The organism is Spirosoma radiotolerans (genome assembly GCF_000974425.1).
GTDB lineage: Bacteria > Bacteroidota > Bacteroidia > Cytophagales > Spirosomataceae > Spirosoma > Spirosoma radiotolerans.
This window is the reverse complement of sequence record NZ_CP010429.1, coordinates 2825903-3056588: the sequence shown is the minus strand read 5'-3', so window position 1 is coordinate 3056588 and position 230686 is coordinate 2825903. Positions and strand designations below refer to the sequence as shown.

At 50.1% G+C, this 230686-nt stretch carries 185 protein-coding genes, 1 tRNA gene and 2 pseudogenes (1 of these 188 only partly in view); 113 read left to right on the top strand and 75 right to left on the bottom strand.

Going from position 1 to position 230686, the window contains the following annotated elements; all coding sequences use genetic code 11:
- Nucleotides 1-106: the end of a tRNA (guanosine(46)-N7)-methyltransferase TrmB gene (trmB, locus tag SD10_RS12355; protein WP_046574069.1), read on the top strand. Its footprint begins 557 nt before the window's first position; only the last 106 of its 663 coding nucleotides appear in the window; its start codon lies beyond the left edge, outside the window; its stop codon occupies nt 104-106.
- A 112-nt stretch (nt 107-218) separates the two neighbouring features.
- Here trmB and gap (SD10_RS12350) read toward each other — a convergent pair whose 3' ends face one another.
- The gene (gap, locus tag SD10_RS12350; RefSeq protein ID WP_046574068.1) at nt 219-1211 is read right to left on the bottom strand and encodes a type I glyceraldehyde-3-phosphate dehydrogenase; all 993 of its coding nucleotides are present in this window, start codon (nt 1209-1211) and stop codon (nt 219-221) included.
- A gap of 1191 nt (nt 1212-2402) precedes the next feature.
- Between gap (SD10_RS12350) and SD10_RS12345 the strand changes: the two genes are divergently transcribed.
- The 3 genes and pseudogenes from SD10_RS12345 to SD10_RS30090 all read left to right on the top strand — a co-directional run bounded on the left by SD10_RS12345 (nt 2403) and on the right by SD10_RS30090 (nt 3898).
- Entirely contained in the window at nt 2403-3218 is an 816-nt protein-coding gene (locus tag SD10_RS12345; RefSeq protein ID WP_046574067.1) for a 2,3,4,5-tetrahydropyridine-2,6-dicarboxylate N-succinyltransferase, read from the top strand.
- A gap of 164 nt (nt 3219-3382) precedes the next feature.
- Nucleotides 3383-3487, top strand: a pseudogene (locus SD10_RS30255) (XRE family transcriptional regulator); the annotation flags it as partial.
- An 84-nt stretch (nt 3488-3571) separates the two neighbouring features.
- Complete coding sequence (locus SD10_RS30090) at nt 3572-3898, top strand: hypothetical protein (protein ID WP_227699267.1); 327 nt, start codon at nt 3572-3574, stop codon at nt 3896-3898.
- A 996-nt stretch (nt 3899-4894) separates the two neighbouring features.
- Here SD10_RS30090 and SD10_RS12330 read toward each other — a convergent pair.
- From SD10_RS12330 to parS (SD10_RS12315), 4 genes are all read right to left on the bottom strand, one after another.
- Nucleotides 4895-6340, bottom strand: coding sequence for a tetratricopeptide repeat protein (locus SD10_RS12330; protein WP_046574065.1), 1446 nt, complete (start codon nt 6338-6340; stop codon nt 4895-4897).
- Nucleotides 6341-6481: 141 nt separating this feature from the next.
- On the bottom strand, nt 6482-8998 hold the full coding sequence (gyrA, locus tag SD10_RS12325) for a DNA gyrase subunit A (RefSeq protein ID WP_046574064.1): 2517 nt from the start codon (nt 8996-8998) through the stop codon (nt 6482-6484).
- A gap of 311 nt (nt 8999-9309) precedes the next feature.
- Complete coding sequence (locus SD10_RS12320; RefSeq protein ID WP_046574063.1) at nt 9310-9759, bottom strand: RES family NAD+ phosphorylase; 450 nt, start codon at nt 9757-9759, stop codon at nt 9310-9312.
- Nucleotides 9759-10142, bottom strand: coding sequence for a type II RES/Xre toxin-antitoxin system antitoxin (parS, locus tag SD10_RS12315; RefSeq protein ID WP_046574062.1), 384 nt, complete (start codon nt 10140-10142; stop codon nt 9759-9761). Before parS (SD10_RS12315) ends, SD10_RS12320 begins: the two co-directional genes overlap by 1 nt.
- A 129-nt stretch (nt 10143-10271) precedes the next feature.
- Here parS (SD10_RS12315) and SD10_RS12310 point away from each other — a divergent pair, with 129 nt between their 5' ends.
- From SD10_RS12310 to SD10_RS12300, 3 genes are all read left to right on the top strand, one after another.
- On the top strand, nt 10272-10850 hold the full coding sequence (locus SD10_RS12310) for a DUF4142 domain-containing protein (protein WP_046574061.1): 579 nt from the start codon (nt 10272-10274) through the stop codon (nt 10848-10850).
- Between the two features lie 95 nt (nt 10851-10945).
- Nucleotides 10946-11293: a hypothetical protein gene (locus SD10_RS30085; RefSeq protein WP_046579436.1), complete on the top strand. Its 348-nt coding sequence runs from the start codon at nt 10946-10948 to the stop codon at nt 11291-11293.
- 72 nt (nt 11294-11365) lie between these two features.
- Nucleotides 11366-12256, top strand: coding sequence for a phosphoenolpyruvate carboxykinase (ATP) (locus tag SD10_RS12300; protein ID WP_046574060.1), 891 nt, complete (start codon nt 11366-11368; stop codon nt 12254-12256).
- 211 nt (nt 12257-12467) lie between these two features.
- On the opposite strand, the gene hisS is transcribed toward SD10_RS12300, so the two are convergent.
- A complete protein-coding gene (gene hisS / locus SD10_RS12295) occupies nt 12468-13832 on the bottom strand; it encodes a histidine--tRNA ligase (RefSeq protein WP_046574059.1) in 1365 nt (454 codons plus the stop codon).
- A gap of 207 nt (nt 13833-14039) precedes the next feature.
- Between hisS and SD10_RS29820 the strand changes: the two genes are divergently transcribed.
- Nucleotides 14040-14195, top strand: a complete 156-nt coding sequence (locus tag SD10_RS29820; RefSeq protein WP_012926602.1) for a hypothetical protein — start codon at nt 14040-14042, stop codon at nt 14193-14195.
- A 29-nt stretch (nt 14196-14224) separates the two neighbouring features.
- Here the strand turns inward: SD10_RS29820 and SD10_RS12290 are convergent, their stop codons facing one another.
- From SD10_RS12290 to lpxK, 11 genes are all read right to left on the bottom strand, one after another.
- Nucleotides 14225-14581: a hypothetical protein gene (locus SD10_RS12290; RefSeq protein WP_046574058.1), complete on the bottom strand. Its 357-nt coding sequence runs from the start codon at nt 14579-14581 to the stop codon at nt 14225-14227.
- Between the two features lie 91 nt (nt 14582-14672).
- Nucleotides 14673-15698, bottom strand: a complete 1026-nt coding sequence (locus SD10_RS12285) for a glycosyltransferase (protein WP_046574057.1) — start codon at nt 15696-15698, stop codon at nt 14673-14675.
- Nucleotides 15699-15750: 52 nt separating this feature from the next.
- Nucleotides 15751-17043, bottom strand: coding sequence for a glutamate-1-semialdehyde 2,1-aminomutase (gene hemL, locus SD10_RS12280; protein ID WP_046579433.1), 1293 nt, complete (start codon nt 17041-17043; stop codon nt 15751-15753).
- Between the two features lie 79 nt (nt 17044-17122).
- Entirely contained in the window at nt 17123-18913 is a 1791-nt protein-coding gene (locus SD10_RS12275; protein ID WP_046574056.1) for an ABC transporter substrate-binding protein, read from the bottom strand.
- 136 nt (nt 18914-19049) lie between these two features.
- The gene (gene yidC, locus SD10_RS12270; RefSeq protein WP_046574055.1) at nt 19050-20927 is read right to left on the bottom strand and encodes a membrane protein insertase YidC; all 1878 of its coding nucleotides are present in this window, start codon (nt 20925-20927) and stop codon (nt 19050-19052) included.
- 126 nt (nt 20928-21053) lie between these two features.
- Nucleotides 21054-22751, bottom strand: a complete 1698-nt coding sequence (locus SD10_RS12265) for a CTP synthase (RefSeq protein ID WP_046574054.1) — start codon at nt 22749-22751, stop codon at nt 21054-21056.
- Between the two features lie 174 nt (nt 22752-22925).
- Nucleotides 22926-23564 (bottom strand): gluconate 2-dehydrogenase subunit 3 family protein, encoded by a 639-nt coding sequence (locus tag SD10_RS12260; RefSeq protein WP_046574053.1) that lies wholly within the window; start codon nt 23562-23564, stop codon nt 22926-22928.
- A 58-nt stretch (nt 23565-23622) separates the two neighbouring features.
- Entirely contained in the window at nt 23623-24066 is a 444-nt protein-coding gene (locus SD10_RS12255; RefSeq protein WP_046574052.1) for a four helix bundle protein, read from the bottom strand.
- A gap of 54 nt (nt 24067-24120) precedes the next feature.
- Nucleotides 24121-25866 carry a GMC family oxidoreductase gene (locus SD10_RS12250; RefSeq protein ID WP_046574051.1) on the bottom strand — a complete coding sequence of 582 codons (1746 nt, stop codon included), beginning with the start codon at nt 25864-25866 and terminating at the stop codon, nt 24121-24123.
- Nucleotides 25867-25998: 132 nt separating this feature from the next.
- Entirely contained in the window at nt 25999-28026 is a 2028-nt protein-coding gene (locus tag SD10_RS12245) for a putative porin (RefSeq protein WP_046574050.1), read from the bottom strand.
- Between the two features lie 52 nt (nt 28027-28078).
- Nucleotides 28079-29083, bottom strand: coding sequence for a tetraacyldisaccharide 4'-kinase (lpxK, locus tag SD10_RS12240; RefSeq protein WP_316933142.1), 1005 nt, complete (start codon nt 29081-29083; stop codon nt 28079-28081).
- A 144-nt stretch (nt 29084-29227) separates the two neighbouring features.
- Between lpxK and SD10_RS12235 the strand changes: the two genes are divergently transcribed.
- Both SD10_RS12235 and SD10_RS12230 read left to right on the top strand, forming a co-directional pair.
- Nucleotides 29228-30328, top strand: coding sequence for an o-succinylbenzoate synthase (locus tag SD10_RS12235; RefSeq protein ID WP_046574048.1), 1101 nt, complete (start codon nt 29228-29230; stop codon nt 30326-30328).
- Between the two features lie 15 nt (nt 30329-30343).
- Nucleotides 30344-31852, top strand: coding sequence for a helix-turn-helix domain-containing protein (locus SD10_RS12230; RefSeq protein WP_046574047.1), 1509 nt, complete (start codon nt 30344-30346; stop codon nt 31850-31852).
- 102 nt (nt 31853-31954) lie between these two features.
- Here the strand turns inward: SD10_RS12230 and SD10_RS12225 are convergent, their stop codons facing one another.
- Entirely contained in the window at nt 31955-32320 is a 366-nt protein-coding gene (locus tag SD10_RS12225) for a hypothetical protein (protein ID WP_046574046.1), read from the bottom strand.
- Nucleotides 32321-32415: 95 nt separating this feature from the next.
- Between SD10_RS12225 and SD10_RS29665 the strand changes: the two genes are divergently transcribed.
- The 19 genes from SD10_RS29665 (at nt 32416) to SD10_RS28745 (ending at nt 55898) form a co-directional block, all read left to right on the top strand.
- Nucleotides 32416-32553, top strand: coding sequence for a hypothetical protein (locus SD10_RS29665; RefSeq protein ID WP_158500565.1), 138 nt, complete (start codon nt 32416-32418; stop codon nt 32551-32553).
- A gap of 283 nt (nt 32554-32836) precedes the next feature.
- Nucleotides 32837-33448, top strand: coding sequence for a DUF4255 domain-containing protein (locus tag SD10_RS12220; protein WP_046574045.1), 612 nt, complete (start codon nt 32837-32839; stop codon nt 33446-33448).
- Entirely contained in the window at nt 33441-34382 is a 942-nt protein-coding gene (locus SD10_RS12215) for a hypothetical protein (RefSeq protein ID WP_046574044.1), read from the top strand. Before SD10_RS12220 ends, SD10_RS12215 begins: the two co-directional genes overlap by 8 nt.
- A gap of 17 nt (nt 34383-34399) precedes the next feature.
- Nucleotides 34400-35869 carry a phage tail sheath family protein gene (locus tag SD10_RS12210; protein ID WP_046574043.1) on the top strand — a complete coding sequence of 490 codons (1470 nt, stop codon included), beginning with the start codon at nt 34400-34402 and terminating at the stop codon, nt 35867-35869.
- 18 nt (nt 35870-35887) lie between these two features.
- On the top strand, nt 35888-36322 hold the full coding sequence (locus tag SD10_RS12205) for a phage tail protein (RefSeq protein WP_046574042.1): 435 nt from the start codon (nt 35888-35890) through the stop codon (nt 36320-36322).
- Nucleotides 36323-36324: 2 nt separating this feature from the next.
- Nucleotides 36325-36792 (top strand): phage tail protein, encoded by a 468-nt coding sequence (locus SD10_RS12200; RefSeq protein WP_046574041.1) that lies wholly within the window; start codon nt 36325-36327, stop codon nt 36790-36792.
- 18 nt (nt 36793-36810) lie between these two features.
- Nucleotides 36811-36975 (top strand): DUF5908 family protein, encoded by a 165-nt coding sequence (locus SD10_RS29660; RefSeq protein ID WP_158500564.1) that lies wholly within the window; start codon nt 36811-36813, stop codon nt 36973-36975.
- On the top strand, nt 36975-37646 hold the full coding sequence (locus SD10_RS12195) for a CIS tube protein (protein WP_052731172.1): 672 nt from the start codon (nt 36975-36977) through the stop codon (nt 37644-37646). The genes SD10_RS29660 and SD10_RS12195 overlap by 1 nt, the downstream gene beginning before the upstream one ends.
- Nucleotides 37643-39295: a type VI secretion system tip protein VgrG gene (gene vgrG / locus SD10_RS12190; RefSeq protein ID WP_052731171.1), complete on the top strand. Its 1653-nt coding sequence runs from the start codon at nt 37643-37645 to the stop codon at nt 39293-39295. Before SD10_RS12195 ends, vgrG begins: the two co-directional genes overlap by 4 nt.
- Before the next feature lie 2 nt (nt 39296-39297).
- Entirely contained in the window at nt 39298-39618 is a 321-nt protein-coding gene (locus SD10_RS12185; RefSeq protein WP_046574040.1) for a PAAR domain-containing protein, read from the top strand.
- A 32-nt stretch (nt 39619-39650) separates the two neighbouring features.
- Nucleotides 39651-40070: a GPW/gp25 family protein gene (locus tag SD10_RS12180; RefSeq protein ID WP_046574039.1), complete on the top strand. Its 420-nt coding sequence runs from the start codon at nt 39651-39653 to the stop codon at nt 40068-40070.
- Entirely contained in the window at nt 40067-44008 is a 3942-nt protein-coding gene (locus tag SD10_RS12175; protein ID WP_046574038.1) for a hypothetical protein, read from the top strand. Before SD10_RS12180 ends, SD10_RS12175 begins: the two co-directional genes overlap by 4 nt.
- Nucleotides 44009-44014: 6 nt before the next feature.
- Entirely contained in the window at nt 44015-47554 is a 3540-nt protein-coding gene (locus tag SD10_RS12170; RefSeq protein ID WP_046574037.1) for a hypothetical protein, read from the top strand.
- 106 nt (nt 47555-47660) lie between these two features.
- On the top strand, nt 47661-49016 hold the full coding sequence (locus SD10_RS12165) for a contractile injection system tape measure protein (protein ID WP_046574036.1): 1356 nt from the start codon (nt 47661-47663) through the stop codon (nt 49014-49016).
- Nucleotides 49010-50566: an ATP-binding protein gene (locus SD10_RS12160; RefSeq protein ID WP_046574035.1), complete on the top strand. Its 1557-nt coding sequence runs from the start codon at nt 49010-49012 to the stop codon at nt 50564-50566. The genes SD10_RS12165 and SD10_RS12160 overlap by 7 nt, the downstream gene beginning before the upstream one ends.
- Nucleotides 50563-51630, top strand: a complete 1068-nt coding sequence (locus SD10_RS30080) for an eCIS core domain-containing protein (RefSeq protein ID WP_052731170.1) — start codon at nt 50563-50565, stop codon at nt 51628-51630. Before SD10_RS12160 ends, SD10_RS30080 begins: the two co-directional genes overlap by 4 nt.
- Nucleotides 51631-51681: 51 nt before the next feature.
- Nucleotides 51682-53328 carry an eCIS core domain-containing protein gene (locus SD10_RS28750; RefSeq protein WP_052731169.1) on the top strand — a complete coding sequence of 549 codons (1647 nt, stop codon included), beginning with the start codon at nt 51682-51684 and terminating at the stop codon, nt 53326-53328.
- A gap of 38 nt (nt 53329-53366) precedes the next feature.
- Nucleotides 53367-53693 (top strand): YggL 50S ribosome-binding family protein, encoded by a 327-nt coding sequence (locus SD10_RS12145; RefSeq protein ID WP_046574034.1) that lies wholly within the window; start codon nt 53367-53369, stop codon nt 53691-53693.
- 54 nt (nt 53694-53747) lie between these two features.
- On the top strand, nt 53748-55898 hold the full coding sequence (locus SD10_RS28745) for an eCIS core domain-containing protein (protein WP_082111583.1): 2151 nt from the start codon (nt 53748-53750) through the stop codon (nt 55896-55898).
- 116 nt (nt 55899-56014) lie between these two features.
- On the opposite strand, the gene SD10_RS29655 is transcribed toward SD10_RS28745, so the two are convergent.
- Nucleotides 56015-56176 (bottom strand): nuclear transport factor 2-like protein, encoded by a 162-nt coding sequence (locus SD10_RS29655; protein ID WP_158500563.1) that lies wholly within the window; start codon nt 56174-56176, stop codon nt 56015-56017.
- Nucleotides 56177-56346: 170 nt separating this feature from the next.
- On the opposite strand from SD10_RS29655, the gene SD10_RS12130 reads away from it, so the two are divergent.
- Complete coding sequence (locus SD10_RS12130) at nt 56347-57075, top strand: SDR family oxidoreductase (protein ID WP_046574033.1); 729 nt, start codon at nt 56347-56349, stop codon at nt 57073-57075.
- Nucleotides 57076-57632: 557 nt separating this feature from the next.
- Nucleotides 57633-60863, top strand: a complete 3231-nt coding sequence (locus SD10_RS30075; RefSeq protein ID WP_052731167.1) for a PAS domain-containing protein — start codon at nt 57633-57635, stop codon at nt 60861-60863.
- A 79-nt stretch (nt 60864-60942) separates the two neighbouring features.
- Here the strand turns inward: SD10_RS30075 and SD10_RS12120 are convergent, their stop codons facing one another.
- The 4 genes from SD10_RS12120 to SD10_RS12105 all read right to left on the bottom strand — a co-directional run bounded on the left by SD10_RS12120 (nt 60943) and on the right by SD10_RS12105 (nt 67630).
- Complete coding sequence (locus tag SD10_RS12120) at nt 60943-62397, bottom strand: efflux transporter outer membrane subunit (RefSeq protein ID WP_046579419.1); 1455 nt, start codon at nt 62395-62397, stop codon at nt 60943-60945.
- On the bottom strand, nt 62372-65578 hold the full coding sequence (locus tag SD10_RS12115) for an efflux RND transporter permease subunit (protein WP_046579416.1): 3207 nt from the start codon (nt 65576-65578) through the stop codon (nt 62372-62374). The genes SD10_RS12120 and SD10_RS12115 overlap by 26 nt, the downstream gene beginning before the upstream one ends.
- A 117-nt stretch (nt 65579-65695) precedes the next feature.
- Nucleotides 65696-66841 carry an efflux RND transporter periplasmic adaptor subunit gene (locus tag SD10_RS12110; RefSeq protein WP_046574032.1) on the bottom strand — a complete coding sequence of 382 codons (1146 nt, stop codon included), beginning with the start codon at nt 66839-66841 and terminating at the stop codon, nt 65696-65698.
- Nucleotides 66842-67225: 384 nt separating this feature from the next.
- Nucleotides 67226-67630 carry a hypothetical protein gene (locus tag SD10_RS12105; RefSeq protein WP_046574031.1) on the bottom strand — a complete coding sequence of 135 codons (405 nt, stop codon included), beginning with the start codon at nt 67628-67630 and terminating at the stop codon, nt 67226-67228.
- A gap of 134 nt (nt 67631-67764) precedes the next feature.
- On the opposite strand from SD10_RS12105, the gene SD10_RS12100 reads away from it, so the two are divergent.
- Complete coding sequence (locus SD10_RS12100; protein WP_046574030.1) at nt 67765-68298, top strand: GNAT family N-acetyltransferase; 534 nt, start codon at nt 67765-67767, stop codon at nt 68296-68298.
- An 84-nt stretch (nt 68299-68382) separates the two neighbouring features.
- On the opposite strand, the gene SD10_RS12095 is transcribed toward SD10_RS12100, so the two are convergent.
- A complete protein-coding gene (locus tag SD10_RS12095) occupies nt 68383-70650 on the bottom strand; it encodes an aconitate hydratase (RefSeq protein ID WP_046574029.1) in 2268 nt (755 codons plus the stop codon).
- Nucleotides 70651-70956: 306 nt separating this feature from the next.
- Here SD10_RS12095 and SD10_RS12090 point away from each other — a divergent pair, with 306 nt between their 5' ends.
- Entirely contained in the window at nt 70957-71424 is a 468-nt protein-coding gene (locus tag SD10_RS12090; protein ID WP_046574028.1) for a CHRD domain-containing protein, read from the top strand.
- A 224-nt stretch (nt 71425-71648) separates the two neighbouring features.
- Here the strand turns inward: SD10_RS12090 and SD10_RS12085 are convergent, their stop codons facing one another.
- The 12 genes from SD10_RS12085 to SD10_RS12030 form a co-directional block, all read right to left on the bottom strand.
- A complete protein-coding gene (locus tag SD10_RS12085) occupies nt 71649-72656 on the bottom strand; it encodes a GRP family sugar transporter (protein ID WP_046574027.1) in 1008 nt (335 codons plus the stop codon).
- Between the two features lie 254 nt (nt 72657-72910).
- Nucleotides 72911-73408, bottom strand: a complete 498-nt coding sequence (locus tag SD10_RS12080) for an Hsp20/alpha crystallin family protein (protein ID WP_046574026.1) — start codon at nt 73406-73408, stop codon at nt 72911-72913.
- A 62-nt stretch (nt 73409-73470) separates the two neighbouring features.
- Complete coding sequence (locus SD10_RS12075; protein WP_046574025.1) at nt 73471-73737, bottom strand: hypothetical protein; 267 nt, start codon at nt 73735-73737, stop codon at nt 73471-73473.
- A gap of 642 nt (nt 73738-74379) precedes the next feature.
- Nucleotides 74380-75648 (bottom strand): NAD-dependent dihydropyrimidine dehydrogenase subunit PreA, encoded by a 1269-nt coding sequence (preA, locus tag SD10_RS12070; protein ID WP_046574024.1) that lies wholly within the window; start codon nt 75646-75648, stop codon nt 74380-74382.
- Nucleotides 75649-75912: 264 nt separating this feature from the next.
- Entirely contained in the window at nt 75913-77280 is a 1368-nt protein-coding gene (locus tag SD10_RS12065; RefSeq protein ID WP_046574023.1) for an NAD(P)-dependent oxidoreductase, read from the bottom strand.
- 58 nt (nt 77281-77338) lie between these two features.
- Entirely contained in the window at nt 77339-77767 is a 429-nt protein-coding gene (locus tag SD10_RS12060) for a four helix bundle protein (protein WP_227699209.1), read from the bottom strand.
- A gap of 24 nt (nt 77768-77791) precedes the next feature.
- Complete coding sequence (locus SD10_RS12055; protein WP_179945494.1) at nt 77792-78658, bottom strand: nitrilase-related carbon-nitrogen hydrolase; 867 nt, start codon at nt 78656-78658, stop codon at nt 77792-77794.
- Between the two features lie 154 nt (nt 78659-78812).
- Nucleotides 78813-80225: a dihydropyrimidinase gene (gene hydA / locus SD10_RS12050; RefSeq protein ID WP_227699208.1), complete on the bottom strand. Its 1413-nt coding sequence runs from the start codon at nt 80223-80225 to the stop codon at nt 78813-78815.
- A 109-nt stretch (nt 80226-80334) separates the two neighbouring features.
- Nucleotides 80335-81846 carry an NCS1 family nucleobase:cation symporter-1 gene (locus SD10_RS12045; RefSeq protein ID WP_046574020.1) on the bottom strand — a complete coding sequence of 504 codons (1512 nt, stop codon included), beginning with the start codon at nt 81844-81846 and terminating at the stop codon, nt 80335-80337.
- A 135-nt stretch (nt 81847-81981) separates the two neighbouring features.
- Nucleotides 81982-83037, bottom strand: coding sequence for a nucleoside hydrolase (locus tag SD10_RS12040; RefSeq protein ID WP_052731166.1), 1056 nt, complete (start codon nt 83035-83037; stop codon nt 81982-81984).
- 79 nt (nt 83038-83116) lie between these two features.
- Nucleotides 83117-84463, bottom strand: coding sequence for an aminotransferase class III-fold pyridoxal phosphate-dependent enzyme (locus SD10_RS12035; RefSeq protein ID WP_046574019.1), 1347 nt, complete (start codon nt 84461-84463; stop codon nt 83117-83119).
- Between the two features lie 105 nt (nt 84464-84568).
- Nucleotides 84569-86026 carry a CoA-acylating methylmalonate-semialdehyde dehydrogenase gene (locus SD10_RS12030; protein ID WP_046574018.1) on the bottom strand — a complete coding sequence of 486 codons (1458 nt, stop codon included), beginning with the start codon at nt 86024-86026 and terminating at the stop codon, nt 84569-84571.
- Between the two features lie 109 nt (nt 86027-86135).
- Here SD10_RS12030 and SD10_RS12025 point away from each other — a divergent pair, with 109 nt between their 5' ends.
- The 5 genes from SD10_RS12025 to SD10_RS12005 all read left to right on the top strand — a co-directional run bounded on the left by SD10_RS12025 (nt 86136) and on the right by SD10_RS12005 (nt 94050).
- Nucleotides 86136-86606, top strand: coding sequence for an Lrp/AsnC family transcriptional regulator (locus SD10_RS12025; RefSeq protein ID WP_046574017.1), 471 nt, complete (start codon nt 86136-86138; stop codon nt 86604-86606).
- A gap of 152 nt (nt 86607-86758) precedes the next feature.
- Complete coding sequence (locus SD10_RS30250; protein WP_046574016.1) at nt 86759-87526, top strand: hypothetical protein; 768 nt, start codon at nt 86759-86761, stop codon at nt 87524-87526.
- A 463-nt stretch (nt 87527-87989) separates the two neighbouring features.
- Nucleotides 87990-90656 (top strand): type I DNA topoisomerase, encoded by a 2667-nt coding sequence (gene topA / locus SD10_RS12015; protein WP_046574015.1) that lies wholly within the window; start codon nt 87990-87992, stop codon nt 90654-90656.
- A gap of 332 nt (nt 90657-90988) precedes the next feature.
- On the top strand, nt 90989-93286 hold the full coding sequence (locus tag SD10_RS12010; RefSeq protein ID WP_046574014.1) for a glycoside hydrolase family 20 protein: 2298 nt from the start codon (nt 90989-90991) through the stop codon (nt 93284-93286).
- Between the two features lie 56 nt (nt 93287-93342).
- Complete coding sequence (locus tag SD10_RS12005) at nt 93343-94050, top strand: SIR2 family NAD-dependent protein deacylase (RefSeq protein WP_046574013.1); 708 nt, start codon at nt 93343-93345, stop codon at nt 94048-94050.
- A 47-nt stretch (nt 94051-94097) separates the two neighbouring features.
- On the opposite strand, the gene SD10_RS12000 is transcribed toward SD10_RS12005, so the two are convergent.
- The 5 genes from SD10_RS12000 to SD10_RS11980 all read right to left on the bottom strand — a co-directional run bounded on the left by SD10_RS12000 (nt 94098) and on the right by SD10_RS11980 (nt 100278).
- A complete protein-coding gene (locus tag SD10_RS12000; RefSeq protein ID WP_046574012.1) occupies nt 94098-95747 on the bottom strand; it encodes an FAD-binding dehydrogenase in 1650 nt (549 codons plus the stop codon).
- A 214-nt stretch (nt 95748-95961) separates the two neighbouring features.
- Nucleotides 95962-97143 (bottom strand): endonuclease/exonuclease/phosphatase family protein, encoded by a 1182-nt coding sequence (locus tag SD10_RS11995; RefSeq protein WP_046574011.1) that lies wholly within the window; start codon nt 97141-97143, stop codon nt 95962-95964.
- Nucleotides 97144-97190: 47 nt separating this feature from the next.
- Entirely contained in the window at nt 97191-98141 is a 951-nt protein-coding gene (locus SD10_RS11990; protein ID WP_046574010.1) for a hypothetical protein, read from the bottom strand.
- 74 nt (nt 98142-98215) lie between these two features.
- A complete protein-coding gene (locus tag SD10_RS11985; protein ID WP_046574009.1) occupies nt 98216-99598 on the bottom strand; it encodes a sensor histidine kinase in 1383 nt (460 codons plus the stop codon).
- On the bottom strand, nt 99598-100278 hold the full coding sequence (locus SD10_RS11980) for a response regulator transcription factor (protein ID WP_046574008.1): 681 nt from the start codon (nt 100276-100278) through the stop codon (nt 99598-99600). The genes SD10_RS11985 and SD10_RS11980 overlap by 1 nt, the downstream gene beginning before the upstream one ends.
- A gap of 184 nt (nt 100279-100462) precedes the next feature.
- On the opposite strand from SD10_RS11980, the gene parS (SD10_RS11975) reads away from it, so the two are divergent.
- From parS (SD10_RS11975) to SD10_RS11960, 4 genes are all read left to right on the top strand, one after another.
- On the top strand, nt 100463-100870 hold the full coding sequence (parS, locus tag SD10_RS11975; RefSeq protein WP_046574007.1) for a type II RES/Xre toxin-antitoxin system antitoxin: 408 nt from the start codon (nt 100463-100465) through the stop codon (nt 100868-100870).
- Between the two features lie 18 nt (nt 100871-100888).
- Complete coding sequence (locus SD10_RS11970) at nt 100889-101377, top strand: RES family NAD+ phosphorylase (protein WP_046574006.1); 489 nt, start codon at nt 100889-100891, stop codon at nt 101375-101377.
- Between the two features lie 63 nt (nt 101378-101440).
- Nucleotides 101441-103018: a M81 family metallopeptidase gene (locus tag SD10_RS11965; protein ID WP_046579411.1), complete on the top strand. Its 1578-nt coding sequence runs from the start codon at nt 101441-101443 to the stop codon at nt 103016-103018.
- Nucleotides 103019-103094: 76 nt separating this feature from the next.
- Nucleotides 103095-103730 (top strand): hypothetical protein, encoded by a 636-nt coding sequence (locus SD10_RS11960; RefSeq protein ID WP_046574005.1) that lies wholly within the window; start codon nt 103095-103097, stop codon nt 103728-103730.
- A 322-nt stretch (nt 103731-104052) separates the two neighbouring features.
- On the opposite strand, the gene SD10_RS11955 is transcribed toward SD10_RS11960, so the two are convergent.
- Nucleotides 104053-105576: a GH3 family domain-containing protein gene (locus tag SD10_RS11955; RefSeq protein ID WP_046574004.1), complete on the bottom strand. Its 1524-nt coding sequence runs from the start codon at nt 105574-105576 to the stop codon at nt 104053-104055.
- Between the two features lie 189 nt (nt 105577-105765).
- Between SD10_RS11955 and SD10_RS11950 the strand changes: the two genes are divergently transcribed.
- Nucleotides 105766-105948 carry a MerR family transcriptional regulator gene (locus SD10_RS11950; RefSeq protein WP_046574003.1) on the top strand — a complete coding sequence of 61 codons (183 nt, stop codon included), beginning with the start codon at nt 105766-105768 and terminating at the stop codon, nt 105946-105948.
- Nucleotides 105949-106107: 159 nt separating this feature from the next.
- Nucleotides 106108-106995 carry an aromatic alcohol reductase gene (locus SD10_RS11945; protein ID WP_227699207.1) on the top strand — a complete coding sequence of 296 codons (888 nt, stop codon included), beginning with the start codon at nt 106108-106110 and terminating at the stop codon, nt 106993-106995.
- 14 nt (nt 106996-107009) lie between these two features.
- On the opposite strand, the gene SD10_RS11940 is transcribed toward SD10_RS11945, so the two are convergent.
- The 3 genes from SD10_RS11940 to SD10_RS11930 all read right to left on the bottom strand — a co-directional run bounded on the left by SD10_RS11940 (nt 107010) and on the right by SD10_RS11930 (nt 111178).
- Nucleotides 107010-107891, bottom strand: a complete 882-nt coding sequence (locus tag SD10_RS11940; protein WP_046579409.1) for a sugar phosphate isomerase/epimerase family protein — start codon at nt 107889-107891, stop codon at nt 107010-107012.
- 119 nt (nt 107892-108010) lie between these two features.
- Nucleotides 108011-109225 carry a DUF5009 domain-containing protein gene (locus tag SD10_RS11935; protein WP_046574001.1) on the bottom strand — a complete coding sequence of 405 codons (1215 nt, stop codon included), beginning with the start codon at nt 109223-109225 and terminating at the stop codon, nt 108011-108013.
- Between the two features lie 96 nt (nt 109226-109321).
- On the bottom strand, nt 109322-111178 hold the full coding sequence (locus tag SD10_RS11930) for a M61 family metallopeptidase (RefSeq protein WP_046574000.1): 1857 nt from the start codon (nt 111176-111178) through the stop codon (nt 109322-109324).
- Nucleotides 111179-111389: 211 nt separating this feature from the next.
- Here SD10_RS11930 and SD10_RS11925 point away from each other — a divergent pair, with 211 nt between their 5' ends.
- The 3 genes from SD10_RS11925 (at nt 111390) to SD10_RS11915 (ending at nt 117434) form a co-directional block, all read left to right on the top strand.
- On the top strand, nt 111390-114455 hold the full coding sequence (locus tag SD10_RS11925) for a tetratricopeptide repeat protein (protein ID WP_046573999.1): 3066 nt from the start codon (nt 111390-111392) through the stop codon (nt 114453-114455).
- 103 nt (nt 114456-114558) lie between these two features.
- Nucleotides 114559-116241: a hypothetical protein gene (locus tag SD10_RS11920; RefSeq protein WP_046573998.1), complete on the top strand. Its 1683-nt coding sequence runs from the start codon at nt 114559-114561 to the stop codon at nt 116239-116241.
- A 20-nt stretch (nt 116242-116261) separates the two neighbouring features.
- Entirely contained in the window at nt 116262-117434 is a 1173-nt protein-coding gene (locus SD10_RS11915) for an HU domain-containing protein (RefSeq protein ID WP_046573997.1), read from the top strand.
- Between the two features lie 183 nt (nt 117435-117617).
- Here the strand turns inward: SD10_RS11915 and SD10_RS11910 are convergent, their stop codons facing one another.
- The 5 genes from SD10_RS11910 to SD10_RS11890 all read right to left on the bottom strand — a co-directional run bounded on the left by SD10_RS11910 (nt 117618) and on the right by SD10_RS11890 (nt 123272).
- Entirely contained in the window at nt 117618-118481 is an 864-nt protein-coding gene (locus tag SD10_RS11910) for a sigma-70 family RNA polymerase sigma factor (protein ID WP_009282104.1), read from the bottom strand.
- A gap of 75 nt (nt 118482-118556) precedes the next feature.
- A complete protein-coding gene (locus SD10_RS11905) occupies nt 118557-120683 on the bottom strand; it encodes a polyribonucleotide nucleotidyltransferase (protein WP_046573996.1) in 2127 nt (708 codons plus the stop codon).
- 160 nt (nt 120684-120843) lie between these two features.
- The gene (gene rpsO, locus SD10_RS11900; RefSeq protein WP_046573995.1) at nt 120844-121119 is read right to left on the bottom strand and encodes a 30S ribosomal protein S15; all 276 of its coding nucleotides are present in this window, start codon (nt 121117-121119) and stop codon (nt 120844-120846) included.
- Nucleotides 121120-121254: 135 nt separating this feature from the next.
- Nucleotides 121255-122739: an LptF/LptG family permease gene (locus SD10_RS11895; RefSeq protein ID WP_046573994.1), complete on the bottom strand. Its 1485-nt coding sequence runs from the start codon at nt 122737-122739 to the stop codon at nt 121255-121257.
- Nucleotides 122740-122879: 140 nt separating this feature from the next.
- Nucleotides 122880-123272, bottom strand: a complete 393-nt coding sequence (locus SD10_RS11890; RefSeq protein WP_046573993.1) for an START-like domain-containing protein — start codon at nt 123270-123272, stop codon at nt 122880-122882.
- Nucleotides 123273-123387: 115 nt separating this feature from the next.
- Here SD10_RS11890 and SD10_RS11885 point away from each other — a divergent pair.
- Nucleotides 123388-123461 (top strand) — tRNA-Met (locus tag SD10_RS11885).
- A 273-nt stretch (nt 123462-123734) separates the two neighbouring features.
- Here the strand turns inward: SD10_RS11885 and SD10_RS30070 are convergent.
- Nucleotides 123735-126641 (bottom strand): PAS domain-containing sensor histidine kinase, encoded by a 2907-nt coding sequence (locus SD10_RS30070; RefSeq protein WP_227699206.1) that lies wholly within the window; start codon nt 126639-126641, stop codon nt 123735-123737.
- 393 nt (nt 126642-127034) lie between these two features.
- Here SD10_RS30070 and SD10_RS30065 point away from each other — a divergent pair, with 393 nt between their 5' ends.
- Nucleotides 127035-127223 (top strand): hypothetical protein, encoded by a 189-nt coding sequence (locus SD10_RS30065; protein ID WP_227699205.1) that lies wholly within the window; start codon nt 127035-127037, stop codon nt 127221-127223.
- Between the two features lie 1099 nt (nt 127224-128322).
- Here the strand turns inward: SD10_RS30065 and SD10_RS11870 are convergent.
- A complete protein-coding gene (locus SD10_RS11870; protein WP_046573992.1) occupies nt 128323-128979 on the bottom strand; it encodes an NADPH-dependent F420 reductase in 657 nt (218 codons plus the stop codon).
- A gap of 373 nt (nt 128980-129352) precedes the next feature.
- Between SD10_RS11870 and SD10_RS11865 the strand changes: the two genes are divergently transcribed.
- The 4 genes from SD10_RS11865 (at nt 129353) to SD10_RS11850 (ending at nt 133795) form a co-directional block, all read left to right on the top strand.
- Complete coding sequence (locus tag SD10_RS11865) at nt 129353-130111, top strand: hypothetical protein (protein ID WP_046573991.1); 759 nt, start codon at nt 129353-129355, stop codon at nt 130109-130111.
- A gap of 41 nt (nt 130112-130152) precedes the next feature.
- Nucleotides 130153-131595: a family 43 glycosylhydrolase gene (locus tag SD10_RS11860; protein WP_046573990.1), complete on the top strand. Its 1443-nt coding sequence runs from the start codon at nt 130153-130155 to the stop codon at nt 131593-131595.
- A gap of 349 nt (nt 131596-131944) precedes the next feature.
- Nucleotides 131945-132748 (top strand): SDR family oxidoreductase, encoded by an 804-nt coding sequence (locus SD10_RS11855; protein WP_316933139.1) that lies wholly within the window; start codon nt 131945-131947, stop codon nt 132746-132748.
- A gap of 129 nt (nt 132749-132877) precedes the next feature.
- Nucleotides 132878-133795, top strand: coding sequence for a helix-turn-helix domain-containing protein (locus SD10_RS11850; RefSeq protein ID WP_046579400.1), 918 nt, complete (start codon nt 132878-132880; stop codon nt 133793-133795).
- A gap of 126 nt (nt 133796-133921) precedes the next feature.
- Here the strand turns inward: SD10_RS11850 and SD10_RS11845 are convergent, their stop codons facing one another.
- Nucleotides 133922-134809, bottom strand: coding sequence for a helix-turn-helix domain-containing protein (locus SD10_RS11845; RefSeq protein WP_046573989.1), 888 nt, complete (start codon nt 134807-134809; stop codon nt 133922-133924).
- A gap of 221 nt (nt 134810-135030) precedes the next feature.
- Between SD10_RS11845 and SD10_RS11840 the strand changes: the two genes are divergently transcribed.
- From SD10_RS11840 to SD10_RS11795, 10 genes are all read left to right on the top strand, one after another.
- On the top strand, nt 135031-135528 hold the full coding sequence (locus tag SD10_RS11840) for a cyclophilin-like fold protein (protein ID WP_046573988.1): 498 nt from the start codon (nt 135031-135033) through the stop codon (nt 135526-135528).
- A gap of 128 nt (nt 135529-135656) precedes the next feature.
- Nucleotides 135657-136403: an SDR family oxidoreductase gene (locus SD10_RS11835; protein WP_046573987.1), complete on the top strand. Its 747-nt coding sequence runs from the start codon at nt 135657-135659 to the stop codon at nt 136401-136403.
- A gap of 546 nt (nt 136404-136949) precedes the next feature.
- Nucleotides 136950-137597, top strand: a complete 648-nt coding sequence (locus SD10_RS11830; RefSeq protein ID WP_046573986.1) for a (2Fe-2S)-binding protein — start codon at nt 136950-136952, stop codon at nt 137595-137597.
- A complete protein-coding gene (locus SD10_RS11825; protein ID WP_046573985.1) occupies nt 137594-138613 on the top strand; it encodes an FAD binding domain-containing protein in 1020 nt (339 codons plus the stop codon). Before SD10_RS11830 ends, SD10_RS11825 begins: the two co-directional genes overlap by 4 nt.
- 2 nt (nt 138614-138615) lie before the next feature.
- Nucleotides 138616-140856, top strand: coding sequence for a xanthine dehydrogenase family protein molybdopterin-binding subunit (locus SD10_RS11820; RefSeq protein WP_046573984.1), 2241 nt, complete (start codon nt 138616-138618; stop codon nt 140854-140856).
- A 1-nt stretch (nt 140857) separates the two neighbouring features.
- Nucleotides 140858-141253, top strand: a complete 396-nt coding sequence (locus SD10_RS11815) for a (R)-mandelonitrile lyase (protein ID WP_046573983.1) — start codon at nt 140858-140860, stop codon at nt 141251-141253.
- A gap of 7 nt (nt 141254-141260) precedes the next feature.
- Complete coding sequence (locus SD10_RS11810) at nt 141261-141818, top strand: sugar O-acetyltransferase (protein ID WP_046573982.1); 558 nt, start codon at nt 141261-141263, stop codon at nt 141816-141818.
- A 31-nt stretch (nt 141819-141849) separates the two neighbouring features.
- A complete protein-coding gene (locus SD10_RS11805) occupies nt 141850-142386 on the top strand; it encodes a (R)-mandelonitrile lyase (protein ID WP_227699204.1) in 537 nt (178 codons plus the stop codon).
- A 337-nt stretch (nt 142387-142723) separates the two neighbouring features.
- Nucleotides 142724-143146: a PLAT/LH2 domain-containing protein gene (locus SD10_RS11800; RefSeq protein WP_046573981.1), complete on the top strand. Its 423-nt coding sequence runs from the start codon at nt 142724-142726 to the stop codon at nt 143144-143146.
- Nucleotides 143147-143548: 402 nt separating this feature from the next.
- Nucleotides 143549-145711, top strand: coding sequence for a prolyl oligopeptidase family serine peptidase (locus SD10_RS11795; RefSeq protein ID WP_052731165.1), 2163 nt, complete (start codon nt 143549-143551; stop codon nt 145709-145711).
- A gap of 289 nt (nt 145712-146000) precedes the next feature.
- Here the strand turns inward: SD10_RS11795 and SD10_RS11790 are convergent, their stop codons facing one another.
- The 3 genes from SD10_RS11790 to SD10_RS11780 are packed head-to-tail and all read right to left on the bottom strand — an operon-like array spanning nt 146001 to nt 148023.
- Nucleotides 146001-146525 (bottom strand): DinB family protein, encoded by a 525-nt coding sequence (locus tag SD10_RS11790; protein WP_046573980.1) that lies wholly within the window; start codon nt 146523-146525, stop codon nt 146001-146003.
- A 25-nt stretch (nt 146526-146550) separates the two neighbouring features.
- On the bottom strand, nt 146551-147441 hold the full coding sequence (locus tag SD10_RS11785; RefSeq protein ID WP_046573979.1) for a helix-turn-helix domain-containing protein: 891 nt from the start codon (nt 147439-147441) through the stop codon (nt 146551-146553).
- A 57-nt stretch (nt 147442-147498) separates the two neighbouring features.
- Nucleotides 147499-148023: a YbhB/YbcL family Raf kinase inhibitor-like protein gene (locus tag SD10_RS11780; protein ID WP_046573978.1), complete on the bottom strand. Its 525-nt coding sequence runs from the start codon at nt 148021-148023 to the stop codon at nt 147499-147501.
- A 467-nt stretch (nt 148024-148490) separates the two neighbouring features.
- On the opposite strand from SD10_RS11780, the gene SD10_RS11775 reads away from it, so the two are divergent.
- Entirely contained in the window at nt 148491-148877 is a 387-nt protein-coding gene (locus SD10_RS11775) for a VOC family protein (protein WP_046573977.1), read from the top strand.
- 124 nt (nt 148878-149001) lie between these two features.
- Here the strand turns inward: SD10_RS11775 and SD10_RS30480 are convergent, their stop codons facing one another.
- Both SD10_RS30480 and SD10_RS30475 read right to left on the bottom strand, forming a co-directional pair.
- On the bottom strand, nt 149002-149301 hold the full coding sequence (locus SD10_RS30480) for an integrase core domain-containing protein (protein ID WP_082111580.1): 300 nt from the start codon (nt 149299-149301) through the stop codon (nt 149002-149004).
- A 13-nt stretch (nt 149302-149314) separates the two neighbouring features.
- On the bottom strand, nt 149315-149389 hold the full coding sequence (locus SD10_RS30475) for a hypothetical protein (RefSeq protein WP_394330471.1): 75 nt from the start codon (nt 149387-149389) through the stop codon (nt 149315-149317).
- 479 nt (nt 149390-149868) lie between these two features.
- Here SD10_RS30475 and SD10_RS11765 point away from each other — a divergent pair, with 479 nt between their 5' ends.
- The 8 genes from SD10_RS11765 (at nt 149869) to SD10_RS30245 (ending at nt 162686) form a co-directional block, all read left to right on the top strand.
- Nucleotides 149869-150975 carry a FecR family protein gene (locus tag SD10_RS11765; RefSeq protein WP_052731163.1) on the top strand — a complete coding sequence of 369 codons (1107 nt, stop codon included), beginning with the start codon at nt 149869-149871 and terminating at the stop codon, nt 150973-150975.
- A gap of 37 nt (nt 150976-151012) precedes the next feature.
- On the top strand, nt 151013-154384 hold the full coding sequence (locus SD10_RS11760) for a TonB-dependent receptor (RefSeq protein ID WP_148562435.1): 3372 nt from the start codon (nt 151013-151015) through the stop codon (nt 154382-154384).
- A 21-nt stretch (nt 154385-154405) separates the two neighbouring features.
- Entirely contained in the window at nt 154406-155863 is a 1458-nt protein-coding gene (locus SD10_RS11755; protein ID WP_046573976.1) for a RagB/SusD family nutrient uptake outer membrane protein, read from the top strand.
- Nucleotides 155864-156044: 181 nt separating this feature from the next.
- Entirely contained in the window at nt 156045-158507 is a 2463-nt protein-coding gene (locus SD10_RS11750) for a glycoside hydrolase family 2 TIM barrel-domain containing protein (RefSeq protein WP_046573975.1), read from the top strand.
- Between the two features lie 38 nt (nt 158508-158545).
- Nucleotides 158546-160915, top strand: a complete 2370-nt coding sequence (locus tag SD10_RS11745) for an alpha-L-rhamnosidase-related protein (protein WP_046573974.1) — start codon at nt 158546-158548, stop codon at nt 160913-160915.
- Between the two features lie 189 nt (nt 160916-161104).
- Nucleotides 161105-161614, top strand: a complete 510-nt coding sequence (locus tag SD10_RS11740) for an RNA polymerase sigma factor (RefSeq protein ID WP_148562434.1) — start codon at nt 161105-161107, stop codon at nt 161612-161614.
- A gap of 409 nt (nt 161615-162023) precedes the next feature.
- Nucleotides 162024-162431, top strand: coding sequence for a hypothetical protein (locus tag SD10_RS11735; protein WP_148562433.1), 408 nt, complete (start codon nt 162024-162026; stop codon nt 162429-162431).
- A gap of 126 nt (nt 162432-162557) precedes the next feature.
- Nucleotides 162558-162686: a hypothetical protein gene (locus SD10_RS30245; protein ID WP_262507412.1), complete on the top strand. Its 129-nt coding sequence runs from the start codon at nt 162558-162560 to the stop codon at nt 162684-162686.
- Nucleotides 162687-163235: 549 nt separating this feature from the next.
- Here the strand turns inward: SD10_RS30245 and SD10_RS11730 are convergent.
- The 7 genes from SD10_RS11730 to SD10_RS11700 all read right to left on the bottom strand — a co-directional run bounded on the left by SD10_RS11730 (nt 163236) and on the right by SD10_RS11700 (nt 178010).
- Nucleotides 163236-163715, bottom strand: coding sequence for a DUF5004 domain-containing protein (locus SD10_RS11730; protein WP_082111578.1), 480 nt, complete (start codon nt 163713-163715; stop codon nt 163236-163238).
- Nucleotides 163716-164462: 747 nt separating this feature from the next.
- Nucleotides 164463-167468, bottom strand: a complete 3006-nt coding sequence (locus SD10_RS11725) for a cellulose binding domain-containing protein (RefSeq protein ID WP_158500562.1) — start codon at nt 167466-167468, stop codon at nt 164463-164465.
- A 321-nt stretch (nt 167469-167789) separates the two neighbouring features.
- The gene (locus SD10_RS11720; protein ID WP_046573969.1) at nt 167790-171956 is read right to left on the bottom strand and encodes a two-component regulator propeller domain-containing protein; all 4167 of its coding nucleotides are present in this window, start codon (nt 171954-171956) and stop codon (nt 167790-167792) included.
- Nucleotides 171957-172535: 579 nt separating this feature from the next.
- Nucleotides 172536-173366: an NAD-dependent epimerase/dehydratase family protein gene (locus SD10_RS11715; RefSeq protein WP_046573968.1), complete on the bottom strand. Its 831-nt coding sequence runs from the start codon at nt 173364-173366 to the stop codon at nt 172536-172538.
- A gap of 73 nt (nt 173367-173439) precedes the next feature.
- Complete coding sequence (locus SD10_RS11710; protein WP_046573967.1) at nt 173440-174294, bottom strand: AraC family transcriptional regulator; 855 nt, start codon at nt 174292-174294, stop codon at nt 173440-173442.
- Between the two features lie 259 nt (nt 174295-174553).
- Nucleotides 174554-176164: a S8 family peptidase gene (locus SD10_RS11705; protein ID WP_082111576.1), complete on the bottom strand. Its 1611-nt coding sequence runs from the start codon at nt 176162-176164 to the stop codon at nt 174554-174556.
- A 136-nt stretch (nt 176165-176300) separates the two neighbouring features.
- On the bottom strand, nt 176301-178010 hold the full coding sequence (locus SD10_RS11700) for a hybrid sensor histidine kinase/response regulator (protein ID WP_052731162.1): 1710 nt from the start codon (nt 178008-178010) through the stop codon (nt 176301-176303).
- Between the two features lie 302 nt (nt 178011-178312).
- On the opposite strand from SD10_RS11700, the gene SD10_RS11695 reads away from it, so the two are divergent.
- From SD10_RS11695 to SD10_RS11680, 4 genes and pseudogenes are all read left to right on the top strand, one after another.
- On the top strand, nt 178313-178720 hold the full coding sequence (locus tag SD10_RS11695; RefSeq protein ID WP_046573966.1) for a DUF4332 domain-containing protein: 408 nt from the start codon (nt 178313-178315) through the stop codon (nt 178718-178720).
- Between the two features lie 328 nt (nt 178721-179048).
- Nucleotides 179049-180152: a serine hydrolase domain-containing protein gene (locus SD10_RS11690; protein WP_046573965.1), complete on the top strand. Its 1104-nt coding sequence runs from the start codon at nt 179049-179051 to the stop codon at nt 180150-180152.
- Nucleotides 180149-180898 (top strand): hypothetical protein, encoded by a 750-nt coding sequence (locus tag SD10_RS11685; RefSeq protein ID WP_148562431.1) that lies wholly within the window; start codon nt 180149-180151, stop codon nt 180896-180898. Before SD10_RS11690 ends, SD10_RS11685 begins: the two co-directional genes overlap by 4 nt.
- A 174-nt stretch (nt 180899-181072) precedes the next feature.
- Nucleotides 181073-181450, top strand: a pseudogene (locus tag SD10_RS11680) (helix-turn-helix domain-containing protein); the annotation flags it as partial.
- Between the two features lie 295 nt (nt 181451-181745).
- Here SD10_RS11680 and SD10_RS11675 read toward each other — a convergent pair.
- Nucleotides 181746-182729, bottom strand: a complete 984-nt coding sequence (locus tag SD10_RS11675; protein WP_046573963.1) for an aldo/keto reductase — start codon at nt 182727-182729, stop codon at nt 181746-181748.
- Nucleotides 182730-182879: 150 nt separating this feature from the next.
- Nucleotides 182880-183752, bottom strand: coding sequence for a helix-turn-helix domain-containing protein (locus tag SD10_RS11670; RefSeq protein WP_046573962.1), 873 nt, complete (start codon nt 183750-183752; stop codon nt 182880-182882).
- A 409-nt stretch (nt 183753-184161) separates the two neighbouring features.
- Here SD10_RS11670 and SD10_RS11665 point away from each other — a divergent pair, with 409 nt between their 5' ends.
- From SD10_RS11665 to SD10_RS11530, 28 genes are all read left to right on the top strand, one after another.
- Nucleotides 184162-184800, top strand: coding sequence for a GntR family transcriptional regulator (locus SD10_RS11665; RefSeq protein ID WP_046573961.1), 639 nt, complete (start codon nt 184162-184164; stop codon nt 184798-184800).
- 626 nt (nt 184801-185426) lie between these two features.
- Nucleotides 185427-188588, top strand: a complete 3162-nt coding sequence (locus SD10_RS11660) for a SusC/RagA family TonB-linked outer membrane protein (RefSeq protein ID WP_046573960.1) — start codon at nt 185427-185429, stop codon at nt 188586-188588.
- 23 nt (nt 188589-188611) lie between these two features.
- Nucleotides 188612-190402: a RagB/SusD family nutrient uptake outer membrane protein gene (locus SD10_RS11655; protein ID WP_046573959.1), complete on the top strand. Its 1791-nt coding sequence runs from the start codon at nt 188612-188614 to the stop codon at nt 190400-190402.
- 108 nt (nt 190403-190510) lie between these two features.
- Complete coding sequence (locus SD10_RS11650; RefSeq protein WP_046573958.1) at nt 190511-191308, top strand: creatininase family protein; 798 nt, start codon at nt 190511-190513, stop codon at nt 191306-191308.
- The gene (locus tag SD10_RS11645; protein ID WP_046573957.1) at nt 191305-191697 is read left to right on the top strand and encodes a RidA family protein; all 393 of its coding nucleotides are present in this window, start codon (nt 191305-191307) and stop codon (nt 191695-191697) included. Before SD10_RS11650 ends, SD10_RS11645 begins: the two co-directional genes overlap by 4 nt.
- 11 nt (nt 191698-191708) lie before the next feature.
- Nucleotides 191709-192671 (top strand): 3-hydroxyacyl-CoA dehydrogenase family protein, encoded by a 963-nt coding sequence (locus SD10_RS11640; RefSeq protein WP_046573956.1) that lies wholly within the window; start codon nt 191709-191711, stop codon nt 192669-192671.
- Nucleotides 192668-193801 carry a mandelate racemase/muconate lactonizing enzyme family protein gene (locus tag SD10_RS11635; protein WP_046573955.1) on the top strand — a complete coding sequence of 378 codons (1134 nt, stop codon included), beginning with the start codon at nt 192668-192670 and terminating at the stop codon, nt 193799-193801. Before SD10_RS11640 ends, SD10_RS11635 begins: the two co-directional genes overlap by 4 nt.
- Entirely contained in the window at nt 193798-194739 is a 942-nt protein-coding gene (locus SD10_RS11630; RefSeq protein ID WP_046573954.1) for a DMT family transporter, read from the top strand. Before SD10_RS11635 ends, SD10_RS11630 begins: the two co-directional genes overlap by 4 nt.
- Nucleotides 194736-195695: a dihydrodipicolinate synthase family protein gene (locus tag SD10_RS11625; protein ID WP_046573953.1), complete on the top strand. Its 960-nt coding sequence runs from the start codon at nt 194736-194738 to the stop codon at nt 195693-195695. The genes SD10_RS11630 and SD10_RS11625 overlap by 4 nt, the downstream gene beginning before the upstream one ends.
- Nucleotides 195696-195729: 34 nt before the next feature.
- Complete coding sequence (locus tag SD10_RS11620) at nt 195730-196473, top strand: SDR family NAD(P)-dependent oxidoreductase (protein WP_046573952.1); 744 nt, start codon at nt 195730-195732, stop codon at nt 196471-196473.
- 115 nt (nt 196474-196588) lie between these two features.
- On the top strand, nt 196589-198655 hold the full coding sequence (locus SD10_RS11615) for a beta-N-acetylhexosaminidase (RefSeq protein WP_046573951.1): 2067 nt from the start codon (nt 196589-196591) through the stop codon (nt 198653-198655).
- A gap of 5 nt (nt 198656-198660) precedes the next feature.
- The gene (locus tag SD10_RS11610) at nt 198661-199746 is read left to right on the top strand and encodes a hypothetical protein (RefSeq protein WP_046573950.1); all 1086 of its coding nucleotides are present in this window, start codon (nt 198661-198663) and stop codon (nt 199744-199746) included.
- A 15-nt stretch (nt 199747-199761) separates the two neighbouring features.
- On the top strand, nt 199762-201183 hold the full coding sequence (locus SD10_RS11605) for a Gfo/Idh/MocA family protein (RefSeq protein WP_046573949.1): 1422 nt from the start codon (nt 199762-199764) through the stop codon (nt 201181-201183).
- A gap of 21 nt (nt 201184-201204) precedes the next feature.
- Entirely contained in the window at nt 201205-202215 is a 1011-nt protein-coding gene (locus tag SD10_RS11600) for a Gfo/Idh/MocA family protein (RefSeq protein ID WP_046573948.1), read from the top strand.
- A gap of 18 nt (nt 202216-202233) precedes the next feature.
- Complete coding sequence (locus tag SD10_RS11595) at nt 202234-203649, top strand: DegT/DnrJ/EryC1/StrS family aminotransferase (RefSeq protein ID WP_046573947.1); 1416 nt, start codon at nt 202234-202236, stop codon at nt 203647-203649.
- Nucleotides 203646-205007: a neutral/alkaline non-lysosomal ceramidase N-terminal domain-containing protein gene (locus SD10_RS11590; protein WP_046573946.1), complete on the top strand. Its 1362-nt coding sequence runs from the start codon at nt 203646-203648 to the stop codon at nt 205005-205007. The genes SD10_RS11595 and SD10_RS11590 overlap by 4 nt, the downstream gene beginning before the upstream one ends.
- Before the next feature lie 196 nt (nt 205008-205203).
- Entirely contained in the window at nt 205204-206508 is a 1305-nt protein-coding gene (locus SD10_RS11585) for a Kelch repeat-containing protein (protein WP_046573945.1), read from the top strand.
- A gap of 15 nt (nt 206509-206523) precedes the next feature.
- Nucleotides 206524-208587 (top strand): PVC-type heme-binding CxxCH protein, encoded by a 2064-nt coding sequence (locus tag SD10_RS11580; RefSeq protein ID WP_046573944.1) that lies wholly within the window; start codon nt 206524-206526, stop codon nt 208585-208587.
- Nucleotides 208588-208645: 58 nt separating this feature from the next.
- Nucleotides 208646-209017: a high-potential iron-sulfur protein gene (locus SD10_RS11575; RefSeq protein ID WP_046573943.1), complete on the top strand. Its 372-nt coding sequence runs from the start codon at nt 208646-208648 to the stop codon at nt 209015-209017.
- Nucleotides 209018-209047: 30 nt separating this feature from the next.
- On the top strand, nt 209048-210373 hold the full coding sequence (locus tag SD10_RS11570) for a sugar MFS transporter (protein WP_046573942.1): 1326 nt from the start codon (nt 209048-209050) through the stop codon (nt 210371-210373).
- Nucleotides 210370-210642: a hypothetical protein gene (locus SD10_RS30060; protein WP_046573941.1), complete on the top strand. Its 273-nt coding sequence runs from the start codon at nt 210370-210372 to the stop codon at nt 210640-210642. Before SD10_RS11570 ends, SD10_RS30060 begins: the two co-directional genes overlap by 4 nt.
- A complete protein-coding gene (locus tag SD10_RS30055) occupies nt 210639-210821 on the top strand; it encodes a hypothetical protein (RefSeq protein WP_046573940.1) in 183 nt (60 codons plus the stop codon). The genes SD10_RS30060 and SD10_RS30055 overlap by 4 nt, the downstream gene beginning before the upstream one ends.
- 137 nt (nt 210822-210958) lie before the next feature.
- On the top strand, nt 210959-211735 hold the full coding sequence (locus SD10_RS11555; RefSeq protein WP_046573939.1) for a glucosamine-6-phosphate deaminase: 777 nt from the start codon (nt 210959-210961) through the stop codon (nt 211733-211735).
- A 205-nt stretch (nt 211736-211940) separates the two neighbouring features.
- A complete protein-coding gene (locus SD10_RS11550; protein WP_052731161.1) occupies nt 211941-212195 on the top strand; it encodes a hypothetical protein in 255 nt (84 codons plus the stop codon).
- Between the two features lie 46 nt (nt 212196-212241).
- Entirely contained in the window at nt 212242-212430 is a 189-nt protein-coding gene (locus SD10_RS11545; protein ID WP_046573938.1) for a hypothetical protein, read from the top strand.
- Nucleotides 212431-212557: 127 nt separating this feature from the next.
- Nucleotides 212558-213541, top strand: coding sequence for a glycoside hydrolase family 43 protein (locus SD10_RS11540; RefSeq protein WP_046573937.1), 984 nt, complete (start codon nt 212558-212560; stop codon nt 213539-213541).
- Between the two features lie 25 nt (nt 213542-213566).
- Nucleotides 213567-213773 (top strand): hypothetical protein, encoded by a 207-nt coding sequence (locus tag SD10_RS11535; protein WP_046573936.1) that lies wholly within the window; start codon nt 213567-213569, stop codon nt 213771-213773.
- Nucleotides 213774-214209: 436 nt separating this feature from the next.
- Complete coding sequence (locus tag SD10_RS11530) at nt 214210-214548, top strand: hypothetical protein (protein ID WP_046573935.1); 339 nt, start codon at nt 214210-214212, stop codon at nt 214546-214548.
- A gap of 60 nt (nt 214549-214608) precedes the next feature.
- Here SD10_RS11530 and SD10_RS11525 read toward each other — a convergent pair whose 3' ends face one another.
- The 7 genes from SD10_RS11525 to SD10_RS11505 all read right to left on the bottom strand — a co-directional run bounded on the left by SD10_RS11525 (nt 214609) and on the right by SD10_RS11505 (nt 220888).
- The gene (locus SD10_RS11525; protein ID WP_046573934.1) at nt 214609-215856 is read right to left on the bottom strand and encodes a peptidase associated/transthyretin-like domain-containing protein; all 1248 of its coding nucleotides are present in this window, start codon (nt 215854-215856) and stop codon (nt 214609-214611) included.
- A 177-nt stretch (nt 215857-216033) separates the two neighbouring features.
- Complete coding sequence (locus tag SD10_RS11520; RefSeq protein ID WP_158500561.1) at nt 216034-216873, bottom strand: S41 family peptidase; 840 nt, start codon at nt 216871-216873, stop codon at nt 216034-216036.
- A 171-nt stretch (nt 216874-217044) separates the two neighbouring features.
- Nucleotides 217045-217653 (bottom strand): hypothetical protein, encoded by a 609-nt coding sequence (locus SD10_RS11515; protein ID WP_046573932.1) that lies wholly within the window; start codon nt 217651-217653, stop codon nt 217045-217047.
- Between the two features lie 1024 nt (nt 217654-218677).
- Complete coding sequence (locus SD10_RS30050) at nt 218678-218839, bottom strand: RES domain-containing protein (protein ID WP_227699234.1); 162 nt, start codon at nt 218837-218839, stop codon at nt 218678-218680.
- On the bottom strand, nt 218776-218928 hold the full coding sequence (locus SD10_RS29090; protein WP_227699203.1) for a hypothetical protein: 153 nt from the start codon (nt 218926-218928) through the stop codon (nt 218776-218778). The genes SD10_RS30050 and SD10_RS29090 overlap by 64 nt, the downstream gene beginning before the upstream one ends.
- Before the next feature lie 3 nt (nt 218929-218931).
- Nucleotides 218932-219243, bottom strand: a complete 312-nt coding sequence (locus SD10_RS11510; RefSeq protein WP_316933138.1) for an antitoxin Xre/MbcA/ParS toxin-binding domain-containing protein — start codon at nt 219241-219243, stop codon at nt 218932-218934.
- A gap of 403 nt (nt 219244-219646) precedes the next feature.
- Complete coding sequence (locus SD10_RS11505) at nt 219647-220888, bottom strand: serine hydrolase (protein WP_046573930.1); 1242 nt, start codon at nt 220886-220888, stop codon at nt 219647-219649.
- A gap of 692 nt (nt 220889-221580) precedes the next feature.
- On the opposite strand from SD10_RS11505, the gene SD10_RS11500 reads away from it, so the two are divergent.
- Both SD10_RS11500 and gap (SD10_RS11495) read left to right on the top strand, forming a co-directional pair.
- Nucleotides 221581-222609 carry a GlxA family transcriptional regulator gene (locus tag SD10_RS11500; protein ID WP_046573929.1) on the top strand — a complete coding sequence of 343 codons (1029 nt, stop codon included), beginning with the start codon at nt 221581-221583 and terminating at the stop codon, nt 222607-222609.
- Nucleotides 222610-222615: 6 nt separating this feature from the next.
- Complete coding sequence (gap, locus tag SD10_RS11495; protein ID WP_046573928.1) at nt 222616-223593, top strand: type I glyceraldehyde-3-phosphate dehydrogenase; 978 nt, start codon at nt 222616-222618, stop codon at nt 223591-223593.
- Between the two features lie 234 nt (nt 223594-223827).
- Here gap (SD10_RS11495) and SD10_RS11490 read toward each other — a convergent pair whose 3' ends face one another.
- On the bottom strand, nt 223828-224445 hold the full coding sequence (locus tag SD10_RS11490) for a TetR/AcrR family transcriptional regulator (protein WP_148562430.1): 618 nt from the start codon (nt 224443-224445) through the stop codon (nt 223828-223830).
- Nucleotides 224446-224568: 123 nt separating this feature from the next.
- On the opposite strand from SD10_RS11490, the gene SD10_RS11485 reads away from it, so the two are divergent.
- From SD10_RS11485 to SD10_RS11450, 7 genes are all read left to right on the top strand, one after another.
- Entirely contained in the window at nt 224569-225162 is a 594-nt protein-coding gene (locus SD10_RS11485; RefSeq protein ID WP_046573927.1) for a carbonic anhydrase, read from the top strand.
- A gap of 64 nt (nt 225163-225226) precedes the next feature.
- Complete coding sequence (locus SD10_RS11480; protein ID WP_046573926.1) at nt 225227-225856, top strand: HD domain-containing protein; 630 nt, start codon at nt 225227-225229, stop codon at nt 225854-225856.
- A gap of 544 nt (nt 225857-226400) precedes the next feature.
- Nucleotides 226401-227012, top strand: coding sequence for a DUF420 domain-containing protein (locus SD10_RS11470; RefSeq protein WP_227699201.1), 612 nt, complete (start codon nt 226401-226403; stop codon nt 227010-227012).
- Nucleotides 227013-227157: 145 nt separating this feature from the next.
- Nucleotides 227158-228036, top strand: a complete 879-nt coding sequence (locus tag SD10_RS11465; RefSeq protein ID WP_046573923.1) for an NmrA family NAD(P)-binding protein — start codon at nt 227158-227160, stop codon at nt 228034-228036.
- Between the two features lie 248 nt (nt 228037-228284).
- Nucleotides 228285-229121, top strand: a complete 837-nt coding sequence (locus SD10_RS11460) for an SDR family NAD(P)-dependent oxidoreductase (RefSeq protein ID WP_046573922.1) — start codon at nt 228285-228287, stop codon at nt 229119-229121.
- 11 nt (nt 229122-229132) lie between these two features.
- Complete coding sequence (locus SD10_RS11455; RefSeq protein ID WP_046573921.1) at nt 229133-229675, top strand: DUF1569 domain-containing protein; 543 nt, start codon at nt 229133-229135, stop codon at nt 229673-229675.
- Nucleotides 229676-229737: 62 nt separating this feature from the next.
- On the top strand, nt 229738-230628 hold the full coding sequence (locus SD10_RS11450) for a helix-turn-helix domain-containing protein (RefSeq protein WP_046573920.1): 891 nt from the start codon (nt 229738-229740) through the stop codon (nt 230626-230628).
- Nucleotides 230629-230686 lie beyond the last annotated feature (58 nt).

Sequence of the window (230686 nt, the reverse complement as noted above, 5' to 3'; positions counted from 1 at the left end):
CCCATTGAACGATATACATTTGGGAATTAAGACGAAGTACGAACAGATCTTCTTCGACAAAGGATTTACAATTAACTATTTACAATGTAAAATGGGTGTGATTTAACATAATCACACCCATTCGTTTATTTACTTATGTAATTTAACTTGATCAATCACCATTTGTTAACAGTGTGAATTTACAAGTTATGGTGATGGCTATTTCACAAATTACATTATTAAAACAGCTTAGCCATTAAGTCAGCAACCCGGCTTGAATAACCGAATTCATTATCATACCAGCCAACTACTTTTACCAACGTTCCATTAGCCGCTGTCAATTTTGAGTCGAAAATGCAGGAATGCGGGTTACCCACGATATCAATCGAGACAATTTCGTCGGTATTGTACTCCAGAATCCCTTTCAATGTTGTTTCAGACGCCTGTTTGATGGCATCGTTAATTTCCTGGATGGACGCTTCCCGCTTCAGGACTACCGTCAAATCCGTCAGTGATCCGTCTGGCGTTGGTACGCGCATGGCATTCCCATCCAGTTTGCCCTTCAATTGGGGTAACACAAGCCCTACTGCTTTAGCTGCACCGGTTGAGGTTGGTACAATGGATAAAGCGGCTGCCCGTGCCCGGCGCAAATCCGAGTGAGGAGCATCCTGTAAGTTTTGATCAGCGGTGTAGGCGTGGATGGTTGTCATGTATCCTTTCTCAATACCGAAAACGTCATCTAGCACCTTTGCCATTGGGGCAAGGCAGTTTGTGGTGCACGAAGCATTTGAAATAATGGTTTCCGAACCTGTCAGCGTATCATCATTTACGCCTAAAACGACCGTAGGAATATTTCCTTTAGCAGGAGCCGAGATAACTACTTTTTTAGCACCCGCTTGTAAGTGCATACCAGCACCAGCCTCATCGACGAAACGCCCGGTTGACTCCAGAACGACATCTACTTTTAAGTCACTCCAGGGTAATTGTTTTGGGTCACGTTCCGCATATGCGTTAATGTGTATACCATTTACGGTTAAGCTTTCGCCGTCTGACGTTACCGTGCCTGTGAATTTACCATGAACGGAATCGTACTTTAATAAATGCGCCAGCGTCGCATTATCTGTTAGGTCATTGATGGCAACAACTTCAATGTTTTCTTTTTCAAGTAGTCTTCTGAACGATAACCGCCCAATACGGCCAAAGCCGTTAATTGCAACGCGTATTTTTTCCATGTACAGAGAAAATTGGTTTGTTTTCGGTGTCAAATATAACAGATAAAAAAGCCTTTTGCAGATATATCTAATTAGCTACAATATTTAGCAAATAGGGGAGGGGAATTAGTATTTAGCATATTTAAGTCTTATATTTAGTATTTAACTAGTGTTTTGCTAAAAATAATTAGGAATTTTAGCAATTATTGCTAATTAAATTAGTATATACTAAAATTTATACTAAAAAAGTGTGTATATTGTTTGATTTTGCTAAACTATGACCATTGTTTTACTAAAAATAGGAGAGAGGTACTACTCCCTTTATAAATCATAAGAAAAGCTAAATTTTTCTGGTATTATCTGTCTTGAGCAACGGATTAATATATTGTCTATTTCTATTTATCAATAGTAATACACCAGGATCACTACTAATAAGCACTAGCTAGTTAAAGCCAGTCATTCAAATAACTTTAATAGATGCCTATTATAAATTAGTCATATTCGGATTCCTACAATCGACTAATATATAGGTTTGACCACGTAGTTGTGGAATAACCTCTCACCTAACCTTTAGCATCTTATAGGGTCTACATAGTTTATAAGATCTTAGACATCTCTTAGAACAAGAAACTAGCCTAATCACTCAATTGAGTGATCATTTAGATGAATATAGCGTTGAGCTACGTATTACTAACAGTACGTAGCTCCATCCTTTTTACATCGGCTCAGTTTTTGCTTTATCCATATAGAATTACCCATTTTTCTTTTGCTCATAAATAGTAGAACCATTTTACTGAATTAATCAATACTACTAAAATTTTGAGTGACCAGTTTACAACAACAGAGGAGCAAGGTTCGTCTACCGAGTGTTTGGTATCTGGCCAGAACCTTACCGATCAGAAACAGCATGGCTCATTTCATGCTAGGGATAAGCGATTAAAAAGGAGCAGGCCTAACAACCTAAACCTGATGCGTCGATAAAACCGTTCGGCTGGTGGTAAGATCCAAAGCCATGCCCTTGGCCCTTGTGGAGTTTCAAATTATTTGAGCTGTTATATTTCAACTATACATGTCTTCGTATTACCTTTGAAAAAACGGAAATGCCACCCGTTTATAATATCGTTATATAACAATATAATATTTGGTCGTAAAAATTACTTCCCTAATATTCAATTAGTTATATACCTAAGTATAAACTATTACTTTAAGTAAATGAACGAAAGAATTGACGAAATTTGGACTAACCGGGAACTGCTTTCAGAACCAGAATCCATCCAACTAATTAAAGACGTAATAAATCAATTAGATAGGGGAGAACTCCGAGTAGCCTCTCCACCCATAACCGGATCCGACAACTGGACTGTACATGAGTGGGTAAAAAAAGCGATTCTTCTTTACTTCGTTAGTCAACAAATGAAGACCGAAGAAGTAGGCATTTTTACGTTCAACGACAAGATCCCACTGAAAACTAATTTTGCAGAAGCTAAAGTTAGAGCGGTCCCACCAGCTGTAGCCCGGTTTGGTTCTTACCAAGCACCGGGGGTAATTCTGATGCCGTCGTATGTCAACATCGGCGCCTATGTAGATGAGCGAACAATGGTTGACACTTGGGCAACGGTTGGGAGTTGTGCTCAGATTGGCAAAGATGTCCATCTGAGTGGGGGCGTCGGAATAGGTGGTGTCCTTGAGCCACCCCAGGCTGCACCCGTCATTGTCGAGGATGGTGCCTTTATTGGCTCGCGCTGCATTGTTGTTGAAGGAGCCCACATTGGAAAGCGAGCCGTATTAGGAGCCGGTGTTACTATCACAGGCTCATCAAAAATTATTGACGTAACGGGTGCTAAACCGGTGGAGTATAAAGGATTTGTTCCTGCTAATTCAGTAGTGATTCCCGGAAGCTATGCTAAACAATTTCCCGCGGGAGAATTTCATGTACCTTGCGCAATAATAATCGGGCAACGAAAAGAATCCACTGATCTGAAAACATCACTCAATGATGCACTTCGGGAAAACAGTGTATCGGTTTAACAGATAACACCCAATACACATTTGTAATTATACACAATTAAATACATTTGTGAAGTTTACATAGCCACATCATCTGATGTGGCTATTTTATTTTGTAAATTACAAGAAACAATCAGTATTAAATTTATATTTGTACTAATTCACCTGCTACTGTTATCAATTGTATGATGAACATAAATGACAAAATTAAACAGATCTTATTGGACAAAAATTTAACTCCATCATATTTCGCGGATGAAATCGGAGTTCAACGATCCAGTATATCGCATATTTTATCGGGACGCAATCGCCCAAGTTTCGATATCATTCAAAAGATTATACGTCGATTTCCGGAGCTTGGTTACGAGTGGATCATGGAAGAAGAAAGTCAACAGGTAAATCAATCTGTTTCGTCAGGCTACGGCAACCGTAATCAGTCACGTCCTGTGGTCGAACGTACCGAGCGCTTTAGCCCGGTACAACCAGCCTCCTCTGTTTCCTATGCAAACCCGTCGCCCGGCATCCGAAGCCAGCGGAATGAGATACCCCCGGTCCATATTCAGAGCCAGGCGCCCGTTGATACACTGGCTGGTCAAGTTGAATCGGCGATTAGTCCTGTCGTTAGTGCTGATAAAAAGGTAGAGCGCATTCTGATCTTTTATACAGACGGCTCCTTTAAAGAGTACATGCCCTCTCATTAGGAAAGGTTCTTTTGCCCAATGGGTAACTAACTCCCCAGGTAAAGATCGTTTGGGAATGGGACTGGTGTTGGATCAACCTACCTGAGGTGCTAGTGTAGTGGTATTGACTTCCTACGTTCCCCTGATAGTTTGTAGTTATAGCAACACAGAGATCGGCAATACAAAGCTTTCCAAAGGGCATTTTTATTTCTTAACAATAGGAGGTATTCCCATTTTTCTGGCTGCCATCTAACCAGCCAATTTTACAGATTACTGTAAGCACTGATGTATAAAACGTCTTAATATCGGCTCGTCTGTATGCAAACTGACCAGCCAATTTGTGAAGTCGGCCTCTATAGCCTAAACGCTTTGGTATCAAACGTCTTAATATCGGCTCGTCTGTATGCAAACTGACCAGCCAATTTGTGAAGTCGGCCTCTATAGCCTAAACGCTTTGGTATCGTATGCGCTGAAGGCCGTTACAAAACTGGTGGCCGTAACTTCACTGCCGTTTCATCAACCGAATGGTTCAGGCCCATTCGTGTCGGACTATAGCTTAAGTATGGTAGAATGGATCATTTTATAAAACCAGATACGTTGATTGGCTTATTTCGGTCAGCCCAGCTACTCAACGCTGCTTCCGATAAAGCAACCAGTTGAGTTTGTGGTTTTAGTTTATATAATAGACAGGCTATACGTTGGTACGTCTAGTAAAAGGTGAAGTCTGTTTTTATTCTCTATTAGTATGTTTACCAGAATTGAAACCTTCACAGGCTATATTTATTCGCATCGATACCGCATCATCTCTACCTAAAAACATCGATTTTGAGCGTTTAGAGCCCTATTTCAGGCCCAAAACTACCTAACTCCTTGTAAAGCAATGCTTTAGTGTTCCACGTGGATAAGTTGTGAATAAGTCTGTGGATTACCCAGTCAATTTTGTTATATAATTTATATTATGTTAAGTAAAGTAATTATTAAATAGGGTCGGCACCTTGCAGCACCAACCCTATTACCTTATTTGCTTTCGATACACTCGATTTTTTTCTCCTCGTACTGCTTCAGGATATTCTGCAGATTCGTCAGGTTTTCATTTACATCAGCCTCATCTTTAATCGACTTTGCCTTAGTAAAATATGGTAGTGACTGCTTGAATTTACCACAAACCTTACCATCCAGTTCTTTACCATTCTTGCTATACTCGGCCATGTCCATCCGATCGACACCACGCTTCATTTCTACCGCTTCATTAAAAATGAAAACAGCCGTATTGAAATTGGCATCGTAGTTATTGGGGTCAATAGCCAGTGCTTTATCCAGGTATGTCTTCTCTTGGGTCAGGTTTTCTTTTTGCACCTGTTTGAGTTCAGCTAACCGTTTTGCACTATCTGTTGCACCGGCAGCACCAGCTGCGGCAGCTTTAGCATCGGCTTCCAATTTGGCAACTTCCACTTTTTGTTCCGCCAGTCGTTTCTGAACATCTGCCAACTGCCGTTTCAACTCAGGCTTTGGCGTCTTTTTGATGCTGGCCGTCAATCGGGCGATCTCGCTGTTGTACGCATCAATGATGCTTTTACCATCTGCTAATTGCTTGGCGGTATTGCCTCCTTTCTTGGAGTCTCCCTCCAGCTTCCGCATTTCCTCATCCGATTTGTGAGCAATATTATTGTAGACAATCGATAGGTTGACCAGGTTCTGCACGTTGTTAGGATCTTTCTCAACCATCGCTTTCATGCCCGTGATGGCTTCATCCATCCGGTTCGACGAGAGCATGATATTGATCTTCTCGTTAGCCAGATCCTTGTTGGTTGGGGCCAGGGCGATGCCTTTGTCCAACGCAGCCAGGGCTTTGTCAATCTCGTTATCTCCGCGATACAACATCGCCAACGAACCGTAAATAGCCGCATCTTTTCCCCCGCCAGCGATGTATTTCTCCAGTTGGGTCTTCGCCGTGGCGTTATCTTTGATTTGTTGAGCCGCGATAGCCGTGTACAATGGCGCTAAGGTGTCCTTTGGGTTAATATCCCCTGCTATCGACATGGCTTTCATGGCATCAGCGTAGTTCTTGGACTGAAACTTAGCCACCCCCTGCTGCATAAAAGCCGTTGCCATCACGGGCGCTTTCAAAGCCTCTTCGGCTTCTTTTGCCAATTTACCCGGACCACCCTTTTTGTCCTTATCCAATTCAATTACCTTCTTGAAGGAATCATACGCAACCGTTGCTGCCGAAGAATCTATTTTCATAAATCCACTGGAAGCAATATTTTCATAAATCTTGGCCCGATCCATCCACGTACTGGCTTTAGCGGACGCTTTGGCATCGGTAATGTCCTTATCGCTTTTCTCCTTTTCCTTCTTTGAGGTTTCCATGGCAAGATCTGCCGCCGTATTACCTTGCTGTGCCTGGGCATATACTCCTGTGGTCAGGAGACATGCAGCGAGAATTACAAAAACTTGTTTCATGTGTAAACTGGGGTTGTGTTTTCTTATTAAGAAACGAAATTACGGAATCTGACTGTATAAGCATGACCCGCCTTAAAATGTTTGAGCCGCCTGACTGATTGGTTGATCAGCCCAGGCGGCTCAAATTATGTTATAGACTGACTAGTCGACAACAGCGGGCTCCGGCTCAGCAGCGATCAGCTCCTCTCCTTCTTCCCGTTTGATTTTGGTTACCGACGATATTTCATCCCCTTCATTTAACTTGATGAGTCGAACCCCCTGGGTATTCCGGCCAATAACGCTGATAGCCTCCACTGGAGTCCGGATGGCGATACCCGACTTGTTGATGATCATCAGGTCATCCGTATCCGCCACATCCAGCACGGCAACCAGGCGCCCTACTTTCTCGGTTACTTTGAGCGTACCCACCCCTTTGGCCCCCCGATTGGTAATCCGGTACTCCTCGATATCGGAACGTTTTCCATACCCATTCTGCGATACAACCAGCAATTGTGCATCAGCCGACGAGATACACACCATGCCAACCACATGATCGGTGGCATCTTCTTCATCCAGGGAAATACCCCGTACACCTGCGGCTGTCCGTCCCATTGGCCGAACCCGACTTTCATGGAAGCGTACAGCTTTGCCCGCACTGGACGCGATGACAATGTCATTATCGCCATTGGTCATACACACCCCGAGCAACTGATCATCCTCATCGATCGTGATCGCAATGATGCCGTTCTGACGGGGACGGGAGTAAGCCTCCAGCATGGTTTTCTTGATGGTCCCGTTGCGGGTACACATCACAATGTAATTATTGTTGATATAGTCCTCATTCTTCAGGTCTGTCACGTTAATGACCGCCCGGACTTTATCGTCCGACTCGATATTAATAAAATTAGCGAGTGGCCGACCTTTCGACAGCCGGGAACCTTCGGGAAGTTCATAAACAGGCAACCAGTACAAGCGTCCTTTTTGGGTAAACGCCAGCAGCGTGTTGTGCATAGTTGCCGTGAACAGGTGCTCCGTGAAGTCCTCTTCTTTCGAAGCAGCTGCCTTAGCGCCTACTCCTCCCCGACCCTGTGACCGGTATTCGGTGGTCGGTGTCCGCTTGATATACCCTTCGTGCGAAATGGTAATCACCATGTCCTCATCGGCAATCAGCGACAGGTCACTGATGTTTCCGTCCCCAAGGGCGTTGATCTCCGTCCGCCGTTCGTCGCCGTAGCGGGCGCGAATGTCGGTAAGTTCTTCCCGGATTACTTGCCGTTTGCGCTCTTCACTGGCCAGGATTTCTTTCAGGTCAGCGATTTCTTTCATAAGCTCGTCGTACTCAGCCTGCAGTTTGTCCCGCTCCAGACCCGTCAGACGCTGTAAGCGCATTTCCAGGATGGCTTTCGCCTGCAGATCGCTCAGACTAAACCGCGCCATGAGGCCGGTTCGGGCTATTTCCGGATCGCGTGAGGAACGGATCAGATCAATAACGGCGTCGATGTTATCCAGCGCAATTAACAGACCCTCCAGGATATGCGCCCGTTTTTCAGCCTCGCGCAATTCATACTGCGTACGACGGGTAATAACCTCGAACCGATGCTCGACGTAATACTTCATCATGTCTTTCAGATTCAGCATCATCGGGCGCCCTTTGACCAGGGCAACGTTGTTGATGCTGAACGACGACTGTAACGCGGTGTGCTTGTAGAGGTTATTTAGGACAACGTTTGGGATGGCATCTTTCCGCAGGTCGTAAACGACCCGTAGACCGTCGCGGTCCGATTCATCCCGGAAAGCGGTGATGCCTTCGATCTTCTTGTCGTTGATGAGTTCCGCCGTCTTTTCAAGCATGACGGCCTTGTTGACCATGTAGGGTACATCCGTGACGATAATCTGAGTCTTGCCCCGATTTTCTTCAATCGTCGCATGGGCCCGCATAACAACGCGCCCACGACCCGTCAGGAAAGCTGACTTAACCCCTTCCATTCCGTAGATCGTCGCTCCCGTCGGAAAGTCCGGCGCCTTGACAAACTGCATCAGTTCCTCAACTGTAATGTCATAGTTTTCCAGATAGGCCAGAATACCATCGACTACTTCCGTGAGGTTATGCGGAGCCATATTCGTGGCCATCCCAACGGCGATACCCGACGAACCGTTTAACAGTAAGTTCGGTAGTTTGGCGGGCATGACAGTCGGTTCCAGCAGAGAATCATCGAAGTTCCCCTGAAAATCAACCGTCTCTTTATAAATATCAGTCAGTAGTTCGTCGGCGATGCGTTTCAGACGGGCTTCGGTATAGCGCATAGCTGCCGGAGAGTCGCCGTCGATCGAACCAAAATTACCCTGTCCATCCACGAGTGGATACCGCAGCGACCAATCCTGCGCCATACGAACCATGGTATCATAGACCGATGAATCGCCATGCGGGTGATATTTACCCAGTACCTCACCAACGATACGGGCCGATTTTTTGTGAGGCTTATTATAGTTCACCCCCAATTCTGCCATACCGAACAAGACCCGGCGGTGAACAGGCTTCAGCCCGTCACGAACATCGGGCAACGCACGCGAGATGATAACGGACATCGAGTAATCAATGTACGCACCCCGCATTTCGTCTTCAATGTTAATGGGAATGATATTACTGGGAGTTTCGAGGTCGGGAGTTTCGTCCGCCATGTGACAAATGAGTTTCGCAGAAAATTACTATTCTGGCTTACACACTGCGCGTAAACCGCTCTATAGACAAATATACAAAATTTTCAGGAGAAAAGAGAAATAATCCCTTAAAATCGCGCCTATTGGGCTTAACGGAGCCACAGAAACGTCTCTTTTGTTGGAAAGAAATGGCGTATTCTGTCGCCAGCATCATCTAAATGAAATACAATTCTATTTCAACTAAAACACAGACCCCTGACGCGTTGCCGGTTAGGCTATTCCGGAGCGCACTCAGGAGCCGGTTTTGCGTACACGGATACCCATAAACCAACCTACTCTTTAATCCTGGGATCAAAAATAAAGGGCTCTGTCTGCACCAAACGAATGCTGGAGAAATCAGGATGGGCAGGATTTAAGAGATAATTCCATTCATTCGGAATAATGGCTGACGGTACCCGCAATACAGCAGAACGGTAACTGCTCAGCCACTCCCCTCCTATCGGCTGACAGATCTTATATTGCTGATAATCAACCCAGTCTACGGGCAGTGTTTGAGGGTCTATTGGTTCGATTCGCAAGGTATCCGGTATGTCGATAACCATCACCCGAAACGTGCTCGACAACCCTTCACTTCCCCGATGAACAACGTTCTCCAGGCAGGCGAGTGCCCGGGTGGCAGCGGTATAAATGACAAATTGCCCCCGGCTATTCCAGCGGGCCGCCCCACCAGACGCAACCAGCCGGTCGGCATACATTGCTTTCGTGATTCGATAAACGAGCATTAAGCCAGGTCTCCGTATTCAATTCGGGTGAGTTCATCCATCACCAAGTCGATACCGCCTGAGGTATGCAGCAGGTCGAAAGGAATCTGATTCCCCAGCCCATAGGCGGGTTTATCCATCCAGCGCCGAAACGAATCCGCCGTACCAAACACGGATTCACCCGTCTGGAAAAGCGCCATGATTTTGAGCACCTTTTCACTGTCCTGGGGATTAAGGCTTTTTTTCTCGCGCTCGTACCGCTGAAATGTCTTGAGCGATGTATCGAACACCTCAGCCAGGTGCTCCCGTTTATAGCCGGTTAGATCGGCGATCTCGAAGAAACGGGTGGCCGGAACGCCTTTGAGCGCCAGAAAAACGAGTGATATGCGATCGGATAAAATCATGGAACAAACATAGGAAATTTGTCTAACAAACACAGAATTTTGTCCAGAAATTCCAGCTCTTCGATTCGCTCAAAACCTAATGGGTCAAAAATGGTTCTTACTAATGGTTCACTAAACATCAATCACGTTATGAAAAAAGTAAGTTTGCTCCTGCTACTCGCCATCAGCACCCTGAGTTTTCAGGCTTGCAGCGACAAGAAGAAAGAAAGTGATGACAGCGTTGAACACGCAGAGAATGCCAATGACGCGAAAGAAGATGCCGGCACTGGTCAGACGGAAGACACCAATGAGTTTGCGGTGAAAGCCGCCAATGGAGGCATGCTGGAAGTAGAACTGGGTCGACTGGCGGAGGAAAAAGCCCAGAGTAAGGATGTAAAAGAATTTGGGGCGATGATGGTGAAAGATCACTCAAAAGCCAATGAAGAACTCAAAACCATAGCCGCTACGCAAAACATTACCCTGCCCACTACGCTCGGTGAAGACGAGCAAAAGCACGTGAACGAGATGGCCAAATTATCGGGCGCTGAGTTCGATAAGAAATATGTAAGCATGATGGTCGATGATCACAAAGAAGATATCGACTTGTTTAAGAAGACGGCCGAAGACGAGAAAGCAAACCCAGCGGTGAAAAGCTTTGCGGCAAAAACCCTGCCTACGCTGCAAAAGCATATGGAAAGCATCAACGCCATTGACAAAAAAATTGATTAATTCGTAAACAACAGACGGATGCCCCTGTCATGACCGAAACGCATAACAGGGGCATTTTTGACTTCATCGACTCAACAAACGTTAACAGTCAGCTTATGAAAACGATCATCTCAACAACGACACTCTTTCTGGCACTGGGCCTCGCGCTGTCGGGCCAGGCCCAATCGACTACCGGTGGCCGCAGTGGCGGGTCAACGGCCTCAACAGGCTCTGGTTACCTGACGGAAGGCAAACGGCCGGCCGCTTCCAGTGCATCCAGCATGACCATTGCCGATGAAGGAGCTTCCCGGGCGTATATGTATGTACCGCCAACCGGTGCCAGCAACCGTACAAAGTCGCCGGATGGATCAGGCAATTCCGTAAAAAACCAGGCAAAAACGGGCTCAAAGGATAAGAAGACTAGTCAGGAACCGATGTCCAGGAAAAAGATAAATCAACGCTAAGGGCGATCAGTCGGCGGGAGCGGCCCTTATTTTTTCTACTTTTGAGGTAATTACCCTTGCGATTACCTACCGATGGGAAAGTACCTGGCCTTTGGCTTAACTCTTGAAACGTGCTTGGATTTCACCGGAGTTTTACAGGAATCGACCGCCGAAACGGATGTTTTTATTCAGGAGGCACCCCTCCACCAACGCGCCAATCGCCCCACCCGCATCCAGCGCCGTGGGGTACGCGCCCGGTTAGGCCTTACCTCGTCGGGTATTCTCCTGAACTGGGCGGGCATTGGCCGCTTCAAGATTGCGGCAGGCAATACCATCACGTACCAGAACGAAGGGGCCGACGCAGGAACGCTACGACTCTTTCTGCTTAGTGAGGTCATCGGCTTAGTGTTGTACCAGCGCGGCCTTTTCCTGCTGCACGGAAGCGCCGTTCAGGTTGGCCATGACGCAGCCGTTTATTTAGGCATCCCCGGTGCGGGCAAATCGACCACCGCAGCGGCCTTTGGAAAAGCAGGGCACACGGTGCTGACCGATGACCTGGTCGCGATTCAACTCATTGACAACAACCCGTTTGTTGTGCCTGCTTTCGGCCAGTATAAGATCTGGAAGAATACGGTCGATGGCCTGGCTTTCGACGAATCAGTGCTCGAACCCTCTTTCGAAGGCGCAACGAAATACCTCGTTAATCAGCCGCTAGCTACCTTCCCCAGAAACCCGGTTCCCCTACGGAGCATCACGCTGCTTTACCCGCAAAACTCACGCAAAAGGAGCGAACCGATCAGACCCCTCCTGGCACCGGTCGAACTGTTAAAACATTTTCCATTACCCATTCAGCTGTTAACCGGTACCTACCTGCAAACACATTTCCAGCAAGCCCTACGCATTGCCCAGGTTGCCGCGATCAATCAACTGAAACGACCAAATGGATTTGATGCGTTAGAACGGTTTGTGCAAACGTTCCAATAAACTCCGAGGGCCGTGAGGACACAGCCTTGTCGGTCCGGTCCGCCGGTGCAGTCAGCAACGGCTTTATCATCCGGAGAGGTAAGTGGGCCGCGAGGACACGGCCCACGGATACAACCAACCTGATCACTTCGTATGTACATCAGCAGGAAACAGCTCAGCCGCTTCCCCGGTCTGTGCGGACACAGACCACCTGATGGTTCGAAGATACGGCTCAGCTTAGCCGTTGCAACAACTCTTCCAATGTCGCTTTCTGTTGCTCGCCGGTAATCATATTCTTAATGGATACCAGACCCGTTTGCACCTCTTCTGAGCCGATCAATACCACATACGGAATGGCTTTGGCATTGGCATAATCGAGCATCTTCTTCACTTTTGCCAAGTCAGGATACATTTCAGCGGCTAGATTAGCCGTTCGAAGTTGACGCAGCAAGGGCAAAGCAACTAAACGCGCTTCGGCATCGAACGGAACAATAAGTACTTTCGTCCCCTGGCCAGCACTAACCGGAAACAGGTTCAATTCCTCCATCACATCGTAAATACGATCTACCCCAAACGAGATCCCAACCCCCGACAGGCCCGGCATGCCAAAGGCACCCGTCAGGTTATCGTACCGACCTCCTCCACTGACGCTGCCAATTGATACGCCATTGGCCTTCACTTCAAAAATTGCCCCTGTATAATACGACAGTCCCCGCGCCAAAGTGGGGTCAATCTCAACACAAGCGTCTGATAAACCATACTGACTGACCAACAAGAGTGTTTCTTCAAGTTCAGCGATTCCCTTTTGAGCAACGTCTGAGGCTGAAAGCCAGGTTTTCAACGGCTCAAGTACCTGCCCTACCCCCAGCGTATGGAAAGAGAAAAGCGGTTCCAGATTGGTTGCTGTCTCCGCCGAGAAACCCCGTTCGGTTAATTCATTCAATACCTTTTCTTTCCCTATTTTATCCAGCTTATCAATCGCCACACTCAGCGTTCCTTCCTGACCGGGAGCGCCAATGACCTCAGCAATACCCGCCAGGATTTTCCGATTGTTAATTTTTACCGTAAAATCGGGAATGTTCAGATTCCGAAACACCTCGTGGATCATGAGCACAATCTCCGCTTCGCAAACAAGCGAATCCGTTCCTACTACGTCGGCATCACATTGGTAAAACTCCCGATAACGGCCCTTCTGTGGCCGGTCGGCCCGCCAGACGGGTTGCATCTGGTACCGTTTGAAGGGCATTGTGAGCGCATTCCGGTTCATGACCACATAGCGGGCAAACGGTACGGTCAGGTCATACCGCAGGCCTTTCTCGGCAATTTTTGCGGTTAGCTTTTTCGAACCCGCGGCCAGATCGAGTTCCGTGACGATGGCGGCAAAATCACCGGAATTAAGTATTTTAAATAGGAGTTGGTCGCCCTCGTCCCCGTATTTACCCGTCAGCGTCGACAGGTTTTCCATCGATGGGGTTTCCAGGGGTTGAAAACCAAAGCGGTTGAAGGTCTCGCGAATGGTGTTGAATATAAACAGCCGTTTGCTCATCTGCTCCGGGCCAAAATCACGGGTGCCTTTCGGCAATGTGGGTTTTTGCATACTGCAAAATTAATGGACGGGCGTACAGGATAAGCAGAAAACCATCGATTTTGTCCTATTCATCGGTTATTCCTGTGCCTATAAGGTGTTTAGGAAGGGGCATGAAGCAATGAATACGATAAAAAACGGATCGAATCGACCGTTCTGTCCAAAAAAATCGTATTTTTGCGCTCTGATTTTGAACTGACACGTTAAAAAGATACAATCATGGGAGTAACAGAACTTAAGCGGAAAGCTCGTCGCAACCGGGCTATTGCCAATAACAAGACCAATGCCATCAAACAGTTGCTGCGGAAGCCAACCATCAAGAATGTAGACGTAGAAGCCATCAAAGCTTCGTTTGCTGAGAAGAAAGCAGCTTAATCGAAAACGTCCAGTTGACTTGCTGACGATTATTTAGCCTCGCCCTTACCCGGTGAGGCTTTTCGTTTTGGGCGCAGGCGGGCCCACTCGCGATCCCGTTTTTTGAGTTCACGCCGGACAAACCGACGGTAATCAAGCTGTGCCCGATACCGGACAGCCTGCCCAAAGAGCAACAGGCCACCATTGAACAGGATCAGGCTGTACGCACCCCACAAAAACCATTGCCGAAAGGGGGCATCCATGTGTTTTGCCTGAGCAGCCTCACTAAACACACACAAGCCGATACTACACAAGAGCAGACCTAATGGAGCCACGATCAGCCCCTTTGTTCGGGTACTCATGCGTTTTACTAATCGTTGACCGGGTGGTTTAGCAAGTTTGGACATAACCTATAGGAGTCACAAGGATTCATGTGGATAACGTTACAGCAGCGAATTTCGTTAACAATCCTGACTTTTTATGGACCATCCGTTGGCATTATGACGGATAGTCGATAGAAGCTCCGGTTTCCCGAAATTCTTTGGGTTCTCTTACTCGTTTCCAGCCTTCCGTCAGAAAGCCCATGCCATAGCCAATCAATTGCACAAAAGCCGCGACGACGCTTAACAGGCCAACGCGCAGACTTTTCTCTTTTCGGCTAGCGTCGATCAGGATAAGCAACGAGAAAACGATTAGCATTCCCAGCGCCAGCCCAAACAAGACAGGGCTGATGAACACCCACACAGGCACGGATAAGACAAAGAGCGTGAATAAAGCCGGAAACGCATGAACCAGCTTGAGTTCAGCCGGATAATACCGGGATATATTAATCCGGGCCCGGCCGAAGAAACGCAGCTGACGATAGAACTGCCCGAAGTTTGTCCGGCGTTTGTGGTAGATAAAGGCATCCGGAATCAAGCCCGTACGAAAGCCGTTTTCAATGATTCGAATGGCAAATTCGATATCCTCCCCCATGCGGCTCAAGGCATATCCTCCAATGGTTTCCCATACCGTTCGGGAGAGGCCCATGTTAAAACTGCGGGGATGATAGGTCCCTCCCAGGTTTTTCTTACTACCCCGTATTCCCCCCGTTGTAAACGGGGACGTCATGGAATAGCTGATCGCTTTTTGAATGGGGGTAAAGTCGGGGTGAGCCGCATCAGGGCCTCCATAGGCATCGAGCGCTGGTTGTGCAGATCCTGGGTCTCCGGCAAGCCGCTGGGAAACGACCGAAAAATAGTGCGGGGGCACGAGCGCATCGGAGTCAAAAATGACAAAATAGTCGCCCCTGGCCCGCTCGAAACCATAATTTCGGGTGAACCCCTGCCCCGAGTTTTCTTTGAAGAAATAACGAATATCGAGCCGACTGGCGAATTCAGCCACCACGCCATCCGCTTTGTCAACCGAACCGTCTTCAATCACCAGCACCTCAAATTGCTGGTACGTCTGTTTTGTCAGACTAGCCAGCAACTCGCGGAGCTCGTCAGGGCGATTGAAGACGGGAATAATAATCGAGAAGAACACGGTGAACGAAGGATGAAGGATGAAGGATAAATGATGTATCGGATATCACTCATCATTTATCCTTCATCATTGAGATAAGGCTTTCTTCATTGGCCTGGATAATCTGAGCAACCAGATCATCGGTCAGGGCAACGGATAAAAACAAACTCTCGAACTGCGACGGGGCCAGGTATATCCCCCGCTCCAGCATGGCGTGAAAATAGCGGCCAAACTGGGGGATGTCGCAGGACTTGGCTTCGGTAAAGTTGGTCACCGATCGCTCCGTCATGAACAGCGTGAACATGGATCCGATGTGATTGATGGTGTACGACAGGCCCGCCTTTTGCAGGCCCGCGCGGAAACCGTCGGTGAGGGTTTTCCCAATTTCTTCCAGACGGGTATACACCTCCGGATGCTCGTTCAGGTGATGGAGCATGGCTAAGCCCGCCGACATGGCAATCGGATTGCCCGATAAGGTACCGGCCTGATAGACCGGGCCAGCTGGTGCGACCAGGTTCATGATGTCGGCCCGACCGCCATAGGCGCCAACGGGCATCCCGCCACCAATAATTTTCCCCATGGTTGTCAGGTCGGGGGTAATCCCGAAGCGTTCCTGAGCGCCCCCTTTGGCCAGCCGGAAACCCGTCATTACCTCGTCGAAAATCAACACGACCCCGTGCTTGTCGCAGAGGTCACGAATACCCTGCAGAAAACCCGGTTCGGGCAGTACGCAACCCATATTACCCACCACCGGCTCCAGAATGATGGCCGCGACCTGGTTGTGGTTGTTGTCCAGTAACGTTTCAACGGCGGCCAGGTCGTTGTAGGGCGCGGTGAGGGTATCGGCAGCGGTTGCTTTCGTAACCCCCGGACTGTCCGGAATGCCCATCGTCATGGCGCCACTACCGGCGGCAATGAGAAACGAATCGCCATGCCCGTGGTAGCAGCCCTCAAACTTGATGAGCTTGTCGCGCCCCGTAAACCCACGCGCCACCCGAATGGCGGCCATGGTGGCTTCGGTACCTGAATTGACCATCCGGACTTTCTCGACCGACGGCACCATAGCAGTGATTAACTCCGCCATTTCCACTTCTTTCCGGGTCGGTGCTCCGAAGGAAAACGAGTGCTGAATGGCATCCCGAACGGCTTTTTCAACCGGCTCAAAGGCATGACCCAGTATCATCGGTCCCCAGGAGTTGATCAGCTCAATGTATTGCCGGCCATCTTCATCGAACAGATAAGGTCCTTTAGCCGACTTAATAAAGATGGGCGATCCGCCCACCGCCCGAAACGCCCGAACGGGTGAGTTAACCCCACCAGGAATCAGTGTTTTGGCTTTTTCAAACAGTTGTTCGCTTGTCGTCATCTTCTGAAGGAGTGAACGAATGGCTGAGCGAAAGAGCGAATTGGCCTCGGCTTTTTCACTCTTTCGCTCAGTCATTCGTTCACTCATTAATTTTCACAAACCGCCCGTCTTCGTATTTTACGATAGGAACGATTTGATTATCATTACTTTGTGTATAATCGAAACCCGATAACAGGTAATCGTCCGTATCGGAACGCAGATTGCTCCGATTACGCGACTGAAGTGCATTTTTTGCCAGTTGCCGCCCAAAGAAGAGCATCATATCATACCCCTCACTCGCAAAAACAGACGGAATGGTATTGCGTTTGGCAATGTATTCCTCCTGAAACAAATTGACCGGTTCCCGCGTCGGGTCTATAAAATCGGGATACAACAAATACAACTCCCGGCGCGTGAAGGTTGACAGTGGATTCTTGTAGAAGTCGAAGGCCGACGCGGTAGCAATCAGGGGGCCACTCACTTTCCGGCGACTTAAGGCATCGAGCATACGGGGGCCATCGTCATCATTGCTGCTGGCGAAAAAGACATGCCCCAGTGGTATACCCGCCTGCTGAGCTGTAGCGCTGGCAGGACGCGTCGTGGCAGCAGGCCCGGTGAGTTGCATGGCATCAGCCATTGCCTGGGCACTACCGCCCACACGCCGAAAATCAACAATTTTAACATTTTGTTGGGTCAACTCTGCCTGGTAGGCACTAGCCAGTAGGGAATCTTTACGGCTCGACCCAAAATAGATGGCCGCCCGGCGAGCGCCATTCAGCGTCCGAACCTGCTCGGCAACTTTCTGGGCCTGCTGGTTTAATGATGGCTGGGCCAGAAAAGACAGGGGCTGATTCGCCACCAGCTCGCTGCTGGTCGCAATTGGATTCAGCAACAGAATGTTGTTCTGGTTGGCGTAGGCAGAGGCAATCCGGTTGGGCTCGGCATACAAGGGGCCAATAATCAGATCGGTCTGGGCAAAAGCAGGACTGTTGACCAACTCAAGCGCTTTGTTGGCATCATTGTCCAGGTCATAGGCAAACAGATTGACGGTGATACCCTCCTCCTGCAATTTAGTTTTGGCCAGCTTTATTCCATTGTAAAGATCATATACGTACTGGCTCGACCGCAACCGCTTATCGCTGCTGAACTCATCGACCCGGAACGGGAACATAACCGCCACATTGTAGTAACCCTTGGGTCGCGTGTTTCTGCCCGGCTGCGTACCGGGCCTGGTGGAACGAGCTCCCGATACCTGCGGATTGGTCGTGGCAGGTGCTGCGACCTGCGCCGGGGGAACCCCAAAGCGGTTGGTTAACCGATCCGACAATTCCAGATCATCTTTGTCAGTAGCTGTCCGCTGGATCAGGTCAATCAGGAGCAGTCCGATAACCCGGTCATTTGGGAAGGATTTGTTCAGTTGTTTAAGCCGGGTAAGGTCCGTTATCCGGGGAATAAAATTTTGTTCCAGTTTGGTGCTGTACGGCCGCAGCGTGGGATCGCTGATCGTTTGGAGAGCCGTCAGTGCCTCTTCATACTGGCCCATTTCCATACAGTTAGCGGCAAGCAGGTAGCTGGCATCGTCCATTTTTCGCCAGTCAGGAAACAACTCCATCAGTTGTTTGAGCATCAGCCGGGACTGGTTATAGTTTTTTTGCCGATAAGCCGCAATCGCATAGTAATAACTGGCATAAGGTGCCAAAACCCCACGCTGCTGAATCAGGACATTGAGTTCTGATTTAGCCCGCTCGTAATCGCCAGCCTGCACCTGTTTTACGGCGACCGAATAACGTCTCTGTACGTCAGGCGCGACCTGTGCCGTGGCGAGCTGCCAGCTTACCAGCCCAATGCAGAGAATCGCTACCCGTCTAAACCAATAAACTGTATTACTCATATATCAGTAGGGATAATACACAAAAGCAACGCTGACGCGTTGCTTTGCGAATAAGGACAGGCCAACGGCAACCGTATGAAACATAGGTAAATTTATTGTTTACGCTTCATCGCGACAGCAGACCCGTGTACCTGCTTTACTTATTTTTTGATTTTGCCCGGCGCTGGGCTTCGTCTGCCTGCTTACGGGCTTCTTCGGCAGCCGCCAGTTGTTTTTGCAGCAGTGCCTGAAACCCGCCGGGTTTCTTGCCTTCGCCCGCTGCGTTCTTACGCCGGTTTTCGTCCAGTACGGCCTTGATTTTATCTTCGTCAACGAACCGGCGAATGAGCAACTGCTGCGCAATCGTAACGACGTTCGAGACAAAATAGTAGAACGTCAGACCAGCGGGATACGAGTTTAGTACGAACATGAACATGAGCGGGAATACGTAACTCATCGCCTTCATGTTCACCGGACCCGGCTGGGTTGGGGTCGTCTGGTTGTTGTAATACGCGTACGCAATCGACGACATGGTCATCAGCACCGTAAACAAACTGAGGTGACTGCCAATGAACGGGATAGCCGGAAACTTGATAAACGCATCATAGGTCGACAGGTCATTGGCCCACAGGAAGGATTTCTGCCGCAACTCGATCAGGTTTGGGAAGAGCATGAACAGGGCGAACAGGATCGGCATGGTAGCCAGCACAGGCACACAACCGCTCAGCGGACTGACGCCCACCTCCTGATACAGTTTCATTTGCTCCGACTGCTGCTTAGCCATATCATCGCCAACCCGCTCTTTCATCTCATTCAACTCCGGCTGCAGGACCCGCATTTTAGCCATACTGATGTATGACTTGTAGGTTAACGGTGTTAGAATCAGCTTTACGAACACCACCAGCGCAATGATCAACAAGCCGTAGTTGGTAATGAACTGCCCCATGAAATTGAAAACCGGCACAAAAAAGTATTTGTTGATCGGCTTCAGAATGGAGTACCCCAGGTAAACGTTTTGATCAAATTCAGGGGCTACCTTGCCCAGCAACTGAAAATCATTCGGGCCATAAAAGAACTTGTATTGCCCTTTCCCGGCATTGACATCGGCAAGGGGCAGCGTCACATCGGCAATCGCCGTTTTTACCACACTACTGTCGGCCGGATCGACCAGAGTTTTAAAGCTGGCCTTGGGGAAGGCGGTGTTTTTAGCCACAAAACCCGCCAGAAAATATTTGTGCTTGATGGTAAACCATTGCACCGGCTCTTCGACGGTGACCTCCTGGCTGCTTTCGCCCTCGGTAAGCTTCTCGAAACTTTCGTCAGCCGTCAGGTAATTAATTGTGGCAGCTTTGCGGTTATTCGACAGGTCATTTTCGTACTGCCGCATTTTATCTTCCCAGAAGAACTGAATGTTTCCGTTGGCAACGGTATTGGTCAGCCCGTTCAGCTTCAGGTCATAATCCAGCACATAGCCTTCGGCGGGAACGGTGTATACCTGCTCCACCGACTGTCCCGGCGCGACTTCTGCCCGAAACACGATTTGCTGTGGCTGTCCGCTCACCGTACCGCTTTGGGTGGTTGTCTGGTAATACAGTTTGTGAAGATCGACGGCCCCCTGGCGGGTTGGCAGGTTAAGTACTGTCTGGCTGCTGTTCTCGTCAATCAGGACCAGCGGTTTTTGATCGAAGGTCTTGTAATCTTTCAGAATAACTTCTTTTACCCGCCCCCCCTGTGTGCTGAAGGTGAGTTTAATGTCTTTATTCTCGATAACAATATCGCGGGCCTGACCGGTCGCCACGTTGGCAAAATCGCCAAACTGTGCTTTAACAGCAGCCGAGTCGATTGGCTGCCCGGCCGAATCACCCTTGTTGACGGCTGTAGCAGAGGATGCGGTGGTGGGTTTGGTAGGCTGTGTTTGTGTAGCCGTCTGTTTCCCTTGACGGGCCGCGTCGGGCACAGGTTTTGGTACCAGTAACTGGTAGCCAACCAGCATCGCCAGAATCAGGACAATGCCAATAATTTGATTACGATCCATTTTTTCAGTTTTCAGTTTACGGTTTTCAGTTAATCGGGTTTTGAGAAAGCGAATGCGCGCTCCCTTCAACCATAAACTGAAAACCGTAAACCATAGTAAGATGCGAAATTACGCCAATCTACCGGCTTAATCAACCACCTCGGCGGTTTCTACACGGACGGTTGACAGACCGGATGTAGCTTGGGCTGTGCGCTTTTGCTGGCTGAAGGTCAGAGCGGCCTTCACAAACTGCACAAACAGGGGATGTGGGTTCATGACGGTACTTTTCAGCTCGGGGTGAAACTGAACACCCACAAACCAGGGATGCCCTTTTAATTCAACAATTTCGACCAGCCCGGTGTCCGGATTAATGCCCGTTGGCCGCAATCCTGCCTTTTCGAAGGCATCCAGGTAATCGTTGTTGAACTCGTAGCGGTGGCGGTGCCGTTCGCTGATCTGCGTTTTACCGTAAATATGGTGCGCCATCGAATCGCGCTTGAGCTTACAGGCATACGCTCCCAGACGCATGGTGCCACCCTTGTCGGTAACACTTTTCTGGGCTTCCATCATGCTGATGACGGGGTTGGGCGTATGCGGTTCCATCTCCGTCGAGTGCGCATCCTGAATCCCCATCACATTGCGGGCGTATTCGATCACGGCCATCTGCATCCCCAGGCAAATACCCAGAAACGGGATGCCCCGTTCGCGCACGAAGCGGACCGCATTGATCTTACCCTCAATACCGCGTTCACCAAAGCCCGGTGCCACGAGCACACCGTCCAGTTCACTCAGTACGTCGGCGCAATGGTGTTCGTCGACCAGCGTTTCCGACTGAATCCACTCCAGTTGTACTTTGCATTCATTGGCCGCCCCCGCGTGGATAAACGACTCGGCGATGGATTTGTAGGCGTCGTGTAGTTCGACATACTTACCCACCAGCCCAATTTTCACCGTATCACCCGGATTCTTGAGCCGGCCTAAAAAAGCTTTCCAGGCATCCAGATCCGCATCTTTATCATTGTAGAGATCGAGTACGTAGAGCGCGCGCTGGTCAAGCCGCTCTTTTTGCATAAGCAGCGGAACATCATAAATGGTTTCGGCGTCGAGGGCTTCGATGACGGAACTCACCTGAACGTTACAGAACTGCGCAATTTTCCGGCGAATATCCTGCGGCAGTGGGTGTTCGGTCCGGCAGGCGATGATGTCGGGCTGCACCCCGTTTTCGAGCAGCATCCGGACGGAGTGCTGCGTGGGTTTGGTTTTCAGCTCCCCGGCCGACCGTAGATACGGCACCAGCGTCAGGTGAATAACCAGGGTATCTTTCTCACCCAGTTCAAACTTTAACTGCCGAACCGCTTCGACAAAGGGCAGGGATTCGATATCGCCGACACAACCGCCAATTTCGGTGATCACAATGTCGTAATCACCTGTTTCGCCCAATAGCCTGATGTTCCGTTTGATCTCATCCGTGATGTGGGGGACAACCTGAACGGTTTTTCCCAGAAAATCGCCCCGGCGTTCGCGGGTGATCACGTTGTTGTAAATACGACCCGTGGTAATGTTGTTGGCCTGCGACGTGGGCCGGTTCAGGAATCGTTCGTAGTGACCAAGGTCAAGGTCCGTTTCGGCCCCATCGTCGGTTACATAGCACTCACCATGTTCGTATGGATTCAGGGTGCCGGGATCAATGTTGATGTACGGATCGAATTTTTGGATCGTTACCGTAAGGCCCCGAGCCTGAAGGAGTTTGGCTAACGAAGAAGCGATAATGCCCTTGCCAAGTGATGAAGTTACTCCGCCGGTAACAAAAATATATTTCGCGGATTTGGGTCCCGTAGCTGCCATGATTAAAACCTAATTAGGTCGTTACGGGATGTAAAAGTACGAGAAAAAAGGCGGAATGAGCGAAAAATAAAGGGAAAAATTGGCCACCTCCTGGTAATCAGTTGGTCGTCATGTATTTAGTGAAAAAGCCCCGGTTGGTTCAACCGGGGCTTTTTCACTAAACGATTCCGTTCTTTATTTGCCTTGCGTTAACTCGCGTTCTTCGTAAGCAAGTCCATACTGCTTCAGCACATCGGCCGGTACGCCATCCCACTGGTTAGGCACGTTACCCACATACCCCAGGTCTTTAATACCCATCTGGCTGGTATAAAAGCCCGTGGCGACCATATTCCGCACAAAGCTGAAGAACGATGCGCCCTGGGTCATGTCAGGCTTGGCTTTGGCGGGGTAGGCAATCTGCTCCACCATGTCGATCTGCTGGGCTTTAGTACACAGAACAAAGGCCTTTCCGTACCGCTTGGTGCAGGTATTGTCCAGCCAGCGAATTCCCCCACGCATGGGGGTCTGATTTTTGGGCTGGTCCTTCATCATAAATTCGATGAAGGCCGGAACACCCGCCTGGGAGGCACTCCCCGACCGCTCATCGGCGGGCAGAATAATGTCTGACAGCACCGTTACGGTTTGCAGTTCGTGGGGCGTAAAAAATTTTTCGGCATGCAGTTTGGCGTCGCGCTCGGCTTCAAACTTCTGCCGGCCACCGGGAATTTTCAGCGGTTTTACGTCGGGTGGTGCGGGGACTGCGGCTTCAACCGGATTGACAGCCATGCCAAAACCAGCGAGCGAGAGGGCTTTTAAGGAATCTCTGCGTTTCATATGTCGAAAGGTTTTTAATTTATGGTTTACGGCGGTCCGTCGCTACGGTGGTCCGTCATTACGGCGCCAGATCAGGAAAGTCCTCTACGAGATAGGCTATTTCAGGTTCATCTACTTTATACCGTAAACCGCGTACCGGTGATTTTTTTAAGGACTGAATCAACCAAAACAACATGTTACCAATGCGGTCAGTACGAGCATAAAGCTCATTAAAACAATCCAATGTTACATGGTGCCGATCTAAAGCTCGGTACAATTGCGACTTAACTTCGGTGCCAGAACCGGACGAATAGCCCAGAAACAAAATAAACTCAGCTCGATTTGCTCGTCTAAAGCCTTCGGCAATATTATCCATGATGGAACCACTTGCCCAATTGATTTGATTCTTTAATTCAAAATCTTTCGAGAATGTCCCTTTCTGGGTTAGCCAATAAATATCGTCTGATACCTGTCGGGCTAATTGCCAAACGTCTAACTCTTCAAACCGATTTATCTTAGCCATTGTCCTAACGCATCCTTGCCGAGCCGACCCACCGAAAACGGTATACCACAAACCTTAAATATTCTTCTGCTTAACCTGATCAATCAGGTATTCACTGGTGCGCATGGAACTGGCAAGAATCGTCCAGGTCACGTTTTTGTCGCCCTGCGACGGGAAAGGAGCCGCATCGACCACAAACAGGTTTTTCACATCGTGCGCCTGCTGGTATTTATTCAGCACCGACGTTTTAGGGTCGTTCCCCATCCGGGCCGTGCCGACCTCGTGGATGATCTGCCCCGGTGCTGCCAGCCCGTAGTTGTTAGCCGCGTTGGGTTTATCGCCCAGGGCAATCCCACCCATCGAATGAATAATCTCCTCGAAGGTTTCCTGCATGTGCTTGGCCTGTTTCACTTCGTAGTCCGACCATTTGTAGTTGAACCGCAACACCGGAATACCGTATTTGTCGACCACGTTCGGATCTATTTCGCAGTAGTTACTTTCGAGTGGCACTGGTTCGCCCCGTCCCGCCATGCCGACGTAGGCTCCGTAGAATCGGCGGTAATCATCTTTCAGACTGGCACCATAGCCGCCACCCGGCTTCATTTTACCATCCCGGCCGGGAATCATCCCGTTCATGGCTTCGATACCCCAGCCAAATCCGTAGGCGGGCATACCCATACCACCCCAGTATTCGATATGGTAACCCCGGGGGAAATCCAATTTCTTATTGTCGAGCCACCAGGGTGTAAACACGTGCATGCCGCCAACGCCATCTTCATTGTAGCGTTTGCGATCCATCAGCGCCGGGATAAAGGCCGACCGGCTGGCACCCGTCGAGTCATTGATGTATTTACCGACCACGTTGCTGGAGTTAGCCAGCCCCGTCGAAAAACGGCTCGATTTTGAGTTGAGGAGCAGCCGCGCCGTTTCGCCCGCACTGGCCGCCAGAATAACCGACTTTGCCTTTACGGTAACTTCCTGCAACGTTTGGGTATCGACATAGCTAACCCCCGTTGCCAGGCCGGTAGCCGGATCGGTGAGCACTTCCCGAACCATGGCCCCGTTGATGAGGGTCACGTTCCCCGTTTTCAGGGCGGGCTTCACCAGTACCGAGGACGACGAGAAATCGGCATACGCCTGACATCCCCGACCGCACTGGCTACAGTAAAAACAGGCACCCCGTTCGTTGTTGACGGGTTTGGTCAGGATGGACAAACGCGATGGAATAACCGGAATACCAATGCTGCGCGCTCCTTTCCGAATCATGAGTTCGTGTAACCGCGGTTTGGGCGCGGGCAGAAAGATACCATCTGGCTCCGACGGCATGTTTTCGACAGAACCGAAAACCCCGATCATCCGGTCGATCCGGTCGTAAAACGGTTTGATATCATCATACCCAATCGGCCAGTCCTCTCCCACACCGGTCATGCTTTTACGCCGGAAATCATCGGGTGCAAACCGAAGGGAGATACGCCCCCAGTGGTTGGTACGGCCACCCAGCATTCGGGAGCGGAACCACTGAAAATCAGACCCTTTGGCGTTTGTATACGGCTCGCCTTCAATGTCCCAGCCACCCCAGGCCGCATCAAAATCACCAAACGCGCGGGTAGTTCCCGCACCCCGACGGGGCGATTCCCAGGGCCATTTCAGTTGGGTAATGTATTTGGGGTCGGCCGGATCAAAATAGCCACCGGCTTCCAGCAAAACAACTTTGGCACCGGCTTTTGCCAGTGTATAGGCCGCCATACCGCCCCCAGCCCCTGAGCCCACAATGGCTACGTCATATTGAACGGGTGCTTTTTGAATCTGAAATGGATCCATGTACTAAGTAAAGATTAATTGATTAGACCGGAAAGTAACCCAACGATTGAGTAATAAGCAAAATTTTTTAAAAACTACCCCTCCATTAGAAGAAGCAGGAAAGTGCATATACTTACCTGTTTTGCGTATAAATCAGTCAAATAAATACCAGTCGACCCCAAAGGCGAAGCCCCGGCGCATTTGCAGGTAATCGGGAGCAACGAAATAACCGGGCGTAATCAGGCCCTGATTTGCATGAGTAAGTTTGATAAACAGCCGTGTCCGGTTGATCCGAAGGTTAGCGTACAGGTCGGCTAGCACATACCCTTCTACCTGCTGCCGATCCTGAAGATGATACTGCTGAGTGAGCGGCATGTAGGCATCGGCATAATAAGGCGACTTGTAGTGTAAATCGACCCCGGTCTGAATATAGAGTACCTTGGCATACAGAAATTCATACTGAATGCGGGTATTCATAAAAAACGGCGGCATTCGAATAACGTCGGGGCCTTCCTTGGCGGTATAATACGCCTGGCCGGATATCAGAAACTTCCCGATTTGCAGGTGATAGCCCAGCCCCGGCCGAACAATACTGATGGGCGATTTCTCCTGCTGGACATACCCGGCGGTATCGAAATAGACATAATTCTTCACCAGGTAATAATCCAGACTTGGTTCCAGACGCAGGTTTTTGATGCGCACGTTTAATTTCCCATACGCATATAGGTAATTGCGCTTGGATAACGGCGTCAGCCCGCGCGCGGCATCCGGCCATATGTATACTTTGCTCTGAAAGCGTTCCTGCAAAAGCGTGGGTTCGACGTTCAGGTAGGAGCCGCCCGCCGTCAGAAATTTACTTTCGACCTGCCCCTGAACGCGGTAACTTCCTCCGGCGCCCAGCTCGGTTTCCGCTGTTAATCGCGACAGACTATCCGGGAAATAATACCCCAGCCAGCCCCCTACAAAGGTCTCGATCCGGTTTGTTCCGTACTGATTATAATTGGTGCGTGAGGTGTTGTAGAGCATGGACTGGGCATAATTCCGAATCCGCAGGTAAGCCCGGTAATTGAACGAGGCTCCTTTATATTGAGCAATTCCTTTAATACCGAACTGATTTTCGAACAACCGGAACCGGGCATGTTGCTCCAGCCGCGAGGTGTCTCCTAAAACGGTGGGATAAAACCGCCGAACCTGGTTAGAATCTATCAAATTGACATCCGTCAGGTTCAACCGGAGCGTATCGTCCCGGTAGAAATTCTTCTGCGTCTGGTAATCGAATTTATGGTAAAGCTGGAAGCCCTTATCCAGAATATACTGATGATACACGTGCCAGTTGTTCCGAATCTCCCAGCCGTGTGGTCCCTGGGTCGTGGTGGTTCCGCTGCGCAGGCGGGCATCGCCGGTGTAGTTAAACGGAATCGGTTCACCGCTGGCGGTCTGCCCCGGCAGTACACCTCCCTGTTCATCGACGCTGTGGTTCATGTTGATGAAATTAGCCAGCAGCGTGTATTTATCGTTTTTTGAGCGGTAGTTGGTGTGAAGCTGTACGCCCCAGTTCTGAGCCAGCAATTTATACGGGTCATTGTTACCACTCGTCCCGAATTGTTTTTGAGCCGTAAACCGCTGTATGTCAAACCCTACGTTCCAGCGGGGCGAAATATTCTGGGCCATGTCGAAGCGCAAAATATTCTGATTGTTGCCGCCCAGGGCAATGTACATGTCGGTGAAAGGCGATTTCGTATCGAAATACTTGACGTCCTGGCTCTGGTAGGCATAGGGCGAGAAGACGTAATAGCCCGATTGCGCACCCAGTTGCTGAGGGACCTGCAGAAAAACCGGCCGCATGGCAGTGCCCAGTTCGCCTAAATCCTGGTACATATTTTTACTCCGCTGGACGTACGTAAACCGATGCACTTCGTCCATCGTCGTATCGAGGGTGTACAGTTTCCGGCGGTTGTTGAAAATATCGTCTTCTAGGACATAGCGGGTCGATTTAGGCCCATAAATGACCTTCGTCGAATCATCGATCCCATTCGTACCGGTTGTCGAGGTAGGCATTGCCTGCCGGCCACCAAAGCCACCGGGTATATTACCGGTACCCGTACTACCCGGAAATTGCTGCGCCCAGGCGGTGAGCGATACACTTAAACTAATAACCAGGGCAACTAAACTCCGCTTCATCAGGTCAAAAGTACGTTAAAACAGCGGACACCGATTCGTTTCTGTCGCGCCGTTAACGATTTTTAAGGCGAGACTGGTCTAAAAACGCCATGAACCTGGCTTCCTGTCCGGGCAGAAACCGTACCGCAACCGGCAGGTAGTACAACGGCAATGTGGCTCGCTCCTGATCGGTCAGCAACGCATCGAGTTTTACCCAGTCTTTCTCGGTGGTCAGCAGGGCCGTTTGGGGAGGCAGGCGGTCCAGCAGGGTATCGAAGTCAGGTCGGCTGTAAGCATGGTGGTCGGAAAATGGAACATGACGAACCAACCGGTAGGTTTGCCGGACGTACTGTTCCAGCGGGCTGGCATTGGCCAATCCTGATACCAACAAAACATCACCGAGACGGGATACGGCTTGCCTTGTCGCGAACGATACGGGTAGATCATACTGCAGACCAGCGAAAAATATTGGTACGTCCGGCCGGGTATACGGGCGAATCTTTGCCGATATACGCTGTTGCTCGGTCGCAAATAAATCAGTAGGGCATTTGGTCACCACAACAGCATCGGCCCGGCGGGCTCCATTTCGCCCTTCGCGCAGACGGCCCGCCGGAAAGGGGTAATCAGCATAAAAGGGTCGATTATAGTCCATGAGCAGGATATTCAGGTGCGGCTGAACAGCCCGATGCTGGTAGGCATCGTCCAGCAGAACCTGTTTTGTCTCAGGCTCAAGCGCCATAATGGCCTGAATGGCATCCGCCCGGCGCTCGCCGACATATACCCGAATGGCAGGCGAAAATTTACGGTAAAGCTGCAGGGGTTCATCCCCGATTGTCGACGCGGTATCGGTCTCATTGGCTAGGCGGAACCCGGTTGTTTGGCGACCATAACCCCGGCTCAGGGTAGCCGTCGCTCCCGATCGATTGGGTTGCCGGGAAACAGACCGTTTAATCAAAAATTCAATCATAGGTGTTTTTCCGGTACCCCCAACCGTCAAATTCCCTACACTGATTGTGTAAACAGAAGGGCAAAATGAGACCAATAAGTGACTGTTAAATAGCCAATTACGAATAGCCATGACGAGCCCATATACTCCACTAAATGGCAAGAGTAGCCACTTACCCACTAAACGCTTCATTAATAATTTCGTAATATTGCCAGCTTGAGCAGTCAAAATTAGTACTTTTAGGACTGGGAAATCCCGTCCTCACCGTTTAGTACAATGAGTTTAAAAGCCGACTACCTGAAATACACGTTGCATTTTCGCTTCGAAGCGGGTACGTCACGCGGCACCCTTACGGAAAAAACGTCTTACATAATCCGGATTTGTGATGACGATAACCCGGCGGTCATTGGCTACGGTGAGTGTGGCCCGCTAAAAGGGCTAAGTTTTGATGACCGACCCGACTTTGAGGAAAAACTCGATCAATATTGTGCCGAGTTTACGGAAATGGACCTTCAGCTCTTTAGTTGGAACATCCCGATCATCCTCAATCAGCTTATCAGCCCGGCTTTCCCCAGCATTATCTTTGGCTTTGAAACCGCCATGCTCGATTTCTTATCGGGAGGTAGTCGCCTGATCCGGGCGTCTGATTTCAGTGCTGGTCAGCGAATGCTTCCTATCAATGGACTCATCTGGATGGGTAACCAGTCGTTCATGCGCAAGCAGATCGAAGAGAAACTCCAGGCGGGTTACACGACCCTGAAGCTTAAAATTGGCGCGATCGACTTCGAACAGGAGTGTGAGCTGCTGGCCATGATCCGCAGCCGCTTTCCAGCGGATCAGATTACCCTTCGGGTAGATGCCAACGGGGCGTTTCAGCCGGCCGACGCGATGGCGAAACTCGAACGGCTGGCGGCCTTTGATCTGCATTCGATCGAGCAGCCGATCCGGGCCGGGCAGCCGGATCTGATGGCGGATCTTTGCCTCCACTCGCCCCTGCCCATCGCGCTGGATGAGGAACTGATCGGCCAGATGGAGTATGTGCATAAATTCCGCCTGCTGAAAAAAATCCAGCCGCAGTATATTATTCTCAAACCAACCCTTTTGGGTGGGTTACGCCATTGCGATGAGTGGATCGAACTAGCCGGGCGGCTCAATATTGGCTGGTGGCTGACCTCAGCCCTGGAATCAAATATCGGCCTGAACGCCATTGCACAGTACACGGCCCAGTTTAAACACCTGTTGCCGCAAGGTCTGGGCACGGGCCAGCTCTATCACAACAATGTGGATAGCCCACTGGTTGTCGAACAGGGTCAGCTCCACTACGACCCGGCCCGGTCCTGGAACCTCAGTCCGCTTTTGGTTGATGCTTCTCACTAACTCCGTCCTGACTCATTGAATTTACCAGCTGATCATATCCGCCTGTTGTTTGGCCTGAAACTTCGCCAGCTTAGACTGGATAAAGGGCTGTCGGTGAGCGAACTGGCTCAACAATCAGGGCTGTCGATTTCGTACGTCACGGAGATCGAGAAGGGCCGTAAATACCCCAAAGCGGATAAAATTTCGGCGCTGGCCAACGCCATGCAGGTCGACTACGATACCCTGGTTTCGCTGAAGCTGAGCAAGAAGTTAGAACCTATTTCAGATCTTCTCCGCTCCAAATTCCTAACCGAAATCCCGCTCGAACTTTTCGGCATCGACCCGTCCGATCTGCTCGAACTACTGGCCGAAGCGCCCGCTAAAGTCAGTGCCATGATCCGAACGTTCATGGACATTGCCCTTAGTTATAACATGAGCGTTGAGCGGTTATACCTGACCATGCTGCGGTCGTATCAGGAAATGCATGACAATTATTTCCCGGATATTGAAGCCGACGCGGATCGTTTTCTGGCTGAATTTGCGCCGATGCCTGATCAGCCCGTTACTGAAGCCTTACTGATCAACCTGCTCAAAACGCGGTATGCCACTCGGATTGAGTATTTTGATCCCCTCAGCCAACCGGAACTGGTATCGTTGCGATCGGTGTATCGGCCCGAACAACACACCCTTCACCTCAACGCTGGCTTAACGGCCGAACAACGCTCGTTTATTCTGTCGCGGGAGGTCGGGTTTCAGTTTATGGCCCTCAAGAACCGCCCCTACAGCTATTCCTGGGTCGAAGCGGAGTCGTTTGAGCAGATACTGAACAACTACAAAGCGTCTTATTTTGCCGGGGCCATCCTGATTCGGCGGGCGGCTCTGGTTGCGAAATTAACGGACCTGTTTGCCCGCACCACCTGGAGCAATGACGACTTCCTGAAGCTCATTGGGGAGTTTAGGGCTACCCCCGAACAGTTCTTCTACCGGTTGAGTAATGTGTTGCCCAGTGCCTTTGGCATTGATCAGTTGTTTTTCTACCGATTTAATCACACACCCGGCCAAAGCACATTCCAGTTGACCAAAGAAATGCATTTATCACGGCAGCAGGGCCCCCGGGGCATTGTCGACGAGCATTTCTGCCGACGCTGGATTGCCTGGACGATTTTGCAGGAGCTTCAGTTTCTGCAACAGAATAAAGGCTTTAACGGCACCCTTTGCCGGGCCCAGATTTCCGAATATGCCGATTCGGGGCAGCAATACCTGATTATTTCGGTCGCGCATCCGTTTCAGGCCGTTGGTCACCAAAACATCAGCGTGTCGATGTGTTTTGCGGTCAATGACGCCCTTAAGAGTAAAATGAACTTTCTCCCGGCCACGCCAGGCGCCAGCCTGAATCCAGCTAGTGAAGTCTCGTTTCGGGTCGTAAACCAGGCCTGTGAACGCTGCGGCATTTTCGATTGCCGGGAACGGGTGGCGCCACCCACCGTCCTCCAAAAGAAACGGCAGTTCGCGGCCATGAAAACAGCCATAGAGGCCTTACGCTGACCGTTTCAACGGCGAAGCCACCCGTAAACACAGAATGGTTCTGGCAGAATGGCCTACATTCGCCATGCCTTGGTTAAACTGAGTGGACTAAAGGTCTTATTTTTAGGCCTTTAGGAATCTAACATCAAACGCACCCGACGCGTGCTTACCTTTTAGGGTCACCTTATACTCCGCTCCCTTCTGATTAACCAGGTGAACAGCATTTTCCTCCGAGAAGTCAATTGTCTTGTTGACGATGAACGCTGAAGTTGACCGTATAGAAGCCTTTAATTCACCATCCGTTTCTTTAAATCGGTAAGCCAGATAGGTATCGTTATTGGGCACATGCATTACAAAGACTTGTTTACCGGTTAGTTCTTTGAACTCGGCCTGAGCAACCTGAGCGTTGGATGTTCCCTGCCAGTTTTTGGTATAAGCGCACGAACTAAAAAAAGAGCCGATAACAAGGTATAAAATGAGACGGGTCATTATGAAGGTGTTTTACGTTGACTGAACAGGGCGTCTGCTTAGTAACCAGTAGATGAATTACTACCGCTTCTGGTTGCATCAGGCAGCTACAATTTATGCTCTTGTCAGAAGAAACACCCCATGAGGTAGCCGATAACGGAACTGGCTTCGATGAGAAATACCTGGACCGCTTCAGGAAGCCACGCAAGCGATCAGGAATTTGGTCGTTCGTGTTTCCAGGCGTGACGCATTGACCACCCCCTATAAACTAACCGTGGTTATACCGCTCCGGTTAATTCCATTCGTGGTTTGATTTGTACCGCGGCACATGACCAGCGTCCAGTTGGCCTGGACTTCCAATTAATTCCCTGGTACTGATCTACATATACCTTTTAATAATATCCTCATAGGGGCAATAACCGTTAAATAAGCCGAACAAGAACGGTGTTACTTTTTTTCCATCCTTCGATAATCCTTTCCGATAGGCCTAAAAAATTCTATTCAGTCTTTATAAAACCTTATTGGAAACGAAAATGTATGGTCAGGACTGCATTAGAATTTATCCAGGAAGAATTGGATGCCTTTTTGGCTGAACGGGATCCTGACAATTATAGCGCAGGAAATATTTCTGAAGTTGTGTCATTAATTCGCCCGGATGGAAGTCCAGGGTTTAATGACACAAACCACATTGCGATTGTGCTGGCCGGCATTGAAGAAGAACAAATCGACTCAAAATACCTGCGGCACCGACCGGCAGAAAACAATCAGTTCGTTGAATTGCAGCCGCCCGTTAGTTTAAATCTATATGTCCTTTTTGTGGCCCATAAACCCTTTTATCTATCGGCTCTGCGCGACGTATCGAATGTCATTGGCTTTTTTCAGGAGAACCCAGTTTTCGACCAGGCTCATTACCCGAATTTAAACACCCGGGTGACTGACCCACTCAACAAAAGCTGGCAACTGGTTGATCGGTTGACCATGCGCTTACACAACCTGACGTTTGAGCAACAAAATAATCTATGGGCCTCACTGGGCACGAAGCAAATGCCTAGTGTAGTCTATAAAATGCGCCTGTTAACTATTTTCTCAACACGCAGCAAACAAAACGCGGTACCGATTACCACAATTAGCGGAGACAGCCATGTTTAAAAGCACGTATCTGACGCTATTCAGCCTAGTCGTTGAAAACACGTATTATGCCAATCAGACCGGTATGACCAATGGCGAAGCCGCTGATTTCAACTGGTTGCCTGCACCAGGTACCGTTGAGATGCTGAAACGATATGGGTTGCTCTTTCGGCCGACGGCAACCGGCTTTCTAGTGCTTGCCGATATACGAAAAAATGAGGCCGGCAACCGGACAACCCAACTCCCGAATGGCGTTAAACTCCTGTTTGTTATGCGTTTACAAAACTCAGCCCTCCCTGCCCTAACGGATTTGCCCACCAACACCGACGTTCGTATGCCGTTGTTCTTTTTTACCAATCAGCACATACACGCCGAAGCGGAAGTAAACCGGGGCAACTTGCCAATTACCAAAGCACTGGCTGTCAAGCCCGACGATCAGCTACAAACCGCTGACCAGCGAACGGCCTTATTGAATCAGCTTGGTGCACTGGCCAACGACCCCGTTTTCGGTGCTGTCGAGCTCGTGCTGGACCCTACGCAGCCAGCTATCTATCGTATTACGGAGGCTGACCATACGCTATCCATGGAGCGGCCTGTGTTTAAAATACCATTTCAGCACCGAAAAAGTCGCTGGCGATACGACATAAACCTGAGTCGATCCGACGTAGCCATAGACGAGTTGAGCGGGCAGAATCTACCCAGTTTCTCTCGACAGAACCTCGCCACAAACCGCGTCCGGTTTGTGGGCGATGCGGTGGCTGATATACTGGAAAAACCCGACCCGAAACCAACAGTAACGCTTGCTTACAGGGTTAATGTTGTGGACGATCTTCCTCTTTCGGGCACGGCTCTGGAGCGGATTCTCCCCTACCCTACGCCCGAATCAGTAAGCTCGGAAATTGATTCGGCAACCCAGGCCCTGACCGTGTATTCAACTGTATCCATAACTATTTAAACAACCAGGCAGACCCAATGGCAACATACCGTTCACCGGGAGTCTATGTGGAAGAAATTCCCGTTTTTCCTCCCTCCGTCGCCGAAGTAGAAACGGCTATACCGGCGTTTATCGGCTATACCGAAAAAGCGAAAGATACGCTGGGAGAGGACCTAACCAACGTCGCTTTCAGAATCAACGGATTCAGCGAATTTGAGCAATATTATGGTAAATCGCCCAGCGAAGACCCGGCTGCTTTTTCGATTAAAATCAACGAATATAAGCAAGGCACCGAACCCATACGATACGTAATCGATGTCGATAAAGTGGCGGCTACGATCAGTAAAAATATTTTACATCAGTGTATGAAATTGTACTTCGCCAACGGCGGAGGCCCCTGCTATATCGTATCGGTCGGGAAGGCAACGAATACCATCACGAGTGCTGAATTAATAGCCGGCATCGACGTGGTAGCCAGCGAAGACGTGCCCACACTACTGGTTGTGCCCGAAGCCGTTAGCCTTAACGGTGGCCAGTTTATGCTGGTGGCCGAAGCCGCCGTGAAGCAGGCCCATGATCTGCAGGACCGCTTCGTGATACTGGACGTACCGAGTACGACTATCCCGAAAAATTCGGCAAACATCAAAACGGATGTCGATAAGATCCGCGCCATTTCGCTGGATAAAGAATTCCGTCGGTACGCGGCTGCGTATTACCCGGATGTAGAAACATCGTATACCTACAACGACAATGCAGATTTCGTTACGAATAAATTTAAGACGATTAAAATAACGAATCATTTTGTATCGGTCGATGGGGCTGCCGCCACGGATACCGGCGCCTTTAAGGGGACTACGGTCGATGCCGTAAAAACCGCCAATGAGGTACTTTACAATCGCATTAAGGATGTGTTTGAACAACATCATCTGGTGTTGCCTCCCTCGGCGGCCATCGCCGGCATCTACGCCCGCGTCGACGAATCCAGAGGAGTCTGGAAAGCCCCGGCCAACGTAGGGCTTGCCAACGTGGTAAAAGCCGTGATCACCATCTCCCGCATCGACCAGGACACCCTGAACATCGATGACGTAGCGGGCAAATCCATCAATGCCATTATCAATATGCCAGGCTATGGTACCCAGGTTTTTGGCGCCCGTACCCTCGACGGCAACGACAAAGAATGGCGCTACATCAACGTCCGGCGGTTTGTAAGTGTCGTAGAAGAATCCATTAAGAAGTCCATCAACTGGGCCGTCTTCGAGCCGAACACCGCGCCAACCTGGGTACGGGTTCAGGCCATGATCGAAAGCTACCTATTTCTGAAATGGCGCGATGGTGCCCTGGCCGGAGCCAAACCCGAACAGGCCTATCAGGTGCAGGTGGGTTTGAACAAAACCATGACGCCCGACGACGTACTGGAGGGCCTGATGATTGTCGAGATTAAGCTGGCGGTAGCTCGTCCGGCTGAGTTTATCGTGCTCCGAATCATGCAAAAAGCGCAGGAATCTTAATCCATATTTGTTACACACATGGCAAAATATCACATTCCCGTTTTCCATTTCAGCGTGTCCTGGGGTGGAACCAACGTTGGCTTCTCTGAGGTAAGTGGCCTTACACAGGAAATACAGGCCATCGAATACCGCGACGGTATGATGGGGCCAACCACACTCCCCCTGAAGCGACCCGGCCTGCGAAAATCGGGCAACATAACGCTCAAACGGGGCCTGCTAACGGCTGACAACGACTTTTTTATGTGGTTCAATAACAATGGTACGCCCAACGTCGAACGTCGGGATCTGACCATTATGCTGTTGAATGACGAGAGCCAGCCGGTTTTTGTGTGGACTATTGCGCAGGCATGGCCCGTCAAATGCGAAGGACCCAGCCTGAAAGCAACGGGCAACGACATTGCCATCGAATCGGTTGAACTAGCCCACGAAGGCATCACCCTCCGACCCGCCTGATTATGCCCAGTTACCATCCGCCCGCAGCGTTCTCCTTCAAAGTGGACTTTCTGGATGTGCCCGGTGCCGGTGGCGATACTGAGCAGCGGTTTCAGGAAGTAAGCGGCCTATCGGTCGAGATTACGACCGATGAACTAAACGAGGGGGGCGAAAATGGATTTACCTATAAACTTCCCAAGCGGGCAAAATACCCAAACCTGGTGCTCAAACGGGGAATGCTCCCCAACAGTGCGTTGCGGCAGTGGCTGCAGGATGCCATGAGCACGTATTTTATTGCGCTGGATTTTTCGTTCAAACCGAGCGATATCCTTATTACGCTTCAGAATGAATCGGGCGATCCACTGGCTGTCTGGAAAGTGATGCAGGCCTACCCCGTTAAGTGGAACACCTCTGATTTTAAAGCGGCCGACAACGCACTGGTTGTCGAGACGATTGAACTGGCTTACCAGTTTTTTGAGCGACAACAATAACCTCTAACCAAACCCAGTATGCCCGTACAGATTAACGAACTCGTTGTGCGAACCGTCGTTCAGGCCACGCCCAGCACCGGCGTAACTGAGATCGATTGCCCACCCGGTAGTGGCGGGCTGGATTCGGTATCGGAGATTGTGGAGAAAGTGCTGGAAATCCTTCGTGAAAAACAGGAACGCTGATGGACACACTAAAACTGCCTTTCAATCTCAAAATTATTCCGGTAAGCCCGCAGGGCATCCCGATGGGTGTGCCGTTTCTGGCCATGTTCAATCCGGAAAGCGTAGCCATTAAAGAAGACGTTGAGTATAACCCGCACTGCACAACCGGCGAAACCGGCAGCGATCCGGCCTTCGTACGGATTAAAGCCCGAACGTTTACCCTGGAGCTAACCATCGACGGAACGGGCGTCAATACCAACGGGGTAAAAATTCCGATTCCGGTACAAATTGCCCTGTTTAGAGCGGCCACAACCGAACTGAAGGGCATTATTCACCGACCAGCCTACCTGCTTGTGCAGTACGGAACCTTCATCGTCCGCTGCATCCTGAATTCCTCAACCGTTACCTACACCATGTTCGACAAATTTGGCCTGCCCATTCGGGCCAAGATCAGCGCCAGTTTTACTGAAGTCGTCGACAATGTGTTCAGCAAGATCGTCGGTATGCTATCATCCCCCGACCTGACCCACGTTCGGGCGGTGAAGGAGGGCGACAGTCTGCCGTTGCTGGTTCACCAGATTTACCAGGATCAACGCTATTACTTACAGGTAGCCAGGGTTAACCGCCTGAAGAATTTTCGCCGGTTAACCGCCGGTACGACGCTCTTTTTCCCCCCAATTGCTGACCAATGAGCCTTCTGGACAATCTGCCACCGGGAACCTCAGCGCCTACGAGCGTGATCACACGAAAACTATTCGTAGACGGCGTTATTGTGCCCGATACCATCGGACGGATCAACCACATTCTGGTCAACAAAACGTTTAATAAACTGGCCCACGCAAGGGTATCCCTGCAGGATGGTGACGCAGCCAGTCGTGATTTTCTGGTGAGTAATCAGGCGCTGTTTAAACCAGGTAATACCCTGAAAATTCAACTGGGCTACGATGGCGACGTAACCACGGTGTTTGAGGGAATCATTATCAGGCACGCGGTAAAAGCCCGTTCAGGAGGGGCGTCGCAGTTAGTGATCGAAGCCAAAAACAAAGCTATCAAGCTAACCGGGGCGCGAAAAAATACTTACTATCCCGACAAGACCGACAGCCAGATTTGGGAGACTATTGCCCGGAGCGCCGGATTGACGCCCCAGGCAGACCCCACCACGCTTGTGCACAAACAGATGCTACAGTACGACTGCACGGACTGGGATTTCCTGATTTCACGGGCGGAGATGAACGGAATGCTCGTCCTGACGGATGATACTACCTTAGTCATTAAAAAACCCTCAACGATGGGCGGGGGCGCCCCAGTTGTGGCGACTTACGGCGAAAACATCATTGAATTCGAAGCTGAAATGGACGCCCATCGGCAGTTAAAAGACGTAAAGGGGCAATCCTGGAATTCAGTATCGCAGTCGCTGGAAACCGTAGAAGGGCAGGTTAACCTACCCCAAAGCGGGAATCTGTCGGCGGAGTCCTTGGGCAACGTCATCGGGGCCGATGTGACCCTTCATCACCCCGGCAATTTAGACAGCGACCAACTACGTGACTGGGCCAACGCCTATGCGATGAAAACCCAGCTTTCCAGGGCGAGTGGCCGGGTGCGCATCCGGGGTAATGCGGCCCTCAAACCAGGCCAGCTGTTACGGCTGATGGGCGTGGGCGACCGATTTAACGGAACCGTTTATATCACGGGAATTCTACACCAATATTCGGGCGGCTGGGAAACCGACGTGCAGTTTGGCTGGGCCGATAGCTGGTTTTATCAGAAAGAGAATGTGATGGATAAACCAGCCGCCGGTCTGCTGCCGGGTGTGAGTGGCCTACAGATTGGCAAGGTTGTGTCTGTGCAGGACCCCGAACAGAAGTACCGAATCAAGGTACACCTGACGCGCATCAGCTCGTCCAGCGAAGGCGTTTGGGCGCGGGTCGCCACGCTGAACGCCGGTACGGATCACGGTGTGGTGTTCCGTCCACAAACCGGCGATGAAGTAGTGCTTGGCTTTTTAAACGACGACCCCCGCAATCCGGTCATTCTGGGTTATTTCCACAACAAAGACTCGCAAAAAGCCTCCCTCTTCGAGAGCGATCCCAAGGTATATGGGCTGCTGACGAAAGAGGGGCTACAGGTTATTCTGGACGATAGCAAGAAGCAGCTAAAACTACGGGTTCCGGCGGCATCCGGCGAAAAAACGTTTACGTTGAACGATGGAGGAGCCTGCGAATTGAACGATAATTTCGGCAATTCGATCAAACTGGACGCATCGGGCATCACCATACAGGCCGGTGCTGGGAAGAACATCACCATCAAAGGAACGAGAATAGACCTTAACCCACCCGGCTAACCATGAAAGCCATTGCTCGGGTCACCGATGCGCATACGTGTCCATTGACCAATCCGGCCCCGGCCGCTACGCCCCACACCGGCGGACCCATTTTGCCGACAGTGATCCCGCCCATAATGCCACCTACGTTACTGACCGTTTTTGCGGGCGGACTACGGGTGGCGGTGGTCGGGAGTCAATGCACCTGTGCCGGGCCACCCGATGTTATTCAGGCGGGGTCTTCGGGCGTATTTATTGGCAACCGGCCCGTTGCCCGACAGGGCGATGCCACCGCGCATGGGGGGCTGATTACAGGCGGACTGGCCTCCGTTCAGGTTGGATAAGTAATTCCCGGCTAAGCTTAGGTACTAAAACGATGACGGACAACAACGATTTTCTGGGGCGGGGATGGAGCTTCCCGCCAACCTTCCGCAGCACCGGCTACCGGGTCGATATGCTGGTTGGTGAGGCCGACATTACCAGCAGTCTGCAAATTCTGCTCCATACGGTAACGGGCGAACGAGTTATGCTGCCCCGCTACGGAGCCGACCTTCGCCCCTATGTATTCGAAACGATGACACCCAGCGCGCAGGCGCTCGTTCAGAAACTCGTCTACGAGGCCATCGTGTACCATGAGCCACGCATCATTGTGCGACAGGAAGATCTAACGACGACGTTTGACGCAACGGAAGGGCGGCTCGATATTGCTATCAACTATACTGTCATCACGACCAACACGCGCTATAACTACGTATTTCCCTTTTACGTGTACGAAGCCACTGATCTTGAGCGATGAAAACGACAACTGATTGCCACTGCCAGCACGACATTCCCCGCGACGGTTCGGGGCAGCGCCAACGTTATCTTAAAGCGCTCGACCCCACCTACGCCCCCATCGATGCGCGTAGCCTGGAAGATTTGCTGGTTTATGCCAAACGGTATGCGGCTCAAATCCGCTTCTGGCCGATACCCGACGATCAGCAGGGAGACGATCAGGAAAGCTGGCGGGAGTTTTTCCGACGCGACTGCGCGGTGGTGGCCGCTTCGGTGGCGGTAACCGACCTGGTCCAGATTCGAAAAGACTACGACGACATTCGCCGTGACGTGGAAGCAACACCTACCCGCGATAGATTCCGCGCTCTGTTCGATCCGATTTTGGGCATGGCCCGTCGGCTTGACCGCTGGTATTCGGTGGCCATTCCGGGAAAGCCCCTTCATAACGATCTTACGCTCCTCATCAACTCCGTGTTGCGGGCGCAGATCGGGCAGATCATGGCCTACGAGGAGTCATTCCGCGCCATCAATGCCAATAAAGGACTAAACCTGGATTACAGCCATTTCGAGAACCCGAAACTCTGGGGACTGGACGACGATATCCCCGCCACATCGTCCATTTATGAAGGCGATGACCTGGCCGATCAACTGCGGAATGCCGCCTTATTTGTGGACGATGTGTTTCAGGCGTTCTACAATGCGTTACGGCGGCTGGTCGAGGGTTCGGACAAGTACATGCAGTTTGCGCTGGAGCAGTACCCGGCCCATCAGCCCCATATGGCGCTGTTTATTGCCTTTCTCGAATTGTTCAGGCTGGCACAGGATCAACTGAACACGCTCACTCAGAAACACCTGGCGTTTTATTACCGCGATGTGCTTCGGTTACACGAACAGCCCGCCCGCCCCGACCATGTGCATGTCGTATTTGAACTGGCGCAGGACGTGTCTGATTATTTTTTACCAAAAGGCACCCCCCTGCTGGCCGGACGCGATGCGCTGGGGAAAGACCTGATTTACCACCTAAGCGATGACTTTGTTGCCAACCAGGCTCAGGTTAAGGAATTAAAAACCATACGATTAGTTAAAAATCCCGCGACGAAGACGATCAACCGATTGTATGCTCGGCCCAATGCAAAATCGAAAGACGGCCAGGGCGAGGCCTTCGATGATGAGTATGGAAAATGGGACGCCTTCGGCAAAGGGGACATCGACTTGGGGGCGCTCAGAAATCCCTGCGACATCGTCCGGGCTGATGCCGAAGTCAGGATCGATCAGAAGGCCATCGGCTTTGGCATTGCCTCTCCACAACTTCTGCTGCAAGGCGGCAATCGCAAACTGGAATTGACCATCAAGGGGTTAACTGAACTTAGCAAGCACCCGGAGACGCTCGAAATCTGGTTAACAGGTGATAAAGAATGGATTCGGGTGGCCCATCAATTGACCGATCAGGCTGAAATACTAAACATAGAAGAGCAACTCAAGAACGGTTTGTTTACGCTGCCCGATCCCATCAGGCAGGATGAAGAGGTGTTGAAAACCGGACTGTATTTTTTTAATGCGGATACACTCCATATCTACCTGCCCCTTTCGGCACCCGCTATTGTGCCGTATGACAGCGAGAAACATGGTGGTTTGCGGAAGAGCGTCGTGCAGCCCGTACTGACATGCCTGGTCAGGGAAATCGACACGTCCGAACTTGCATTTGCCCAAAAACTGTCGTTAGACGATGTCATAATTCGCACTAAAGTAGGATCGACCGCCGTAACTAATCAGGACATAGCTGGTCGGCTCAACCCCTTATCCGATTTGGATGGGTTAAAAAAGCTGGTTCTCCAGAACGATGCGGGCCTGATCGATGCGAGCAATTCGTTTGATCCTTTCACAGCGTATCCTGTTAATTTTCCGTCACTTTATATAGGAAGCGACGAAGTATTCAATAAGCCACCCAGCGCGGTTGTATTGCAGGTGGAATGGGCAAATGGTCGTTCAGAACTTATTCCAGCTGGTCCAGGCAACGAGAAACAGGTATTTAAATACCTATACAATCGGACTTGGAAAGAGCTTGAGCCTTTCCTGAAGGAGGCCAAACGCACACCTGTTTTACCGGTCACCCTGGCCAATAACGACACGCTGAAAGGCTTTGTCCGCTGGACGATTAATGGCCTGGGATTTTCGGAGGAAAGAGACCCGAATTTCTTTGTCCTACAACAGCAGGTGGCGCAACGATTACGCATGAAATCCATCGCGGTTTGCTACGATTCTAAGTTGACCGGCTTACAGAAAGGGATCGATCAATTTTTGCACATCTACCCGTTCGGCATTGCCGACGCGACGGTTAATAAACAGCTGGTAGCGCTTTTTCCGCAGTTTGTTTACCCGAATGCAACCAAATCACTGCTTCAGGAACTGGCTAAACTTGATTTGCCCCCGCAGCCAGTTCCCCTTCTTGCCAATGCGAACAAGAGAGCAATCAACGTGGCGGATGCCCTGCCCGTTTTTATAGCCGATCAGGTAAAGAAAGCCTATCGCCTGAATCAGTACACCTATGCAACAGAAAGTAATCCTCCCCCTGCCGGCAACATTGACCCTATTCAACAGGAAGAAGGATTTTTATACATTGGCCTGACCGGATTGAAGCCCCTGCAAACGCTTTCGTTACTCTTCCAGATTGCCGAAGGGACCGCCGAAGACGAAGACTATACGGAAGATCCGCCCGAAATCCACTGGTCGTATGTCGTCGACGACGAAATGCGGCCCCTACCGTCCGAACGAATCCTGTCCGACGGCACGTATGGGCTGCAAACGACGGGCATCATCAAATTTGATATTCCCAAAGACCTCGTCAGTACGAATACCCTGTTGACGGATGGTTTATCATGGCTCTGTGCCAGCGTCACCGAACACGCCGACCGCGTTCCTAAACTGATCGACGTACGGGCACAGGCCACCGAAGCCGTTTTCACCGATCAGCAGAATGCCCCGGCTCATTACCTACAGCCTCTCCCGGCAACCAGCATTTCTAAACTGCTGACGAACCAGGCCGAAATAAAACGAATCGAACAGCCTTTTGCCTCCTTCGATGGCAAACCGCAGGAAGCAGGTGGCTTTTTCTATGCCCGGGTCAGTGAGCGGCTGCGGCACAAAGCCCGCGCCATCAACACCTGGGATTACGAACACCTTATCCTGGAGGCTTTCCCACATACTTACAAAGTCAAATGTATTACCCATACAGACCCAACCTGTTTGTGTCGGGAACCGACTCCACTCACGACCCCACCAGCAGGCAACCCAGCGCCCATTTGCTGCGGGCCACAGGTTGCACCGGGGCATGTGCTGATTATACCCATTTCTGACTTTAAAAACCGGAATGCCGTCAATCCGCTTCAGCCGAAAACAAGCTACCGGCTTTTGCGCAGGATGGAGGAATTCCTAAAAAAACGGACATCGCCCTTCGTTACCATTCATGCCCGTAACCCTCGCTACGAGGAGGTCATCGTCACCTTCAGGGTTAAATTTTACGAGGGCGTCGATAAAGGGTTTCACCTGAAAAAGCTCAACGATGAACTGGTACGCTACCTCACGCCCTGGGCCTTTGAGGAAACCGCCGACGTATCGTTCGACCAGAAAATCTACGCTTCGGCGGTCATTAACTTTATTGAAGAACGCCTGTACGTGGACTTCATCACCGATTTCAAAATGGGGGTCTGCCAGGAACAGTGTTGTCCGCCCGACACGACGAAGGTACCCCAGGGCGCCCCTGAAACCTTATCGGCTGATGTGTTGAAGGGGATAACAAACTGCGACGATCTGGAGCAACTCCTGGAAGGCGATAACCCCTGGCAGGTAACCATTGCGCCCTCTACCTCACGGTCGCTAGTGGTCTCCGTGCCCCAGCATTTGATTTTGTTATACGAAGAAGAACCCGAGCAAACGCCCTGCGAAAAGCGGAAGAACCCCTAAACGGCCATGTCAGAATCCATTCGTCTTGTCAAAGATCACCCGCTGCTTCCCGCCGAAGACTACGTTGCGTTACGGAAACTGGGGGTTGAACACATCGAAAAACTGGGCAGCTCCCTCTGGACCGACTACAACACCCACGATCCGGGCATTACCATGCTCGAAGCGGTTTGCTATGCTATAACTGATCTGGCCTACCGCACCGACTGGGACATGAAGGATTTGCTGACGCCCGCCAATCCGAGCACGAATACCTGGGACCATATTTTTTATACGGCCCGCCAGATACTGCATTGCCGCCCCCAGACCATCAATGATTACAGAAAATTGCTTATCGACATTGACGGCGTTCGTAATGCCTGGCTTGAGCCGAGCAAAGATTACGAAGTACCGCTCTTTCTTAATTACAACGCTATCCGGCCCAATTCCCACGCCTGCGGATGCGATACGACAGATTCACCCTGCTATGGTAACCTGACGCTGAGTGGTGATAAAGACGATCAGCAAAAGGAAGCAGAAACCAGTAAAAAGGCCTATTTATCACTGCTGGATAAGCAGATAAATCAGTATGCGGATGATCGTACGCAACTCGAAAAAGAAATCGACGCCTTAACCAGTCAGATAAATGATTTGCCGGAGGGCCATCCTAATCGTCAGATACTGGAGCAGGAAAAGGAGGAACTGGTCAGGCAAAAAGAGGAGAAGGTAGAGCTGCAGGCGAAAAAAATAGCCTACCGGGAAAAAATTAACCGGCACAATACGACTACATATGGCACGAAGATCCTGGAGTTAAACGGGTTATACACCGTTCTGATCGAGTATGAAGAAGACATACAACGCACGCAGACCCAGGAGGAAGTACGCCGTAAAGTAGTGGATCGACTCAATCGTAACCGCAATCTGTGCGAAGATTTTATCGCCGTCAATGAGGTGGAATACGACGATTTCACCGTACAACTCGCTGTTGATCTGGATGAGCAGGCCGACCCTGACCAGGTCCTGGCCCAAATTTACTATACGCTCTTCCAATACTTTACGCCCGCCGTCTGGCACCACACCATTGACCAAATGCTGGAAAAGGGCTGGACCATCGACGAAATTTTTGACGGGCCCGCCTTACGTCATGGATTCATTGACAGCAACGAGCTCGACAAAACTGACCTGTTCCGGAATTTGCACGTATCAGATGTTATCAATCAGGTAATGGATTTGCCGGGAGTGAAAGCCATATCGAGATTTTACTTGATGAATGCGCAGGGCGAGCTCATCACGGGTCCTTATTTCGGGCAGTGGGTCGATCGACTGCGGCAGGAACGCAAAGTGGCCCGGCTGATTACGACTGGTTGCCAGGCAGTTTTTTGCAAGCAGCGAGAGCTTATCACGTATCAGACCGGAAGCTCCACCGACCGCCGGCCGGCGCGGGTCAACAAACTCTTTGCCGATCTTAAAGCGCAGGAAAAAGCCTATAAACTCCAGAAACAGGCCGTCGATTTGCCGGTTCCGGTAGGTGAGAACATGGAACTGGCCGACTACTACCCTGTTCAGTATTCGCTACCGGCCTGTTATACCGTGAAAGAGTATGATGAGGCCGGGGCCATCGAAAGTCCCACGCGCCAGGCACAGACACTCCAGTTGCGCGGCTATCTACTGGTTTTTGAGCAACTACTGGCCGATTACCTCGTTCAGCTGGATCACCTGCGGGACTTGTTTTCATTCGATGACCGAATTGAACGAACCTATTTTACCCGCGTTTTATCGGAAATAACAGACCTTGACCGGCTACTGATCGAACACCCAGAACCGCCCCAGAAAGGTACTCAGCCTGGGGCGCGGGATAGCCAAAACGGGCAGTCCGTACAGGCGATCTTCCAGGAGATTCTGGAAGATTTAGTCGAGAAACCAAACCAGTTTTCAGAACGAAGAAACCGGTTTTTGAATCACCTGATGGCGCGTTTTTCGGAAGACATAGACGAGTATGAAGCCCAGACCCGCTTAGTTTCGCCCCAAAACGTAGACCATCGGCTGCTAAACGACAAAAGTAAGCTACTGCAGGATTACGTAAAAATCAGTGGAGACCGGGCGCGTGGGTTCGATTATTCAATCGATGAGAGGTGGGACGTCTACAGCAAGGATGGCGACAAACCACGCATGATCGAAAATATATCCGGCACCGAACGGCGAATCAGGCGGTTGCTGGGTATGCCTGACCTGGCCACCCGAAGTTTAGTCCCGACGAATATCCTGACACAGGCTGTTTTGGAAAAAAGTAAATCGGGCGAAAAGCCAAAAACGAACCCAAAAGGCAGTCCCGTCCAGGTGATTCAGGTGCAAAACCCTGATTCACCATCTGAGGTTTGGTTAACAAGCGTAGAGGTAGCCGTAGGTTGCTGTACGGAAGACCTTATGCACCTGCTTATTGAGCAGGCCGGAAAACGGTCGTATTACCGGCTTCACGACGATGTAAACTACCGGGCGCGCAAAAACCAGGGTGACGTTGGGCAGTTCTGGTTTGAACTCATGGCCGCCAACGGCGACACGGTTATTGCCACCAGTGGGTATTACCCTAAACGGGAGATCCGTGAAGCCACTATCAAAAAAATAATGGCCTGGGTCAGCGCCGTCAATGCACGGGAGGGGCTGCACTTGGTGGAGCACATCCTCCTGCGCCCCCGCTTAGACGAAGTTCTTGATGAATCGGGGAGGAACGATATACCGGTAGCCTTGCCTGCCATCTGCCTGGATGAATGCGACTTGGGCATTGGCCTTGACGAAGGGGAAGCTCCCACCCACCGTATCAGCGTAAGTCGCCTGCCTGCTGACCAGTGTTACGACAAAATGCCCTGGAAACTCGAAGTGCTCACGCGGGCGAAAAAAACAACCGAATCGATCAGCCTATTGTATCAGCGCGTTATCTACGGCCCAGCGACAACGTATATGCCGTTGAAATTCAAGCGATATGAGCAACTCAGCGACCGGCTGGCGGCTCTGCGGGAATATGGTTCTGAGCGGGCAAATTATCAGATTGTAAACAACGGTGAACAGGGGTCTGCCCTGAAATATGGCTTCATCCTGCATACGGACAATCCCAACGACGTGCTGGGGCAAAGCGGGTATAGTTTTAATCGCAGAATGCCCGGCGGCCCAAAAGTTTCCTTCGACGTAGAGGAGGCCATCGGGGCCCTGATTCGCTTTTTCTCGTTTCAGTTAGACTGGTATTGCGCGTCCAATCCCTGCGATCATAATGAAGACCCGTACTCGTTTCGCACAACGGTGATACTGCCCTGCTGGCCCAGCCGGTTTAAAGATCGGACGTATCGGAACCTGGTGGAAAAAACCATACAGACCCAGGCACCGGCCCATGTGCAGATGCGGGTGAAATGGGTAGGCATCGAACAGATGCGGACGTTTGAACAAACCTACCTTGCCTGGCTGACCGAGATGGCGACGAATGAAGTACCGGCCTACGAAAACGTGAATCCATTGGTCACAGCGCTGGATACGCTCCAAACCTGTGGACATTGCCAGGACGACTGCGGACACGAGGGTTAGTGGACGTTTATGCAAAGAAAGCAGATCAATGTACCGGGTATGATAACGGGATGATCTTATCGAATCATACCCAGTATTTTGACCTGCGCCCCATAATTTCGGAATTATGCAAACGCACCTTGTCAACAGCCTACAGTTCGAGATGACCTGCCCCTCCGACGAGCAGGCCATGCGGGTTGGGGCTGAAGTTGGGCGGACCCTGCAACCTCTGCTGGTGTCGGCAATAGACCGGATCTGCTCGCGCTACATCTCCGAAGATCAGTGGTTGCGGCTGGATAAACTGGTGGTTCAACTACCCGTTTTCGTTACCGACTTTCCCGATGAAAACCTGTTTGCGACTGCGTTTGAGCACCATTTCGAAGCCGCTTTCGTGAAGCAGCTAGCCTTATCTACGGCGACAACCGGTGCGGTTTCTCGGCAGAAAACGGATCTCGATACGCTGATTCATTTCCTTCTGACGGGTCAGTTACCTTGGTGGGCCATTGCCGAAACAACGAAATTGGACACTATTCTTAACGAACTGATTCACCAACAGCCCGAAACGCTTCGTTCCGAACTACTTCGTATTATCCGCGCTCCGCAGGTTGTCCAACGGTTGATCTACCAATTCACGACCGAAGTTGCAGCGGATTTAATAGGCCGATGTTTTCCTGAACTGCAAACCTGGGTTCATGCCGAACCAATTGAAGCCAGCTTACTGAAGCAAGAGCCACTTCCGGCGGAGGTTTATCTACGGCTAATGCCCTACGTTACGCATCAACCAACGTTGGTTAGTCAGACCGGGGCTATCATTGAACAGGTACTTAACCGCCCCTTGCAACGGCCAACGGTCCATCAATTATCGAAAACCCAATTAACTGACTACAAGGCTGTTTCGAAAGACAACGCCGTTTCTCAAGTAGCTTTCGAACCGACGGAGGCTCCCTTTCTTCAGTCGGCGACGGATTCGGCCGTTGGCGACAGACCTAAGTATTTCGTTAAAAACGCAGGAATAATCCTTCTGTCCCCGTTTTTATCCCCGTTTTTCAGAGAAGTGGGCTGGATTGAAAACGGCGAATTTATTGATGACCTGTCTCGGGAGAAGGCGCTGCATAGTTTGCATTATCTGGCTACGGGAGAAACCCATGCTTCCGAATACCTGCTTACCCTTGGCAAATTGCTGTGCGGCATTCCGCTCAAGGTACCCGTTCCCCGAAAGATCGACCTGACCGAAGCCGGCTACCGCGAAGCGTACGCCCTGCTGACCGACGTTATTTCGCATTGGCAAGCCCTAAAAAGTACGTCGGTGAACGGCTTACGCGAGGGGTTTCTGCAACGCGATGGGGTGCTCACCTTTACCAACTCAGCCTGGGAGTTGCAGGTTGAACGACAAACAATCGACGTATTGCTTGACAGCATTCCGTGGAGTTTCTCCCTGATCAAACTCCCCTGGATGCCCAGCCTTTTATACACACAATGGTAGCCGAACCAACCTCCACTCAACCTTCGGAGCAGCAATTACTGCTCAACGCCGATACGCTGTCCCGCGAAATCAGTTGGTTTGCGCGTGTCGTTAATTTTCGTCTAGCCAATTATTTCCCCCAGGAAGCGCCCCCCCCCGAAAGGGAGCAGCAAGAAAAACACTGGTGGTCCCTGCGGGGAGCCACTCCCCGGCTTAAACTCCTGGAAGCACCCGCCCCCGATTCGGAACCCGATCCACTCGATAGCCCACCCAACGTATCGACGGAACGCTCGGTGTATGCGGAGTTTGTCGGGTTCTACAAACTCTCCGCGCAGGAACGTACGCTGTTAATGCTGGCTCTTATTCCACACATACAGCCGCACTTGTTAGACATCTTTTTCATGCCCAACAAAGCGTTAGGGCGCGGTTATGCCGAATTTGGCGGGGTAAAGGGAGTGAAACACGGCGGCTTTCTGCCAACGGTTGAGACGGCTCTGTTTATTCTGGCGGGCAATGATCTGGGCAAACGGTTTGATGCCTATCGGCTGTTCGAGCCTACTCATATTCTCCTGGAACACAACGTTTTATACATCGATTCGTCCAACGGAAACGAACCTTATTACAGCAGTCAGCTTGGGGTAAGCGAAGAGTACGTCGACTTTTTTACGACCGGTCAACTGCGTACCCCACCCTTTAGCCTGGAGTTTCCGGCAAAACGGCTGTATACCCGCATGACCTGGAGTGATCTGGTCATGGACGAGAACACGGCCCGCCAAATCGAAGAAATCAGAATCTGGCTTGAACACGGGCGCACGCTCTACGAAACCTGGGATATGGGCAAGCGCACCAAGCCTGGCTATAAAGCCCTGTTCTATGGGCCGCCTGGTACGGGCAAAACCCTGACGGCCGCACTCCTGGGCAAGACATTTGGCCTTCAAGTGTACCGAATTGACCTGTCGATGGTGGTCTCGAAGTATATTGGTGAAACCGAGAAAAACCTGGAAAAAGTGTTTCGCAAAGCCGAGAATAAAAACTGGATCTTGTTTTTCGACGAGGCCGACGCGCTCTTTGGCAAACGCACGAACATCTCCGATTCGCACGATAAATATGCCAACCAGGAGATTGCCTACCTGCTTCAACGGCTGGAGGATTACGCGGGCCTGGTCATCCTGGCGTCGAACATGCGCCAGAACGTCGATGAAGCCTTTAGTCGGCGCTTGCAGTCGGTCATTTATTTCCCAAAGCCACAACCCAAAGAACGACTGAAATTATGGCAAAATGCGATCAGCCCCAAAGCCGTCCTGGAGAAAAGCGTTGACCTTGACCAGTGCGCCCGGCAGTACGATCTGGCCGGAGGTTCGATTGTGAACGTCGTTCAGTATGCGTCGCTCATGGCGCTGAACCGTACCAAACGAGCCACCGAAGCCGGCCCCCCAAACGCAACTGACCCAGCCACCGAAGCCGGAGTCGCCACGGAAGCCGAGCCATCAGACGGACGAACGGTTATTTTGCTGGAAGACATCGTACAGGGCATTCGAAAAGAGTATCGAAAGGAAGGGAAAAGTTTATGACACACACCACCGAAACCGCTGAACCGACGCTCACTGTTGGCGCAGCCAACGATGCCTACGAGCAACAGGCTAACGCCGTAGCCGGCCAAATTATGCGGATGCCGGAGCAGCCTTTCGTGCAGCGCAAATGCGCCCACTGTCAGGAAAAGGAACAGTTTCAGCGCAAACCGATGGCCTCGTTCATCCAGCGAAAAACCGAAGCGGGCGGCAGTCAGGCCACTCAGGCTACCACCAGCCAGATTCAGGCAACTCAGGGCGGGGGTAATCCGTTGCCCGCAACAACCCGAACCTTCATGGAGACTCGCTTCGGCACGGATTTTTCGGGCGTTAACATTCATACGGGCGAGTATGCCGTACAACTGTCCCGTGAGTTAAATGCCCAGGCATTTACCGTGGGCAGCGACATCTATTTTAATTCCGGCAAGTATGCCCCCGATTCAATGGACGGTAGGCACTTACTGGCCCATGAGCTGACGCACACGGTGCAGCAGAGCAGCCAATCACCCATCCATAGAATAGTCCAAAGGCAACACGAGCCGGGAGGACCTTACCATCCTCCCGAAGGAACCGATCTAAGATGTACAAGTACTGATACCTGTTCGCAGCTTTCCCTAAAAATCAATTACTTACGACACACTATTTTAAGGCACCAGCAATGGGATATCGCAAATCCGACGCCTGACTATCCGAATGGAAGGCATGCGGTGGAGATAGCGGAGTTGCAAAACGCACTAGCGAATTGCATAGGCCATACGGTCCGGTGTAGAAATCAACCGACAACCGTGCCCGTGCCCGAAAATGCTCCAGCGAGAAGTTCAGCCGCAACCAGACGTATTGCGACCGCCACGGCCGTTGGCGCAGGCATTGGTATGGTAGGCGGAGCGATCCTGGGCGCACTTGGTGGCGGAGTCGGTGGTACACTGGTTGCGCCGGGTGTAGGGACCGTTGGCGGTGGGGCAGCGGGCGGAGTTGCCGGTGCTGCGTATGGAGCCGGCTTGGGTGGCCTAGTTGGTGGAGCCGTTATGGGTGGGGCACAAGCCCTTTGGGAATGGCTCAGCGATTAGGCATGTTAACGGATTCATCATCTACAAAATAGACTTAACGGCACGAATCGAATGACTGAACACGCTCCCCTATCGACCCCGTCTCAACTTACGCCAGCTGCAGCGAGTAAGCCAGCCGTAGCTGTGCCCACAGAGACATTCAATCAGCCTGTGCAGCCAATCAGCGTCCAGCGTCTGCCCCTCCAGCGCAAACTCACCGTCGGGGCCGTCGATGACCCCCTGGAAGCCGAAGCCGACTCGATGGCCGACCGTGTCATGCGCATGGCCGAACCCTCGTTCATCCAGCGTAAGTGCGCCCATTGTCAGGAAGAGGAACAACTCCAGCGCAAACCGCTGGTTTCCTTTATCCAGCGAAAAACCGATGCGGGCGCAGGAACGACCAGCCTGGCGGTAACCAACCAGATTCAGGCTACGAAAGGGGGAGGCACCCCCTTGGCCGAAAACACTCGCAGCTTCATGGAAACTCGCTTCGGCGTGGATTTTTCGGGCGTTAACATTCATACGGGCGAGTATGCCGTACAGCTCTCGCGGGAGTTAAATGCTCAGGCATTCACCGTGGGCAGCGACATCTATTTTAATCAGGGAAAATACGCCCCAGACTCGGCGGAGGGCAGGCACTTACTAGCTCATGAATTGACTCATACGGTGCAGCAGGGGCAGTCCAATCGGGGTGGCGAAAACGCGGGGATAATCAATACGAAACCGACACTCGTTATCCAAAGAAAATGGAGTCTGGATAAGGTAGAGGCCAATGCCATGACAGAAATCAACATGACCGAGGAAAATGGCTCCGTTTTACCCATGAGTTACAACAGTCCTTCTGTGGGCGGTCTCCTTAGCAAAGCTAGTACCTGGCAGGAAACTGGTTTTGTTCACCAACAAGTTGGCGGTAAAGCCCAATCCTCGCAATGGCGTACCCAGCATTTTGTCTTTAAGAATGACGGCAAAGACGCTGATTTTCTTCAACTGAAGTTATTTGGTCAATATGCCGGTAATGCCAAAGCCGAAGACCTTTATTATGCCAGAGCCGCTTCTGTCGTATGGGGACGGGCCGTTGAACGAACAGCGGCCAACCCTACTCCACCCGGAAAAAATTTGTTTGAAATAAAAAATGGCGGTATCTCCGCAGCAACCGTTGGCGACCTTGGCCTGATCGAAGTCGAGCACCCCGTCGGCGATGGTACTGCGAAGGTGACGATACCGCTAAAAAAAGTAAATGAAGGCACGCTCGTACCTTATAGTGACTCGGTTCAGCCACTGTATGACGTACCGAACAGCGTTGACGAGGTGGATGTATTTATGGGTGCCCGGGTAGAGGCCGATGCCGAGATAGAAACGGCGATGTTTGGGCTAGCCCCCTGGATTTCCCGCAATCACAATTACTCAACCGCTTCCGGTTTGATTGGCTTGGTGAACTGGCAAAGCCGGCCTGCGCCCGCAGCACGGCCCGTCACGCCCTCAGAATCAGAATCGGCTGACGTTACGGCGCTGAAGGGCAAACTCAGCTATCCGTCTGACTGTAAGCGAAATACACTGATTAATGCCGCTAATAAAGGGGGCTGTAGTACGAAAGAAGGCGGCAGCCATACCATCGTCTATAAAAATGACCAGCAAATCACGACCATCCCCAGGAGTATAAAAGAAAATGGCACATGTCGGAGTATTATTAAAGCGTTGAATGACAATTGCCTTTCCTAGTCTATTTCTAAAATCAGGTTCTTGAATTGTACTGAAAAATGCGATCTGGTAAGCGGTTTAGAAAAAAATTTCATCGTGGTGAATTTACGGAGTTTGGTTTTGCGCTATCCTTTCAGTTCAATCCCGACTTATCCACTAATGAGCGCAATAGCTTACTGGATGCCTTTATCCGCGACGCGATCGAAGCCAATAAGCTTGTATTTGGCGGGGGTGGTGGCCATAATCAATGGGATGGATTTGTTACGCTAGATGCCCGCCGAGGCAGCGTTTCCGAAACGCAACGGAATAACGTAATTGAGTGGCTCAACAACAACCCACTAATCCGGCAGTCTGACGTTTCCCCGTTGCGCGATGCCTGGCACTAACGGACTCGATCACAAAAACGGTTGATAATCCGTATTACGCAGCTTAAAAGTAAAATGCCGGAACACAGTCTTATATCGCCCCAACCTCAACCGGCTCCAGCGGCAGCAGAGCGAGAGATCGTGTCGCTTGACTCCGTCAGCCAGAAACCCTATTTGACGGGCTTCCAACGCCTACCCATCCAGCGCAAACTCACCGTCGGGGCCGTCGATGACCCCCTGGAAGCCGAAGCCGACGCGATGGCCGACCGCGTCATGCGCATGGCCGAACCCTCGTTCATCCAGCGTAAGTGCGCCCATTGTCAGGAAGAGGAACAACTCCAGCGCAAACCGACGGCGTCGTTCATCCAGCGAAAAACCGATGCAGGCGGTACTACGGTCAGCGAATCCGTTAGCCGTCAGATTCAGACCCGGCAAGGCGGGGGCAGCCCTTTACCGACGCCCACAAAAACGTTTATGGAAAGCCGCTTCGGAGCAAACTTCTCCAATGTGCGGATTCATTCGGATGCCGAAGCTGCGGGCCTATCCACGCGCCTGAATGCCCAGGCGTTTACTGTGGGCAGCGACATCTTTTTTAACGCCGGGAAATTCTCGCCTGACACATCGACGGGCAAAGCGTTATTGGCCCACGAACTCACCCATACGGTGCAGCAAAACGGAAGCCTTAACCGGCTTATTCAGCGAACCGTGGATCAGGTAGAAGTCAACTGCGCCGACAGTCAGATCCGGTTTAGCCACGACGGTACCAGCACGGATTACGCACTCGATCATTGTCAGGTAACTGATGGCACCTACGATGCAGCTGTTAGCTTGGGGCTGAACCGGGTCGAATTTGACCTGGGAATCGTGCCACAGGGTACTCAATTTGATTTTGGCTATTCCGTAGCGCCCGGCCAACCTACCCCGAATACTTTCTTTCAAAACCAGAGACGGGTTCCGGTTATCTGTACCAACACGTCAAGATCAGCCGCCGGTTTCGGGAATATTCAGTTTAACGCCAGGCAATTGACGCCCCAGGAATTTTACGACCTGACAGGCAATCCGGTGGATACGATTCAGGAGGGAGTCATGGTTCCTCTGTCAAATTTACTCAACCGGTCACTGCCTTCAGTCGTCGGGCCTGCCGGAGCAGGGGCCAGTTATTATTCGCCAACACCCTGGTCATTTATTCCGAGAGATACAACGGGCGTTCTTTGGACCCAGGGCCACACCTCTATTTTCGCAAATCCCCAAGGTGCCTTCTCGCCCACGATACGAGGGTATCGGGGAAATCTGGGGTATTACCTGGGTGAGATGCTTCCGATTATAGGACGACGGTTTACGGTGAGATTACATGAAGGTGTGCCGGGCAGCTTTGCAAATGATGCCTGGTTTCCGCTGATGCCCGGCGATCAGTATTATGTGTTTGCTAATCGATCCTGTTCCCAGGCCGATGCATTTGCCGCCCAACTACAGGCTACTCAGTATGGCGGAGAGTATACATACAGTCCTCCGCGCTCTACGCCAGACCCCATCCTGGGCCCCGTCCGACCGACGGAAGCCGGTTTACGTAGCGAACTTGTCTCTAGAGGTCAGGCTCCTTTATGTACCAACAACTGCATAACCGTACCAACGGCCGAGATTGAAGCCGCTATTGGCACCCGGCCCACCACGACCAGCGGAGTAGATGTGATGACTGGTCGGGGGCCAAATGGGATGGTTGATCCGCATTATGCAGGCCGTGGACGACTAATGACTGATGCCATGAGCGAAGGACCGCTAGCGGAAGGACTTAGTCGGCTGCGAATCCAGGTAACACCGGGAGCATCAGCCAGTATGTTCCTGATTCGGGGCGGTGGCCGGGTCATGCTCGTTTATGGGATCTACCATACCGAAGAACGAATCAGAGGGGCCATTGGAACGGGCCAACTGCCTACTGTTATTAGCGAAGAAGCCGGAAGCTGGACGGGTGGCATATTGGGGTCAGCTTTAGGGGGAGCCGCTGCTGGTGCCGTATTCTGTGCCCCTACCGGCCCCCTGGACGCCGTTTGTGTAGTAGGTGGCTTCGTCGGTGGATTATTGTTTGGTGTAATTGGCGGTACAATCGGGCATGAGGTTGGTAATTTTGTCGGCGAGAATGTAGTAACTCCGGTGGTGGATAAGGTAGAAGAAGTAGAACGCGACTGGACCAGAAACATTTACAATCTATATGGGGTGCCACACTTTTAGGGTAGTTGTGCAAACAACGAAGACGCGACTTTTCCTGGATTACGTTCCAAATTTTATTCACATGCCAATCGACGCTTTTCGATGAGTTTTACAGCCCCCTTCCATTCGCCAATTGACTAGTCAAACGTGTCAAAACAGTCATAGTTTCGCTGCCGAATGATCTTTCCGTCAGCGTAGTCAAAAAACTGAGCGAACGTAGTCTTCATTTCGCCACCGGCCGGAATCTGACCAATGGGAATAGCCAGTACTCCCCGCCAGATCACTTCGACAATTACCACATTGTTGCACCAGCATCCACGATCCCCTTTCCCACTACGAATCGGCTAATCAAACTGCCCTTTTTTAGATTTCCCGGTTCGTATCGGCCAATAGGCTGAAGCAGGGCCATATTTTCTTTATTTTTACACTCATTGAACAAGGAAATAATTCAGGATACAACTCAAAAAGCATGAATAGCGCAAACAACAAAATTCTAATTACCGGCGGTGCATCAGGTATCGGTCTGGGACTTACCGAACGGTTTATCCAGGAAAATAATACGGTTATTATTTGTGGACGTAGAGCCGCTGCCCTCAACGAAGTGGCCACCAGATTTCCGTCCGTTATCACCCGAGTATGTGATTTATCCAAAGCTGCCGAACGACAGGCGCTTTACCAATGGATTCAGGAAGAACACAGCGACTTGACGGTGCTGGTAAATAACGCGGGTATTCAACAATGGATGTCTGTTGCAGATGATGACTTTTTTGAGCGGGCTAAAGAGGAAATTCAGGTCAACATCGAAGCACCACTTCATCTGGCCTCGCTATTTATTAAGCTGCCCTCCCTGACGGCCATTATCAATGTAACGTCGGGGTTAGCCTTTGTTCCGCTTACCAAAGTACCCGTCTATTCGGCTACGAAAGCGTTCTTTCACTCGTTTACCCTCTCCCTACGTGCGTTGGTGAAGCCGAGAGGCATCGAGGTGATCGAACTAATTCCGCCTGCGCTCAATACAGATCTGGGCGGAAAGGGACTGCACGATCAAGCCCCGCCCGTGAGCGCCTTTATCGACGCCATTTTTGAGCAGTTGAAACAAGGAAAGATAGAACTAACTTTTGGGTTTAGCGAGGCCATGACTAAAGCCTCCCCAGATGAACTACGTGCAGTATTCGACCGAATGAACCCCATTGTCTAACAGATTACCTGCCCGCACGGTCCTACTCCAGCATGACAGAGCTGAGTTCGTCTTCAGAGCATCAATCGATCGTGCCGTCGAGAAAAGCAGCCAAAATTCTATTCAAATGCGGCATAGGTTGTTCTTTATGGCGTATGTTTGGCGGAAAAAGAAATCCGTACTACTGTCGAGTTTATGTAAACACTTTACCATCAGACGAGTGTATTATTTAAACGAGCTAGTTGAAGGAACGAGTGCAGGGCTAACAAGCGCCAACTATACCTTATGCCCCAACACGTACGCAGATCACCTTCTTCCGACAACCTAACACAGTTAATAATTCACCTTGAAACAACCTGACCTCTTACACAAGGCGCTCATTGTGAGTAGAAAGAAGAACGGGATAACAAAATCATTAATTATATGGATTAGATAAATGGGAACGTTACTATTTCCTAAAAGTTAAATTTGCAAACGCCGAACAACGTTATTCGCTCCATCTGAGCTCGTTACGACCTTTTACTTTGAAAACAGAAACTTCCGGTAATCATTACCCTTTCCTGGCTGGTGGTGGCGAAATGGGGCACCTAACCCGCACCTTTGACTGGCAAACAACGCCCCTTGGTTCACCGGACACCTGGCCGTTGAGTTTACGAACAACGCTGGGCATCGTGCTGCATTCGGCCTTTCCCATGTTTCTGTTTTGGGGAAAGGAGTTGATTTGTTTCTACAATGACGCTTACCGACCCAGCCTCGGCATCAGCGGCAAGCACCCTGCTCTGGGCAAATGCGCTCAGGCCGTATGGCCCGAGATCTGGGCATTTATTGGGCCGCTGATTGAGCAGGTCATGACGACCGGCGAGCCCGCCTGGTTTGAGGATCAGTTGTTGCCTATATACCGCAATGGTCAGCTTGACGACGTTTACTGGACGTTCAGCTACAGCCCCGCTTATGGCGATGATGGCCAAATTGGCGGAGTATTGGTCACCTGCACCGAGACGACGGAACGCGTCCGGACGTTGCACAAGCTGCAAACATCGGAACGGCGTTTTCAGAACCTGGTGCAGGAAGCATCCGTCGGAATCATCATCCTGAGTGGTGAAAATATGGTGGTGGACGAGGTAAACGATGCCTACGCTCAATTGATTGACCGCAAGCGTCATGAGCTTACCGGAAAACCCTTGTTCACCGTCATCCCCGAAACGGAAGCGGTTTTTCGACCTATCATCGACAGGGTCCGCACCAGCGGAGAACCGCTTTACCTCTACGGTCAACCGTACACGGTTTATGTCAATGGAGCCGAGAAAGAAGGCTTTCTCAATCTCATTTATCAACCGTATCGGGAGCAGGATGGCAACATCACCGGCGTTATGGTACTCTGCCAGGACGTGACCGGGCAGAAAAAAGCCGAACAGTCGTTGAAAGAAAGTGAACAGCGGTTTCAGTCGGCCGTTGCCGCCGTGCAGGGCGTCTTATGGACCAACAATGCGGTAGGCGAAATGGAGGGTGAGCAACCCGGCTGGACTGCCCTCACGGGACAAACCTATGAAGAGTATCAGGGCTTTGGCTGGTCGAAGGTCGTTCATCCCGATGACGTTCAGCCAACTATCGATGCCTGGGCAATCGCTGTCCGGGAGCAGAAGCCCTTTATCTTCGAACACCGGTTACGGCTCAAAGACGGCACCTGGGGCATTTTTTCCATCCGGGCCATGCCCTTATTCGATGCACACCATTCGGTTAAAGAATGGGTTGGTGTACATACGAACCTTACTGAGCAGCGCCGGGCCGAAGCAGCACTGCGCGAAAGTGAAGCCCGGTTCCGGAATTTAATTGACGTGGCGCCTATAGCCACGGCCATCTTCCGGGGGCCCGAACACATTATTGAACTGGCGAATGACGCGCACCTTGAGTTATGGGGACGACGGGCCGATGAGGTGCTGAACAAACCCCTGTTTACTGCCCTGCCAGAAGCGAGTGGGCAGGGCTTCGAAGAAATACTGGCGCAGGTGCTGACCACCGGAGAGCCGTTCTTTGCCAACGAACTACACGCTCCCCTCGTTCGAAACGGGAAGTTGGAAACGGTTTATTTCAACTTTGTGTACCAGGCCCTTCGCGAAGCGGATGGCACCATCACCGGTATCATTGTCGTGGCCAATGATATTACCGAACAGGTGAATGCGCGCAAGAAGGTCGAAGAAAGCGAAGCCCAAATCCGTAGTCTGGTCGAAAGTGCCCCTTTCCCCATTGCGGCTTATACGGGCCGGGAGATGCGTATTCAATTGGCGAATCAGTCGATTCTGGACATTTGGGGAAAGGGAAATGATGTCATTGGCCAGCGGTATGCCGATATACTCCCGGAACTGGAGAATCAGGAAATCTTTGACCAGTTGGATGGTGTCTATATGACGGGCATTCCGTTTCATGCCAAAAATCAGCGGGTCGATCTGGTTGTCAATGGCCAATTGACGCCGTATTTTTTCAATTACAGCTTTACTCCGCTTTATGACGCCAGTGGCAAGGTGTATGGAGTCATGAATACGGCTGCGGACATAACCGACCTGGCCCTGGCAAAACAGCAGGTCGAAGAAACCGGCGCGACCCTGCGGGATGCCATCGAACTGGCCGAGCTGGGAACCTGGCAAATTGACCTGAAAACACGCATTCTCGACTATTCGGAGCGACTGCGTGGGTGGTTTGGCATCGGCAAAGACGAGATCATCACCCCCGAACGGGCCTACCAGCCTGTGCGGGCGGAAGATCGCCCACGCGTTCAGGCAGCCATTGCCCACGCCATCGCACCCGGTTCCGACGGCATTTATGACATTGAATACACGCTAAATCCCGACGAAACGGGCCGGGAACGGGTGCTTCATATTCAGGGGCGGGCGTTCGTCAACGATCAGGGTGAAACGTATAAGTTAAGCGGAACGGCGCAGGATGTTACCGAGCAACGGCGCCTGCAGCAGGAACTGGAGCGTCAGGTACAGGAACGCACAGAAGAACTGGAAGCTACCAACGAAGAGCTACTGGCCAGTAGCGAAGAACTGACTGCCACCAATGAGGAACTGACCGAATCGAATCAGTTGCTGGTTCGTTCTAATGAAAACCTGCAACGGTTTGCCTATGTAGCCTCCCACGATTTGCAGGAGCCACTGCGCAAAATTCAGCAATTCGGGGATCTGTTAAAGACGGCCTACGGAGATCGGTTAGGCAACGAACTGGGGTACCTGGAGCGGATGCAGTCAGCGGCCAGCCGAATGTCGGTGCTGATCCGGGATTTGTTGAATTTTTCGCGCATTTCGACCCAGCGAGAAACGGGTGAACCCGTTTCTCTGAACCAGATTGTGCAGACTGTACTATCCGATCTGGACTTAGTCATTGAAGAAACCAGCGCGCAGGTGTTCGTGGAGCCGTTGCCCACGGTGATTGGCGATGCCCTGCAATTAGGCCAGTTGTTCAGCAACCTGTTGAGTAACTCCCTCAAGTTTCGGCAGCCGGGGGTCCCTCCCGTGATTCGGGTGCAGGCCGACCTGATTGGGGCAGACCAGTTGCCGACGGGGGTCAAACCCATCCGAACGGCTCTGACGTATCAACGCATTCAGGTTGTGGATAATGGCATTGGCTTCGACGAGAAATATTTGGATCGCATCTTTCAGGTGTTTCAACGGCTACACGGCCGGAGTGAGTTTGTCGGTACGGGCATTGGGCTGGCCATCTGTGAGAAGGTCGTTGTGAATCATGGCGGGGCCATTACTGGCACCAGCAAGCCCGGACAGGGCGCCACATTCAGCGTTTATTTGCCTACTTGACCCGGCTAGCCGAGTTAGTTTTCGGCCTTTGCCAGCTAAATGAATTAGCTATTCACCGCTGGCAAAGGCCAAAACGCAGTTACTGCCAGCCGCCACCCAGCGCCCGATATAACCCAACCAAGGACAGGAACTGCGCCCGTTTTGTCTCGATCAGAGCCAGTTCAGCATCCAGTACACTCCGCTGGGCCGTAATTACTTCCAGGTACGTGGCATAGCCAACGACAAACAGTTCATTGGACGTGGTGGCTGCCTGCCGAAGCACAGCCACCTCCTGGCGCTGAAGATCAGCCACATTCTGGTAGTTGTCAAGGCCTTTCAGGTTGCTAACCACTTCGCTGACGCCCGTCAGAACGGTTTTCTGATACGCAAAATAGGCCTCCCGGCTGCGGGCAACCGATACGGCATAGTTTCCTTTCAGCAACCGCCGATTGAAAATTGGTGCAGCCAGTCCACCTACCACACCAGCCGCTATAGAGACTGGATTCAGGAGAGACGAAAGGCGGAACGCGTTCAGGCCCACGTAAGGCGTCAGGGTCAGCGAGGGTAAAAACTCGGCCTGGGCAACGGCAATATCGATATTAGCCGCTTCCAGTTCACGCTCAGCCTGCCGGATGTCGGGCCGACGGCGCACCAGCTGAGCCGGTAAACCAGCCATGACCAGCGCCGGAATCTTCTGGTCTTCAATCGATTGTCCACGGACAATCGGCTGCGGATACCGCCCTAACAAGGCATTTAACTGGTTCTCCGCTTCGGCAATTTCCTGCCGAACCCGCCCTTCCAGACTGCGGGTATTGAGCAGTTGCGCGGTGAACTGCTGCACCGCCAGCTCCGTGACCCGGCCGGCCGCTTTCTGCACATTGACCAGTTCGACGGCGCGCCGTTGCAGGGCTTCGTTCTCCCGAATGATTTCCAGTTCAGCATCGAGCGCAAGGAGCGTGTAATAAAGCCGCGCAACCTCGCCCGTGAGTGCCGTAACAATCAGATTACGACCCTCCTGCGAAGCGAGTAAACGGGTGTAGGCAGCCCGGCGACGATTCCGGAGTTTCCCCCAGATATCCAGTTCCCACGAACTGCGCAGGCCCAAAAAATAATCGGGTGTGGGATTGGGAATCCGGCTTTGTCCGGCAATATTTTCGGACAAGTTGGTATCGTAATTGCCCACGCCGTTCATCGTGTACTTCCCGTATCGATCAACTCCGGCGGCTGCCACCGCATTCACGCTGGGCAGCAGGGCGCCCCGGCTGATCTGGTAGGTAGCCTGCGCCACCTCGATCCGCTGCATCGCCATCCGCAGGTCGGGGTTTTGCGCCAGGGCTGTATCAATCAACCGGACCAGGTTTTGATCAGTAAAGAGCGTTTGCCGGGAAAGGCTCCCAATTGTCGTCGAATCGGTACTCCCCGAAAACGATATGGGCAATTGAACCGCCTGGGTTTTCTGAGGGGTATGTAAAATCTGGCAACTGCTTAGACTAAGCAGAAAAAGCAGGAAGCCGAATCGATAGATATGCTTACGCTTGTTCAAGTAGGGCACCATTGGTTTTTGCAGATGAGATGTGTGGTTGAGGTTCGTCGTCGACCGGCGGATTTTTGGGGGCAAATCGCTGGGCCAACTTTGCAAACAGGATATATAAGCCGGGCACGAGCACCAGCCCGAACACGGTTCCGATGAACATGCCGCCGGCAGCCGCTGTCCCGATGGAGCGGTTGCCCAGCGCACCGGCCCCGGAGGCCACGCAAAGCGGAATGAGTCCGGCAATGAAGGCCAGCGACGTCATCAGAATGGGACGCAGCCGCGTTACGGCCCCCTCGATGGCCGCCTTTACAATAGGCAGCCCTTCCTGCTGGCGCTGATTGGCAAACTCCACGATCAGGATAGCGTTCTTGCCCAATAAACCAATGAGCATAACCAGCGAAACCTGAGCGTAGATATTATTTTGCAGCCCGGCCAGTTGCAGGCACAAAAACGAGCCAAAAATTCCAGCCGGTAACGAGAGGAGTACGGACAGCGGTAAAAACAAGCTCTCATATTGCGCGACCAGCAGCAGGTAGACGAATACCAGACAGATCAGGAAAATATAGATCGCCTGATCGCCCGACAACACTTCTTCCCGCGACATCCCCGACCAGGCAAACGAGTAGCCTCTGGGCAGCACTTTATCGGCTACCTCCTGCACGGCACTCAATGCATCACCACTACTATACCCCGGTGCCGGATCGCCGTTGATGAGCGCCGACATGTACATATTATAGCGGGTAATCTGCTCGGGCCCGTACACCCGTTTCAAGCTGATAAAATTGGAGAAAGGCACCATTTCGCCCGCGTCATTCTTGACCCGGAGGCTCAGCACATCCTCGGGTTTGGCCCGGTATTCGGGCGAGGCCTGCACCATCACTTTGTACATTTGCCCAAACCGAATGAAGTTGGACGCATAATAGCTGCCCATCAGGGTCTGCAGGGTTCCCATGGCGTTGTCAATCGAGACACCTTTCTGAGCCGCCTTATCCTGATCGACCTGTAACAGATACTGCGGAAAACTGGGGTCGAAACTGGTGAAGGCATCCGCGATTTCAGGCCGTTTTTTCAGCGCGGCAATGAATGCATCGGCTACTTTTTTGGTCTTTTGCAAGTCGCCGGAACCCGTCCGGTCCAGCATTCGCAGTTCAAAACCACTGGAATTCCCAAAACCGGGCACGGTCGGTGGCGGGAAAAACTGGATACTGGCATCCTGAATCGTCTTCGTTTTCTCCTGCAGAGCCTCGATCACCTCGTCTAGCGTTTGCGTCCGGGCATCCCAGTCTTTGAGGTTGATCATGCCCATGCCGTACGACGCGCCCACGCCGTCGGTCATCAAACTAAAACCGGCCAGCGTCGATACGTTTTCGACGGCGTCCATCTTCGAGGCTACCTGCTGCACTTTGTCCAGCACATCTTCCGTCCGCTTGACGGTTGCGCCTACCGGGGTCGTCACGTTGACGTAGATCATGCCCTGATCTTCAGTTGGAATGAATCCGCTGGGCAGAACCGAACTAATTCCCCAGGTCCCCCCGACAAATAACAGAAACATAGCAATCGTTACCGCTCCTCGACTGGCTACCCGCCGGAGTACTTGCTGATAACGCCCCGTCAGTTTATCGAAGCCCCGGTTGAAGCTGGCGAAGAAACGCCCCAACAGACCCGTGGGCGCCGTATCGTGCGTCGACCGAAGCAGTAACGCGCATAAAGCGGGGGTCAGGGTGACGGCGTTCACCCCGGAAATAACGATGGCGACGGCCAGGGTGAGCGAGAACTGCCGATAGAAGATACCCACGGGTCCCGACATAAACGCCACGGGAATAAACACCGCCGACATCACCAGCGTAATGGCGACCAGGGCGCCACTGATTTCCTTCATGGCCGCAAACGTGGCGGCCCGTGGTGACAGATGGCTGTGTGCAGCTGCGGCTTCAGCCATCTTGGCGTGAACGGCTTCTACCACGACAATGGCATTATCGACCACAATCCCAATGGCCAGAACCAACGCAAACAGGGTGAGCAGGTTGATAGAAAACCCAATCATACTCATGAACGCAAACGCACCCACCAGCGCCACCGGTACGGCCAGGGCACAAATGAGGGTTGAGCGCCAATCCTGCAAAAACAGAAACACGACCAGAAATACCAGCACGAACGCTTCGATCAGGGTACGGATTACTTCGTGAATGGAGGCATCCAGAAAGCGGGATACATCATACGCGAAGTTGTAGGTCATGCCCGGCGGAAAGTTCGACTGCTTCAACTCTGCCATCCGCGTCTTCACATTGTTGATCACGTCGCGGGCGTTGGAACCGGGGCGCTGCTTGAGCATGATGGATGCCGACGGGCGCCCATCGGTCTTCGACAGCACGTCGTAATCGAGCGAGCCAAATTCAACCTCGGCCACATCTTTCAGGCGCAGAATCGAGCCATCGGCTTCAGCCCGCAGCACCAGGTTTTCGTATTGCTTGGGTTCAAAAAACTTACCGCTATACCGAAGTACGTACTGGAGCATCTGCGGAGCCCGGTCGGCACTTTCGCCGGCTTTACCAGGAGCGGCTTCGACGTTCTGCTTACGAATGGCAGCAATCACCTCATCCGGCGATATATCGTAGGCGGTCATCCGGTCGGGTTTGAGCCATACCCGCATCGAGTACTCCCGCGACCCCATGATGTCGACAAATCCCACGCCATCGATTCGTTTGAGTTCAGCCAGCACGTTGATGTCGGCGAAGTTGTAGATGAACTTCTCATCGACGGTTGGGTCATCACTGAATATGTTGAGGTACAGCAACATACTGTTCACCTCTTTTTCAGTCGATACACCCGCCTTGATTACTTCTTCGGGCAACTCATCAAGCACGGTTGTTACCCGGTTCTGCACGCCCATGGCCGCTAAATCGGGATCGGTACCGACGTTGAAGAAAACCTGAATGATGGTACTGCCATCGTTGCCCGAAACCGAGTTCATGTACACCATGCCCGGAACCCCGTTGATGGCCCGCTCCAGTGGCATGGCCACCGCCTTGGTCGCTACTTCGGCATTCGCACCGGTGTACTTGGCCGTTACCGTCACAGAAGGCGGCACAATATCGGGAAACTGCGTAATGGGTAAGCCCGTCAGGGCCAGCACTCCGAGCAGGGTAATGGCAACCGATATGACCGCCGAAAGCAACGGTCGCTTGATAAATAAATTGAACATGAGAAGTCGGTTTACGTGGGTCGGTTTGTGGTTTACGGTTTTGGGTTTGTGGTTGGCCGACGCATGTATAGCTTCGCGCCAGCAACCATAAACCACAAACCCGTAAACCACAAACCGTTATTGTTTGGCAACTGCGTTCTGTGCGGATACGCTATCAGTAGAAATGGAGCGAGGAATGATCCGAGCCCCATCACGAATGTTCTGAATACCCTCATAAACGACCCGCTCACCGGCTTTCAGACCCGACAGCACAATGTAATTACTGTCGACCCGCCCCTGTGGCACAAAACTTCTTGTCTTAACCTTGTTGGCCGCATCGACTACATACACGTAGTTCTTGTCCTGCACTTCAAAAACCGCCTTTTGCGGTACCAGAATGGCATCACTGACGGCATTGGCCAGACGAATCTTACCGGACGACCCGTGCCGAAGCAGCTTATTCGGGTTGGGGAAACGCGCCCGGAAAGCAATGGTCCCGGCCCCTTCTTCGAAGATACTTTCCATGGTTTCAATCCGTCCCTTATAAGCGTAGGGCGTCTCATCGGCCAGCACCATCTCGACTTCCTGACCATTCCGGCCGTCGCGGGTGGGGTTCTTTTTGAGGTAATTCAGGTATTCTTTCTCCGACACATCGAAGTAGGCATATACTTCCCGAACATCCGATACAGTCGTCAGCAGGGCTCCCTCTTCGATCAGGCTGCCCATTTTGAACGGAATCCGGTTGATCGTTCCATCAAACGGCGCTTTGATACCCGCATGCGACAGGCGAAGCGCGGCCGTAGCCCGTGTCGATTTTTCTTCATCGATAGCGGCTTTAGCGGCTTCCAGTTTTGCCTTTGCCAGCTCCAGCTCCGAGGGCGATACAATTTTTTTCTCCACGAGCAACTGCACCCGCCCCATCTCGACTTCGGCCGTTCGGGCATTGGCGACGGCGCTTTTGAGGTTGGCGTTGGCCCGGTCAAACTCGGCCTGGTATTCAGCTTCGTTCAATTTGAAGAGCAGTTGCCCCTTATGAACCATCTGGCCTTCATCCACATATATCTTCTCTAAATAGCCAGACACCCTAGCCCGTATTTCAACGTTTTGAGTAGCTTCCAGACGACTTACGTAATCCCGTTTAAGCGTCGTGTTTTGCCGCGTCAATTGCACCACGGGCAGGGTGAGCGTTTCGGACTGCTCGGTTTCCGATTCCTTGTTCTTTGTTGCACAGCCTGTCATCAGCAGGCTGGCGATCAGGATAATCAGACTTAGCTTGTTTTTCATAAATCCTGGGTATAAATCCATATGGGCAACACAATGGGAATTTATCGTTCCCTTACCGCATTCCCTGGCGCTATCCTTGACTAAACAGGGGTAGCGATTGCCTATAAAGTGAGTGTTTTCTAGATAATTCCGTGTGTCCGTCAACGCAACATCCAGCCGCATCAAGGGACAAAGCAAACAACGCCCTATCAACTTAAGATTGACTTAAGTAAACCTTAGAAACTCCTTAGTAAGCGCCAATACCAGGCACAAATGACTGAAATACCCGAGCCTGAACCATTGGATACCAGGAGTAAGGCAACAAGCGTTCTACCAAACGATGGCGTTCGGTCGAGCACGGAGGCCAATAAAAGAAGTCGATGACAAACCGGCCAAAGGGCTGGTTTACGCGTAGACTTGAGGGGGCGGGGCAATTATTTCCGAGACAGGTGCGGGAAGGAAAACCGTTGGGAACGGCAAACTGTCTGTCGTTAGATAGTGAATCGACGGCATGAGCGGGGTGAAGATGAATAGATGGACAAAGACGTAGTCCTTCTCCAGTTCAGCAAATTCCGAATCGTCGTCCGGATCATCGTGTTCCGGAATGGCATTGGTGATTTCCAGGCAGGTTTCCAGAATAAATTCGCCTATGCTTTCTATCTTATTGACCGACAAATCTTTATGATAAGCCGTAGCCCGCCCCGTTGACGCCAACCGGTCAGGTGTATCCAGGCTTATGTTAATGACATGAAAGGCCATCAGAAAGCATAGGATTCGGTATAGCAGAAAGTTATATTGGCGTTTGTTCATATCGATTCGCTACCAAATGTAAATCAGCGAAGTCGAAAACTCAACCCCTGTAAGATCAGATCGTTATAAAACTTGGATTAAGCTAACAGAATCAGAGATAGATTAAATTTAGATTAAAATCTTTTTAACATCGTATGACTTTATTGCCAATTTTGGCCGACCATCCCTACCTGACACCGATACGAACCTGGTACGAAACCTCGTTCCCGGCAGATGAACGACGTAGCTTTCAGGCCCTTTGCCAACTCCTCCCCTGCGCTGCTATGCACCTCCGCGGATTGGTCGTCCAGGGCCAACTTATTGGATTTATTCTCTACTGGCACTGGCCCGATATGCTCTTTGTCGAACATTTTGCTATTGATCCCGCTCAACGGGGGAAGCAATATGGCCAACAGGCCCTCAGTCAGTTATTGCTTCTGGAAAGCAAAAGCCCCTATGTTCTTCTCGAGGTCGAGCTACCCCAAGACACAAACAGCCGTCGACGGATTCAATTTTATGAGCGGCAGGGTTTTTCCGTGAACCCCTTCAGCTATGCCCAGCCTCCGTATCAGGCCGGAAATCCATCTATACCGATGCATCTGATGTCCATACCCGCCATTTCGGACCACGACACGTTCGACTCACTAAGTAAGCTCATTAAAGAACGAGTTTATGAACGGTTTTATTGATGGGCACGAGGTTCCAGCCTCGTGCCCATCAATAAAACAGCCCGACCATTATTGGCCGGGCTGTTTTTTGTGGCGTCAACTTACCTACGCGTTCTGCTTCATCCGAATGATGTTCAGGGCGGCACCCGCTTTGAACCATTCGATCTGACCTTCATTGTAGGTATGATTGACGGGGAATTCATCCGTTGTCCCGTCGGCGTGGTGCAGCACGATTTCGAGCGGGCGACCCGGTGCGAATTCGGTCAGACCATCGATGTCGATAACGTCATCTTCCTGAATCTTGTCGTAGTCGGCAGGATTGGCAAACGTTAAGGCCAGCATGCCCTGCTTTTTCAGGTTGGTTTCGTGAATCCGGGCAAATGACCGAACCAGAATGGCCCGAACACCCAGGAAACGAGGCTCCATGGCCGCATGTTCGCGGGACGAGCCTTCGCCATAGTTTTCGTCACCTACTACAATCGACCCGATACCAGCGGCTTTGTAAGCCCGCTGAACAGCCGGTACTTCGCCGTATTCACCGGTTAGCTGGTTTTTTACGCTGTTGGTCTTCTCGTTGTAGAAGTTCACAGCGCCGATCAGCATGTTGTTGGAGATATTGTCCAGGTGACCCCGGTATTTCAACCACGGACCCGCCATCGAAATATGGTCGGTTGTACACTTGCCTTTCGCTTTGATCAGTAGTTTCAACCCTTTCAGGTCGGTTCCTTCCCAGGGCGCAAAGGGAGCCAGCAACTGCAACCGGTCTGAGGTGGGGCTCACCAGCACCTGTACCCCCGAACCATCTTCGGCAGGGGCCTGATAGCCAGCGTCATCAACGGCATAGCCTTTCACCGGCTGCTCAATGCCCTGTGGTTCATCCAGTTTCACCTGCTCACCGTTTTCATTGGTCAGCGTGTCGGTCATGGGGTTGAACGTCAGGTCACCAGCAATGGCGAAAGCCGTCACGATTTCGGGCGAGGCCACAAAGGCGTGCGTGCTGGCGTTGCCGTCATTCCGCTTGGCGAAGTTCCGGTTAAACGAGGTGATGATCGAGTTTTTGCGGGTCGGATCGTCCATGTGACGTGCCCACTGCCCAATACAGGGACCACAGGCATTGGCCAGCACCACCCCGCCGATTTCTTCAAACGTGTCCAGCAGACCATCGCGCTCAGCCGTGAACCGAACCAGTTCCGAACCGGGCGTAACCGTGAATTCGGCTTTGGTTTTCAAGTGCTTGGCCGTTGCCTGAGCCGCTACCGACGCCGACCGGGTCATGTCTTCGTAGCTGGAGTTGGTGCAGGAACCGATCAGGCCTACTTCCAGTTTGGCGGGCCAGTTGTTTTCTTTTACCGCTTTGGCGAAGTTAGACAGCGGCCACGCCAGATCGGGGGTGAATGGCCCGTTGATGTGGGGTTCCAACTCCGACAGGTTGATCTCGATCAGTTGATCGTAGTACGAAGCGGGATCGGCGTATACTTCTTCATCGGCACGCAGATCGGCTTTAACGGCCTGCGCAGCATCGGCGATGTCGCCCCGGTTAGTTGCCCGGAGGTAGTCCCCCATTTTATCATCATAACCGAAGATCGAGGTCGTGGCACCAATTTCGGCACCCATGTTGCAGATGGTTCCTTTACCAGCCGCCGACAGGGTTTCGGCTCCTTCGCCGAAGTACTCGACAATGCAGCCAGTTCCGCCTTTTACGGTCAGGATACCCGCTACGCGCAGGATAACGTCTTTTGCCGACGACCAGCCACTTAGTTTACCGGTTAGTTTAACCCCGATCAGTTTCGGCATTTTCAACTCCCAGGCCAAACCCGCCATCACGTCGCAGGCATCGGCACCGCCAACCCCGATCGCGATCATACCCAGTCCGCCCGCCATGGGCGTGTGCGAATCCGTACCGATCATCATACCCCCCGGAAAGGCGTAGTTTTCCAGAACGACCTGGTGAATAATTCCTCCGCCTGGTTTCCAGAAACCGATGCCGTATTTATCCGAAACGGACGCCAGGAAATCATATACTTCTTTGTTCTTGTTTTTGGCAATATCCAAATCCTTCTCGGCCCCTACTTCGGCCTGAATCAGGTGGTCGCAGTGAACGGTAGACGGGACAGCTACTTTGGGCCGGCCAGCCTGCATAAACTGCAGCAGCGCCATTTGAGCGGTTGCATCCTGCATGGCTACGCGGTCGGGCGCAAAATCGACATACGCTTTACCCCGCTCGAATGCCTGGGTGGTTTCACCGTTGAAGAGGTGACTATACAAAATTTTCTCCGACAAGGTCAGCGGTTTGCCGACCGCCTGCCGGGCGGCTTCGACGCGTTTGCCGAGGTTAGCGTAAACGCGCTGAATCATGTCTAAATCAAAAGCCATAGCAAGTAGGAATAAAAAAACGGATTACTGAACGGTATACTCTCTTAGAAACAACCAAGGAATCTTGAAAATGGATTCCGGTTATGGGGTCAAAATTAGAAGATTCTGACTCGTTTTGGAAATATTCCCACGAATGGATTATAAACAGGGCTAAACTAAGGTAGAAACAACCTAAATAAGGGTGCTTCCATGTCGCCGGGTAGCACTAAATGGAGAATAAACTTATCTTGGCGATTAAAATCACGTTAATCGATTATCCAACCTCATCACTGGCGCAAATGTATTGACGCACAGCCTCCATTCCGTATGAACAAAAAAAACATCCTCCTCTCCGTTGCTGCCCTGCTAGGCCTTAGCCTTGCTATTTCATCCTGCGGTAACGACGAAAACCCGACCATCTCCTCCACAACGACCCGGTTCGGGGCTACCTTAACCGGATTGGGCGAGAAGCCAACCTCCACGACATCTACGGCGACAGGCACGTTTGTGGGTAATCTGGATGAGACAACCCGCGTACTTAGCTACACAGTCACGTACGCTGGCTTCAATGAAGCACTGACCGGTGGTCACTTACACCGAATTGATTCAACGAAGACGGATGGAACCGGCCCCGTTGACATTCCTTTCCCAAGTTTAACGTCTCCAATCATCGGTAGCACATCGGCGCTAAGCCCGCTTCAGGTTTACCGGATTAAGGCTGGCCAATATTACGCCAACCTACATACAAAGACCTATCCAGGTGGTGAGATTCGGGGCGAGGTAAGAAAACAATAGTCTGTTTCGTTTACTGCGGTGTGCTGTCAGATGCTTACATCTGACATGGGAGGTTTCTTAAAACCTATAAACAAGGTTTTAAGAAACCTCCCGTTTTTTATTCTCACCGGGCTAAAACGGCAGCGGCCATCCGGCGCAAAACAGTCAGCCAGATTAATCCGGCGAGAATAGAAAAAGATGTCAAATTGATACTAACCGACAACATGGGCTGTCCCGGTTGCCTCTCAGGATCGGGCCAGAACGATTAAGACTAACCCCGTCAGGTAGGCAATACCCATGAACCAGAGGTATCGATTTGCTTTTTTCGGTGCGTCCTTAAACTCGTGCCAGGCAAACAAGCCCCAAAGTACCGACACAATGGTGGCTCCCTGGCTAAGCCCATAGGACACCGCATCACCGGCTTGCTTGGACCCGACCAGCAAGGTTGCCATGCCCAATCCCCAAATTAGCCCACCGCCCAGCCCAACCAGGTGTTCCCGCAGAGGAGTTTGCTTGTAGGTTTTTTGGTCCTCTTCATTGGTCAGAATAAAGCGCCGAACCAGGGACTCAACCAGCGGATTGCTGAGATTCAGGCCAATTGCGAAAAACAATATCCCACTGTAGGGCGTCAACAATCCCGTTTCCGGTTTCGTCAAATCCGTAATCAGGGCTTCGGACGTGAGCCGGAAGAAAAACCCCGCGACCAGGCCACCCGCCAGCGCAATCCAGATGCCTTTGTTATTACCAGACGACTGCTCTTTGTTATCCTCCGTTTGCTTGCTTTGATAAGCCAGTGCGCTAAAGACCATGGCCACCAGCACACAACCGCCACCAATGGCCAGCAAGGCCACACTCCCTTTTGGGTCAGCCAGGTAATTGACCACCAGCCCGATAGCCAGCGATAAGCCGGTTCCGACGGGCATGGCAATCGAGATGCCGGCCATGCTGATCCCGACCGTTAGCAACATGTTACCGATGTTAAACACGATCCCACCCGCTACGGCGATCAGTATGGCGCGCCACTCAGCCTGCTGAATATCCGCCACCACAGACCGTTCATGGCCACCAAAACTACCCAACGTGAACGCTACCAAAAGCGCACTAAGCAGAATACCATAGACATAATCCCGGTAAAAGACGTAGAGCGGGGCTGACTTGGTAACAAACTTCTGCGCGTTTGCCCAGGAACCCCAAAAAAACATCGTAACCAGACATAAACAAATGGCTACTGTTGGTTCAGTCGTTATAAACATAGAGTGTTGATCGCTAGGATAGCAACCTCACGAATGGTTTTTCGTTTATAAGACCGTTTGCGAGTAAGGTAGTGGTCTGTGAGTAGCGCTGATTGCCCAGTCACTGATAAGCAGTCAGCGCTACTTACGATCAAAAAAACTCCCGACAGTAGCTTAATCAGTGGGCCTGATTGGGCTGCTGTCGGGAGTTTTTGACTAGTAGCACCCGTCAGCTAGTCATCATGACCAGCCTTTGCGGGTAAGAAGTTACTCGTTTACCCTACAGTGATCGTTTGCGCGGGCTTATTGGTTTCCGGGTTTTTAGGCAAAACTACATTCAGAATACCAACGTCGTAGCTAGCCGAGATGCTTTCGGTGAGGACTTTGCCATTGAGCCGGAACGAGCGGTCGAACGAACGGTCGCTGTATTCCTGGTAGGTATAGTTACCTGACGTTGCTTGTCCGGGATTTTCGGCAGAATCGGTACCCTGGTAGGAAATCGTCAGTACATCGTCTTTTACGGACAGTTTTACGTTCTCTTTGACCAGACCAGCCGCAAATAGAGAGATTATATAGCTTGTCTCGTTCTCTTCAATATTGGCGGGTGGCTGGTGCGAGCCGCCCCCATGACGGCCAAACGATGGCCCGCCCCAGAAACTGCCGAATTTTCCCCGGCCCCAGGGACCACCAAACCGACCACGACCCATTGACCCGCAACCACCTTTATAGCCTGATTGGGTATTACCTGCCTGATATGCTTCTTTGTTATACATGATGCTGTGTGTTTTAGTCTTGTGTTTACCGATTGTGTTGTTGTGATTTTACTTGGTTTGTCTTAATTGATTGGGATAATCCGTTCAAAACTCTGGCTGCTCATAGGCGACCGATACGTCGGATTATCGATGGAAATAATCTGTGATGATTGCCAGCCAGTACGCTCGAATCGGCCAAATGCCCGACTGCCCATTAAACGAGGGCCTACCACCCGAACGACTACGGCTACGCCCAGCGCAACCAGAAGTACTTTGACAATGAGCGATACCAGAAATAGGATCAACCCGGCTGCCAGCGCTAAGCCAGCTACTCTCCAAATGATGTTCATGTTGCTAAAATTTAAATGGTTTATAAAAGCTCCGTCTATTGATTAGTGGACCGGGACTTACGTTAACGTTCGAACGTATTTCGTTTTTTCAGTGCTTTCCTTTCTTTGTTTGAGCCTTTGATAAGGATGACGGCGAAGGGCTCCTTTTTACTTTAACCAAGCGCAAAGTTTTTTTAGAAAATCAGTAATTGGTCTTAAAAACAGAGGTAAACTAATCGACGTACAAGCAAAAAACTAACCCATAACCGATTGATTATAAACAAATTACCCCCGCATCAAAATTTTTTTGATGCGGGGGTAAAAACTAAAAATAGTTGCGAATTGCTCCAGGTTAGGGCTGTTTTTCACCCGGATAATCCCGGCAGCAATACTGACTGGAATTGCCTCGGGCGTCTGACTTTAAATGGCCGGACCAATGGGTGAGGAAATCCCTGTCAAGCTTTTCACCATCGATACCCTCTGACAGGAACAAAGGCTATCTAGTTCTTATACAGTATGTTAACAGTGTTAACTTCGACTAGATTGACGCTAATCCTGACGAACTCATACACTGCTTTGGCTAACTTCTTTATTATTTAGAATGAAGGGTGTCAAGCGCTAATTTTCCAGGAATTGGTGATTTTAGCCTCCTGTGTACTCTTACTAGTGGTCATTTAGCGGTAGGCCACGGCGCTGAAACTCTTTCCAGTTGACATATTCATCTCCTTTTCGCTGCTCCACCATCGTAATGCAACTATCAACCGGACAGACCAGTTTACACAAATTACAACCGACACATTCATCTTCTTTAATCGAATAGGTGTTGTAGGGGTTACCGTATGACAGATTAATCGCCTGATGCGAGGTGTCTTCGCAGGCGATATAGCACAAGCCGCAGTGAATACACTTGTCCTGATTTATCTTCGCGACGATGTGGTAATTGATGTCCAGGTCTTCCCAATGCGTGATAGTCGGCACCGATTTACCGATGAAATCGTCGAGGGTTTTAAAGCCTTTTTCGTCCATCCAGTTATTCATGCCATCGCACATGTCTTCCACGATCCGAAACCCGTGTTTCATGACGGCCGTACAAACCTGCACGTTTGAAGCACCCAGGAGTAGAAACTCAACGGCATCTTTCCAGGTGCTGACGCCCCCAATGCCCGAAATCGGCACGCGGGACGTAATAGGGTCCTGGGCGATGGTGGTCAGCATTTTTAGGGCAATGGGCTTCACGGCAGGGCCGCAATAGCCACCATACACCGACTTGCCCGCCACATACGGGTTGGGTACCAACGTATCCAGATCGACACCCGTTACCGACTGAATTGTGTTGATCAGGGAGAGCGCATGCGTTCCCCCCTCAACGGTGGCCCGGCCCGTGGGCACAACCGAATGAACATTGGGCGTCAGTTTGGTGATCACCGGGATCGTTGCTTTTTCCATTACCCATTCGACCACCATTTTGGCAATCTCCGGGTCCTGACCAACGGCCGCCCCCATGCCGCGTTCGGTCATGCCGTGCGGACAGCCAAAGTTGAGCTCAAGACCGTGAGCGCCCGTATCTTCTACCTGCGCAATGAGTTCGTGCCATTTCGCGCGCGAGTTATCGGCCATCAGCGATACAATCATGGCCCGGTCGGGAAACAGGCGAACACATTCGGCAATTTCGCGAAGGTTAATGGCCAACGGACGGTCCGAAATGAGTTCAATGTTGTTGAAGCCCATCATTTTCGTACCACCATAATCAATGGCCGAATACCGGGACGATACGTTCTTTACCTGGCTACCCAGCGTTTTCCAGACGACGCCCCCCCAACCGGCTTCGAACGCCCGTAATACATTATACTGTTTATCCGTTGGTGGGGCACTCGCCAGCCAGAATGGGTTGGGTGATTTGATACCGAGGAAGTTAGCGCTTAGATCTGCCATTTGTGAATGAGTAAAATCGGACCGCCGATGCGGAGCCAATGAGTGAAAGAGCGAAAAGAAGGACGCACACTCATCCATGCTTTCGTTCTTTGGTAATTTTTGTGAGGTCAGGTTCTTAAACCTGACCAGTTAGGTTTCTTAAAACCTTCTTTTGTCATTAATTGAGGTTTTGAGAAACCTCACTGTGTCGGGTTTAAGAACCCAACACCACGCACAATAAGTGAATGAGTGAGAGGGATATGCGCCAGCAATTCGCTCTTTCGCTCATTCACTCCGCATCGGCGGTCCGATTTCGCTCATTATAAATTCTAAAATCGCCTTCGCGCCGTCCTTACCCGCCTGAACGGCGTCAACGACTTCTTTGCCCCCATTCACACAGTCGCCCCCCGCAAAAACGCCGGGGATGTTCGTGGCGCAACGGCTGTCGATGGCGACTTTGCCGTTCCAGTTCGCCAGTTGATGAGTGCTGACCAGTTCCTCGTAAGGAACCTGCCCGGCCGCTTTGATGACCATATCGACGTTCAGGGTGATGGTTTCCCCTGTCTCTACCGGTGCCCGGCGGCCGCTGGTATCGGGTACGCTCAGTTCCATGACGTGGCAAATCAGTTGCGAAACCCGACCGTTCTCTCCTTTTATTTCTTTGGGTGATGCCAGCCAAATCAGGTTGCACCCGTCCAGTTTAGCCAGATTCAGTTCGACTTCGGTGCTGGGCATTTCGGCTTGTGTCCGGCGGTAAACGATCGTCACGTCTTTAGCGCCTAATCGTTTGGCCTGCGTTGCGGCATCAATGGCCGTCATGCCCAGACCAATCACGGCAACTTTATCGCCAACCGGTACGGACGGATAGCCCTTTTCGCGGATATCGTAAATAAATTGAATGGCATCCTCGACACCCGCCAGTTCTTCACCGGGAATGTTGAGTTGACGAGCCAGCCCAACGCCCACGCCAAGATACACCGCGTCGTAGTTGTTTTGAAGTTCGGCGAGGGAGACATCTTGGCCAAGCGCCTGCTTGTATTTGATGTCAATACCACCTAGGGAGGTGATAAAACTGACCTCATCTTTACAGCATTCGGGGGTCACTTTATAGGCGGCAATCCCATAGGTCATGAGCCCACCGCCCTGGTTTTCCTTCTCGTAGATGGTCACATCGACACCCTCTCGACTCAGCGCATGGGCACAACTCAATCCGGCCGGCCCCGCTCCTACAACCGCCACTTTACGGCCGGTTGACGGTTTCCGCTGAAAAAGAGGCCATTTGTGTTCGATGGCCTTTTCGGTCGAATACCGTTGCAGTTTGGCAATTGGGATGGGCGGTTCGTCTAGAAAATTATAGACGCAGGACCCTTCGCACAATTTTTCAACCGGGCAAACTTTTGAACAGCCCGCCCCCATAATGTTGGCATCGAGAATCGTATAAGCCGACCCCTTGATGTTGTCGGTGGTGATCTGCTTGATAAATCGGGGAATATTGATGCTCGTCGGGCAACTTTTCGTGCAGGGAGCATCATAACAAAACAAACAGCGATTGGCTTCTACCAGGGCCGCATCCCGCGAGTCGAAGGGCGGGTGAATATCGCTGAAGTTTTGCTCGTACTGCTCAGCCGTTAATCGGTTATTGAGGATAGCCATAGCCTTTTAGTTAAGAATGAAGAGTGTATAGTGAACAATAAAAGTCGGTTTACACTTTTTAAGCTTCATCTATATTCTTCGCTTTTAACTCAAGCTTTTCTTTTAAAAGATTTCCTAGTGACGTTTTTTGAATCGACCCTAAAATTTTAACTAATTCTTCACAATCGAAAAGCATTGAATCAAAGGTTTCTTTATCAAAGTATTCCGTTGCGCCTAATAATCTCAACCAGTATCTAGTTTCCCGAGCCTCTTTGTAAGCAATTCCAATTTTAGCGGTGAATTCCCGCTTAGTTAGTCCACCGGTGGCTTCTTCAACATTAGATCCGATACTAATTCCACTTCGCAGGATTTGGTCTGCTAAAGAATAGATGTTATGTTCTTTACAGAGCCATTGATACATGCGAATTATACGAACAGAAAACTCAAAAGACTTAACCTGGATAATACTTTCTTTTCCAAACATAGCCACCGTATTTTTATCGTTCACTCATCACTATTAACTCTTCACTGATCACAGTTCAACCAATTTGTCATACGTTTCGGGTCTTCTGTCGCGGAAGAACTGCCAGACATTCCGAACCTGTTCGATCATGTCGAGATCAAAATCGGCGATGAGTAATTCATCCTTATCGTCCGAAGCCGTCGCAAAAATTTGTCCGCGCGGATCAACGAAGTACGATGAACCGTAGAACCGACCCAGATTCCAGGGTTTCTCTTCCCCAACGCGGTTGATACAACCCATAAAGTAGCCATTAGCAGCCGCGTGGGCGGGCTGCTCAAGTTTCCATAGATACTGTGACAAACCAGCCACCGTTGCCGACGGGTTATACACGATTTCGGCGCCGTTCAACCCCAGGCAACGGGCTCCATCGGGGAAATGACGGTCATAGCAGATGTAAACACCGATTTTGGCGTATCGGGTCTGAAAGACCGGGTAGCCGAGGTTACCGGGTTTGAAAAAGAATTTTTCCCAGAAGCCCGACGTATGCGGTATGTGATTCTTGCGGTATTTGCCCAGATACGTCCCGTCGGCGTCGATTACAGCAGCGGTGTTGTACAAGACACCGGCCTGCTCTTTTTCATAGACCGGCACAATCATGACCATGTTGTATTTTTTGGCGTATTCCGCCATTCGGTCGGTGGTTGGTCCGGGAACACTTTCCGCCGACGCATACCAGGCATTGTCCTGCCCCGGACAGAAATAGGGCGTACTGAAAATTTCCTGCAGACACAGAATCTGTACGCCTTTTTCACCGGCTTCTTCGATGAGCGGAATGTGCTTCCGGATCATCGCTTCTTTTATTTCTTCTATGGTGCCTTCCCCTTCGGTCATCGGCAAACTCATTTGTATCAATCCGGATTTAATAAGTCGAGGCATGATTTTTTACAGTTTGTGGTTTATGGTTTGTGGTTTACGGTTGGCTGGCGCATGAACACATCTGAGCCCTGTTTTTGTCCGTGGTCCGTGTCGGCAAAGACCACAGAGGCACAACTACAAACCGTAAACGACAAACCAGCTGGCATCTATCAATCTAAATTTTTCCGCTGACTTTATTTCGCTTTATGAATTGACCATTTCCTTTTTCGACCAGGCATTTATTTGCATCAATCACTACGTTTCCCCGCAGCAAAACGGTTTTCACTTTCCCCGTTACCTCCCACCCTTCGTAACCCGAATAATCGACATTCATATGGTGCGTTTTGGCCGAAAGGGTATGTTTTTCATTAGGATCAAAAATGACAATGTCGGCATCGCTGCCCACGGCAAGGGTGCCTTTTCGGGGAAACATCCCGAAGATTTTTGCCGCATTTGTGCAGGCTACTTCCACGTATTTATTTAACGTAATTTTGCCCTTTCCAACCCCTTCGCTAAATAGTAATTCCATACGATTTTCGATAGCCGGATGTCCATTCGGAATCTTCGAAAAATCATCTTTCCCCATCAGTTTTTGCGCCCACATAAACGGACAATGGTCGGTGGCCACAACTTGGACAAGTCCCTGGTTGATACCCGCCCAGAGGGTTTGTTGATCTTTTTTCTGCCGCAACGGCGGACTCATGACCCACTTGGCTCCCTCAAAATCCAGGGAGCCTCCCGCTTCATAAAGCGACGCATCGAGAAGCAGGTATTGAATGCAGGTTTCTACGAAAACTTTCTGATTCCGACGGGTGGCATTCCGAACCGCGTTTAGCGCCCCTTCGCAGGTCATATGGACAATATAGCCGGGGCAATCTGTGTAATCGGCCATGTCAGAAAACCGCCCGCTGGCCTCCGCTTCAGTCACCTCAGGTTGCGAGAGGTAGTGGTAGAGCGGAGACAACTTGCCTTCGCGTTTGTGTTTGGCAACCAGGAAATCGATCACATCACCGTTGGTGGCATGCACCGTAACCAACCCGCCCTGCTTTTTCACTTCCTGCATCAGACCAATCATCTGGCTGTCGTCGATCATCAACGCCCCTTTGTACGCCATGAATGTTTTGAACGAAGTAATCCCCTCGTTCTCAACCATTTCCTGAATTTCCGCTTTCGTATTGTCATTAAAGTCCGTGACGGCCATGTGGAAACTGTAGTCACCGGCGGCCGTTCCCGTGGCCCTGGACTTCCATTCGGCGAGGGCTTCTTTCAATGAGTGCCCCTGCTTTTGCAGGACGAAATCAATGACGGTCGTTGTGCCACCAAACAGGGCCGCTCGGGTGCCCGTTTCGTGCGTATCGCTCGAAAACGTACCCATGAACGGCATATCCAGGTGAACGTGCGGATCAATACCACCCGGAAAAACCAGTTTACCCGACGCATCAATCGTGCTATCAGCGTCAATAGGCAGATCTTTCCCGATGGCTTTTATGGTTTCACCATCCACGAAAATATCGGCGATATAATCGTCAGTCGCCGTTATGATGCGACCGTTTTTGATTTTAATTGACATAACAACCGTTTCTTTCATTCTTGAGTGAAGTCAGATTCTTAAATGTGACTAATAAAGTTTCTCAAAACCTCACTAGTCGGTTATAAGTAACCAACTCCACAAACAACATTTATAATGATTCCTTTTTCTATAAAAATGTCAGCCTTTCTGGCTTTTGCTGGTCAGAAACAGGCAATCTGTCTCTTCGCATCAACGCCAAATAAATACCGCCACTGACGAAAAAGCCAACGAACCAGGCGTAGCTATACAGGTCTGAAATCCAGGCCGGAATACTATCCGAAGAAATGACTTTAATCGTGGTTAGAAACCCTGGAATATTAGGGAGTATACCCAACAGCAAGGCAATGATGGCGGCCTGATTGAAGCCATTTTTAAAGCGGTACATGCCACTGGTATTGTATAGATCAGGGACACTCAGTTGCTGCTTCCGAACGAAATAATAATCGGCGATCATGATGCCACCGACGGGCCCAAGCAGGCTCGAATAGCCAACCAGCCAAGTGAAAATAAAGCCTGTTGGGTCGGCAATCAATTTCCAGGGAACTATCAGAATACCAATAACTCCGGTAATGTAGCCGCCTTTCCGGAAGTCGATTTTTGAGGGAGCCAGGTTCGCAAAATCATTGGCCGGGCTCACAATGTTAGCCGCAATATTGGTCGCCAACGTTGAAATGGCCACGGCAATCATCGCCACGCTAACGAGTAGTTTGCTGTCGAATTTTCCGGCCAGAACGATTGGGTCCCAGATGGTTGTGCCGTAGATAATGGTCGTTGCCGAGGTGACCACGACACCAATAAAGGAGAAAAGCGTCATGGCGGGCGGCAGGCCAATGACCTGCCCTTTTACCTGAGCCCGCTGGCTGATGGCATAGCGCGTAAAGTCAGGAATGTTCAGGGATAAGGTTGCCCAGAAACCAACCATCCCCGTTAGGGCCGGAAAGAAAAAGGCGAAAAACGCAGCGGATGTCGTGAATTTAGCCGGTTGCTCTAGAATCGGTCCAAGGCCATTTCCGGCCGAGATGGCCCACCAAAGCAAGGCCAGCGCGGCCACTGGAAGAAAGAAAGCCTTGAAAACCAGCAGTTTTCGAATGCTATCGACACCCAGATACACGACATACATATTCACTAACCAGAACAGTAAGAAACAGATCGCCGGACCCGTTTGCAACCCGAACGAAGCCGGAAAAACGTCCGGCAATCTCTCCAGCGATGGAATCCACAACCGAAGCATCTGGTATATGGAAAACCCGCCAATCCAGGTCTGGATACCAAACCAGCCACAGGCAACAATGGCGCGTAACAACGCGGGGATATTGGCGCCACGGGTACCAAAGCTGGACCGCACCAGGACCGGAAAAGGAATTCCGTATTTGGCACCAGCATGGCCGTTCAACACCATGGGAATCAATACGATTGTGTTTCCCAGAAAGATGGTGAAAATAGCCTGCCACCAGTTCATACCACCCTGAATGAGCGAACTGGCCATCATATACGTCGGAATACACAAGCTCATGCTGATCCAGAGGGCGGCATAATTCCAGGTATTCCACGTCCGCCTGGACGAGGGAATGGGTGCCAGGTCGTCGCTGTATAATGCAGACGATTCGACAAGGCTTTCTTGTTCAGTCAGTTGCTCCATTTAATCACGGTTCAGGGTTTAGCGTATGCGGTATTCTGGGATCGCCGAAGTGATGGTTCATGGCTGCACCCGTTCGTTTTACGACAAAGCAAGCACAGCTATACATCAGCCTTAGTAATCCAAAACGAAACCCAATTAACTCATTTTCAACGTATCGAATACCATTTTTTTAAACTTTAACTCATCCGCTTCTACGCAGATGGTGGCATTGGGAGATTTACCCCAAACACCCAGTTCATCGATCGCCAAAGCGCCCAGCGTTAACTCGCCACGCGTTTCCACATCCACAAAGCGCGAAACGGATTGGGTCACAATCGTCGGATCAATGACAGCGGCTATTGTGATGGCATCGGGATGATTGGACCCGTTCATTTTCTGATGCTCTTTGCAATATTTCCGCCGGATGCGATTAATTTTCATGAAAAAGTCAGCGTAGTGGGTTCCTAGTTTTTCCACGCGGACGTAATCTTCATCCGTAAACACCGAACTCTTCACACTCACATCGAATCCGACCGTCGTGATGGGAATACCGGATTGAAAAACGACGCGGGCCGCTTCGGGATCAACCCAGGCATTGTAGGTTGCGCCGGGGTTGATATTTCCGTAAAATTTATAGAACCCGCCCATGAAGTAGAGTCCTTTGATCTTTTTGGCGATGGATGGCTCCCGAAGCAATGCCAGAGCTATGTTGGTGAGCGGCCCGATGGCCACAATGGTCACCTCATTTGGGTACATTCCGACCAGCCGGATGATGGCATCGACAGCGTGTTCCTTCTCGGGTTTTTGCTGCGGATCAGGAAAAAATGAATCGCTCATCCCGTCGCTGCCGTGCACATACGTGGCACTCCCATGTACCTCACGTACTAATGGCCGCGCCGATCCCTGATAAACCGGAATCTGACCTTTTTTTCCAGCTACCTGAAGCGTGTATAAGGCGTTTTTCGTCTGCTGCTCAAAGCCCACATTGCCGCAGGTAATGGTTAGAGCCTCTACCTTTAGTTTGGGCGAGGTAACGGCCAGCAGAACGGCCAGCGCATCATCGGTAGCGGTATCTGTATCCAGAATAATCCGTTTGACCGGATCGGCTGGACGACTCTCTCCTCCCGACGACGCAAAGGCCATAGCCGGTAGCAGAACCGATGCCGACCCGGCCGTGAGTGTCTTAATAAAGTAGCGTCTTGTGGCGCGCATGCTTGTCAATCGTATTTGAGATTACTTATTTGTCGTTCAGGGTGTGCCTCTTACGACAAACCACAAACTTGTTAACTGCTCAACTCACGTGCTCGTCTGCGATGGACAGGGCTTCACTAATGATCGCAAGCCCTTCGTCAATCTGTTCTTTCGTGACGCAGAGCGGTGGAGCTACGAATACGTAACTCCAGCGGACAAAGGTGTACATGCCTAATTCCTTGATTTTGGCGGCCACTTTACTCATCACGGCCATTTCCTCCGGCTTCGCGTTGAACGGTGCCATCGGTTCTTTCGTCGTCCGGTTTTTGACCAGTTCGAAACAACCCAGGAGACCGGTATTTCTGAAATCACCGATACACGGATGCTTTTGCTTGAGCAACGCAGCCTGTTCATCCATGTATTTCCCCATCTCAACGGTGTTTTCGATCAGGTTCTCCTCCTCGTAGATTTTCAGAGTTTCGAGGGCTGCTGCACAGCCCACCGGATGCGCCCCGTAGGTCATGCCCGTTGCCAGGACCGTGTCGTCGAAACGGGCCGCGATTTTATCCGTCACCATCAAACAGCCGAAGGGAATGTAGCCACTGGTAATGCCTTTGGCCATCGTGACCAGGTCGGGCACAATGCCGTGATTTTCAAAACCAAACCATTTGCCCGTCCGGCCAAATCCACTCATTACTTCGTCGATAATCAGTAGAATACCGTGCTTGTCGCAGATGTCCCGAACCGCGGCTAAATACCCTACTGGATACTGCAAACAGCCCGATGTGCCCGACTCGCCTTCCAGCATGATAGCGGCAATGTTACCAGGCCCTTCGTAGGCGATGACCCGCTCCAACTGCGCCACCGAATCGGTCAGCATACTTGCTTCGTCGTGGTTCCAGCGATAGCGATACGGGATGTCGATATGCACAAAATTAGGGGCCTGCTGCGAATCGTCGGGCAATTTACGCGGATCACCACCCACTGATAAGGTGCCGTATGTAGCCCCGTGATACGACTGATAGCGGCTCAGAATTTTATGTCGTCCTGTGTATAGACGAGCCAGTTTAATAGCTGCTTCATTCGATGTGGCACCGCATAAGGTAAAGAAAGCCTTATTCAACTCACCGGGACAGATTTCGGCCAGTTTTTTGCCCAGCTCTCCCCGAACTTTCGTCACACAGTAAGGCGTCACGTAGCTCACCTCCTGCATTTGCTTGACAACAGCCTCTGTAATCCGCTGATTACCATGCCCAATATTGACGTTCATCAGTCCCGACGAAAAATCAATATAGCGTTTATCGTCGTAGTCATACAGGTACACCCCCTTGGCGTATTTCACGGCAATGGGCGAGATATTCTTTTGTTTGCTCCAGGCAAACACGGTGTAATCAAAACTATCCTGCAGCACTTCCTGCCTTTCGGAAAGCGTCGTTGTTTCAAGCATGGTTTACAGTTTGTGGTTTGTGGTATTCGGTTTGTGGTTTACACTTGGCTGACGCTCCCTCGACTTATGCGCCAGCCAACTGTAAACCACAAACCGTAAACCTGTTTAACTCATCCAGTTTATTCCTGATTCGGGGTTCCACTTGGTCGTACTTTTTTTGAGCTTCGTCCAGAATTCGATGGAGCTTTTGCCGGTGATGTCGCCCACGCCGAACCGGCTGTCGTTCCAGCCACCAAACGAAAACGGTTCGCGCGGAACGGGTACGCCTACATTGACGCCGACCATGCCGGCACTGGCTTTGTCGATCACGTAGCGCGCCATGCCCCCGTTCTGGGTGAAAACGGAGGCTGCATTGCCATATGGATTGGCATTTTCAATCGCCAGCGCTTCATCGACGGTATTCGTTCGCATGATGCTGATCACCGGCCCAAAAACCTCTTCTTTCGCGATGGCCATCTCGGGTGTCACATAATCAATGACCGTTGGCCCGACATACGTACCCTGCTCTTTCCCATCGACGGTCGGGTTACGGCCGTCAACCAGCACTTTCGCGCCTTGGCTTTCGGCTTCGGTAATGTATCGCTCGATGCGCTCTTTGGCTTCCCGGTTGATCACCGCCCCCAGGTTTTTACCGGGCACCATCTTCTGGGCTTCGTCAATTAGCTTTTCGATGATGTGGTCCACCGGCCCCACGGCCACCATAGCCGAAGCGGCCATGCACCGTTGACCGGCACAGCCCGCCATGGAGGCTGTTATGTTCTGGGCTGTCATACCCGGAATGGCATCGGGCAATACAATGAGGTGGTTTTTTGCCCCGCCCAACGCCAGACAGCGCTTGTAGTTTCCGGTTGCTCGTTTATAGACAGCCTTCGCAATTTTAGTAGAGCCAACAAACGAAACGGCTACGATACCCGGATGATCACAAATGGCCTCCACAACCGCCCTATCGCCGTGAACAACATTGAAGACACCCGCTGGAAGGCCCGCTTCCTGCAACAGCTCGGCGAGCCTGCCCACACTCAACGGCACTTTCTCAGATGGCTTGATAATCATGCAGTTGCCCAGCGCAATCGCGTTTGGAATGGTCCAGTTGGGCACCATACTCGGAAAGTTAAACGGGACGATGCTGGCAACGACGCCCAACGGAACATGCTCTGTTCGGCATTCGACTCCCCGACTCACTTCCAGTATTTCACCCGTAACGATTTGGGGGAGCGAACAGGCAAATTCCGCCAGCTCCGCTCCTTTTTCAATTTCGGCAACGGCCTCGTCATAGGTTTTGCCATTTTCTTCCTGAACCAGCAACGCCAATTCCTTCAGGTTCTTTTCCAGCAGGGCTTTGTAGCGAAAGAAAACCTGCACTCTTTCTTTAATGGTTGTACGGCTCCACATCGGAAAAGCCCCTTTTGCCGCTTCCACCGCTGTATCCAGATCGGTAGCGGTCGACAGCGGTACTGATGATAACGATGTACCATCGATGGGGGAAATAACCGCCAGTGTTTGATCGGTTGTTGCTGCGACAAACCGGCCGTTGATGTAGTTCTGAATGGGAGCGTACTTCATGAATCCATAGCTTCTTCTGCATTTTTTGCAGAACCAAGATGTGCAAACTAAAAATAATTTAGATAGGAGTCAAATAATAGCCATATTTTTGCTTGACAAAACCAAGTGAATGGAAAAGAATCAGAGTACGCTGGATGATTTGGACTTTGCTATTTTGTCGTGTCTGCAAAAAGATGGGCGGATGTCATTCACCGAAATTGCCGAGCGGCTAACGGTTTCCGTGGGTACGGCCCGAACCCGCTTCAACCGCTTACTGGAGGAGGGGATCATCAGTATTGTGGGGCGGGTCGACCCGGATAAAGTTGGTTTTCGTGCCTATGCGCACATCGCAGTCTATGTTCGCCCGGCAACATTAAAAGAGCAAGTGGCGCAGGAGATTTCGGCTAAGCCGGAAGTGAGTTTTCTGGCCAGCACATCGGGCGATTATGATCTGGAAGTCGATGTCATGTGCCCCAGTAACAACCACCTGGTCGATTTTGTGAACCAAATTTCCACAATTGACGGTGTCTACCAGACCAAGACGACACTTTACTTTAAAGTCTATAAATATGCTCAGCCGGACCTAAATCTGCTGAAATAAAGCCCCGTTACTCGTTACTTCTTCGACCGGGCCATTTCCTCATAACTTAAGATTAGCCGCAAACGAAGCTTCATAGGCAAAAGTTAGAGCAACACATACTAGCTATACTTTTTCTATTGAATCACAGTCTGTTAAATTAATTAACCAACGTTATGAGAAAAGCATTCATCGCATCTGTAGTCCTTGTGGTGGGCATATTGGGGTATGCCTGTAAAGACGACGAAAACCCAACAACCACGACCACATTAAATCCGACCCAGTTTATAGCCACGCTTGGCAACACAGGGAGTTCGGCAACAACCTCAACAGGCACAGGCACATTCGCAGGTACGCTGAGCCAGGGCTCTGGTATCGCAACAGGGACGGGTACGGGAACGGGTACTAGTATTGGAACGGGGTCCAGTGTGTTAAGTTACACAGTAACGTATTCGGGCATCACGCCAACCGCAATCAGCCTCGATCCAACATCGACCTCAACGACTACGGGTTCTTCGAACTACAGCAACAGCATCTTATTGGCGGGTTCATTTTCGTCAACAACGACTGGTCCGGGAAGCGGCACTAGTACGACGCCTGGCAGCGGCACGTCAACAACACCCGGAAGCGGGACCACAACAACACCCGGCAGCGGGACCACGACAACACCCGGCAGCGGTACGTCAACGACTCCCGGCAGTGGAACAACCACCAACCCAGGAAGCGGTACGTCAACGACACCTGGAAGTGGCACAAGTACAACGCCAGGTAGTGGAACTGGCACGGGCACAGGAGCAGGAACAATAACGGCCTCGCCAATAACGGGCACGGTTACGTTGACACAAAGCCGCGCCGACAGCCTGTCAAGAGGTCTCTATCGTATTAATATCCGTACAGCCTCCTATCCAAATGGAGAAATCGGCGGTACAGTTCAAGTCCGTTAAGCGGAGCGTCTTACCTGACGTACAAAAGAAAACAGCTCTGCCTAAACGGGTAGAGCTGTTTTCTTTTGGTAATCCGGCTTCGGTAAACCCATTAGGATAAAACCATAACAATAAACATCAGAGCAGCCTTCAATGGGTAAGCGGCAATCAATCAGGTATAAGAACAAAAAAATATTAACGGAAATCAAGTGGTCGGTTAAGCCTCTTTGACCAACCAGAAGTAAAAGCGAAATCACCAAAAAATGGGCTTTATTAGCTTATATATAAGACTTTTACCGACAAACACCGAACTGTAACTTAATATGTGCTGTTACATATATATAACCGCTCCGGCAATCCGGTAATCCTCCACTTTTGTTTCGTCGTAGATAGCTTGTCTTGTACAAGTCAGTGCTTTTGCGTCTATATTTGGCTCGATTCGTGGTAAAAGGTAGCGGAGACAGTTTCAATCTAAATATCGATTATGTCGAAAAACTTAGTCATAGTGGAGTCGCCGGCGAAGGCGAAAACCATTGAAGGCTATCTTGGAAAAGACTTTACGGTGAAGTCCAGTTTCGGTCACGTCCGTGATCTGCCCAAAGATGGGCTGGCCGTCGATGTGACCAATGGCTTCAGACCGTCTTATGAAATTTCGCCCGATAAAAAGAAACTTGTTAGTGAATTAAAGACACTGGCCAAGTCGGCAGATGAAGTATGGCTGGCTACAGATGATGACCGCGAAGGCGAAGCCATTTCGTGGCACCTTAAAGAAGCGCTTGGGTTGCGCGACAATACAAAACGCATTGTGTTTCGTGAAATCACGAAGAACGCAATCCTCAACGCCATCAAGTCGCCCCGCACCATTGATGTCGATTTAGTGAATGCCCAGCAGGCCCGGCGTGTGCTGGATCGGCTGGTTGGTTATGAATTATCGCCCGTCCTTTGGCGCAAAATTAAAGGCGGCAGCACTGGTCTGTCGGCGGGTCGGGTGCAATCCGTTGCGTTGCGACTGGTTGTTGAGCGCGAACGGGAAATCGACAAACACTCGGCCAAATCCTCCTTTAAGGTCACGGCGCAGTTTATTGTCGATGGCAACAAAGTTCTGAATGCCGAGCTGGCTAAAAACTTTGCTACCGCCGGGGAAGCCCGCGGTTTTCTTGAAGCCTGCGTTGGGGCTACCTTCACCATTAAAAACCTGGAGACCCGTCCGGCTAAGAAAACACCGGCACCGCCGTTTACAACATCGACTCTCCAGCAGGAATCCTCCCGGAAGCTGAGCTATTCGGTGGATCGTACCATGCGGATTGCCCAGAACCTATACGAAGCCGGTAAAATTTCGTACATGCGTACCGACTCGACCAACCTCTCTCAGGAAGCCATCGAGAAAGCAGTAGCGGAAATTGGTTCGGAGTTTGGGGATAAATACATTCAGACACGGCAATTCAAGACCAAGAACGAATCGGCGCAGGAAGCCCACGAAGCCATCCGCCCAACAAACTTCAATGACCGCAATGCCGGTGGCGACCGGGATCAGAAGCGTTTGTATGAGCTGATCTGGAAACGCGCCATTGCCTCGCAAATGGCTGACGCTCAGCTCGAACGAACGACCGTAACGATTGGTATTCGCTTTGCAAATGGCCGGACAACGACTGTTCAGACAAACGTAGACGACAGCCCATTCGTTGACACGCCGAAAACCGAAAGCCGGAATCTCCCCAATGAACTGATTGCTCAGGGCGAAGTGATTAAATTCGATGGATTTCTTCGGGTGTATCTGGAATCGAAGGATGACGAGGACGATGAAGATGCCAAAGGCATGCTTCCTCCGCTCACCATCGGCCAAACGCTGAACCTGGGCCAGATGAAAGCGACGGAAAAATTTACCCGTCCGCAGCCACGTTATGCCGAAGCTTCGCTGGTGAAAAAACTCGAAGAAATGGGCATTGGCCGTCCGTCGACCTACGCGCCAACCATTTCTACGATCATCAACCGGGGGTACGTGACCAAACAGGATAAACCCGGCCTGGAACGCAAATACATTGAGTATACGCTTCAACGGGATCAAATCAGCGAAACGAGCGGCAAAGAGACCTATGGGTCCGAGAAAGCCAAGCTCTTTCCAACCAACACGGGCGTGGTTGTCAGCGATTTTCTGCTCGAATACTTTCCTGATATCGTCGATTATAAGTTTACAGCCACAGTCGAGAAAGACTTCGATGAGATTGCGGATGGCCGCATGAACTGGCAAACGATGTTGCAGGGCTTTTACGGCGATTTTCACAAGAACATCGAAGAAATCCAGGGTTCGTCGGGGGTGTCGTTCAAAACGGGTGAGCGGGTATTAGGAGCCGATCCGGCCAGCGGAAAACCCGTTTCAGCGCGACTGGGAAAATACGGTGCCTACGTTCAGATTGGCGAAGCCAGCGACGATGAAAAACCCCGTTACGCCAACCTGCGGGATGGGCAGTTGATCGAGACGATTTCGCTCGACGACGCGCTGAATCTATTCACGCTCCCCCGCGAAGTAGGCTTCTTCGAAGATAAGCCTATGATCATTGGTATCGGCAAGTTTGGTCCTTACGTGAAGCATGACGACAAATATGTGTCACTGACCCGTGACGACGATCCGTATACGATTAATGCTGACCGGGCTATTGAGCTCATCCAGCAAAAACGGGCAGAAGCTGTTAGCGAAGCGCTGGGCGAGTTTGAAGGCAAGATGGTGAGCACGGGCAAAGGTCGCTTTGGTCCGTATGTCAAGTTTGAGGATAAATACATATCGCTGCCCCGAAATGAATCCCTGGCCGGTCTGACGCTGGAGCGAGCCATCGAATTAATCCAGGCGAAGCGGGTTGTAGAAGCAAACAAATACATCAAAGAGTTTCCGGAAAATCCGGCCGTCAAGGTTGTCAATGGCCAATATGGGCCGTACCTGGCGGTTGGTAAGCGAAATGTCAAGATCCCTAAAGATGTTGACCCCGCCACCCTGACGCTGGAGGACTGCCTGAAACTGGCTGGCGATGATCCGGCCGCGGCCAAAGCACCCGCCAAAAAGGCCGCTGCATCGAAAGCACCCGCCAAAGCGAAAGCCACGGCAACAACGGCCAAGAAACCGGCTGCGACGGCCAAAAAGGTAACTACGAAAAAGTAAACATGAGAAACCCGAAGCGAGCCCGTTTCGGGTTTCTTTGTTTTTGCGCTATTTCCACGGTCCGTGTCCTCACGGGCCGCACGTCCAGTAGGCAAACTTTGGCTAGTACATGAACGGTCCGTGTCCCCACGGACCGTGGAAATGCCGTCTATTTCCTCTTTACCTGACGCTTATAGGAACAAGCTTGTAGCGAGATTCGCTGTCCCTAAAGAATGGCCGGATAATTCAATTAAAAACCTTCTACTTCCGGAAGGTTTTTTGCTTTTGGCCCCTTTCACCAAAATCATTGTTATTTTGCCAGCTAAACCAACGCATCGTTGCCGCCTTACTGCATGAAATACCTGTTTTTTTGTCTTTTCCTATCCAGCACCGTACTTGCCCAATCCGATAATCAATACAATTTAATTCCTTTTCCGGCCCGGTTTTCGGGTCAGAACGGACAGTTCAGCATCTCAGCCAGCACACGGGTGATCACTTCTCCGGCAACGGATGCCACGGTTCGGGCGGTGGCACAGACGTTCGTTAATCAGCTCAAAGCCGCCAACGACCTGTCTCTCGCTGTAGCGCCAACCAGTCCGGCGCTGGCCAAAGGAGCGCATATTTTTTTCGCACTGAATAAGAAGCTGAATCTGGGCGACGAAGGCTACAAACTGACCGTTACGCCCGGCAAAGTACTGGCCGAAGCCGCCACATCCAAAGGACTGTTTTATGCCGCCCAGACCATTCGACAATTACTGCCCGCCGGAAAATCAGCCACGGTAAGCCTGCCCGCCTGTGCCATTACCGACAAACCCCGCTTTGGCTATCGGGGCCTGATGCTCGATGTGGGTCGGCATTTTATGCCAGTACCCTTTGTCAAGAAGTTCATTGATCTGATGGCGCTGCACAAGCAAAATACTTTTCACTGGCACTTAACCGACGATCAGGGCTGGCGGATCGACATCAAAAAATACCCGAAACTCACCCAGATCGGTAGCAAACGAGCCGAGTCGATTGTGGGTCAGTACTACCAAAATTACCCCCAGCAATTTGATGGGAAGCCCGTCGGTGGGTTTTACACGCAGGAAGAAATCAAAGATGTAGTCCGTTACGCCCAAACCCGATTTGTGACCATCGTTCCCGAAATTGAAATGCCGGGGCATGCCCAGGCGGCCCTGGCGGCTTATCCGGAGCTGGGCTGCGATCCCGCCAAAGGCTATCAGGTTTACACCAAATGGGGCGTTTCGGAGGATGTGTACTGCCCGTCGGAAAAGACGTTTGGCTTCCTTCAGGATGTGTTGACCGAAGTCATCGCCCTCTTTCCCGGAAAGTACATTCACATTGGGGGCGACGAATGCCCGAAAACAGCCTGGAAAAATAGCGCGTTCTGTCAGGAGTTGATGAAGAAAAACAACTTAAAAGACGAAAATGAGCTGCAAAGTTATTTCATTCGACGCATTGAGAAGTTTCTCAACAGCAAAGGCCGTTCGATCATCGGCTGGGATGAGATTTTAGAAGGGGGACTAGCACCGAACGCGGCTGTGATGAGCTGGCGGGGAACCGAGGGCGGTATTGCCGCTGCCAAACAGAAACACGCCGTTATTATGACGCCCGGCGCAACCTGTTATCTCGATCAATATCAAGGCAATCCCGCCACCGAACCACTGGCCATTGGCGGCTACCTCCCACTCGATCAGGTATACGCTTATGAACCGATGCCGAACGAACTGGCAGCCGCCGACCAGAAATACATTCTGGGTGTACAGGGAAATATCTGGACGGAATACATGCCAACTCCTGAATCGGTAGAATATATGGCCTTTCCGCGGGCCATTGCTCTGGCTGAACTTGGCTGGATGCAACCGGGGCCGCACAACTTTGAGGATTTCGCCCAACGACTTAAGAATCACCTGCCCAAACTTACCGGCGTTAACTACGCGAAACGGTTGTTCGATATAACAGCCAGCACCCAGCCCAATGAGCAGGGACAGATTCAGGTGGTACTGAAGAAACTCGACACCGACAGTCAGATTTTCTACACGCTCAATGGCAAAGAGCCTAATGAGCGCAGCACCGAATACATCGGCCCCATTACCCTTACCAAAACGACAACGATCCGCGCTATGACCCGGACTGGAGGGGCGCCTACGGGTGGTCAGCTTACCCAGACGTTTACGCTGCACAAAGGCAAAAACAAACCGTACACTTATGCCCTTGCTCCTGACCAGAGCAGCGACCCTACATCGGCGAAGCTAACCGATGGCGTTCGGGGCGACACACCGCGCAGCCGTCGCGAATGGGTAAGTTTTTACGGCTCCGATATGGACCTGACACTGGACCTGGGCGATATAACCAGCGTAACGAAAGTGTCGCTCAACTTCCTGAAGATTATTCTGGAAAAGGGATTCCCGCCTACCGCTGTCGAAATCGCGCTATCGAAGGATGAGAGTGATTTTAAAGACGCTATCACTCAACCCGTTACGTACGACCTAAACGGTCCCTGGGCTATTTTACCCGTTGTAGCCGACTTCAAAACCGCACGCGCTCGTTACGTTCGAATTCGGGCCAAAAACGCGGGAGTTTGTCCGGCTGGGCATCCCAATGCAGGCGCGAAAACCTGGCTTGCGACCGACGAAGTGGTGGTGGAGTAAGGTAGACCTCTGATCCACGTTACTCCACCACCACAAAAAATCGTATCTTAGCTCTTATGAAAACACGAAAAAAAATCGTCGTTCTTTCCGGCGCAGGGATCAGTGCGGAGAGTGGCATTCCAACCTTTCGGGCGTCGGACGGCCTGTGGGAAAACCATCGTATTGAGGATGTGGCCACGCCCGAAGCCTGGAAACGAAATCCCGCGCTGGTGCAGGATTTCTATAACCAGCGACGCAAACAAGCCCTGAGCGTTCAACCGAATGCGGGTCATCTGGCCCTCGTCAAGCTGGAAGACAAATTCGACGTGACCGTCATTACGCAGAACGTCGATAACCTGCATGAAAAAGCGGGCTCTTCAAACGTGATTCATCTGCATGGCGAGCTATTCAAATCCCGCTCATCGGTTGATGAGTCGCTGATTTACGACATTGAGGGCTGGGAGATCAAAGCGGAAGACCGTTGCGAAAAAGGATCGCCGTTGAGGCCTCATATCGTGTGGTTTGGCGAAGCCGTTCCAATGATGGACATCGCGCTGGAGATTGCCGATCAGGCCGACATTTTCATTGTTGTCGGCACTTCCTTAAACGTTTACCCAGCCGCCGGACTGGTCTATGTCGTTCGGGATGGTGTACCCGTTTATGTGGTGGACCCTAATATTCCCGATATGCACAAGAAAGACAACGTTACCTTTATTGCCGAACCCGCCACAATAGGCCTGACGCAACTGGCCGAGAAACTGTTGGCCGAAGCAGACAAGGCTTAATCTGTCCGTTTTAAGGCATTTTCTGCGTTTCTTTTTAATAAGGAACCCTACACATTGGCGGCAACCGCCCGACCGGCGGTTCGGCCGGAGAAGAGGCATCCGCCCAGAAAGGTGCCTTCCAGCGCCCGGTAGCCATGCATGCCTCCTCCGCCAAAACCTGCCACCTCGCCCGCAGCATATAGACCCGGAATCGGTTGACCCGCGGCATTCAGGACCTGCCCGGAGAGGTTCGTTTGCACACCCCCTAAGCTCTTCCGCGTAATAATGTGCAGGCGGACAGCAATGAGCGGTCCCATGGCCGGGTCGAGGAGCTTGTGCGGTTTGGCCGTTCGAATCAGTTTGTCGCCCAGGTAGTGCCGGGCGGCCCGAATGGCGTTGATCTGCATATCCTTGCCAAAGGGATTATCGATTTGACGGTCGCGGGCCGTTATTTCACGTTCGAGGGAGGCCAGGTCAATCAGCGATTCGCCCGTCAGTTCATTCATGCCTTTGACCAGATCGGCCAGATTATCCCGAACGATAAAATCCTCGCCTTTGTCTTTGAAATCCTCGACCGGGCCGGGAGCGCCTTTTCCCCAGGCGCGCTTTAGTGTTTGTGGCCAGCTTTTTCCGGTCAAATCCGGATTCTGCTCCGAACCCGACAAGGCAAACTCGTGACGGATAATTTTTTGCGTTAACACAAACCAAGTGTAATCATACCCCGTTTGTCGAATATATTTTAACGTGCCTAAGGTGTCAAATCCAGGAAATAGCGGTACGGGTAACCGACTGCCGCGTGCGTCAAACCATAAAGAAGATGGCCCTGGCAAAATACGAATGCCATGCCTGGGCCAAATTGGATTCCAGTTTTTAATTCCTTCTGTGTAGTGCCACATCCGGTCCGAATTAATCAGGTTGCCCCCGGCCTGTCTGGTAATGGCCAGCATCCGGCCATCCACATGATCAGGAACACCGGAAAGCATGTGCTGAGGGGCCTTGCCCAACCGCTCGGGCCAGTTCTGCCGAACCAGATCGTGATTGCCCCCAATTCCACCCGATGTAACTATAACAGCCTGCGCCCGAAGGGTAAAATCACCAACGACAACACGGGAGCTTTTCTCTCCGCGCTTTACCTGGCTTGGCTCCAGCCTGTCTCCCTGTACGCCCTCAACGATGCCATTGGTCTGGATGAGTTCGTTTACGCGATGGCGGAATCGGAGTGTAATCAAGCCTTTCTGAACGGCCTCACGAACACGCCGTTCAAAGGGGGCGACAACGCCGGGGCCCGTTCCCCAGGTGACGTGAAAACGGGGTACCGAATTGCCGTGGCCAACGGCTCCGTAGCCACCACGTTCGGCCCAGCCAACAACGGGAAAGAATTTTATTCCCTGCTGGCGCAGCCAGTCACGCTTTTCGCCAGCGGCAAAGCCCACATACGCTTCGGCCCATTGGCGGGGCCAGAAATCGTCGGGTCGATCAAAGTTAGCCGAGCCCATCCAGTCTTCCAGGGCTAGCGCATAGGAATCGCGGATACGCAAACGCCGTTGTTCGGGGGAATCAACTAAAAAAAGCCCGCCAAATGACCAGAAAGCCTGGCCGCCCATGTTCTGTTCGGGTTCCTGATCGACAATGATCACCTTTCTTCCAGCATCAGCTAACTCAGCAGCGGCTACTAAACCAGCCAACCCGGCACCGACAATAATAACGTCTGCATCCATACATTTCTATACTCTATACGTTGACCTGCTTAAATAGCCTTAAGCTCAACAATATTTACAGAGAATGCAAAACACTTCGACGAAATGGTTGAAGCGTTTAAAATCGAGCTCCTTCCAACTGCCTTTGTCATTCCTCCTACTGCCGGAATGCTAAAAAGACCCTGGTCTTTAAAACGAGAGTTTAAACAGCTTTTTTACCGAATTAGTCCGCATGTCAATTGGCGGCTGGGCGAGTTGGCTGGTGCTGTGCCAGAACATCGGTGGGTACCACTAACGACTTTTTAAGTACGTACTGGGCCAATACCGGAAAGTGATCGGAGAAGGAAACGCCCGATAATGTCTGGCAGGTTTTGATGTGCCAGTCGGCGCTGAAAAACTGCTGGTCAATTCGCACGCAATACGGGTGTCGGTTCAGCGTAAAGCCAAGCCCCTGTCCGGCCTCCTCAAAGGCATTCCTGAAGTTCTGGCTGAGTTTTCCGTAAGAATAGCTAATGGGTGTTTCGTTGAAGTCGCCACAAATAATGACCGGATATCGGCTGCCCGCTACATAGGATTCAACCTCCTGAAGCTGTTCACTTCGGTGCTCGAACCCCTCTTTCATCCGCTGAAATGTGTCGAGTAATTCGAGGGAAAAGCGGCCCAAATGACCCGCTTTAAGCGCCTTCAATGCCTGTTCGGTTCGCACACCCATCGACCACAAATGCACATTAACGACCCGAATGGTATCGGCTCCGTACGCGATGTCGGCGCATAGGAAACCATTGATATTCGGGGCCTTCTCCCGGTTCCAGATTCGGCTGTACTGGTTCACAATCGGGTATTTGGAAAATAAGGCCAGTCCTATTTCCCGGTCTTCGTCAAAACAGGTCAACTTCAGAAGCTTATCGGTGTACTGACGCTCTAGCTGAGCGTTGGGCGAATACTCCTGAAAACAGGCAATATCCGCCTTTAGCAGCGAAGCATCGATCTTACTTCTACCCGTTACCGGGAACGTTTCGCTGTTGAAACTCAACACATTGAGGGTTTGTGCCTGGCTTAGATCACGATCTCCGTCTTGTATACCCACCAGCCTTTTAACGACCACAAACGAGAACAAGACCCAGATAATACCCGCTGTGGCAATCATTTTCTGCTGTTGACAAAACAGATAAATGCAGGCGGCCAACCCCAGGAGGATGGCTAGCGGTAAGCTCATCATGATGAAACCCGATAGCCAATGGTTGACAATTGGATAATAGCAGAATGCCATAGACACAAAGAGGTAGCTGAGTGCCGTGTAAGCCACCGGAAAACGCCGGTATCTACCGACGAACACCCGTCTTTCGCTATTCAGCGTTTCCAGCAGAGGCTGAAAGGTAACGGACAATTGATGGATGATTTTTTTATATGGTAACATTACGAGAACGTTGAGATCAATTACACGGACTACTGGGGCAGCCCAGGCTATTTTACAACGAAATGGGCATCGCCGATTCGGGAGCCTTCCGTGTATAATTCGACGGTATAGGTGCCGGGCCTGTAGGGAGCCTCCCTGCGGAAAAGAATATCGACCCGTTGGTCATCACCGTCAAACGGTACGGTCTGATGCGTGCTGTAGCCAAGCTCATGGCCGTCAAAAAGCATAACGCCACCAATGCCGCTTTCGCTAACAACAGCCCCGTTCGCATCCAGTATACGTACATAAACATCTTTGCTGGTGGCCGATGCTAACGGATTGGCGAGTAAAACAAAGTCTATTTTCAGGCGGTCAATGCGCGATGCTTTGTACGTGCCGCCCCGGCGCTCTTTTCCGTTATCAGCAACCGCCATCACCTCTACGTTGATGGCCTTCATGGCTGAAGCAAGCGTTACTTTGTTCGTTAAGTCGGCATTCTTCAGCGAATAATCAACGACCGCTTTGGCTAATGCGGCCCGTTCATACTTTAAGCCCGTATTTTCGCTCAGGATGCTTTCTTTTTCTTCTTCGAGCGCCCGTGTCTGGCTAAGCAGTGAGCCGTTTTCGGCCTTAAGCGCGTGGACATTCGCTTCGTTTTGCGCCAGGAAATTTTTGTAATCCCTGATTTTCAGGCTGTACTGCTGCATGGAGAAAGTCAGATCATACTTGAGCCGCTTCTTGTCGATTATCAGCTGCCGTTTGATTCGCTCCAGTTCGGTGACGCTACCGCCAAGCTGACGCACCTCGATGATCTTGGCGTCCAGCACGTTTGAGATGGAATCAAGCTTGATTTGTGTGGAGGCAAATTGCTCTACTTTGGCGGTCAGTAATTTCTGAACTTCCAGCGTCTCATTGCGAGACCCAAGGAATAAATAGGCCAGCAACGCCAGCACTCCCAGCAGGGCACCCATGGTTATGTTCAGCACACCCTGCTTTTCATTGGCTACGTCTGCTTCCATTATCCGGTTTGATGATTCATGACAAAGCAACGACATCGAACTTAAGCACGACTTAAGCTCACCTTAAATTTACCTTAAATTGCCGCGATACTGGGCAGTGTCAGCGTAAACGTAGTGCCTTCGGGCGTCGAACGCACGGCAATATCACCTTTATGGAGTTGGGTGACCTGTGCCACAACGGCTAGCCCCACGCCATGCCCTTTGCTCGATTGAGCGGTTGAGTCACTCCGAAAGAACGGCTGAAAGATATGGGGCAGATCAGCCTGGCGGATGGGTGTCCCTTCGTTAAAAACAGTAATGATTATTCTGCCTTGTTTGGATCGGAAGGTCACAACAGCCATTTTTGTCGGGGAGAATTTACAGGCGTTATCCATCAGATTCATGAGCAGTACCTGAAGGGCAGGCCGGTTTCCCTCGGTCATCAGGTCCTCTTCATTGTCCGGGAAATCGGCAAAATTGAGTTGAATCTGATAGCCTTCCTGCCATTTCTGCAACTGTGTTTTCGTCTCCCACAGCAGTTCATCCATTCGTACCGGTTCAACCAGCAGGCTACCTGCCTGAACCGATGTATTAGCCAGTTCCAGCAAGGCATTGGTCAACTGTGTCAATGAGCGGGTATCTTCCTGTAGCGATCGAAGCGTCCGCTCATAGACCTCCGGGCTCCGTTTCTGGATGAGGGCCACATCAATCTGAGAATTGATCTTGGTAAGCGGATTTTTCAATTCATGCGACACGTTGGCAATGAACATCTTCTGTGTGTTCAGGGCCTGCTCAATGCGGTCGAGTAGCTGGTTAAAGGTTGTGACCAGCCTCCCTATTTCATCTGATCGGTTGGGATGCTCTACCCGTTTCCCCACATTGGCCGGAAAGATGGCATTGACCTGCTGAATAATGCCGGACATCGGAGCAAGCGCCCGGCCGGCGAAAAGCCAGCCCGAAATACCCAGCAGCAGGATAGCCACCAGAATCATGACGATCAGGATCTTTTTCAGATCATCCAGTGCTTCTTTCCCCGCCTGGTCAATCCCGCTCACAATTACCCAGTTACCTCCGCTCCCTCCGGCCAGGTGGATGGCCACAACTTGGTACTCATTTTGGCGGGTGTACCAGGCCTGGGCGGTTGAATCCAGTTGCGGGATAAATTGCTCGTGAAACCGGGCATTGGCGGGGTTGGTGGAAAACAGCACCTGCTTCGTTTTTTCATTATACACCGAGATGTTCTCGTTCAGCAGGGGTTCTTTATCAGCCGCGTCAATCAGCCGTAAGACGGTACTGTCGGTCTGTCGTAAATCAAACAGGAGGGTCGTCGTAGTTATAGCCCGGTCCTGAAGCCGCTTATAGAAGCGTTTTTCAAGATAAAGTTTGCTGAAGAAGTAAACCCCGAGCGAGAAGAACAACAGAACCAGGGTTACAAGGAAGACAAATTGGTAGGTGAGCCGGGTACGGATGTTTATCATTACGACAATAACTTTACGACATATCCCATGCCAATCTGCGTATGAAGCAATTTGGGATCAAAGTCCTTGTCTATTTTCTTGCGAAGGAAATTTATATAGACCTCAATCACGTTGGTGCCTGTATCAAAGGTCAGATCCCATAGTTTTTCGGCCAGTTCCACTTTCGAGATCACCCGCCCCTGATGACGCAGGAAGTATTCGAGCAGTTGGAACTCTTTGGCTGTCAGCAAAATTTCTTTCCCCGCCCGCACCACTTGTTTCGTGTCTGGATTTAATTCTAGATCAGCAATTTTCAGCAGGTTCGCCGACTGCCCTACACTGTTGTTCCGTCGGGTCAGGGCCCTGACCCGCGCCATCAGTTCACGAAATTCAAATGGCTTAATCAGGTAATCGTCTGCTCCCGCATCCAAACCGACCACTTTATCTTCAGTAGTACCCAGGGCTGTGAGCATCAAAATTGGCGTCGTTATGTTGGCTTCCCGCAGCTTTTGGCAAAGCTCAAGGCCGTTCATACCGGGCAGAATGATATCGGTTATGATCAGGGCGTAGGACGACCGGGTAGCTAGTTGAAACCCCATCGTTCCGTCATAGGCTACATCAACATCCCACTGGTGTTCCTCAAGCCCTTGTTTAATACTTTGAACCGTTTTAACCTCATCTTCAATAATCAGAATTCTCATGGTACTCCATTTCTTCATTCGAATTTATAGAATAAATCCAATAGATGGGCTTTCTGGGCGATTTTAGGCTATAGCCGCTCGCTAATTGACCTATTTCTTACTAGTTTATTCGTACTGATTTGTCCACTTGAACAGATTTTGGCAAATTGCCGTTGTAGAAGTGAAAAAAGACACTATTTGTATTATGCAACCGACGCATTCTTCCCAAACACCGGTTTACACGCCTTATACCGTCATAGACAAATCGCGGCAGGGCATGCCACGTTCGGAAGCGGATCGCGTAGCTGGGCTAGCTGGCTTAACGGATATTGAAGTAGCCCGCATTTTGAATATGTCGATACGAAATCTGCACCGGCTCAAAGCCGATAATAAATTAGCCCGCGACGCATCGGAGCGCTTGTTGTTACTAACCAATCTGTTACGGCACGGCCTTGACGTATTCGACGGCGATGCTGAGACGCTGGCCGAGTGGCTCCGCTCTCCAATCAGGGAGCTAAACAGTCAATCTCCCTTATTTTTATTAGACACGACAACCGGTTTTGGCCTTGTCGATGATGTGCTGGGCCGCATCGAACATGGCATCGTTGGTTAGTTCTTACACAACCGGCCTATGCTGACTGTTTACCGCACCGTAAAAGCTAAATACACCCACGAACCGCTGGCTACTGAAGGCGCCCGGTTATTTGGTGGCCGCTGGAACCCAAAGGGTTACCCCTTGCTCTATACCACATCGTCGCCGGCTCTGGCCTTAGTTGAATCATTAGTCCATCAGCCTCGGGTTCCGTATGAAAAACTACCAAAACTGGTTTTATTTACCTTGTCGGTGCCCGATGATGCGATAACTGCTTTCTCACCAGACGAACTCCCTCCTTACTGGAATGATGAGCGTTACGAGCGCACCCAATGGATTCTCCGCGATTGGCTGACGAATTCAGCTACCTTGGTGGCAGCTGTCCCATCGGTAGTCGTGCCCATGTCGTCTAATTACCTGCTTCATCCGGCCCATCCCGACTTTGCGAAGGTGCAGATCATTAAGCAGGAGCCCTTCCCGATCGAGCATAGGCTTTGGCACGATCAGGATAGGCCTTCTGCCCTGTAGCCATCCCAAAATGAATCGGTCAAACCGACTTGCCGACTCTGTGGAATGCTTTAACTTGTGGGCATGAAACACATCCTCTTTGGGCTTGCGACTTGTCTGCTCAGTGTCAGCTATGGCCTGGCACAATCGACGACACCGACTAAATCAACCGCCTTACCCCGAATAGCCATTGCTGGACTCGGTATAGAATCCAGCACATTTTCTCCAGCCCTAACCCAAGAAGAAGCATTTCATGCCCGATATGGTCCTGAGGTGTTTAATGCCTATCCGTTCATGATGCCCGTTTCCCCTCTTCGGAAACAGGCCATCTGGCTCCCCGCCATCGTGGGCAAATCGCTGCCGGGCGGAGCCGTCACCCGGGAAGCCTATGAGTCGCTGGTTAACAAAACGCTGGATTCACTCAGGAAATACGGACCTTATGATGGGCTGTATTTTGATATACATGGCGCCATGAGTGTAGTCGGCCTGGACGATCCGGAGGGCGATTTCATTACCCGGATCAGACAGGTAATTGGTTATAAGACGCTCGTTTCCACCTCCATGGATTTACACGGCAATGTATCGTGGCGGTTGGCTCAGAACGCTGATTTGATTACCTGTTATCGCATGGCTCCTCACGAAGATGCCATGCAGACCAAGGAACGGGCAGTTGTAAACTTACTTGAACGCATCAAGAACGGGAAAGGTAAACCGGCCTATAAAGCCTGGATTCCGGTGCCGATTCTGTTGCCGGGCGAAAAAACAAGTACGCGAATCGAGCCGGGCAAGAGCCTGTATAGTCAGGTAGAACCCATAGCCGATCATGGCAATGGCATCATCGACGCGGCAATCTGGATTGGCTACGCCTGGGCGGATGAGCCTCGTAATCATGCCGTTGTGATGGTGACGGGCGATGATAAAGCCAAGGTAGCGCAGGCTGCCGAAAAACTAGCCCTTGCCTTCTGGACTGTCAGAAATCAGTTTGGCTTTGTGGCTCCTACCGGCACGCTCGAACAATGCCTAGCGAATGCGCTGGCCAGCAAAAAACACCCGTTTTTCATCAGTGATACGGGCGATAACCCGACTGCCGGTGGCGCCGGTGATGTCACCTGGACGCTTACCCAGATTCTGGCTCGCCCGGAATTTCAGCGCGAGGATGGCCCTTCCCTGATCTATGCTTCTATTCCAGACCCGGAACTGGTTAAAAAGGCCATTGCTGCGGGCGTTGGCGGATCGGTGGAGGGCGTGGCGGGTGCCCGCGTCGATGCTCGATTTGCCCCACCGGTCAAGCTGAAAGGAACTGTGGAGTCGATTGTTAACGGCGACAAAGATGCTGAAGTCGAAGTGGTGGTAAAGGTTGGAAGCGTACACGTCATTGTCACGCAAAAGCGTAAGCCGTATCACAAGGAAATTGATTTTACCCGGCTGAACCTTAATCCAAGAAAATCAGACATCGTTGTCGTGAAAATTGGGTATCTGGAACCCGAACTGTATGCCATGCAGGCCGACTGGATCATGGCCCTGACGCCCGGCGGAGTCAATCAGGATCTGGCCCGATTGCCTTACAAGCGCATCAAACGGCCCATGTTTCCGTTCGATACCGACATGAAACAGCCCAACCTCTCGGCTCAGTTTGTACCCCTGTCCGGGGAAACCAAATAATCGGCCAGATGTAAACCAATGGCTGGCTGGCGCGTTAAGAAAATAGGTAGGCTACATTTATTTTCTTAACGCGCTTATGCTGACATCCGGAATCAATTCGCAAACGAATGACATCCCGCCTGAACTCTCCCGGTTTCGAACGAATAAAACGATACCGGCGATTCTCGAGAAGAACGTCCTGACGGCCCTGTCGTTTTATCCGGAACTGACCGACACGTCTATCCATTTTGTCTTCAAGCAAGCGATAAAATCATCGGTCATGCAGGCGCAGCCTGTGTTCAGTAGTTTGCTCGCCAGCCGGAACAAGCGGGCCTATCGCATTAATATCAGTGCGCTGTTCAAGCTGACCCATACGGCCATTCCGATTCATCAACTTCCCGATGCCATTATGATTGGCTGGATTGGTCATGAACTGGGCCATATCATGGACTACGAAAGCCGGACGAACCTGGAAATGGTTGGGTTTGGGTTGGGTTATGTTTTTTCGGCGGCCTACGTAAAAAAGGTGGAACGCATTGCCGATCAGTACGCGGTTACGCACGGACTAGGCCAGTATTTAATTCACACAAAGCGGTTTATCCTCGATCATGCGGAACTTCCGCAGGCCTATAAAGATAAGATTGCCCGGCTCTACGTGTCGCCCGAAGAGATAACAGAACAGGTCAGAACGTTAGAAGAACAAAAGCTGGAAATGCAAAAAAGGGCTTTGTAAGACGTGTAAGGGTGCGTTTTAAAAATCGTACACAAACCGTCACGACTCAAAAATTCATGTCTCAAACGAACGCCCATTATTAGACGTTTGGCTTTGTGAAAATTATTTCATGGACCATTTCCTACTAATGTGGGTCACTTCCCAGAATTGATTATAAAATAGTTAACTGAGATAACTATCTCACTGTCAACCCATGACTGTTTTTGTACTATTTTATAGTTACACCTGTGTAATTATTCAACGTGAATAATGGATAGCCGTTTTTGTCATCCCTCCTGCCGCACCGGCGGATAGGTCGGGATGACAAAAAAACCTCCTCATTTCATCCAGCCAGCTCGCTGATATACTTTTCAAAGTCCAGGAAATCCTCCTCCTTCATCACGCGGGGAATCTTGGTTTGGCCGCCAAGCTTTTTGTGTTCTTCGCTCCATCGGTAAAAATGGTCGACGGGAACCACTTCCGCTTCCACACCTTTCAACGACTTTGTCCGGGCGACGTTATAATTCTTGTTCGTTTCGCGTAACTCATTATCCAGCGAAGCAGCCATCTCCTGATTATCGACCAGCTTGTTCGAGCCGATATACCACTTGTTGATGTACTCGCCATTTTTGCGAATAGCCGACACCACAAACTCTTTAATCTCTAGATCGAAGCGTTTCTGCATGGCCTGCATGGCCTTATTCATCTGATGAACAGACAGTTGTTCCCCCACGACATTCAGGAAGTGTTTGGTTCGGCCCGTAATTTTTATTTCCGCCCGTTTCTTATCGGTAATCATGACCGTATCACCAATCATGTAGCGCCAGGTGCCCGAAACCGTCGAAATCAGGAGAACATAATCGATATTTTCTTCGGCCTGCTCCAGCGAATGAACGGTAGCGTCTTGTTTTACCCGCCCTTCCTCGTCCATATTCTCCTCCAGAAACGGGACAAACTCAAAGAAGATGCCATTGTCGACAATCAGCGCCATCGACGATGTATCTGGTCGTTTTTGAGTCGCCAGGTAACCTTCCGAAGTCAGGTAGGTATCAATGTAGGTCAGGGGTCTGGCCATTAAGGCTTCTAGGCTTTTCCGGTAGGGTTCAAATGCCACGCCCCCAGTGGTATACACCTGTAAGTTCGGCCAGATGTCGTGAATGGTCTGAATCCGGTTGTAGGAAATGACTTCTTTGAGCATCATTTCGACCCAGGACGGAATACCGCTCAGGCTGCCAATATCCCAGGTCGGTGCTTCTTTGGCAATCTGCCGTACTTTCTGATCCCAATCGGTCATCGAAGCGATCTCGATTCCTGGTTTGTAATATCCTCTGAACCAGGCCGGAATATTGGCCGCACTGATGCCGCTGATTTCGCCTTCCTGATGATCGTCTTTTTCAATGAGGTTTACGCTACTGCCCAGCATCATGATCTGCTTTTCAAAGAAGTCGGATGGCAGGTCGAAGTTTTTCAGGCTCATCACCTGCTGAATGCCGGATTTTCGAATGGAGTCAATCATGTCGTCCGTTACCGGGATGGATTTACTCGTGCTGGTGGTACCGCTGCTGAGGGCAAAATAACGCTGCCCACCTGGCCAGGTCACATTCTGATGGCCTTCCAGAAGATAATGCCACCAGTCCGTATACAATTTATCATAATCATGAATAGGAACTTCCTGCTGAAAAGCAGCAATGACATCGTCACTGTTGAGCAAGTCGCTGAAGGTGTGTTTTTTACCGAAGGCGGTTAACCTGGCTTTTGTGAGCAGGTTTTTCAGTACCTCTTGTTGAGCCTTTGCCGGATCAGTCTCTGCGGCTACAAAGCCGTATACATCAATTGCTTTTTTAATCAATTCTCCAATTACTGCCATAACTCCTTTTTGAATGGTCTGCTATAGGCGTAAACCCGTTTGGGTGTGCTTTGTTGGTTATTCCGATCAACGGTGCTGTTCCCTCTCACTTTGGCCATGAGGCATTCTGTAGAACAAAATTTTTCCACAAGCTCTTAGTATACTACCTGCCTCATATCAGGTGGGCGGAAGTCATAAACTCAATGAGTTATGCCTAAATCAATCGAAGGGGCCTTATTCTATACGATTTCAGAAGCGGCCCAAGAATTGCACATAACGGTTGGCCGGTTAAAAAGCTATTTGGATCAAAGCCGATTGACCAGCGAACGGATTGGCCGGAGAGAATTGATCCGGGAACAAACCTTACGAGCGTATCAGGCGAAGCGCAACTAAGCTGGTTTTGTACGACCAAAACAGCGCATCGCCCAAATCCCCGCCAGGCGTTCTAAACCATTCCGGTGGATTACCGCTTACCCGGTAGCGCTAGGCCACTTCAACGAAGTGGCCTAGTCAGACTTTGTGACAACATAACTGACGTAACCATATATGACAATGACAATTCTGATAGCGGGTGCAACGGGTGATCTGGGTGGACGCATTATCAATGCCCTGCTGGAGAGGGGAGCCAATGTACGGGCGCTTGTTCGCCCAGGTACGGATGCCGCCAAAGTAGCAAAACTGGAGCAACGGGGCGTAACGATCGTCCGGGCCGATTTGTCAGATGTGCCGGGGCTGACGCAGGCCTGTACGGGCGTATCCTGCGTGGTTTCCGCTCTTCAGGGCCTGGGCGACGTCATCATCGATGGGCAGTCTACTTTACTCGATGCGGCCCTCGCAGCTGGCGTGCCCCGTTTTATTCCGTCCGATTTTTCGAGCGATTACACCCAGTTACCCGTTGGATATAACCGAAATTTTGACCTGCGCCGATCCTTCAACCAACATCTCGATACGAAAGCAGGCATTGCCGCCACGTCCATTCTCAATGGTGCCTTCGCCGAGTTGCTGACCTATAGTATTCCGTTTCTCGATTTCAAAAAGAAGCAGATTGGCTATTGGGAGAGTGCCGACTGGCGGGTCGATTTCACAACGATGGACAACACAGCGGCTTATACGGCGGCTGTCGCCCTGGACGTGTCCAGCCCGCGAATTTTGCGTATTGCCAGCTTTCAGATTAGCGCCAACGAACTGGCCCCCATTGCTGAAGACGTAATGCACCAATCGTTTGAGGTTGTTCGGCTGGGTAGCCGCGACGAATTGGCCGCCTACAATCAGCGTGAGCGGACAGCTCACCCCGAAGGCGAGCAGGACGTGTATCCAAACTGGCAACGGAGTCAGTATATACACAGCATGTTCAGCGTTCAGAACAACCCACTCGATAACGACCGATACCCGGATATAACCTGGACAAGCGTTCGGGAATTACTGGCCACTCGCCGGTAAGGATCTGGGCGGGGCTACGCTTTGCCAATCATCTGATCGAAAACGGCTCGCTGGGCCTTCATAGACGCTAGTTTATCAGCCGGGTTCGTATGACATTCCAGCAGGACCCAGCCCTTGTAATTCATGTTGACCAGGTTGGTCAGCAGCGCCTGATACGGGTAATCCGTCCGGTCCAGTTCCCGGACATGGCAGGTAGCCCCAAAGCGAGATTTGACTAAATTGAAATTAGCCTGAAACCCGTTGCCGTTCAGGTCCTGCGGGTTGCAGTTCCAGCAGATGGTTGCATTGGGATGGGTGGCAACGTCCATAATTTGCTTAATCGCCGGTAGTTCCTGCGTGGCTTCCCCGTGTACTTCCAGCCGGATCTGCTGGCCCAGATCCGCACCGTATTTAGCCAGCTCATTCAGGGATTCGCCAATCTGGGTTAGTGTTTTTTCGGTAGAGACCTCTTTATGAAGCGCATTGGGTTTCACTTTCACACCCGTTCCACCCACATCGGCGCTTAACCGAATGAATTCCTTCGTCCGCTCGATGGAAGCTTTCAGCTGGCTTTGGTCCACATAATCGTATTGCTGGTTTGTACCCAGCCCAACAAGCTTAACGGGGCTATCGGCGAATCGCTTTTTAACGGCCAATCGTTGGGCAGCCGTCAGATCAGGCATCACATTGTGGGCGTGTTCAACGCGCAGTTCGACACCGCCGATGTTTGTCTCCGCACAATTCTTGATCAGCGTCGGCAAATCCCAGTCCTTTCCCCACAAATACGTAACGAAACCCAGCTTGATAGCAGATTTGTCGGTGGTCAGTTTAGCGGCAAAGGCCGGACCCGCAAAAAAGGCGGCTCCTGTCAGGAGGGAAATTTCCTGAAGAAAGGTTTTTCGGTCAATTGAAGCCATAACGATCAGACTCGGGATAGGTATACCAGCGCATACGGATGATTTGGCCATCCGGCCGTTCATGGGCTAAAGTTTATCCGGCCTGATTGCTACTTACTTAGTGCTGATTGAGCACTCGCCTATAGCTTGAGACGAACTCCGACCTTATTCAAACGACCTGTGATCCAGACACACAATAAGGCAAACAACACGGATTTCAACAGACCTACACCACCCGTTAGCAGGACGTCGGGCAGATGCAGGTTGAGTAAGGTGGTAAAGGCATAGGCGAAATACGGAATCAGGTAACACAGGAGTGTATCGGTGCCAGCGGGTCGGATCGATTCAAACCACTGTGCTTTACCACTCACATCCACCAGCCAGTAGATGGCCGTAAACGCCAGAATGGTAAATGCACTGCACAAAAACAACCAGGCGGGGGTAGCGGCCAGTTTGCTTAATCCCCAGAATGTCCGCGTATAAACAGAAAGAGCAATCAGCACAACGGATGCCACGATAAAAATGAGCGTCATTCGTCTATTCTCCCCTTGCTGCCGGTATTGTTGAAACAGGGTTGAGATTACTACGCCCCCCATCGTAAGGCCCACGAGCGTTCCGCCACTGATCGCATTGGGGATAATGGAGATGGCTTGGGGCAGTACCTGTGCAGCAGCCAGCATGCTTAACACGGCAAAGCCAACCCAAGCGGTTAGTAGAATCAGTATCCGGTTTCGGGCAAAAACCGTCACAAGCGCTGCGCCCAGATATGACCAGCCAATCAGGCCCAGAATTCCCCACCAGTGTGGAGCAAACCGGCTATTGTTTTCCCCTCGGTATACCATAGCCAGAGTGATCAACAGGCCAACAACGACGAGTTTGGCGATTAATTTATTCCACTTGTCTGCGGTTTTTGGGTACACACCCCAAAGCCGAATAAAACAAATACAAGCCAGTACATTCCAGACATGCCGGGATAATCCCGTGGCGGTTTCATCAATGGATTCGCCATTGACCAGAAAAACGCCCATGACCAGCAGCGCCACCGAACGCATCAGCACATGGCCGATAATCACACGATCGGTATCCCCTTTCTGACGTCGGGCGTTGACGGCAAACGGGAGCGACATGCCCACAATGAATAGAAAGGCCGGAAATACTACGTCGGCCAAGCCAATTCCATCGACCCCACGGGGTACGTGTTCCAACCAGGCTGGAATGTTCGTTAACGACCATAGATCATTGACGAAAATCATTAGGATCATCGTCAGGGCCCGCAGTATGTCAATAGCGTCTACCCGATTGGCTACGCTAAGTGGCCGTGCCGATGAAATAGGTACCGTCTGTGGCTGAATCATAGCAGTTTCTTTGTATATGGCGGCAAACTATAAAATGATACAGGCCCGGTTGTTTAGCAGGCTTTGCGTTTTTTAATAAAATAAAATAACCTCAAATCACTTAATATAGAGCCACTTGGCATATAACGCCTTTTGTGTAGCCGTTTGGTTGTCTACAGGCTCCAGCCGGTAACTCACCAGGGGATTCTGCGACAGGGTAACCGGTATCTCGCGAAGAAGACCCGCCCGGTTTACCAGCACATTGATTTTGTCGCCCACCCGCCGACCACTAACCTGACGCAGCAGATCATCACCCACCCGTACGCCGTCAATCGAAATGATTTCATCGCCCACGTTGAGGCCATCCGTATACGCTGCTGACCCGCGCCGAACACTGGAAATGGTTGATTTTCCATTAGCTACCGTTGTGGCTGCCCCCAGAAAACCATCCTGTAGTTTAGCAGCCACATTGACCAGCTTCATGCCCACGGGCTCAAAATAAGCATTATAATTTATGGGGTCGGCCGTATTGACACCGATGTTGAAGAAATCATCAAGTTTGCGGCCCGCTACCTGTTCGGCCGCCTTCCGAAATTCATCATCCGTAAACCCACGCTTCTGCTTTTTGTAGTATTCAGCGTACAGGAGCCGTAACAAATCGTCCATATTGCGTTCGCCGTTGCTGGCCGACAGAATCGCCAGATTTAGCAGACTTCCAAGTACACTCCCTTTGCTGTAATAGGATATGGTGGTGTTGGCCGAGTTTTCATTAGGCCGGTACCCTTTGATCCAGGCATCCCAGCTCGATTCTGCTGCCGACTGTACTCGTGTACCCGGCTGATTCTCTATCTCCGTAATGCTGCTGGCCACAAGCGCCAGGTAAGCTTCCGGCGTATGAAATCCCGCCCGGCGTAGAATATACTCCTGGTAGAAGGACGTACAACCCTCTGACAGCCAGAGCATGTGCGTATAGTTCTCGTTCTCGTAATCAAACGGCCCCAACGCTACCGGCCGAATACGCTTAACATTCCAAAGGTGGAAATACTCATGGGCTACCAGCGACAGAAACCGTTTATAGTTGGCTTCAGTGGCGTAAGCATTGCGAGTCGTTTCGAGGGTTGTCGAATTAAGGTGTTCAAGACCACCCCCGCCCGGTGGAATGTGATGCACAATAAATGTATACTGTTTACAGGGATGTTCCCCTACTACCGTGGCAGCCGCTTCACAAACGCGCTTATAATCAGCCGCTAAGCGCTGTTCGTTATAGTCTACATCGCCAAACATAGCCACCGTATGCGGAATATTGGCGGCTGTAAAGTTGAATGTATGATGATTTCCAATCTCGATGGGCGAATCAACCAGCAGATCAAAGTCAGCCGCTTCGTACGTATAGTTCTGACCACTGATCGGTTCGAGGCCGGTAGCGACGTTTTTCCAGGCTTTATACGGTTGTACAACCACACGGAGTGGTATGTTTTTCAGCGCATCATGGTACATGAACATACCGGCGGGCGTCACATAGCCGTGGTCGGCGTCCACGAAACTAGTCCGGACGGTCAGTTCATTGGCGTACACCCGATAGCGAATGGTCAGGTTATCGTCAGCGGTATACACTCGCCAGGCATTTTTGCGGATCTTCTCACTGGCAACGGGCTTGCCACCCGCCGACGCCGTGAAGGCCTCTACATTTTTGGCATATTCGCGAATCAGATAAGAGCCCGGTGTCCAGACCGGCATTTTGATGTCCAGATAGCCATTTTTCTTCGCATTCGTAGCAGCGGCCACATTTTTCAATTGCATTTCTACCTCAAAATAGTGCGTTTGTGGTTCGGGCATCGAGAGCACATACGTGACACCAGGCGAGACAGCCGGAGGGGTTTCCTCATCGGTAAGTTTAGGACTAGCAGTTGATGAAAATGGAATAAAAAATGTCCAGACAGTAAGTAAATACAGAAGCCGGGCGTTTTTTTTCATACGGAAACAGGAATACCTTCGTTTTTTGTCCAGAATAGACGTGATATTTGTCAATTAGCAGCGAAACTACGACGCAATCGTCTTAAATGGTAGTCTCAGGTTCAAACTTTCGGCCGGGTTGCCGCAGCGATTTCCAGGTTCGGCAAACTTGACACGCCTACGTCGGATCGGAACAACCTGACACCAGACACACTGAACTTACATTTTTTCTATGCCCTATTCAACCGCCCAATCGGGTCAATACCATTCGCTCCGTATCAACAGCAGCCGGTGGCTCATCTGCCTAACCCTTGGGTTGTTTGTCAGCCTGTCGGCACTGGCCCAGCGAACCCAGAGTTATGCTGAACCTGATTACCATTACCGGAACGGACTTGAACTTTTCGAGAAAGCCAACTATGCGGCTGCCCGGTATGAGTTTCGGCAATACGTCGAACCGCGTCGGGGAGATGGCTCCCAAACACTACTGAACACCGGCGATCAGAATCTGGTCGAGGCCGAATATTACATTGCGCTCACCAGCCTGTACATCGACGAGCCGGGAGCCGAACTGCTTGTGGACCGCTTCGTTAAAAACCACAGCCAGCACCCCAAAGCCGGGCAGCTTTATGGCGATTTAGGCACTTACTATTACACCCGGCAGGATTACACGAAGGCCATCGATTTTCTGGAGAAAGCCGTGGCTCAGGGTGGTAGCGCCACGCAGCAAACCGGCTATAAATATCAGTTGGCCCTTTCCTACTACAATACGCAGGATTTGAAGAAGGCGTTGCCATTGCTCAATGAGGTCAAACTCGATCCGGGCTCGCCCGATGCGCCTGCGGCCTCCTATTATGCCGGGGTTATCAATTTCCGCAATCGCAATTACAACGAAGCGGTGGCCGACTTCCGACGGGTGGAGAACAACCCAATCTATCAGAATCAGGTACCCAACTGGATTGCCCAGGCGCTTTATCGGCAACGTCGGTTCGATGATCTGCTGACCTATACCGAACCGTTACTTAAGCGCAACAATGGGGCGGGCATGAATGAAGTGGCCCTGTTTACAGCGGAAGTCTTTTATCAGCAAAACCAGTTCGCCAGAGCAATTCCGTATTACAAACAGTACATCAACGCGACGGGTGCCAAAGCACCGGGCGCAGTTAAGTTCCGGTACGGCCAGTCCTTATTCCGCACGGGTGCCTACAATGACGCCATCACGCAACTCAAATCGCTGGCGGGTGGCAAAGACACAACGGCCCAGTATGCGGCCTACACGCTTGGGGTCAGCTACCTGCAAACTCAGAACCCAACCTACGCGTTGAATGCTTTCGATCAGGCGGGACGGCTATCGTTCAATCGGGAGATTCAGGAGGAAGCCCGATTCAACCACGCCAAGCTGCAACTCGATCAGAATAATGGCGCCGATGCCGTAAAGGAACTGACTGCTTTTCTGAAGCAATACCCCGACAGCAAGTTCGAGAATGAAGCCAACGAGTTGGTCGGCGAAGCGTACTATGCGTCCAACAACTACCCGGCAGCGATTGCCTACATTGAAGGTTTGAAACGCCGGACGCCTAAAATTAACGCAACCTACCAGCGGCTAACCTTCAATCAGGGCGTTAACGATTTCAATGCCGAACGCTACCAACAAGCCGTTGCCAATCTGGATAAGTCGTTGAAGTTTCCCGTCGACAACGAGCTACAGCAGGCCGCTCAGTTCTGGAAAGCCGAAGCCTACTCCGCCGGGAAGCAGTATGATACGGCAATTCCTCTTTATGCCAGTATAAAATCGGGCGCTGGCGATTACTCCACCAAGAGCTTGTATGGCCTGGGCTACGCGTATTACAATAAAAAGGATTACGCCCGCGCGCTGCCCTATTTCCGGGATTTTGTGAGTAAGGGCGCAAGTGCCGATGGTGGCGTTCAGGTACAGGATGCTACCATCCGCCTTGCCGACAGCTATTTTGCCACGAAGCAGTACGAAAATGCACTACGTGCTTACGATCAGGCCATTGCACAGAATGCTCCGGATAAAGATTATGCTTCTTACCAAAAAGCGGTCATTCTAAGCTACGTCGGCCGCGACGCGGAAGCAAAGGCCCAATTCGATCAGGTGCAACGGCAGTATCCGAATTCGCGCTTTGTCGATGAGTCGTTGTTCCAGAAAGCAAATGTCGATTTCGAAAAAGGGGCCTACCAAGTGGCCATTCAGGAATTTACCAAGCTGATTCAGGATAAACCCAACAGTTCGCTCGTTCCGGCAGCCCTCTTGAAGCGGGCCATTGCCTACGGTAACCTGCAACAGTATGATCCGGCCGTAGCGGACTACAAACGGATTCTGGATAATTACGGTGACTCCGATCAGGCGCAAAGTGCTTTGCTAGGTATTCAGAATACGTTGAACGATGCTGGTCGGCCAGAAGAGTTTTCCCAGGTTCTGGGCCAGTATAAAAAAGGGAATCCGGGAAGTACAGATGTCGAACGGGTTCAGTTTGATAACGCCAAAAACATCTATTCGACCGGTAAATACGAGCAGGCCATTCAGTCGTTTCTGGCGTTTATGCAGGAATATCCCGCCAGCCCCGGCACCAATGAAGCCCGGTATTATCTGGCCGAATCGTATCGCCAAACCAATGATGTTGCAAATGCCCTTCGCTATTATAACCTGGTGATTGCCGACAATAAATCTGATTTTCTGATTCGGGCCGCCAGCCGGGCGGCTGATCTGGAAGCGAAACAGAAAAATTATCCGCGTGCCATTCGCAACTACCAGATCATCCAAAGCCGGGCCAACAGCAAGGCTGAGCAGGTTACGGCTCAGTTAGGCCTGATGGATACCTATTTTGTTTACCCAAAACTCGATTCAGCAGCCGCTATCGCCCGTGAGGTTGTGGCCGGTGGAAATGTGGTGGCGGGTGCGCAGAACCGGGCGCAGTTGATGTTGGGCAAAGTAGCGCTGGCTAAAAACGACTACAAAACAGCACAGGCTGACTTTGAGAAAACCATTGCCTTGGCCAAAGATGTTAGTGGAGCCGAAGCGCAATATTTTCTGGGCGAAATTCTTTACCGGCAGAAAAAATACAAAGAGTCGGTAGCCACCTTGCTGAAGTTCAACGAGCAGTTCAGCGATTTTGAATACTGGAAAGGCAAAGCCTTTATCCTGGTCTCCGACAATAACGTCGCCCTGGATGAACCTGCCCAGGCCAAAGCGGTTCTCAACTCAATCATCGAAAACTCATCCGACCAAACCATCGTTGCCGAAGCCAAAGAAAAGCTGACAGCGCTGGAGTCAAAATAATGATGAATGATGAAAGATGAATGATAAGTAATGTGTGAGTTGGCTTCGTTTGTACTCATTCATCATTTAACATTCATTATTCATCATTCATCGTACATTCACTATGATCGTACGTCCCCTACTTACCCTTACCCTGCTTTCCTGGTCTACGGTGCTTATTGCCCAGCAGACGAAGCCAACGCGCCCCGTAAAAGAAGGCGAAGTGGATAATCAGGAAATAACGGTTGAAAAAAGTCGGAAAATAGAATTGCCCCCTGCCAACCGGATTTTCAACAAGATCCCGTCAGTCAAGCAATCGGCTGAACAACGAAAACTGACTTACGAATTCGAGGATCGAAAGTTAACCATCGGCGACCCCAAAATTACGCCCGGCGTTCTGGCGCCGTCCACTACGCAACCCGACGACACCCCGGCGTATAACAACTACGTGAAGCTTGGGGCCGGGAACTACAGTTCATTCCTGGGAGAAGGTTTCTTTGGCATCAATAACCTGTCGAACCTGGCACTGGAAGGGTCGATTCGGCATTTATCGTCGGCCATTGGTCCCGTTGATGGTAAGAACTCAGCCCAGAGCGACACCCGGATACGGGTTACGGGTAAGTATCTGGCCGACGCGTTTAAGGTACAGGCGGATCTTGGCTTTGATCGAAATACGTATAATTTCTACGGTTACAGCCGCGAGTATGCTGCCCAGCCCTCCTTCAATCCGGATTTGATCAAGCAGCGACTGAATACGGTAAATTTCAAACTCGGTATTGAAAATGCCAAGTCAGAAAACGCAATCGACTACTCCCTTCGTACGGGAATTACTTCCCTGAGCGACCGGTTCAACGCTACTGAAACGGATTGGGGAACCAATTTAAATGCGTCGATCGGCATTACAGACAATGTATTCGCGCTGGTAGCCGCCGATGCCTACGTAACGCAACGCTCCGACGGGTCTATCGTCGACAACCGGAATCTGTTTCGGGTAAAGCCTACATTCAAGTATACCTCACCCCTGTTTACCATTACGGCGGGAATCAATGCCGTCAACCAAACCGATCAGCGACAGGGAATCAACGACACACGCGCCTTTCCAGTGGTGGATATTGACGTAGCTCCACTGACGAATATCCACATCTTCGCGGGCGTCGATGGCGATATTAACCGAAACACGCTTCGCTCGTTATTAGCTGAGAATAAGTGGCTTGGCCCACAAGTGCTATTGGTTAACACTGTTAAGTCATGGGATATTTATGGTGGCTCGAAAGGAACGATTGGCGGTGGGTTTTCCTATGAGGGTAAAGTATCCTATGCCCGCTACCGGAACTTCTCGACCTTCAATAATAGCACGACGGATACGACAAAATTCTTCGTCCTTTACGATGGTGGTATCTCCAATGTGCTGACGATTTCAGGTCAGTTGGCCTATGCCCGGAAAGACAAATTTCGTTCATCGCTAAAGGCGGATTACTTCAACTATAGTCTCGACCGACTCGAACAAGCCTGGGGCCGTCCTCAGGTAGCGGCAGCCTGGAGTAACTCGTATACGTTAAATAAAAAGTTATTCGTCACGGCGGATTTGTATTTTTATCAGGGTATCAAGAACAAGAACTTCACCTCTGGCGTGGTGTATACCCTCAAACCGATCTACGACGCCAATCTAAAAATTGACTATTTCCTGGGCAAGCAGATCTCTGCCTTTGTCTCGTTAAATAATATCTTTAGTCAGAATTACCAGCGGTATTTGTATTATCAAACACAAGGGCTTAACTTTCTTGGAGGAATCAGTTATTCGTTCTAAACGCTCCACCGACGCACATTATGGCTGCTGTTAAAGACTATCTCAAAAAGTTGCTGTATCAGTACGACTGTGTGGTTGTTCCCGAATTGGGAGCTTTCCTCACACACTACCAGCCAGCAGCCTTTACAGAAACCAGCGGCTTGTATCTGCCCCCCCGCAAACGAGTTGCGTTCAACGAAGCGCTTCGTTTCGACGATGGCATCCTGGCCAATTACATCATGCTTCATGAGCCAGTCACGCGCGACGGTGCTCAGAAGTACATTAGCCAATTCGTCAACGACTTACGGCAGCAGGTCAGCGCAGCCGGTCGGTTCGAAATTGACGGTATCGGAACGTTTACGCATAACGAAGAAGGCCGATTACAGTTCGACCCTAGCCTTCGACACAATTTTTTTGGCGAAGCCTATGGCATGAGTGCGTTGTCAGCTCAATTTGTTGATCATCAACCAAAACTTGAGACGATTCTGGATGCTGTACCCGTCACAGCACTCGGTCCAGTATTGGTTCGGGATGAAGACACGACTCTGACGCCCTATCGCCCGGCACGTCCTTACTGGCGGGTGGCAGCAGCCGCGCTCCTAATTGGCTCACTCGGAGTATTCAGTTATTTTTCGGTTATCAATCCGGGGCAACCTTTTCAAAGTAGCCTCGACCCGGCTAATCTCTTCCGCACCTCTGCCTCCTATTTCGAGCGCAAGAAAGTGGATAGCGATGTACCAAAACCTGTTTCGGTATCTGTTCCAGCCCCCGCTGCCGTTGACGAACAACCGGTAGCTACACCGGCTGGAACACCAGCAGCTTCTAATCCAGTACCAACTGAACCAGCAGCAACAACACCTGACGTAAGTAAAGTAAAACTTGAACCCACGCCTGCTGTTAAGCCAGCTTCAGAAGCAGCCAAACCTGAATTAGCCACTAAAGCTTCCGCTGTTGCAGTTAAGGCGGTTCGTACAACGCCTTATTATACGGTTATTGCTGGTGTTTTTCTGAGCAAGCGAAATGCACTTCGCCTGAAACGGCAATTACGGAAAGCGGGGTATGCCGATGCGTTTGTCATCATGCCTGAACGTGGCCAGAAAGTGCTTCGGTACAAAGTTGCCGCTGCTGGTTCAGCCGACCGTGACGAAGCCGTAACAAGTATGGCCGCCGTCAGCGAATTGGCTGGGTCAACTGCCTGGCTTTATAAGAATTAAGAATTTCCATCTTAACTAATAAAACGGACAGCCTCGATAGGCTGTCCGTTTTTGCTGGTGGCTTCACGTAATGTATTACCAGATAGCTTCACGAATGTTATTTAATTTTAGAATCAAAAACCTTAAAACAAAAACGGCTCCCACTTTCGAAGGAACCGTTCTGCACACATACAAACAGGAATCTCAACCCAAGTACGTCTTTAGCGCTTTCGACCGTGAGGTGTGGCGCAGGCGACGAATGGCTTTTTCTTTTATTTGCCGAACCCGCTCGCGGGTCAGGTTAAATTTCTCGCCGATCTCTTCAAGCGTCATGGCATGTTCGCCATTCAGACCAAAGTAGAGTGTGATAACATCTGCTTCCCGTTGCGTTAAGGTTGACAGTGCCCGTTGCACTTCTTTGCGCAACGAATCATTGATCAACCCGGAGTCAGGTTTGTCTTCACCGTCATTTTCCAGTACATCGAGTAAACTATTTTCTTCGCCCTGTACGAACGGAGCATCCATCGACACGTGACGACCCGAAATTTTCAGGGTATCAACAACTTCAGCGGCAGAAATTTCGAGGACAGCCGCCAGTTCTTCCGGCGATGGTTCCCGTTCAAATTTCTGCTCAAGGTCAGAGAATGTCTTTGAGATCTTGTTCAGCGAACCAACCCGGTTAAGGGGCAGCCGCACGATCCGGGACTGTTCGGCCAAGGCCTGAAGAATAGACTGACGAATCCACCAAACGGCGTACGAAATAAATTTAAATCCACGCGTTTCATCAAACCGTTGGGCAGCTTTAATCAGACCCAGGTTTCCTTCGTTGATCAGGTCACCTAAAGAAAGGCCCTGATTTTGATATTGCTTAGCAACCGACACCACAAAGCGTAGGTTTGCTTTCGTTAATCGCTCCAGCGACAACTGGTCACCTTCCCGTATTTTCTGGGCCAACGTTACCTCCTCGTCAGGGGTAAGCAAGTCCACTTTACCAATCTCCTGCAAGTACTTGTCTAACGACTGGCTCTCGCGGTTGGTTATCTGTTTTGAAATTTTTAGCTGTCTCATAATCCGTTGTCCCCGGTGGAGTGACTATATAACGCTATCGTTTGACGTTGCATTACACAAAAAAGTAACAATGACTTACGCATTTTTGTTCTCTGGCTTTGGCAGCAAAACTTTACGCGATAAACGGTACTTTCCTGTCTTTTTATCAACGTCGATCAACTTCACTGTTACTTCCTCCCCTACTTGTAAGACCCCGTCCATGGTCTCCAGACGCTCCCACTTAATCTCGGAAATGTGCAAAAGACCATCTTTGCCTGGCATGAATTCAACGAAGGCACCGAAGGGTTGAATCGTTTTCACTTTACCAACGTAGGTTTCGCCAACTTCCGGTACGGCCACGATTCCTTTCACACGAGACACGGCTTTGTCCATGCTTTCTTTGCTGGTGGCAAAGATGCTAACCCAACCGGCATTGTCATGTTCGTCGATGTTAACGACAGCACCTGAATCTTTCTGGATGTCCTGAACAACTTTACCACCGGGTCCAATAACGGCTCCGATCTGGTTAGTGTCGATTTTGATGACCATCGCACGGGGTGCATGTGGTTTCAAATCCGAACGAACATCGGCAATGCCTTTTTTCATTTCACCCAGGATATGCAGCCGGCCTACACGAGCCTGCTCCAGTGCCTGCGCCAGCACTTCGTAGGATAATCCATCAACTTTCAGGTCCATCTGACAAGCCACGATTCCTTTTTCAGTACCCGTGACCTTGAAGTCCATATCACCGAGGTGATCTTCGTCTCCAAGAATGTCGGACAGAACCGCATACTTATCGCCGTCCGAAATCAATCCCATGGCAATACCCGCTACAGGCGCTTTGATTTTGATACCGGCATCCATCAGGGCCATTGTTCCGGCACAGACGGTGGCCATCGACGACGAACCATTCGACTCGAGAATATCAGAAACAATGCGAATTGTATATGGATTTTCTTCAGCCGGTGGTAATACCTTTTTCAACGACCGGTGGGCCAGGTTACCATGCCCGATTTCACGGCGGCCAGCACCCCGATTCGGTTTTACTTCGCCCGTTGAAAAACCGGGGAAGTTATAATGCAAGAGGAATTTGCTGTATCCCTGGTACATTGTCTGGTCGACAATCTGTTCATCCGTTTTCGTACCGAGCGTTACAGTCGTCAGTGACTGGGTTTCGCCCCGGGTAAAGAGCGCTGAGCCGTGGGGACCAGGCAGGTAACCGGTTTCGGCTGAGATCTGACGAATCTGGTCCAGTTTCCGGCCATCCAGACGGGTGCGCTCGTCAAGCACTAAACGACGGGACGCTTCCCATTCCAAATCATGTAAATAGGTTTTGATCAAGCCTACATTCACCTCGGCTCCTTCTGGAAACGACGCTAAATATTCGTCACGAACGGCTCTGAAACCATCCGAACGGCCTTTTTTGCTAGGGTTCTGCTGTTGGGCAACGGCATAAATTTTATCGTAGGTAGCGGCACGAACAGCAGCACGAAGGTCTTCGTCGTGCGTTTCGTGATTGTATTCCCGCTTTTCTGTTTTGCCAACTTTAGCTTCCAGTTCCTTCTGGGCCTGGCATTGTACCTTGATAGCTTCGTGCGCAACCTTTAGGGCTTCCACGACTTCGGCTTCTGAACATTCGTCCATTTCGCCTTCCACCATACAAATATCTTTGTCTGTAGCCGCTACGATCAGGTCGATGGTAGCCCGTTCCAGCTCGGAGGTTTTCGGGTTAATCTTGTACTGACCGTCGATTTTCGCGACGCGTACTTCAGAGATCGGTCCGTTAAAGGGGATGTTGGATACGGCCAGTGCCGACGAGGCAGCCAGTGCAGCCAGTGCATCAGGCTGAACTTCAGGATCTGCCGAAATCAGGGTGATCATTACCTGCGTATCGGCATGGTAATTATCGGGAAATATTGGCCGCAGGGCGCGGTCAACTAAACGACTAATCAGAATTTCGTGATCACCCAGGCGACCTTCACGCCGTTGGAAGCTACCCGGAATCCGGCCAGCCGACGCAAATTTTTCTTGATAATCAACGGATAAGGGAAGAAAGTCAACGCCTTCTTTGGCTTCTTTACTGGATACAACGGTGGCTAACAGCATTGTGTCGCCCAACCGTACAACCACCGCTCCGTCGGCCTGACGGGCCAGTTTGCCGGTTTCGATGGTAATTTCCCGCCCGTCGGGCAGCGCAACGGATTGCGTGGTGATTTCAAACATACAACAGATTTTGAATACGTCCTCTTACAGCTTTAAACCGCTCGGCAGCCTGCCCAACTAACCTTTTTACGCTTACTTGGGTGCAATGTTTACGAATAGAAACAACAAAAATGAGGGAATCTACTGTTTAGCAGATTCCCTTTTTGTGGGGAGGCCCAAATTACTTTCGGAGTCCCAGTGCGACCAGGATAGCCCGGTACCGCGTAATGTCCTTTTTGAGGAGATAGTTCAGCAAACGCCGGCGCTTACCAACCAATTTTAACAAACCCAGTTGAGTGCCGTAATCGTGCTTATGAACTTTCAGGTGAGCAGTCAAATGACTGATCCGATAGGTAAAAAGCGCGATCTGGGATTCGGCCGACCCGGTGTCAGTGGCGCTTTTGGCATAACCCGAGGTGGAGAAGATCTCCTGTTTTTTTTCGGTCGTTAGATACATCTTCAGACAGCTAATTAAATTGAAAATAATGAATTCGGGTGCAAAGATAAGGAAAAAAAGTGGTAAGTCGATACGTAACCATCGTAAGTTAATGAGCCGTCGGCCGGAGCGATCCGTTCGAACAAGGAACCGCGCTTACGCCTTATTACGAATCAACGTACGGTTTTTCAACTTCTCCCAGGCAATCAGATACACATCTTTATCGAACAGACGGGAGTCGTGCCGGGCGCGTTGCATAAGCAGTAGCCCAAGTGGAAATAGAACCAGGTTAGCCATCCAGGCACCAATCGGCACCCATACCAAACCGTCCTTGGCGTACTTGTCGCCCGCAATGGTCAATATGTATAGAAATATAAAGAACACGATGGCAATCAGCACGGGCAACCCAAATCCGCCCTTTTTAATAATGGCTCCCATCGACGCACCAATCAGAAACATGACAAAGACCGACACGGCCTGGGTGAACTTATGATGACTTTCTAACTCATACCGCCATACGTTCTTTTCCTTTTCATTCAGGTACGTAACGTTCGAGGTGGAGTATGACAAAATATTCTGAGCCTGATTCAGCGCCATTTGGGCTAGATCTTGCGTTGCGATGGTTTGTTTTCGAAGGAGCGAGTCCACCCATTTCCCGTCCCTCACCTGCTTCTGTTTCAATACAGCATCGGCCTTGAACTGATAGGTATAATACTGGCGGGAGGTACCCGCAACAGTCAGACTGGTGTTGGTATAATCTCTTCGCAGGGAGTCCGTCAACGCTGACAACTGCTTGAGATCTTTCATGTACTCGTGGTACTCAAACTGGTTTTCGTCGGTACGCTTGATGCCAAACGACTCCAGACTAATCACAAGCCGATAGTCCTTAAACCCGTTTCGCATGAACTGAGCCCCCTGAGCCGCCGATCCGTTGCTGGCATAACTAACACTGTTGTCTGAATACTCCTGGTAATCGTTGCCGTTGAAAAGCTGAAACACGAGGTATGTCCGATCTTTATCGGTGTACATCCGCCCGGAATCGGCCAGGATAATTTCGCGATTACCCGACTCGATACCACTTGCGGAGTGCTTATAAATAACCAATCCTTTCAGCAGATCGCCGGTGGCACTATTTTTACCTGCTTTTACTTTATGGTCAACCTTGATACTGTAGCCCGGCAAATCGTTGTAGAAAATACCTTCTTTTAAGTTTAGTGTGGCTTTGGCTGTTTTTATATCATAGAGCAAACTATATCCTTTCAGATTAGCCCAGGGTGCTACCGAATTATTGAACCAGAATGAGAACGCGCTGATAAACGTAGCGACAACCAGTAAAGGGCGCATGGCCCGGGTGAGTGATATCCCCGCACTTTTGAGCGCTGTCAGTTCAAAAAATTCGCCCAGATTCCCAAACGTCATTAACGATGACAGAAGCACGGCTAACGGCAATGCTGTAGGGATGGTCAATAAAGCAAAGTAAAAAAGCAGACGGCCGAAGGTGGCCATGTCGAGGTCTTTAGAGACGAACTCGTCGATGTAAAACATCAGCAGCCTCATCAGGAAGATAAAGATGACGACGCCAAGTGTCAAAAAAAACGGCCCCCAAAATGAGCCGAGTACTAACTTATCTATCTTTTTCATTCTACTATGCCGCGCAGGCGGGCCCGAATGTACAGATACAGAGCAGGAGTGCTGATTCGATCTGGTTTATATACAATACACTAAATGTATTACGTATTTTGGGCCTTTCATAGTTCATTTACGCTCCCAGTTAACTAATTTTAACTTCCTACGATTTCTTTAAGTTTATACATCAAGCCATCCCAGAGATCCTGTAGTTCCTCTTCGTCAGTTGTTGTTGAATAATCAGTAATTCGCAGAAACGTTGATTGTGTCAATTCGCTCTGGTCGACCCGGAAGTCAACATAGTTATTGTCGGAGCCATTTTCGGCGGTTTCCAGAAATTCAAAACGCACCCCCTTATTCTGCCGCATGGATACCTGCCTGGCAATGTGGCTTTCGTTGTCCCATTGAAAATCGTATCGTTGCTCAGGCATTGTATTTACCTTGCTGGCAAACCACTGCGATAAGCCGGATGCTGTGCTGATGTAAGGGAACAGCATTTTGGGAGATGCCCGAAGTTCGTATTCGGCAATAAACTTAAATTTCTCCATAATATCTTCGCCTGATTCAAGGGGGGGCCTTGGCAAAGGTAAACGATTTTTTTTGCGAAAGTCAACGACTTTTTTTGCTTCGAGTCTATTTTTCCTTACTTTTGTGAAACGAAACGGCGGGGTAGCTCAGATGGTTAGAGCGTAGGATTCATAACCCTAAGGTCGGCAGTTCGATCCTGCTCCCCGCTACAACATAAAAGCCTAATCGATTGCTAGTCAATTGGTTAGGCTTTTATCATTTATAACAGGCACGGTTTAGTATGTGGAAAGGGTTAGATTAAATGTGATAGTAACTCATTGAACTTGGTCAAGGCAGGAAACTTCAAGCTGCAAACTAGTAGCTTAATTGTTTCTCGAAACCTCCGGATAAGTGGCAGATCCAGGAACGTTCCTACGGCTCAGAGGGGAGCGTTAATTGAGTCAAGGAATTCGTAGGCCTTAACTCGGTTTATACCCAAATTTTCAAACGTAAGCGGGTAAATACACGCAGAAAGTAGCCCCATGCCCCGGCTCACTGATAGCCGTGATACCACCGCCATGGTTTTCCACTACCCGCAGGCAAATCGCCAGCCCAACCCCACTACCCGGATACTCGTTCTTGCCATGTAATCGCTGAAAAACTTGAAAGATGCGATCCCGAAACTTTTCATCAAAGCCTACCCCCTGATCCACCACGTTGATCTGATGATAAAACGGGGCTTTTATTCCCGGCCGTACATCACCCGGCAAATCACTCGGCGAGCACTGAACATACTGAATGTGAATAAGGGGAAGCTGCTTCGGTCCCACAAACTTTATGGCGTTGGTCAATAAGTTTTGAAACAGTTGGCCTAACTGCGATTCATCTCCATTGACAACGGGCAAGTCATCAACCTGAATCTGAGCCTGGGCTTGCTGGATCTCCCAATCCAGTGTAGAGAGCACCCCCTTCACAATGGCATTCAACGAAACAGGGCCAAACGTCTGCTGACGGGTTGCTATGCGTGAATAAGCTAACAAGTCTTTAATGAGCATCGACATCCGAGAACCAGCGGCCGTGATGCGTTGCAAGTAACTACGGCTTGACTCGGTTAACTGATCATCCAGTTGATCGGCCAACAGGGCACTAAACGACTGTATCTTGCGTAAGGGCTCCTGCAAGTCATGGCTGGCGGCATAGGCAAATTGTTGTAAATTGGCATTCGAGCGGGTTAGATCTTGATTGACTTGTTGTAGCGCCTGTGTCCGCTCCGCCACGCGCTGTTCTAAGTCAGCGGCTAAACTTCGGTATCGGTTCTCACTGTCGGCCAGGGCCTGCTGCGCCCGCTTGCGCTCATCAATGTCGATACCCATACCAACCCATTTGGTGATTTGACCCGTTTTCGGATCGCGGTAGGGTACACCTACGTTTAAAAACCAGCGGTATTCCCCCGAAGCTGACCGGTTACGCTGCTCAAGGGCAAAGCCTTTCTCTGATTGTATGGCCTGCTGGAAGGTAGCCGTCAGCTGGGGGGCGTCCTCGGGATGTACACTCGTGGCCGCCACTTGCCAGGCTGTATTGGGTTCATAGTCAATGCCGCTGTAGTCGGCCCACCACTTGTTCATAAACTCGGTATTCCCCGCCGGATCGGTCACCCAGATGGCCTGCGGCAAGGCATCAGCCAACAGGCGGAAGCGTTGTTCACTTTCCTTCAGGGCGGCTTCGGCCCGGGCCCGCTCCACGCGCGTCCAGATGCGCATGGTCAACTCCCGCATCAGCGCCAGCTCGTCTTCCCGCCAATGACGCGGCTGGGTGTCATAGAAGCCCAACAGGAAATACCATTCGCCCTCCCGCAGCAACGGCACGGTTACCATCGCCCCAATCTGAAAGGCGGCATACTGCTCACCATCCGTACGGGGGTCAGCAAATACGTCGTCAATCACGACCGTTTCCCCCGCCCGCGAGGCCTGCTGAAACTGGGGACTGATGAAGTCGGCAATCCGGTGTTTGCCCGGAATGGCCACAGCACCTTCCCGTCCCCAGCCGTAGCTGACCCAGCAGACCTGCTGGGCCTCATCAATCTCAACAAACAGACACCGCGACAAGCCGAAATGCTGGCCAATCTTGGCTCCCAGCGAGGTGATCGTCTCGTCAATGTCCGTTAGTCCGACCAGCTCCTGACTGACCTGGGCTAAAAAGGCCAGGTTCAGCTCTTGCCGTTTACGCTCGGTGATTCGATCAAACAGCACGGCAAATTGGTCACCCGCAAACCAGAATGCGGTCAGCTCGTACCACTCATTGAGCAGGGGAATATACTCCTCGGCCCGCATCGGCTGGCGGGTATCCAGGACCTGCTGATAGAAGGCATACCACTTAGGATCGAGGCCGGGCAACACCTCCCAGGCCGTTCGGCCCAGAGTTTGCGCGGCATCCAGTCCCGTGAGCTGACTAAAGGCCGGGTTGACCTGCTGGAAGCGGTAATTGATCAACGTTTGGCTGCCATCGCGAATGGCCTCACAAACGGTGTAGCCCTCCTGCATGGCCTCAAACAGCAGGCGGTTGTTAGTCTCCGACTCCCGTACCGTCTCTTCGGCCTGCTTCATCTCGGTGATGTCACGAGTTGTACCGGCTATTGCCTCCACCTCCCCCTTGTCGTTAAAAACAGGGGCAAACACATAGTCATAAATTCGTGTACCTAAGGTAGCGTGAGGAAACGACACTTCGCCCCGGATCGGTTGTTTAGTGGCCACCACCTGATCGATTTCCCGCTCGTGCATTTGAGCATGCCAGGGCTCATAGCCATTCTCCAACAAGCTTTTGCCGATGGCGTCCTCCCAGCTTTTGCCCCACATAGTCAGCAGCGCCTGATTGGCATAGGTAAATCGGTAGGAAAGATCAAACACATACATCAGATCCGGGGTGCTGCTGGCAATGGCTTCGTAGATCCGCTGCTGGCGTTGAGCCTGCTGGCGGGTGGCCACTTCCTGTTGCTGGCTCATTACCTGCTGGGTGACCTCCTGGGCCACCCCCGCAAAGCGGTACAGCTCACCGGCCGGGGTAAAATAAGCCTTGCCATAGAAGCGTACCCATCGCAGCTGGCCATCATCGGCCCCGATGGTGCGGTAAGTTTGATCGTAGGTTCCGTTTGACTGGCCTGTTAATACTTGCTGGACAGCCTGACTGACGAGGTCTACATCTAGTGGATGGACATATTGGATGGCCTGTTCGTAGGGTAGCTTATTGTCGGTGGCCAGCCCAAATAGCTGTCGGCATCGGTCGTCCCATAGTACTTGCTTAGTGGAGGGGTCAAATTCCCAGATACCAAGCCCGGTGGCCTGTAAAGCAAACTGGACATCAAGTTGTTCGGATAAATTCTGAATCGACTCAAGTGGTTTTTGATCACCGTTCATTACAGGAAGCTGCTAAGTAAAAGGTAGGTCAAGAACTGTCAGACACTTACCTTATCGTGTGCTAAAATAGCTTGAAGTAACGTACTGTGTTAGGTGGTTGTTCAAAAAAAACATATCAGGCCAAGCATATCCACCTATAAGTGGTTATAATTTCACATTAATCGACCCAGGTGAAGACAGGCGAATCTCCTGGCCGTCTCAAGGAGGAACGCATTGTAAGACAGTGCTTTTAGTTAGCGGCATACGGATAACTGATGTCGATTATACAAAAAGTAAAATTGAACGATGTACCTGTCAGGCAACTTTATAAATAGGTAGTTCAATCGCACTGCTGGAGCACCGAAAGCGTCTGCACGTGGTGAAATTGGGTCTGCCGGTGGCGATAACCTGCTCATGTTATTAATTGGCTGCCGGCAACATGACATCGACGTTCACTTTACGGGTTTCGTCCTTAATCCGGACAGTTTGGGGCGGTGTGTATGTCCACTCAATGATACGCCGACTCGGTTGCGACTCGGCGTTCAGGGGTTGACCCCTGAGGGGTATCCCCTGACGTTCAGCTGGGAACTGACGGTGCGCTAATATTGCTGTGCCCCCAATCGTAGGGGCCAGAAACGAGCGCCAGTAGTCAATTACTTATTAGACTCCCCAAAGGCATTTTGTTTTTAGTTTACTTAACCAACAAGGGTCCCTCAACTGGTGAACGGTAGTACTTATCAAGGGCCAATAGCCAATGTAAATTTGGTTCAAAATTGTATTTTATCACGAAACAGCAGCAAGGATACGTTACACCTTCCCTATTTCAGAATTTCGTACTTTTTGTAGTGAACGTTCATAAGAGGCAACCTTTTCGTGAACGATTTCAGTTATCAGAAGCAAGAGTCAAGCTACAGCTCTGATCAACACATCGTGTACATTCGGTCAAGCGTTTTCATGATCAAATGAATTAGCATTTAAAGTTGTGTTATTGCAGGAGTCTCCCCTTTGTACTGTCCTAAATTAAGCAAAAGTTTAATAGTATTTTTTGACGAAGGCGTAGTGTCCATTATGCTGAACACGTTTCGGCCATGAAAACGGATTGTAAATCTGACAGCCAGGTTTTATTCGGTAAAAAACGCAATCTCACTTGTTAAACAAAACAGAGTTTTGTCTAATTTTTCTCCCAGGTTAACATAACATCGGTGGCTGTTGCAAAAGCCCAAAAGCGGATTAACAAAACGAGTTTTTTTGCTATTTTCTGGCCAAGGGGCTTAGACTTTTGCAACCGTCACAGCACTTATACAACACCCGCATCTGATGAAAATGCTTAGTCTACTTTAGATAAGTTTAAACACTTTGCGGTATCCGGTCAATATGCGGTAAAAATAAGTGTTCACTTATAAACTGACCTTTGTAGCTGAACACGACTACGCTTTAAGCGATACAATCCCGGCTTACATAGATGGACGGATTGGTTACCAGTCTAAACTTGGTCGCCGTATTTGGTAGGGAAAAACGACCAATTTACTAGTACTTTACTTACCTTCTGTCCATTGGTATGCTTTTATAATGTCCCTAAGACCAAAGACTTCACCGACTGGCAGTTGGTATTAGCACCGTTCTACGAAAGGCCATTCAGCAGAAGGCAAAGAGCCAATAGAAACGGGTTGATTTTCATGGTCTGAGTTGAAGTTTGCTCAGATTAAATTTTTCCTTTTGCCTCGGCTAACGTGACCGTTTTGCCTAATGCGCCAAATTCATGTAGCTCGCCGAACACTTCTAAGCGAATGGATTGATCAAGCGCACCGACACGCAGGGGTTCAAAACCAGCATCGACAATCAGTTCTTCAACAGCCGCATTGATGCTCTGATCGTCGGTCGCATAGAACAGAACAGCTTGATCGGGGCTCTGTCCCGACGCCTTAGCCAGTGAAGCCGCACCCAGGGTGCCGAACGCTTTCGCCAGCTTAGCGCCTTTCGGTAGAAACGAGGCATTAATTTGACCAGCGGATTCGGATTCGTCAATGACTTTAACAAAACCACCCTTTTCGTCCAGCGTAATCGGGTTGGACGGATCGATAATAATTTTGCCCTCTAACTGAGAAGTATATTGATTTAAAAGCTCTTTGATGGCTGAAAACCAAATGGTCAAAACAACAATGTCGGCATCTTCAAGGGCGGCTTCGATTGTCTTAGACTGTGCCAAGCTTCCTAGTTTTTCAGCGAGACTTTTTGCTTTTGATAACACACGGTCGGCCAGAATAACTGACCGATTGCCCTTGGTTAGATTGGTGGCCACGACTTGGCCAATAGTGCCTAAGCCGATCACAGCGACTTTTAAATTTGAAGTATTTGACATGGCTTTTTTAATTACTGACCCTGCAAAGGTCCGTTGGAATGCTGGGGCACTCCAATAAACTATCGTAAGAAATTGGCTTAAACTAGTTTAAGATCAGACCGCTGGGCCAACACTTGGCGTTCCGGTCGCGACATCATGAAGCGATGTCCTTCCGTATTTCGCTCAGGAACTCAGGGGTAATATCCAGGTAGGAAGCGATTTGAATATTTCGTCTCACTTTGGAGCTCTATTCGAGATTCCTACATATGTTATACCTGCTGGGTTAAGCGTAATATAATCAGGCCACATAGGTAAGCCATTATTGCTTCTTTGAGTAGGTTTGTCTAAACTACGCTTCATGTAGAAACACGCTTCCTTACTCAGGAAATCTGCTATGAACAGAAAATGCAAACCCTTGTTGCCGGTTATAGCTTTTGCCATTTTATCAGCCTCACAAATAAGTGGCCTTACCGCCTTTGCCCAGGGACCGGGTCCGGCACAAAGACCACCCCTCCCTCCTATACCTATAAAAGGCGATACGACACATACCCTATCCAAACACTTTATAATGGCTTCTGCAGCAAAAAAAGCACCGGATACCAAGGGCTTTATTCAACGTTGGCTTGTGCTGGAACCTGTAAAGAAAGATATTGTCAGGAATAACATTTTCACTGATAACTACCTCAGAACAACCTTTTCGGCCAATAATTTTTCCAGCGATTACAACACAGTTCCCAAAAATGGCCAAACGGTAAACGTGGGAAACCAGGAGCTGAAGTGGTATGCCTTGGACAGCAAGGCCTTCAACCTCAATTTATACCACTTTACCTACGCCATTAATAAGCCAAAATTTGGAATACTGGTCTGGCTCGTCACGGTCATCGATTGTCCTGAAGAAATCAAAAACGTCAGGATGGCTGCCGGATGTAATTCCGGAAGCATGTGGTGGTTGAATGGTCAAGAAGCCTTGATGCTGTCCGGTGACAGAGATATGATTGCCGATAATTGTACATCGGCACGTTTAACGCTTAAGAAGGGAAGAAACATTATCCGAGGGGCCGTCATAAACGGACCGGGCATGGCTAACTTCTGTGTTCGTTTTTTAGATGAAAACGGATCGCCCGTAAAAAATCTCAGTATTCGTTACGAGTAATAGGTAGTAGTCTGTTTAAGCTGATTAAAATAAATTAGTCCATGAATCCACTGAACGTAACTGGCCTGACAAGTTTACTAGTTTTATTGATAACACAGACCGTACTAGCCCAGATCGGAAGACCATTTATCCATGATCCCTCAACGATCGCCGAATGTGACGGCAAGTATTACACCTTCGGCACAGGCGGTGGCGGATTAATATCCGAAGATGGCTGGACATGGCATGGTGGTGGGGTGAGACCGGGTGGTGGAGCGGCTCCTGATGTTCTCAAAATTGGGGATCGTTACCTGGTCGTTTATGGAGCAACCGGTGGTGCAGGCAACCACAAAGGAGCTATTCTTACCATGTGGAACAAGACATTAGATCCAAAATCTCCCGATTTTAAGTATTCTGAACCGGTTGTGGTGGCTACCTCGGATGGCTATGAAGAGAATGACGCCATAGACCCTGGTGTCCTGTTAGATCCTACTACCGGACGCCTTTGGCTAACCTATGGCACCTATTTTGGCTACACGCGCCTGATTGAATTAGATCCTAAAACAGGAAAACTCAAGGCCGGCAACAAACCCGTGGATGTAGCTATAGTTTGTGAAGCCAGCACGTTAGTCTACCGCGACGGTTGGTACTACTTACTTGCCACGCATGGCAGTTGTTGCGATGGGGCCAACTCTACCTACAATGTGGTGGTGGGTCGATCTAAAAAGATAACCGGTCCTTACCTGGATAATGTAGGCAGAAGCATGTTGGAAGGGGGTGGTAAGCTGGTGGTGGCTACCCGGGGAGGATTAATAGGCCCCGGGCATTTTGGACACATCATATTAGAGAATGGCGTTGAAAAAATGTCTATCCATTATGAAGCCGATTTAGAGCAGGGTGGGCGAAGCGTATTGGGCATCCTGCCGGTGGTTTGGAAAAATGGCTGGCCTGTTGGAGGTGAAAAGTTTAAAGAAGGTACGTATGAAATCGAATCCGTACGAAGAGGATATGGACTAGAGTTGGCCGTTGATTTTACTAGAATGGCCGTTGGGCCACGGGGGTTTGGTCAGCCCAACAATGACCCTATAAAACCCGTTCAGGCTCAACAATTAGACGATGTAGTGAAAAACTGGCCAACCGGTCCTATTAAGTTGAGAATAGGTGACTACATGTCCCGTCCCCACCAAAAATGGACGATTACAGATGCGGCTGATACGACCGGCTATTTAGGTGGACCCTATTATAAAATTGTACTTGCCGGAACCGATCGGGCATTAGCGGCCACTCCCGATGCAGAAGTACTCACCGTACCGGCATTCACCGGCACCCCCGAACAATTATGGCGAATCGATCAATTGACGGATGGCACCTACCGAATAATGCCCAAGATCATACCGAACTCGGCAAAGAAGTTAGTGCTGGTATCTTCCGGAGACAGCACACCGACCTTGGCAGAATTTGACTTTAACAGCGATAATTCGAAATGGAATTTCCGGGCTCACTAAGGATATTCATCACACGACTGATGACGTGAGGATGGCCTATTGTGTTATTCACTTCGTCATTCTGTTCGTTGCTGAGAATTTGGTAACGCTTGTAAGAAGCCTTTTCTGAGATGACAGAACAACTTTACGCCTATAAGAGCTTACAATCCGTTGTAACGACAAACTAGCCGCTTGAATTCTTCTGATCCATTGCGTACCATCGACACCTGAAGATGCCTGGGTGAGTTTTGACTAAACTAATCCGAAATTCGGCTAAATCCGTTTCGATAGCCAGGCCCACCTTTGCACAAACAAACACTCAGTCATAAACAGGATTGAGCACAACGTTTGAATCAATTCATTCAGGCTTATGAATCAGATGGAAAGCAACCAATATCAGGACCAGGATCTGGCCGGTAAAACGGCTTTAGTAACGGGCGGTACCAAAGGCATTGGCAAAGCCATTGCGGATAAGTTAAGGCAAGCAGGTGCCCAGGTTCTTATTACAGCCCGGCATCACCCCGGGGAGACCAATTTGGCCAATCATTTTATTGAAGCCGATATCACCCAGCCTCAACAGGTAGACAAGCTGGCCCAAACCATCAACGAAACATTTGGGGGCCTGGATATGCTTATCAACAATGTTGGCGGAGTGACTGCGCCCGGTGGTGGATTTAGTAGCCTAACGGACCAACACTGGGAGAGCGAGTTGCAATTTAACTTGCTGACTGCCATTCGGCTGGATCGAGCGCTGTTACCCAACATGATCCAGAAAAAAAGCGGGGTGATTATTCACGTTTCGTCGGTGGCTGGTGTAAAGCCCGTATGGTATCACAATTTGGCGTATGCCGTCTCAAAAGCGGGACTAAATGCTTATAGCAAAGCCCTGTCGAATGAACTTGCTCCCAAAGGCGTACGCGTGCTGACCGTATCGCCAGGGGCAACCAATACGCCACTGATGCAGCAACTCATCCAGAATTTTGCGGCCACTTCCGGACTAAGTGCTGAGGAAGCCTTTCAACGAATGGCCACGCAAGCTGGCGGCATTCCAATGGGTCGAATGGCGGAACCGGAGGAAGTCGCTTCGCTGGTTCATTATCTGGTTTCACCAGCAGCGTCCTACTTGACCGGCGCTAACTATTTGATTGATGGGGGTACTGTGCCAGTGGTATAAAGTTGATGAATGGATGAACCGTATGCTTCCTCCCTGGACAGGCTTACACAACTCATGAATAAGGGCAGCGAAAAATCAAAAACGTACGGGGTGAGCTCGTGCCGGACATAACACATGAAGACTGAGTCGATGAAACGCTTTAAGACCATCAGCGAGTTGCTCCAATTTCGCCAACTGCCCAAACCTGGTCATCCGCTGATCAGCGTTTTCAGGCTGGAGTCAGTTGAGCGCTCAAGGCTGAGTGAACCGGCTTCCTGGTGCTACGATTTCTATGCCATAGGCCTCAAACACGTCGCTAATGTCCAGCAAATCAAGGTCAAATACGGTCAGCAAACGTTTGATTATGATGAGGGTATTTTATCCTTCGTGGCCCCTAACCAGGTGTTGAGTCTTTCCCTGGATCCGGACGCGGTACAACTCAAACAATCAGGGTGGATGCTTCTAATCCACCCCGATTTTCTGTGGAACACCTCCTTGGCCAATTCCATCAGCCACTATGATTTCTGGGACTACTCGGTGCACGAAGCCTTATTTCTCTCCGAAGCGGAAGAGGCCGTGTTGGCTACGATTCTGCAAACGATTCAGCACGAGTGTTGTGCCAACCTGGATACCTTTAGTAAACGCATTATCCTCTCGCATCTGGAAACACTACTGAACTATGCTGATCGATTTTACCATCGGCAGTTTATCACCCGGGAGAAGGCCAATCATCAGCTTCTGGAACGGATGGAACGTGTGTTAAGCGATTCGTTTAGCCAGCGGGATCTACGGGCTAACGGCTTGCCTACGGTGGGCTACCTTGCCGAGGCCTTACATGTATCCCCCAAATACTTGAGCAGTTTGCTCAAAGTGCTCACTGGTCAAACGGCCCAGCAGCATATTCATGATAAGCTGATCGAGCAGGCCAAAGAAAAGCTGTCGACTACCGAGTTAAGCATCAGTGAGATCGCCTATGAGTTAGGCTTCGAACATCTGCCCTCGTTTAGTAAGCTTTTCAAAGCCAAAACGACCCAAACTCCATTGGCCTTTCGAGCCTCCTTTCGGTAAGCAGCGTTGCAGTTAAGTTTACTTGATGAAGTAGATACCTCAGGCGTAACTTAAAAAGAGTTGAGTGCATAGCATATATAAATGCTGTCTATTCCTCAATAAGAGCGTTTGGCGAGACATGCAATTTTAGTTCAAACCTCGATACTCAATCGGCGAAACCCCCACTTTTTGTTTGAAGAACCGGGCAAAATGTTGAGGGTACTTAAACCCTAGTTCATAGGCTATTCTGCTCACCGATTTACTGGTGTCGAACAACCGCTCTTTTGCCAGGTCAATCAGATGCAGTTGGATAAATTCCAGGGCCGACTTCCCCGTTTCCTTCTTGATTAGATCGCCGAAGTAATTGGGCGAAAGGTTCAGCACCTGGGCGAAGTAGGCAACGGTGGGCACGCCCTCTGTACTCAATTTTTCGCCGAATAAGTACTCGTTTAGTTTCGCTTCGAACTGCTCCAGGATGCCGTGATTCGCGTGCTCCCGGGTGATGAATTGTCGATCATAGAAGCGCAGACAGTACTTTAAGAGCAATTCCAGGTTCGCCACGATCAGCTGCTTACTGTGGCGATCAATGTTTTGGCTGACTTCGCTGGTTATATTATCAAAGCAAGTTGTCACGACGGCTTTTTCTTTGTCGGAAAGATGCAAAGCCTCATGAGACTGGTAACTGAAAAATGAATAATCGTGAATTTGTTTACCCAGACTGGTGCCTTTAATCAGGTCGGGATGAAAGACCAAGGCCTTCCCATACGGTTGATGGGGTTCATTTTCCGGCTCATTGGTTATGATCTGCCCAGGCCCAAAAAAAACCATCGTTCCTTCGGCATAATCATAATACTGGTTGCCATACCGCAGATCACCACAATTCGTCTCTTTGATGATAATGGCGTAAAAGCTGAGCGTAAACTTCTCCCGGAGAAGGGGCTTCGACTGATTAAAATCAACCAGACTGATGAGCGGATGCTGGGTTCGATTGTTGAACCTATCCGCATATTTTTTGATCGTATCGTAGTGGATCATGGGTGCATGGGCGCTGTTTTGGTCAAATCTAAAGATGAAAATTGTGCGCCTATCGCCTACCAGTAAAAGTGGTAGGCAAAACCGTAAAATGTATAAAACAGCGCACGTTGGCACAGGGTATCTTTGCACCGTACTGATTAAAACTGTTTCGCAAACCCATATCGATGAGGCTACCGGGTGAGTTGACAGTTCGTTTAGGAACCATCATCCTATCCAACGCTATGAAGCCAACCCAGATGCTGCTACTGCCATTAATGCTGGTTTTCCTCAGTAGTCTGGCTTGCAAAACCGACGATCCGATGACCCAGGAGAACTCCATTCCGCCAGCCGGCAATACAGCGGCTGCCAACCCCAGCAACCCTACTTACTCCAATCGGTTACGTGTTCGGATTGGCACGGGCACGTTCACGGTGAGCCTATTAGACAACCCGTCCGTTACAGCCTTCAAAGCGCGGTTACCCCTGACGATCGTTATGAAGGAGCTGAACGGCAACGAAAAGTTTGTGGATATGCCCGCCAGTTTGCCCACTGGTGCCTCCAATCCCGGCACCATTCAGGCGGGGGATCTGATGCTCTACGGTTCCAGCACCCTAGTGCTCTTTTACGAAACGTTCCAGACCTCGTTTCGTTACACCAGGCTTGGCCGGATCGACAACCCAACGGGACTGGCAACGGCCTTGGGCAGAGCCAGTGTACCCATCACCTTCGAGTTGGAATAAGCCTATTCGTTCCCCTAACTGCAAACCAAAGAAATGACTAATCATCCGAATGCTTGTCTATCTACCGATCGTGAGACTGGCATTCAGTCAATAAATGCTTAGCATCAATGAATAACTACTATTGAAGTATGGAAAATAACATTAACGGGAAAGTGATTGTCATTACCGGCGCTAGCAGTGGTCTGGGCGAAGCGGCCGCCAGGCACTTGTCAGGGCTTGGGGCAACGGTTGTTCTGGGTGCCAGAAGAACGGATAGAATTGAAAAGCTAGCCAAAGAGATACTGGACCAGGGTGGAAAAGCGCTGGCGATGGCGATGGATGTAACCCAGCGGGATCAGGTCAAGAAGCTGGTCGATTTAACGGTTGACCGATTTGGGCAGGTAGACGTGATCCTGAATAATGCCGGTGTGATGCCCTTGTCGCCGATGGACCGCCTGAATGTGGCCGAGTGGGATACGATGATCGATGTGAACATCAAAGGGGTGCTTAATGGGATTGCGGCCGTACTTCCTTATATGAAAGCCCAGCAGTCAGGTCAGATTATAAACACCTCTTCGGTGGCGGGGCATAAAGTATTTACCGGCTCGGCGGTCTATTCGGCGACCAAATTTGCGGTACGTGCCTTGACGGAGGGCCTGCGAATGGAGGTAAAGCCTTACAATATCCGGACAACCATCGTTTGTCCAGGCGCGGTTAAAACCGAATTGCTGGAACACATAACCGAAGCAGACATCCTGCAAGCCAACCAAGAGTACGTAGGCGAAGTAGGAATTAGTCCGGACAGTTTTGCCCGGGTGGTTGCGTTTGCCATCAGCCAGCCAGATGATGTTGACATTAATGAGATTATCTTCCGGCCAACATCTCAGGAACTTTAATATATACCCTTCATGCTGCCGATATGTTGATCGGTACAAACTATCATGGACGCTTACCTTCTTCACGGCGTAGCCTCAGTCCTCATAAGCTGGTGCGACCGGTGAACGCCAGAAGTCATTAGGGGTTATATCCACCTACTAGTTAAAGAACTGGCTGAAATTAGGCTGATCCGCAAAGTCGACAATCTAACTGGTTGGTTGCAAGATCCAATCGGTCAGAATCAGGAGTGCATTACTTTCTTCGACTAAGCGCTTTTTGATAAGCGTACTAATGGGCTGACCGTTATGCTTTTTTAGTAAACCGTTTCGAGAACGATTAATACCGGTGATCTAATGCTGTGTGGGTTCACTATATTGGTGCTCGGTTACAAGTTGTTCACGACAAGCTATAGCTACACCAGACAGGGTCAGATCGAAAACCCGACTGGCCTGCAACAAACATTGGGATAGGGTATTGTCACTGTTCGTTTCGAGCCGCCTTGACCTAAACGGTAACAACTGCGTTCAAGCATAGAGGATAATTTACTCACGTTAAAACTTTGCTATATGAATGATACGGAATATCTGGACAGCGAGTTAGGTAACTCAACGTCATCCCGACGGATTTTTTTAAAGCAATCCTCTGCGCTGGCAGCATTGGCTGTGACTCCTCCAACGGCTATTACCGCCGTTAACAATGGTATCCAGGAAAAAATAGCTACTGCCCTTGAGCAGATGCCGCTACGACTGACCATCAATGGGAACGTCCAGCAGCTCAGCATCGAACCCCGGGTTACACTACTCGACCTGCTCCGGGAACAACTCAACCTGACTGGCACCAAGAAAGGCTGTGACCACGGCCAATGCGGAGCCTGCACGGTCCATGTCGACGGGGCGCGGGTCAACTCATGTCTGACCCTGGCCATGACGACGGAAGGCTGCACGGTAACGACCATTGAAGGTCTGACGGTTGGCGACCCGGCTACGGCCCCTTTACACCCCATGCAGGAGGCCTTTATCAAACACGACGGTTTTCAATGTGGATACTGCACACCCGGCCAGATCATGTCGGCAGTGGCCTGTATTCGCGAAGGACACGCCAACACGCCGGAAGAGGTCCGCGAATACATGAGTGGTAACATCTGCCGCTGCGGAGCCTATGCCAATATTGTCGATGCGATTATGGATGTAAAAAAGGGAGGAGCCAGGGTATGAATCCATTTCAGTTTACGCGGGTTACAACGCCTAAAGGAGCCATTTCGGCGATTACAAAAGAAAACGGCATCTACTTTCTGGCGGGCGGCACTAACCTCATCGACCTGATGAAACGCGAGGTCATCATTCCTGAACGGCTGGTCGACATCAACAAGCTCCCCCTGGCCACGATTGAAAAAACGGCCACTGGTCTACGGATCGGGGCCATGGCAAAAAACTCTACTGTGGCCGATAATGAGCTGGTGAAGAAACACTTTCCGCTGTTATCGCAGGCGCTGAACGCGGGCGCTTCGGCGCAACTTCGGAACATGGCTACGGTGGGCGGCAACATGATGCAACGTACCCGTTGCCCGTATTTCTACGATACATCAATGCCCTGCAACAAACGTAGCCCAGTTCAGGCTGGCCCCGACAAAGGACAGGCCAACGGGCCGACCGGTTGCGGAGCTATTGGCGGTCACAACCGGATGCACGCCATATTTGGAGCGTCTACGAAATGCATCGCCGTTCACCCGAGCGATATGTGCATTGCGCTCGTAGCACTGGATGTGACGGTGAATGTGACGGGACCCAAGGGCGACCGTAAAATTCCGTTCAGCGAGTTCCACCGGCTACCTGGCGACCAGCCGCAGAAAGATACTACCCTGCAGCCCGGTGAACTGATTATGTCGGTTGATCTACCCACGAACCGGTTCGCGGAACATTCGCACTACCTGAAAGTGAGGGATCGGGCCTCGTATGCCTTCGCACTAATATCGGTGGGTGTCGGACTTGACATGAAGCGGGGCACGATTCAGGACGTTCGGCTGGCGATGGGTGGTGTGGCCCATAAACCCTGGCGACTGACAGCGGCTGAGGAGTTTCTCAAAGGGAAACCCGCCACGGAAGCCAACTTTAAACAGGCCGCTATGCTGGCCATGCAAGGTGCGAAAGGCTACGGCGAAAACGATTTCAAACTGACGCTGGCCCCTAACTCAATTGTTGACGCGTTGAAAGCCGCCACTAAAACCGCCTGATCATGACGAATAATACAAAAAATCCGCCGATTGATCGAATCGACGGACGGATGAAAGTGACCGGCGGAGCCAAGTACTTCGCCGATTTTGAGTTGCCGAATACGGCATATTGCGTTATCGTTGGCAGCGAGATTGCCAAAGGATCTATCGCTAGCCTCGATACTAAAAAAGCCCAGGGCGCACCCGGCGTATTGGGTGTGTTTACGCACCAGAATATGCCACCTATTCCGGGCTGGGACGCTCCCGTTGGTGGGGAAGCGGACGGGCCAGCGCCCAAGCCGAAAACGGAGGAGACCTACCGGATTTTAAGTAGCCCCAAAATCCTGTTCGATGGTCAGCCTATTGCTATCGTGGTTGCCGATACCTACGAACGGGCCACCTATGCGGCTTCGCTCGTCAAAGCAAGGTATACCAAACAAGCCGCTCGTACCGATCTCCAGAAACATGTGTCGGATGGCATTGCGCCAAGGGGAGCCGATGGTGGTAACTATTTGCGGGGAACAGCCGACGGTTATAAAAACGCTCCGGTCACTCTGGAAGCCAACTACACGATTCCGGTGGAAGTGCACAACCCCATGGAACTGCACGGCATCCTGGCCCACTGGACCGGTACAGATACGTTAATGATCTACGCCAAAACACAGGGTGTGAACGCTACGCAAAACGCCATGGCGCAAGCCTTTAAACTGGACCCTTCGACTATTCATGTGCACACGGAGTTCATGGGAGGTGGTTTTGGGATGGGGCTGCGTACGTGGCCTCAGGAAACGGCGGTGGTAGCCATTGCCCGTAAAATTGGGCGGCCCCTGAAACTGGTGATAAACCGGAGCCAGATGTTTACCCTGGTGGGTCACCGGCCGTATACGGTACAAACGATCAATATGGGTGCCGACCAGGACGGAAAACTAATCGGGATTGCCCACGCGGCTACGGCTGAAACGGCCAGCTACGAAGATTTCACGGAAGCGACCGTCAACATGACCAAGTTCATGTATGCCTGCCCCAACGTGAGCACCCGCTACCGCATTGTGCGGCTAGACCGGAGCGTACCGATCTGGATGCGGGGGCCCGGCGAAGCTACGGGTGCCTTTGCGCTGGAGTCAGCCATGGACGAGATGGCCCATAAGCTGAACCTAGACCCTATCGAATTTCGCCTGCGTAACTACAGCGAAACCGATCCGGAACGAAACCGACCCTATTCGAGCAAAAATTTGAAAGAAGCGTATCAACGTGGGGCCGACGCCATTGGCTGGAAAGAGCGCAAGAACCAGCCAGGTAGCACCCGCGACGGCGACTGGCTGATTGGCTACGGCATGAGTACGGGCGTATTTAGCGCCTTCCGCTGGGAGGCCAGCGCCCGCGCCTTCCTACAAGCGGATGGGTCACTGACCATTCAAAGTGCTGTGACTGACATTGGGCCGGGCACTGGAACGGCTCTGACAATGATAGCCCATAACGTGCTGGGCGTTCCCATGAACCGCATCAAGATCGAGTACGGCGATACATCATTGCCCAAGGCACCTACACAAGGCGGGTCAGCCATTGTCTCGGCGGTAGGGTCGGCGGTGTTTGATGCTTGCACCAGCATCAAACACGAACTGATGGAGCTAGCCCTCAAAGCGGGAGCTCCGCTAGCTGGTCGACAGGCCGATGAATTGACGCTGGCTGATGGTGTACTGTCGGTATCAACAGATCCGAAGAAAAAGGTGTCCGTCAGCGACTTGATGCAGGTCAATAAGCTGACCGTGATCGACAAAACGAAGGATTCGAAGGGCAGCCCGGAACAAGAGAAGTATTCAATGTATTCGTTTTCGGTGCATTTCGTGCAAGTGCGAGTCAATCCGCTAACGGGCGTGGTGCGCGTCGCTAAAGCCGTCAGCGTAGCCGATTCGGGCCGTATCGTGAGCCCTAAAACGGCGGCCAGTCAGATGATTGGCGGAGTAGCTGGTGGCATTGGCATGGCCCTGACCGAAGAAGCGATTATTGACCACCGATTCGGGCGGTTTGTGAATAACAACCTGGCCGATTATCACGTAGCGGTTCACGCCGATGTACCCGCCATTGAAGCGATCATGATCGACAAACCGGACCCGATCATCAATCCGATGGGTGCCAAAGGCATGGGCGAAATTGCCCTGATCGGGTTTGCCGGAGCAGTGGCCAACGCCGTTTTCAACGCCACTGGTCAGCGCGTTCGTGACCTGCCGATTACCCCGGATAAAGTAATGCAAAAACGGATGTAGCATGGAAATCAGCAAAAACGGAATGCAGGCTTCGGTCAAAGGCCCGGAAGCCTGGTTTACGGGAGCCGTACGCATCGACCCGTTGTTCGCCAAAAAAGAAGCAACTAAAGGGGCAGGAGCCCTAGTCACCTTTGAGCCGGGTGCCCGAACGGCTTGGCACACCCATCCGGCGGGTCAAACGCTCCTTGTTATCTCGGGAATGGGTTGGGTACAGCGTGAAGGAGGCCCTATCGAAGAAATTCATCCCGGCGACGTCGTCTGGTTTGAACCCAACGAAAAGCATTGGCACGGTGCTTCGCCAACGAAGGCCATGAGTCATATTGCCATTCAGGAGGAAGTAAACGGTGAGGTAGTAACCTGGCTGGAGAAAGTAAGTGAGCGTGAGTACGCAAGTTGACACCAACATGACAACAATTTTTCAACGGATGCGGGCTGGTGAACCGCTCCGGAAAGATGATCCTGACTATGCCCAGTTTAGCGAGGTCGTGGCCCGTACCATTCGGTTATGCGTCCAGATGAACACCACGGCCACCGAGCTGGACCAGGTCCGCAGCCAGTTAAGTGAAATCATTGGTACGGAAATCGACGAATCGACAACGATTTTCCCTCCGTTTTATACCAACTTTGGCCAGTTTATTCGCCTAGGCAAAAACGCCTTTATCAACCATAATTGCTCGTTTCTAGATATTGGTGGGATTACTATAGAAGACGATGTCCAGATCGGTCCCAGCGTCAAGCTCACGTCCGAAAATCACCCGCTAGACCCCACTGACCGTAAAACAGTTCTGCTCCAATCCATTCTAATCAAACGGAATGCCTGGATTGGTGCAGGAGCTACCATTTTACCGGGCGTTACGGTCGGTGAAAATTCGGTGGTGGCAGCGGGTGCGGTGGTAAGCCGTGACGTCCCGCCCAATACGGTCGTTGCCGGGGTTCCGGCAAAAGTGGTAAAGACACTGTAATTGGCGCAACAGAAAGACGAACGAAACGATCATGAAGAAATCAGCCGACAACCACACAACTTACTCCACCGGTCGTCCGGTAGCCAGACCGCTGCTTACCGGCCTGGCATTCAATTTGCGGTTCGTACTCACCCTCTCAGTCGCTATGCCAAGTTTAGCTTTAGGCCAGACGGCTAACACTGTGACAGGTCCGCAGGCAGCGACGAGAGGACCTGCTGACACGTTTACGGGGACCGTTTGGGTCACAAGCCTGATTCCAAATGACTCGATCTTTACGACTATTTCGGGCAGTGTCGCTTTCGAGAAGGGTGCCCGCTCGCACTGGCATTCTCATCCGGCCGGGCAGATCCTCATTGTTACGGACGGGATTGGGTATCATCAGATCAAAGGGGAGCCCAGGCAAGTGATTCGAAAAGGCGACGTCGTTAAATGCCCGCCCGGTTTGGTGCACTGGCACGGAGCCAGCCCCGGTAGTAAGATGACTCACCTGTATATTATCCCGAATACCGAAAAAGGCATTGTCACGTGGCTACAGCCCGTCACGGATGCGGAGTACAGCAAAAAATAAGTAAAGTTTTACACGTCGTATGTTACAGATTATAATTGACAGGCCTTAAAACTAGCTGTCTCTCGAAAGGCCCAGTTTAAGAATCAGACACATGAACGTTCCCTCGTCTCACTTGGGAGCGAATTGTGAGACAGTGGTTTTGCTATCTGTCAATTCTAGCTAGAAGCATACGTATGCATACACTGCCGAACCAGCAGACGTTCGAGCCATTCTTATTATGCCTCATATCTTTATCCGATTGAACATAAGCTATAGGATAAGTAGTATTGCCCTGTTTCCCAGCAGCGGAATTCCAGACAGGAAACAGGCCAATATTAACCTTTTCACCTTTACACTTATGTCCAAATACACAATTATGTTGCAAACTCCCCGCAAGCCCAAGGCGGGTACGAATGCCGATGTTGAAGCCCGAATTTTAGGCACTCACGGGGCCAGTGCCTGGCGCGTTTTAGACTTACCCAATGTAGATGACCGGGAACAAGGTAGCCAAGACTATTACAAGCTGGAGTTTGATGATTCATTTGGAGACATCACCGGCTTGGAACTACGCGTCAAGAAAGCGGATGAAGTAGGTCCTGAATGGTTGCTGGAAACAGCCTATATATGCCGAGTTAGCTCGCGCCAGTTGTATAAGCTACCTTACAACCAATGGATCAATCCTACCTCACATACTAACTGGGTTTTTGCAAGGCTGACCAGTGTGCAACCTGAGGTATTAAACGAATCGGCTTTTGCCGTAACTAACCAGTTTTTATGGTAATCCTGACTTCTAGTCTACTCTGGCCAACTCTTTATCGAAGTTGGCCAGTGGCCTACCTGGGTTGAGACAGGTATCTGTGTAAATGGTCTTAGGAGCGGTTGCTTTTAAGCAGTATGGCCAAACACAACGACCGTACTTTAAAAATCGAAGTGATTTCAGAGTTGTCAGTAGAGGTCAGCCCCCTCTTTCCAGGGTATTGCTAACCATCTCACAAAAACAATCCTACCTCAGATGAGAAAGAACATCCGATCCACCTAGTTAAAGCATGTTTTAAGAGCCAGTGATTTTACTATCTGTCCAGTGGTCCCGCTCCGGAATGCCGCCGGGCCGACGTTCGAACCACGGCGTACCGGCTATCAGTCGCATACGTGGCGATGCACCGCTACTTTTACCCTCAGATTCATGAAACAACCCTTACTCCTTAGCTGGCTGCTTGTCGCCTTAACGGCCACCGCCCAGCAACTGCCCGTCGCCCCTATTCGTCCGGTCATAGATGAGTACTTCGGCAATAAAATTACCGATCCCTACCGCTGGATGGAGAAGCCGTCGAACCCCGAGCTGGATCAGTACCTAAAAGGACAGGGCGACTACACTAGAACAACACTTGACGGGCTGCCGCGCCGGAAGGAGTTGCTGAAGCACATCGTTAGCTTAGACACCGACGCACCCTCGCCCAGTGGCCGAGTAGAGCGGTTAGTTGGCGATAAGTACCTGTACCTGAAATCGCTGCCGGGCCAACAAACGCCGAGTTTGTTTCTACGCAAGGGATTGCTGGGGACAGAAACCTTGCTGGTCGACCCCAGCCACTTCAACACCAGTACGCAGCGCTACAGCATCAGCTATTTTGTGCCCTCGCCCGACGACAACTACATTGCCTACGCCATTGCCGCTAATGGTTCCGAAAAGCCTACTCTGCACATTCTCAACCTCGTCACGCGGCAGGATTTGCCCGAAACCATTGACCGCATGGACTGGGAATATGCCCGGCCGGAATGGCACCCCGATGGTCACTCGTTCTTTTACACCCGCATGCGCCAGTTAGCCGCCGATGCACCCGCCACCGAATACCAGAAAAAGAAGCAGGTATTCCGTCACGTGCTGAACACTGACCCGGCCACCGATCAGTTTATTCTCGGCTTCGGTGCATCGCCCGCCGTTGCCATTAACGAAGCTGATACGCCGATTATATTAACGCTGACCCACACGCCTTCGCCGTATATTCTGGCGCGTATCAAACACGGTGATGCCATTGAAGAAACCGTTTATCGCGCTCCCCTTGACGCCATTAGCCAACCAAACGTACCCTGGCAGAAGATCTATGATCGTTCTGACCTGATTCGGCAGGTCGTTATCCACGAAGACTGGCTTTACCTGATGACCTCGAAAGAAGCGCCCCGGTTCAAAATCATCCGTACCCGTCTAAGCCACCCTGATTTGGCTCATGCCCAAACCATTCTTGCTCCCAGCGAGGCCGTCCTCGACGCGATGAGTCCGGCCCTCGATGGACTCTATATCTCCCAGATGCGCGGAGGGTTGGACCAAACCCTTCGTGTCACCTGGGACGGATCGCCTAAACCCGAGCGGATCCAGGCACCGAATGTCCCTGCCTGTTTCGTGGCGGGTACCAACCACCTGCTACCCGGTGCCTTCATTACCTCGGCTGCCTGGACGGGTAACGGCCTGGTATACCTCTACGAACCAGCCACCGGCCGATTCACCGACACAGGTTTTGCGCCAAAACACCCGGTTGAGGCCAAAGCCGGCCTTGAATCACATGAGGTACTGGCCAGAGCTAAAGACGGCACGATGGTACCGCTTTCGATCGTCTACAAACGGGGCCTGAAGCTCAACGGCAAAAACCCGACCCTGCTAACGGGCTACGGCTCGTATGGCCGGATTGCCTACCCTTACTTTAATCCATTGACCGTGGCCTGGTTTGACCGGGGTGGCGTGTACGCCGTAGCTCACGTGCGGGGTGGTGGTGAAAACGGTCAGGAATGGCATACTGCCGGCCAAAAACTCAACAAGCCCAACACCTGGAACGACTTCATTGCCTGCGCTGAATACCTGATTGGGAAAGGATATACCGCGTCCCGGTACCTGGCCGGGGAAGGTACGTCGGCGGGCGGCATTATGATTGGGCGGGCCATCACCGAACGACCCGATCTGTTTAAGGCGGCTATTATCAACGTGGGCATGCTCGATGCCGTCCGGTTTGAGACCACCGCCAACGGCGTACCCAACATCCAGGAGTTTGGTACGGCTACCGACTCGCTGGGCTTCCGGGGGCTCTACCAGATGAGCGCTGTTCATCACGTGAAAGACGGCACTCGCTATCCGGCCGTGCTGCTGACAACCGGCATAAACGACCGGCGGGTTGAGCCCTGGCAGTCGGCCAAGATGGCCGCTCGACTGCAGGCGGCCAGCACGAGCGGCAAGCCCATACTGCTGCGGGTTGATTCCCGATCAGGTCACGGTGCGGGGCTGGGGCGTGAGCAGGAACAGGCGAAGCTAGCCGACACCTACGCGTTTCTATTGGATCAGCTAACGGGGCGACCTGACTAACTCGACCCTATGCAGTTTTCCAACTGTCAGTTGTGAAAGTCTGTCTGGCTACTCTTTAGTAGAGAGCATCCTAGACACATTTGTCCTGAAAAGCAAGTTGAAGGAAGCCTAGACTAAATGGGTGAAAAGTAGCTCATAAATCGCTCGTTTACGAAGCAGAGACATCAACGCTACTCCGTCTCATCATGGAGCGTTATTCGAGATCCTTCTGGAGTAATGTTTTTCGAAAACAAACCGTCCCTCTGAAACAATTTGATCATTCTAGAGGGACGGTTTGTTGCTTAAAATGTTATAAATCAGGAAAAAGGAGTGTCTCAACGGATGGATGCACTCGAAAATAAGTTGCCAAATCAGTAGAAGACAGCTTGGTGAAGCCTACTTGACGCAGTAAGGTCACTAGCTGCCCACGATGATAGGTAGCATGGTTGATGAAGTGAGCAAACGTCTGCCAAAAGGCCATTTGCCAATTCACCCCCCGCCATGTAAAGCAAACGGATTGCGGATAAGCCTCCGGCGGGTAGCTTTCAATGAACAGTTTTAAAGCCACAGAGGTCTGCAGCCAAATCTGGATCAAATCCTCTTTGGTGCCGTCAAATTGGGTGATTAAAAACACGGGATCGGGAACCAGTTGCCAGTAGTCCAGCCAGATTTTTTCGGCGCTGACCAAGTGGAGGGTCGTTTGTTTGACACTGTCAAAGCTGCTGGGAATAACCTGATTCCACTGGTCGTCGGTCAGCTCATTTAACCAACTGGCTGCTATACGACTCACCCAAAGGTTATAGTCCGCTAATGCCAAAAAATAATCTTTGTTCATGTTTATAAATCAATAGGGTAACGTTTTATGGATTAGGGTCGGTCCCCGCTAAAGTTGACACTTGGTACTGCTTAGGCGTCATGCCATAGAGCTGTTTGAAGGATTGAATAAAGCTCGACAGATTTTCATAGCCCAGCTCGTTGTAAATTTCGCTCGCTTTCAACTTGTCCTGTCTGAGCAACCGGGCTGCTTTCTGCATCCGTTTCTCCAGAAACCATTTGGTTGGCGAGTTGCCATAGAGATGGGCGAAACGCCGTTTGAACGTCGATAAGCTGACATGGCACAGGAAGGCGAGTTCTTCAAGCGTGACCGGGTGATCCAGACTGGCGCTCACCGCCTGGCGAATCAGGAGTTCATCGGTAGCTTCCTGGCTTTTCAGATGCAGCCTTTGTAAATGGCCAGGATGGGTTTGATTCAAATACAACAGCAACTCCTCCAATTTAACCGCTCGCATACCCGGTGATATTGACCCATCAACGCCCAATAGTTGATGGAGTGATTCAAGGTAATTGGCTAGAAAACTGTCTTGCTCAAACTGGAGAAAAGGCTCCTCATGCCCCTTGTCAATGGACGTTTGAAGAGTCTGCGAATGCCGAATGAAAAAATCAGCCAGCAGGTTGTTATCAAAGGAGATCAACAAGCTTTGATAGCGTCCGGACTTGCCCGCCGTCTTTTCACTCATCAAGCAGTTTCCGGCTGAAAGCAATAGAAACTGACCCGGCTTGATTTGTACGCTTGTCCCCGCATAATAAACCGTTTTTTCCCCTTCCAGCAGGAAACTGAACAGATTCTGACGGAGCGTAATCTGATTCTTGATGCTGCCTGCTTGAGACGCATAGTGACAGATGGCAATCGACTCAACTTCTGCTACCAGACTGGAGGACCGCCGTATGCTTTGGGTAGTATGTGTGTTCATGGGTTTAACTTGTTTCCAATCATGGCAAAACGTCCCAAAATACCCTACTTACAATTATTACTTTTGCCCATAAACCAGTAAGGAGGCTTTAGCTAATGTAACATAATGCATACTAAATCCTACCAAAGCTGGGGTGGCCTGCTGATCCAACGCCAGGTTTTGGGAGAGGGCATAGACGGTAATTAAATACCGATGAGCGGGTCCTTTTGGCGGGGCGGCCCCTACATAGCCAGGAACGCCTAAATCTGACTTACTTTGTACGGCTCCCTGGGGCAGCAAATTTTGAGTCGGGTCTCCGGCATCCGCCTTGAGTTCATGGACCCCTGCCGGTATGTTGAAGACCACCCAATGCCATAACCCGCTACCCGTTGGTGCGTCTAAGTCATACATGGTCACCGCAAACGCTTTGGTGTGCTGGGGCGGGTTCTCCCAGAAAAGCTGTGGGGACTGGTTTTGGCCAGCAAATTCCATCCCATTGCTATAGTGTTGCTGGGCCAGTTGCCCACCCAGTTCATTACTTTTTAAGGTGAATGAGCGTGCGCTGGCCTGGTCATTCAGTAGCTCATCAGCTAGGTTTATCATCAGCTTATTGTTTTAGATTACCGGGCAAAGGTAGAGATAGCGGTAAGTGCTGGCTGATGGGTCACCGATCAAAAAGTGTTGCTAAACGGTCAATTATTTGATTAGCACGATTAGTTGTCTGACTTATCTGCCAGCAGGATTACAAAGCAAGGGTCGCGGGACCATAATCTATAGTAATCGTTCTAATTGGGCAGCCGCAACTGCCCATGGAAAATCTGTTTGGGTGGCCGAGATTGAGTAATATCTAAGCCCCTATACAGCCATTCAGTAACTATCTCATTTTGAGGAGCCTTATTCGAGATAATTGTTTTTGAGTACTTGTCAAGTGGCATGCCACCGCGGGCTATTTGACAGAATCAGTAAGGTAATATCAGTTCATAACTGGCCAATACAGCATCTGCTTTCTAGCCGGTGGTAGCCTACTTTTGCCCCTTTAACCACTACATTTTCTTTACTAACTCCTTAGCATGAAGGCAGACCACTGTGGATTTCAAGTCAAAAGTATGGATGAGGCCATTCATTTCTATACCCAAAAGCTAGGTTTTCAGCTCGATCACCGAGCCATCAATCAGCAAGAGCAGGAAGAATATGCGTTTGTGTCGCTAGGCACGGCGCGCCTAGAACTCATTCAAGATTTAGTCAATGAGTACATTATTCCCACCATCCGCAAACCCTTCTGTCCTCATTACTGTCTGGAGGTGTTGGACATGGCTAGTGCCGTTGCTGATCTACAAGCGAAAGGCATTCCCATTGTTAAAGGCCCGCTGCTCATCGAGGGAGAGGAAACATGGGTTTATTTTAGCGATCCGGATAACAACCTATTGGAGTACATTCAATGGTTCAACAAGAAATAAGCTAGCCTTGATGAGTCATGACTAATCGAGGCTGTATTTCTGGTTAAAATAAGAGGGTTTTACTAACACGCTTATAGAGTGAGTGTGTCCTTACCCCGTTTGATGAGCCAGTTTTGACTGGAATTTAAGCCGCCTGTCGATATTCAACGGGCGTCATAAATTTCAAAGCCTGCTGAGGACGTTCCGTGTTGTACTCCACCAGCCACTCATCCACTACGCGCCGTACTTGCCGAGTACTTGTGAAAATGTGAGCGTCCAAAACCTCTCGACGAAAGGTCCCGTTGAAACGCTCAATATAAGCGTTTTGGGTGGGGTTACCCGACGGTCGGCCGCTGCCGTTCAATCCAACACAATTCAATTGACTGATCTTTACACCAATCCTGCAAAGCCTGATTAATAAATTCAGGCCGCGGTGGCGGACCACCTATTTTCGCTCCCTAACCGCTCCGGTTTGCCATAGCGCTTGACCAGTTGGAAAAGGTGGCTTCACTGACGCCATGTTCGCGGGTAATTTGAGCGACCGTCTGACCGCTGTCTAGCTGTTTAAGACCGGGGCGCCGGTGCGCTCGCCACGATCTGCGATTCGGAAAATCGTGCTGCTTTCATTTCTCTTTCCAATTCCTAGTGAAATTTAAGTGTTTTACTCTACTTTTCACTGGCTCACTTTATTGGGTTCAGGGCATAATCACCATAAGCGGGCCGGTTCTGCCCGTATCCTCATTCCTTCAGTTGACGTCTGAAGCAAGCTATTGTCAACTCCATTTTTATTTAATTAATAAGAAAAAATGGACTTACTACGGTTTACCGGGGCTTCAGTTCAACCCTTCGAATTACTCCTAAGCTTCCCCATCAGACTTAATTTTTTTATTCATACCGTGCCAAATAGTGCTCAGCACATTTCCACTTTTTCTAAAAAAAATTCATTAAGTGAGTATGTAAGCATCCTCGTTTGGATAATAGCACTGAAGAGTTTAATCATGACAAGATTAGCATGCAACAAAGAGACAAACTCTACGAGCAGTTTTTAGAAAATCCTCGATTTGTTCAATGGGCTATTGGCCAGGCTCCGGAAGATGACGGTTACTGGGAGAGTTTGGTTAAGAATGATCCTATAGGCCAAGAAGTGTTGGAGCAGGCTCGCTTAACGATACTAGCGATTCAGGGCCGACCGGAAACTTTATCAAAGCAAGATATCCAGGATCGGGTACAGCAAGTGCTGAGTAGAGCTAAGCACCAGGAAGCATTAACTAGGCCCAAAATAATTCAGGTTCAATATCCTGTCTTCTACCGCTGGGTAGTCGCAGCGTCAATTGTGCTCTTGTTGGGTCTGTGCTGGTTTACCTATACGCAGTATACCAAGCAATATAGTACTCATCAGGTCGGGAAAACCAATTCACCAAGTGATCTGTCAGTCCAATCAGACCAATTGATATCAATTGCCAATACTGACAGACCTGCCATGCATGTGTTACTACCAGACGGAAGTTCAGTGGTGCTGCGAAAAAACAGCCGGGTTCGTTACGCTCGAGTATTTGTGGGTGCCAAGCGTGAAGTGTATATGTCGGGAGAAGCTTTCTTTGAAGTAACCAAAGAGCCAAGGAAGCCCTTCTTCGTGTATGCCAACGGCCTGGTTACGAAAGTTCTAGGAACCAGTTTTACTATAAAAGCTCATCAGAAAGCTGAGCAGGTAATTGTAGTGGTCAGAACCGGAAAAGTTGCTGTTTTCGCGCAAACAGATCCAAAAGCTAATGTACTACAAAATAACCTCGAACTGACAGGGATGGTGCTGATGCCCAATCAACAAGCAACCTACGAGCGAACAGATGCCCGCCTGACCCGGACGGAAGTAAAAACACCAAACGTTCATCCCTCCTTTGACTTTAAAGCAACACCCATCGCAACTGTATTTTCTTCACTAGAAAAAGCATATGGTGTATCTATCGTCTTTGACCGGGAAGTCATGGCGAATTGCAGTCTGTCGGCTACCCTGGGCGATGAACCACTCCAGAAAAAACTACAATGGATCTGTACCATTCTAGAGGCTACCTACCAAGTAAGCGGCCAGCAAATCACCATTAACGGAAAACCCTGTCAATAATCTGTATTACTCAGTATATTCTTAACATACCCTCAACATGAAGAAAATAATACCCTTGAAAAACGTGCTATTCTATATAATGCGCCTTAGTCTTGTTCAGCTTGTCTTTATAGCCCTATTTACCAGCTTCGCATTGGCTCGTAATGGCTATGGACAAGATTTACTTAATCGCCGGATAACGCTCCAGGTGACTAATCAGAAAGTAGAAACCATTCTCGATAAACTAGCTAAAGTCTCAGGAATTCGCTTCATGTACAGTCCGGAGTTGATTCAGGCTGGACGAGCCACTTCGCTTAAAGTAAAAGATGTAAAACTAGCCATTGTGCTGAATGAGTTGCTGACACCTTTAAAAATTACGTATGAAGTGTCTGGTGATCAAGTACTTTTAAAGCGCATGCCTTTATCCGGTCAGCAACAGGTGATCGAAACTACGCCTATGTTTCTTACCGAGAAGAATGCTGACGTCGTTGTTGCCGGACAGGTAATCGATAATACCGGGGGTACCGTTCCTGGAGCAACAATCGTACTCAAGGGGAGTGGTTCTGTTGGTACAACGACCGATGCCAATGGTCAATTCAAGTTGAATCTGCCCGAAAGTGGTGCACATACGCTGGTCGTTTCGTCGATTGGCTATGTCACACAGGAAGTGCTGGTAAACAACCGTACGCGGCTGGAAATCGTACTTGTAACCGATGTCAAGTCGTTGAATGAAGTTGTTGTAGTGGGGTACGGAACGCAACGCAAAGGCGATGTAACAGGCGCGTTAACATCAATCTCAGCCGAAAACTTTAAAGATCAGCCGGTTACCCGTTTGGATCAAGCGTTGCAGGGTCGGGCGGCCGGCGTTCAGGTTACTAGTTCAGCTGGTGCACCAGGGGGCGATGTTCGTATTCGTATTCGAGGCTCCAACTCCATTAACGGAGATAACAGTCCGCTGTACGTGGTCGATGGCTTCGTCGGGGCAGATTTCAACAACATCAACGCGCAGGATATTGCCTCGATGGAAGTTCTAAAAGATGCGTCAGCCACGGCTATTTACGGGAGCCGGGGTGCTAATGGCGTGATTATCATTACCACCAAAGGGGGCAGTAAAAAAGGCATGCAGGTTAATTTTAACACCCGCATCTCGACATCTGAAGTACTCAAAAAAATTAATACGCTGAATGCAGCTGACTTTGCCCAGGTGGTTAATGAGCGGCAGGTGGCAACCGGTGGTAATCCGATCTATACACCGGCTCAAATCGCGGGCTATCAGCAAAACAGTGGCACTAACTGGCAGGATCAGATACTCCGCAAAGCCGTTGGTCAAGAGTATCAATTGGGTGTTTCGGGCGGAAACGAAAAGACTACGTATTTAATTTCGACTAACTACCTGAATCAGAATGGTATTATCAATAACTCTGATTACAAGCGTTACGCGATCCGCTCCAACATCGCTTCGCAGATTTCGGATAAGTTTTCGGTACGGTTGAACTTCACCGGAACCCGGCGCGAGAATCATAACACCGGCGGTACCGCTGCCCGGTCGGGTGCACTTGCCCAGGCATTTGCCTGGGCACCTACCACGCCTGTTCGGGATGCTGATGGTAACTATACCTATCGCGACCCGGTTGGGTCGATTTTCGAAAACCCGGTTGCCCTAACTACCGATGCCGACAATCGCACCAATAGCACGACAGCTAACCTGATTGGGGGTGTACGCTACGAGTTTATTCCCGGCCTGGCCCTGGATGTTCAGTATGGGGTCAATTATAATAACCAGCAGGGTAAATATTACTCCGGCCCAGTGATTGCAAACCGTTTACCGCGCGCCAGCCGGACATCGGGTGAGCAGATCACGCTGCAAAATACCAATACGCTGACGTTTAAACGGGTATTCAATGCCATCCATCGGCTGGATATAACTGGCGTTTTTGAAACCCAGCAGCAAACCGGCGAATCGTTTTACGCCAATGCAGCTAATTTAACCTATCCGGCTCAGTCCTATAACAACTTGGCACTGGCCGAGTCCAATCAGATTGGTTCGGGATACGGAAAATGGAGTTTGTTATCGTACTTAGGGCGGGTCAACTACGCCTTGAAAGACCGTTACTTGGTGTCAGCGACGGTTCGTCGGGATGGTTCGTCCAAGTTTCAGGGAAAGAACAGATATAGTGTTTTCCCATCCATGGCGCTGGGCTGGAAACTGTCGGAAGAGAAGTTTATGCAGTCACAGCACCTGTTCAGCAACCTGAAAATACGGGGTAGCTGGGGTTTAACGGGTAATCAGGGCATAAATCCCTATGGAACTCTGTCTACCTACATCACCAATGTGGATGATGCAGCCGTCGCGTTTCGATCGGGCTACTTCACCAATGGCGTTACCAATGGTATCATCCTCGGTAACCCAGGCAATCCGGATTTAAAGTGGGAAACGACGGAGCAAATAAATGGGGGGGCAGACATGTCTTTTCTGAACGGAAAAGTAACCCTTTCAGTCGACTACTTTGTAAAAAACACCCGTGATCTGTTGTTAAACCAACCCTTGCCGGACTATGTTGGTGGCAACAGCATCCTTCGCAACGTAGGTCGGGTGCAGAACAAGGGTTGGGAATTCTCCCTGGAAGCAACGCCGATCGACAAGAATAACTTCAGCTGGAATACTTCATTCAACGTATCTCTACTCCAAAACAAGGTTGTGAGTTTAAGTTCGACTAGTGATACTATCTATGCGTCGAACGAGTTCGTCCTGATTCCGGGACAGTCTCTGACATCCTTCTGGGGATTACGCTACATGGGTACCTGGAAACCGAACGAGGCCGATATGGCGACTCGTTATGGCGAAAAACCTGGTGATGCTCACTATCAGGATTTAAATGGCGACGGGGTGATTAACGCAGCAGACTATCAGGTGATTGGTAACGGACAGCCAAGAACATCGTTGGGCTGGAACAACACGTTTACTTATAAACGCCTGTCACTGAACATCTTCTTTCAAGGTTTATTTGATTTTAGCAAACTTAATTACACCTATGCCAATGGGATAGTCGGTAGCACGGATGCACGGCAGCCAACGTTTGCCGATATCAAGAACCGGTATATTCCCGGCGTTAACGAAACGTCGGATATTCCGGCGTTCAGCAACGTAAAGGAAAATTTTTACGTGCAGTCAACCCGTTTTTTAGAGAAAGGTGATTTTGTACGTTTGAAAAATATCAGCCTGTCGTACAATCTGCCCAAATCGACGCTGAAAAACATTGGTACCGTAAGCGTTTTCGTGAGCGCAACCAACCTGCTGACCTTCACTCAATACAAAGGCATCGACCCGGAGTCAACCTCCAATGGCTCCGGCGATATCGGCCAAAATATCGATTATGGATCGTATCCCAACTCAAAGACGATTACCGGTGGTTTGAGCTTAACTTTTTAACATCCTATACTCAGTAATGTCATGAAAAAATTAATCATACTTTGTCTTTTTCTGTCCCTGGCTGGCTGCAACGATTATCTCAACGAAGTACCCGAAGGACAGGTTGTCGGGACTAACGCCATTCAGGATGTTGCTGGGCTGGAAGCGGCTCTAACCGGTACGTATAAAGGTATGCTGCGCACCTGGGCGCGTGGTTTTCTTACCTCCGCCCTGGAAGCCTATGTAATGGGGGGCGATGACGTTACCTCCCTCAGTGGTGGAAACAAAGCCGAATTCCGACAGACCGATCAATTTGATGTAGTGTCATCGAACTCAAGGCTTTCTCAGATCTGGAGCGGTTGCTATAAGACCATTCAAGGTGCTAACAACATTATCAACAATTATAAGACCGTGGCCGGGGACCAAAATACCATTAATGCTATTGTGGGTGAAGCCTACTTTCTACGAGCATTGGGCTACTATTGGCTGGTTCGTGGCTACGGCAACATTCCCTTGATTACGAGCGCCGACTTTACGAATGATTTGCTATCGATTCAAAAAAGCGCACCTGCTGATATCTACAAACTAATTGAAAGCGATCTGTTGCAGGCTGAAACGCTCGTGCCAACGACTAAACGCGATGCGGGACGGCCCAACAAAGGTTCGGTTAAAGCTCTGTTGGCAGATGTATACCTGACCGAAGGCGGCTGGCCAATAAAAGATGCGTCCAAGTATGCGCTGGCAGCTGCTAAAGCAAAAGAGGTGATTGATAACAAAGCTAGTTATGGCTTTGATCTGGTCCCCGATCTGGCAACACTCTGGTCGGGAACGCCTGCTTCGGTTGGCACATCGGAAGAAGTATTTTCGTTCCAGACGTCGGTCAACTACGGGGGTTCAGCCAATGCATTCTATGGCAGTTCGGCCACACCGGGCGACGAAAATGGATGGGATGACTTTTTTGCGGAAGTAGGATTCTTTAATCGATTTCCAGCGGGCAAACGCAAAGACATTACATTTTACACCGAATTTATAAAGCCCGATGGCACCAAAATTTCGTGGCAGGATAGTCAGTCAAAGCACCCCTACTACCGTAAATTCAGACTGGCTGACAACACGAATTACCAGTCATCGATGCCGGTGCACATGATTCGTTACGCCCACGTCCTGCTGGTTTATGCTGAGGCACAGGCCCGGTCGGGTGGTGGTGTCAGCGCGGATGCATACACCGCGCTGAATGCCGTACGGAAGCGGGCTGGGCTAGCCGATGTAACAAATTTATCGGTATCCAACTTCACCAATGTGGTGGTCGACGAACGAGCCTGGGAGTTTGCCGGTGAGTGGACCCGATGGTTTGATTTACAACGGCTTGAACTGGTCGAAACCGCCAATGCACCCGCTAACAAAGCGGCTGATGATTTGAAACCTATTGGGTCGATTACAAAATCGAGCTACTGGTATCCGGTACCCATTGGCGATGCCAACATCAATACCAATTTATGAGCGTAGCTTATAAAACTCTTGTATAGCATCACAAAGGACTAGTGTCTTCATAAATAGTCTTTTTTGTGAAGTGATTTATCTAAACCGGCGGGCTAATTAGCCCGCCGGTTTCCTATTGAAGCGAAATAAGGCAATGCCAAAAAGGGATGCCCAAAACAAACGGATATTCGTAAACGAGTTCATGAGAACATTAATCCTCATTGTTTGCTTACTCAGTACGCTTGAAACAAGTGCTCAACCAGAAAAATACCAAGCCAACGCACTACCTACTACAAAGGCCGTCCGAACCCAGCTCTTCGATCAGGAATGGGCATTTCTGAAGGATAGTGTGTCTGGGGCGGAGCAGCCGGAGTATGACGATTCCGGTTGGCGACGAGTACGCTTACCCCACGACTGGAGCATCGAGGATCTACCGGGCCAGGGGTCGGAAGCCATTGTGGGGCCATTTTCAAAAACTAGCGTGGGTGCCACCTCTACGGGCTATGCGGTTGGCGGTACGGGGTGGTATCGAAAGACCTTTACGCTTAAGTCTGCTTATCAAACAAAGAAGATTTCCATTCAGTTTGACGGTGTTTACCGGAATGTGGATGTGTGGCTAAATGGCCATCATTTGGGCTATCATCCGTATGGATACACACCATTCGTGTTCGACCTTACCCCCTATCTGCGTCCAGCAGATCAACCAAATGTTCTGGCCGTTCGTGTGCGAAATGAGGGCCAAAATACGCGCTGGTATACAGGTTCCGGCATTTATCGGCATGTCTGGCTAACAATAGCGGAACCCGTTCATCTTGCCCCCTGGGGGATTGTCATAACGACTCCACAGGTTTCCAGTAAAGCTGCGCAGGTTCAGATCAGTACAAACGTAAAAAATGACCAGACGAGCCCAGCACGAGTCACCGTACAAGTGTCTCTACAAACCTCGGATGGGCAGTTTGTAAAAGGTATTAAAAAGACAGTAACCCTGACCGATCAAGCCATAGTCACCCAAACGCTGTCAATACAACAGCCAACGTTGTGGTCAGTTGATACACCCTACCTGTACAGAGCCACGATAACGATTTGGCAGAACAACCGAAAAGTGGACAGTTTAACGTCTCAATTTGGGATACGGACTATTCACTTCGACGCTCAGACTGGATTCACCCTGAACGGCCGACGCATTTTACTTAAGGGGGGCTGTGTCCACCACGACAATGGGCCATTGGGGGCCGTAGCCATCGACCGGGCAGAGGAACGAAAGGTCGAACTACTGAAAGCAAACGGATTCAACGCCGTTCGAAGTAGCCACAACCCACCATCGCCTGCCTTTCTGGATGCTTGCGACCGGTTAGGGATGCTGGTTATTGATGAAGCATTCGATATGTGGGAACGACCGAAAAAACCGCACGATTATCACCTTGACTTCGATACCTGGTGGGAACGCGATCTAACCGCCATGATTCAGCGAGACCGAAACCATCCATCCATTATTCTGTGGAGCATCGGCAATGAAATTAGCGAACGTGCTGACTCATCTGGACTGGTCCTAACTAAAAAAATGGTCAGTTTGGTCCATAAACTTGATTTGACCCGCCCGACGACGGAGGCCATTTGTAGTTTCTGGGAACACCCCGGTATGCAATGGGACGCGTCCGCTAAAGCATTTGCGCTATTAGAAGTTGGTGGGTACAACTACGAATGGAAACACTACGAATCAGATCATCAGCAGTTTCCAAACCGCATTATGGTCGGTACCGAAACGTTTGCTAAAGAAGCTTTCGAGAACTGGCAACAGGTAGAGAAACATCCATATGTTATCGGCGACTTCGTCTGGACCGCGATGGATTACATGGGTGAGACGGCCATTGGTCACTCACTTGTGCAGCCTGAAAATGAGAAAGATAGCACCACTGCGGTATTGCCCTGGCCCTGGTTTAACGCCTACTGTGGCGATTTAGATCTGATTGGCACTAAAAAGCCCCAATCCTATTACCGCGATGTGGTCTGGCGCAATAGTCCCATCCAAATGGCCGTTCACGCGCCTATACCCAATGGCATGAAAGAGTCTGTGACCAACTGGGGATGGCCCGATGAACACCAAAGCTGGACTTGGCCAGGGGCTGAGGGAAAGCCTCTGCAGGTTCGCGTTTTCACCCGAAGCTCACGAGTTCGCCTTCTGCTGAATGGGCACCAAATTGGCGATCAGACGTTGCCGGACAGCAGTATCGTCGCCGTCTTCAATGTCCCTTATCAGCCCGGCACATTGGAAGCTGTTGGCTTACACAATGGACAGGAGACTGGCCGCGTAAGGCTGACGACAACTTCAGCAGCCCACCATATCCGGCTCACGGCTGATCGGCCGACATTGAAAGCAGGTCCCGATGAACTGGCTTATATATACGCAGAAGTGGTAGACGCTCAGGAAAACACAGTTCCAACTACGGAGGCCCTGCTTTCATTTCAGGTAAGCGGAGAGGGTTACCTGGCGGCTGTTGGTAATGGTAACCCAACAGACATGGCTAGTTTTCAGCAACCGGATCGAATGACGTATCGGGGTCGGTGTCTCGCTATTATTCGGCCCGGTGAAACGAAAGGGACCATTAAAGTGAAGGCGTCAGCTAATGGCTTGCAATCCGCCGAGATTACGCTTGTCATCCATTGATAGCTTTGCTTCCTACTTCATTTCTAAAACCGCTTACGGTGAAAAAGCACGCTTCCTTCACGCTTATTTTATTGATTTTTCTGGGTCTAAAAATCCATGCGCAATCGATTCAGCCATCACTGCTGACAAAGAACTGGACAGCCTTCTGGATCGCTTCGTCCAAAGAAACGCTTCGTTCGTATGGCATTTATGTTTACCGAAAAACCCTTGATTTACCGCAAAAACCGTCGTCCTTTATTGTTCACGTATCAGCGGACAATCGCTATAAATTATACGTTAATGAAAAACTGGTTTCACTGGGCCCGGCACGAGGTGATTTACTTTACTGGAATTTTGAAACTATAGACATTGCTCCGTATCTGCAGTCTGGTAAAAATATAATAGCCGCTAAGGTCTGGAATGAAGGCGATCTTCGACCTGAAGCTCAACTCTCCGTCCGAACAGCGTTTATTCTCCAGGGAAATACGGTAGCAGAAGAAGTCATCAACACAAATACCAGCTGGCTATGTCAACAGGACAGTAGTTATCGCCCGTTAGCTGTCAATAATACTTTCGGGTATTACGTGGCCGGACCTGGGGAGTCTATTAGGATGCAGAATCATATAAAAGGCTGGGAGAAAGCCTCATTTGATGATAGCAACTGGAAACCAGCCCATGCGCTTTTTGAAGGAACGCCCAAGGGAGTTGGAGCCTCTCCTTATGGATGGGCACTGGTACCCTCTCCGATTCCACCAATGGAACTCACTCCTCAACGCCTATCAAGAGTCCGAAAGGTGACTGGACTAAGCATTCCATCCCCATTTCCATCGCTCCCATCCGCCATTACAGTTCCGGCCAATACAAAAGCCTGCTTCCTGCTTGATCAATCGGTTTTAACCAATGCCTATCCAACGTTAATCATGAGTCGGGGCCTAAACGCCAAGGTGACACTTACATACGCTGAAGCCTTAAATCAGGGCGGGGATAAAGGCAACCGGAATGAAGTAGAGGGCAAAGTGATGGTTGGACGCGAAGATCTTATCATCGCCGACGGCAGCAACCAGCAAACCTTTACATCACTGCTTTGGCGAACGTATCGCTACATTCAACTGACTATCGAAACAAAGAACGAGCCCTTGATTATTGAGGATGTGTTCAGCACCTTCACGGGGTATCCGTTTAAGAATCAGGCTACGCTGAACAGCGAAGACCCGGAATTAAATAAGATGCTGGACATTGGCTGGCGAACGGCCCGATTGTGTGCCTTTGAAACCTACATGGACTGTCCGTACTACGAGCAGCTTCAATACATTGGGGATGCCCGAATTCAGGCCTTAATTTCGTTTTATAACGCTGGTGATGATCGCCTGGTGCGGAACGCGCTGGATCTGATGGATCATTCGCGCCTGGCGGAAGGCGTTACGCAGAGTCGCCATCCATCTGCCACACCCCAGATGATTCCACCTTTTTCGTTGTGGTGGATTGGCATGTTGCATGATTACTGGAAATACCGCCCGGATCAGGCTTTCGTAAAAAACAAGCTACCTGGCATGCGGCAGGTTCTTTCATTTTTTAGCCATTACCAGCAGCCCAATGGCTCGCTGAAAGGCGTTCCCTATTGGTTATTCTCAGACTGGGCTGTCGACGGTAAAGGCTGGAATTTTGGAGCCCCTCCTATTGACAAGAGTGGCCATTCGGCCCTTTTGGATTTACACCTGCTGTGGACTTACCAGTTGGCCGCAGAATTGGAAGCTGGTCTGGGTGAACCGTCTTATGCGGGTGCTTACAAAAAACAGGTCGAATTGTTAAAAAAAACGATTCAGCAGAAGTATTGGGCTACATCCCGCCTACTCTACGCCGACACGGAAGAAAAAGACTTCTTCTCTCAGCACACCAATACGCTGGCTATTTTGACAGGCTTGATTACGGGGCAACCGGCCACAAATCTTGCCCGTAAAATAATTACCGAACCTGGACTGGCACAGGCGTCTATTTACTATAAATTTTATCTGCACCAGGCTTTAGTGAAAGCAGGATTAGGTAATGAGTATTTAAACTGGTTGACTATATGGCGGGAAAATATAACGTTAGGCCTAACGACCTGGGGAGAAACATCAGACGTAAAAACCACTCGTTCTGATTGCCATGCCTGGGGTGCTAGTCCTAACATTGAGTTTTTTCGGACCGTCCTGGGAATTGACAGCGAAAGCCCTGGATTCAGGACGATAAAAATTGAACCGCATGTAGGAACCCTAAAAAAAATAGCCGGTCAAATGCCGCACCCCAACGGAAGAATAGATGTGCGTTACAAACTAGTTAACAAGCAGTGGATGATTCAGATTGACTTGCCCACTAATACATCAGGGCACCTACTCTGGAAAGGAAAACGCCATCCATTGCTGGGCGGTAAAAACTCCTTCGTCCTGTAACACGTATGTCAGGAAGGCTGACTAACTGAACATCCGGTAGTGCCTTTGACTTACTCTACCAGTCGAAGATCGAAATTTTTAAACAGGTTTACTCCTCGACGTTACTTCTTGGCTCAATTTAGCAAAAACACGGACGACTCAGAGCTTTGGCGCCTTTTTCGAGAGGGCGACGAGGACGCTTACACGACGATGGCCAACCGTTATTATGCCAAGCTTATTCACTATGGACAGAAATTTACGTCTGATAGACAAATAGTTGAAGATGCCCTTCAAGATGTGTTAGTTCGGTTGTGGGTAAGCCGCCGTACACTTAAGGATACGCCCTCCGTAAAATTTTACCTTTTAAAAGCCTTTCGACATCAGCTTTTTAAAGCGATGCAGAATTTTCCACGTAACCCAACTATTCAGGACGACACTCAGGAATATAACATGGAATTCTCTGCTGAAGATCACTACATCCAGCAGGAAACCGAAGTGAATGTCAGAAATGAGGTAGACGAACGTCTGGCTCATCTCCCCTTGCGGCAGCGGGAGGTAATTTACTTACGTTATTTTCAGAGTCTTACTATTGAAGAAATAGCGGACATACTGACCATTCGACCTCAATCCGTTAGTAACTTAGTTCAGCGGGCTTTGGCCAAACTACGGGAAAGCTGGCCTATAATCCTTTTTCTTATTCTTGACTTTTTGTCTAAATAAGGAAACAAGCGTAACAAGACCTGCTAAATTTGACAGAGTAAGACCTTTTGAAAATTTGATAAGGACTGAACGGTCTTGATAATAGGTATTGACGAACGGAAGTATATATATCTTAAGGTGTAAGCCATTAGTAATAAATAACTTGTAGTAATTTAGTTTATAACAAATTTTGTTGATTAGCGCAGTTCAGTTACTACCGCAAAACGTATCTACTAGTCACACCTAGCACTCGGTTTATTGGAACCAGGAGCTGGCCTGTTAACGCAACGCAAGCCTGCCTAGGCAAATTAAACACAGGTGAATCAGCCACTAAACCCGTTTCCTCAGTACCCCAGCATTTTGAAATCCGCTTTGGTGGTTAAACGGGTTAAACAAATGGTGACAATAAAACCATAATTAAAACCAACGTATGAAAACGATAGTAATGACGGTTGCGCTGCTAATGGCGGTAGCTTCTGTGAGAGGGTTGGCACAGGCAGGGGGTAATACATCTGGTCAGCAAGCAACGACCCAGGGCGCTTCCAAGCAAGGCGGTAAAGGGCCTGCTCAGAAAAAGGGGGCGACAATGAGTACTGGGTCCAGCAGTGCCAGTAGCCAATCGGGTGGTAATAAAGCGGGTGGCAAACGTGTCAATCAACAGGCCGCCGGTATCCCTGATCGAAGTGGAGCAACCGGCAGTACAGCTAGAATTGGAACGACCGGCAATACGTCAGGAAGTGGAGCGACAGGCAGCCCATCTGGAAGTGGAGCGGCTGGTAGTACGGCTGGTAAAGGATCGACCAGCAATACATCGACTAAATCAGCTAAAAAACAGTAAATATTTATCCTACCTGTCGCCAAAAACGTCAGGTAGGATAAATACAAACGGCCACAATAGGTCCCGGCAGATCGTTTCCTTGCCAAGTCTACAGCTTAAGTACGTGTTACAAGCTGCAATGAGTTAATGGAAGCTTTGTATGAAAATGCGTGGATGCCAAACATTCAGCATTTCCGTCCGGCCGTTGCCTTTAAGGGCCTTTCCGAAGAATCGTATTCACTGGAAACGTTGTTAATGCGGATGAGCAAGGATTAGGCGCAAATTGAACCTCTTCGTGAACAGTTTAAAAGTGAAGGATAACTGATCTAATTGATCAGTCATTTATAGGAGGCCCCTCCTTTCTAAAGAGCTTAGTAGCATCCTTCTTTTTGTTAGCCGAACAACCTGAAAATTCTGTACCTTCAACACCAACAACCTGCTTCCTGGATCGACAATAGGTTTCTCACATTCACGTCCTTGACGTGAGTTAGATACTACTATATCATCAAGTTAGGTTACGTTCGTGTCTCTACACAAGATCAACATCTGACGCTATAGCTAGATGCCCTTTATGCAGCAGGTTGCGCAAAAATCTTTCAGGAAAAGCCAGTGGGTCTAAAGTAGAATATTGTAGCTGTAGCCAATTTAACATTTATTAAACGAACGTTTGCTAAATGTTAATTCAATGACGTCTAACACTTATTAAACGAAAGGACGTTCAAGGTTAAAGATAACCACATTAGGATGATAGACGCTCATTGTGACTTACAATGGTATCCTATCCTTTCTTTTATAAGTCGAAAAGCGTTCATGAAATGGTTCTCCTTATTGCTTGTTCAGACTTATAAAGTAAGTTGTGCCGCTATTGGTGAACGTTAGATTTATATAGGCATACTTGCCCGCTGTGGCTGGATGAGCATCCAGTTTGTAGGTATTGGTTTGGTTGGTACCCGTCCCATCATCCACCGTTAGACTTAACGTGGTCTGAGTCACGGCCCATGTTCCTTCCAGGACGGTATCAGTTGTGGTACCCGAAGACTGGCAGGTGCTCGTTGCCGTTTCAGTGAAGGTGTTATCGCTCTTAAAATTGTAGTAAAACTCAATCTGGGAGCAATTATAACCGAAGATCTGCCGTAAATAGGCCAAATAATCGGATGTGCCATTAATCGGTGTCGGATCGACGGTAAAGGTCACTAATTCCCAGGTTCCGACTAAGTCCACCGTAGGGATTGGGGTGGTGTCTTTTTGTTTGGAGCATCCTAAGCACGTCAAACAGATTAAGGCAATGAGCCGAGTCGTCTTCATTTTTTTTCGTCGTTATTTCCACCCACGAATGGTGAGCGGTAGGGTGAATAAACTAGCCTTCAGACAGTCAGCGCCGATGTTGCGAAAAGAAAACAGTTGATTGCTAGGTCAAATTTCGCCAACCATTTTGCGCTACGCCATAACCCTTTACACCCACTGAGCAAGCGGTAAAATGCCTGCAAGCAAGGGTATTATCAAGTTACCTTTTACTGGAAGGGGAGACGGGCTATCCAGCCCGATTAGCGCGACATGGCCACCGATGCCTTTAGGGAGATTTGACAGCGTTTGATCCTAGCCGAAGTGCCTCTGGATGGCGCTAATGGAGTGAGCAGTCACTTGAATCAGGAAGCCGCGTTTAGTGTCTACTTTTCCCACCACTAAAAAAAGGTAAAAAAACGTTTTTGTGAGTCCCTAAAATGAGCACAACAGTATGACTATTAAGCGCTTACGCTGCCCATCAAATTTAATAGATTGGCCTTTTATCGTACGATTTTAAAGAGACATGGATTGGAAGGCGGGGTAGTATCGTAGAAAAGTATGGAACGGACGGTTGGCCCTAGGTCTGCATACCTACTGCTACCTCGCAGTGATACTCCCCAATAAATCTTCATGGCGGAGCGGGACCGTAACCAACTGTCAAATGCTCCTCAATCTCATACTTAGAGCAATTTATGAGATAGTGCCTCTGCAAAAGAAACGCCCACCCCAAGCGAGGCAGGCGTTTACCGCTTTTCTTCTAACTGTATGTTATGGCCGTACTAGCTTCAAACGCTGTTGCTGGCTGGCCGTGCTTACGTTCAGCAGCAACAGTCCCCGGCTCTGGCCTAGCGGCAGACTCACCAACTCAGTCTCACCCGCCTGCTCGATGCGCTGCTCATGGACGGTCCGGCCCTGCAAATCCACCAGCCTCAGAGTAACCGCTTGACCAACCACGCCTGTAATCTCTACTTCGGCCTGACTACCCACCACCGGGTTGCCCAGCACCTTGGCCTGCAAAGCTAACACCGGCTCGGGCGCACCTACCCGGGCCGGTGCCCCCGAGGGCGGAGTGCCAAAAATCAGCGTGTTGTTCAACAGTACGGTCACCCGGTTGTTCAGCCCCACCGGCCCGTAGATGGGCGCATACGAATAGTCATTGCCCTGATTAAACAAGCCAAAGTCCGAGCGTACCAACCGGAAGTCAATCACCCCTAAGCTGCTCAGGGGGCCCAGTTGTCGGGGGTTGCCCGGGAAGCTTAGCTCGACATAGCTATCGGCTCCGTTGACCGGCGCGGCTAAGCGAACCACACGGGCCTGCACATTGCTGGCCCCCAGATCAGCATAATCCACGTACACATTGGCCGTCTGACCGTTATCAGAGGTAAAGTAGTAGCGCAGCTTGAGAGCCGAGACTGGCAGCGCTACGTTGCCCGTATTGCGCAGCTCCAGCCGGGTCTGGATCTGGGAGGTAATCCCTCCATCCTTGGCGGCCGAGTACACCTGCACGGCGGTCTGGGAGGCCACCGGGGTTGGCTCCTGGCCCCAGACGATCACGCCGTTCCGATAGGCGGTGATACGGGCGTTGGGCAGATAGTCCCGGTTAGGCTGGTAGGAGTAGTCGTCGGTTTCGTTGAAGTTGCTGCGGTCCTTCTTCAGAATGCCATTCTCGATGGGTCCCGAGTTGCCGTTGGCCGGCAAGCTGCCGCCCCCGGGGAAGCTGTACTCGACGTAGCCAAAGGCCCCCTGTCGGGGCTGGGCCAGGGGAACATACTTCATGGTGACGGCCCCTAGCTGGGCGTAGTAAAGCTGAAAGTCCGTGGGCGGTGAATTGCCTTCGGAGGTGAACCAGTAGCGGACCGTTAGCTCGCCGTAGGGCACGGGCTGCCCGCCGGCATTGGCTAGCTTCAGAAATGGCTTGATGATCTGGTCCTGGGTCTGGCCGTAGTCCACGTCCTGGTGCAGCACCGAGAGGGTGGTGGGTAGCACCGTGAGTTGGAAGCTACCCACCGGGCTGGTACAACCGCCCTGGGTGCAGGTGGCGGTGTAGGTCTGGGTGCCCGTCATGGCCGTGGAGACAGTGAAGCTGCTGGCCGCGTTGCCGTTGGCCATGAGCATGCCTCCCGAGCAGCCCGCAACCGTCAGGCTGACGGGCCCCACGTTCTGGGCGATGGTCAGGCTGCTCACCCCCGCCGGGTAGGCATAACCACTCTGGGTGACGATCATGGGCGCCGAGGGCTGGGGCGTGATGGTGACCGTGGTCGACCCGTTCATAGCTTGCTGACAGCTGGTGCTGGCATTGGTAGCCAGCACGGTATAGCTACCAGTGGTCTGGGGACTGAAGCTCAGGGCGCTACCAGTGCCGGCCAGGGGCGAGCCCACCGGGTTGCCATCGCGTTGGAGTTGGTAGTTGACCCCCGACTCAGAGCCCGACAAGCCCACGCCAATGCCGCTGCTGCCGGCACAGTAGGCGCCCCCGCCGGTCACGGCGTACACCATCGGCAGGGGATTGACCGTTAGGCTCGCCGTGGCCGTAGCCGAGCAGCCATTGCTGGCCGTAGCTGTCACCGAGTAGGCCCCGCTCACACTAACCGAGAGGCTGGCGGTGGTGGCCCCCGTACTCCAGCTGTAGGCATCCCCGCCCTGAGCTGTAAAGTTCGCCGTTTGGCCCTGGCAGATGGTTTGAGAAGCCGGACTGATGCTCACACTAGGTGGCACGGGGTTGGTCAGCGTCACCGTCACACTATTGGTGCCCGTGCAACCAGCACTGGTCAGGCTAAAGCCGTAATAACTGCCGCCACTCAGCCCCGACAGCACGAAGCGGCTGTCGGCTACGGTGACGGTTTTGGTCTGCACGTCAGTCAACTGGCTGGTGCGATAGCTCACCGAGTAGTCCCCCCCGGCCACATTGGTGGTAAAGCCGATTTGACCGTTGGGCGTATCGCAGCGGGAGGAAGATGAAGTGCGGGTGTTATCCAGACTTAGCGTCGGCGTTGGCAAGACGGTGAGCTGGCCCGTGGCCATGGCGCTACAGCCATTACTAGCCCGGGTACCGGTGACCGAGTAGGAGCCGGGAGTGCTGGCGGCAGTACTGGCGGTGGTAGCCCCGGTGCTCCAGGTGTAGGTGTCGGCACCCGAGGCCGTAAAGGTCGCTGTCTGGCCCGAACAGATGGTCTGACTGCTTGGCGTTACAACAACGGTAGGGGCCACCGTGTTACTGGTGACCGTCGTCGTCGCGATGGCGGAGCAGCCCCCGGACACTGCCACGGTCACACTGTAAGGACCACTCTGGCTGGCCGTAGCGGTGGCCGGGTTGGCCGAATTGGCTTGAGCGCCACCGCTGTAGGTATACGTGGCACCCGACGGTCCGCCGTTAGTTGTCAGCGTGACGCTGGTCTTGGCGCAGGTTAAGGGGCCGTTGTTGCCCAAGCTTGGGAAGAAGGGCGCACTGACTGTGATTTGTTGCGATGCGCACGCACCGGGGGTGACACAGTTCCCTTCCCCCCGGACATAGTAGGTCGTCGTCGATTGAGGGCTCACTTGTATGGATGAGCCGGTACCGGCCGGCGTGCCTCCGCAGCTCCCCGAGTACCATTTCCAGTTGGTTGCGTCGTTGAGACTGCCGCTCTGGATTCGTAAAATGGTGCTGGTTCCAGCACAGATGGACGTTTGTGTGGTGGAAATAGTGGGTATGGTTGGGCTAAAGCAGGGGTTCTGAGCATTTGCCCTGGTTAGGGTTAACAAAACGGTCAGCAGACTCAACCAAACGAGGGGCATCCTTGGGCCTAGTCGTCTAGCGCGTAATGAAGTCACGCTGCTAAGAAACCCATCATCCAGGTTCCTCGAAGTTAGTTTCGGTACAGTAGAAATGGTCATACAAACATTGGTAAAAAGGTAATTAATAAAAAGTGAAAATAGTACGAACAACAAGTTTTTACCGCTGGTAGAGCCCAATGTGGGTTAATAGCGGATGTACAGGACGTAGCGAATCAAAATGTCCCATTTATCGCTGGGGCAAGATTAGGCGTTTCGTCAGCAAAGCAGTCGGAGATTTCACCCAAAAACTCGGATAATTGTCCCAACCGGGGGTGAAAGCGATTATTTTTTGTTTACATCCCGGTACTGACTGGGCGAGAGGCCGAATTCTTCGGCAAAGACCCGGCCGAAGTAACTGGGGTCCTGGAAGCCTACCGCATCGGCGATCTGGGTAATGTTCAGGTCAGGTAACAGAAGTAATTCTTTGGCTTTTTGCAGGCGCAGTGTTCGCAGATATCGGTTCATCGACAGCCCCGTCAGAGCGGTCATCTTGCGGTGCAGGGAGTTGCGACTCGTCCCCATCATCGTGCAGATCATCTCAATATCCAGCGCCGGGTTATCCAGATGCGGCAGTACGTTGCTGCGTAGCCTGATCAGAAACTGGTCTTCCCCCATCTCAGGCGCATCGGTCGGAATCGACCCGTCAACGTCCAAGGCTAGTTGACTATAAAAGCGCTGTAACAGACGCCGGATCTGTAGCTGGTTACTCAACACGACCCTCAACTCTTCGCGGGAGAAAGGCTTCACCAGATAGGCATCTGCCCCCCGGCGTAACCCCATGATTCGGTCACTCACCGCAGCCCTGGCCGTCAGTAACACAATGGGAATGTGGCTGGTCCGTTCGTCATGCTTCAGGGTGTCGCAGAGTGCAAAGCCATCTTTAAGTGGCATCATCAAATCACTCAGAATCAGGTCCGGAATACTCGCCAATGCCTGATCGATACCGACCTGCCCATTTTCGGCCCGAATCACCTGGTATTCATCCTGTAGACAAATCTGGATGTACGTGGCTACGTCCTCATTATCTTCCACCAGTAACACCACGGGCCGCTCCCTGGCCACATCCCGCGTGGGTTCGCCCCACTGGAGTTGGGCTGAATGTATAGATGACGGTGCGGGAGATGGCCCTTCCGCCTGGGATGCCCGACGGGTGAGGGGTAAACTGACAACAAACTCAGCTCCCCGGCTGTAAAGGGCCTGCCCCGAATTGTTCGACCAGGGTTGGCCGGGTCCATCCTGGCAGGGCACATCGAGCAGTAGCCCATCCAGGCCGGGCCCATCCAGGCCGGACCGATTACGAACGGCCAGACCACCCTGCATAAGCCCCACCAATTCCCGCACCAATGAGAGGCCTATTCCGGTATTTCCGCCCGATGCGTTCTGCGGGTTCTCAATTTGATAAAAGCGATCAAAGATCCTCGGCAGATGGGCTGGCTCGATGCCGGGTCCGGTATCGCTCACCGTGATCTGAATCCACGGCTGATCGAGGTGTCTAGTCGGGATTAGCTCCTCGTGGTATCCGGCCGCAGAGAGCGAATGCCAACTATTCTGAACGGCAACCCTATAGATTATCTGACCACCCGTAGGGGTAAATCTCAGGGCATTGATCAGCAGGTTCGCTAAAATATCCTGGAGTTTATCTTTGTTGAAGTCAGCTTCGCACTGCGCTTCCTCAGACTGAAACTGTAGCTGTACCCCCTTCGCCTGAGCGATGGCATGGAACGATTCCCCGACGTAGCTGACGAAGCTGACCAGATCGGCCCGTTCGAGGTGAATGGCCATCTCCCCGGCTTCGAGTTTCGAGAGGTCCAGTATCTGGTTGATCAGCCGTAGTAAGTTGTTGCCATTGCGCTCAATGAGGCCGGCCATCTGTCGCAACTCAGGGTCGAACTTTTGGTTCAAGCTGGCCGCCATGCCCAGAATGACGGTGAGGGGCGTCCGAAATTCATGCGAGATGTTGGCAAAAAAACGTGATTTGGTTTCGTCGAGCCGCAGCAGGTCCTGTGCCTGCTGCGCAATGAGCTCAGTGGCCGCTTGGATCTGGATCTGTAACCGGGTTTGTTCCTGCTGGTGCCTCCAGACTCGCCACCGGCCCCATCCCCAAACCGAGCCAATCAGCAAAACCAGCATGATCATGAGAAACCAGTTGCGCAGATAAAACGGGCGTTGTACGATGACCTGGATGGCCAGATTCGCCGATGACATCTGACCATCGGCCGCCTGTCCTTTTATCGATAATTGATACTCGCCGTACGGTAAATTACTCAACCGGATGGAGGGCTCAGTCTGATACGTCCACTCGTTGTCCAGCCCCTTAAACTGGTAAGCGTACACGTTTTTTTGGGCGTCGGCGTAATTGAGCAGCGCAAAGTCCAGCACACTCGTCCGGTCACCGGGCTGTAGAATAATCCGGTTACTTTTTACCACTTCTTCGGTTTTGTCAACCAGTTTATCCAGCGCATTATCAAACTGGCGAAACGAGACGATTTGCAGCGGAAGGGTAATCGGAGGTTTCTCGTGTTCAAAATCGGGAGGATTAAATGCGGTTATGCCGTTTAGACCGCCGAAATAAAGCTGACCGTTCGGGGCCTGAACATGAGCAATGCGGTTAAATTCATTGTGAGTAATGCCATCCTGAACCGTGTAAGACCGGGTTGTCATTCGGACCGGATCAAACTGCATAATACCGTAGTCACTGCTCAGCCACAGATGGCCCCGCCGGTCGGCATAGACAGCGTAAATATTGTCGTTGGATAACCCATCGGTACGTCTGAATTGCCGGTAGGTGTTTTGCTGGCGGTTCCACCGAATGAGTCCCGCATTGGCCGTTGCCAGCCAAAACAGGCCTTGGGTATCCTGGTAAAAATGCTGATAACTGTCGGTAGGCAGCCGAAAGCGCCCCTTGCCTCCACTCCAGTAACGAGCCGTGATGCCCCCTGATGAATCAACCGTGTACAAACCCGTAGTCGCACAGATCCAAAGGGTGCCCTGTCGATCGGCACCGATATGAAGCACATGCGACTTGGCTAGTTCGGGAAACTGGTTGTAGCGAGTGAACGGCAAAACCTGTCCCGTTTTCGTCTCGACAAGCCAGAGACCTACTAGCCCACCCGCCAGAGAGTGCTGGTTACTACATGGGAACATTGTCCAGATCGATCCGCCATTGGGCAATGGAGAGAGCGTTTGCGAATCGGTTCGAATGTCATACCTGACTAAATCGATCTGGCCTATGTTTAGTTTTCCAGGCTGACTATTGGTTAAGCCATACGAAATGCCACGTACCAATAACTTCCTGGCTGTCCCATCTAATAGATCGCAGCTAAACAAGCCTTTTTTTTCCAGGTTGGCGTATAGCTTATTCCCCACAACGGAGATACCTCGAATGGATGCCGCCTTTTCCTGGATATTGGTTGGCTCGTAAAAGAAGCGGTGAAAGTAGTTTTCAGTTACCTTGACCTGGTACACACCAAAACTGGTCCCTAACCACATCCAGCCGTTTCTGTCGGCGAAGAAACAGCGATTGTCAATCGACTGGCCTGCCAGTTGCTCCTTCAAATCCAATAGGGTTCCTTTGGTGTCACTCCGTAATTGAGTGCCCGTCCAAATCAATCCGCTACGATCAAACGCATAGTATACCGGGGAGAAAAACGCAGTTCTTCCTTGCCGCAATGAAGCCGGTAATTGCCGTCGATTCCCCAGCTGATCTACACTATACTGTACTCCCTGTAGATCGGTGTCTGAACGGTAGACCGTATAGAAAAATTCGATACCCGCATGGGGCTGACCTAAACAGACGTTAATGGTGCCTGGATCGTGTCGAAAGGTATGGAGAACACGACCATCTTGGGTTAATTCGACTAATTGATTGCCATCGGCGGTGGCCCAGATGGTGTTACGGGCGGTAACCTGGTGAATGGTCAAACTTTTATAGTGGGCAAGGGGCACATAGTGGAGGCCGGACCTGGGATGGTAGGCTATCAGGATAGCCGGTTGATAATTGGCGAAGAAGATCGTGCCGTCAGGACTGCCCAACACGTGCTGCCCAACCAGTAAAGAACTTGTCAGGAAATACTTTTTGAATTTCTCATCAAATGAAATAGCCGTGCCCGTCAACGGATTAAACAGGCTAATCCGCACCTTACTATCCTTATAAGTGCCCATGAGCCACAAAAGGCCATCGGCGTCCTCGGCAATAGACGCTATCTCATCGAAATCGAGCCCGTTACGTTCTTTGGTGTAGGTGGTAAATTTCAGCCCATCGAATCGGTTCAGACCAAACCTGGTACCGAACCACATAAAGCCCCGCCGGTCCTGTAAAATGGCGTTTATTTCCCGATGCGACAAGCCGTTTTCAGGGCCATACTGTTGTACAGAAGCGGCAAATTGCTGGGCCTCAGCTACCGAACAAAGGCAGAATAGTATACATACGATAAAGCGTACAGTTTTCAAGTTGAGTTATAAAGTGGTTTACCACGAACTAAATTAGCATGTAAGTTCGCTCATTTGAGTCAATTTCTAACAAATTTATATACACTAACAAGTCAATGCTGGGTAGATAAATTGTCAGATTTCAAACCAAACTCACCATCCCATTTTTGTCCTGACACTTCAGGTTTGAGAGCTTGCCTGAACTTTTTGATAAACCTGCCGCGTCGACGACCGTCCGGTGTAGAGGTCTGATCTTCGACATCAATCAGGGAACGGCAGTCTATGCCTGGGTGCAAACGGCGCACGTTATACTGCATGCCCCTCGGCCGATATAGTTGAAAAGCGAATGATGAGCATTCTGCAAGTCGATAATTGACCCGTCTCTACTACTTCTGACTTAAAATCCCCGTAGAACAACTCAACTTGTACGTTTTGATACTAAGCGGTTTACATGAACAGGCCAACGTTCCAAGAAACGCCCGGTTTAAAGAGAGTAAAACCTCTCTTTGTCTCACGGAAGAGCGTTTTAAGAGAAAAGCAGAGTTTTCAAATAAATAATTTGGTACTGTTTTTCTCTTAAAATCGTTTGTCAGCCCTAAATTACAGTATACCCTCCTGTGTGGCCTGATACACGGTCCTCACGGTAGGCTGGAAACCCAGATAACGAGCCAGCGTACAATCGCTAAGGAGGTACCAAGGATTCACCAGTGGCTCGGAGGAGGAGTCTATTGGCTCACCAACTAACTGGGCTAATTCGTAAATCGACGTGGGGGCTTCATCGGCAATATTGACGATGCGCTCGTCCATCCCTCCCAACAAGGCCAAATTCATCGCCACGGCGATGTCGCGGTGGTGGATGGTACTCATCCGCATAGCGGGGTGCCAGTTGCCAGCTTTTGCGTACTTCGGTAAGGCTTCCAAATGCCCATCGCCGTCACCGTAAACAAAGGGAAACCGCAGGACCACCCAGTTCAGACCACTTTCACGCAGTTCCTTTTCAGCCGCCACCTTACTGGCAGGGTAAGCTTGTTGGGGCGTTACATTGTCATCTTCCCGGCCTGGATGCGAATTATCAGCGTTGTAGACGTTGGTCGTACTGGCCAAAATGAATCGGGCGGCCGGGGCATGCGCTTTTACCGCCCTAATCAGGTTGCGAGTCCCTTCTAAATTGCTCTTCCAAATCAGATCAGTGTCTTGGGTGCGAAAAACGGCGGCCAGATGAATAATGGCGGATACATCTTTCACGGCCTCGGTGAGCGAGGTAAAATCGAATAAATCGCCTTCTACTACCGTCACACCATCCGGAATACTCTTTCCGGCTCGTACCAGCGCACGGCAGTCCGTGCCCGCATCGACTAGACGCCGGAGCAGGCGCTCACCAACCAAACCGGTTACACCAGTTACCAATAGTTTACCCACTTGTCTGTTCATATCCTATCTAATTTATGATAGGAACAAAGTTCACCGGAGCGCCGTGAACCGAGCTGGATGAAAGCCGATGTGTTCAGGACAAATCCTGAAAAAACTCGGCAACCGTTCTACCGGTTACTTTTTTAAACAAGCGGGAAAAGTAATCGGGGTCATTGAAACCGAGTTCAAACGCTAGTTCCTTAACCGAAGTCCGCTCTCCATAGTACAGCCGGCGTCTGGCTTCCAGGATCAGTCGATTGGTCACAAATTCTTTTGGTGATAGTCCCGAATAGTGTTTAACGAGCTGATACAAACTATCCGTACTGAGAGCAAGTTCCTGGGCAATATCCTTAATGGCTGGGTGATCGGTCAAGTTGTTTTCAACGAATACCTTGAATCCGATATATTTGGCAAGTCGGTCATCGGCTGGCTTATGCTCCCCGGCCAAATAAGCCACATTTATTTCTGTCAGGAGGCTATTGAGATGGGCTAAAATGAGTTCAGGCTCTGTATTTGAAGCCGTCAATAAGCCTTGAAGCATGTCAAAAATCGCTTGAAGTCTATTGGCGGCAAGTGGTGAAAATCTTATTTTTTGCTGATTGATTGGATTCAACAGAAACGAATACTGTCTGGGTAATCGGGACAGGCATTGGTCATCAAAGCCCAGTTTATAATAATTATTCTCGTGTAGGGCGAAGGAAACCTGTTGAATCTGGTGGGGCAAACAGAACAGTAACTCATGCTTGCCAACCTCGATTGTTTCCCCATCAATCCCATATTGGGTACAGCCCTCTAGTACAAACAGCAAGAAGTAGTACCGTAAGCGGTGGGTAGGGCCGTAGTTTGCTCTGGCCTCTGGAGAGACATGGCCAAAATTGGGAGAAACGATCCGAATCGGTAGTTGGTTATTTTGGCTGAAATCTTCTGGTAACGAATTGGAAGCGGGCATACCTAGTGACTGCCAACATGGATGAATCAAAACATATCTTTCTCACTGGGAAAGGCAACCAGGGCCTAACAAAGCGGGGTGTAAAGTTTAGCTTCAACCCCATAAAATACAAATAAGTGTCTCGCATAGCAGCCGAAATTGAGGCATTACCGTATCGTGAAACGCCCCATTTATAGATACACTCTTGTGAGCGAATTTTGAGACATTAATCTTTAAAAATCTGTCAAACTTGGTTTGTAGCTTACGGTGAAGGATCTCCTCATTTTTTTGAACCTCGCTCGCTCAGCGCTAGCTTGACGGCTTCATACAAATTGACAATGGCTCCCGTTTTGGACAAGCTGGCAAAATCGACCGTCTGCTTGGTTCCTGGCTTCAGCACCGGCGTATGATACACCACCGCCGATTGCAAAATGATGCGCTTTAAATCCACAGGGGTGAGCATAGGAAAGTAGCTTTTCAACACAGCCGCCATGCCCGCAACGACCGGCGTAGCCATGCTGGTGCCACTGCCTGGCTCATACGTATTTTTAGGTGTAGTGGACTCAATCAGCACCCCAGGAGCAAATACGTCTACTGTCCGCTTACCGTAGTTGGAAAACTCGCCGACAAGACTACTGTCATTGCTTCGATCACTGGCCCCCACCGTGATCAAATTGGGTACCTGCTGGCCGTTTAAAAACAAAGGACTCGGATACATCCGGGCTGAATCAAGATCAATCTGGTCATTACCAGCTACGTGGACCAGTAACACCCCTTTTTGGCCCGCGTAGCGAATGGCGTCGTCGACCACCGACTGTTCGGGTGAGAAGTATTTACCAAAACTCATATTGATGATCTGTGCCCCATTGTCCACTGCATAACGGATGGCATTGGCTACGTCTTTGTCGCGTTCATCGCCGTCGGGGGTGGCCACCAGGCTCATGATCTGCACACGATCCGCTATGCCCTGCACGCCCAGCGTGTTGGTCCGATCAGCCGCAATAATGCCGGCAACATGGGTACCGTGCCAGGTACCAGTCTCTGTATAGCCACCAATGACATCGGCATTCCCGTAACCACGTTCGGTTAGATTGGCGGGTTTAGCATCAGTTGCAGGTGGGAAATACTGCAGATTGTAGGCATAGTTCACCCGAGTCTTGAGCCGACTATTGACCCGCTGGTGGCCGCGCTGGTAACTGTCAAGATCCTGGTTTGCGTAGCCACGCATCAGCATGCCCTGGTAAAAAGCCTGTGCCTGTTTGATGAGTGTCGTATCACTGGTGGGCGGATGGTGCAGCAGGGCCGTATCAATCCGAGTGACCCCAAAGACCTGCTTCAACTGGGCAATCGTGGCGCTGTCCTGCGCGAGGAAGCGGCTATCTACCGTATAGCTCTGCTTATAGCCAGCTTGTCGGCTTTCAAAATAGGGCTTCACTACTTTCCAAAGCGCCAGTTCTCGTGGCTGAGAGGCCGTGCTGCCTTTCGTCTCGAATAATGGTTGAAGCCGGGCGTAAAGCCGGGTCTCTTCTTTCTGAAGAAAAGCCAGGGTTCTCCCGTCCTTCAGGCCCAGAAAATTCCAGCCGTGGATGTCATCTATGTAGCCATTGCGGTCATCGTCCCTGCCGTTATCGACCAGTTCCCTGGGGTTAGTCCAAATGAGGGATTTCAAGTCTTCATGGTTAGTATCGACGCCCCCATCAATAACCGCGACAATGACTGGTGTCTTAGGCTTGGGCAGGGTCTGCAGGAGTTGATAAGCTCGGTTGGTGCTGATACCGATGGTTTTGTCCGTCAGGGGGTCCAGGTGATGCCACTGCACCCAGGGTTTTTGCGCAAAAGCTATCCCGGCGACAAATATTAGGCTAATTAATAGGATGATGCTCAGTCGCATAGAGTAGGCGGCATGGGAGAGACGATAGACAAAGGTACTTGATTCGTTGGTGGGGCAGGTATCCTGTTGAGTGAATGGTCAACTAATCCGGAATGAGAACTAAATCGTCTCATTTTTGAGAATATAAGGACAGAGGCTAGTCCAGCTGTTTCCTGCGCTTTTCTAGCAAATCCGTTAGCAAGTTTGTCAGCGCTCCCAGATCTACCGGCTTCACTAGATGACCATCGAATCCCGCTTCCTGGGTGCGCTCACGGTCGTCCGCCTGGCCATAACCCGTTAAGGCAATAATCACCACTTGCTGACCCCAAGCCTGCTCCCGGATGGTTCCACATGTGGCATACCCATCCAACTCGGGCATCCCAATATCCAGCAGAATGGCCGAGGGGTGTAGTTGTTCAGCGGCTTCGATGCCGGCCCGACCGCTAGTTCGGGTATGGGCGTCATAGCCGTTCAGCTTCAGCAGCATGGCCAGGGTTAAAGCCGCATCGGCGTTATCATCCACCACTAAAATCCGCCGGGCAGCCGATGGATTATTGACCTGCGGCTTGGGAGTAACCTCTGGTTCAGGAGCCGTTGGGGGCGTCGGTAGATGAACGGTGAAGGTGCTCCCCTGGCCTAACCCTTCGCTTTGAACGGCCACGCGTCCCCCATGCAGTTCGACTAATTGTTTGACCAAGGTTAGGCCTAAGCCTAAGCCCCCTTTCGAGCGAGCCAGCGTGTTATCCATCTGCACAAATAATTCAAAGATGGACTCTAACTGATCAGCTGCTAAGCCAATGCCGTTATCCCGCACTTTAAGTATGGCTTCTTGACGGCCAAGTTCCAGACTCAGCCAGACCTGACCCTGCTCGCCAGTATAACGGGCACCATTGGTTAATAGATTGGCCACTACTTGCGTAAGCCGGTCCTTGTCACCTTCCACCTCAATCAAAGCAGTGGGCAGCTCAACCTGCAAGCGTCGCCCCTGCTCTTGGTACAACGGCTGAACCGATTCAGCGGCCTGGGCGATCACCTTCCCCAGATTGACCCGCTGCCGCTTCAACTCGATCTTGCCCTGGCTAATGCGGCTTACATCCAGCAGATCATCAACCATCCGAACTAACAGATTGGTTTGCCGGTTCATAATGGCTAGTGTGTCGCGGCTGGTCTGGTCCTTACCGTCGGTAAGGGTCAGGATTTGCAACCCTGAACGGATAGTGGACATGGGATTGCGCAGCTCATGAGCCAGCATGGCTAAAAACTCGTCTTTGCGCTGGTAGGCTAATCGCAGGGCTTCTTCGGCGCGGGTGTGTTCCAGTGTTTGGGTATCCTGGGAAAGGATAATGGCCGCGGCCTGGGTGATGGCCTTGGCCAGGGCCGCTTCCTGGGCCGTGGCCTCGTGGACGTCCGGAAAGTAGAGGGCCAAACTACCGATGGCTTTGCCCTGCCGGGTCAGGATCGGGTAGGAGCTGGTGGCCCGAAACTGATGGGCGGTGGCCATAGGCAGATAGGGTTGCCAGGGCGGGGCTTGACACACATCTCGGGTGTGCACGGGGCGGCCGGTAGCCATGGCATAGCCGCTGCAAAACGAGTCGTCGCTAACGGGAAAGCCATTCAAGGGGGCCGTGTAGGCTGGGTCCATGTCGCCCGCCCCTTCGATGGCATGTAAGCGTTTGCCGTCGGGATAGGCCAGATAAAAGGCCGTGCGCACCCCGATTTCCAACTCCAGTTTGACCATTCGAGCGAGTATGTTCAAGGAGTTGACCAAGGGCTCGCCGTTGACGGCCGCCTGAAAGGCCTGGTTCTGGATTAGGGTGCGCTGTGTAGCGGCAGCCTGCAGTGGATCGGGTTGTAATAGGCTGTTCATGGCTGGGCAAAGGCTCTTTGGCAAAACCATTTAGTTGCTGATGTGGTATTAGCCCACTAAGTTAGTCTATTATTGGCCTTATTCTGACGTATAGGAGCGGGTAAAAGATCGTGAACCACTAGCGTTTTTAGAAACGCCCGAATTAATGAGCAGATGCATAAACACTTCGTCGGCTCAGGCAGGAGCCTATTCATGAGCATTTCATCGGCTCAAGCAGGATCATTTTTTATAAAGGTGTTACATTATCCCAAAAGGCCGTCTTAGGAATAACTTAATAGTATTCCTTCAACTAATTAACATCGATGAGCTTATCAATAACTGAACTGAAAGGGAGCACAGATGCTCTTATCGACGCATTAAAAGGCCAGGGCATTACCAATAGTGAAGCGCTTCTAGAAGCCAGCCGTACCCCCACTGATCGGAAGAAGCTGGCAGCGCTGGCCAATACAGAGGCAAGTGTAATTTTAGATTTAGCGAACCGGGCAGACCTGGCTCGTATAACAGGTATTGGCGGTGTATACAGCGACTTATTGGAAGAGGCAGGTGTCGATACTGTTAAAGAATTAGCCCGGCGGTCTGCGGAAAATTTACTTATCAAAATTACTGAAATTAACTCGACTAAAGAATTGACGCTTCGTCCCCCCTCGCTTGAGCAGCTTGCTGACTTTATCGAGCAGGCTAAAACATTACCCACAGGACTGGAATACTGATTGACACTGTGTACAGGAAAGCCAGGTTGAGTAGTTCAACAAAACCAGACATGATAATAACCCGTCAATTTAGGTTAATCCAACCACTAGCTGGTGATCGGTTGCAACTACTTCAGAGAGCTCCTTTAGTGCATCGTCGTCTCATTTGGGAGAGTTTTATAAGAGTAGAGTACAACTCCCAAATAGTATGGTAAAGGGGAAGCAGCTGACAATTGATACAGATGGCTAGCTTGCTTTCGAAAGCCTGTTAAATTAAGTTAAGGTTGGCTGTCAAGCTTTTATTGATTCCTGAAAGGCCACACTTTTGTGAGCAACTTAACAGAGAAGAATGAAGTTTTTTCATGTACTGGCTCGTATATCCATATTCATTGGCTTAACAGCTTGCAATCGGTTGAGCAATGATCCGGCTGCAACCTATATCTATCAGCTTCCTGAACAGTTCTCAGATGGTTGGTCAGTGGCTTCGCTCAAAAGCCAGCAAGTCGATCCCAAGCCCATTGAGGATTTAACCAATCAGATTCTGAGGGAACAATATCATAATATTCATAGCTTACTCATCGTCAGGAACGGCAAACTGGTTTACGAAAACTACTTCAATGGCTATACTCAAGCCATTCCCGAAAACATTTACTCGGCCACCAAAAGCATCACCTCCCTGCTAGTTGGTATTGCGCTTGACAAACACCTGATTAACCGGATTGAGGATAAAGTATTGGATTATTTTCCCCAATACGCTGATTTACCCAACCTGACTACCGCCAAAAAGCAACTTACCATCCGGGATTTGCTGACAATGAGTTCAGGCCTGGAATGTAATGATGATGACCCCCAATCGCCCGGTAATGAATCAACGATGTACCACTCCTCGGATTGGGTTCACTATACGCTTAGTTTACCCATGAAGGCTGATCCGGGTACACTAACAGCCTATTGCACAGGAGGAGTCGCTGTCTTGGGTGGTATTCTTGAGCGGGCAACAGGACAAACCATCGACGAGTTTGCCCAGGCCTCTTTGTGGACCCCGCTAGGTATCCAGTCCATTCGCTGGGATCGTATGCCCACCGGTCAGGTCAATACCAGTGGGCGTATGTTTATTCGACCACGCGACATGGCCAAACTTGGGCAATTGGTTCTGAATCAAGGCAAATGGCAGGGGCAGCAAGTTGTGTCCGCCGACTGGGTAAGGGAATCGACTCGCCAACAGGTGGTTCTGCGCGATCAGGAATACGGGTATTTATGGTGGCGTAGGTCATTCCTGATGGATGGTAAAACGGTTCCTGCTTACTATGCGTCGGGCAATGGCGGGCAGTATATTGTCGTTATTCCGAGCGAAAATATGGTCGTTGTTTCTACAGCGGGGAATTTGAATTCCGCCTTTACGGCGCAAGTATTTGGTATGATCCGCTTTGGCATTCTTCCCGCTTTGTTATGAGGAAGTCTATAGTGAGCCTCCTGCTGGTTTATCTGTTTGTGGCCTTAACTAAGCCGGTTCTGGGTCAGCAGCGAACGCAATTTTTGGGGCTGACCGCTGGGTTATCTCCCTTGCAACTTAAGGATCGATTTCGTTCAGAGTACACCTATCGAGGAGCCGGGTTGGGCCTACAGGTTTATTACGGCCAAAACCGATTAAAAACGCAGTGGCAGCTCGAAGCAGCCTATAGCCAGGTAAGCTCTCAATCCATCGTTTCCCGAAGAGCGTCTACCCAACTTGGGGATTTACTTTTCACTTACCGATGGCGATTGTCGTCTACTAGCCGCCAGGAAAATCGGTTTGCGTTTTTTGGCGGTCCTGGCCTTCACCTGTTTAGCACGACCACCAATTACTCACCGGACATTGACGTCAAAACAGTGGTAACGACAGGGATTGCCGCTTTAGGTGTATCGGCGAAGGCAACTTATCAACTGAGCGCCAAACAGAGCCTTGAAGGGCAGGGCTTTGTTTCAGCCCTTAGTGGGGTTTATCGCCCCGATTACGCCTATTTTGGCCGCGATAAACTGGCTGTAAGCTGGTTGGGCAAGAATCCTTTCTTGAACGCCCAGTTATCGTATCAGTATCAACTTAGTAAACAGTTGAAGGCAATTGGAATTTACCAACTAACTTACTTCCATTACGATAAGCCTCGCCCCGTAACTGGGTTAACTCAAAGCGTTCGGCTAGGCCTTCAACGAACGTTTTAGGGACTCCTTTGGGTATCACTTGTGATCTACTCAGTTATGATGAAATCTTGCCTATCTCATGTATGAGCCTTTTATGAGAAAGGCATTTAAAGGCGAGACACTGCTTAAAGGAGTTTCAGTTTTCTCAACCAGGCTTATACTGTGATTTCGACTTCTTTTGCTCTGACTCCCTGGCGGTTTTACGACCGCCAATTCGTTACCCGTAATACGGTCAATAAGGGAATCTTGGAGCGGTTCGAGCAGTTATTGAACCAGTATTCTCAGACCGATAAACCTCAACTGATTGGCTTGCCTTCGGTGGCCTACTGCGCGGGTGAATTGAATTTATCAGCCAATTATTTTGGCGACCTAATCAGAAAAGAAACCGGCAAAACAGCTCAGGAATATATCCAGGCAAAGGTGATTGATGTCGCCAAAGAACGGATTTTTGATCAGCCGAAATCGGTTAGTCAAATTGCCTATGATCTAGGTTTTAAATATCCTCAGCACTTCATCCGGCTCTTTAAACAGCGAGTTGGCCAATCCCCCAACGAATACAGGATGCTGAACTAAAGCCTATAACGCAATCTATCCAAGAATGTGTCCGACTTGCCTGTCTCTTTGAACGCCGGTTAAGCGTGTCGCCTAGTGGCACGATTAGAAAGATGCTGGTAGCATACCCCAATTGGGTCGCCGTTATCAGTAAACTCGCTCCTGCTTTATCAATGGAGAGCGACGAAGCAATATAGCGCAACAGCGGCTGTTCCCAGTACAGGTTCGCTAAGGCAATGCCTCCCGAAACAGCGAAGACCCAGGTTTGCTAGCAGACATTCGAGGATGACTTGCTGGCTGCATAGCTGACGTAGCGTTACTGGTGTCCAACGATTTTGTGTGGCACGTAAGGCTCTTCTAAAAAGGCAATTTCCTCCGCACTCAGCGTAATATCCAGGGCCGGTACCGCATTTTCCAGATGGGAAAATTTCGTGGCTCCAATGATAGGAATAGTTACCGGTTGCTTCTGGAGCAACCAGGCCAGTGCAATTTCTACACGCGCCATCCCCCGTTTTTGGGCGATGGAAGCCACCCGCTCGATGACGAGCTTGTCGGCATCCGCGCTCGCATCGTACTTTATTTTCTGCACCATATCGGTTTCACTCCGCTCGGTCTTTTCGGTGAAGTCACGCGTCAACCTGCCCGATGCCAGGGGGCTATACGGCGTCAGGGCAATGTTCTCTGACTTACAATAGGGAATCATCTCCCGTTCTTCCTCCCGATAAAGCAGGTTCAAGTGGTTTTGCATCGAGGCAAACCGCGTCCAGCCCCGTTGATCGGCGATCTGATTGGCCTTTTGAAACTGCCAGGTATACATGGAGGAAGCGCCGATGTAACGCGTCTTTCCGGCCTTCACCAGATCGTGTAAGGCTTCCATGGTTTCTTCGATGGGCGTCGCGTAATCCCAGCGGTGAATGATGTACAGATCGACGTAATCGGTTTCTAGCCGCTTGAGGCTGTTATCCATCTCACTCAGGATCGCCTTTCGGGAAAGTCCTTTCCCATTGGGTTTATCCGTCATCGGAAAGAAAACCTTGGTGGCGATGACCACCTCATCCCGGCTGGCGAAGTCCTTTAACGCGCGTCCTACTATTTCTTCACTGTTGCCAAAGGCATAGGCATTCGCCGTATCAAAAAAGTTGATCCCTACTTCCAGGGCTTTCTGGATAACCGGGCGGCTGGCGGCTTCATCTAGTCCCCACTGGTTTTGTGACCAATTTTCGGCCTGACCGAATCCCATACAGCCTAAGCATAGTTGGGATACGTCCAATCCGGTATTGCCAAGCTTAACGTATTTCATGACTGTTTGCGTGATAGGTAACTGCCGCCCTGATCAGGAGCGAATGACACCACAAAGGTAGGTCGATCAACCGGGTCACAGTTAACACATATCAAACAGAAAAGTAATGATTTCAAATAATCACCTTGGTTAGTTATTGGCGGTGAGCCATCAGCCCCGGAAGGATTTAGGGATACTTCCGGTCACTCGTTTGAAGTAGTTGTTGAAATGAGTGGTATAGGCAAAGCCCAGGCCGTAGGCAATTTGGGCGATACTCCAATCGGTATGCTGCAAAAGCGCTTTGGCTTCACTGGCAATGCGTTCGGCGATATGATTGGTAGTGGGCTTGCCCGTAATTTCTTTCACCGATCGATTCAAGTGGTTGACGTGCACTGACAGCCGATCGGCATAGTCCTGAGCGGTGCGTAGGGTTAGCGGTTGCTCTGGGCTGTCGATGGGAAACTGTCGCTCCAAAAGATCTAGAAACAGGACTGTCATGCGTGAGGCAGCACTTTTGTGCTGAATCAACGTATCGGAGGGCTGAATCTTTAGCGCTTCGTGAACCACCAACTGAATATAATTGCGAATCAGTTCATCCTTAAAGGGATACTGCCCGTCCTGCTCGCTGAGCATCTTGTTGAATAATTCGTCAAAGACGACTACCTGACTGGCCGTAAGGGGTAGGATCGGTGTGCCCCCGATCCTGAATAAAGGCGATGTCTGAATACTTTCCGAACGCTCAACGGCTTTGAGAAATTGTTCACTAAACAGACAGGAATAGCCAATTTGCCTGGGCGAAAGCAGTTCGACGGAATACGGAATATGGGGGTTGCCGAAGAACAAAAACGGGCCATTGACTTCCACGCTGCGATTAGCATAGTGAATGACCATGTGAGCGGTTGAGAGAATGATTTTATAAAAGTCTCTTCGCCGATAGGTGGGTGCTCCGCTGGCCGGAATATCGACCGGATAAACATTGAAACCCCGGAGCTTTAAATTCACCGAATTGGCTTCATAAACTGCGTCAACCGTTTGGTTATTCATAACGCAAAGTTAATGAAATCAATCGACCCTTCGATTAGTCTCCCGAGTTTCCTTGACACTCAGTAGTTGGGCGTTTTGGTCTGGGTTTATGTTCATGCTATTCTAGGAAATACGAAAGGGAGTGGTGTCACATTAAACGCCCCATTTAATAAGCGAATGCATGAAATGATTTATCGTCTCAAGTAGGAGCATTTTTTATGATTTCAAGGTTTACCATTTAGCGTATATATGAGCATAAGCTGGTGAGAGGATTTTACTTTTTCCCTCTGTTTTCAAAAATGATAAGGAAAGGGTTATGCTTTAGTTGGTCACTTTACTTTGAAAGGCGCATATTTGATGAAAGTAGGTTGTAATGATTCAGAATAACATATATTTGTTCTATAAACAGCTCTATTTTTGTTTACAAAATATGAAAGTCGATTCGCTTGCCAATAAAGCCTATATCGAAATCAGGCGGAAAATTTTATCCAACCAGTTGGTGGCGGGTACTCGCTTAAAAGAAGACCTATGGGCTAAAAAGATAGACGTAAATCGAATGGCGGTTCGCGAAGCACTAACTCGGCTTCAAGGTGAGCAATTGATTGTCTTTGGCGAAAAAGGAGGCTATTTTGTGAAATCCATGACCGCCAGCGACATCCGGGAAATTCGTGAAATTCGTGAATTACTGGAATTAGGAGCCCTCCGGCTAGCTATTCAAAAAATTGATGATCAACAACTTGCTAAGCTGGAGGAAATTTGCAACGACTTTTCATCCATGGTAGAGCGAGGTTATTTGAGTGGTGCGTTGGAAGCCGATGTCAAATTTCACGAAACCTTGATCGACTGCGCCGGCAATTCCAAACTGATGGATATATATCAAATCAGCAATATTCCCCTGTTTCACCAAAAAATCGGGAAGACACAGATCCATATGGACGACTATGAACTTACCGACCAGGAGCACCGACAGATCCTGAAAGGCCTAAAAGAAAAAGACTTACCCCTCGCTCAGGAAGCCCTCACCAAGCATCTACTCCGGGGCGAAAACGCTTCCTTAGAGATCGAATAGACACCAATACCCGCCTGTCTTTATTCTTCCACAGGCTCTAATCGGCCCATTTCTTACCTTTCAGTGACGTTAGCCTCAAAACCTGGCAGGTTAGGTTTTGAGAAACCTCCTGTATGCACAGGCAGCTACTCCCATTTCTCAATCTTACACTGGCCCGCATATTCAGGCGTATCAAACGGTTGCCAGTAGTTTCTATTCGCCTTTTCTGGCTTAAAACGATTATTTCTATACTAATTAGCCTTGTGTACCCTATTTCCTGGCTGGGCTTCGCCAATTGACTTAAAAATTATTCTGAATTTTTTTTGTTTACAAAATTGTGCTTTATTTGTAATCAAATACAGAAGGCGACTTTGTATAGCGCTTCATAGAATAGAGTAAGTAAATACAGTTGCGCCCCGATCAGGCCGACGGGTTACAGGTAGTATCTAAACAGGCAGGGCCCTGCCGATTCAGATAGATAAAGGTTCGTTAATGGTGGTTGTACGGCATCCCATTTATAAAATTTTTTTTGATTGATTAGCTCGACGAAATGGTAAACGGCTCTTTTCGAAGGGATCGTAAGTGACTACGATGGAGTACCTAATGGCAACACTCTTCAAACGCATAACTCTTTTTTTTAACAGATTATGAATGACTCACTACGTCTTAGAAAAGAAACTGTGTGCATGCTGCTCTTCTGCATGCTGGCAACGGTTTGGGCAAACGCGCAAACACTAATTTCAGGAAAAGTCACCAGTGCTGAGGATCAGCAACCTATTGCGGGAGCCAATGTATTAGTAAAAGGATCGACAACGAGTGGCACGTTCACCGGTGCCGATGGGGGCTTTACGCTCTCCGTCCCAACAAATACCAGCTTGATTATTTCCTATATCGGCTATCAGGCTCAGGAGGTTACCGTTGGTTCACAAACAAACTTCTCGATTGTGTTAACCCCATCCATTACTTCACTGAGTGAAGTGGTGGTAACGGGTTACTCATCCGAAAAGAAGAAAGACATAACCGGCTCTGTATCCATTGTCGACATAAAAGCCTTAAAGTCAATCCCTTCCGGATCGGCTGTACAGGCATTACAAGGGCAGGTACCAGGGGTAACCATTCTTAATTCAGGTGCGCCGGGAAGTCCGAGTAATATCTTCATTCGGGGAATAAGCTCGTTTGGCAATACCCAACCGCTGGTGCTGATCGACGGTATTCAGGCGGAACTAAACGACGTAAGCGCCACCGATATTGAGTCGGTTCAGGTACTGAAAGATGCGGGCGCTGCTGCTATTTATGGCGTTAGGGGCTCGAATGGGGTGATCATCGTAACCACCAAAAAAGGGCGGTCGGGCCAGCCAACCATTGCATATGATGCCTATTATGGCTCACAACAACCCTTACAAGGCAATGTCTTTAACCTAATGAACTCCTCGGACTTCGCCCGCCTGACCAAAGTGGCCTATCCAACTACGGGGCTGTTTCAGAATGGCTTACCCGATTATACCTTCCGGGGACCAAGCGCAACAGGCATTGGCAATACAGGAGATGCCGCAGTTGATCCCACCAAATATAACTTCGATGCTACCAATCCGGCCAGGAATTACCTGATTCAGGCGGTCAACAAAACGGGTACCGACTGGTTTCACGAACTGTTTAAAAATGCGCCGATGACCAGCCACAACCTGACGGCCAGTGGCGGTACCGATAAGTCAAACTACATGGTTTCGCTCAATTACTTCAATCAACAGGGCACCATGCTGAAAACGTACCTTAAACGGTATTCAGGGCGCGTGAACACACAGTTTAAAGTAAAAAACAACATCCGAATTGGCGAGAATGCATATTTCTTCTACAAGCAAAACCCTGGTTTCGACAACCTGAGTAGCGGTAACCCGATTGCCTGGACCTACCGGGCCATGCCCATCATTCCGGTCTACGACATCAAAGGAAACTACGGCGGAACGTTTGCGGGACCTGAATTGGGTAGCTCATCGAACCCGGTTGCCGTTCAGATGAATACGTCCAATAATAAGATGAATACCTGGGATGTGGTTGGTAATGTATTTGCCGAGGTCGATTTCCTGAAGCACTTTACAGCCCGTACCAGCTTTGGTGGAAGCATTGATAATCAATACGCTACAAACTTCACCTTTACCCCTTACAACAACTCTGAAGGAAACACAAACCCCAATTCATTCGCTGAGACTGCGTTGTTCAACACCAATACCATGTGGACGAATACCCTGACGTATACCAATGCAGTCGGGAAGCATAACGTGAAAGTGATTGCCGGTTCGGAAGCCATTCGGAATTATGGTCGGGCGGTAACGGCCTCCAGCAGTGGTTTCTTTTCCACTAACTACGACTACCTGACGCTCAACAACGGTACCTCTAATGTAACCAATACCAGCAGTGCCTACGAAAATACCTTATTCTCGCTCTTTGGCCGACTGGATTACTCCTTCAATGAAAAGTACCTGTTAGGCGTAACGGTTCGTCGCGATGGATCGTCGCGATTTGGGTCAGAACGTCGGTATGGCACCTTCCCATCGGTATCGGCGGGCTGGCGCATATCGGGTGAGGAATTTATGAAAAACGTGACCTGGCTCAACGACCTGAAACTGCGTGGTAGCTATGGTGTTCTGGGTTCCCAGAATAACGTTAGTCCCCAAAATGCCTTCACCCTGTTCGGCGGCTCGTTCTTCGATGCCTATTACGACATTAGTGGTGGCGGTAAACTGGCCCAGGGTTTTGCACAGACGAACATTGGAAACCCCAACACTGGCTGGGAGCAAAACGTAGTGACTAATGTTGGCCTCGATGCTACGGTGTTCAACAAACTGGATCTTTCAGTCGAGTATTACAAGAAGTCGATCAATGGGCTACTGTTTGCTCAAACCTTACCAGCAACAGTTGGTGGTGCTACAGCCCCTACGGTAAACGTCGGGGATATTCAAAACAAAGGGGTTGATATTGGTATAACGTATAGAGGAACCGTTAGTAATGATCTTCAATTCAGCGTTGGTGCTAACATTACCACCTACAACAACAAGGTGATCAATATCCCCTCACCCACCTATTTCGAAACCGCCAATACCCAGAATCTGGGCAACGTAGTTCGGAACCAGGTTGGTCAGGAAGTTAGTTCGTTCTTCGGCTACAACGTCATTGGTTTGTTTAGAAGTGATGCTGAGGTAAGCGCTTCACCTACGCAAAGCGGAGCCGCTCCAGGCCGCTTTAAATACCAGGATGTGAACGGCGACGGCAAAATTGACGCCAGTGACCGTACATTCCTGGGAAGCCCAAACCCCGACTTTACGTATGGACTGAACCTGGGCCTGACCTACAAGCGATTCGACTTTTCAACAACGCTTTATGGCTCGCAGGGTAACGAGATTTTCAATACTGTGAAATCGTTTACGCACTTCTTCAGTACGTATGTGGGGGCCAAAAGCAACGATCTGCTAAACGCCTGGACACCCGAAAATCCGAATTCGAACATCCCGAAAATTGAATCGACAGGATCATTTAGTTCATCGGGTGTGCCTAACTCCTTCTATGTCGAAAACGGCTCGTTTCTGAAAATGCGCTCGCTGGTGATTGGGTATACGGTAAGCCCGCTGCTGTTACGTAAGTACGGCCTGAATAAATTACGGGTATATGCCCAGGGTGCTAACCTCTTCACGATTACGAAATACAGTGGCCTGGACCCCGAAGTAAGCGGACTTAGCTCGGCCTTTGGCGTCGATTACGGCAACTACCCCAGCAATCAGAAAAATTTCATCTTTGGCCTTAACGTCTCTTTCTAAAACACCATAAACCGTTATCAATCATGAACTATACCAAGTTTGTTGTAGGCTTATCGTGTTGCCTGGTATTTTTAACCGCAACCAATTCCTGCACGAAGGAATACCTGGAAGTTGGTGCCATCGGTGCCACCAGTGAAACAACGTTAGCCAACAAAGCCGGGGTAAATGGCTTGCTGGTAGGTGCATACTCCCTGCTCGATGGCTGGGGTGTACCCAATACGACCTATTATTTCATTGGGGTCAGCAACTGGATTTACGGGGGCGTAACCTCCGACGACGCCCACACCGGCACCCAGGCATCGGCCCTGCCGCCAATGGAATCGGTCGAGAGTTACAAATACGACGCGACCATGGCCCCGTTCAATAACAAGTGGATTGTGTTATATGCCGGTGTACAACGGGCAAATGATGTACTCCGGTTACTGGCGAAAGTAACCGACAACTCGATGACGGCCGAAGAAATCAAGCAGATCAAGGCCGAAGCTACGTTCTTACGGGCGGTTTATCATTTCGAAGCAGCTAAATTATGGGAGAACGTGCCCTATCTCGACGAAACGGTAAGCTATGCCAACGCGAATTACAACGTAGGCAATACAGCCTCGGTCTGGTCTAAACTGGAAGCGGATTTCAAATTTGCTGCCGATAACTTGAGCGCTACCAAGTCAGATCCGGGCCGGGCCAATAGCTGGGCAGCGAAAGCATTTCTGGCCAAGGTGTACATGTTCCAGGATAAATACGCCGAAGCAAAGCCCGTTTTGGCCGATGTGATTGCGAATGGGGTAACGGCTTCTGGCTTAAAATACGCGCTGGTCAATTTCGCCGATAATTTTAACCCCTCGAAAAAGAACAGTGCGGAGTCGGTCTTTGCCGTGCAGATGTCCATCGACCAAACCTACCAGAATGGCAACTATGGCGATGCGCTGAACTTCCCAATGGGCGGACCAGCGACCTGCTGTGGTGCGTATCAGCCCTCGTTTAGTCTGGTTAACTCCTACAAAACCGATCCCAATACCGGTCTGCCGTTGCTGACAACATTCAACGATTCCGACATCACCAATGACCAGGGCCTTGAAAGCAGCGCGCCCTTTACGCCCTATACAGGCACGCTCGATGCCCGTCTGGATTACACGGTGGGTCGCCGGGGGATTCCGTACCTGGACTGGGGTGTTCACCCTGGTAAAGCCTGGATTCGCGTGCAGGCAGTAGCCGGTCCCTACAGCCCGATCAAAACGATTTATTACCAGGCCGCTCAGGCAACCACCTCTTTGTTCTCGCGCTGGACGTCAAACAATTACACCATGATCCGTTTTGCCGATGTGCTGTTGTGGGCGGCTGAGGTCGAAGTTGAAATTGGCTCATTGGCACAGGCGCAAACCTATGTCAATCAGGTTCGGGCACGAGCCGCAAATCCGAATGGATGGGTGAAGAAATACGTCGACAACAGTGCCCCGCTGAAAGGCTTTACCGCTGAACCGGCAGCGAACTATAAGGTCGGTTTATACACGAATGAATTCACGGCCAATGGGAAAGATTTTGCCCGTGAAGCAGTTCGTTTCGAGCGAAAACTGGAGTTCGCCATGGAAGGCCACCGTTTCTTCGATCTGCGTCGCTGGGATAATGGTACCGGTTATATGGCCACAACCCTGAACAACTACGTGAAGCATGAAACGTCGATTCCAGGGTATGACTTTACGTATATGAAAGGCGCAACCTTCACGAAAGGCAAAAACGAACTCTACCCGATTCCTCAGGCCCAGATTGATTTGAGTGTAACGGGTGGCGCACCGGTGCTCAAACAAAATCCGGGGTATTAAACCAAAGCAAGGTTAGATTCTGTGGATTCTATTGGCCCAATTAATATTAATTTGTTGGCTATCAAGAACAATAGAATCTGCAGAATCTAAATCGTTCAACAACTGACTATGCTGTTTTACGCATCGACTTATAGCGACATCAGGCAGACAGGTAAGGATCGTGTTATACTGCTCCCGTTAGGGGCAATTGAGCAGCATGGACTTCATCTTTCGGTATCGACCGATACGGATATTGTTACTCAGCTTGCGCTACAGGCCGAAAAATCCCTGCCCGATACGGTGTTGCTCTGCCCAACCTTACCGTTCGGGTCGAGCCATCATCATCTGTCCTTTGGCGGTACGATGAGTCTGGCCCCGGAGCTATACACACAGGTGATTATCGACCTGGTTCAGTCGCTGGTGCTCAGCGGCCACCAGCGTATTGTGTTGCTGAACGGACATGGCGGCAATATTACCCCGGTGAAACAGGCGCTGGCCGTGTTGAGCAAACGCTTCGATGCAAGTCATCAGTCTACCATTGCGCTGGCCACCTATTGGGAATTAGCGGGTAGCGTGTTTGCTGGAGAGGCACCCATGGAAAGCCCTGCGCTGAGTCATGCCTGCGAGTACGAAACGAGTCTGATGCTCCACCTTTTTCCCGAAAAAGTCTGGATGGATCGTGTGGAACGGGCACAGCGCCCTGACCGAAACGGCTATATTGCCTGGGAAGACGACGAGCCATATCGGGGCGTAACGGTATTCAAACAAACCGAATTTATTTCGAGCAACGGCAGCAGCGGTGAGCCCCAGTTAGGCACATCCGAAAAAGGAAAGCATTTAGTCGACCAGGCACTAAGCGCCCTGGTTAGCTTTCTGGAGTCATTCAAAACCTGGCCTTTATCCGAAAATCTAGCATCAAAACCATGAGTAAACTGGAAATTAAACACCCCGACAAAGCCGCTACTACGGGTGCCTATTCGGCGGGGGTGCTGGCGGGCGACCTGCTGTTTATTAGCGGGCAAGGGCCATTGAATTTAGTAACGGGAGAAGTTCAACACGGGACCATCGAAGAAGAAACCTTATTAACTCTCTCGCACATCCAGAAGATTGTGGAAGCCGCTGGTGGTACCATCGGCGACATTGTAAAATGCACCGTCCATCTGGAAGCCATTCGCGAGTTCGACCGCTACGATGCCGCCTATGGGTCATTCTTTACCGGCATACGCCCGGCCCGAACCACGGTTCAGTCGGTGTTGTCGGATGGGATCAAGATCGAAATTGACGCCATTGCCCGAATCACGCCCAAACAGGATTAACCCAGTAATCTATGACCTCTCAACTACGCATCGGCACCGTAGGACTCGGCTTGATGGGCAGCAGTATCGCGACCTGCATTCTGGCGGCTGGCCACACGGTTACCTCGCTGATTAAAGAAATTGATACCGCCGATGAAGCGCGGGAGCGTATCCTGGATTATCTGCGCCAACTGGAACAGGAAGGGCTGCTGACCGATGCCCCCGAAACCATTCTGGCCCGGCTGACCATTACCGACGATGTTACCTTACTGAGCGACCATACCGTTATTATTGAGTCGATTACGGAGAATCTGGACGAGAAGAAATTACTCTATCAGCGTCTGGAAACGGTCCTCTCTCCTACCGCTATCATCGGTAGTAACACGTCGGCCATTCCGGTATCGGTGTTACAAAGCGGCCTCAAACATCCCCAGCGGCTGTTGGGCATTCACTGGGCAGAACCGGCGCACATTACGCGTTTTATGGAAGTCATTTGCGGAAAAGACTCCGACCTGACCTATGCCTACGAAATCGTAGCCCTGGCCGAAAGCTGGGGTAAGGAGCCTTCGCTGCTCAGGAAAGATATCCGGGGATTTATTACCAACCGGATTATGTACGCCATGCTGCGGGAGTCTTTCAATCTGGTCGAAAATGGGTACGCCACCATCGAGGATGTGGATCGCTCGCTTCGAAACGATCTGGGCTACTGGATCACCTTCGCCGGGCCGTTTCGGTTCATGGATCTCACCGGCATTCCGGCGTATCTGACCGTCATGAAAGACCTCTTTCCCGAACTCAGCAACAGCACCGAAACCCCGAAATTGATGGAAGACCTGGTGGCGTCCGGTGCCAAAGGCGTACAGAATGCGAAAGGTTTTTACCCCTATACGCCCGAGTCGGCCAAAGAGTGGGAAGAGAAATTTATCGACTTCAGCTACGACATCCGCAAACTCGCCCAAAAATATATACCCACCTCCGCCGAAGACACCAAATGACACGAATTCAATCAATAAAGGCCACTGAAGTAATTGTACCGGCCAAACCGGGCAGTCTGAACTCCGATGAGGTGATCGATAAAGATTCGGCCTTTGCCAAAAAATTCCTGACGGGCGAGCGGTGGACCGAGTTCGCTAATCAACCCAAATGGATCATTGAACTCACACTTGCCAACGGCCTGACTGGTATTGGCGAGACTTACCGCAGTGCCTCCGGCGAGTTGCTCCACCAGGCCATGCAGGAACTGGTCGGTCAGGACGTACTGAAACTGAACTGGCGTCGCCTGCCCGTTACCGACCAGCGGATTTATGAAGCGTTCGAGTCGGCAGTGTTGGACGTAGTGGGTAAACTCCTCAACGTACCCGTATCTCAACTCCTCGGCGGGGCTTACCGTGACCGGATCGACTGTTTCGGCTGGACCGGGCGACGCACCCCCGAAGAGGCCGCGCAAAAAGCCTATGAGGCTATGCAAAAGGGCCATAAAGCATTCAAATTCAAATGTTCCGACGAAGACCCCGTTCGGCTTTGGACGGAGGCTATCCGCGATAAATGTGGTGACGGCATCAAAATCCTGCTCGACCCCAACCAGCGCTGGACCGATGTGGAAACCACCCTTCGGTTAATGGATGGTGTCGATAAAACCATCATGTTGGGCCTGGAAGACCCGATTTTACATGCCGATGTAGCCGGATTCAAATACCTGCGCGAGACGCTGGGGATGCCCATGTATCGGCATATTTCACTGCCTTACACACAGGACATCCGCGATATGATCGCTTTTGTCCGGGCCGATGCAGTCGATGGGTATAATTTTAACGGATCGGCTTACAACTCGGTACTCCTGGCCGAAATTGCCCATCTGGAAGGCAAAGCCTGCTGGCGCGGTTCGGAAGTGGATTTAGGGGTTTCAGAAACAATGGGCCTGCACATTGCCGCAGCCAGCATCAACTGCACCATTCCTTCCGATTTGTTTGGCGAGCTGGTCCGCACCGACGACCTGCTAGTGGAACCTATCCGCTTTGAAAACGGAGCGGCACTCGTTCCAACCGGCGCGGGACTGGGTATCGAACTGGATTACACCGCCCTGGATACCTACAAAACGAATCAATTTTTACGCAGCAGCTTATGAATAAGTCGATTCAGTCGTGGGCCATCCTGTTTTTCTGTAACCTGATCTGGTCCTTTCATTTCACCAGTATCAAGCTGACGCAGGATCAGGTTGGGCCATACTTTACGGTGTGGGCACCCATGCTGCTGGCCACGATTTTCCTGGCTCCGTTCGTGATTCGGGATTTTCGAAAGGGCGGCAAGAAGCTGAAGGATATCCTGATTTTCGTCCAGTTGGCGGCTTTGGGCGCGTTTCCGTCGCAGGTACTCATGACCTGGGGAACGCAGTACTCACTCGCCAGCAACGCGGCTATTCTGGTCATGACACTGCCCGTGATTACGGCTGTTTTCGCCTTTCTGATTCTGAAAGAGAAGATGAACACCGCCCGCTGGATCAGCTTCGCCATTGCGATCATTGGGGTGGCTCTCTGCTCAACCGACGACATTAAACGCGTGGACTTAAGCTCGCGCTATGCCCTGGGCAACGGCCTCATTTTCCTGGCCATTCTGGGCAATGCGTACTACAACGTGGGGTGCAAAAAAGTATCAGGCCAGTACACCGAGATGGAGATGGTTTTTTACACCTACCTGGTCATGTCCATTCTCCTGACGCCACTCGTACTGTATTACGAACCTGAGATGTTTTCTAAAATCCCCTCCTTTACCACGAATACCTGGATCGGGATGATCTCGCTCACACTCTTTCATAATTTCCTATCGATGCTCCTGTTTTTCAAGGCGTTGAAGAATCTGGATGCCACACAGGTCGCTTTATCCAACTACCTCATTACGTTCATGGGCTTACCCATTGCCGCCATCTGGCTCGGCGAAACCCTGAACCAACAGGCCATCATTGGCGGTGTGCTTGTGCTCGTCTCAACCCTTATTTTATCGATCGTCGATAGTAAAGTACAACAAAAAAAAGTAGCTAATATCAATCAAGAACCGGCAAAGTTATGACTAACACAGACAACGAACTGTTTGGCGTAGTACCCATTATTCCAACACCATTTACCGACAATGAGGAGATCGACGAAGACGCACTCCGTAGTTTAATTGACTTTGCCATCGACGGTGGTATCAAGGCCGTTTGCCTGCCCGCCTACGCCAGCGAATTTTACAAACTAACCGACGACGAAAAATTACAGGTTGTTCGGGTGGCGGTAGAACGGGCTGCGGGTCGGGTGAAAATCGTCGCTCAGTCGAACCACCCCTCCCTGAAAGTTGCCATTAAACTGGCGCAGGCTAACGTGCAGGCCGGTGCCGACGTTATTTCGCTGGCGGTTCCCCGCATTTTCAGCTTACCCGAAAACTCCCTGAAAGCCTATCTGTCGGAGTTTTTGCAGTCGATTCCGAACACGCCCGTTCTGATTCAGGACTTCAACCCCGGCGGCTCGTCGATCAGCGTGGGGTTCATCAAGGAGCTGATGGACGAGAATCCGAACTTCAAATACCTGAAGCTAGAGGAACCCCTGTGTGCGCCCAAGTTCGCGCAGATCATTCAGGCTACGAACGACAAAATCGGCCTGTTCGAAGGCTGGGGCGGCTTGTACATGCTCGAGCTGGTGCCCATCGGTATTCGTGGTGTTATGCCGGGACTGGCCGTTGCCGATATTCTGCAAAAGATTTTCACCCTGCGTTCCAGCGGAGAAGATACCAAAGCCTTCGAGCTGTTTGAGCGGGTCATGCCCCAGATATTCTTCTCGCTGCAAAACATGGAGTTATTCCATTATGCCGAGAAAGAACTGCTGATTGCCAGAGGTGTATTGAGCAACAGCATCGCCCGGAAAGCCGCCTATATTCCCGACCCATCGTCGATCAGCTACATCCGGGAGTTAAACCAGCGCATCCTCGACATCGTCAACGACGAAAAATTCGCTATTCGGCCAGTGCCGGTAGAGAATAGTCTCTATTAAACTTCTCTCCACCGAATTTAGACAAAAACGCATTATGGGAGAATTTAATGGACAGGTTGTCCTGATTACCGGAGCCGCATCCGGCATTGGGTTGTCCATTGCACACAAACTACTGACCGAAGGGGCTCAGGTTGGGTTACTCGACTTTAACGAAACGGCTTTACAGCAGGCATTTGAGCAATATGGTCCAGATGCCTTGCTCATCGGCATCGACATTACCGATGAAGCTCGGGTCGCGCAGGCAGTTTCGCACGTGCATGAACAGTTTGGCAAGATTGACGCTCTTATCAATTGCGTCGGCATTACGGGCGTCACAAACGTACAAAGTCATGAGGTGAGCAGCGAAAACCTGCATAAGGTGTTCGAAGTCAACTTCATGAGCAGTTTCTACACCTCGAAGGCGGCATTGCCGTTCATGCTGGCTCGCCGTTACGGACGCATTCTGCACATTGCTTCCATTGCGGGCAAAGAAGGGAACGCTGGTATGCTGGCCTACTCAGCCTCGAAAGCCGCCGTGATCTGCATGGCGAAGGTGCAGGGGAAAGAATACGCCGAAAAGGGGATCACGGTCAATGCGCTGGCCCCGGCGGTAATTCAAACGCCCCTGGTCGATGCGATGCCCGAGGTACAGGTCAAGTACATGACAGACAAAATTCCGATGAAACGTTGTGGCACGCTCGACGAAGCGGCTAACCTGGCGGCTTACATCGTATCCCCAAAAAACAGTTTCACAACCGGTTTCACCTTCGATTTATCGGGGGGGCGGGCCACCTATTAGGTTGGTTCAATATGGCATGGGCACTTGCGCATGCCCATATTAATCTCAGCAGCATTCTCGTCTGGCACGAGTAAACCGGGTTCCGGATTGGCCCGTGCCAGACTAACTAGCTATTATGAAAACCCTCTGGATCAGCTGTATTATTGTTTGTTGCTGGCGCTTCACGGCGTCGGCGCAGCAGCGCCCTACGCTATTACCAGCACCGCAGTCCATTCACTACGGGCAGGGGGAATTGCCTGTCCAGAAACTGAGTGTGTTTGTAGCACCCAACGCAACAGCCGATGTCGTTTTTGCACTGAATCAGCTCAGGAACCTGCTGGCTGAACGCAGCGGCAAACCCGTACTGGTGAGTCCATCGGCTAGTGCATCAACCATTCGGTATTCGGTTAAATCAGCCGGGCAGGAATTACCAGGCACGAATGAAGCTACCAACGGAAATACCCGTGAGCGCTATACATTGACCATTACCCAAAAGGGCATCGACATTACCGCCCAAACCTCAACCGGCCTGTACTATGCCGTGCAAACGATTCGGCAGTTGATTCGGGGTCAGGGTACGAAGACCTCGCTGCCCCTTGTCACAATCAGCGACCAACCCAGACTGGCTTACCGGGGCGTAATGATGGATTTTGCGCATGGCGGCCTGTTGACGGTCGATGAAATCAAAAAACAGATCGACTTTTTAGCCCGCTGGAAAACCAACCAATATTACTTCTACAATGAGGTCAGTATCCAACTGGATGGTTATTCAACCCTGAATTACAAGGCGAGTTATTCGCAGGCGCAGATCAAAACGATCATTGCCTACGCCCGCGAGCGCCACATGGATGTGATTCCGTTCGTTAATTTCTACGGACACCTGCACGAGTTGATCCGCAACGAGAAATACGCATCGCTGGCTATCGGGCATTACGGACATGAACTCGACCCGCGAAACCCCGCTGTACAGACTCTGCTAAAAAACTGGATAAAGCAATACACGACGCTGTTTCAAAGCCCGTTCATTCACGTTGGCTTCGACGAAACGTGGGAAACAAAGCGACTAGCCAATGCAGCCCCAGCTAAACTCGACCCCGAAGCCCTGTATATCCAGCAGCTCAGTTTCGTGAGCAACGAGTTCAAACAGTACGGCAAAACGCTCCTGGCCTGGACGGATATGAATGCGTTTTACCCGAACATTCTGGCTAAGTTCCCCAAAGATGTGATCCCGGTTATCTGGGAATATTCGCCCGATACAACGGCCATCAACAATTACCTGAATCCGGTTCTGAAGGAGAAGAAACCGTTTTTCATCCAGCCTGCCGTTTCTGGCTGGGGGCATATTTACCCGGCGTCCGACTATACCTACGAGAACATAAATCTGTGCCTGAAAGCGGGCCTTCGGCACAACACACTGGGCTTTATCACCTCCGTCTGGACCGACTCTGTCGAGCCCTTTGTCCGGGCCTCCTGGCTGTTTATGGCCTATGGCTGCATTGCGGCCTGGCAGGGCACTGTGCCTGACAAGATTACCTTTACCGAAAAGTATAGCGCGGTCGTCTACCCGGCCCTAACGCAGGATATGCAGGCCGCTTTCGATCATATTGCAATAGCCGGTCAATTTCTCGAAAAGTGCCTGGGAAAGAACACCCAAAGCCTTCCCCGCGGCACCCTCGTGGAAAGCTGGTCGAATCCTTTTTCGGCCTACTATCTGGCCAACACGAACGAGCACAAAGCCGATTTTGAGCAGGTGCGCACGCATACCGAGGAGGCCCAGGCACGGCTCATCAGCGCCCTTCAGCGGGCCAGCCCGGCCGACACCAGTTTCATTCAGTCGATGCTGGTTTCGGCCCGGTTGATCAACTATTCGGCCAGTCGGTTTTTATGGGCTAAAGCCATTACGGATCGCTGGAATGATGGGATAATGGCCCAAAAGAAAGATGATTACGTATTCTATGATCTGACCTATCCCTGCCACAGCCTGCTGGTCGATGCCATGGACGAAACGGGCGAACTCAAGCGGGCGTATGCGCAGGCCTGGCTCTCAGAAAATATGCCATACCGACTGAACACCATGCTGGGCCGCTTCGATGTAGATTTTGGCCTCTGGCGAAAGCTGCATTTGAAACTACTGGATTATAAGATTCAGAAAAAAACCGAACCCCTGAGATCGTTTGAGTTGATGTTTACCCCAGACTTTTAATTTCCATGACTACTACCATCCAGTTCTCAAGTCCTATTGATGGCGATATGCTGCATGCCCGCGATGGCGTGACGACTTCCGACGGCCTGGAAATTGACGTACAACTCTCGGCACCATCGTCTCATTCGCTAACCATTAATGGGACCAGAGCGAGTTTTGATCAGGGTGTCTTTTCGGGAAAAGTGCGATTGAACCAGTACAAGAATACGATTACCGTTCACGACTGCACCACGGCAGAAAGCAAGTCGATTCAGGTGTACTGGCTTCCCAATTTTGCGGGACATTACCGTCTGTCGATTGACGACAACATCTGGTTTCTGCGGGATATTTACCAGCAGAAAGACAATTATCAGTCGCTGTTCGACAATCCGTATTTACGCTTTTTGAAGCAGGTCCATACCACCTACGGCACCAAAATCCACCTCAACCTTTTTTACCAGACGGAGGGTTTCAACCTGTCGCAGTTTCCAGACCGCTTCAAAGCGGAATGGCAGGCGAATGCCGATTGGCTCCGGCTAAGTTTCCACGCCTGGGGTGAGTTCCCCGACCGGCCCTATCAACAGGCTGGTTATGAGCAGGTAAAACACGACTGCGCCATCGTAAAGGAGCAGATTCTACGATTTGCGGGCGAGGCCGTGATGGGTCCAGTAACAACGCTGCATTGGGGAGAATCGACGGTTGAAGGCTCACGAGCCCTGCGTGATGCGGGCTACGTCGGGCAATTGGGCTATTTCAATGTCGATGATGAGTTGCCACCCGTTTCGTACTACCTGAACGTGGAACAACGACGGCATATGAAAAAGCGGTTCGTCTGGCACGATAATCAGGAAGACATCACTTTCATCCGAAGCAGCATCGTCATCGACAAAACAGAGCTTTCAGCTATTGTTCCGCATTTGGACAGCTACGCAAACAAGCCATCCGGGCTGCCGCCCTTTGTCGATTTACTCGTTCACGAACAATATTTCTACCCTTTCTATGAAGCCTATCAGCCCGACTTCCGGGATCGTATTCTGGCGGCAGTAAAATGGGCTGCGGATAAGGGATATACACCCGCCTTTTTAGGTGATAGTCTTTTTGCTAACGCATAGACACACAAAACGAACATGGAAAACACGCGAAGAAATTTCTTAAAAACGGCAGGCTTAAGTGGTTTGGGCCTGGTAGCCGCCAGCCCATTTGCCGCTTACGCAACTACACCAGAGGAACTGGAAACCATTGGTAAACAAGCCAGTAAAACTCCTCCGCAGGCCTTCAACATGAGTGGATATGCCGCCCCAAAACTCGATGTTGTCCGCATTGGATTTGTGGGGATCGGGAACCGAGGCATGGGGGCCGTGGAGCGGATGAATAAAATCGAAGGTGTCGAGATAAAAGCCCTTTGCGACTTGCGGCCCGAACGCGTGAACCTCGCGCTCAAAAAAATAGAAGCCAATGGCCACCACCCGCAACTGTATTCGGGCAGTCCCGATGCCTGGAAAAAACTCTGCGAACGTACCGACCTCGACCTCATTTACATCGTGACGCCCTGGGCCCTGCACACGCCCATTGCGGTATTTTCTATGAATCATGGCAAGCATGTTTGCGTGGAAGTTCCGGCAGCCAAAACTCTGGAAGAGTGCTGGCAACTGGTCGAAACGTCGGAGCGGACGAAGAAGCACTGTATGATGACCGAAAACTGCTGCTACGACTTCACAGAACAGCTTACGCTGAACATGGCTCGACAGGGTTTTTTTGGCGAAATCACCCATTGCGAAGGAGCGTATATCCATAACCTGCAGGAGTTGGTCTTCTCGAAAGAGCATTTCTATCAGATGTGGGAACTGGATGAAATGTACAAACGTACCGGCAACCTCTACCCCACCCACGGCCTTGGCCCAATTTGCCAGGTACTGAACATTAACCGGGGCGATCAAATGGATTATCTGGTCTCCATGTCGAGTAATGATTTCGTACTAGGCACTATGGCTAAAGAACTGGCGGCCAAAGACGATTTCTATAAACCGTATGCCGGAAAGCCTTACAACGGCAACATGAGTACGACCACCATCCGAACCAAAAAGGGGAAGACCATTATGGTGCAGTACGACGTATCGTCCCCCCGGCCGTATTCACGCATTCAACTGGTTAGCGGCACCAAAGGTGTTGCGCTAAAATACCCCGAACCCGCCCGCTATTCGACGGGCCACGAGTGGATGAATGAAAAGGAGATCAAAGCCCTGGAAGAAAAATACATGCCGCCCATCGTAAAAAAAATGGGGGAAGTTGCCAAAAACGTGGGAGGTCACGGCGGTATGGATTTTCTGATGGACTGGCGCACCATCGACTGCCTGCGAAACGGTCTGCCGCTCGATCAGGATGTCTATGATGCTGCCTTGTGGAGCTCAGTTGGCCCATTGAGTGCCTGGTCAGTAGCGCATCGATCCAATTCAATTGATGTGCCCGACTTTACGGGTGGGTCCTGGCAGAGGAACAAACCCGTCGACATTTCGATGACCAAAGGTGGAAATACACAGGCAAAAGTGTAAATAAAAACGCTCCTAGATTCCATGAACCCATCAGCATCCAGTCGACGAACATTTCTGAAACAGACATCCATAAGCTACGCGGCTTTACTGCTGGCCCCTACCCTGCTTCAGGCCAGACCCACCGTGGCAACGGGGAAACGGGTAGGCATCATTGGGCTGGATACGTCGCATAGCACCGCCTTTGTTAAGGCACTGAATGCGCCGGACGCGAAGGCCAGTTTCCTGGAATATAAAGTCGTAGCGGCCTACCCACAGGGCAGTAAAGATATCGAAAGCAGCACCTCGCGCGTTCCAGCCTACACCGAAGAAGTTAAAAAGCAGAACGTCGAAATCGTGAGCTCCATCAGCGACTTACTCAAAAAAGTTGATGTGGTCTTGCTGGAAACCAATGACGGTCGGCTTCACCTGGAACAGGCGCTACTGGTATTGAAAGCGGGTAAGCGCGTGTTCATCGATAAACCCGTTGCGGCTTCGTTGGCCGATGCCATTGCCATTTACGAAGCGTCTAAAACGTATAACATTCCACTGTTTTCGGCCTCGTCGCTGCGGCACATTATAGGCATCGCAAAAGTAGACAAAAGCAAGGTCGTGGGTGCCGATACGTTTAGTCCCGCTGTCCTCGAAAAAACACACCCCGACTTTTACTGGTACGGCATTCACGGGGTTGAAACGCTGTACACCGTTATGGGAACGGGTTGCAAACAGGTGGTTCGCGTGCATACCGACGGCACCGACATCATTGTGGGCACCTGGGCAGATGGGCGCGTGGGCACCGTTCGCGGTACCCGCACGGGCAAGCACGATTACGGCGGTACGGTTTTCACGCAAACGGGCAACCTTGTACTGGGTCCCTACGGTGGATACGAGCCGCTTTTGCAGGACATTATTACCTATTTTGAGACCGGAGAGGTGCCCGTTACGCCCGAAGAAACCATCGAGATTTTTGCCTTTATGGAAGCTGCGGACGAAAGCAAGCGACGTGGTGGGGCTGCCGTTACCCTCGAAAGTATTATGGCGAAAGCGAAGAAATAACCTCAAAAACTCAAGATCATGTCGCAGTCGAATGTTTCAAGAAGAGAGTTTTTAAAGCAAAACTCGTTAACCGGTCTGGGTGCTATTCTGACACCTTCGCTACTCGCGGATACGCCTGTCGGCACTCCGGAAATCGTAACCAAACGATCCATAAAACCGGCTCCGTTTTCGTTGGCGGAGCCCCCAGCCTTATTAGGCGGCAAACCCGTCCGAACTGCCCAATGGCCAACCTGGCCCCTCTGGAAACCTGAGCAGGACGAAAAGCAGTTGCTGGAGGTGATTCGTAGTGGCATCTGGTCAAGAGGTAATGTGGTGAGTGAATTTGAAGCTAAATGGGCAGCGGCTGTTGGGGCCAAACGATCACTGGCGGTTGTGAACGGCACCAACGCCATCATGGCGGCACTGGCTCAACTGGACATTCGCGGGGGTGATGAAGTCCTGGTACCGCCCTACACCTTTATCGGAACGGTAGCCCCCGTACTGGCAACGGGGGCCATGCCCATATTCGTGGATGTTGACCCCGAAACGTTCCAGATCGACCCGGCTAAAATTGAAGCGAAGATTACCCCCCGGACAAAGGCGATTATTCCGGTGCATATTCTGGGCTTACCCGCCAACATGCCCCAGATTCTGGCCATTGCGAAAAAGCATAAACTGGTCGTGATCGAGGATGCCTGTCAGGCACATCTGGCCGAGATCAACCACCAAAAAGTTGGCACCTTCGGCCATGCCGGATGCTTTAGCTTTCAGAATTCCAAGAACCTGGCCATTGGCGAAGGAGGTGCCATTGTGAGCAACGATGATGCCTTTATGGATCGCTGTTTCTCGTATCATAACTACGGAAATCCCTACGGCATGGTATCGGGCGTTATTGGGGCAGGCACGCTCATTCAGGGCACGAAACTTCGGTTAACCGAGTATCAGGCGGCTATTGGGCTGGCCCAGTTAAAACGGCTCGATGCCGAAACAACCACCCGGAACACCAACGCGGCTTACCTGAAAGCAAAGATTAAGAGCATTCCAGGCATTGTCCCCTACAAACTGTACGACGATGTAACGCGGGCCGCTTTTCACCTTTTCCCCTTCCGGTATAAGAAAGAAGCCTTCAAAGGCTTATCGCGGGAGGTGTTCATAAAGGCTCTCACAGCAGAAGGTATTCCCTGCTCGAAAGGATACGCTACGCTGAACAACATGCCCTATCTCAACGACGCATTCCAATCGAAAAACTTCCAGAAAATGTATCCCCGGGCAATGCTAAACTTCAACAGCTACGTCGAGCGGAACCACTGCCCGCAAAACGACCGGCTGTGTAATGAAGAAGCCGTCTGGTTCACGCAGAATATGCTGCTGGGTAGCCAGGCCGACATGGATGAAATTGCGAATGCCATCGAGAAAATTCATACCCACGCCGACAAACTCCTGAGTCAGAAATGAAAAACGTATTGGGATTTTTCTGGGTGATATGGCTTGGCGCATTCATCACTTCTCCGGCCTGGGCCAAGGGCTGGAAGGCTGGGACTGCCAAAGCGGTCATTACGCCTACAGAACCGCAATGGCAGGCAGGTTATGCCTCCCGTACTCACGCTGCGGATGGCAAAATCCACGATTTATGGGCCAAAGCGCTGGCGCTGGAAGATGAAACGGGCAAACAGGCCGTGCTGGTCACCACCGATATGCTGGGCTTTCCCAAAGCCATGTCGGATCGTATTCGCGAACGGCTGAACAGCCGGTTTGGTCTCTCTAAAGCACAGATTATTCTCAACAGCTCACACACCCATTCGGGACCGGTGTTAGACAACGCGCTACAGGATATTTACCCACTTGATGCGGCCGAACAGGCCAAAATTGATCGATATTCCAGATGGCTGGAAGCGCAGATCGTAACGCTGGTTGGCCAGGCATTGCAAAAACTGGAACCCGCTGAAGTATTCTCCCAAAACGGGGTTACGCGCTTTCAGGTGAATCGGCGAAACAACAAGGAAGGCGCCCTGCTGGAACAAACCGAGCTGAAAGGACCGAACGACTACGCGGTTCCTGTCATCAAAATTACTGACACCAGAGGTAAACTTAAATCCATTGTCTTTGGGTACGCCTGCCACCCTACGGTGCTGGATTTGTACCAATGGTCGGGCGACTACGCGGGCTTTGCGCAACTGGAGTTGGAGAAAGCGCATCCCGGCGTAACGGCCCTGTTTTTTCAGGGCGCGGCTGGCGATCAGAACCCATTGCCCCGTCGAACCATACCCCTTGCCCGCCAATATGGGCGGGAGTTGGCCGCTGCCGTTGACCGGGTCCTCGACGAGCCCATGCGTACCCTATCGTCCCAGATTCGTACCGCCTATTCCGAAATTCAACTCCCGCTTTCCGTTCCACCCTCCGAAGCGGAATTGACAAAGACCATTCAGGAAAACGAGGGTTATCTGAAACGGTGGGCAACCCGTTTGCTGGCTGAAAAGAAAAAAGGAAAGGCCTTCATAAGCCACTACGCCTATCCGGTACAGGTCTGGCAATTGGGTAACCAATCCATCCTGAGTTTTGGTGGCGAACTCGTGATTCAATATGCCCTCGACTGTAAGAAACGCTTTGGACAGGACATTTTCGTGATAGGCTATTCCAACGACGTTATGGGCTACATCCCTTCAGCCACTATCCTGCAGGAAGGCGGCTATGAGGGCGCTTCATCGCAGATGGTCTATGGCTTACCGAGCACCTGGGCACCGGACGTACCGAACCTGATTAACCAGGAGATAAACCGACTGGCCGACCAGGTTGGGATGCAGAAGCTGAAGTAATGATTATAGATGACTTGTCGTGAGGTCAGGCCCTGCCGTGAGGTCAGGCCCTGCCGTGAGGTCAGGTTCTCAAACCTGACCTGTTAGGCTTCTCAAAACCTATTGAAATGCTAACACGAGGTTTTGAGAAACCTCTGTGTGTCGGATTTAAGAATCCGACACCACGGGAATCCGGCACCACTAACAAAAAATAACCATGAACCCAGTCAACGAAACCAACGTACTCGAATCCTCCCCAATCATCGCGACCCCCTATTTCTCCGGTTTCGATATGGCGCACGATACATACAATGCCATTACAGCCGCCAGTAATGGGAAAATCTACTACATACTCTGCTCTGAATCCTACGAGCAGGGAGGGCAGTTCTATGTATATAACCCCGCAACAGACAGCACCGAATGGCTGGCGGACCTGACCGAAATCTGTGGCGAAACCAACGCCAACGCCATACCGCAGGGAAAAAGCCACGTCCGGTTTTACGAGTGCAACGGAAAGCTGTATTTCGCCACGCATATTGGCGTCTACGAAATGATCGACGGCATGGAGCGGCTTCCCAAAAACGCGCCCGATGGCAAAACGCTATATCCCGGCGGCCACTTCGTTTCCTACGACCTAACGACCGGTACGTTTGAAAATCTGGCCATTGCGCCCGAAGGCGAGGGCATTTTAACCATGACCATCGACAAAGAGCGCGGCTATTTGTACGGCATTACCTGGCCGCTGGGCTATTTCATTCAGTACGACATCAAGGCCAATACCCTCAAAACAATCGGGCTCGTTTCGGCGAAGGGCGAAGCTGGAATTCCGGGAGATGACTACCGGGTATTGTGCCGCTCCATGTTCGTTGACCCGCTCGATGGAGCGGTTTATTTCTCCACATCCGAAGGGGATATTTTCAGGTATTGTCCTGGCCAGGAAAGTCTTCAAAAACTCCCCCATGTTGATTTGCGGCTCGATTATTTTGGACGCTATGACCCAACGCATCCCGGAAGCATGGGCTACAACTGGCGCAAAATCTTCTGGTACGTCCCCGAACAAGTAGCCTATGGCATACACGGCAATTCGGGTTATCTGTTCAAATTCGATCCCCGTCGGCAACGAATTGAGGTAGTGGAGCGGCTAACTTCGGAGCCGTCCCGGAAGAGTGGCATGTTCGACCAGTTCAGTTATGGGTATCTGGGTTTTCAGCCGGGTACGGATCAGGAGACTATTTATTACCTCACGGGTGGCCCAATTTATCAGGATGGCAAACGCCTGAAAGGTGCTGATCAGATTGCGAAGGGTGCCGCCAAAGGACTCGAGAACCTTCACCTGATCACCTTCCACATTCCGAGCCAGACCTATACCGATCACGGGCCTGTTTTTTTCGCCGATGGCACCCGCCCTACTTACGTCAATTCGATTGCGATTGGCGCGGATGGCTCGGTGTATACGCTGGCTCGCTTTAGTCATAACGGGCACGAAATTCAGGACCTGGTCAAAATTCCGGCTGTGTTTTAGCCGACAACTGTCAACATGACTTCGATCAACAACCGACTCAGGATTGCCACATTCATGCTGGCTACAGGTTTATGCGTTTCCTGCTCGCACTATCAAGATGCCCTCACGCCCGAAGAAGCTCTCAACAGCTTTAAACTGAACGATGACAGGCTGACCATTTCGGTCTTTGCTGCCGAGCCAAACGTGCTGGACCCCGTTGAAATGGTGTTTGACGAAGACGGCAACGTATTCGTGGTCGAGATGCCCGATTATCCGGCCAAGCCCGATGATGGTTCGCTGGGTGGGGCCATCCGAATGCTGACGGATACGAACGGCGACGGCCGGATGGATTCGGCAACGGTCTTTGCGGATCACCTCTCCGAGGCCACCAGTATTTTGCCCTGGCAAGGTGGCTTGCTAGTGACGGCGGCCCCCAACATTATGTTCCTCAAAGACACCACCGGCGACCATCGGGCGGATCTGAAAGAAATTCTGTTTACTGGCTTTTTTGCGGATAACTCCGAAGCCCAGATCACCAATCTCCGGCTTAGCATCGATAACTGGATTTACGCATCCAATACGGGCCGGGAGGGCGAAATCCGATTTACGAGAAACCCTAAAGCGAAGCCCGTTTTTGTTAAAGGCGGAGACTTCCGATTTCGGCTCGACCGGGGTCAGTTTGAAGTCGAGTCAAGTTCAGGTCAATTTGGGCTGGCTATAGACGATTGGGGCAATCGGTTCTTTACCGAAAACAGCCTGCATGTTCAGCAGGCCCCTATTCCGGCGCGTTACCTGTACCGACATACTTATCTGCCAGCGGTGGCACCTACCCTTAATATTTCTGACCACGACCCGATTATGTTTCAGGAAACGCCTGCCCCTTATTGGCGTCAGGAACGTACGAAACGCCGGAATCAGCAGTTCGAGGAAGCCAAACTCGACCGGCGAGAATACGCCGATGACCATTTTACCGGGGCCTCGGGCGGTACCTATTATGGTGGAGATGCTTTACCAACAGACTATTATGGCTCGATCTTCACGGGCGAAGTAGCGGGTAATCTCATCCACCGCGATGTACTGAAACGCTTGCCCGATAGTCCCAAATTTGTGGCACAACGGGGCAATGGAGAGAAAGAGCATGAGTTTCTGGCATCGACCGACCCCTGGTTCCGGCCTGCCAACTTCACCGTTGGCCCCGACGGATCGCTTTATGTGATCGACATGTATCGGCAGCATATCGAAACGCCCACTGCCATTCCGGAAGATCTCAAGGAAGAAATGGATTTTATGAACGGCAGTAAGTTGGGGCGTATCTACCGGATTGCGGCTAAAACCAGTAAACCCGTCGTCGTACAGCCAAAGCTGAGGAGCAAAACCAGTACGGAACTTGTGGCCTTACTAGCTCATCCAAACCAGTGGTGGCGATTACAGGCCCAACGGCTTCTGCTCGAAAAACAGGATAAATCAGTCGTTCCGGCGCTAAAGGATCTATTCACCAAAGACATTAACCCACAAGCCCGCCTGCACGCGTTTTTTACGTTGGAAGGCCTGAATGCACTGGATATCAGCCTGGTAAAACAAGCGATGCAGGATGCTCAGCCCGATATTCGTGCCTACGGGTTGATGATGGCCGAGCGCTTCCCGACTTCCCTGCCGCAAGTCATCGAAAAAGCCAGCGACCCGTCGGCTCCGGTAGCGTTTCAGGCAGCATTAAGTCTGGGGCAATTTCCTGCTCAGCAAGTCGCTCCTGCGTTGGCGGGTATTCTTGAGAAATACGGTAAAGATGCCTGGTTTCGAACGGCGGTGTTGAGTTCCGAAGCGGGTTCCTCACTGGAATTGGCACGCCAACTGGCTGGCCGTAGCGGCTATTTCAAGTCGATAACACCCGAAAAAGATACGCTCCTGACGGATTTGGCATTTGTGATCGGTTCCCGTAACCGTAAGGACGAAGCTGTTCAATTAGTGACCCTGTTCGACAACCAACCGCACTGGCAGCAGATCGCCTTAACGGGTTTGACCAATGGGTTAAAAGCCGTGGGCCAGCCTATCGACGACCGGTTGAGACGTATGATCGAATCTAAATCAGTTGCCGTGCAATAGGGGCCCGTGGTGTCGGGTTTTCAAACCCGACACCCCACATAAAAACTAGAACAAACGAATGAACCCAGATACTAAACAGCAACGCTACTCCCGGCGGCAATTCCTTGGCAAATCCATTTTTACGGGATCGGCGGCATTGAGTTTGTCCCTGGTGCTGGGTAGGTGCCAATCAAAAACAACATCAGCGCAAGAGAACGAAAAGGCTGCCATTGACCCCTGTAATGACTTTTCAGGCGTAAGCGAAGCCGATCTGAAAACACGAAAAAAGCTGGGTTACGTGAATCAATCGCCCCGGCCGGAATCGAAGTGTGGCAACTGCAATCTATGGCTTCCGCCCAAAGCGGGTCAGAACTGTGGTTCGTGTATGCTATTCAAAGGCCCGGTTTACACGACGGGTTATTGTACCTATTGGGCTCCACAAGGTAAGTAGCCCCTAAAAACAGCACTCTTTGTTAACCATATGGCCACAGATACCCTACTCCTCGACACGAATCGCCTGACCAGGCGGGAAACCAAGATTTCGATTTTTTTGATCGGGCTCATGTTTTTCATCTTCGGTTTTATTTCCTGGGTGAACTCCATCCTGATTCCGTACTTTAAAATTGCCTGCGAGTTGACCAGTTTTCAAGCTTATCTCGTCGCATTTGCCTTTTATATTGCCTATTTTATTATGTCGGTTCCAGCGTCTTATCTGTTGAAAGCCGTCGGGTTCAAAAAAGGCATGATGATTGGTTTTTGGGCTATGGCGCTGGGTGCGTTTATTTTCATTCCGGCCGCTATGACCCGCACCTACGCAGTATTCCTGATGGGCTTATTCACGATTGGAATTGGACTGGCTATTCTACAAACGGCAACGAATCCGTATATCACTATACTGGGTCCTAAAGAACGGGCTGCCCAACGCATCAGCCTCATGGGCATTTGTAACAAAGCGGCCGGGATTCTCTCGCCACTGGTTTTTGCCGCCGTCATTTTGCGCCCGACCGATACAGATTTATTTGCACAATTAAGCTCGATGAGTGCGAACCAGCGGGGAGCTGCTCTTGACGAACTGGTTCGGCGTGTCATTCCGCCTTATGCGGTGTTGGGTACATTTCTGTTTGTGCTGGGCTATCTCGTATACCGGTCTCCCCTTCCCGAAATCGACACGGAACATGAAACCCCAGATGTAGCAACCGCTAATGCCGGAAAAACTAGTATTCTGCAGTTCCCGCATTTGATGCTGGGCGCTTTCGCCATTTTCCTGCATGTAGGTACGCAGGTCATTGCCATCGACACGATTATTGGTTATGCGAATTCAATGGGTATTGACCTGCTCAAGGCCAAGGTCTTTCCTTCATATACCTTGTTCTGCACCATTTGTGGCTACGTCATTGGCATCATCACCATTCCCCGTTTCATTAGCCAGGTAAACGCCTTACGCATCTGCACGTTGTTAGGAGCACTATTCACTTTACTCATCATTTTCACGAATGGAACCGTAACGTTTCTGGGGCATACCGCTGATATGTCTATCTGGTTTGTTGTGTTGCTGGGTCTGGCAAACTCATTGGTTTGGGCTGGACTATGGCCGCTGGCCTTGGATGGACTTGGCCGTTTTACAAAACTTGGGGCCTCTATCCTGATTATGGGTTTGTGTGGTAACGCTATCATGCCACTTTTTTACGGCTATTTAGCCGACTTATATTCAGTGCACACAGCCTATTGGGTGCTTTTCCCCTGCTATTTATATCTGATCTATTACGCCATATATGGGCACAAAGTAAAACGGTGGAGCTTCTCATGATGCTACATAAACTAGTTAACGGAACGCTGTTAACTCCTTATCGTGCCATTCAGGGTGGAACCATTGTCATTGGCGATGGTCAGGTTTTGGGTGTCCATGAGGGGCCAGTCGATGTTCCCGATGCAGTTGAAATAGACGCGAAAGGGCAATTTGTGGCTCCTTGTTTCATCGATATTCATGTGCATGGCGGGGGCGGCTTCGACTTCAGGAAGATGGCGTTGCTAAACTACCTGATAGAACAGCGTTTGCGAGTAGCGTTGCCACCATGAATCGCCTTGTCAGGAATATGGGGCAACTAGCCGATGTACCGCTACTGGAAGCCGTCCGAATGGCCAGCACGACACCCGCCCGCATCATGGGCATCGAACGCCGAAAAGCTCGCTGGCCAAAAGCAAAGATGCCGACATTGTCCTCTTCGATCAGCGTTTTACAACTAGCACCCCAATGATCCAGGGAAAAATTGTTTACTCGAAATAAGGTTGATCTATGAGCTACAGACTGGCTTGGCCCTCTACCTGCAACCTCAGAGACCAAGGTGGGGCCTGGCCCAGACAATAAACCAGCGACCTAGCACAAACTCATACTATGGATACACAAATCCCCGTCTTACGCGAATTCAGCGTTGACAAGCTTACGGTTAAACTATACGAAAATCGGCAGCGCCTGGGCGAAAATGCAGCACAGCTCGCTGCCACCACGATTCGGGACTTGCAGAAAAAACAACCTGTTGTCAACATTGTATTCGCGGCTGCGCCCTCACAAAACGAGTTTCTGGATGCACTTGCTCAACAACCCGATATTGCCTGGGAATGTATCAATGCCTTTCATATGGATGAATACATCGGCCTGCCCGATGACGCGCCCCAACGGTTTGGCAACTTCCTAAAAGACAAGTTATTTGCCAAAGTACCGCTGCGGGCTATTTATTACATTCGTGGGAACAACGACCCTGAGGCTGAGAGTAAACGTTATGAATCGTTACTTCAAGACTACCCTACCGACATTGTCTGCATGGGTATTGGCGAAAACTGCCATATCGCGTTCAACGATCCTCATGTTGCTCATTTCGATGATCCTACCCTCATTAAGAAGGTTGCCTTAGACTTGACAAGTCGATGGCAGCAAGTTCACGACGGTTGTTTTGCCACCCTGGATCAAGTACCTGAATACGCCCTAACACTCACAATTCCAGCGCTGATCAAAGCACCTGCTATTTTTTGTATGGTACCGGCAGCTCACAAAGCAGAAGCGATCCACCACACGCTGACAGATGTTATTTCGGAGCAATACCCTTCTACTATTTTACGGAACCATGTTAACGCAACTCTTTTTATTGATCAGGATAGTGGTTCATTCCTTTAACACTAGCTTAGCTGATTGAGCCAGTAAATGACTACCTGGGACTGTACTAATAATCCAGACACGAAACTTATTTAACTTCGTGTTGGGGTAGTTTTGTCGTTTCGGTGCGACTCGTTTGCCTGAAATCACGTTGGTTAAGGATAGGCAGCAAGGTGGTAATACCTTGACAACTTTTTCAGGATCAGACGTACACAACGGATAGTAGTTGACTGATATTAAACAGGCCGTCCAATCAAACCTGACGGCTGAAGCCCAACAAAAAGGAGTGGCCGGAAATATTCGACGAGCGGCTAAAAATGAAAATAACCGTCGGGCCTCGTCCATGATTGCGATAATGCGTCAGGCCGGGCGAAACTATGTACAGATTGCGGCCGAACTGAACCGGGCGGGGTTTCGAACGGCTAGGGGTGGCCAGTTTCAGGCGACGCAGGTCATGCGGTTGGCCGGACGGTTACCGTAAATATGGGGTCTGTTTTGTAAACTTACGGCCGTAACCGATGTAATACATGAAATCACTTGCTGCCCGGCAACCGAACCGCCGACTGTTTCTATGGATTGGCCTGCTGCTTATGGTGGGGTTTATTGCTGGTTTTGTCTGGGGGCGCGCGTTTGGCTATGCAGAAGGGAGAAAAGACACCATGCGGGCGATTGAGCTGAAAACGACCGAGTCGCAACCGAATTCACGACCCACCTGATCAATTACCACTCCCTGCACTATTTCTCATTCATTTACGCATTTGCTTTGCCAGATACGAACGCTCCTCATCAGGAACTACCTTAATCGCCACCCGTCAATAAGACAACATTTTTGAACCCGAAAGAATGAAATCGTTTCTTACTTATTCTCTCCTTTTACTGGCTTTCCTGCAGGCATCAGCCCAGGCAAACCGAGAGATTTTTTTTGCCGATGTAACCATCTATGTTGAGGGAGGCAAGTACTACCTGACCGGGTCAAAAGGGGGAAGTAGCGGGCCGCAGGGATTTGCCATCTTAGAATCAAAAGACCTCAAAACATGGGCCGTGCCTGCCAAGGCAAATGATTCGCTGGGTATGATCCTGACCGAAGGCGACCATACCTTTGGCACCAAAGGCTTCTGGGCACCCCAGATCCTCAACGATAACGGCACGTATTATCTTACCTATACGGCCAATGAACAAACCGTTTTAGCGGAGTCCACATCGTTGTTGGGACCATACCGGCAAAAAGAAGTTGGACCCATTGATGGGTCTGAGAAAAATATCGATTCCTATATCTTCAAGGACACCGATGGTAAATATTATCTCTACTGTGTTCGGTTTGACAAAGGTAATTACCTGTATGTTGCCGAGTTTGACCTGAAAACCGGAATGATAAATCCCCAAACCTTAAAGCGATGTTTTGGCCAGACAGAGCCCTGGGAGGCAACACCCAATTATAAATCAGCCCCCATTATGGAAGGGCCTACCGTTATAAAATTGGACCATAAATATTACCTGTTTTATTCGGCCAATCATTTTCAGAACATCGATTATGCGATTGGCTATGCCGTGGCCGATTCACCCTACGGGCCTTGGGTAAAATATAAAAACAACCCGATTATTCACCGTTCGATCGTTGGCGAAAATGGATCAGGCCATGGTGACCTATTTGAAGGACTAGACAAGCAGTTGTATTATGTCTACCACATTCACAACTCATCAGAAAAAGTAGGCCCCCGCCGGACACGGATCGTGCCGGTGGAAAAAGAATGGGATGAAAAAGCGGGGGTGTTTAGATTTAGTGTGAAAGGGAAGGAGGTCATTGTACCGATAATGGCCGAAAAATAAGGAGTGAAGTGCGTGATATTCATCCATGAAGACAAACCACGAGTTTAAGCTAAACGACTTAGTGACGCTAATTAACCCGCAGATTGCTCAGGAGTTAGTGGCGGCTAACGGCGAAATTGACTGGCCTGTTCCGGTGATCAGTCAGTATGGCCAGCGTGTGCATTGCTGGAACAGCCAACGGCGCGAATTCACCATCACGCTCAGTGCGACCGAGATTAAGAAAGTTGATTGATTGGCCAGGTTACCCAACAAGTAGGCTAGAATAGGGTGAGAGGTAAAAGGCATCCGATAGAGTGCCATCCCCTTGCCAATAAAGGAATGTATCCATTTAGTTTATTGACTTTTAAGTAAAGGAGCTGTCTGTTCCGTAAATGATGAACCTTCACTTATATAAGGGTTTTCGTGATCAGATTAATTAGTATTTAAAGTTGTGTCATTGCAAGAATCTCCCCTATGTATTGCACAAATTAAACAGAAGCGTAATAGTACTTTATGATGAAAGCGTAGTGTCCATTATGCTGAACACGTTTCGGCCATGAAAACGGATTGCAAATCTGACAGCCAGGTTTTATTCGGTAAAAAACGCAATCTCGCTTGTTAAACAAAACTGAGTTTTGTTTAACTTTTCTCCCAGGTTAACATAACATAGATTATACAACAGCTTTCTCATGAAACCAGTAATCGCTTTGCTGTTTTTAGGGTGGACACTTGCAAGGTGCGCCACGACTCAATTTACTCCTACTGATAGTAGTACCATTGGTGATGGCCAAGTAGTTAGCGATACCACCCTTACAATCTTCCTATTGGAAAGAGATATTCCCGCAGACATCAAGCGGCTGGGAGTAATTACCATTTCCGTAGGTACGGCTATCACCGATAAGATGGTAAAAGAAAGGTTAAAGCTGAAATGTAAAGAGTTAGGTGCTAATGGAGCATATCGAATCTCAGACGGCTTCTATCCTAATGCTGGGAGCATCCCTTACTTAGTTTTCAGGTATCGAAAATAAAAGCTTTCAAATGGCTTAGCTCTACATAATGCCACTTATATAACAAAAACGGAGGACAATTTATCGATCAGTAGTTCCTGTAAGTAGTGTAGGCAGAGAAAGAGTTGGTAGTAAATAATTCTCTTCCTTCCAGAAGGTGGCGCTAGTCTGGTCAAAAGAGGACATCGTCATCTTGCTATAATCAACCAATTGATCAGCCGTGTAGGGCTTTGTGTCGCTATCCCCTTCTTGACGACGAGTTACCACAAAATCAATTCGGGACTGAAAAGCAGATGCTGAGGGAATATGCGAAAACGTATTCTCGATACTACCACTCTGAAAAGACCAAGAATCACCAAATTTGGTGTAGTTAGCCACATAGCTACGCTTACTTAAATGAGTTGAATACACTTGAGTGTTTAGACTTTTGTTCAATAAGCTAAGGCCTCGCTCGGCCAACTCATACTCGGCATGCACAATCGCTAAATCGTCTTTCGTCAGAAATAATTTACCGACAAAATAACCACTTGTCTTATAGAAACTGCGAGGTTTGAAGTTGATTACATAAACCCATTGACCACCGATCATCGTCTGGCTATTCAGCTCAAAGACATAATCTTTGTTAAGCTGGCCATTCCGAAATAAGAACTCTTGATATTTAATAATATCCAGCATATTACTAACCCAAGGGCCTGGCGTTAGTACCGGAATTTTGAAGGCAGTCAAGGGCTTACGTTGGCCTTTGACAAAGTGAATTTGATCGCTCTTTTTAGTGAAAGAGTAGGCTGGCTTATAGATATCAATTAGCCCTTCGGCATAAGAAACACATAAATTAGGACTTTGCTCATTGATCGTTTCTCGATAAAAGCCACGCAACAGAGTTGGCTTTCTAGTGTAATTTTTAGCAATTGCCGCCACCGCCTTTAATAAAGTATCTCTAGCCTGAAACGATCTTTCCAGACTGAAATATGTGTCAGTTGGAGAAGCTGCAACTTGGAAAGCGTTGAGTCGAATAAGAGTATCAGTCAAAGCAAGTCTGAGCAGGGGTACTTGCTTTAACTGGTAGTTGATAGCTAGAAGACTTAAGGTATCCTGCCTGAGCAGTTGGGGTACATTCAGTTTAAAATACCCTTGGCTATTGGTTTCATTACTGACTTGGCCGTCAGCGACCGAGAGAGTAACAAAGGGGATGGGTCTGCCTGTGACGGCATCTATAACTTGCCCATGAATGATATACCCCGTTTGAGCATATCCACCATAGGAGTAGACCAGTAACATTACTAACAAGACACCTTTGATGATTGCACCTAGTTTAGATTCGTAATTCATTTACTGTTAATTGTTTATCGAAATAATTCAATAACATAATCCTAGTTATACGACAGAGTTAGAAAAAGTACAATAAATGGCTAGTCAGTTCAACGGCTATATATTGTACTTTACGTGGAGCTGCTGTAGAACGATTGTTATACCAGTTGACTAGGTGTTAAGATGAATTGTGCTGTGTTATTGTAATAACCAAGCGATGGCATTGTCCACAGCAGTAGATGAATACGAGGATTCATCCGGCTCAATAGACTGCCCATAAATCCGTTTCGTTCGATCGACCATTGTTACTGTGGTTAACGTTAATCGGCCTCCATCACTAAGGGGAATGTCAATATTGCCTGTCGATACACCACAAGTGGGGGTGCCAAAACTACGGGTCTGATCACGAGTTTTAAACGCAATAGCGATGGCTTCTCCCGCGCTGGCCGTTGACCGATTGGTTAAGAGAGCCACTTTAGGATTTGGTTTATAGAGCTGATACGGGCTATTGACCTTTACTTCCGGGGTTTGATTCAGTTGGGCTACCCCTAGCCGATAAGACCAAGTCGAGTAGTTGCCGTCTGGGTCCAGGAAATATCCGGCAAGTCCTTCACCTAAGATGGGACCTACGCCCGCTAACATCGCCCACATGTTTCCCCCATAATTTCCCCGTAAATCAACAATCCAGCCCCGGATAGAATCTGAGTCAGCCTTTTTTATGGCATCCTGAAGAGCTTGGGCAAAATTGGTGGCGGCTGAGCCAGTACCCACAAAATTAGTGATCTTGATATAGCCGATCGCCGCTAAATTTGGTACGGGAGCTGGACTAACATCACTACAAGTAGCTGGAGAATTACTGTGGAGCACCTCTCCCTCAGCCGACGTATAAAAGCTATGATGATCGTCTAGTAAGGTTAAGGCTAGCTGGATAGCAGGATACGTATCCGCAATGGTTTGTGCTCCTTGCGCTTTGACATTGACTTGTTCTTGAAAGCTTACCCAATCAATCGTCTTTCGATGAATCGAGTTGGTTTTCATGGAGCTAACCAATTGGTCAAGGTAAGTTTGGGCAGCAGTTGACGTAGGGGCAGGTGCTTGATCTTGCTGACAGGCGGCTAGACAACCTACAAGCAGCAGAACTACTAGAGGATAGGCCGGTTTAGGCCAGTGGACCTCGCTACGAAAAGCCATTTTCATTGCTTCTTGATCTTAGTTGACACTCAGTGAGACATCATCATAATAAACCGTCCCAGTAGTCTTGGGCAAGTAAAACAGCGCTACGTAGAGCGTCGATGTGTTGGCGGGCAAGGCGTCAAAGGTGAGCGAATATTCTTTGAAATCATTTGTCCCCACAATTGAGATTTTTCCTTCCGTGGACGTATAAAAAGTAGGAGCATAGTTGGCATCGCCCCCCCGATTCCCTCCTATGACCAATGAAACGCCATTGCCCTGTAAATTAGCGGTCTTGATTTTGACTTTCAAGGTTAGTTTAGCCCCTGTGGGAATCGATTTAGTGGTCTGATTGATTACTTGCTGAAAGACATGAAACGTAGTGTCACTCGGTGAGGCATTCAAACTAATCTTAATCGAGTGAGTCGGCGATGAAGCCGCATCGGTCGTATAAACGACAGAATAGTTATTGGGGTTGGTAGTCGCTGCTTTATAAGACGAACTAATCCAATCCTGATAGGGTGATGCTTCAAAATCTCCATTGGTCAGCACATTAGCAGTCGACTGCACTTGTGGTTCTTGCTTTTTGCAGCTGTTCAGTAAAGTGCAGGTAATGAACAGTGCGAATAGTTGTGTAATGGTATTCATGGGATAATCTAGGTTTGAGATACAAACTGTCTAGAAAACCAATTATACTATAAATAAGATAATTAAAATACGATTAGTTTATATTTATTCAAGTTATAGCCGAGTGAAGCTGTTGTATAATCTCCAATATGTTAACCTGACTTTTTGTGAAACCTCTATAGGGCGGTCAATTAAAGCTTAGTTTGAAAAATAAACGGCTATATTTTCTAAACGGGTGAAACGTAGCCTATACGTTTAAACAATTGCTTCTGGACTTAGTTAGGTACTTATATTTCACTCGAAGTAGTCTTAGATGCACTTAAAACGCAGCCCTAGGATTGCACACAGAGCGAAAAGAAAGCCAGGTGACTCCCAAGTTGTCTGGCTTTTACTTTTTTCCTTCTTCAAAAGTCCTATATCTTCATTTTATACTATAAATATAATCTTGTACTCGCCTAGCCCTTGGAATAGTTCAATCATCACCTTTTACCATTTAACCCTGTGTTTGATCATTTCGTCCCCTGAATCCGACGGTTGGTACGAATTCAATTGGTGGCTGACGGGGTTAGCCCCCATCTTTGTAGCACATTCACAAACAACAAAGAACATGAACCGGGTCGCCGGAGCGAACGAATCTTATGCACATCAACCGCCCAGCTCGACCCCGTATTATTGAAGTTGGTGGCCCCTTAGTTGGCTATCGGGGTCGGACGATCTATCGGATGCGGTCTCGGTAAACGAGTTGCCTCCGATGCGGTAAGCTCCCCAAAGTGGGAGCTTTTTTTATGGCCAATTTATGGGGTTGTAGGCGTTACTTTCCTCGCACATGTTTGGGATCTATTCTTAGAATATTCCCTTAACATAAGATTACTTATACAACTCAACTAAATAAAGTACAATATTTGATTCACTTTAGGATTTTTCTACTATAAGGTCATATATAGCTTTGTCAGGAGTTACCTTTCCAATCAGGCTTCATGAAGCAGGTTCATTCAGGTACCCTTTTCATGGCATTCGTCTGCGTCCTGACTCGTCTGTTTGCCATTTATAGCATTTGCACTTTACGAAGAAACAATAACAGCACTAATCGAGGTAAGTCGCTATAGGGTAATGACCGTAAGTGCACGATCTGTTCCAGCAGGGCTAACTCAGGGCTAGCCGAGGTGTAGAGAATACCAACGCCGGGCGGATTCCAGCGCCCCCTAATCGTCGCGCTCCTTCCGCTGAGAGGAGTGTACTCAGAAAGCGTTCTTTAATAAGCCGGTAAACACGTACCGACGATTCAATTGATGCCATGCCTTAGGAGTAGATGCCATGTTCGATCCGTCCCAATACGGTATGCACCATGCTAAAGCCAGTGGTAGTGTCTAAGAGCGTAACGGGCGCCTGTCGACGGAGTTCCGGTAAAGGCCCCTGCAGCCAGCGGCCCAGTACGTCGGTACGCCCATCAAATACGTCTAGTCCGTGCTTGATTAATACCTCCAGTAATGATAGTCGCTCTGAGGCATTGCTATCTAATCGGGCGTCAGGTTGTAGCCCATGTAAGGTACGCTCGGAGAGATTCAGGATGCGCGCCATCTCTTTGTTGGTTAGCCCAATAGGTTTAACCACTTCATCAGCTTTGGCTCGGCTTAAGCCTGCTCGCGACTGTTCGACAATGGCAAAGCCATCACCTGTCTATTTTGTATCTAGGCTTAGCCCCATGAGTTTACAATTTTCTGTCACTAAGGTAAACGCCATTTGGCCTCTTTACTACGCATAGCTCGATCTTAGGCAAGCAACATGTTTGTAATTATGCTTTACAGGAATTCACTTCGAGCTGCCCGGTCCTGAAGCATCGGTGCTTTAAGTTAAAAGCGTCCAGAAAAAGCATAGAGCGAGTAGAAACCGTAAACAACTACATTGAACGAGTTTATTGAACGCAAAAAGGGCCGTTTCCAGCCCCTTCCCTCCTACTGGGCCACCGTTCAGAAAAATGTCAAGTTTCTTTTAGGACAAGACTGTATCCTGACATTCATTTCTTGATTGATCCGTACCACTCGTCAAAAGCAGCAAGGATTGAACTTGAAGCATACTCGCCATTGGGAGCCGTGCTTGAATTAGCCGTGATCAACACTTGTGAGTTGGCAATGAAACTGATCTGTACTTGATTATCAAAACCAAAGAACCAGGTCTCTAGCTGTCCATTATTATACTTCTTACCATAGTTTGCCCCGTCTAACACTTTGTCAGCGTACTTTCCCGGATAGCCGCCATTTTTGGCATAGAACCCCATTTTATTAGGCGTCTGCCCGCGAGAGTCATACCCTGCTACATCATTGATCATCATATCCGAGAGCGTTTTTGGGATAATCTTTTCCGTAAAATGAAGCGTACTCAAAAAAGCCGCCATCTGTACACTCGACATGGTCCAGCCTCGTTCAGCATTGGTCAAGGTCATGTCCCCGAAGTCGGTGCCTGGGCCATTGTCTTTGGGAAACTGGTAGCAAAGCGCAGGCGCTGCATCCGTTGGTTTGCAAACGAGGGTGCTCATGCCGGCTCCCGACACGCCAAGTACATATTTTTGACAATAATCAATGTAGTCATCGGCATACTCCTGGGCCTGCTTGGCTTCCAAAGCCGTCAGCGAACTGGCCGTGGTGGTAGCCGCCGATATCTTCGTTACGGAGTAGTCACCCAGGGTTGTAATCAGAAAACGCATGAGGGCATAATTGGCGTTGTTGTACTTTGCCGGCTTTTTACTGTCCACCAGACCCTCGCTCACTAGTTTCTTCAGACTGTCATACCCCGATCCATACGTTTTACCGACAAAACCAGACTGGTGAGTCAAGAGCTGCTTAAACGTGACCGTTTTTAGCCCATCGCCTAATTTCCAGTGAGTGGGTAGATAGGGATACATCAAATCATTGACAGACTTCTGTTTTGCATTTAGTGCTCGCAGCAGGGCCGCAGCCGTGATGGTTTTACTACAGCTGGCAATGTTATATTTATCATTGATGAACATCGCCCGGGCATTGCCATCCTGAGCCAGCCGGGCATCTCCATAGGCGTGACTGCTTTTCTGGATGCCATTGACCGAAACAACGACCTGGTAGCCCACGCATTTGCCATCGAGTCGTTTGGCAATTGCTTTTATCAGATCGTCAGTATTGAGCGAAGCGCCGTTGGGGCCAACATCGACGGTTTTATCGCAGGCGGTCAAACTTAAGAGTAAACCGAGAAAAACCAGTACGAGCAAATTGAGTTGAGATTTCATAAGGGGAGGCAGTTTTTTACTTGTTGAAAAGATGAGTCTAAACGGTCGACGGCTACTTATCCCATAGGATCTGGATCGTTATTGGAATCAGGAAAGCCTGGTCGATACCCAGGGTGAATTGATTCCGTTACCCGTCAATTAAGGATGGCTCCGTGAGTGGGTCAAAAGTAGAGTGGATCAGTTTGGGAGGAATCAGATATTGATATGAGGTGGTATCGGATATTGATATGATCTGGTCACTCTGTGGCCCTTTGTAGGTTTGCGTAAGGGAAGGAGTTTAATGGCAGTTTTTAGCTAATCCGCCCCATCGGGCTGGCTCCCATACCAAGTAATGTCGGCTCCGCTTATCTAGAGCCGGGATCAGGGTTTGGTCGATTCATCGCTGAGTTCAGAATCCTGTTCCTGAGCCTCCTGGTTGAAGGCCTCGGACCGCGACGGTAGACCGGTCGAACACGTTGGTACCGATAGTGAAAGATAGAGATTGTAACCCTTGTTCACCTGAGGCATAGTTTAGCGAGCAGTCTCGTTAGCTACCCCATACAAGTGGAAAAACCTTTTTCGCACCTTTTAGCACCTTTATCTTCAACGATCTGATTTTCCTAAATGCATACCGAGCCAGGGAAAAACCGTTTGGCCTAAATTGACTAAATTATGTCCTTTGAGACATATTAGCCAGGTCCTAATTTTGGGTTATGAACGGTAATCCTGAAAGAAAGCAAATTGTAATTGTGGTCATGTCGGGGAACATGCTACTGAATTTCGCAGGCCCTTCGGATGTTTTTTGTAATGCAAATGGCAGCCTTGTTGATGCCGGTTTCCCGGAAGGATATGACGTATTAATCGCTGCGCCAACAAAAGACAGGAAGGTGCGCGGCCGGACCGGTATTGAAATTCAATGCCCATATCATGCGATGGAAATAGAGCAACCTTTCGATACACTGATAATTGCAGGTAATGACCGGAGCACTGAAGGTAATACCCGCCTGGCCGAATTTCATGAATGGCTTAGTCGTATTGATACCGCTAAAACAAGGCGCATCGGTTCAATTTGCGGTGGCGCTTTTGCTTTGGCTAAAGCTGGATTGCTCGATGGGAAAAAGGCTACGACTCATTGGGAACGTAGCGAAACCCTTAGAAAAGAATATCCAGCCATTCAGTTAGAAGCACATCAATTTTTTACCAGTGATGGCAACATTTATACATCTGCTGGCGTAACATCCGGCATAGATTTATCCCTCGCGATGATTGAAGAAGACTACGGCAGGGATATCGCGATACGGGTAGCCAGAAGACTGGTTTTTTACTTAAGCAGGCCCGGTTTCCAGTCTCAATTTGGTAACCTTCTTCCGCTTTATGAAACCGAAAACATTGCCGGTAAATTGCACAAATGGTTAAAAGAGCATTTAAATGAGCCGCTCGATGTTGTGCGCATGGCCGATCATTTAAGCATGAGCACCCGGAATTTCACACGTGTATTTCATAAACAGACTGGTATGCCACCTGCAAAATATATTGAAAAGTTCCGTCTGGAAGCTGCACGCAAACTTTTAGAAGATACAGATATTTCGCTGGAAAGGATAGCAGAACAGTGTGGTCTAGTCAACCTGGTCGGCATGCGACGCACGTTTTTAAGACACTTGAATGTAACGCCCTCTGATTATAGGCGAACTTTCCGCACGGCACTAAAAAATGCAGGTATCACTGAATTACTCAATAATTAGACCAATATGAAAATTGCAATCAATGGTTTTGGCCGCATTGGCCGCATGACTTTACGCGCGCTCCAAGCACAAACCGAGGTAGAAGTAGTCGCCATTAATGACCTTACAGATGTAGAGACACTCGCTCATCTATTGAAATACGATACGGCACACGGTCGTTTTCCGGGTGAAGTTATTGCGGATGGCGGGACTTTGAAGGTTAACGGTAAAAGCATCGCTATGTATAAAGAAAAAGATCCGGCAAAACTACCCTGGGCTTCCCTGGGCGTCGATGCGGTCATAGAATCAACTGGCCGTTTTACAGACAAGGCGACCGCGCAGGCCCATATTGATGCAGGGGCAAAAAAAGTATTGATCACCGCGCCAGCGACAGGCGGTGTAAAAACAATTGTACATGGCGTGAATAATGAGTTAATAGGTGGTGATCAAATCTATTCAACTGCGTCCTGTACCACCGGAAGTATTGCGCCTGTTTTATTTGTACTTGATAAAGAGTTTGGCATTGAATCAGGTTATATGGTAACCGTTCACGCATTCACTGCCGACCAGAATTTGCAGGATGCTCCGCATAAAGACCTTCGCCGGGCACGGGCAGCTGCATACTCCATCATTCCAACTACCACAGGTGCGGCAAAAGCAATCGGTAATGTATTACCTAATCTGCAAGGAAAAATGGACGGCTATTCCTACCGGGTACCGGTGATCGATGGCTCCATCGTTGACCTTTCCATTAATTTAAAAAAAGACGTTACAGCAACTGAAGTAAATGAAGTACTGAAACGGTATGCAGACACGACGCTTAAAGGCATTATGGAATACACGGAAGAGCAATTTGTGTCTTCAGATATTTTAGGCAACACGCATTCTTCTATTGTCGATGGCGGAATGACAAAAGTCATAGGTAAACATATAAAAGTAGTTGCCTGGTATGATAACGAAGTAGGGATATCTAACCGGATTGCCGAGTTAATTTCGCTGATTTGATAAAATGAACATCGATCATAATTGTACCATTTCTTCTTTTTCAGGCTATTCAGATTACCAGCAAATTTAACATTATCAAGATGATAGATACATTGAATCGCTGAAAGCAAAACATGAGTTTAATGCAAAAAAACACCTTGTGGTATAACTGAAACGTAGATACCGGTATACATACCCAAAACTGCGCTATTGTGTACCGGTATCTTGGACTTCCCGAAAAACTACGCAGTCAATTCAAAGTTCTGATAAAAGAGCTTCAGCGACTTGCTTATTGAATAAAGCCACCTCGCGTTTACCGGATATCATTGCAATAATAGGTGCTCCGGTAACCAGGCTTAATAATTGCGCAAGCAGTACTTCTGAATTTTCAGCAGTGGTAAGTTTAGCCAAACGAACATTAATAAAGTCAGCCCATTGTTTGAAGTGATGATCTACCTTTTTGCGCAAAGGTTCAGAATCGGCATAATTAAACTCATTCAAACCACGATTGAAAGCGCAGCCATTAAAGTCCTCCTCGGCGAACCAATCATACATCGAATCAAAAATTGCCAATATTTCCTGCTTCGGATCATCGTTGAACAAGGCAACCCGCTTTTCCAGATCCATAAAACGAAGTGCTTCCCTGAAATCTAAACAAGCTCCCATCAGATCAGTCTTCGAGGGAAAATACTGGTAAAAAGAACGTTTCGATACACCACTCTCCGCTATGATCCGGTCAATACCAATATTATTGAAACCATAGCTGTTAAATAAGGCATAAGCTGTTTTTAAAATCCTTTGTCTGGGTTTCAGGCCGGCCATCTCCACGGTGCGTAAATCTTTAAATTCTGTATCAGAGGTCTTCATCATCATTTTTTAGTCGCCCTTTGCCAAAAGTAAACAGATCTGTCTAATTTTATTTTGAAAAGTAAACAGACCTGTATACTTTTGGCAAAGTTAATCAATAAACACAGTTTAAATAAAGGAGATTAGAAAATGACAGATTTCAGCCAATTCGAATTTAGGAACCTCCCAGGATTCGACCAAAACAACTTCGATGGCTTCGACCAAGCTATCCCAATGAAAACGATGGTGATCTATTGCTTCGATCCAAGAGCCTCAGAAATCCCTAAAGCAGTAGCCGATTACTTGGGGGATGAGGTCTACCCGGGAGAAAATAAAGTAGATGAGAATGGGGTGCGTATCGGTCATACCCGTACCCTGTTTACCTTATCAAACGGAGGTGGCCGCGCCTTACAATCTTTGCAATCAATCGCAACTATGGATTACCTGTTCCATTATAAGAATGTGGTCATCGTCCATCACTCATTCTGCGGTATGACCTCTTATACACCGGAACTGCTGATAGAAAAGTTCCACGATCATCACCATGTTGACATTTCCGGCCTGTGGGGTCACGAGGATATGGCCATCGAAGATTACGAAAAGACCATCAAACACGACATAGAACTGTTGGCTAATAGCCCGCTTGTCCCTAAACACCTGAACCTTTACGGTTTCTTTTATGAGATCAACTCAGGTCAGCTTACTGAGGTCGTTCGTGTGCCTGCCGAAGAAAGAAACGCATAACGTGACCCAGAGCGGTTCCATCGGCTGGTTTATCTGCCTTTGACGCCGGTCTCACCTATTTACTATGATTTTAGACATCAGACCACCTGATTCCACCATAGCACGCCAGGCCGAAGAATTTGCTCGTTCCGTATCCAGCGATGTGTTATTTAACCACGTTATGCGCTGTTATTATTTTGGAGAGTTATTCGCCAGGCAAAAAGGTGTAAAAATTGATCACGAACTCATGTTCGTATCTTCCGTACTGCATGATCTGGGATTTACTGAAGCAGGACATGGGCCTAACCGGTTTGAGATTGAAGGTGCACATGCTGCACGCAATTTTCTTTTGGAAAGAGGTGTGGCTGAGGAAAGAACATGGCAGGTATGGCACAACATTGCGTTGCACGTCGGCGATATGAATTTGTTTAAAGATGAGCCCACACGCATGATGCAGTTTGGTATACTTTTCGATCTTACGAGTTTACCTCCGGAGGTCAGTCTTAATCCCAAAGACGTCGCTGAGGTAGTACACTATTATCCGCGTGTCGGTTTTAAGCGTGGCTTTTTGGAAGTATTTACAAAAGAGCTTGACAGCAAACAACCATATCCACACCGCTTCCACTTATGCAGTTGTATCGAACACCATCGTACCGGCACACTGCCAATTCCAAAGCCGGAAGACTTTTTAGGTAGTGCCCCCTTTGACGAATAATAAGTTATAAGGATCAACAAGCCTCTCTCCAGCAGAAATTTGCGGGGGAGAGACTTGTTTAAACTAAACCGCTAACTGCAACATACCATTTTGTACGTTGCAGTTAGCTTTGCCTCTTACGTTATTAAATGTATTCACCTATTTTAGCCCTCCATTCCCTGCTGCGTTGGCTGGTTTTGACCAGTTTAATTTATTCGATTTTCCGTGCTTGGCAAGGGTGGTACTCGAAAAAGCCCTTTACGTCAAAAGACAATGCTATCCGGCACTGGACAGCTACTATAACACATCTACAGCTTGCTATTGGCATCTGGTTATATTCGGTAAGTCCGATCATTAACTATTTCCTTCATCATTACCGCAACGCGGTCGGCCATAGAGAGATCCGTTTTTTTGGAATGGAGCATAGTACGATGATGGTCTTAGCTATCGTAGTTATATCTTTTGGCTCGGCAACAGCAAAACGTAAGCAGAACAGCCAGGAAAAATTCAAAACCATGGCTATTTGGTTTACGATCGGGCTACTAATCATATTGGCCAACATTCCATGGCCGTTTTCGCCACTAACCAGCCGGCCATATCTGAGAGCTTTTTAAATCAGATGCACAACTTTTTGAAACTAAATCCAGCAACCGTGATTAGAAATTACAAACCGTTGATCTGGACGCTTGCATTAGAAATAAATGGACTGATCATATTCGTCATCTTTTTTCCGCACAAAGAAAGATTCAGCGATTATGATTTTTCTTATTTGCCCTTGTTGGAAGCCATCATGAATGGGCTAACATTCATTTTCTTACTACTCGCACTCCTCGCTATTAAGCAAAAAAATATCCCGAAACATCGTAACCTAATATGGAGCGCTTTTTTAAGTACTCTGTTTTTTTTAGTGTCGTACCTACTTTATCATTTCACCACGCCGTCAACAAAATTTGGCGGACAAGGTGCCATTAGGTATATCTATTATTTTATTTTGATCACACATATCCTACTGGCTGTTGTCATCGTACCCTTAGCATTGATTTCGATCAGCAGGGGGCTGAATATGGAAGTCGAATTACACAGGAAAATCACCCGCTGGTCGATGCCTATCTGGCTGTATGTGAGTTCCACAGGCGTCATCGTCTACTTGTTGATATCGCCTTACTATAGTAAGTAATAGAGTATTGGATTACCCTCTAAACTTGTTTTCTTACGTCTGTAGAAAAGTGCTAGTAATACTGAAATTCGCGTTAGCACCCGCCATCGCGTTGAAACTACCTTTGACTATGCAAATTCAAGCATACCACTAAAGGTATTTCAACATGAAAAAGCAAGTTAAGGTCTTAATAACCGGCGCGACCGGCAAAAGCGGAGGAGCCGCAATTGATGAACTTTTAAGAATGGGTTACCCGGTAAGGGCCATGGTTCACAGCGAAGATGAACGGTCAAAACAACTTGAAGCCAAGGGTGTCGAAGTAGTATTAGGTGACTTCTTAAATCTTGATGATATCTCAGCAGCCATGAAGGGCATTGATACGGCTTACCTATGTTTTCCGGTATTAGTTCCCGGCGTATTACAAGCAACTGCCTATTTTGCGCAAGCTGCTAAAGAAAATGGTTTGAAAGGCATTATCAACATGTCCCAGATATCCGCGAGACGGGAAGCTAAAAGTAACGCGGCCCAGGACCATTGGGTTGGAGAGCAGATCTTGAATGCTACAGGTATTCCTACGGTGCACTTGAGACCTACTTTTTTTGATGACTGGTTTCTCTATATCCGCGACCTAATTCAAGATAATAGCGAAATCGTACTGCCTTTTGGGAACGGACGTTGGGCACCTGTTGATTCTGCTGATTTGGGCCGGGTTGTCGCTAAGGCCGCTACCGATATAGCAAATTTTGGCGGCAAGGTACTTAAACTATATGGTCCAAAAGAATATAATGTATTTGAGATGGCTGAAGTTATTTCAGGTGCATTAGGTAGAACAGTTGCATACAAGCCAGTAACCATAGAACAATTTTTTGAGATCAATTCTAAAAAGCCAGCAAGCGAACATTTCATTCAGCATGTGACGCATGTTGCAGAAGATTGCGTGAATGGAATTTTTGCGGGAACCAACGATTTAATCGAAAAAATTACCGGAAATGCACCAACGACGCTAACTGATTTTTTCATCCGGAACAAAGCAATATTTAATTGACCTTGGTAATTGTTTAATAATTAAAACGCCCATCCTGGAAGTCATCCGACTAAGACAGGATGGGTTTTTCCTTTAAGCTTGCAAGTATTATAAATTATCAAGTCATGTAAATAAGTAGTAGTAATTCGAACATTAGTGTTAGCAGTTGCAATCGTCACTAGCCTACCTTTGATTATACAATTACCAGAAGCAATTTCACAAGCAGGGTTGCTAAAAAATAAATTGTTAATTACAAATAATTTTCAATCATGAAACAAAAAGTTTGGTTTGTAACAGGTGCCAGTAAAGGTTTTGGCCTTGAGATCGTCAAAACTGCCCTTGAAGCCGGTGACAAAGTAATCGCTACCGTTCGCAGTAATGCAGTTGACTTAACAAATAGCCTTGGCGCACCCTTTGATTTACACGTCGTTACCATGGATGTAGTAAATGAAGCAGAAGTTAAGAAAGCGGTTAGCGATAGTATCGAAAAGTTTGGACATATAGATATTGTAGTCAATAACGCTGGTTTCGGCATCGTCGGGGCAATTGAAGAACTTTCTGATGCAGAAGTAAGGAAGCAATACGATACCAATGTATTCGGCGTATTAAACATTGTTCGGGCCGTATTGCCGCATCTCAGAGAAAGAAGATCCGGACATATCATCAATATATCTTCTCTTTTTGGATACGGTGCATTACCTGCCTGGGCTTTATATGGGTCTACCAAATATGCCATAGAAGGTATTTCTGAGGGCCTTGCCCTTGAACTCGCTCCGTTTAATGTTAAAGTTACCGCACTGGCACCAGGTTTATTTCGCACACAGTTTCTGAATTCAGGATCTTATTCGCTGGCTGCTAACGCTATAGCTGCCTATGATGATACAGCCGTTGGACAGATGAAAAACGTGCCTGCCGCATTACACGGCAATCAGCCCGGCGATCCGACTAAGTTAGCGAAGGTTGTTATTGAATTAGCCGCCGTTGAGAATCCTCCCCTACATTTGCCTGTTGGCCGGGATTCGCTGCAAACTTACCGGACAAATCGCGATAAAATCAGTGCTGAAATTGAGGGTTGGGCAGATCGGTTCACACCAACAGAAATTTAACCTGGTTTATCATGAAACGCAGCATCGTAAATCAAGAATTGTTGTATTCGACAGTTGCCATCGTTAAATATTTCCCCAAAGCATTTTTTTTACCACAAGTAGACGGTAACAAATTCTATGAAAAAGAAATGCAGGATGAATTAAAGCAGCGGATAAAGACGATCACAGCAGATTCAAAAAGGGTGTGGGGAACGATGAGTGCAGCACAAATGCTGCACCATCTGTCCTTGTCCCTTGGCGGTGTCTTAGGTTTCTTTGATCTGCCAGATGAAAGTTACTGGTTAAGCCGAACCCTCTTCAAATGGATACTGGTTGATTTCTTCCCCGAACAACCAAGAGGCCTGCGGATGCCGTTAAATTTCGTCATCCCACATGAGCAGTGGTTCGATCTGAATACTGAGAAAGAATTGTTATTAACTATATTGGAAAAGGCGTGGAAAACGCCAACCGAAAGCTGGTCAGCACACCCGTTGCTGGGTAAACTAACCCGCTGGCAATGGGGAAAATTGGTACAGATCCATTTTGATTATCACCTTAGGCAATTCAGTGCTTAACGAAGACCAATTGTTTGTCACGTAAATAGACGCGATAATAATTAAGCTTAAACCATCGTGTTATGAAACATTTTAAATCTTTGAGTGAAATGCACCGTGAGAACGGCTTAAGCGCCCCGGAACATCCGATGTTAAGCTTAATACGCGTCACTCCGGGACTTGTCTTAAATTTCAAAGAGTTCACTTGTGACTTTTACATGATTGGCCTAAAAAACATCAAAGGTGGTCATTGGCTGTACGGCCGTACACGATTCGATCATGAAAAAGGATCGATGGTGTTTTGGAAACCACGTCAGGTGATCGAAATTAAAAATCTTGAGCTGGAAGAGGATGGCTTTATCATGCTCTTTCATGAAGACTTCTTATTGGGCAATGTACTCCAGAGCGAAATTCAAAAATACGCCTTCTTCGATTATGAAACAGACGAGGCATTGCACTTGGCCCCGAAAGAGGAGAAAGTCATTGCCAGGTTATTCGAATCTATAGAATCAGAATATACGAATAACCAGGACGAGTTCAGTAAGGATATCATTCTCGTAAATATTCATTCGCTGTTAAAATACGCGGAGCGATTTTATAAAAGGCAGTTTATCAACCGGAAAGAATTAAGTGGTAAAACGGTTACTACTTTTAATAGACTTTTGGATGACTATATACATGAAGATAAATTCTACAAAGAAGGCCTTCCGACTGTAGCTTATCTGGCTTCAGCGCTAAACATGTCACCACGTTATTTGAGTAATGCCTTAAAAATTGAGACCGGCAAAACTGCTCAGGAGTTGATTCATATTGCACTCATCAATGTTGCAAAAAATAAACTTAGGGAGTCTGAATATAATGTGTCCGAAATCGCTTTATCGTTAGGATTTGAGAATATGTCTTATTTCTCGAAGTTGTTTAAAAAGGAAGTTGGTAAAAGTCCGAAAGACTTCAAAAATGTACTTTTAAATTAAGCTTCCGAATGCTAAACTATACGTTCCAATTGATATTCTTCTAACGGGGAGCAGATTT

What these genes read in the sequence shown, in the direction of transcription:
- SD10_RS12255 (WP_046574052.1), bottom strand. Translation starts at nt 24,066, where the DNA reads ATGGCTAAGATAAATCGGTTTGAAGAGTTAGACGTTTGGCAATTAGCC.
- SD10_RS11775 (WP_046573977.1), top strand. Translation starts at nt 148,491, where the DNA reads ATGAAGGCAGACCACTGTGGATTTCAAGTCAAAAGTATGGATGAGGCC.
- SD10_RS11920 (WP_046573998.1), top strand. Translation starts at nt 114,559, where the DNA reads ATGATCGTACGTCCCCTACTTACCCTTACCCTGCTTTCCTGGTCTACG.
- SD10_RS11890 (WP_046573993.1), bottom strand. Translation starts at nt 123,272, where the DNA reads ATGGAGAAATTTAAGTTTATTGCCGAATACGAACTTCGGGCATCTCCC.
- topA (WP_046574015.1), top strand. Translation starts at nt 87,990, where the DNA reads ATGTCGAAAAACTTAGTCATAGTGGAGTCGCCGGCGAAGGCGAAAACC.
- SD10_RS11480 (WP_046573926.1), top strand. Translation starts at nt 225,227, where the DNA reads ATGATTTTAGACATCAGACCACCTGATTCCACCATAGCACGCCAGGCC.
- SD10_RS11685 (WP_148562431.1), top strand. Translation starts at nt 180,149, where the DNA reads ATGAGGAAGTCTATAGTGAGCCTCCTGCTGGTTTATCTGTTTGTGGCC.
- SD10_RS30065 (WP_227699205.1), top strand. Translation starts at nt 127,035, where the DNA reads ATGTTATTAATTGGCTGCCGGCAACATGACATCGACGTTCACTTTACG.
- rpsO (WP_046573995.1), bottom strand. Translation starts at nt 121,119, where the DNA reads ATGTATCTAACGACCGAAAAAAAACAGGAGATCTTCTCCACCTCGGGT.
- SD10_RS11585 (WP_046573945.1), top strand. Translation starts at nt 205,204, where the DNA reads ATGAACCCAGTCAACGAAACCAACGTACTCGAATCCTCCCCAATCATC.
- SD10_RS12220 (WP_046574045.1), top strand. Translation starts at nt 32,837, where the DNA reads ATGGTCAGGACTGCATTAGAATTTATCCAGGAAGAATTGGATGCCTTT.
- parS (WP_046574007.1), top strand. Translation starts at nt 100,463, where the DNA reads ATGCAACCGACGCATTCTTCCCAAACACCGGTTTACACGCCTTATACC.
- SD10_RS11810 (WP_046573982.1), top strand. Translation starts at nt 141,261, where the DNA reads ATGACAACAATTTTTCAACGGATGCGGGCTGGTGAACCGCTCCGGAAA.
- SD10_RS12345 (WP_046574067.1), top strand. Translation starts at nt 2,403, where the DNA reads ATGAACGAAAGAATTGACGAAATTTGGACTAACCGGGAACTGCTTTCA.
- SD10_RS12180 (WP_046574039.1), top strand. Translation starts at nt 39,651, where the DNA reads ATGACGGACAACAACGATTTTCTGGGGCGGGGATGGAGCTTCCCGCCA.
- SD10_RS11710 (WP_046573967.1), bottom strand. Translation starts at nt 174,294, where the DNA reads ATGCCCGCTTCCAATTCGTTACCAGAAGATTTCAGCCAAAATAACCAA.
- SD10_RS11935 (WP_046574001.1), bottom strand. Translation starts at nt 109,225, where the DNA reads ATGATTCAGCCACAGACGGTACCTATTTCATCGGCACGGCCACTTAGC.
- SD10_RS11785 (WP_046573979.1), bottom strand. Translation starts at nt 147,441, where the DNA reads ATGAACACACATACTACCCAAAGCATACGGCGGTCCTCCAGTCTGGTA.
- SD10_RS11500 (WP_046573929.1), top strand. Translation starts at nt 221,581, where the DNA reads ATGAACGGTAATCCTGAAAGAAAGCAAATTGTAATTGTGGTCATGTCG.
- SD10_RS12235 (WP_046574048.1), top strand. Translation starts at nt 29,228, where the DNA reads ATGAGTTTAAAAGCCGACTACCTGAAATACACGTTGCATTTTCGCTTC.
- SD10_RS11830 (WP_046573986.1), top strand. Translation starts at nt 136,950, where the DNA reads ATGAATGATACGGAATATCTGGACAGCGAGTTAGGTAACTCAACGTCA.
- SD10_RS12215 (WP_046574044.1), top strand. Translation starts at nt 33,441, where the DNA reads ATGTTTAAAAGCACGTATCTGACGCTATTCAGCCTAGTCGTTGAAAAC.
- SD10_RS28745 (WP_082111583.1), top strand. Translation starts at nt 53,748, where the DNA reads ATGCCGGAACACAGTCTTATATCGCCCCAACCTCAACCGGCTCCAGCG.
- SD10_RS11970 (WP_046574006.1), top strand. Translation starts at nt 100,889, where the DNA reads ATGCTGACTGTTTACCGCACCGTAAAAGCTAAATACACCCACGAACCG.
- SD10_RS12245 (WP_046574050.1), bottom strand. Translation starts at nt 28,026, where the DNA reads ATGAAGCGGAGTTTAGTTGCCCTGGTTATTAGTTTAAGTGTATCGCTC.
- SD10_RS11985 (WP_046574009.1), bottom strand. Translation starts at nt 99,598, where the DNA reads ATGATAAACATCCGTACCCGGCTCACCTACCAATTTGTCTTCCTTGTA.
- SD10_RS11905 (WP_046573996.1), bottom strand. Translation starts at nt 120,683, where the DNA reads ATGTTTGAAATCACCACGCAATCCGTTGCGCTGCCCGACGGGCGGGAA.
- SD10_RS30080 (WP_052731170.1), top strand. Translation starts at nt 50,563, where the DNA reads ATGACACACACCACCGAAACCGCTGAACCGACGCTCACTGTTGGCGCA.
- SD10_RS12090 (WP_046574028.1), top strand. Translation starts at nt 70,957, where the DNA reads ATGAACAAAAAAAACATCCTCCTCTCCGTTGCTGCCCTGCTAGGCCTT.
- vgrG (WP_052731171.1), top strand. Translation starts at nt 37,643, where the DNA reads ATGAGCCTTCTGGACAATCTGCCACCGGGAACCTCAGCGCCTACGAGC.
- SD10_RS11955 (WP_046574004.1), bottom strand. Translation starts at nt 105,576, where the DNA reads ATGGCAGTAATTGGAGAATTGATTAAAAAAGCAATTGATGTATACGGC.
- SD10_RS11595 (WP_046573947.1), top strand. Translation starts at nt 202,234, where the DNA reads ATGTCGCAGTCGAATGTTTCAAGAAGAGAGTTTTTAAAGCAAAACTCG.
- gyrA (WP_046574064.1), bottom strand. Translation starts at nt 8,998, where the DNA reads ATGGCGGACGAAACTCCCGACCTCGAAACTCCCAGTAATATCATTCCC.
- SD10_RS11675 (WP_046573963.1), bottom strand. Translation starts at nt 182,729, where the DNA reads ATGAAATACGTTAAGCTTGGCAATACCGGATTGGACGTATCCCAACTA.
- SD10_RS29660 (WP_158500564.1), top strand. Translation starts at nt 36,811, where the DNA reads ATGCCCGTACAGATTAACGAACTCGTTGTGCGAACCGTCGTTCAGGCC.
- SD10_RS12085 (WP_046574027.1), bottom strand. Translation starts at nt 72,656, where the DNA reads ATGTTTATAACGACTGAACCAACAGTAGCCATTTGTTTATGTCTGGTT.
- SD10_RS11910 (WP_009282104.1), bottom strand. Translation starts at nt 118,481, where the DNA reads ATGAGACAGCTAAAAATTTCAAAACAGATAACCAACCGCGAGAGCCAG.
- SD10_RS11945 (WP_227699207.1), top strand. Translation starts at nt 106,108, where the DNA reads ATGACAATTCTGATAGCGGGTGCAACGGGTGATCTGGGTGGACGCATT.
- SD10_RS11540 (WP_046573937.1), top strand. Translation starts at nt 212,558, where the DNA reads ATGAAATCGTTTCTTACTTATTCTCTCCTTTTACTGGCTTTCCTGCAG.
- SD10_RS28750 (WP_052731169.1), top strand. Translation starts at nt 51,682, where the DNA reads ATGACTGAACACGCTCCCCTATCGACCCCGTCTCAACTTACGCCAGCT.
- SD10_RS30090 (WP_227699267.1), top strand. Translation starts at nt 3,572, where the DNA reads ATGGAAGAAGAAAGTCAACAGGTAAATCAATCTGTTTCGTCAGGCTAC.
- SD10_RS11950 (WP_046574003.1), top strand. Translation starts at nt 105,766, where the DNA reads ATGCCTAAATCAATCGAAGGGGCCTTATTCTATACGATTTCAGAAGCG.
- SD10_RS11485 (WP_046573927.1), top strand. Translation starts at nt 224,569, where the DNA reads ATGACAGATTTCAGCCAATTCGAATTTAGGAACCTCCCAGGATTCGAC.
- SD10_RS12260 (WP_046574053.1), bottom strand. Translation starts at nt 23,564, where the DNA reads ATGAAACGCAGAGATTCCTTAAAAGCCCTCTCGCTCGCTGGTTTTGGC.
- parS (WP_046574062.1), bottom strand. Translation starts at nt 10,142, where the DNA reads ATGATTTTATCCGATCGCATATCACTCGTTTTTCTGGCGCTCAAAGGC.
- SD10_RS12025 (WP_046574017.1), top strand. Translation starts at nt 86,136, where the DNA reads ATGGAAAAGAATCAGAGTACGCTGGATGATTTGGACTTTGCTATTTTG.
- SD10_RS11740 (WP_148562434.1), top strand. Translation starts at nt 161,105, where the DNA reads ATGGCCAACCGTTATTATGCCAAGCTTATTCACTATGGACAGAAATTT.
- SD10_RS12320 (WP_046574063.1), bottom strand. Translation starts at nt 9,759, where the DNA reads ATGCTCGTTTATCGAATCACGAAAGCAATGTATGCCGACCGGCTGGTT.
- SD10_RS12175 (WP_046574038.1), top strand. Translation starts at nt 40,067, where the DNA reads ATGAAAACGACAACTGATTGCCACTGCCAGCACGACATTCCCCGCGAC.
- SD10_RS11870 (WP_046573992.1), bottom strand. Translation starts at nt 128,979, where the DNA reads ATGTCAAATACTTCAAATTTAAAAGTCGCTGTGATCGGCTTAGGCACT.
- SD10_RS29820 (WP_012926602.1), top strand. Translation starts at nt 14,040, where the DNA reads ATGGGAGTAACAGAACTTAAGCGGAAAGCTCGTCGCAACCGGGCTATT.
- SD10_RS11460 (WP_046573922.1), top strand. Translation starts at nt 228,285, where the DNA reads ATGAAACAAAAAGTTTGGTTTGTAACAGGTGCCAGTAAAGGTTTTGGC.
- SD10_RS12110 (WP_046574032.1), bottom strand. Translation starts at nt 66,841, where the DNA reads ATGAAAAACAAGCTAAGTCTGATTATCCTGATCGCCAGCCTGCTGATG.
- SD10_RS11615 (WP_046573951.1), top strand. Translation starts at nt 196,589, where the DNA reads ATGAAAACCCTCTGGATCAGCTGTATTATTGTTTGTTGCTGGCGCTTC.
- SD10_RS11930 (WP_046574000.1), bottom strand. Translation starts at nt 111,178, where the DNA reads ATGAAAAAAAACGCCCGGCTTCTGTATTTACTTACTGTCTGGACATTT.
- SD10_RS11855 (WP_316933139.1), top strand. Translation starts at nt 131,945, where the DNA reads ATGAATCAGATGGAAAGCAACCAATATCAGGACCAGGATCTGGCCGGT.
- SD10_RS11795 (WP_052731165.1), top strand. Translation starts at nt 143,549, where the DNA reads ATGAAACAACCCTTACTCCTTAGCTGGCTGCTTGTCGCCTTAACGGCC.
- SD10_RS12035 (WP_046574019.1), bottom strand. Translation starts at nt 84,463, where the DNA reads ATGCTTGAAACAACGACGCTTTCCGAAAGGCAGGAAGTGCTGCAGGAT.
- yidC (WP_046574055.1), bottom strand. Translation starts at nt 20,927, where the DNA reads ATGGATCGTAATCAAATTATTGGCATTGTCCTGATTCTGGCGATGCTG.
- SD10_RS12100 (WP_046574030.1), top strand. Translation starts at nt 67,765, where the DNA reads ATGACTTTATTGCCAATTTTGGCCGACCATCCCTACCTGACACCGATA.
- SD10_RS11450 (WP_046573920.1), top strand. Translation starts at nt 229,738, where the DNA reads ATGAAACATTTTAAATCTTTGAGTGAAATGCACCGTGAGAACGGCTTA.
- SD10_RS30075 (WP_052731167.1), top strand. Translation starts at nt 57,633, where the DNA reads ATGGGGCACCTAACCCGCACCTTTGACTGGCAAACAACGCCCCTTGGT.
- SD10_RS12275 (WP_046574056.1), bottom strand. Translation starts at nt 18,913, where the DNA reads ATGAGTAATACAGTTTATTGGTTTAGACGGGTAGCGATTCTCTGCATT.
- SD10_RS11820 (WP_046573984.1), top strand. Translation starts at nt 138,616, where the DNA reads ATGACGAATAATACAAAAAATCCGCCGATTGATCGAATCGACGGACGG.
- SD10_RS12250 (WP_046574051.1), bottom strand. Translation starts at nt 25,866, where the DNA reads ATGGATCCATTTCAGATTCAAAAAGCACCCGTTCAATATGACGTAGCC.
- SD10_RS12005 (WP_046574013.1), top strand. Translation starts at nt 93,343, where the DNA reads ATGAAAACACGAAAAAAAATCGTCGTTCTTTCCGGCGCAGGGATCAGT.
- SD10_RS11580 (WP_046573944.1), top strand. Translation starts at nt 206,524, where the DNA reads ATGACTTCGATCAACAACCGACTCAGGATTGCCACATTCATGCTGGCT.
- preA (WP_046574024.1), bottom strand. Translation starts at nt 75,648, where the DNA reads ATGGCAGATCTAAGCGCTAACTTCCTCGGTATCAAATCACCCAACCCA.
- SD10_RS12120 (WP_046579419.1), bottom strand. Translation starts at nt 62,397, where the DNA reads ATGGTGCCCTACTTGAACAAGCGTAAGCATATCTATCGATTCGGCTTC.
- SD10_RS11535 (WP_046573936.1), top strand. Translation starts at nt 213,567, where the DNA reads ATGAAGACAAACCACGAGTTTAAGCTAAACGACTTAGTGACGCTAATT.
- SD10_RS11625 (WP_046573953.1), top strand. Translation starts at nt 194,736, where the DNA reads ATGACTAACACAGACAACGAACTGTTTGGCGTAGTACCCATTATTCCA.
- SD10_RS12095 (WP_046574029.1), bottom strand. Translation starts at nt 70,650, where the DNA reads ATGGCTTTTGATTTAGACATGATTCAGCGCGTTTACGCTAACCTCGGC.
- SD10_RS11630 (WP_046573954.1), top strand. Translation starts at nt 193,798, where the DNA reads ATGAATAAGTCGATTCAGTCGTGGGCCATCCTGTTTTTCTGTAACCTG.
- SD10_RS11575 (WP_046573943.1), top strand. Translation starts at nt 208,646, where the DNA reads ATGAACCCAGATACTAAACAGCAACGCTACTCCCGGCGGCAATTCCTT.
- SD10_RS12075 (WP_046574025.1), bottom strand. Translation starts at nt 73,737, where the DNA reads ATGAACATCATTTGGAGAGTAGCTGGCTTAGCGCTGGCAGCCGGGTTG.
- SD10_RS12195 (WP_052731172.1), top strand. Translation starts at nt 36,975, where the DNA reads ATGGACACACTAAAACTGCCTTTCAATCTCAAAATTATTCCGGTAAGC.
- SD10_RS11545 (WP_046573938.1), top strand. Translation starts at nt 212,242, where the DNA reads ATGAAATCACTTGCTGCCCGGCAACCGAACCGCCGACTGTTTCTATGG.
- SD10_RS11845 (WP_046573989.1), bottom strand. Translation starts at nt 134,809, where the DNA reads ATGATCCACTACGATACGATCAAAAAATATGCGGATAGGTTCAACAAT.
- SD10_RS11895 (WP_046573994.1), bottom strand. Translation starts at nt 122,739, where the DNA reads ATGAAAAAGATAGATAAGTTAGTACTCGGCTCATTTTGGGGGCCGTTT.
- SD10_RS29665 (WP_158500565.1), top strand. Translation starts at nt 32,416, where the DNA reads ATGCTCTTGTCAGAAGAAACACCCCATGAGGTAGCCGATAACGGAACT.
- SD10_RS12300 (WP_046574060.1), top strand. Translation starts at nt 11,366, where the DNA reads ATGGGAAAGTACCTGGCCTTTGGCTTAACTCTTGAAACGTGCTTGGAT.
- SD10_RS11590 (WP_046573946.1), top strand. Translation starts at nt 203,646, where the DNA reads ATGAAAAACGTATTGGGATTTTTCTGGGTGATATGGCTTGGCGCATTC.
- SD10_RS12265 (WP_046574054.1), bottom strand. Translation starts at nt 22,751, where the DNA reads ATGGCAGCTACGGGACCCAAATCCGCGAAATATATTTTTGTTACCGGC.
- SD10_RS11570 (WP_046573942.1), top strand. Translation starts at nt 209,048, where the DNA reads ATGGCCACAGATACCCTACTCCTCGACACGAATCGCCTGACCAGGCGG.
- SD10_RS12185 (WP_046574040.1), top strand. Translation starts at nt 39,298, where the DNA reads ATGAAAGCCATTGCTCGGGTCACCGATGCGCATACGTGTCCATTGACC.
- SD10_RS12065 (WP_046574023.1), bottom strand. Translation starts at nt 77,280, where the DNA reads ATGGCTATCCTCAATAACCGATTAACGGCTGAGCAGTACGAGCAAAAC.
- SD10_RS12200 (WP_046574041.1), top strand. Translation starts at nt 36,325, where the DNA reads ATGCCCAGTTACCATCCGCCCGCAGCGTTCTCCTTCAAAGTGGACTTT.
- SD10_RS11670 (WP_046573962.1), bottom strand. Translation starts at nt 183,752, where the DNA reads ATGAATAACCAAACGGTTGACGCAGTTTATGAAGCCAATTCGGTGAAT.
- SD10_RS11850 (WP_046579400.1), top strand. Translation starts at nt 132,878, where the DNA reads ATGAAACGCTTTAAGACCATCAGCGAGTTGCTCCAATTTCGCCAACTG.
- SD10_RS11755 (WP_046573976.1), top strand. Translation starts at nt 154,406, where the DNA reads ATGAAAAAATTAATCATACTTTGTCTTTTTCTGTCCCTGGCTGGCTGC.
- SD10_RS11600 (WP_046573948.1), top strand. Translation starts at nt 201,205, where the DNA reads ATGAACCCATCAGCATCCAGTCGACGAACATTTCTGAAACAGACATCC.
- SD10_RS11530 (WP_046573935.1), top strand. Translation starts at nt 214,210, where the DNA reads ATGAAACCAGTAATCGCTTTGCTGTTTTTAGGGTGGACACTTGCAAGG.
- SD10_RS11650 (WP_046573958.1), top strand. Translation starts at nt 190,511, where the DNA reads ATGCTGTTTTACGCATCGACTTATAGCGACATCAGGCAGACAGGTAAG.
- SD10_RS30070 (WP_227699206.1), bottom strand. Translation starts at nt 126,641, where the DNA reads ATGAACGGTGATCAAAAACCACTTGAGTCGATTCAGAATTTATCCGAA.
- SD10_RS12010 (WP_046574014.1), top strand. Translation starts at nt 90,989, where the DNA reads ATGAAATACCTGTTTTTTTGTCTTTTCCTATCCAGCACCGTACTTGCC.
- SD10_RS11655 (WP_046573959.1), top strand. Translation starts at nt 188,612, where the DNA reads ATGAACTATACCAAGTTTGTTGTAGGCTTATCGTGTTGCCTGGTATTT.
- SD10_RS12330 (WP_046574065.1), bottom strand. Translation starts at nt 6,340, where the DNA reads ATGAAACAAGTTTTTGTAATTCTCGCTGCATGTCTCCTGACCACAGGA.
- SD10_RS11520 (WP_158500561.1), bottom strand. Translation starts at nt 216,873, where the DNA reads ATGAAAACCAACTCGATTCATCGAAAGACGATTGATTGGGTAAGCTTT.
- SD10_RS11735 (WP_148562433.1), top strand. Translation starts at nt 162,024, where the DNA reads ATGAAAACGATAGTAATGACGGTTGCGCTGCTAATGGCGGTAGCTTCT.
- SD10_RS12045 (WP_046574020.1), bottom strand. Translation starts at nt 81,846, where the DNA reads ATGGAGCAACTGACTGAACAAGAAAGCCTTGTCGAATCGTCTGCATTA.
- SD10_RS11765 (WP_052731163.1), top strand. Translation starts at nt 149,869, where the DNA reads ATGCAACAAAGAGACAAACTCTACGAGCAGTTTTTAGAAAATCCTCGA.
- SD10_RS11705 (WP_082111576.1), bottom strand. Translation starts at nt 176,164, where the DNA reads ATGCGACTGAGCATCATCCTATTAATTAGCCTAATATTTGTCGCCGGG.
- SD10_RS11665 (WP_046573961.1), top strand. Translation starts at nt 184,162, where the DNA reads ATGAAAGTCGATTCGCTTGCCAATAAAGCCTATATCGAAATCAGGCGG.
- SD10_RS12055 (WP_179945494.1), bottom strand. Translation starts at nt 78,658, where the DNA reads ATGCCTCGACTTATTAAATCCGGATTGATACAAATGAGTTTGCCGATG.
- SD10_RS11635 (WP_046573955.1), top strand. Translation starts at nt 192,668, where the DNA reads ATGACACGAATTCAATCAATAAAGGCCACTGAAGTAATTGTACCGGCC.
- SD10_RS11860 (WP_046573990.1), top strand. Translation starts at nt 130,153, where the DNA reads ATGAATCCACTGAACGTAACTGGCCTGACAAGTTTACTAGTTTTATTG.
- hydA (WP_227699208.1), bottom strand. Translation starts at nt 80,225, where the DNA reads ATGAAAGAAACGGTTGTTATGTCAATTAAAATCAAAAACGGTCGCATC.
- SD10_RS12310 (WP_046574061.1), top strand. Translation starts at nt 10,272, where the DNA reads ATGAAAAAAGTAAGTTTGCTCCTGCTACTCGCCATCAGCACCCTGAGT.
- SD10_RS11525 (WP_046573934.1), bottom strand. Translation starts at nt 215,856, where the DNA reads ATGAATTACGAATCTAAACTAGGTGCAATCATCAAAGGTGTCTTGTTA.
- gap (WP_046573928.1), top strand. Translation starts at nt 222,616, where the DNA reads ATGAAAATTGCAATCAATGGTTTTGGCCGCATTGGCCGCATGACTTTA.
- SD10_RS12225 (WP_046574046.1), bottom strand. Translation starts at nt 32,320, where the DNA reads ATGACCCGTCTCATTTTATACCTTGTTATCGGCTCTTTTTTTAGTTCG.
- SD10_RS11465 (WP_046573923.1), top strand. Translation starts at nt 227,158, where the DNA reads ATGAAAAAGCAAGTTAAGGTCTTAATAACCGGCGCGACCGGCAAAAGC.
- SD10_RS11980 (WP_046574008.1), bottom strand. Translation starts at nt 100,278, where the DNA reads ATGAGAATTCTGATTATTGAAGATGAGGTTAAAACGGTTCAAAGTATT.
- SD10_RS11825 (WP_046573985.1), top strand. Translation starts at nt 137,594, where the DNA reads ATGAATCCATTTCAGTTTACGCGGGTTACAACGCCTAAAGGAGCCATT.
- SD10_RS11555 (WP_046573939.1), top strand. Translation starts at nt 210,959, where the DNA reads ATGGATACACAAATCCCCGTCTTACGCGAATTCAGCGTTGACAAGCTT.
- SD10_RS11455 (WP_046573921.1), top strand. Translation starts at nt 229,133, where the DNA reads ATGAAACGCAGCATCGTAAATCAAGAATTGTTGTATTCGACAGTTGCC.
- SD10_RS11805 (WP_227699204.1), top strand. Translation starts at nt 141,850, where the DNA reads ATGAAGAAATCAGCCGACAACCACACAACTTACTCCACCGGTCGTCCG.
- SD10_RS12170 (WP_046574037.1), top strand. Translation starts at nt 44,015, where the DNA reads ATGTCAGAATCCATTCGTCTTGTCAAAGATCACCCGCTGCTTCCCGCC.
- SD10_RS11505 (WP_046573930.1), bottom strand. Translation starts at nt 220,888, where the DNA reads ATGAAATCTCAACTCAATTTGCTCGTACTGGTTTTTCTCGGTTTACTC.
- SD10_RS11790 (WP_046573980.1), bottom strand. Translation starts at nt 146,525, where the DNA reads ATGAACAAAGATTATTTTTTGGCATTAGCGGACTATAACCTTTGGGTG.
- SD10_RS30250 (WP_046574016.1), top strand. Translation starts at nt 86,759, where the DNA reads ATGAGAAAAGCATTCATCGCATCTGTAGTCCTTGTGGTGGGCATATTG.
- SD10_RS12290 (WP_046574058.1), bottom strand. Translation starts at nt 14,581, where the DNA reads ATGTCCAAACTTGCTAAACCACCCGGTCAACGATTAGTAAAACGCATG.
- hemL (WP_046579433.1), bottom strand. Translation starts at nt 17,043, where the DNA reads ATGACGACAAGCGAACAACTGTTTGAAAAAGCCAAAACACTGATTCCT.
- SD10_RS11865 (WP_046573991.1), top strand. Translation starts at nt 129,353, where the DNA reads ATGAACAGAAAATGCAAACCCTTGTTGCCGGTTATAGCTTTTGCCATT.
- SD10_RS12205 (WP_046574042.1), top strand. Translation starts at nt 35,888, where the DNA reads ATGGCAAAATATCACATTCCCGTTTTCCATTTCAGCGTGTCCTGGGGT.
- SD10_RS11715 (WP_046573968.1), bottom strand. Translation starts at nt 173,366, where the DNA reads ATGAACAGACAAGTGGGTAAACTATTGGTAACTGGTGTAACCGGTTTG.
- SD10_RS12030 (WP_046574018.1), bottom strand. Translation starts at nt 86,026, where the DNA reads ATGAAGTACGCTCCCATTCAGAACTACATCAACGGCCGGTTTGTCGCA.
- SD10_RS12165 (WP_046574036.1), top strand. Translation starts at nt 47,661, where the DNA reads ATGCAAACGCACCTTGTCAACAGCCTACAGTTCGAGATGACCTGCCCC.
- gap (WP_046574068.1), bottom strand. Translation starts at nt 1,211, where the DNA reads ATGGAAAAAATACGCGTTGCAATTAACGGCTTTGGCCGTATTGGGCGG.
- SD10_RS11730 (WP_082111578.1), bottom strand. Translation starts at nt 163,715, where the DNA reads ATGAAGACGACTCGGCTCATTGCCTTAATCTGTTTGACGTGCTTAGGA.
- SD10_RS30060 (WP_046573941.1), top strand. Translation starts at nt 210,370, where the DNA reads ATGATGCTACATAAACTAGTTAACGGAACGCTGTTAACTCCTTATCGT.
- SD10_RS11960 (WP_046574005.1), top strand. Translation starts at nt 103,095, where the DNA reads ATGCTGACATCCGGAATCAATTCGCAAACGAATGACATCCCGCCTGAA.
- SD10_RS12105 (WP_046574031.1), bottom strand. Translation starts at nt 67,630, where the DNA reads ATGAACAAACGCCAATATAACTTTCTGCTATACCGAATCCTATGCTTT.
- SD10_RS30245 (WP_262507412.1), top strand. Translation starts at nt 162,558, where the DNA reads ATGGAAGCTTTGTATGAAAATGCGTGGATGCCAAACATTCAGCATTTC.
- SD10_RS11800 (WP_046573981.1), top strand. Translation starts at nt 142,724, where the DNA reads ATGTCCAAATACACAATTATGTTGCAAACTCCCCGCAAGCCCAAGGCG.
- SD10_RS11965 (WP_046579411.1), top strand. Translation starts at nt 101,441, where the DNA reads ATGAAACACATCCTCTTTGGGCTTGCGACTTGTCTGCTCAGTGTCAGC.
- hisS (WP_046574059.1), bottom strand. Translation starts at nt 13,832, where the DNA reads ATGCAAAAACCCACATTGCCGAAAGGCACCCGTGATTTTGGCCCGGAG.
- SD10_RS11990 (WP_046574010.1), bottom strand. Translation starts at nt 98,141, where the DNA reads ATGGAAGCAGACGTAGCCAATGAAAAGCAGGGTGTGCTGAACATAACC.
- SD10_RS12000 (WP_046574012.1), bottom strand. Translation starts at nt 95,747, where the DNA reads ATGGATGCAGACGTTATTATTGTCGGTGCCGGGTTGGCTGGTTTAGTA.
- SD10_RS11610 (WP_046573950.1), top strand. Translation starts at nt 198,661, where the DNA reads ATGACTACTACCATCCAGTTCTCAAGTCCTATTGATGGCGATATGCTG.
- SD10_RS11925 (WP_046573999.1), top strand. Translation starts at nt 111,390, where the DNA reads ATGCCCTATTCAACCGCCCAATCGGGTCAATACCATTCGCTCCGTATC.
- SD10_RS11605 (WP_046573949.1), top strand. Translation starts at nt 199,762, where the DNA reads ATGGAAAACACGCGAAGAAATTTCTTAAAAACGGCAGGCTTAAGTGGT.
- SD10_RS11780 (WP_046573978.1), bottom strand. Translation starts at nt 148,023, where the DNA reads ATGATAAACCTAGCTGATGAGCTACTGAATGACCAGGCCAGCGCACGC.
- SD10_RS11700 (WP_052731162.1), bottom strand. Translation starts at nt 178,010, where the DNA reads ATGAACAGCCTATTACAACCCGATCCACTGCAGGCTGCCGCTACACAG.
- SD10_RS11995 (WP_046574011.1), bottom strand. Translation starts at nt 97,143, where the DNA reads ATGTTACCATATAAAAAAATCATCCATCAATTGTCCGTTACCTTTCAG.
- SD10_RS11840 (WP_046573988.1), top strand. Translation starts at nt 135,031, where the DNA reads ATGAAGCCAACCCAGATGCTGCTACTGCCATTAATGCTGGTTTTCCTC.
- SD10_RS11470 (WP_227699201.1), top strand. Translation starts at nt 226,401, where the DNA reads ATGGCCGTTTTCGCCACTAACCAGCCGGCCATATCTGAGAGCTTTTTA.
- SD10_RS11620 (WP_046573952.1), top strand. Translation starts at nt 195,730, where the DNA reads ATGGGAGAATTTAATGGACAGGTTGTCCTGATTACCGGAGCCGCATCC.
- SD10_RS12130 (WP_046574033.1), top strand. Translation starts at nt 56,347, where the DNA reads ATGAATAGCGCAAACAACAAAATTCTAATTACCGGCGGTGCATCAGGT.
- SD10_RS11815 (WP_046573983.1), top strand. Translation starts at nt 140,858, where the DNA reads ATGGAAATCAGCAAAAACGGAATGCAGGCTTCGGTCAAAGGCCCGGAA.
- SD10_RS11690 (WP_046573965.1), top strand. Translation starts at nt 179,049, where the DNA reads ATGAAGTTTTTTCATGTACTGGCTCGTATATCCATATTCATTGGCTTA.
- SD10_RS12040 (WP_052731166.1), bottom strand. Translation starts at nt 83,037, where the DNA reads ATGCGCGCCACAAGACGCTACTTTATTAAGACACTCACGGCCGGGTCG.
- SD10_RS11695 (WP_046573966.1), top strand. Translation starts at nt 178,313, where the DNA reads ATGAGCTTATCAATAACTGAACTGAAAGGGAGCACAGATGCTCTTATC.
- SD10_RS12160 (WP_046574035.1), top strand. Translation starts at nt 49,010, where the DNA reads ATGGTAGCCGAACCAACCTCCACTCAACCTTCGGAGCAGCAATTACTG.
- SD10_RS11940 (WP_046579409.1), bottom strand. Translation starts at nt 107,891, where the DNA reads ATGGCTTCAATTGACCGAAAAACCTTTCTTCAGGAAATTTCCCTCCTG.
- SD10_RS12080 (WP_046574026.1), bottom strand. Translation starts at nt 73,408, where the DNA reads ATGTATAACAAAGAAGCATATCAGGCAGGTAATACCCAATCAGGCTAT.
- SD10_RS11660 (WP_046573960.1), top strand. Translation starts at nt 185,427, where the DNA reads ATGAATGACTCACTACGTCTTAGAAAAGAAACTGTGTGCATGCTGCTC.
- SD10_RS11640 (WP_046573956.1), top strand. Translation starts at nt 191,709, where the DNA reads ATGACCTCTCAACTACGCATCGGCACCGTAGGACTCGGCTTGATGGGC.
- SD10_RS30085 (WP_046579436.1), top strand. Translation starts at nt 10,946, where the DNA reads ATGAAAACGATCATCTCAACAACGACACTCTTTCTGGCACTGGGCCTC.
- SD10_RS11915 (WP_046573997.1), top strand. Translation starts at nt 116,262, where the DNA reads ATGGCTGCTGTTAAAGACTATCTCAAAAAGTTGCTGTATCAGTACGAC.
- SD10_RS11835 (WP_046573987.1), top strand. Translation starts at nt 135,657, where the DNA reads ATGGAAAATAACATTAACGGGAAAGTGATTGTCATTACCGGCGCTAGC.
- SD10_RS11645 (WP_046573957.1), top strand. Translation starts at nt 191,305, where the DNA reads ATGAGTAAACTGGAAATTAAACACCCCGACAAAGCCGCTACTACGGGT.
- lpxK (WP_316933142.1), bottom strand. Translation starts at nt 29,083, where the DNA reads ATGGCTATTCGTAATTGGCTATTTAACAGTCACTTATTGGTCTCATTT.
- SD10_RS11760 (WP_148562435.1), top strand. Translation starts at nt 151,013, where the DNA reads ATGAAGAAAATAATACCCTTGAAAAACGTGCTATTCTATATAATGCGC.
- SD10_RS30055 (WP_046573940.1), top strand. Translation starts at nt 210,639, where the DNA reads ATGAATCGCCTTGTCAGGAATATGGGGCAACTAGCCGATGTACCGCTA.
- SD10_RS11725 (WP_158500562.1), bottom strand. Translation starts at nt 167,468, where the DNA reads ATGCCCCTCGTTTGGTTGAGTCTGCTGACCGTTTTGTTAACCCTAACC.
- SD10_RS12115 (WP_046579416.1), bottom strand. Translation starts at nt 65,578, where the DNA reads ATGTTCAATTTATTTATCAAGCGACCGTTGCTTTCGGCGGTCATATCG.
- SD10_RS11750 (WP_046573975.1), top strand. Translation starts at nt 156,045, where the DNA reads ATGAGAACATTAATCCTCATTGTTTGCTTACTCAGTACGCTTGAAACA.
- SD10_RS11490 (WP_148562430.1), bottom strand. Translation starts at nt 224,445, where the DNA reads ATGATGATGAAGACCTCTGATACAGAATTTAAAGATTTACGCACCGTG.
- SD10_RS12210 (WP_046574043.1), top strand. Translation starts at nt 34,400, where the DNA reads ATGGCAACATACCGTTCACCGGGAGTCTATGTGGAAGAAATTCCCGTT.
- SD10_RS12145 (WP_046574034.1), top strand. Translation starts at nt 53,367, where the DNA reads ATGCGATCTGGTAAGCGGTTTAGAAAAAAATTTCATCGTGGTGAATTT.
- SD10_RS11515 (WP_046573932.1), bottom strand. Translation starts at nt 217,653, where the DNA reads ATGAATACCATTACACAACTATTCGCACTGTTCATTACCTGCACTTTA.
- SD10_RS29090 (WP_227699203.1), bottom strand. Translation starts at nt 218,928, where the DNA reads ATGGCATCAATTGAATCGTCGGTACGTGTTTACCGGCTTATTAAAGAA.